The following is a 176405-nucleotide window of genomic DNA, read 5'->3' on the forward strand; positions in this document are numbered from 1 at the left end:
CCTTCTCAGGCTGGCGCCCCGCGGGGGGGGGGGCCCGGGGGGGCCCCCCACGCCGTCCTGGAGGGGGTGTGCCGCCCGCGCGCCCCCGTTGGGCGCGGGCGGGACGTTTTCGGGCCGGCCCGTGCGCGCGGCCCCGCGCACGGGCCGGCGTCCTGTCCCGGCGCCGCGGCGGAGAAGAGCCGCGGCGAACGGGAGACCAGGGCGCCGGGCGGCGGCCCCGGTGGCCGGCACCACCGGGGCGCGCCCGGGAGCGCCGCCGTCCTGGGAGTGGGACGGGTGACGGCGGCGAGGAGCGGCTCGAAGGAAAGTGTTCTAGAGGTTAGAAAACTCTGTCCAGTTGTTTAGGAGAACATCTTGAGATAAGTTCAGGCGGAAATGTCATCATTTCCCGCTTAGTTGGCCCCGCGGCCATTTCCGCGCGGTCCCGGAAGAGGTAGTAATGTCCCTCCCCGTGCCACCGACCCTCGACTCGCTGCTGGAGTGTCCGCCCGGTCTGCTCGACATGACGTTCGACCAGTTGCGGACCCTGCTGGTGGTGCACGAGACGGGGTCGGCGCTGCGGGCGGCGCGGGTGCTGGGCCGCGAGCAGTCGAGCGTCCAGAAGCAGCTCGACACGCTGAACCGCAACAGCCAGGTGCTGTGCGGCGAGGTCCTGACCGTCCGGCAGGGGCGCGGAAAGGACTACCTGTTCACCCCGACGGGGGAGACCACGGTCGAACTGGCGCGGACGACGTTCGGGAAATGGCTGGAGTCCATTCACTGGAGCCGGCGCCGCCTCGGCCGCATGCTGACGGTCGGCACCACCGAGTTCACCCTGCCGATCGTCTCCAGGGCCTGGGACCGGGTCTCGGAGGAGTTCCGGCAGCGCGAGGTCGAGTTCAAGGTCGCCCACGTCCGCACCAAGGACCTGTGGTCGCGGCTGGAGACCCGCCAGGTCGACCTCATCTGCGGCAGCATCGTCAGCACCCAGGAGGGCGACCTGCGCCTCCAGGAGTACGAGGTCGTCGAGTACGCCCGGGGCCAGGCGCTGCTGCTCACCAACCTGCCGGAGGCCGAGTTGCCCGGCACGCCGGTGCGCACCAGCCGCCTCGGGCGGATCCCGCTGGTGGTGCCGCCCGCCGGGCTCGTCGCCGACCTGCTCGCCACCTGGTACGGGACGAACTTCCGCGAGCGGCTCAACGTCGTCGCCGACATCGACGACGTGCACTACGGGCTGTCGCTGCTGCGGTCGGGGTTCGTGCGCGGCTGCATGATCGTCACCGGTTCGATCGGGCGGGGCATGGCCGCGCAGGAGGACCCCGACGCCGTCCCGCTGCGCGCGATCGGGCTGCACGACGATCTGGAGCCCAAGGCCGAGCTCATGACGGGCGCCTTCGTGCGCCGCGCCGACCTCGAACGCTACGACGCGGGCCACCCCCTCAACCGCCTCTGGGACGCGGTCAGGGAGGACGTCCGCACCTACACTCCGCTCGCCTGAGCGTCCGCCGAGCCTCGGCCGCCGGACGGGAGGTGCGGACGGCGCCGGGCACGCCGCGGGGCCGGCGCCGGCCCGCGCCTCATCGACGGAGCCGGAGCGACCGCTCCGGCGGGGGCCGGCCCTACTTGATCTGGTTGTCCACCACGTCGAGGGTCGGGCGGGCGCCCAGGTGCTGCATGGCGCGGGCGGCCAGGCGGCAGCCCGCGGTGAGGGCGTCGGCCGGCTGCTTGCCGTCGAGCCACGGCGGGAGGAACCCGGCGACGAACGCGTCGCCGGAGCCGGTGCCGTCGATGATCTTCTCGACGGGCTCCGCCGCGACGGTGACCGGCTCGGGCCGGCCGTTGGTGTACCACAGGGCCCCGTCGGCACCGGTCGTGATCACGACCTGCGGGTACCAGGCGGTCAGCACCTTCGCGGCCTGCTCGGGCGTGTCGCGGCCGGTGAGGATCTCGGCCTCCTTGGCGTTGACGACCAGGAGGCGGGCGCCCTGCGTCCACTCCAGGAAGGGCTCGGCGCCCATCCGCTTGAGCGGGGAGGACGAGCCGCCGTCCACGGAGACCGACATCTGCGTCTTGCGGGCGATCTCCAGGGTGTGGATGGCCGCCTTGCGGGACCCCTCGTTGATCAGGGCGTACCCCGACAGGTGCAGATGGGTGCCGCCGGAGAACAGGTCCTTGCAGCGCTCGATGTCCTCCGGCAGGAGGGCGGCGTTGGCGCCGGGATCCGACAGCATCGTCCGGTCGCCCTTGTGGGTGACCATGACCACACAGGTGCCGGTGGGACGTTCCTGGTCCATGACGAGGCGGGCGTCGACGCCGTAGCCCATCAGCTCCATGTCCCGGTTACGGCCGGCGATGTCGGAGCCGCGGCGGCCGACGAATGCGGCGTCGGTCCCCTCCACGGCGAGCCATGCGGCCACGTTGGCGCCGGAGCCGCCACCGTGAGTCGTCACGGCGGCGGGCGTGTCGCTCCCCTTGGCCAGGGGATACGCGGCACGCGCCACGGTGTCTGTCATAAGATCGCCGACCACGACCACGCGCGTCATGGAGTCATCACCTCGATCAACACGGCCCGCGCGAGCGGCAATTCTTGGGCGTGTGGTCGACCGTAACAGCTCCGGAGCCCGGATTAGGTCTCGAACGCGCAGCGAAACCGAGGAAGCCGGTTTTTTCGTCGCGGGGCCGTCACGCATCCGTGCCTTACCCTCGGGTACGTGACCGAGCGTTATCCGGATCAGTGGGAGGCCGACGTCGTCCTCAGCGACGGCGGGACGGCCCATCTGCGTCCCATCCGGCCCGAGGACGCCGATCTCCTGCGCACGTTCCACGCGCGGCTGTCCCCGGAGTCGATCTACTACCGGTTCTTCTCGCCGCGCCCCCAGCTGTCGGACCGCGAGGTCGAGCACTTCACGACCGTCGACTACGACCGGCGCGCCGCGCTGATCGCCACGATCGCGGGGGAGATGGTGGCGGTCGTCCGCTACGACCGGCTCGCCGACCGGCCGGAGACGGCGGAGGTGGCGTTCCTCGTGGAGGACGCGCACCAGGGCCGCGGGCTCGGCGCGGTGCTGCTGGAGCACATCGCGGCGGCGGCGCGGGAGCGGGGGGTGCGCCGGTTCGTGGCGAGCGTCCTGCCGGACAACCGCCGGATGACCCGGGTGTTCCGGGAGGCGGGGTACCGGGCGGAGCAGCGCTTCGAGGAGGGCGTGATCGAGCTCGTCCTCGACCTGGAGCCGACCGACACCTCGCTGGAGGTCATGACGGCGCGCGAGCACCGGGCCGAGTCGCGCTCGATCCAGCGTCTGCTGTTCCCGGGGTCGGTGGCGGTGATCGGGGCGAGCCGGGCCGAGCACAGCGTCGGCCAGACGGTCCTGCGGAACCTGCTCTCCGGGGACTTCAGCGGCCCCGTGTACCCGGTGCACCCGACGGCGGTCGCGGTGGCCGGGGTCCGCGCGTACGCGTCCGTCCTGGAGATCCCGGACGACGTGGACCTCGCGGTCGTGGCGGTGCGGGCCGACGCCGTCCACGAGGTCGTGGAGGAGTGCGCGGGCAAGGGCGTGCGGGGGCTGGTCGTCGTGTCGTCCGGCTTCGGCGAGGTGGGGGAGGAAGGCCGGGCGGCCCAGGAGCAACTGGTGCGGCTGGCGCGCGCCTACGGGATGCGGGTCGTAGGCCCCAACTGCCTCGGCATCGCCAACACCGACCCCGACGTGCGGCTGAACGCGACCCTGGCGCCGACCATGCCGGGGCGGGGCCCGGTGGGGTTCTTCTCCCAGTCGGGTGCGCTGGGCATCGCCATCCTGCAGCGGACCGCCGCACGCGGCCTCGGCCTGTCGACGTTCGTCTCGGCGGGGAACCGGGCGGACGTCTCCGGCAACGACCTGATGCAGTACTGGGAGGAGGACCCGGCCACCAGGGCCGTCCTGCTGTACCTGGAGTCGCTGGGCAACCCCCGTAAGTTCGCGCGGCTGGCGCGCAGGCTCGGCCGCCGCAAGCCGATCGTGGCGGTGAAGAGCGGGCGCAGCACGCAGGGCGTCCCGATCGGGCACGCGGCACGGGCGCTCACCCTGCCCGACCACGCGGTCAGCGCGCTGTTCGAGCAGGCCGGCGTGATCCGGGTGGAGGACCTGGCGGAGCTTTTCGACGTGGCGCAGGTGCTGGCCTACCAGCCGCTCCCGGCCGGCGACCGCATCGCGATCATCGACAACTCCAACTCGCTGGGCCTGCTGGCGCAGGACGAGGCCGTCGCGCTCGGCCTGGAGGTCCGGCCCCGCATCGACCTCGGCCCCCGCGCCGACGCCGACGACTACGAGGCCGCCCTCGCCGGGGCGCTGGACGACGACACGGTCGACGCGGTCGTGGCGCTGTTCACGCCCCCGACGATCGGCGGCTACGACCTGCGCGTCCCCGAGCGGATCCTCCGGCTGTCCGCCGAGGGCAGGAAGCCGATCGTGGCGACCTATCTCGGCACCGAGGGCATGCCCGCCGAGCTGCGCGTCACCGGCCCCGACGGGATGGCGGCGGAGGGCTCCGTGCCGTCCTACACGGCGCCCGAGGACGCCGTCCGGGCGCTGGCGTACGTGATCCGGTACGCGCGGTGGCGGCAGCGTCCCCCCGGCCGCATGCCGGTGTTCGAGAACGTGGACCGCGCCAAGGCGCGTGAGCTGGTCGCCGCGTGGCTGGGCGACGGCGGCCCCGTGGAGGTCGCGCCCGAGCAGGCGGCGGAGCTTTTGGCTTGTTACGGCATCGGGCTCGCCGGCGGGACGGACGGGGTCGCGACCCGCATCGTCGTCAGGGAGGACCCCTCGTTCGGGGCGCTGATCTCCTTCGGGATCGCCGACGAGACCGCCGAGCTGCTGGAGGACCGCGCCTACCGCCTGTCGCCGCTGGCGGACGCGGAGGCCGCGGAGATGATCCGCGCGATCCGCACCGCCCCGCTGCTGCTGGGGCACCGGGGCGCCGATCCGGTGAACCTCGGGGCCCTGGAGGAACTGCTGCTGCGCGCGTCCCGCCTCGGCTACGACCTTCCGGAGGTGGCGCGGCTGGAGCTGAGCCCCGTCATGGTCGGCCCGTCCGGTGTCGCGGTGCGGGCGGTGACGCTCACCTTGCAGCGCCCCCTCGGCCCACGCCCCGAACTGGAGCCGCGCCACCTCTGACCCGGCCCGGAGGCGTCAGCCCGGGGGCGGGGGAGGGCTGGGCTCCGGGGTCGGCGGGACGGGGTCGGGCGCGGGCCCCGGCGGGAACGGCTCCGGTCCGGGAGCGGGCGGGGACGGCTCGGGCGGCGGTCCGGGAGGCATGGGCTCCGGCGGCGGGCCCGGCGGCACCGGCTCCGGCGAGGGACCGGGCGGGACGGGGCCGGGCGGCTGCGGCGCGGGACCCGGGGCGGGGCCGGGCGGCGGCTCGGGCGGCACCGGGGGCTGCGGGGGAGGCGCCGGGTCCGGCGTGGGCGGCGGCACCGGCGGCGGGGTCGGCAGTGGATGCTCGTCCATGCCCACCCTCTACCCCGCACACGGACATATGACCGTGCGCCGCGGCGGTCATGTGCGCGTCCGGCCCCGGACAGGGCAGGATGGGGCCATGAGGGAAACCCGAGCGACCGTCAGTGGTCTGCGCACGGCGATCGAGCGCAGCGGTTACTACCCGGCCCTGGTCGCGGACGCGGTCGAGTCGGCCGTCGGGGACGAGCGCGTCACCGCCTACGTCGTCCACCACGAGGCGACCTTCGACCCCGCGATGGAGGTGCGGCGGCACGTGACCGTGCTCGTGCTGTCGGCGAACCGGCTGCTGGTGTGCCACACCGACGAGCATCCGCCCGGCGAGGGCATGACGCGGCCCCACGCGTCCACCACCACCGAGGCCGTCAAGCTGGAACGCGTCCAGTCGGTCGCGGTGACGCGGGTGGTCCCGGACCCGGCCTCCTACGTGCCGGGGGTTCCGCCCACCGAGGTGGTGCTGACCATCGGCTGGGGCGCCATCGCCCACATCGACCTCGAACCGGCGACGTGCGGCGACGAGAACTGCGAGGCCGACCACGGCTACACCGGCAGCGTCACGGCCGACGACCTGTCGCTGCGGGTCAGCGAGGCGGCGGACGGCGCGGACGCCGTGAGCCAGGTGCTGGCCTTCGCCGAGGAACTGTCCGCCGCGACCGCGCGGTGAGCGAGGCGGCCGCCGCGCGGCGCGGGGAGTCCGGCCAGGGCCCGCTGCTTCCCGAACCGCCCGTCCCGCGGTACGGCGAGGCCGCGCTGGCCGACCTGCCGACCTCGGCGCTGGCCGCGCTGGGCGTGCCCGGCGCCGCGAACGTCCTGGGCCTGCCCGCCGTGCCGCGCGTCTGCGTTCTGCTGGTCGACGGCCTCGGCTGGGAGCAGCTGAGGGCCCATCCCGGCGAGGCGCCGTTCCTGAACGCGATGGACGGCGGCCCGATCACGGCAGGGTTCCCGGCGACGACCGTCAGCAGCCTCGGCTCGCTGGCCACCGGCGCCCCGCCCGGCGAGCACGGGCTGCTCGGCGTGCAGATCGCCGTCCCCGGCACCGGGCGGATGCTGAACTGCCTGCGCTGGGAGGACGACACCGTCGAGCCCGAGACGTTCCAGCCGGTCCCGACCGCCTACGGGCGGGCGGCCGCGGACGGCGTCGAGGTCGCGTACGTGGCGGAGCCCCTCTACCGGGGGTCCAGCCTCAGCCGCGCCACCACGCGCGGCGCCGACTACATCGCGGGCCGCGGGCCCGATCAGCTCGCCGACCGCGCCGTGCTGGCCCTGCGCCGCGGCGACCGCGCCTACGTGACGGTGTACTACGCCGAACTCGACGCGACCGGCCACCGGTTCGGGGTCGGCTCCGCCGACTGGCGGCACATGCTCCGGTACGTCGACGGCCTCGCGCAGCGCCTCACGGAGGCCCTGCCGCCGGGCTCGTCCCTCTACGTGACCGCCGACCACGGCATGGTCGACCCGGACGAGCGGATCGACGCCGACACCGTGCCCGCACTGGCGGCGGGCGTCGCCCTGCTCGGCGGGGACGCCCGCGCCCGCTACGTCTACAGCGAGCCGGGTGCCCACGCGGACGTTCTCGCCGCCTGGGCGGAGACGCTGGGCGACCGCGCCTGGGTCGTCGGCCGCGAGCACGCCGTCGAGAACGGCTGGTTCGGCGCGATCGGCCCCGGGATGCTGGAGCGGATCGGCGACGTGATCGCCGTCCCGCACGCCGACCTCGCGATCGTCGCGTCCGAACGGGAGCCGTGGCTGGACTCGATGGTCGGCATGCACGGGTCCCTCGTCCCGGCCGAGCAACTGGTGCCGCTGCTCACCGCGTCCCGGCCCTGAGATCCCGCGGAGTTGAGATGAACCCGGATTCGCCCCTCCCTAATCGGGGCAACGGCGGCCAAACTGGCGATGTGCACCCTCTCATCGAAGTGCCCGCGCTGGACCGGCTGCTCCGACGGCGGGCGAACGTGGTCCTGCTGGACGTCCGATGGCATCTGGCGGGGCCGCCGGGGATCGAGTCCTACCGCAAGGGGCACCTGCCCGGCGCCGTCTTCGTCGACCTCGACCGCGACGTGGCCGGGCCGCCCGGCCCCGGCGGCCGCCACCCCCTGCCGGACCCCGCCGCCTTCGAGGCGGCGATGCGCCGTGCCGGGGTCACGGCCGACAGCCTGGTCGTGGTCTACGACGACGCCGACTCCACGGCCGCCGCCCGGGTGTGGTGGTCGCTGCGCTACTTCGGGCACGACCGGGTCCGCGTCCTGGACGGCGGCTACCGCGCCTGGACGGAGGCGGGGCACGCGGTGAGCACCGCCGAACCCGAGGCCAAGCCGGGCGACTTCGTCGCCGCCCCCGGCCGCCTGCCCGTCCTGGACGCCGAGGGCGCCGCCGAGCTGGCCCGGGCGGGCGTGCTGCTGGACGCCCGCGCCGCCGAGCGCTACCGCGGCGAGCAGGAGCCCGTCGACCCCGTGGCGGGGCACATCCCGGGCGCCCGGAACGCTCCCACCTCCGGCAACGTCGGCGTCGACGGCCGGTTCCTGCCGCCGGAACTGCTGCGCGAGCGGTTCGCGCAGCTCGGCGCCACCGACGCCCTCGACGTCGGCGCCTACTGCGGCTCGGGTGTCACCGCCGCCCACGAGATCCTCGCCCTGCACCTCGCCGGCATCCCGGCCGCCCTCTACGTGGGGTCCTGGTCGAACTGGGTGTCCGATCCCGGCAACCCGGTCGCCGTCGGCGAGGGCTGACCCGGCCCGCGGCGTCAGCCGGCGCCCATGGCGAGGAAACCGGTCGTGGCCGGCGCACGGGTGATGGCGGCCAGCGCCCGGGAGGGGGTCTTCCCGGCCTCCAGCGCCGTGTGGAAGGCGGTCATGAAGGCCGCGGTCGCGTCGTCCCGGACGGGCAGGACGCTGGCGATCACGGTGGCGGTGCCGAGGGCCAGCAGGGCGCCGGCCATGCCGAGGACGGCGTCGCCCTCGTCGGCGCGGCCGATGTCGCACGCGGACAGGACGATCAGGTGCGGCGGATCGGCGAGCTCGTCGAGGTCGTGGACCATGAGGGGGCCGTCGGCCAGGCGCAGCCGGGAGAACAGGGCGTTGCCCTGGTGGAACTCGCCGTGGGCGGCGACGTGGGCGAGCGCGGCCCCTTCCAGGGCGTCGCGGACGGGTTCGGCGCGGGCGTCCGGGCCGTCCAGGACGACGGCGCCGGGGTGGAGGCGGCGGAGGGCGGCGATCTCACGGTCGGCGTGCAGGAGGTCGGGGCCCGCCACGAGGACGGCGTGCCCGCCGGAGGGCGCGCGCCTGCGGGCGTGGAGCCAGGCCCCGGCGGACGGGACGACCGTGAACGGGCGCCCCGCCAGGGACGGGAGCGTCGCCCAGGGCAGCCCGTGCAGGACGCCCGTCGGAGCGATGACCAGCTCGCGGTCGCCCAGGACGGGGCGGAGCGGGGCCAGCAGGAGGCGGTCGAGGCGTTCGGCCGCGCCGGTGCCGGCGGACGGCGCCGGCGGTCCGCCGTCCTCGGCGAGGCGGCGGGCGGCGAAGCGGAGCAGGCCGGTCTCGCGGCGCGCCCCGTCGCCCGGGCCGAGGCGGTGGCGGCGGGCGCGGCCGCCCGCGACGGTGACGGCGTGCAGCTCGTCGCCGATCGCGATCAGCTCGACGAGGGCGCGGTCGCCGAGCTCGGCGGCGACCTCGCCGGCCGCGGCCGGGCGGCCCGGGGACGCGCCGGACGGGCGGCGGCGCGTCCGCTCGCGGATCTTGGCCTCCAGCGCGGTCAGGTCCGCCGGCGGCGCGGCGGGGGCCCCGCCGCGGGCGGTGTCGGCCGTGCGGTCGACGCTGAGGGCGCGCAGCGCGGTCAGCGCGGCGGCGCGCTCGGGGTCTCTCGGCGGGCGGACGCGGACCGGCCGCGCGATCGCCCGCCGCCGCTCCTCCACGGCGAGCAGTTCCCGCGCCGACCCGGACAGGCGGAGGCCGAGCTCCGCCAGCTCCGTGGCGAGACCGGCCGCGCGGGCGCGCAGGTCGAGCGCGTCCAGGGCCTCCGCGTGCTCCTCGGTCACCTCCAGCCCCGCCCTGACCGCCGCCACCGCGCCCTTGCGGGCGTCCCTGGCGGAGTGTTCGAGGGCGATGGCGTGCCAGGCGGCGATCCGGCCCGAGGCCGGGCCGCTCGTGCGCCGGACGGACGCCAGCAGGTGCCCCGCCGGGCGGCCCAGCGACAGCGCCACGCGCGCGGCGACGATGCGGGCCTCGTCGGCGGCGTCCGCCCAGCCGCCGCTCTCCAGCCGTTCCGCCGTGGCCGCGGCCGAACGGAGCAGGACGGCGGACCGTTCACCGGACGCCCACCGCGCCTTGAGCAGCACATGCTCGGCCAGAAGCGCCCATCCCGTGCGCTCCTGCCCGGTGAACTCCGTGCGGGCGCGCTCCGCCGCGACCGTGGCCTCCTCCGCGTTGCCGTCGGCCAGTTCTGCGTGGGCGAGGAGCAGATGGCCGTCCGCTGTGTCGCATCGGTACCCGTTCGCCGTGGCCGCGTCCAGGGCGGCGGTGAGGACGGGACGTGCCTCGCCCGGCAGACCGGCCATGATGAGGGTCTCCGCCTGGTCGAACCGGCTCTGCGCCAGGCGCTCACCGGTCAGGCCCTGTTCGGCCTCCGCGAAGAGACGGAGCGCGCGCGGGACGTCTCCGCGCCGCGACACCGTGAAGGCCAGATTCCCCTTCGCCATGGCCGTCTGGTGGCGCAACCCGGCGGCCTCGCCGACGGCGACGGCCTCGGCCAGCGCCTCCTCCGCGCCGTCGTAGTCGCCGCGGAACACCCGCGCCAGGCCGAGGTTGGTGAGCAGACCGTTGAGCGCCGCGGGATCCTGCCCCGCGCGTAACCGGGGCAAGGCCTGCACGGCGACCTGGTGCGCCTCCTCCAGGCGCCCGGCCCGTGCCAGAGCGCCCGCCTTGTTCGCGGCCAGGCGATCGGCGTCGGGCCCGCTCAGGACGGTCTCGGCCCGCCGCGCGTGGGCGAGCGCCTCGGTGACGTCACCGCTCGCCGTGAGCAGCCCGACGAGATTCATCCGCACCTGCGCCGCGGCGTACGGGTCGGACCCGGAGGCCAGCTCAAGGGCGCGACGGAGGAAGGCGAGCCCTTCGTCCAGCCGTCCCAGTTCCTTGGCGGCCAGCCCCGCCACGCGCAGCGGCAGGACGCCGCCGCCGTCCTCCAGCAGCGCGAGCGCCCGTGTGAAGGCGGTCGCGGGATCCCTCGCCGCCATTCGCAGCAGGGTGCGCTCGTCGCGCCCGGTCACAGCCGGATCCAGCTCGTGACGATCGACGTGCCGTCGTCCAGCCGCAGGATCAGGCTCACCAGCCCGGTCGGGACGCGCGGCAGCCAGAACATTCCCGCGGGCTCCGTGCGCGCCGTGATCCCGCCCGGCGGCAGGTCGCGGTGCCGGACCTCGACGAGCGCCTCCGCGGACGGGACGAGCCGCCCGTGGATCTCCCGGAGCCGGCCGTCCGGCGTCACCTCGATCTCGACCGTCACGCCCGGGCAGGTGAACGTCAGCGTCCGGGCCGGGCCGCCCCGCACCCCCGCCGCGCGGCCGCCCCGGTCGTGCTCCAGTTCGGCCAGCCGCGCGGCCGGCGCGCGCCACGCGATAGACGCGCGGGCCGCCGCGAGGACGGCCGCCGGCACGGGGTCGAGGACCTGGTACGTCTCGCGGACTCCCGCCATCAGCTCGTCGTCGTTCACGGGACGAGCCTCCGCAGCGACTCCAGGCAGCGCGCCCGCGTCGGGCCGACGCTGCCGACGGGAATGCCGAGGGCGGCGGCCAGTTCGGCGTGGCTCGGCGCGAGCGCGAACAGCCGCAGCAAGGTGCGGCAGCGCAGCGGCAGCCGCTCCAGCGCCGCACCGACCATGCCGAGCCGCTCGCGCGCCGCGACGACCCGCGCGGGGTCGGGCTCCGGCTCGCGCGGCGCGGGCACCGTCGGCAGGGTGCGGCCGCGCCGGCGCGCCAGCAGCAGGCTCTCATGGCGCGCCGTCGTGGCCAGCCAGCACGCGGCCGCCGCGGGCTCGCGGAGCTCGTCGATCCGCTCCACCAGCCGCAGCCACGTGGTCTGCACCGCGTCGCCGGCATCGGCGTCGTTCAACCCGTACGAGCGGGCGATCGACCACAGCAGCCCGCTGTGCCGCTCGACCAGCCGGGCCCACGCGTCACCGTCGCCGTCGCGTGCCCGGACCACCAGCTCGTCCGTATCGTCCCTTCGGGCCACCGAAGTATCCTCCCGAGGCCCCCCGCTCCCCCTTCACCCTATGGCATCGGGCGATGACGCGGGGTGCACTTCGGTGCCGAGGCCCGGAAGTACCGGGTGCCGCGCGGGATCGAGGACGCGGTCGGCCGCCTCGGACGCGCCGACGCCCTCCCGCGCCGCGAGGGCGGCGATCCGTCCCGCCACGACCGGTGTCGCGAACGACGTCCCGCTCCATGTCGCGTAGCCGTCGAACCGGTCGGGATCGGCACCGTTCACCGCTCGGCGAGGGCCGTCGAACCGGACGAAGGCACTGGCCACGTCCACGCCCTGCGCGCACGCGTCGACCCACCACCCGTGGTTGGAGAACCAGGCCCGGTCGTCTCCGTCCAGGGCGGCGACGCCGATGACGGGCTTCATCGCGGCGGGCCAGAACGGGCGGTCCGTCGCCGCGTTCCCCGCGCACGCCACGACGACCGTCCGGCGGCCGAGCGCGGCGACCGCCTGGGAGAGCACCGGCGAGGGGCGGTCGTCGTAGGTGTGGCACCCGAGCGAGATGTTGACGATGTCGGCGCGGCCCCAGGCGGCGAGCCACTCCAGCGCCCGGATCACCTCCAGTTCGTCGCCGATCCCATGGCCGTCGATGACGCGGCGCGCCCGCAGCGCGGCGGACGGCGCCTGGGACAGCACGACCCCCGCGATGAACGTGCCGTGCCCCGCCTGCGCGTCCAGCGCGAAATCCAGATCGGCGTCCAGGACCTCCGCCGCCTCGTGGCGCTGCTCGCGGTACCACTCCTCGTTCTCGTACCAGGGGTGCGGGGACAGGCCGGTGTCCAGGATCGCGACCGTCACGTCCCGCCGGACCGGGACGGCCTGCGGCGCGGGCAGGGGAGGGGCCGGGCGGGGCAGGTCCGCGGGCCCGCTCCACCACATCGGCTGGCCGAGGACGAGGTGGTTCGGCGCCGCGCTCAGCCCGCGGCGCCGCCGGGCCGCGCCGCCGAGGACGGCCGCCAGCTCGCACACGTCGACCTTCGCGGGGGCGCGCAGCCGCAGCCGCGTGACGCCGCCCTCGTCGTGGCGCGAGTCGTACCAGCGACGCACCAGCGACTCGGCCGCGCCGGCGTCCCGCCCCGCGACCAGGAGCTCGTTCCGGCGGATCAGCGCCGGCCGCCCCGGCAGCGGCTCCACCACGACCGCGTCCGCGTGCCGCGCCAGCACCCGGTCCAGCCGCGCCTGTTGATCGAACATCGAGCCCCACCTCCGCCGCACCGGCCGTTTCGCTCATCGTGGCGGAACGGTGACGCTCGGTGCCGGGAAACGAGCGGAACGTGGCCGATGGTGGCATCCGTGACGAGTCTCACTCGGCGGCGAGCGCACACCCCGGTCCCCTTCGCAATAGTGGATCTTGACGGAGGCGGCGGGTGAACGATGTGCATCCTGTGTTCAAGCGTTCAACAAACTGCGAACTCACGGTGGTGCGACACCGGCCGATGATGCACAATGAGGGACGCGGACGCCGACTTGGGACGTACGAGGCCGTAGGGGAAGACGAGCCTCGGTACAGATCCAGGAGGTCCGGTGACCGCACGTGGCGTTTTTTACGTCCACTCCGCGCCACCTGCGCTGAGCCCGCACATCGAGTGGGCCGCCGCAGGTGTTCTCGGGGTGCCCGTTTCCCTTGAGTGGGCAGATCAGCCGGCCGCGCCCGGAACGCTGCGCGCCGAGCTCCATTGGGAGGGCAGGCCCGGTACCGCCGCGGGCATCACCTCCGCGCTGCGCAACTGGAAACTGGTGCGGTTCGAGGCCACCGAGGACCCGACGCCCGGCACCGACGGCGTCCGCTTCAGCTTCACCCCGACCCTCGGGGTGTTCACCGGGGTCATCGGCGCCAGCGGCGACATCATGATCCCCGAGGACCGGCTGCGCGCGGTGATGGCGAACGCCGCCGTCGGCAAGGCCACCCTGGAGCAGGAGCTCGACCGGCTGCTCGGCACGCCGTGGGACAACGAGCTGGAGCCCTTCCGCAGGGCCGGCGACGGCGCCCCCGTCCGCTGGCTGCACGCCGCCGTCTGACGAGCCCGCGGCGCGACCGCCGTCGCCCGCGCGGAGCGCGTACCCGTCCCGCGACTCGTACGCTCCCGCCGCCGGGAGGCGACCACGCGCACCGCCGGGCGTCCGCGAGGTGTGGAAGCGGGAGCCCGGGGCAGGCTGGGAAGATGTCCGCCTTGACCCGCAACAACGTGCAGGACCTGGGCCGACGGTCGGGGCAGCCCATGGTCTTCGCGCACGGGTTCGGGTGCGACCAGACGATGTGGCGGCTCACCGCGCCGGCCTTCGAGGCCGACCATCGGGTCATCCTCTTCGACCACGTCGGGATGGGGGATTCGGATCTGGCGGCGTACTCGGCCGGGCGTTACGGCTCCCTGGACGCCTACGCCGAGGACGTCCTGGACATCGTCCACGAGCTGGACCTGCACGAGGTGATCTTCGTCGGGCACTCCGTCAGCGCGATGATCGGGGTGCTGGCGGCCAACCGGGAGCCGGACCGCTTCGCCCGCCTCGTCCTGGTCGGCCCCTCTCCCCGCTACGTCGACGACGGGGACTACGTCGGCGGGTTCAGCGGCGCCGACATCGGCGAGCTCCTGGAGTCGCTGGAGAGCAACTACCTCGGCTGGTCCAGCCGGATGGCGCCGATGATCATGGGGAACCCGGAGCGCCCCGAGCTGGGCCGGGAGCTGACCAACTCCTTCTGCCGCACCGACCCCGACATCATGCGGCAGTTCGCGCGCGTGACCTTCCTGTCCGACAACCGGGCCGACCTGCCGGGGCTGAGCGTGCCGACGCTGCTCCTGCAGTGCTCGGAGGACATCATCGCCCCGGAGGCGGTGGGGGACTACGTGCACCGCGCCATCCCCGGAAGCGAGCTGGTGCGGCTGCGCGCGACCGGGCACTGCCCCAACCTGAGCGCGCCCGAGGAGACGATCGCGGCGATCAAGGCGTTCCTGAGGAAGGTCCCGAGTGGCCCCGATGCCCGGCGGGCCTGAGGAGCTCGCCCGCCTGCGGGACCTCTACGAGCACGCCCCCTGCGGCTACCTGTCGCTGAGTCCCCCCGGGACGATCACCAGGGTCAACCGGACGTTCCTCGACTGGACGGGCTACCGCGCGGACGACCTGCTCGGCGGCGCGCGCTTCCAGGACCTGCTCCCCGTCGGCGACCGCATCTACTACGAGACGCACTTCACGCCGCTGCTGACCATGCAGGGCGAGGTCCGCGAGATCGCCGTCGAGCTCAAGTGCGCCGGCGGCGAGCGCCTGCCGGTGCTGGTGAACTCGACGCTGCGGCCGGAGGAGCCGGGCGGGGCCCCCGCCGTCCGGATGTGCGTCTTCCGCGCCATCGACCGCCGGGAGTACGAGCGTGAGCTCCTGTACGCCCGCCGGCGCGCGGGGGAGTCGGAGGCGCGCGCCCGGCAGCTCGCCGAGACCCTGCAGCGCAGCTTCATCCCGCCCGAGCTGCCGCCCGTGCCCGGTCTGGAGGTGGGCGACGCCTACCGCCCGGCCGGGGCCGGCGACGAGGTGGGAGGCGACTTCTACGACGTCTTCGAGATCGCCCCCGGCCGGTGGGGGCTGGTGCTGGGGGACGTGTGCGGCAAGGGGGCCGAGGCCGCGGTGGTGACGAGCCTGGCGCGGTACACGGTGCGGGCGGTCGCCACGGAGGCCGAGTCGCCCGCCGACGTCCTCCGGAAGCTGAACGCGTCCCTGCTGGGCCACGGCGCGGAGCGGTTCTGTACCGCCGTCTACGCCGGCATCGAGAGCGGCCCGGGCGGCGGGCCGCTCCTGACCGTCTCGCTCGGCGGCCATCCCGCGCCGCTCCTGGCGGCCTCCTCCGGTGAGGTGCGGCCTCTCGGCCGCCCCGGCGACCTGCTCGGGCTGCTCGAGGACGTGGTGCTGGCCGACGAGCCCGTGGAGCTGCGGTCCGGCGACGCCGTCCTCTTCTTCACCGACGGGGTCAGCGAGGCGCGCCGCGGCCGGGAGTTCTTCGGCGAGGACCGGCTCGCCGGCCTGCTGTCCGACGTGCGGGCCCTCGACGCCGGCGGCATCACCGGCCGCGTCGTCGACCGCGTCCTGGACTTCCAGGAGGGCATGCCGCGCGACGACATCGCGCTCATCACCCTCCGGGTCCCGTGAACTGATCGCGGGCCGGGGCGTCACGGACGGTGCCCGGCGGCGGGGGAGGCGTCCGTGTCCACGGGGTGCCAGGCGGGGCCGCCGCCGTCCCGGCGGACCCGTCCGAACACCACGTCGGCGAAGTGGACGCCGAAGCCGATCGTGCCGGGCTCCTCCAGTTCGGCGACGAGGCGGCGGCGGTGGCCGGCCGACCGGGCCGGGTCGTGGTCGACGGACGCGGACCATTCGGGGTGGCCGATCTGGATCGGTGAGTGCAGGGCGTCGCCGAACGCGATCAGCCGCCGCCCGCCCGAGGTGATGACGTACTCGGCGTGACCGGCCGTGTGACCGGCGGTGATCCGGACCCGCACCCCGGGGAAGATCTCCTGGCCCTCGGTCACCGTCCTGACGTGCGGAGCCAGGGCGGCGATCTCCTCGGCCATGCCGTGCGCCGCCATCAGGTCGCGTCCTGCCCATTCCGCCTCGGACACCAGGTGATCGGCGTGGGCGAACGCGGGGCGGTCGCTTCCCGGGGCGGGATGCCAGGCCCAGCCGAGGTGGTCGGGGTGGAGGTGGGTGAAGGCGACGGCCTCGATCTCCTCCGGCCGCCGGCCGAGCTCGGCCAGGCTGTCGAGGAGCGCGCCCCCGTGGATGTCGCCGCGCGGGGTGCCCGGGTCGGGCGGCAGGGACTGCGGCCCGAACCCCGCGTCGATCAGCAGTGCGCGGTCGCCGTGCTCCACCAGCAGGCCGCCGATGCTCGCCACGAGGTGGCCGGAGTCGTCCAGGTAGTCGGGGTTGGCGATCCACGCCTCCTCGGTGGTGTCCGGAAGCCAGCCGCGCGGAGGGAGCCGCACGGCGCCGTCCGGTACGTAGGACACCCTCGTGTCGCCCAGCGTGAGCGAGCGGATTCCCGCCGGCCGCCGCAACCGCTCGGCCTGGTCGACCACGGAGTTCGTCATGGTGCCTCCATCTTCCCGGTGTCAGGTCGCCGCCGTGCCGCGCGGCGACGGCACCACCATAAGCATCAAGCTAGAAACATTCAAGCTCTAATTATTATGGCTTGATGTACTTGCTAGGATGGAGGCATGACGACGTCCCGGGAGCCCCAGGCGGCCGCCGAGCGCGAGGTGTGCGGTCTGGTGAACGGGCTGGCCCAGCAGATCGCCGACCACGTGCGCGAACGCGCCGTCACCTTGGGCGTCACCGCGGCCCAGGCCACCGCGCTGCGGGAGATGACCGGGCCGATGACCATGCGGGAGCTCGCCGAGCGCATGAGCTGCGAGCCCTCCAACGCCACCTTCGTCATCGACAAGCTGGAGAAGCAGGGGCTCGTCGAGCGCCGGGCTCACCCCACCGACCGCCGTGCCAGGCTCCTCGTCCTTACCGCCGACGGGAACGTGCTCCGCGAACGGCTCCTTGAACTCCTGGCCCAGGACTCACCGCTGGCGGGCCTCACCGCCCAGCAGCAGCGTGCCCTCCAGGAGCTACTTGAGCAGGCCATCACGCACCGGTGAGCAGGCTCCGGCGGGACGCGCGCGCACGCGAACGGCCCGGCGGGTGGGAACCCGGCCGGGCCGTTGGCGGAGAAGGGATCAGAGAGCGCGCTCGAAAGCGACCGACACGTTGTGGCCGCCGAAGCCGAACGAGTTGTTGAGCGCCGCGGCCGGGCCGTCGGGGAGCTTGCGCGGCTCGTCGCGCGCGATGTCGAGGTCGACCTCGTCGTCGAGGTCCTCCAGGTTGGCCACGAACGGGACGACGCCCTCCTTGAGGGCCAGCACCGTGAAGATCGACTCAAGGGCGCCGGCGCCGCCGAGCAGGTGACCGGTCATCGACTTGGTCGCGGTGATGACCACCTGGCGCGCGGCCTCCTCGCCGAGCCCCGCCTTGATGGAGGCCAGCTCCGCGACGTCCCCGGCGGGCGTGGAGGTCGCGTGCGCGTTGATGTGGACGAGGTCGGCGGGCTCCAGCCCCGCGTCCTTGAGGGCCCGCTGCATCGCCTTGGCCTGCCCGGACCCGGACGGGTCGGGCAGCACGATGTCGTAGGCGTCGCCGGAGTAGCCGCAGCCGGACGCGAAGCCGTGGATCTGCGCTCCGCGGGCGCGGGCGTGCTCCTCCGATTCGAGGATCATCACGGCGGCGCCCTCGCCGAGCACGAAGCCGTCGCGGTTCTTGTCGTAGGGCCGGGACGCGCGCGCCGGCTCCTCGTTGCGGGTCGACATCGCGCGCATCGCCCCGAACGAGGCCATCTGCAGCGGGTGTATGCACGACTCGGTGCCGCCGCAGATCACCACGTCGGCGCGGCCCGCGCGGATCATGTCGATGGCGTACCCGACGGCCTCGCCGCTGGACGCGCAGGCGCTGACCAGGGCGTGCGAGCCGGCCATCGCGCCGAACTCGATGCCGACGTGCCCGGAGGCGCCGTTCGGCATCAGCATCGGGACGGTGAAGGGCGAGACCCGCGACCAGCCCTTCTCCCGGAAGACGTCGTAGCTGTTCAGGGCGGTGTGCAGGCCGCCGATGCCGCTGGACAGCACCACGCCGAGGCGCTCGCCGTCCACGGTGAAGCCGCCGTCGACGCCGGGGCGGTCCATGCCCTTCTGCCCCTTGCCGCCCGCGGGCACGGCGAACCCGGCGGACGCCCAGGCCTCGCGCGCGGCGATCAGGGCGATCGCCTGGTTGCGGTCGAGCCGGCGCAGGTTCTGCTTCGGCATCACCTCGGACGGGTCGACCTTCAGCGTCGCGGCGAACTGGACCGGCAGGTCGTCGACCCCCTCCCAGTCCAGCTTGCGGATACCGGACTCGCCGGCGAGCAGGGCGGACCAGGTCGACGGCATGTCGCCGCCGAGTGGGGTCGTTGCACCGAGACCGGTCACGGCGACCCTGGTCTGGCTCTTGCTCATAGTGCGTGCTCCTTGCGGACTGTGAGGGGAGGAGGAAGGGCGCGCCGCCTCCCGGGTGGCGGCGCGCCCTCCGCGGCTCAGCTCTGCAGGTTCTGGACGAAGTTGATGACGTCCTTGACCGTCTTCAGGTTGCGCAGCTCGTCGTCGGGGATCTCGACGTCGAACCGGTCCTGCGCGGCCACCGCGATCTCCACCATCGACAGCGAGTCGATGTCGAGGTCGTCGATGAAGTTCTTCTCCGGGGTGACCTCGGACTTGTCGATGCCGACGATCTCGTCGATGATCTCGGCGAGGCCGTCCAGGATCTGCTGTTCGGTGGCGACTGCCATGGTTCTGCGTTCTCCTTCGGTGGGTTGGTCCAGAGCCTGCGAGCAGGCGTGACGGCCTACGGGATCTGGATGACTTGGGCAGCGTAGGACAGTCCGGCGCCGAACCCGACCAGCAGGGCCGGGGCGCCGGACGGCACGTCGCCGCGTTCGATCATTCGGGACAGCGCCAGCGGGATCGAGGCGCCCGAGGTGTTGCCGGACTGCACGATGTCGTCGGCCACGACGGCGTTGGACGCCTTCACCTTGCGGGCGATCGCCTCGATGATCCGCAGGTTGGCCTGGTGCGGGACGACGGCGGCGAGCTCCTCGGGCTTGACCCCGGCCCGCTCGCACGCCTGGATCGCGATCGGCGCGATGGCGGAGGTGGCCCAGCGGAACACCGCCTGCCCCTCCTGCCGGATGAACGAGTTGCGGTCCTCAATGATGATCTTGTCGTACTTGTCGCCGGCACTGCCCCACACGACGGGGCCGATGCCGGGGGTCTCGCTGGCCGTGACGACCGCCGCGCCCGCGCCGTCGGCGAAGATGATGCAGGTGGAGCGGTCGGTCCAGTCGATCCACTGGGACATCTTCTCCGAGCCGATGACCAGCGCGTTGCGGGCGCTGCCGGCCCGGACGGCGGCGCTGGCGGTGGCGAGCGCGTAGCAGAAGCCGGCGCAGGCGGCGTTGAGGTCGAACGCGCCGGGCGCCTCGATGCCGAGGCGGTGCGCGACCTGCGCGGCGTGGCCCGGCATCGGCGACTCCGCCGAGCAGGTCGCGAGGATCACCAGGTCGATGTCGGAGGGGGCGAGGCCGCTGTTCGCCAGCGCCTTGCCGGCGGCGTGCACGCCGAGCTCGACGATGCCCTCGTCGTCCCCGGCGATGCGCCGCTCGACGATGCCGACGCGGCTGCGGATCCACTCGTCGTTGGTGTCGACGCTCAGCGCGAGGTCGTCGTTGGTGACGATGCGCGCGGGGCGGTAGTCGCCGAACGCCAGGATGCGGGCGCCGGGCGCGGCCTCGGGGATGGTGAGCGCGGTGGTCATGACGCGTCCGCCTCGATCAGCTCGCGGGCCTTGTCCAGGTCGGCGGGGGTCTTGAGGGCGACCAGCTCGATGCCCTTCAGCTCGCGCCGGGCCAGGCCGGTGAGCGTCCCGGCGGGCGGCAGCTCGATGATCCCGGTGACGCCGAGCTCGCGCATGGTCGCCATGCACGCGTCCCAGCGGACGGGGGCGCTGACCTGCTCGACGAGCCGGGCGACGAAGTCGCGCCCGCTCTCGACGACGGCGCCGTCGCGGTTCTGGAGCAACTTGGCCCGCGGGTCGGCGACGGGCACGCCGGGCGCGAGGCGGCGCAGGGCGCCGACGGCGGGCTCCATGTGCTCGGTGTGGAAGGCGCCCGCGACCGACAGCGACCGCAGCCGCGCCTTGGCGGGCGGCTCGTCGGCGAACTTCGCGAGCCGCTCGATGGTCCCGGCGGCGACGATCTGGCCGGCGCCGTTGACGTTGGCGGGGGTGAGGCCGTGCTTGTCGATCGCGGCGAGGACCTCGTCCTCGTCGCCGCCGAGCACGGCCGTCATGCCGGTCTCGGTGACGGCGGCGGCCTCGGCCATCGCCCGGCCCCGCTCCCGGACGAGGACCAGCGCGGCCTCGGGGGTCAGCACCCCGGCGATCGCGGCGGCGGCCAGCTCGCCGACGCTGTGCCCGGCGACGGCGTCCGGCCCGGCCTTCCCGCCGGGGGCGCCGTCGTAGAGGGCCTCGGCCGCGGCGATCGCGGCGGCGACGAGCAGCGGCTGCGCGACCGCGGTGTCACGGATCTCCTCGGCGTCCGCGGACGTCCCGTACCGGACCAGGTCCAGACCCGTGACCGCCGACCACCAGGCGAACCGGTCGGCGACGCCGGGTTTCTCTAGCCATGGCTGCAGGAAGCCGGGGGTCTGGGCGCCCTGGCCGGGCGATGCGAGGAGAATCACAGCGTCCAGCCTGCCGTCATGTGCCCGCGCCCACGATGCCGATCACGACGAACTTTGGTCTTGGCGCTTTGTACGACCTCTACAAGAAACCCTGGTGAGCGCCTGTAGCCCCGGCTGAGACCCTCGGTGCGACGCTCCTCACCCTCGCCGCCGGACTATCCGGTCGTCCTGGCCGCGCGGGAGTGGAATCGGCCGAGGACCAGGGCGATGCGGAGGGTGAAGGCGTTGCGGCCGTCGGTGGGGGCCAGGCCGGTCAGTTCGGCGACGCGGCGGAGCCGGTAGCGGACCGTGTTGGGGTGGACGAACAGGAGCCGTGCGGTGGCCTCCAGCGACGAACCCTGTTCGAGGTAGGTGGTGAGCGTGTCCAGGAGCGGGGCTCCCGCGGCGAGCATCGGGTTGTAGACGCTCTCCACCAGGTAGCCGCGCGCGTCGTCGTCGCCGTCGAGGGCGCGCTCGGGGAGGAGCTCGGTGGCGAGGACGGGACGGGGCGCGTCCGGCCAGCCGGCGGCGGCGCGCAGGCCGGCGACGGCGGCGCGGGCGGAGCTCGTGGACTCGTAGAGGTCGGCGACCTGCGGGCCGACGACGACGGGGCCGGGCCCGCACTTGGCGGCGATGGGGCGGGCGGCCTCCATGGGGTCGGTGTCGCCGCCCACGATCACGACGACCCGGTGCCCCTGGACGCCGGCCAGCACGTCGGCGCGGGCGCGGCGCGCGGCCAGCTGCATCTGGTCGATGGTGACCTCGGGCTCCTCGTCCTCCGGGGTGAAGCCGGCGATGACGGTGACGGGCTTGGACGTCCAGCCGAGCGCGGCGGCCCAGGAGTGCATGCCGTCGTCGACCTCGTCGCGCAGCACCGCGTTGACGACGAGGGCCTCCAGCCGGGCGTCCCAGGCGGCGCGCGTCTCGGCGGCGCGGGCGTAGACCTGGGCGGCGCCGAACGCCACGTCCCGGGTGTAGCGCAGGATGGCCTCGCGGAGCTGGGCCTCGCCGCCCGGCGCGGCCAGCTCGTCCAGCCGGGTCTCCACCACGTCGATGATGACGCGGATCATGTCGATGGTGTGCTGGAGCTTGATGGAGCGCAGCAGCTCGCGGGGCGCGGTGCCGAACACCTCGCCGGCGATGGCGGGGCGGGACCGCTCGTTGCTCTTGAACCACTCCACGAACGCGGCGATGCCGGCCTGCGCCACGAGGCCGATCCAGGAGCGCTGGTCGGCGGGCATGCGCCGGAACCAGGGGAGCTGCTCCTCCATGCTGGCCAGCGCCGCGGTGCCGAAGGTCCCCATCGCCTTCTCCAGGCGCTGGGTGGTCTGCTCGCGGATCTCGGCCTCGTTCGCGGTGTTCACCATCCCAGAGTGCCACCACACCTGCGGTGTCCCTGCCGGAAGCGAGGAAACCGGGTCACTCGGGGGTCACCGCGGAGGCGCGTCCGAGCGCGATGTCGGTGAGGTTGCGCAGCGACGCGGAGCCGGGGGCGAGGTAGTCGCTGTGGCCTCCGTGCCCGGCGTCGAAGACCCGTGCGCCGAACCCGGCGGAGACCGGGTCGGGGCCGAGTCCGAGCCCGAGGAACCGCACGTGCGGGACGTCCTCCATCCAGTCGGTCGAGCCCCGTCCCGCCCAGACGCGGGCCGACCCGCTCAGCCTGGACGCCGACCAGGCGGTCGTCCCCGGGCTGCCGTAGAGGGCGATGTCGGTGACCTGCCTCCAGGCGGCGCTCTTGGAGCCGCTCAGGGCGGCCTGGCCGCAGACGACCGAGCCGTAGCTGTGGCAGAGGAGGCCCACGCTCGCGCCCGGGTTGACCTGATGGACGCCTTTGACGAACGTGCGGAGCCGGACGGCGCCTTCGGCGGCCCGCTCGGCGGTGAGGACGTCGCTGCTGAACGTCTTGGGCGCCGCGTAGCCGAGCCAGGCGACGACCGCCAGGCCGGGTTGGGGCGACTGGGAGCGGGCCTGCTGGTAGACGGCCCGCGCGCCCCCGCCGGGCGTCGACCAGGGTTTGCCGCCCCGCTTGTCGAACGCGGAGAGCGTGGTGTCGGCGCCGGGGACGAGCACCGCGACGCGCCGTGCCCGGGTGAGGTCGCCGATGACCTCGATGGCCCGTCCCCGGCCGCGCGGGTCGAAGTAGAGGAAGCGGCGCCCGGGCTGGAGGAAGGCGCCCAGCGCCTTGCGGCGGTCGGTGTCGCCGACCTTCTCCGCCGTCTTGAGGGCCTCCTCGATGGAGCGGCGCTCGGCGGCGTACCGGGCGTCCAGCGTCGACGGCGCCATCTTGGGGACCGCGACGGGCGCCGCGTACGGGTCGGCGTGGCCCGTCCCGGCGGTCGTGAGCATCACGACCCCGATGGACGCGGCGGCGGCGGTGGCCCGCCGGAGCCGGCGGCCGTGCCGTCGCGCGGGACGCGGCGAGGTCGTCGTGAGGTGCGGCGGCATCGTCGCCTTTCTACCATCGAAGATCGTTCAGCGTGGGCTCGGCTCACCCCCCGGTGGATCAGGAGACGCCTCTGGAGATGTACGGGCCGGGGACCGGGTTGGTTCCCGGGACGGCGCCCCTCCCGTGCCGTCCCCGTGTCGTGAAGGCGGCGGCGAGTGCCCCGCCGGCGGCGAGCGCGCCGCCGAAGGCGACCGGCCACGCCAGGCGCCCGCCGATCCATTCCGGCCGGTCGGGGACGGTGTGCGACCCGTCCAGGCTACCGAACGCGAGCAACGCCCCCACGGTGACGAAGATCATCGCAGTGCCAGAGGCAGATCCCCAGCGCGGAGCGGTGGGCCGCCGCGATCGCCGGCCGGGCCCGGGCGTGTCGCGTCCACTGGTCACTGCCCGTGCAGGAGCGTCGCCGCGTAGACGCAGAGGAACCACGCCGAGTATCCGCCGATGAGGAAGAACACGGTGCGCGTCTGCAGGGCGTCCACGGCCCGGTCCCGGTTTCCGTCCTCGCCGTGGCTCCTGTGCTCAGGCATGGGTGACCTCCGCGTCGCGGCCGAGGGCGATCAGGGCGAGGTTGCGCAGCGCGAGGGAGCCGGGCCTCAGGTAGCCGCTGTGCGGGCCCGTCCCGGCGTCGAATCGCAGGGCGCCGAAGCCCGGCGAGGCGGGATCGGCGCCGAACCCCAGCCCGGCGAAGCGGACGTGGGGGACGTACCGCACCCAGTCGCCCTTCGCCCGGCCCGCCCAGACGCGCGCGGGGGTGCCGAGGTCGGAGACGTGGCGCAGGGTGGTGCCGGGGCTGCCGAACAGGGCGATCTCGTCCACCGGCAGGGGGGCCAGACGCCTCGCGGCCTTGCCGCAGACCACCGAGCCGTAGCTGTGGCAGAGCAGCGCGAACCGGGCCCGCCCGTTCACGCGGTGCACGCCGGTGAGGAGACGTTCGAGACTCCGCGCGCCGTTCTCCGCGCGTCCGCTCGTCAGGGCGTCGGTGCTCAGCGTCGAGGGGGAGTCGTAGCCGAGCCAGGCGATGACGGCGACCCGCGCGCCGGGCGCGGTGGCGTGGACGTGCCGGTAGAGCGCCCGGCCGCCGCCGCCGACGAACTTGGGCGAGTCGTAGTTGGCCAGCGAATTGTCCGCGCCGGGCACGACCACCGCGATCCGGTCGGCGTGCTTGAGGTCGCCCAGGACCTCCACAGCGCGCCCGCCGCCTCGCGGGTCGAACGACAGGAACCGTCGGCCCGGCCCCAGGAGGGCGGACAGGGCCCGTGTCCGCCCTTTGTCGCCGACGCGCTCCGCGGTGGCCAGGGCGCGCGTGATGTCCCGGGCGGTCGCCTGGTAGCGGGCGTCGAGGGCCGGCGCCGACAGCGCGGGCGCCGGGGCGGGCGGCGCGTACACCTCGGCGTGCCCCGCGGCGGCCGTCGAGCCCGCCGCGGCCAGCACGGAAACGGCGGCGACGGTCCTGCGAACGCTGGGCATCCCGGGCGTCCTTCCTGGTCAGTGGAGCACTGATCAGGAAGGTAGAAATCAGGCGTGTAAGCGCACATCGGTCGGCGGTGCCGTCCTGCGCCGTGCACCCCCGGTATGACGGATGCGCCCCCGGTATGACGGAGGCGGCCGGCGTCAGTCGCCGGGCCGCACCAGCCCCACCTCGTAGGCGTAGACGATCGCCTGAGGGCGGTCGCGCAGCCCGAGCTTCATCAGGATCCGCCCGAAGTGCGTCTTGACGGTCTGCTCGGCGACGACGAGCCGCCCCGCGATCTCGCCGTTGGACAGGCCGCGCGCCACCAGCGCGAGAACCTCGGTCTCCCGCTCGGTCAGCTCCTCCAGCCGCTTGCGGGACGGTGCGCGCGGGCCCCCGAGCCGGGAGAACTCCGCGATGAGCCGCCGCGTGACCGACGGGGACAGCAGCGCGTCGCCCGCCGCCACCACCCGGACCGCCTCGGCCAGCTCGGTCGCGGACGCGTCCTTCAGCAGGAACCCGCTGGCCCCCGCCCGCAGCGCCTCGTAGACGTAGTCGTCGAGGTCGAACGTCGTCAGCATGAGGACCTTGGGGGCGCCGTCCCCGGCGTCCGCGAGCAGGCGGCGGGTCGCCTCCAGGCCGTCCATCACCGGCATCCGGACGTCCATCAGCACCACGTCGGGGCGCACCTCGGCGACGCGGCGCAGGCCCTCCGCGCCGTCGGCGGCCTCGCCCGCGACCTCGATGTCGGGCTGGGCGTTCAGCAGCACGCCGAAGCCGGTGCGCACCATGCCCTGGTCGTCGACGATCACGACCCGGATCGTCACGTGGCGTCCCGCGCCTTCACCGGCAGCGATGCGGTCACGGCGAATCCTCCCTCGGACGTGGGGCGGGCGGTCAGCTCGCCGCCCAGCGCGGCGGCCCGCTCCCGCATCCCGACCAGCCCGTGGCCGCCGCCCGGAAGCGGCGGGACGGACCCCCGTCCGCCCGCGGGCGGGCCGTTGACGACGCCGAGCCACACTATGCCGTCATCGCAGGACACTTCGACCTCGACGCGGGATCCGGGCGCGTGCCGCATGGCGTTGCTCAGCGCCTCCTGGAGGATCCGGTACGCGGTGAGCCCCACGCCGGGGGGCAGCCCCGCCAGGTCGCCGCTCAGCCGCGTCTCGACGCGCAGGCCGGCGCCGCGCGCGTTGCCGACGAGCTCGTCCAGCCGCTCCAGGCTCGGCTGCGGGGCGGTCTCGGCGCCGTCCTCCGCGCGCAGCACGCCGAGGATGCGGCGCAGCTCCGTCAGCGCGTCCAGCGCGGTGGCGCGGATCTCGGCGAGGTCGCGGCGCGTCTCGTCCGGGACGGTCTCGACCTTGTACGGGGCCGCCTCCGCCTGGATGGCGATCATCGACATGTGGTGCGCGACGACGTCGTGCAGCTCCCGCGCGATCCGCTGCCGCTCGGTCAGCACCGCCTCGGCGTCCTGGTGCCGCTTCTCCTGCTCGGCCAGCTCACGCCGGGACGTCTGCCGGACGCGGACGGCGTAGCCCACCGCGAGCGGCAGCAGGAGCAGCACCGACGCCCCGGCCCCGGTCCCCGGGTCCTTGATCCACACCCCGGCGAACGAGATGATCGCGACGCCCAGCGTGACGTCGCGCGAGCAGCGCACCGCGACCGTGTACAGGGCCGCGATCGCCGCGAACGAGCCCGCCGGGACGTAGGGGACGGTCAGCCACCCGCCGACGTCGATCAGCGCCATCGCCAGGAAGCTCAGCCGCCACGCGGCGAGCGGGTGCCGGTCCCGCAGCGCCAGCGGCGCCGTCACCGAGACCGCGACGAGGAACTTCGTCGCGTCGGACAGGTAGATCCCGCGCCGCATCGTCTCGGTGGACAGCAGCGACACCGTCCCGGCGACCAGCCCGGCGGTGAGGGCAAGCCCGACCAGGTTCGTCACCAGCCCGTACGGCAGCCGCCCCACGCCGATGTACCGCGTCCAGCGCAGCAGCAGGGGCCACGGCCGGTTCAGCGGAGCCGGGTCCGCCCTGCCCGTCACGGCGGCGGCGAGCAGCACGTCCCGCAGGACGCCGCGCAGTGTGAGGTTCTCCCCGGCCATGGGAACCAGGCTAGGGAACCCGGGTCTCACTCGGATGACACCGTGGTGGGACGTGCCGGGTCATACCTGGGTACGGTGCCAGACGTGGAGCCCGTCGAAGCGCTGCGCCGCATCGCGTTCCTGCTGGAGCGCGCCCATGAGCCGACCTACCGCGTGCGGGCGTTCCGCACGGCCGCCGACCTCGCGGAGCGGACGGCCCCGGACGAGCTCGCCGGCCGCGCCCGCGACGGGACGCTCACCGCGCTGCCCGGCATCGGCAAGGTCACCGCCCTGGTCATCGAGGAGGCGCTGCGCGGCGAGACCCCCGTCTACCTGCGCCGCCTGGAGGCCACCGAGGGCGAGCCGCTGGACGAGGCCACGGCCGCGCTCCGTTCGGCGCTGAAGGGCGACCTGCACACCCACAGTGACTGGTCGGACGGCGGGTCCCCGATCCTGGAGATGGCCGAGACCGCCCGCTCCCTGGGCCAAGAGTACCTCGCCCTCACCGACCACTCGCCGCGCCTGAAGGTCGCGAACGGCCTGTCCGCCGACCGCCTGCGCCGCCAGCTCGACGTCGTCGCCGAGCTCAACGAGTCCCTCGCGCCCTTCCGCATCCTGACCGGCATCGAGGTCGACATCCTGGAGGACGGCGCCCTCGACCAGGAGCCCGGCCTCCTCGACCGCCTCGACGTCGTCGTCGCCAGCGTGCACTCCAAGCTCCGCATGGACCGCGTCGCCATGACCGGGCGGATGGTCGCCGCGATCGCGAACCCGCGCGTGAACGTCCTCGGCCACTGCACCGGCCGCATCGTGAAGGCCGGCGGCAAGCGCGGCGGGCTGCGGCCGGAGTCGGAGTTCGACGCGGCGCTCGTCTTCGACGCCTGCGCCGCCTACGACGTCGCCGTGGAGATCAACTCCCGCCCGGAGCGCCTCGATCCGCCGAAGCGCCTGCTGCGCCTGGCGGTCGAGGCGGGCTGCCGCTTCTCCGTCGACTCCGACGCCCACGCGCCCGGGCAGCTCGACTGGCAGCCGTTCGGCTGCGAGCGGGCCGCCCGGTGCGGGGTGCCGGCGTCGCGGATCGTCAACACCCTCGGCGCCGACGACCTGCTCGCCTGGACGCGCTCGAAGCTCTGACGGTCAGCCGCCGAGGGCGTGCACCATGCGCATGATCGTCTCGATCTGCCCGCCGCCCTTCATGTCGTAGGCGGTGTCGCCGCCGTAGCCCCACCAGTTCCAGCAGCCCTGCGGGTTGCCGCCGAGCCAGCCGGACGCGGCGGCCTGCGGATACAGGACGATCATGCCGTTGGTGTCGGCGTACTCGTTGAGGTAGGTCTTCGTCGCGAACGCGTTGCCGACGACGCCGCGCCCCTGCTGGCAGCCGTGCAGCGCCACCATCAGCCTGCACGTCCCCGACTGGCAACTCGCCGGGACGTAGGCGAAGCCCGTCGCGTCCATGCTGATGGACGAGGCGCTCCCGTTCGGCGCGTAGGCGTTCTGGTCGAACTCCATGAGCGTGCCGCCGGGTGAGGAGGCGGGCGCGGCCACGGACCCGAACAGGTGCCCCAGCATCGAGCGCTCCGGGTCGTCGCCGCACTTGTTGATGTAGGGCGTGTAGGTGGCCGAGCAGGGGTTGGGGCCGATCGGACTCACCCACGCGTGCCCGGACGGCGAGGTCCTGTTGTAGGAGACGGCGGATCCGAAGTCCCGGTAGAAGGCGGCGAGGTCGTCGTTCACCGACTGCTTCACGGTCGAGTCGTTCGTCCCGTGGTAGATCCACACCGGATGCCCGGTCAGGTTGCCCACGGGATCGACCTTTCCCTGCGCCGACCGGTCGCGGGCCGTCCGCTCCAGTTCCGCCGGGTTGTCGTCGTAGATGTCGTTCATGCACGCGAGCTGCGCGGTCGTCACGTTGCCCCGCGCGCAGTGGTAGGGCCCGGCGGTGAAGATGCCCGCGCCCCGGAACGTCCCGGAGTAGGCGATGTGGAGCTGATCTGCCATGTAGCCGCCGGACGAGACGCCGCTGACGTACGAGGCGCTGATCGAGTGGCGCGGGAGCGTGGCGGCGGCCGCGGACGCGGGCGACGCGCTGACGGTCGTTAAGGCGAGAGCCGCGGCCGCGATGAACGGGGTGGGTTTCATGATGGTTCCTCTAGCTGAGGGAGCAGGTGTTCACGGTGTCGCCCGATTCGGGGCGGGGGAGCGTGGTGCTCTTCGGTGGCGTGGTGCCGTGCTGCGTCCAGGACTCCAGGGCCGTGAAGGCGGTGCGCATGCAGGGCAGGAGCGGGCGGAGGCGGTCGGGGAAGGAGTCGTAGAGGCCGTCGACGTGGTTGGCGGCCTCCAGCCGGTAGTAGCGGTAGGGCGCCTTTCCCTTGGCGCGGACGAGTTTCGCGTAGACGTCGGAGTCGGTGCCGATGGGCAGGAGCGAGTCGTAGGTGCCGTGAAGGGTGATCATCGGTTTGCGGATGCGGCCCGTGAGCGCGACGCGGGCGACGGCACGGTGGACGATCTCCGGACGCGTGGCGTAGGTGTAGCCGGCCTCCTCTCCCGTGTAGGCGGGGTCGAACTCTTCGCGGTAGATGCGCTGGGTGAGCTCCCAATAGACCTGGTTGTGGAAAGGCCAGAGGAACTCGGAGCCGGGGGCGAGGCCCGCGTTCAGGAGCGCCTTGTGGGCTGACGGGTCGCCGGTGGCCGCGTAGGACGGGTAGGCGCGCAGGACCTGCGGCAGGTAGGTGAACAGGTTCGGGCCGTCGGCGCGCCAGAGCGTGCCTTCGGCGTCGATGCCGCCGTCGTACAGCTCCGGGCGGTTCTCCAGCTGCCAGCGGACGAGGTAGCCGCCGTTGGAGATGCCCGCCGCGTACGTGCGGCGCGGGGTGCGGCCGTACCGTTTCGCGACGACCTTCTTGGCGGCCCGGGTGAGCTGCGTGACCCGGTCGTTCCATTCGGCGACGGCGTCGCCGGGGCGGCGGCCGTCCTTGTAGAACTCGGTGCCGCTGTTGCCCTTGTCCGTCGCGGCGTAGGCGTAGCCCTTGGCGAGCGCCCAGTCGGAGATGGTGAAGTCGTTGGCGTACTGCCGCCTGTTGCCGGGCGGGCCGGCGACGACGAGTCCGCCGTTCCAGCGCTCGGGCAGGCGGATGACGAACTGGGCGTCGTGGTTCCAGCCGTGGTTGGTGTTGAACGTGGAGGTGTCGGGGAAGTAGCCGTCCAGCTGGATGCCCGGGACGCCGGACGGGTTGCGCGTCCCGGCGGCGTGCAGCCCGGCCCAGTCGGCCGGGACGGTGTGGCCCGACCCGACCGTTCCCGCGGTCGTGAGGTCGTCGAGGCAGGCGGCCACCTGCTTCTCCGCCCCCGGCACCGCGAGCCCGGACGCGCAGCCGGGGCTCTGCCGCGCGTCGGCCCGCGCGGCCAGGGGCACGGCGAGGGCCGCGGTGAGGGCGCCGGCCACGGTGCCGGCGGTAAGGGCGGGGCGGAGGTCGGGCATTCCGGCTCCTCGGGACGGACGTCAGATGCCCGCCATGGTGAGCGCCGGTTGTGACCGCTGCCACGTGGCCCGCACACACATCGGATCGGCCGGTCATGTGCCCGTGGTCGTGACCTGCGCGTGATGTGGCTCACACCCGTATCCGGCCGTCCGAATGTGGGTCCCGGTCACATGGTCCGGTCCGCGGGTGCCACCTAGCGTTCCCGGTCACGGCGGCCCGAGTGTGGTTCGGGTCGTCCACGACGAGCGCGAGGAGGGCGCATGGGCGACCCGGACCGAAAGGCCCCGGTGCTGGCGGCGCGCGGCCTGGTCAGGGAGTTCCGCGGCTTCAGGGCCGTGGACGGCGTGGACCTCGACGTCGCCGAGGGGTCCGTCCACGCGCTGGTCGGGCCGAACGGCGCCGGCAAGACCACGCTGTTCAACCTGCTCACCGGCTTCCTGAAGCCGACGGCGGGCAGCGTCCGGCTCGGCGCGCACGAGCTGGCGGGCCGGCGGCCCGAGCTGATCGCCAAACTGGGCCTCGCCAGGTCGTTCCAGATCACGAGCCTGTTCGCCGAGCTCACCCCGCGCCAGCACGTGGAGCTGGCGCTCGCCGGGCGCACGGGTCTCGGCTGGCGGTTCTGGCGCTCGGACAAGGCGCTCGGCCGCCACTCCGAGCGCGCCGCGGAACTGCTCGGGCAGGTCGGGCTGGACGGTCACGCGGAGGTCCCGGCCGGGGCGCTGGCCTACGGACGCAAGCGCGCCCTCGAACTGGCGCTGGCGCTCGCGCTGGACCCGAAGGTGCTGCTCCTGGACGAGCCGACCGCCGGCATGGGCGTCGAGGACGTCGGCCGCACCGTCGACCTCATCAAGAAGGTGCGCGACGGGCGGACCGTGGTGATGGTCGAGCACAACATGAGCGTCGTCTCCAGCCTCGCCGACCGGGTCACCGTCCTGCAGCACGGCCGCGTCCTCGTCGAGGGCCCCTACGCCGAGATCCGCCACGACCCCCGCGTCGTCACCGCCTACCTCGGAGACTCCAGTGCTGCGCATTGACGGACTGTCCGCCTGGTACGGCGAGGCCCAGGCCCTGCGCGAGGTGTCGCTGCACGTCGACGAGGGCGAGATCGTCACCCTCGTCGGGCGCAACGGCGCCGGGAAGACCACCCTCCTGCGGTCCCTGATGGGCCTGCACCGGGGCGCGTCCGGCACGATCCGGTTCCTGGACGAGGACATCTCCTCGCTCAGCCCGCACAAGCGCGCCCGGCGAGGCCTCGGCTACGTCCCCGACGACCGCGGCGTCTTCGCGACGCTGTCGGTGGAGGAGAACCTCACCCTGCCGCCCGTGACGGGCCCCGACCCCTGGTCGCTGGAGCGGGTGTACGAGACGTTCCCGCGCCTGCGGGAGCGGCGCCGGTTCCCCGGGACGAAGCTGTCGGGCGGCGAGCAGCAGATGCTCGCGCTCGCCCGGGTGCTGCGGACCGGCGCCCGCCTGCTGCTGTGCGACGAGCCCACCGAGGGCCTGTCGCCGCTGATCGTCCAGCAGATCGGCGAGATCCTCCGCGAGGTCAAGGCGGCCGGGGTGACCGTCCTGCTCATCGAGCAGAACGTGCACTTCGCCGCGACCGTCGCCGACCGCCACCACCTGCTCGCCGAGGGCCGGATCGTCGAGTCCATGGACAACGACGAGGTCCGCGCCCGCGAGAGCGAACTCCTCCAGTACCTCGGAATATAGGGAGACCCCGATGAGAGTTCTCGGACGCTCGGCCGCGCTCGCGACCGCCGGAGCGCTGCTGGCCGGCTGCGCGGGCGGACCCGGCGGGGGCGGGGGCAAGATCAGCGACGACAAGCTCGTGCTGGCGGTGCTGACCGACCAGTCCGGCGTCTACGCCGACCTGTCGGGCAAGAACGCCGTCGAGGCCGTGAAGATGGCCGTCGCCGACTTCAAGGCCAAGTACGGCGGGAAGGCCGTGACCGACAAGATCGAGGTCATCTCCGCCGACCACCAGAACAAGCCCGAGGTCGCCAACTCCAAGGCCCAGGAGCTCTACGACCGCAAGAAGGCCGACCTGATCCTGGACGTGCCCACCTCGTCCGCCGCGCTCGCCGTCGCCACCGTCGCCAAGAACAAGAAGAAGCTGTTCATCGACGTCGGCGCCGCGACGACCGAGCTGGAAGGCAAGCAGTGCAACAAGTACACCTTCCACTACGGCTACAACAGCTACATGCTCGCCCACGGGACGGGCACCGGCGTCACCAAGGACGGCGGTAAGAACTGGTACATCGTCTACCCGGACTACGCGTTCGGGCAGGACATGCAGAAGACGTTCACGACGGCCATCAAGGGCGCCGGGGGCAGCGTCGTGAAGAGCGACCCGACGCCGTTCCCGAACGACAACTTCTCCACGTTCCTGCTGAAGGCGCCGGGCCTGAAGCCCAAGCCGCAGGTGCTCGGCGCCATGCAGGCCGGCGGCGACCTCGTCAACCTGGTCAAGCAGTACAACGAGTACAAGCTGCGCGACAAGGGCGTGAAGCTCGCCGCGGGCCTGATGTTCATCACCGACATCCACTCGCTCGGCTCCGACGCCCTCGCCGGGACGCGCTTCACCGACTTCTGGTACTGGAACGGCAACGCGGGCAACCGCGCCTGGGCCGACAAGTTCAAGGCCAAGACCGGAGCCCGCCCGACGGCCGTGCAGGCGGCCGACTACTCGGCGGCGCTCCAGTACCTGGAGGCCGTGCAGCGCGGCGGCACCGACAAGTCCGACGGTGTGGTGAAGCAGCTCGAAGGCGCCAAGGTCAACGACGCGTTCACCTCCACCGGCACGATCCGCGCCGAGGACCACCTGCTCACCCACGACGCCTACGTCGCGGAGGTCAAGCCGAAGAGCGAGGTCAAGGAGCCCTGGGACTACGAGAAGATCGTCAGCACGATCCCGGCGGCGGAGGCGTTCCAGCAGCCCGACCCGTCCTGCTCCCTCTAGGCGGGCCGCGACGTGCTGCAACAGGCGTTCAACGGGCTGGTGGGCGGGGCGTTCTACGCCCTGCTCGCCCTCGGCCTGGCCGTCATCTTCGGGATGCTGGGCGTGGTCAACTTCGCGCACGGCGCGTTCTACATGCTCGGCGCCTTCGGCTCCTTCGTGCTGCTCGACTCCTTCGGCGTGAACTTCTGGCTCGCGCTGCTGATCGTGCCCGTCGTCCTCGGGATCGCGGGCGTGCTGCTGGAGCGGCTGTTCGTCCACCGGCTCGCGCCGCTGGACCCGCTCTACAACTTCCTGTTCACCTTCGGCCTCGCGCTGATCCTCCAGGACCTGGTGAAGCGCGGGTACGGGGTGCAGTCGCAGCCCTACCCGCGCCCGTCCGCGCTGGACGGGTCGATCGACCTCGGCCTGTTCACCTACCCCACGTACCAGGTGTTCGTGCTGGCGGTGTCGGTGCTGGTCTGCGGCGCCGTGTGGGTGGTGCTCACCCGCACCCGCGTCGGCATGATCGTCCGAGCGGCGACCGAGCGGCCCGAGCTGTCGCGCGCCCTCGGCATCGACGTCGCCCGCTGGGTGACGCCGGTGTTCGGGTTCGGCATCGCGCTCGCCGGGTTCGCCGGCGTGCTCGCCGCGCCGATGCGGGCGGTCAACCCGCTGATGGGCTCCGACCTGATCATCACGGTGTTCGCGGTGGTCGTGATCGGCGGCCTCGGGTCGGTGTTCGGCTCGGTCGCCGCCGGGTTCGCGGTCGGGCTCGTGTCGGCCCTCGGCAACTACTACGTCCCGTCGCTGTCGCAGACGCTGGTGTTCATCCTGATGGCCGCCGTGCTGCTGTGGCGCCCCGCCGGCCTGTTCGGACGCGAGGAGGCCCTGTGACCGCCGGAGATCCTGTGACCGCCGAGGAGATCTCGTGATCCTCTCCAAGCTGGCCGGACGGCCGGTCCTGCTGGCCGCGGGGCTCGTGGCGGCGCTCGTCCTGCCCTGGTTCGTCTACCCGCCGGTCGCCCTGGACATCGTCTGCTGGGCGCTGTTCGCGGCCGCCGTCGACCTGCTGCTCGGCTTCACCGGGCTCCTGTCGTTCGGGCACGCGGCCTTCTGGGGCGGCTCGGCGTACGCCACCGGCCTGATCGCGCTGCACTCCGGGCTGCCGTTCCCGGTGGCCGTGCTGGGCGGCGCCGCCTTCGCGGCGGCCCTCGCCGTCCCGATCGGCTTCCTGTCGGTCCGGCTGCGCGGCATCTACTTCGCGATGGTCACCCTGGCCTTCGCGCAGATGGTGTACTTCATCGCCAACCAGTGGCGGGACGCGACCGGCGGGGAGAACGGCCTCCAGGGCATCCCCAGGGAGCTGTTCGGGCTGGACCTGTCCGACCCGTTCTTCTTCTACTACGCCGCGCTGCCGTTCATCCTGGCCGGGCTGTTCGCCGCCTGGCGCATCGTCCGGTCCCCCTTCGGCAGGGTCCTGATGTCCATCCGCGACAACCCGAACCGGGCGCGGGCGCTCGGTTACGGCATCGACCGCTACAAGCTGCTGGCCTTCGTCCTGTCGGCGGCCCTGTCGGGCCTCGCGGGCGGCCTGTTCACCGTCGGGCACGGCTTCGCGTCCCTCCAGGGCGTGTACTGGACGACCTCGGGGCAGGCCGTGATGATGGTCGTCCTCGGCGGCATCGGCACCCTGTGGGGCGGGGCCATCGGCGCCGCGCTGATCGTGGAGCTGAACGACTACCTGGCCACCGCCGGGTTCGAGGAGACCGGGATCATCACCGGCGCGATCTTCATCGTGGTCGTGCTGCTGTTCCGCCGCGGCGTCTGGGGCACCGCCCGCGACCTGGTCGCGGCCCGCGCGGCCCGCGCCCGTCCCGCCCCCGACAGCGAGGACACCAAGGTCGAAGCCTCGGTGTGACACCGGACCGAACGCGGCGCACCGTCCCCCCCGGAGGCGCGCCGCGTTCCGGCGTGCTCAGCGGGAGAGGCGGTGCAGGCGCAGGGCGAGCTGGAGTTCGAGGGCCTGCTCGGGCGCCTGCCAGTCGTCGCCGAGGAGGCGGGCGATGCGGTCCAGGCGCTGGCTCACGGTGTTGACGTGGATGTGCAGGCGCTCGGCCGTCCGCGACAGGCTGCCGCCCGTCCCGAAGTAGGCCTCCAGGGTCTGGACGAGGGCCGTGCCCCGCCGCTCGTCGTAGTCGAGGACGGGGCCGAGCGCGCTCCCGAGGAAGCCCGCGACGTCGCGGTCGTCCCCGATGAGCAGGCCGACGAAGCCGAGCTCGGACGCGCCGGCGCCGTCGCCGCGGCGCCCGAGGGCCAGCAGCGCGTCGGCGCAGCGCTGCGCCTCCCGGTGCGCGGAGGCGACCTCGCCCGGGCCGCGCACGGGGCCGGCCGCGCCGACCGTCGCCGGCCCGCCGAGGGAGGCGCCGAGCTCCTTGGCGACCCGGCGCGCCGCGTCGCCCGGCCGGTCGCCCGGTAGCAGCAGGACGATCTCCTCCGCCCGCGAGGCGGCCAGGCCGTGCTCCACCGCCGCGAACGACGACGCCCAGAAGGCCGCGCGGGGCCGGTGCTCGCGGGGGTCGTACTTGGCGCACAGCACCACGTGCGGGGCGCCCAGATCGACGCCGACGCGCCGCGCCCGCGAGGTCAGCGCCTCGGCGCCCGCCCGGCGGCCGGTCAGCAGGTCGTCCAGCAGCTCGCCGCGCACCCGGCCCTCGGCCTCGGTGGCGCTGCGCTGGAACAGCAGCAGCAGCGCCGTGACGAGCGCCGCGCGCTCCAGGATCCGCTGGTCGGCGTCGTCCACCTCGTCGGCGGTGCGCAGCACCAGCGTGCCGAGCATCTCGTCGCCGGTGGACACCGAGGCGATCCACAGGTCGCCGCGCCTGACGGTCCGGCCCTGCGCGCGGGCGGAGTGCGCCGAGGCCGAGACCCCGCCCAGCTCGTCGTCGCCGAGGGGCTCCGCCGCGGCGCCGGTCGTCGCGAGCCGGCGGCCGTCGGCGTCCAGGACGTGCAGGGTGCCGCCCAGCAGCTCGGTCACCACCGCGCCGACGTCCTCCACGCCGCCGCCCCGGACCACCACGGCGGTCATCCGGTCGTGCGCGCGCGCCGCCCGCTCCACGGCCGCGCTGCGCGCCTTGACCTCCTCGTTGGCGGCGCTCAGCTCGGTCAGGGCGGTCCGGGTCTCCTCCAGGAGGCGGGCGTTGTCGATGGCGATGGCGGCGTGCGCGGCGAGCGAGCCGAGCAGCGCCACCTCCTCCTGGTCGAACGGGCGCTCGCTGCGGTTCGCCGCCGTCAGCACCCCGATGACCCGGCTGCCCAGCCGCATCGGCACGCCGAGGATGGCGACCAGGCCCTCCTCGGCGACCGCGTCGTCGATGAACCCGCGGTGCTGGAACTGCGCGTCCCCCAGGTAGTGGTCGCTGTTGTAGGGCATCGCGGTCTGCGCCACCAGGCCGACCAGGCCGGTGCCCATCGGCAGCCTCAGCTGCCGGAACGCCGCCGACACCGACCCGTCGGTCACCCGCATGTAGGTGTCGCCGCGCGCGTCGTCGTTCAGCGTCAGGTAGGCGATGTCGGCGTTCAGCAGCCGCCGGGCGCGCCGGGTGATCGCCTCCAGCACCGCGTCGAGGCCGCGCAGCCCGGCGAGGTCGCCCGCGGTGTCGAACAGCGCCGCCAGCTCGTTCTCCCGCCGGGCGTGCCGCCGCATGATCGTCCGGACCCGCAGCGCGGCGAGCTTCACCGCCTCCAGTTCCTCCAGGACGGCCGGGGACGCGCCCTCGGCCCGCGCCTGGACGAGGGGACCCTCGAACTCGACGGGAGAGGCCTCCCGGGCCAGCAGTTCGAGGAAGACGCCGCAGGTCATACGGGTCATTCTTAGTGCGCCGTCCAGCCGCCGTCGAGTGCCAGGGAGGCACCGGTCACCATCGAGGCGGGCGGCGAGCACAGGTAGGCGACGAGTTCGGCCACCTCGTCCGGCTCGATCAGGCGCTTCACGGCGGCGTGGTCGAGCATGATCCGCTCGACGACCTCGTCCTCGTGCAGGCCGTGCGTGCGCGCCTGGTCGGCGATCTGGTTCTCCACCAGCGGGGTCCGCACGTAGGCGGGGTTGACGCAGTTGGACGTCACGCCGTGCGGAGCGCCCTCCAGCGCGATCACCTTGGAGAGCCCTTCGAGGCCGTGCTTGGCCGTCACGTAGGCCGACTTGTACGGCGAGGCCCGCAGCCCGTGCACGGACGAGATGTTGACGATGCGGCCCCAGCCGCGCTCGTACATGCCGGGCAGCGCGTCCCGCACCAGCCGGAACGGCGCCTCCACCATCAGCCGCAGGATCCGCGCGAACGTCTCCGGCGGGAAGTCCTGGACGGGCGCCACGTACTGGATCCCTGCGTTGTTGACGAGGATGTCGGTGCCGGAGGCCAGCCCGTCGAGCGCGTCCACGTCGGCCAGGTCGGCGAGCAGGGGGACACCGCCGATCTCGGCCGCGGTCCGCTCCGCCGCGTCCCCGTCTATGTCGGCCACCACCACCTCGGCGCCCGCCGCCGCGAGCCGCCGGGCGCAGGCGCGGCCTATGCCGCTCGCGCCACCGGTGACCAGGGCGCGCCGGCCCGCCAGATCCAGCGTCCCCGAAGTCCCCGCGGCCGCCCGCGGTGTCACGCTCGTCATGCGCAGAACCTACGGAGCGCGGCCCCGGCCTCCCATGTGGGCCGCGCACACAATCCACCACCGGACGGTATGGGCTCGCGGCGATCTCCCTTCCACGGCCCGGGCACTCACCGGGGCGGCTACCGTTGGCCCGGCACTGGCAGCCCACACCGCGAGGGGTATGGATGCACGAGATCAGGCACCGCTTCGTCCGGTCGGACAGCGGGCTGCGCATGCACGTCGCGGAGGCGGGCGAGGGGCCACTCGTGCTCCTCCTGCACGGTTTCCCCGAATGCTGGTACTCCTGGCGGCACCAGCTCGTCGCGCTCGCCGAGGCCGGATTCCACGCCGTGGCGCCCGACCAGCGCGGCTACGCCCGCACGGGCGGCCCGGCGGACGCCGGCCAGTACTCGATCCTGCACCTGGCCGGTGACGCGGTCGGTCTCATCGGCCCGCTCGGCGCGGACCGCGCCGTCGTCGTCGGCCACGACTGGGGCGCCCCCGTCGCCTGGGCCGTCGCGCAGATGCGCCCAGACAAGGTCCGCGGCGTGGTCGGCATGTCGGTGCCGCACCGCCCGCGCAGCAGCAGGCCGCCCGTCGAGTCCATGCGCCGCCTGTTCGGCGACGGCTTCTACATGGTGCACTTCCAGCAGCCGGACGTTCCGGAGGCCGAACTCGACCGCGACCGGGCCGCCACGTTCCGCCGGATGCTGTACGGGGTGTCCGGCGACGGCCCCTGCCCGCCGCTGATCGCCCCGGAGGGCGGCGGCTTCCTCGACGGCCTCCCGGACCCGGAGAAGCTGCCCGGCTGGCTGACCGGCGAGGACATCGCCGCCTACGTCGAGGAGTACGCCGAAAGCGGCTTCACCGGCCCCGTCAACTGGTACCGCAACCTCGACCGCAACTGGGAGCTCACCGCCGCCTGGCACCGCGCCCCCATCGGCCCGCCCGCCCTCTACATCGCGGGCGACCGCGACCTCGTCGCCATCGGCGCCCGCGACGCGATCGACACCATGCGCGACTTCGTGCCGAACCTGCGCGAGACCGTCTGGCTGTCCGGATGCGGCCACTGGACGCAGCAGGAACGCCCCGCCGAGGTCAACCGGGCCATGATCGGCTTCCTCCGCGCCCTCTGACTGTCGGACCCGCCGCGTACGGTCGGCGCGTGAACCGCACCGACCGCTTGTACGCCCTGGTGGAGGAGTTGCGTGCCCGCGCGCCGCGCCGGGCCAGCGCGCGGGAGCTCGCCGCACGGTACGAGGTGAGCGTCCGCACGATCGAGCGCGACATCGGCGCCCTCCAGCAGGCCGGTGTGCCGATCTTCGCGGACGTGGGCCGCGGCGGCGGCTACACGCTCGACAAGAGCCGCACGCTGCCGCCCCTGAACTTCACCCCCGCCGAGGCCGTCGCCCTCGCGATCACCCTGTCCCGGGCCGGCGGCTCCCCGTACTCCCGGGCCGCCCGCACCGCGCTCCACAAGATCGTCGCCGCGATGTCGGCGGCCGACAGCGCCTCGGCCCGCGAACTGGCCCAGCGCGTCCGCTTCCTGACCCCCGCCGAGAAGGACGACCCGGCCTCCGTGCCGGCGGTGCTGGAGGAGGCGATCCGCACCCGCCGGGTGGTCCGCCTCACCTACGTCGACCGGACGGGCACCGAAACCGAACGCGACGTCGAGCCCGTCACGTTCACCGCGTCCGGCAACGGCTGGTACCTGACCGCCTGGTGCCGCATGCGAGGCGGGAGCCGCATCTTCCGCACCGACCGCGTCCGCCGCGCCGCCCTCCTGGAGGAGACCGCCCCCGAACGTCCCGTCGAGGCCATGCACGACGACATCCCGTCCGACTACACCGTCCGCCCTCTGGAATTCATCTAGCGCCTCTACGGCGGCAGGCCCGCACGACGAGAGACGTGCGGGCCTGCGGTCACGGTCAGCCGGTGTAGTTCGGCACCTTGGGGATGGGCTTGCCGGGCGGCTGGGGCATCGGCGCACCGCTGGGCTCCGTCCCGTGGCCGGGGGGACGGGACGGGCTCGGCTCGCCGCCGTGGGTGGTCGGGGTGGGGACGGCCGCCGGGGCGGTCGGCTTGGGCGTGGCGGTGGTGGCCTCGGCGGCGGCCACACCGGTGCCGGCCAGGCCGACGCCCAGCGCGACGGCCGCGATGAGAGACTTCAGGCGCATCCATGTTCCTTTCGGCGTTGTTTCATTTCTTGACGACGACGGGTGTGCCGATCGCCAGGTTCTTGGCCATCCAGGTGATGTCGTCATTGCCGACCCGCACGCAGCCGTGGCTGACCTTGCGGCCCAGCGCCGACGCCTTGTTCGTGCCGTGCACGGCGAGCTGCCCGGGGCCGCCGGCGAAGGTCTTCAGCGTCGGAGAGAAACCGCTCAGCCCGAAGGCGTACGCGCCGTAGTCCCCGTCGGGGTTCGGCGGCCGGACCAGTTCGGTGAAGTAGAAGCGGCCGGGCGGGGTGGGGGTGCCGCCCTCGCCGGTGGCGACCCTGCCGGTGCGCAGCACCGTGTCGCCGTCGAAGACGGTGAACGTGAACGCCTTCGGGTCGATCTCCACGCGGTGGGACGTCGACGACAGCGTGACGTCGGACGCCTTGACCCACCCGGTGCTGCCGTTCGGCCGGATCGGCAGCAGCACCCTGAGCCAGCCGCCGTCCTTGGCGTCGACGAGGAAGACACGGGTGGCGCCCATCTCGTTGGGGCTGGACAGCGTCTTCCAGACCGCCCCGTCGCTCTTCCGCCTGTGCACGGCGATCGCTCGGCCGCGCACGGTCGCTATCTCCGCACCGCCCTGCCGCTGCCGTCCCGGCTGCTGTGGTCCGGCGGCCGCCGGCCGGTCCGCGTCGGGCGGGCCGCCCCCTGATCTTCCGTCGCCCGGCGAGCCGCAGCCGGCCGACCCGGCGATCAGGCCGGCGGCGAGCAGGACGCCGGTGTGGATCTTGACTTGGCGCATGCCGCGAGATGCTGGTCGAGGAGTGTGAAGAACCTGTGAGCCCGGTGTGATGATCCCGTGGTGCCGTGACCGGCTTGGCTACGCTCAGGCCCCATGTGCGCGAATGTCCTGGTCGCGGAGGACGACCCCAAGCAGGCGGAGCTGCTGCGCCGGTACCTCCGGCGGGAGGGGCACTCCGTGGTCGTCGTCCACGACGGGCGGGCCGCGCTCGACGCGGCCCGCGCGCGCTGCCCCGACCTCGTCCTGCTCGACGTGATGATGCCGGGGATCGACGGCCTCGACGTGTGCCGCGGGCTGCGCGCCGAGTCGGACGTGCCGGTGCTCATGCTCACCGCCCGCTCGACGGAGGACGACCTGCTGCGCGGCCTCGACCTCGGCGCCGACGACTACGTCACCAAGCCCTACAGCCCGCGTGAGCTGATGGCCCGGGTGCGCACGCTGCTGCGGCGGACCGGGCGGGGGAGCGGCGAGCCGGTGTACCGGGTCGGCGGCATCACGGTGGACCCCGAACGGCACACGGTCCTCGCGGACGGGCGCGAGGTCGAGTGCACGCCGGCGGAGTTCCGCATCCTGGAGGCGCTGGCCGCGCGGCCGGGGCGGGTCCTCACCCGGGCGCAGCTCCTGGAGCACCTGCACGGCTTCGACCGCTTCATCACCGAGCGCACGGTGGACGTGCACGTGAAGAACCTGCGCAAGAAGATCGAGCCGCAGCCGCGCCGGCCGGTCCGGCTGTGCACCGTGTACGGCGTCGGGTACAAGCTGGTCGGCGATCGTGCGCCATAGCCTGCTCGCACGGCTGGTCGCCAGCTCGGTACTGATCGCGGTGTGCTCGATCACGGCGACGGCGTGGCTGGCGGCGCGCGGCACGTCCGGCGAGATCCGGCAGCGGCAGGGCCGGACGCTCGCCCGCGACGCCCGGATCAACGACGCGCTGCTCGGCTACGCGGCGAGCCACCCGCGCTGGGACGGCGTCGGGGAGACCGTGCGGGGGCTGGCCCGGCAGAGCGGGCAGCGGGTCGCGCTGGCGACCGAGGGCGGCACCCGGATCGCGGACTCGGCGCCCGGCCGGCCGCCGCTGCCGGCGCGCCCCTCGGCCGTGGTCGACCCGCTCGCCGTCGACGTCTCGCTGGGGCCCGGCGCGGCCACCGACCGGATCGACGCGCGTGCGGCCGGACCGTTCCGGCTGCCGGATCCCGAGCGGGTGCGGCTGCGCCGGGAGGTCGACGCGCAGGCGGCGTGCCTGCGCCGCGAGGGCCAGCGCGCCACGGTCCTCGTCGGGCCGGGCGGCCGCCCGTACCTGCGCCGCGAGGGCGGTCCGACCGACCCGCCACAGGCCACGAACCCCCCAGGGGCGCCCTCCGGACAGGAGCCTTCCCCGCGCGCGGCGTTCGCGCGAACGTCCGGTGGCGGGGCGGTCCGGTTCGCCGCCGTGGCCGAGACGCCGTCGGTCTCACCGACGCCGAAACCGTCCTCGACCGAGCCGGGGGAGGAGCCGCGGCGGCCGGGGGCCACACCGGGCGCGCCGCCGGGCGCGCCGAACCCCGTGCCGACCGGCGGGCCCGGCGAGCGCCCGGCGAACCGGCCCGCCCCGACGCCGGAGCCCGTGGCGCCGCCCGCGTCGTGCTCGCCGGACGCTCCCGGGCCGACGACCACCGAGAGGCGCGCGCTCGACCAGCTCGCCGCCCTCGTCCGGCAGTGCCACGGGAGCCGGGTCGACGTGTGGCTGGACGAGACCGGCACGCCGGCCGCTCCGGCGTCGGCCGCCGAGTGCCTGGCCACCGCGCGCCGCGCCCAGCTGAAGCCGTACGTCGCGCCGGCCGCGCTGCTCTACATCGGCTCGCGGGAGGACGGTGCGCCGGCCATCGACCCGTACGGCATCGCGGGGGTCACCGCGGTGATCCTCGTCCTGGCGGTGGGGGTCAGCGTCCTCGTCGCCACCCGGCTGGCGCGGCCGGTGCGGGCCGTCACCGCGGCGGCCCGGCGGATGCGGGGAGGTGACGGCTCGGCGCGGGTGACGGTGCGCGCCAAGGGCGAGGTCGGCGAGCTGGGCGCCGCGTTCAACGAGATGTCCGAGCACCTGGACCGCATGGAGCGGCAGCGCAAGGCGATGGTCAGCGACGTGTCGCACGAGCTGCGCACGCCGCTGAGCAACATCCGAGGCTGGCTGGAGGCCGCCCAGGACGGCGTGGCCGACCTGGGCCCGGCCCTGACCGCCTCGCTGGTCGAGGAGGCCACGCTGCTCCAGCACATCGTCGACGACCTGCAGCAGCTCGCGCTCGCCGACGTGGGCAGGCTGCGGCTGCACCCCGAGCCGGTCGACGTGGCCGACCTGGTCGAGCAGATCGCGACGGTCTACCGTGCCGCGGCCGAGGCCGCCGAGCTGGCGCTGACCGCCGAGGTGACCGGTAGGCCGCACCTGGACGCCGACCCGGTCCGGCTGCGGCAGGCGGTCGGCAACCTGCTCGCCAACGCGGTCCGCTACACCCCCGCGGGAGGGCGGGTGAGCCTGCGCGCGTACGCCGACGGCGACGACGTGCTGATCGAGGTCGCCGACACCGGGCCGGGCATCGCGCCCGAGCACCTGCCGCACGTCTTCGACCGGTTCTGGCGGGCCGAGAAGTCGCGCAGCCGGCAGACGGGCGGCAGCGGACTGGGCCTGGCCATCGTGCGGCAGCTCGCCGAGGCGCACGGCGGATCCGCGGCGGTGCGCAGCGAGCCGGGCCGGGGCGCGACGTTCGTCCTGCGACTGCCCGGCTCACCGGACGACGCCTAGCAGGCGAGGCGCCGCGGAGCGCGGAACCGGCCTCCGGCTGGGGCCGGAGGCCGGTTCACGGTGACCCGTCGGCGGGCGCCGGGTGCGGGTCGGCTCAGCCGAGGGTGTTCAGCATCGCTCCTGTGACGTGGTCGGCGGCGTTGCGGTGGCCGCGGGCGTTGGGGTGGACGAAGGACACCTGGTCAGGAGGTGTGATGACGCCTTCCACCCACTTGTCGGCGTCGCAGGCGCTGTGGTTCTGGGAGGAGGTGTAGAGGTCGACGAAGCCGGCGGCCTGCTGGGTGCCGGTCGACTTCTCGATGGTCCTGTTGAGCGGTTCCAGGACGTCCTGGCGCAGCCAGTCCAGGTCGCCCCGGGTGACCGGGCCGAACTGCGTCAGGTCGTTGTAGCGGCACTTGGAGGTGTCCGCGGGGACGACGGTGGGGTAGCCGACGGTCAGGATCTTGGCGTGCGGGGCGCGCTCGTGGAGCACGGTGAGCATCCGGCCGTACTCCTGGCCCACCTTGTCCAGCCGGGCGGGGATGCCGGCGGCCAGCGCGTCCTTGCACGGAGTGCCCGTGCCGCCGCTTCCCTGGCCCACCTCAAGGCACTTGGTGAGGATGCCGGCGAAGCCGAGGGTGTTCCCGCCCACGCCGACGGTGATCACGTCGGTGCCGGGCCCCACCGCGGCGGACTGGGGAGGCACCGCGGGGAAGGGGTAGTCGGGGTCCTCGGAGAGGGGCGGCAGGTGGCGGCCGATCGGCTCCTGGGCTTCGTCGGTGACGTTCGCGATGGTGGCGGCACCGCAACTGACGTTCGTCAGGTCGAAGAGAGAACCCAGGTCGCGGTCGATGACCTGGGGGTAGGACCGGGCGGTGCGCTCGCAGCCGTCGCGCGGGACTTCGAAGACGTCGCCCGCCGCCGGGATGACCCCGGCGGTGTAGGAGTCGCCAAGGGCGACCCACTGGCGGTCCGCCGCGGCGGCCGGCTCGGCCATGACGACCTGCGCGGAGACGAGGGCGCCTGCGGCCAGAGCTGCGGCCGAGCCGAACACGGCCAGCCGGGTACGGGAGCGTGCCACGAATCCTCCATGGGATCGGGGGGGTTGGCTTTCGCTTGGATCCTAGAGAGATCGAACACGGAAAGCATTCGCCTGAATACCGAAAGTCACCATAGTGTGGTCTCTGGGACACATGCTTCACTCGGTCCCCTCCCGCCTCGGCCCGCCGATCACCCTGTCCCGCTCCGGGGCGCTCGTCCGGCTTCTTGAAGTTCCTCCGAGCCCGTCGCCATGGTGTGTGATCGCCGAAGGATTTCCGGTCCGCCCGTGTAATCCGCCGGGGGCTTCTCCGACTTCTCGGCGTAACGGTCCCGAGGAGAGAGGAGGTGGCGTGGACGAGCAAGAGGCCCGATTCACCCGCCTCTACGAGACGTACTACCGCAACGTCTTCGGCTATGTCGTACTGCGGGCCGCCCCCCAGGCCGCCGAGGACCTGACGGGCGAGGTGTTCACCGTCGCGTGGCGGAAGATCGACGAGATCCCCGACCAGGCGCTGCCGTGGCTGCTGGGCGTGGCCAGGAACCTGGTCCGCCAGTCGCACGGCGCGGCGGGCCGGGCGCGCGGACTGGTGGACCGGCTGGCCGGCCTCACCACCGACGCCGACCTGCACGCCTGGGACGTCGCCGAGCACCTCATCGCCCGCGACCAGGCGCTGGCCGCCCTGCGGGCCCTTCCCGCCAAGGAGGCCGAGGCGGTCACCCTGACCGCCTGGCACGGGCTCGGCCCCGCGGAGGCGGCCCGCGTCGCGGGCTGCACCCGCACCGCCTTCATCGTCCGGTTGCACCGGGGACGCCGCCGGCTGGCCAAGGCGATCGAGGCGTCCCAGGAAAGCCCCGCGCGAGCGCACGGACGCGCCCCGCGCCCGCGAGTCATCCAGGAGAAGCAGTGAAGCAGGACGAACTCGACAACCTGATCGTCGCTTTGAAGCCCGCGGCGGTCGCCGAACTCGCCGAGGACGCCTACGCGCGGCGTGCCGACGTGGCGCAGGTCCGTGCGCGCGCCGGCGTCTCGGCCGTGAACCCGCGCGTCGTCCCGGCGCGGCGGCCGGTCCGCCGGCTGGCCCTCGCCGGCGGCGTGGCCGCGCTGGCGGCCGCGGCGGCGCTCGCCGTCGCCATGCCGTCGGACGGCCCCGGCGCCGGCCCCGGCCCCGGCGCCGGACACGACGAGACGCTCGACACCCGCACGTTCCTGCTGGCCAGCGCGAAGACGGCCGCCGAGCAGCCCGCCACCCGCGGGGCCTGCTGGTACAAGCGGACCCGCATGTGGCAGGACATCATGCCCTTCAAGCCCCGCCCGGGCGTGCCGACGCCCGCACGCAAGTCCATGGGCAGGTCCCAGAACTTCCAGGCGCGGACCGCGAGCAGCGTCGAGGACTGGGCGTGCGCCCAGAGCGGGACCCGCATGCGCTTCGGGACGAACGGACCGCTGGACATCAAGGTCACCTTCCCCACGAAGAAGGACGAGGCCGCCTGGAAGGCGGCGGGATCGCCCCCGCTCGACGTCAACGACGGCACGACCGTCTCGAAGCCGCGCATGGTCACCTACAGCAAGGGCTCGCATCTGGTGAACCCCGTCATCGGGTCCCACGAGATCGAGTGGAAGACGATCGCGAAGCTGCCGGCGACCGACGGCGCCCTGGAGAGCTACCTGCGCAGGCTGTGGCAGCAGGACCGCCGGGGCGGCGCGCACGGCTACACCGCCCCGGCCGATTTCGGGGAGTACGTCTTCGTCAGCGCATGGGACCTGTTCATGGCCCCGACCACCCCCGGCACCCGGGCGGCCCTCTACCGGATCCTGGCGCGCACCCCCTCCGTCCGCGTCACCGGGCAGATCAAGGACCGGCTGGGCAGGCCCGGCGTGGCCGTCACCGCTCAGGGCACCAGCGTGCGGCTGGTCGTGGACCGCGAGAGCGGCCAGCTCCTCGACTTCGAGGACCGGTCCTCCGCCCTTCCCGGCAAGCCGGCCGGCGGCGAGTACCTGGCCTTCGAGAGCCAGGGCTGGGTGAACAAACTCGGAGCCGCCCCCGCCCGCTGACCGCCGACGACAAGGGGACGCCGCCCACCCGGCGGCGTCCTCGCCGTCCGCGCCGGGGAACGCTCATCGACCGAAGCGAAGGTCTTGCGGTGGGCGTCCATTCTGTGACGGTCTCCTTTGCCCGGCCGATGTGGCCGGGAGCCGGCGAACAGCCGGCCGGAACAAAGGAGATCCCTCATGAGCAGAGTTTGGGGAGCGCTGACGGAAGCGCTCTCCCTGATATGCGTTTCAGTCGGAGCGGCGTACGCGACGCGGCTCTACCCCGAGCACTCGACGGTCGTGGTGGGTGCCCTCATCACGACCCTCGGCGCCGTCTTCTTCAGCCTGGCCACGCGTCTTCCGCGTGGCAGGGTGAGGCGACAGCGTGCCAAGGTCCGATGGAACCGGCGCCAGTGGAAGTGGGTACTCGTTCTGCTGATACCCAGCATCTTCCAGGGGCAGGTCCATCAGGCCGCCCTGGAGCGGGTGGACATCGGAACCTTGATGACGGTCATGACGCTCGGGGCGCTCAGCCTGGCGACGTGGCGGCTGGTCTCGGCCCCGCGCAGGTCAGGCCGGTGGCTGCACGCCCTGTGGTTCGTGATCGGTATGGCCGGCGTCGCGATGCTGACCAGGCCGTTCACCGGCGGGGCCGGGACCTTGGGCCTGGTCCTGACGGGCGTGGCCGCCGTCATCGGCGTCAACGGCACGATCGCCTCGGGAAAGCTGACCGAGATGGGCACGCTTCACCGGGTCGTCGAGCTCAACTGCTGGGCGGGCGCCTGCCTGGTCGGAGTGCCGGTCCTCGTCCTGACCGACGAGCACTGGGTGACCTGGTACGTGCTGTCGACGGTGGTGGTCACGTCGCTGCTGAACATGATCGCCAACAAGCTGCACGTCCGGGCCTTCGACCTCGTCCAGTCCGACGACGGGTTGATCAGCACGGTGAAGTGCGTCAACCCGGTGCTGGCGTGCCTCGTCGGCGTCGTCGTCGGGACCGGCGGGGCGCCGGGGCTCACCGGATGGATCGGCGCCGTGCTGGTGGTGGGGGCATCCCTCGCCGCCTTCCGGGCCTTCCACCGGCTGAGCCGCGTCGTCCCGCAGACCGTCAAGGGCGCCGTCTGGAAGGAGCCGCCTGCGGAGGCCGCTCCCAACGGCGGTGGCTGGGGTGGCATTTCGCCTTCCAGTATCTGGCTTCGCAGTGTCTGGAAGCCGGACGACCACAACCCGTGGAAGTACAAGTTCGCCTGACGGCCTCATCGCCGCGTGGCCCTAACGATCCGTGACGCTCCGGGGTCGCGGACGGCGTCACGCCCAGGCGCGACGCCACACCACTGACGGTGGAAGCGGGCCTGTCCCGCTTCCACCGTCTTTCTCCGGGTGGGCCGGTCACTCCGACCGCAGGGCCGCCGCCGTCTTGATCCGGGATGCCCGGCCCGCCGGGATCAGCGCGCCGAGCAGGGCGATCGCGATGCCCGCCAGGACCGACAGGAGCATCAGCGGCCAGGGGAAGATCTCCAGGAGGCCGTAGGGGAGGACGAGGCCGCCCGTGCCGGCCATGGCCGGCAGCACCACATGGTGGGCGGCCAGGCCCAGCGGCACCCCGATGAGCCCGCCGACCAGGCCGAGGACGGCCATGGAGGCGAGCACGACCGTCAGGACCTGCCGCGGTGTCGCGCCCAGCGATTTCAGGACGCCGAAGTCGCGCGCCCGGTCCGCGGTGTTGAGGATCACCGTGTTGAACACCCCGAGCCCGGCGACCGTGGTCAGCCCCAGGGTCAGCAGGGTGAGGAGCCCGAGAAGGATCACCTGGCCGGATTCGATGCCCTCGGCGGCCGGCATGGCCTGGATCCCGTCCGCCTTGAGTGCGGCGACGTAGGTCTCCGGGGAGGTGCCGGGGGTGAGGGTGACCTCCAGAAGGGAGGTCACCATGCCGGGACGCGGGCCGGAGGATTCCGGGGACGCCGGCTTCTCGCGGCCGATGAGCGAGGTGAGGGACGCCCAGTCCGTGAGGACGGTGTCGCCGCCGTCCACGAGCGCCGTCCCGACGATCCGCAGCGCGGCCTTCCTGCCGTCCGCGGTCATGACGACGGTGTCGCCGATCTTCTTGCCGCCGGTCTTCAGGAACGGGTCGCCCACGACGGCCTCACCCGGCCCGCCGAGCCAGCGGCCGTGCACCATCCGGTAGCCGCGCCGGTCGGTGATGTCCCCCTGGTAGGCCTTGACCTGCACCGGCCGGTCGAACCCCGGCACGTGGACCTGTTCGAAGCGGGTGGCCGCGACCTTGGCGGTGCCCGGCCGCCCGGCCAGCGAGACCGGCCGGCCGCCCTCGACGGGGACCAGGACGTGGACGGTGCCGGTGAGTTCCGCGTCGGCGAGGTAGGCGCTGAGGGACCTGTTGAGGCCGGTGGCGAACGTCACCGCCGCCACTCCGAAGGCGACGGCCGCGACGGTGAGCGCGGTGCGGCCCGGCCGGGTGAACGGCAGGCCGAGGCCCAGGCTGACCGGGCGCGGCAGCCGCGTCCGGGCCAGCGCCCGCTGCACCCGCAGGGCCCGGCCCCGCCGCGTCGCGGCGCCCGCGCTGACCGCGACCGCCGTCGGGATCCGCCCGGCCCGGACGGCGGGCACCAGCGCGGTGACGACCGCGACCGCGAGCACGCCCGTGAAGGCCAGGACGTCCACCCAGGGCGAGACGCCGCTGGCGGTCGGCAGGTCGAACGAGTCGCCCAGCGTGGTGGTGACCGTCCCGGCCAGGGCGTTGCCGGTGGCGATCCCGATCAGGCTGCCCAGCACCCCGGGTATCGCGATCATCACCAGGTAGACGCCGGTGACCTGCGCGGGGGTGAAGCCGAGGGACTTCAGGACGCCGATGTGCCGGAACCCCGACACGACGGCGCCGCTCACCACGTTGGCGATGACGAGCACCGCGACGAGCAGCCCGGCGATCCCGAACGCGATCAGGAACGGGATGACGGTCGTCCCGGCCTCGGTGGCCTGCCGCCGGGAGACGAGGTAGCTCTGGCTCGCGGTCGCCGGCAGCCCGGCGGTGATCGTGCCGGCCGGGGCGGCCGGGTCGGCGAGCCGGTAGAGCATCTGCAGCCCGTCCGGGGCGGTCAGCTGCCCGGGCGCCACCCACGCCTGGGCGGACCGGGTGATCGACCGGCCGATGCCGACGATGGTGAAGGTCCGCCCGTCGCTGAACGTCACCTTTCTCCCGATCGGGTCGAACGGGAACCGCGCGAAGTCGGTGCCCAGCACGATCTCGCCGGGGGCGGTGGCCCAGCGGCCGCTCCTGAGCGCCAGCCGGTCGACCGGGTCGCCGCCGCGGGCGGTCCGCTCGACGACCGTGAGGGGGCCGGGCGGAAGCAGCCCCGGACGGGCCTCGCCGCTGTCCGGGACGTTGACGACCTGCGAGCGGTACGGGCCGCCCGCCGCCGTCACGCCCGGCCGGCTCCCCGACGCCGCGACCTGCGCGGACGTCGCCTTCGCGGGGTCGTAGGAGACCGTCAGATGCGCGCCGTGCTGCCGCGCGAACGCCTTGTCGTACGGGCCGTCCACGGTGGCGAGCAGGCCCAGCGCGAGCACGACCGTCCCGGTCGACACCAGCAGCACCAGCGTGATGATGGTCGTCTGCAGCCTGCGCCGCCGCACCGCGAACCGCGCGGCCTGCCACACCGCCCTCACCGGGTCACCTCGGCGGCCACGCGGCCGTCCTCGAACGCCACGACCCGGTCGGCGACCCGGGTGGCGAGCCGTTCGTCGTGGGTGACGATGAGCAGGGTCTGGCCGATCTGGTTGAGGTCCAGCAGCAGGTCCATGACCTGTTCGCCGGCCCGCGAGTCGAGCGCGCCGGTCGGCTCGTCGGCCAGCAGCAGCGCGGGCCGGTTCATCAGCGCGCGGGCGACGCCGACCCGCTGCCGCTCCCCGCCCGACAGCACCACCGGGTAGGCGTTGCGGCGATCGGCGATGCCGAGCTCGTCGAGCAGCTCCATCGCCCGGGCCTGCGCCTGCTTTCGCGAGGTGCCGAGCAGCTGGGCGGCCAGCATCACGTTCTCCAGCACCGGCAGGTCGTCGAGCAGGTTGAAGAACTGGAAGACCATGCCGATGCGGCGGCGCCGGTAGCGGGCCAGTTCGGCCTCGCCCATTCCCGTGATGTCCTCGCCGCGCACCACGACCGTGCCCGAGGTGGGCCGGTCCAGGCCGGCGATCATGTTGAGGAGGGTCGACTTGCCCGATCCCGACGGGCCCATCACCGCGACGGCCTGACCGGCCTGGATGTCGAGGCTCACCCCGGCGAGCGCGGCGGTCTCGCCGTACTCCTTGCGTACGTCCATCAGCTGGACCATCAGCTCCATGGCGGTGACGGTACGAGCCGCGCCCCCGCCCGCGCGTCGGGTCCTGGATGTAAGTCCGGGGCCGGGTCAACCGAGGGATGTACGGCCGTGAACCGCCAGAATGATGCGTTCCGTCCGCGCGGGGCGGCAGGATGGGCGGATGCTGCCCGCGTGGCTCGTGCCCCTCCTCGCCGCGGTCCCGTGCACCTGGGCTTTGTGGGAGCGGCGCAGGCGCCGCGCCGAGCTCGGGGCGCGGACCTGGCTGCTGGAACGTGAACGCGAGGCCGCCGCGCGCCGGGCCGTCGAGGAGGAGCGGGCCCGGGTGGCCCGGGACCTGCACGACATCGTCAGCCACAGCGTCAGCGTCATGGTCGTCCAGGCGGGCGCGGCCCGGCACGGCGTCGACGGCGAGGCCGAGGACGCGCTGCTGGCCGTCGAGCGGACCGGCCGCGAGGCGATGACCGAGCTGCGGAACCTGCTCGGGGTGCTCGCGCCCGCCCCGGACGGCGACGGTGAGGCGTTCGCCCCGCAGCCGTCGCTGGCGCACCTCGGGACCCTGGTCGACCGGATCGCGTTCGCGGGCCTGCCCGTCGACGTGCGGGTGACCGGCGAACCGTGCCCGCTGCCCGCCGGGATCGACGCGACCGGCTACCGCATCGTCCAGGAGGCGCTCACCAACGCGCTGAAACACGGCACCGCCGGAGCGACGGCGGAGGTGACGGTGAGCTACGGGACGCGGAACCTGCGGCTGGAGGTCCTCAACACCGGCCCGAGCGTCCTCACCGGGACGGGCCCCGCCCCGCCCGACCACAAGGGCGGCCGGGGCCTGGCCGGGCTGCGCGAACGGGTCGCGGTGTACGGCGGCGACCTCGACGCGCGGCGGCGGCTGGGCGGCGGCTACCGGGTGCGGGCGCGGATCCCCCTGGAGCGGCCGTGACGCGGGTCCTGATCGCCGACGACCAGACACTGGTGCGCGGCGGATTCCGGATGATCCTCAGCAGGTCGGGGATCGAGGTGGTCGGTGAGGCCGCCGACGGCCTGGAGGCGGTGGCCGCCGCGCGGCGTCTGCGCCCGGACGTGGTGCTGATGGACATCCGGATGCCCGGGATGGACGGCCTGGAGGCCACCCGCCGCGTCCTGGCCGACGACCCGGCGTGCCGCGTGCTGATCCTGACGACCTTCGACCTCGACAGCTACGTGTACTCCGCGCTGGCCGCCGGCGCCAGCGGCTTCCTGCTCAAGGACGTCACCCCCGAACACCTGGTGGCGTCGGTGAAGCTGATCGAGACGGGCGACGCCCTGCTGGCCCCCTCCATCACCCGCCGCCTGGTCGAGCGCTTCGCCCGCCCCGCCCCGGCGCCCCAGGGCCTGGACGTCCTGACCCCGCGCGAGAAAGAGGTGCTCCGCCTCGTGGGCGGCGGCCTGTCCAACACCGAACTGGCCGCCCACCTCCACCTCAGCGAGGCCACGGTCAAAACCCACGTGACCCGCATCTTCGCCAAACTGGGCCTAAGAGACCGAGCCCAGGCAGTAGTAGTCGCCTACGAATCAGGCCTGGTAACCCCCGGCACCCCCGACTGACCACGCCTCCGCCGGCCAGACGGCCAGGGAAGGGCGGCGAAGCCCTCCCGGCGGCCGGTTCCGGGCATCACCCGACGGCCGTCCGGGTGCGCGCGATTGGATGCCGCTATGGCGACTGCGGGTGCGTGGTACAGCTCGGGCACGTTCTGGACGGGGGCCGGCGCGGCGACCACGCTGGTGGTCGGAATCGCCACGGTCGCGGTCACCTACCTGACCCGGTTCGCCCGGCAACGGCTGATCTACGGACTGCGCACCGTCGCTCCGCTTCTCACCGCGCCCGCCGGGGTGCGTGATGAGCTGGAACTGCGGCACCGAGGCGTCAAGATGGAGCACCCCTTCGTGGCCGAGGTGCTGCTTGCCGGCCGGGGGCGCCGCGACGTCCCGCGGGCCGCGTTCGACAACGGGGAGCCGATCCGCCTGGACCTGGGCGTGCGGGTCGTGGAGCTTCTGCGGGTCGCCGTCACCGACTCGGCTTCGGCGACGCCGACTCCGCCCGTCCGCTTCGAGGGGACCGCACTGCTGGTCGGCCCCGCGCTGATCGGCCGACGCCAGAGCATCCTCCTGACCTGCCTGCTGGAGGACGAGCCGTCGACGGTGAGCTGCTCGGCTCCCCTTCCCAACGCTCGCGTCACACGGGCCCGGACCCGCGACCTGGACCCTCTGCTCCGCGGGGAAATAAAGATCATGATGTTCGCGGTGCCGGTGCTGGCCTGCGTGTTCGTCTTCCTCTTCCTGCTGCGCCTATCCGGCGTGATCAGCGGCTGACGCCGCCCCGTCCGCGAGGCGCACGTTGGAGGAGGGTGGTGAACGCCTCGCGGGTGAGGGTGAGGTGTCCGGCGGCGGGGATCTTGGAATCGCACTCAAGACGACCCGTCTTGCGGGACCTCTCGTGCCCGACACGGTAGGTCACATGCCCCGTGCCTCAGCACGGGGAGCCCGCCCCAAATGGGGCCAGTGCCCGTCGCCCAGCGCGAGCACTCGCACAAAGGAGAAATCATGAAGAGCGACACCACCAACAACGCCCTGAGCAACGGCTTCCGCCGACTGTGGGACCGAACCAAGCGCGGCCTCGCGGTCATCGTTTCCAGCGGCCTCGCCGGCGCCCTGGCCGGAGGTTTGCTCTTCGGAATCGTGCCCTCCCTCGTCGCCGACGTCCCCCACTGGGCCACTCCCGGCTTCGAGGTCGTCATCCGCGCCGTCATCGAGCACATGGTGTTCTGGGGGATCGCCGGCGTGATCTGCGGCGCCCTCGTCCTCGTCCTGGACGATGACCACTTGCTGTCGGCGCTCGCCGTCGGGCTCGGCCCCATCGGCCTCGCCGCTGCCCTTGTCGGCCTCAACACCGGCGGCAGTCTCATCTGTGTCCTGGGCTTTGTCTCAGTGATCTGCGCCTTCGCCATCATCATCGGCGACATGGTCTACGCCCTGGTCTACGACTACTGACTGCGCCACCGGGACGGCGGCCGCGAACACCACCACCGGTTGATCAACTCTCACCCGGCGGGACGAATCGCAAGGACCCGGTACCACCGGGTCCTTGCTTTTTGTGCGGCCGGCATGGCGATCGCTCGCGGGTGAGCATCCTCTCGACCTGCCTAATGGAGGACGAGCCGTCGACGGTGAGCTGCTCGGCTCCCCTTCCCGACGCTCGCGTCACGCAGACCCGGACCCGCGACGTGGACCCTGTGCTCCGCGAGGAAATAAAGATCATGATGTTCGCGGTGCCCGCGATGGCCTGCGTATTCGTGTTCCTCTTCCCGCTGCGCCTATCCGGCGTGATCAGCGGATGATCAGGTGCTCTCGCTGATCCCGCCGAGTCGTTCGATGTCCTCGGCCGGGATGTCGGTCAGGAGGGAGACGCTGGAGGCGGCCGACCCGTCGAGCCTGCGGAGCTTGTCGAGCATGGCCTGACGCATCTGCTCGCGACGGGACGCCAGGCAGGCCCGGACAGCCTCATCCACCAGACGGCTGTGATGCCAGATGGGCCAGGAGGCTGGTGAAGTGTTGGCGGGTGAGGGTGAGGTGTCCGGCGGCGGGGTTCCTGCTGTCGCGGATACCGATGTGGCCGTCGAGCTCGGCGATCTCGACGCAGTTGCCTTCGTCGCCGCCGCTGTGGCTGCTCTTGCGCCAGGGGGACCGGGGCAGTTCGGGATTGCTCATGATTGCGACGCTATCTCGTCGATGAGTTTCAGCGAAGCGGTTCGGTTCAGCGCTGCTGAGCGCAACAGTTCGAACGTCTCCTCATGGGTTGCGACCTGTTTCTCGTCCTCCACGAAGATGCTCTGGGCGAACTGATCGACCACGGACACCGTGAGCCGCCCGGGTGGGCGCAGGGAGATGAGAAGGTGCGGGCTGCCGAACCACAGATATTCGCTAGAGGTGCAGGGGAGCACACGCAGGTCCACGTGATCAAGCCGAGCGACTTCGGCCAGCCGTTGAATCTGTGCCCGCGTGATCGCGGGATCACGACCAACCTGGTTGTGGAGAACCGCCTCCGCGATGATCGGCATATAGCAAGGCGGGTCTGAACGGCTTAGTACCTGCTGGCGGGACAGCCGGAAGTCGACCAGCATCTTGGCGTTGCGTGAATGTTTGGCAGGGCCGACTGCGATGAGTTTCCGCATGTACTCGGGGATCTGGAGGAGCCCGGGGACGATGCTGGGCTCGAAGGTACGGATCTCGGCGGCGTCCTCTTCCAAACTGGCGAGGTCTAGAGCGGCAGCGGAGATACGGCCCTTGCGTTCTCGCACCCAGTTGCCGGGCTTATGGGTGGCCAGGTGGAGCAGGGATTCGCGGAGGGGGCCGTGTTCGATCTCGTAGAGGTCGAGTAAGTCGTTGAGTTCTTCGGGGGCTATGGCTTGGAGGCCGTTCTCGACCATGCTCATCCAGCCCTGTGAGCGGCCGAAGCGGCGGGCCGCGGTGGCGACGGTCAGGTTGTGGTGGTCGCGGGCTTTGCGGAGCGCCGAGCCGATCCGGCGCTGGCGAACGGTGGGGGCGTTCCCGGAAGGCATTCTTCAAGGGTGTCACCGAGCGTGGCGGTGCGTACACGGAATGGCGGCCGATTGAACGTTCAGTCGGAGAACGTTCAGGCCCCAGGACACGAGCGCTTCGGGCGGTGAGTGTGGCGGGCGACTCCGAATCGAAGGGAGGCGCACGATGGGAGCGCCCGAGACGAGAAGGACCCCGCCGAGACGGGAGGCGCCGCCCGCTGCGGCCCGGCGTGGAGTGTCGTGGGTGGCGGGGTGATGAGCGGCGAACTCGTCGTGCTCGGCGCGGTGACGCTGCCGGGCGTCCACCGGTCGGTGCGGAACGCGCGGCGGTTCCTGCGGGACATGCTGCCGCCGGGCCATCCGGGGCTGGACGACCTGATGACGGTCGGAAGCGAGACCGTCTGCAACGCCATCACCCACACCGCCTCGGGCGATGGCGGCTGGGTGACGGTCAGCCTGCTGGCGGGGGAGGGCGTCCACCGCCTGGAGGTCGCCGACGACGGGGCGGACGGCAGGCGCCCGCGCGTCAAGGCGGAGGACGGCACCGAGAGCGGGCGCGGCATGCGGGTCGTCGAAGCCCTCTCGGATCGCTGGGGGTACCGGACGGACGGCGACCGCACGATCGTGTGGGCGGAGTTCCGCTTCGAGAATTCGTTCGGAAACTCCGACAGGGGGCTGTCGCGGGGCTCTTCCACGCTGGTGGCAGCAGCGTTCGAAAGAGGAGATCCATGACTGTTCCCGCGTTCAACACCGTCACGTGGTTCCAGATCGGCACCGACGCGCCGGAGGAGGCGCGCCGCTTCTACGGCGACATGTTCGGCTGGAACTTCGGGGCCGACGGCGACGGCTACGACCTGGTCAGCTACCCGGGCTCCGACGTGCCGTCCGGCGGCATCTCCCACGAGCCGGACGCGTCCCGCAACCACGCGATGTTCCTGGTCCTCGTGGAGGACGTCGACGCCGTCTGCGACCAGACCGTGAAGACCGGCGGCAAGGTGGCCATGCCGCCGCTGACCACCGGCAAGGGCCTCAAGTTCGCCTACCTGCAGGACCCGTCCGGCAACACCTTCGGCGTCTTCACGCCCCCGTCGTCCTGACGCCGGACGCGCAAGGGCCCCGGGGAACGAATCCCCGGGGCCCTTCGCGCGAGCAGGTGATCGCGGCCTACACCTCCGCGATCACCGTCACCGCCCTGACCTCAACCATCGGCGGGTCGGGCGGCCGGAAGGCGCTCTGAGCGCCTGGAGGTCGCACGACCCGTCGAGCCGGGCGACCGCAGCGACACGACGCACACCCGCACGGGCACGGAAACCGGCACCGTGGCGTGAGGATCGCCCGGCTCGTGACGGGGGTTCCAGGGGGTCGCCCCCCTGGAAGGACACAGATCACGCGTCGCCGCCGGTGTTGCTCTCCGCGCTGCCGACGCCGCCCGCGAAGACGTCGCTGACGTCGGCGTTCAGCCGGTAGCGCTGGATCGCCTCCGCGAGGGTCTCCGGCTTGATCTCGCCGTGGCGGGCGAGGCGGGTGAGCACCGCGAGGACGATCGATGCGGCGTCCACGTTGAAGAACCGGCGGGCGGCGGCGCGGGTGTCGGAGAACCCGAACCCGTCCGTGCCGAGCGAGGTGTAGTCGCCGTGGACCCACGGCGCGATCTGGTCGGGTACTGCGCGCATGTAGTCGGATACCGCGACGATCGGCCCGGCGACGTTGTCGAGGACGCGGCTGACGTACGGGACGCGCTGGTCGGCGTCGGGGTTCAGCAGGTTCCAGTCGTCGCACTCGCGGGCCTCGCGGGCCAGTTCGTTCCACGACGTGGCCGACCACACGTCGGCGGCGACGCCCCAGTCTTCGGCGAGCAGGCGCTGCGCTTCGAGGGCCCACCGGCCGCCGACGCCGGAGGCGAGGATCTGCGCCTGGGGCGCCTCGCCGTTCCCGGAGGCGACCTCCGGGGCGGCCCTGTGCCGGTACAGGCCCTTGAGGAGCCCGTCGACGTCGAGGTTCTCGGGCTCGGCGGGCTGCTGGTACGGCTCGTTGTAGACGGTGAGGTAGTAGAAGACGTCCTCGCCGTTGGGGTGCTCCTCGGACGACCCGTACATGCGGCGCAGGGCGTCCTTGACGATGTGGGCCAGCTCGAACGCCCACGTCGGGTCGTAGTGGACGCAGGCGGGGTTGGACGCCGCGAGCAGCGGGGAGTGGCCGTCGGCGTGCTGGAGGCCCTCACCGGTGAGCGTGGTGCGGCCGGCGGTGGCGCCGAGCAGGAACCCGCGGCCCATCTGGTCGCCGAGCGCCCACATCTGGTCGCCGGTCCGCTGGAACCCGAACATCGAGTAGAAGATGTAGACGGGGATCATGTGTTCGCCGTGCGTGGCGTAGGCGGTGGCGGCCGCGATGGTGGACGCCATGGAGCCCGCCTCGCTGATGCCCTCGTGGAGCATCTGGCCGCTTTCGGCCTCCTTGTAGGACAGCAGCAGCTTGCGGTCCACGGCGTCGTAGGTCTGCCCGTGCGGCGAGTAGATCTTGGACGTGGGGAACAGCGAGTCCATGCCGAACGTGCGGTACTCGTCCGGGGCGATCGGGACGAACCGGGCGCCGATGTTCTCGTCCTTGATCAGGTCCTTGAGCAGCCGGACGAACGCCATGGTCGTCGCGATGTTCTGCTTGCCGGACCCCTTCTTCAGCTCGCTGTAGACGGGGTCGCCGGGCAGCTTGAGCGTCTTGGCCCGCACGACCCGCTTCGGCAGGAACCCGCCGAGGGCGGCGCGGCGCTCGCGCATGTACTGGATCTCTTCGGAGTCCTCGCCCGGGTGGTAGTAGGGCGGCAGCGGCGCCTCCAGGGCCGAGTCGGGGATGTCCAGGTAGAGGCGGTCCCGGAACTCCTTCAGCTCGGCCTTGGTGAGCTTCTTCATCTGGTGGGTGGCGTTGCGGGCCTCGAAGTCCGAGCCGAGCGTCCAGCCCTTGATGGTGTGCGCGAGGATCACGGTCGGCTGCCCGACGTGCTCGCGGGCCGACTTGAAGGCCGCGTAGACCTTGCGGTAGTCGTGCCCGCCGCGCGACAGCTTGCGCAGGTCGTCGTCCGACAGATGCTGGACGATCTTGCGCAGCCGCGGGTCGTCGCCGAAGAACTTCTCCCGGATGTACTCGCCGGACTCGACGGTGAACGTCTGGAACTGGCCGTCGGGCGTCGTGTTCATCTGGTTGACCAGGACGCCGTCGACGTCCTGCGCGAGCAGCGGGTCCCAGTCGCGGCCCCAGATGACCTTGATGACGTTCCAGCCGGCGCCGCGGAAGAACGACTCCAGCTCCTGGATGATCTTCCCGTTGCCGCGCACCGGGCCGTCGAGCTGCTGGAGGTTGCAGTTGACGACGAAGGTGAGGTTGTCGAGCTCCTCGCGGGCGGCGAGGCCGATCGCGCCGAGCGACTCCGGCTCGCCCATCTCGCCGTCGCCGAGGAACGCCCACACGTGCGAGCGGGACGTGTCCTTGATCTTGCGGTTGTACAGGTAGCGGTTGAACCGGGCCTGGTACACCGAGTCGATCGCGGTCAGGCCCATGGACACCGTGGGGAACTCCCAGAAGTCCGGCATGAGCCGCGGGTGCGGGTAGGACGACAGGCCGCCGCCGGGGTGCGAGTGCTCCTGCCGGAACCCGTCGAGCTTCTCCTCGGGGAGCCGTCCTTCGAGGAACGCGCGCGCGTAGATGCCGGGCGCCGCGTGTCCCTGGATGAACACCTGGTCGCCGGACTCGCCGTGGTCCTTGCCGCGGAAGAAGTGGTTGAACCCGACCTCGTAGAGCGAGGCGGCGGAGGCGTAGGTGGCGATGTGGCCGCCGACGCCGAGCTCGGGGCGGTTCGCCCGCGACACCATGATCGCGGCGTTCCACCGGATGTAGGCGCGGATGCGCCGCTCCACGTGCTCGTCGCCGGGGAACCAGGGCTCGGACTCCGGCGGGATCGTGTTGATGAAGTCGGTGCTGCGCAGGCCGGGCACCCCGACCTGGAGTTCGCGCGCCCTTTCCAGGAGCCGCAGCATCACGTAGCGCGCCCTGCCGCGTCCCTCGGTCTTGATGACCGTGTCCAGCGACTCCAGCCACTCCCGGGTCTCGTCCGGGTTGATGTCGGGCAGCTGGCTCGGCAGGCCGTCGCTGATGATCGAAAAGCGTTGACGTCCGGAAGCCACGGGGTCCCCTCTGTCCTTACCGTCTGTGCAGGTCAGACCTGGGCCGCCGCGCGGGAGGCCACCGGTCCCGGCCGACTGTTCGTCGCCATGGTTCGTGATCCATCGTCGCCGGTTATCACGGCTAACGCATCTCTACCAACCAGTAACCATCCTCCCCGGTCAGGGCGCGGACCGACCCGGCGGAACCTGCCTTTTTCACTCGGCCGGGAGATTCCCTCAGGCACGGTGCGGGGAACGTATGAGGCGGGGAGTGAACGAGTGCTCACATGCCCTGGGGGTGAACGATGAACGGAAAGATCGGAGACCGGCTGCACGTCCACGGCAACGTGGTGGGGCAGCCCGACCGGACCGGCGAGATCATCGAGGTGCGGGGCCCGGACGGCGGCCCGCCCTTCCTGGTCCGCTTCGACGACGGCCACGAGGGCCTGGTGTACCCGGGGCCGGACGCGGTCATCGAGCCGCGCGCGAGGGCGTCCCGCTAGCCGCGGGGCGCCGGGCGCGGATCCGTCCGGGCGCGGATGCGTCCGGGGCCGCGGATGGGGTAGACACGGGATCATGGAGAGCACCGTGGTCCGGGTGGCCACCGGGACCGGTGAGGCCGTGCACGACATCACGGCGGAATGCGAGCGTTTCGCCGCGTCGCAGGGCGGGGACGGGCTGCTGCACGTCTTCGTCCCGCACGCGACCGCCGGCGTGGCGATCATCGAGCTGGGCTCCGGCAGCGACGACGACCTGCTCGCGGCCCTGGGAGACCTGCTGCCGGCGGACGACCGCTGGGAGCACGCGCACGGGTCGCGCGGGCACGGGCGCTCGCACGTGATGCCCGCGCTCGTGCCGCCGTTCGCGACCCTGCCGGTCGTGGGCGGGCGGCTCGCGCTGGGAACCTGGCAGTCGGTGGCCCTGGTCGACCTTAATGTTGACAACCCTGACAGGCAGGTGCGGTTGTCGTTTCTCAAAGGATGAGTAGCGTAGGCGGGGAACGTCCCCTCCTCGGGAGGGGCTGGAATGAGCAGCGCGAACCCTCCGGGGGTCACGGTGAGTGGGCGAGCTGTGACGGGGATCTTCGTAATCGGGCCAATGGGGCCACCAAAAGCCGGGAAGACACTTGCGCAAGGGGCCCACACTTGTGTGGACTGTCCCGCAAACACCGCACGGGTGCGGACGGGCCGCCCGTCCCGGGGGGCCGAGAGCCATACGGGCACGGACCGTGCGGACTGACGACAATGGGAGGACTTTCGTGAGCGCGACCGCGGGTCAGGCGCAGTCTGAGCGCAGCCTGGCCGAACGGCTCGGCCTGAAGGCGGGCCAGGTGGTGCAGGAGATCGGCTACGACGAGGACGTGGACGAGGAGCTCCGCCGCTCCATCGAGGAGCTCACGGGGAACGAGCTCCTCGACGAGGACTACGAGGACGTGGTCGACATCGTGCTGCTCTGGTGGCGCGAGGAGGACGGTGACCTGTTCGAGGGCCTGACCGACGCCATGATCCCGCTCACCGGCGGCGGCAACATCTGGCTGCTGACGCCGAAGGCGGGCCGCGACGGGCACGTCGAGCCGAGCGACATCGGTGAGGCCGCGCAGACCGCCGGCCTGTCGCAGACCAGCAGCGTCAGCGCCGCCAAGGAGTGGTCCGGCACGCGGCTGGTCGCGCCCAAGGGCCACAAGTAGTGCCGGGGCTGGAGACGATTTGCCGGTCAACGTAGGCGACGCCGCGCCGGACTTCGAGCTGAAGGACCAGCACGGCGCCCCGGTGAAGCTGTCGGACTTCCGCGGCGCCAGGAACGTCGTGCTGGTGTTCTACCCGCTGGCGTTCAGCGGCGTCTGCACGGGCGAGCTGTGCGCGCTGCGCGACGAGTTGTCCAGCCTCGTCGCGGGGGCGGGCGCGGACGTGCAGGTGCTCGCGGTCTCGGTCGACTCGATGTTCGCGCTGCGGGCCTGGTCCGACCAGGAGGGCTTCCGCTTCCCGCTGCTGGCCGACTTCTGGCCGCACGGCGGGACGGCGCAGCGCTACGGCGTGTTCGACGAGGCCAAGGGCGTGGCGCTGCGCGGCACCTTCATCATCGACACCGAGGGCGTGGTCCGCTGGAAGGTCGTGAACGCGATCCCGGACGCACGTGACATCGACGAGTACCGCAAGGCGCTCGCCGGGCTCTGAGCGAAACGGACCGGTTCCGGCACACCGCACGGCCATCCGGTCCGGGTGGCCGGAACCGGCCCCCGCACCTCTGGAGGTGTGATGCCCTGCTTCCGCTGCGGGGCGCGGCAGACCGACCCCGTGCGCGGCGCGAGCCCGTGGAAGCGCGGAGTCCGGGCGGACCACCAGGTCCTGATCTGCCCCCGGTGCCAGGCCGTCCACGACTGGGCGGACGCCCTGGACCGCTGCTCGGAGTGCGGCTCGGCCGCGCTGGTGTGCCGGCTCGGCGAGGTGGAGTGCCGCGACTGCGGCCATACCCGCGACGCCGTCCGGGACGAGCCGGGCACGGTCGATCTCGTCCCCTCGGGGGCCCAGCCGGCCGCCGACGGGGGCCTTTCCGAGGAGGTCGCGGCGGCGCTGTCGCGCGTCCTGAAGCGGGGCCCCGCCGCCTGAGGGCCCGGGCCGTCTCCGGACGGCGGCCCTGACGTGGCCTGACCTGGCCCTTCACGGGGCATTTCGGGCTTGACGCGGCATTTTGCCCGGTGCCACGCTTCGCGGATGCCGATCGTGCTGATGCGCCTGGTGCACCGGATCACCGGGCGGACGTGGCGCGCGCCCGCCCTCGTCCTCCTCACGGCCTTCGTGGTGGGCTGGCTGCTCATCGCGGCGTTCGAGGAACCGGGCGCCGACATCAAGAAGCCCCACGAGTACATCTGGTACTTCCTGGTCAGCGGCACGACCACCGGCTACGGCGATCTGTCCCCGACCACGGTCGGCGGCCGGATCGGCGGCGTGCTCATCATGATCGCCGGGCTCACCGCCGGGCTGGTGATGTTCGCCGAGCTGACGCTCTGGATGGGGAAGGGACGCATGATGAGGGCCAACGGCCAGGCGCGGCTGCACAGGCGGCGGCACATCGTGATCGTCGGCTACGAACGCGACGGCCTGGTCGCCATCATCCGGCAGCTGCGCGGCGACCCGCAGTTCGCGAAGACGCCGGTCGTGACCGTCTTCTGGCCGGGGGAGCTGGCGGGGGAGAACCCCGACCCGGAACTGTACGACGTCGTCGCGTTCGACGACACCGCCTTCGAGCGGGCCTGCCTGGAGCACGCGCGGACGGTCCTCGTCGTCGGCCGCACCGACGACGAGACGGTGCGGGTGATGCTGACCGTCGAGGCCTACCTGCGGCGCAACGGCGACCCGGCCGTCCACCTGCTCGCGGGGGTGCGCGACGGCGGGCGGCGCGCCGAGATCACCGAGGCCCTCCGGCTGGTCGGCGAGAACATCGAACCGGTCGACATCGACGACCCCGCGGTGACCGCGGTCGCGATCCGCAACCCGGGCATCGCCGCGATCTACCACAACCTGGCCAGCACGCTCGACAGCGACGGCACCCTCTACCGCGTGGACGTCCCCGAGGACGCCGGCGAGTGGACCCGCCTCGACGTGGCGATCGCCCTGCTCCGCCGGGGGAGCACGCTCCTCGCGGTCGGCGACTCGCACCGCCCGGACGCCCGCTTCCGCCTGGCGCCGGCCCCCGACGAGCGGATCCGCGGCGGCCAGTCGCTGGCGGTCGTCGCCACCCACCGCCCCGAGATCCCCTGGCACGAGCTGTAGGGGCCGGGAGGACGCCCCTCGCGCCCGCTGAGGGCGCCCTCCCGGCGGCCGCGGGCGCGCGGCCCGGGGCACAGGTCCAGGCCCCGGGGCCTCCCCGCACGCACGCGGAGTCTCATCAGCTCATGCGTGTTTCCTGTAGGGGACGACCCCCCACACCCCCCGGTTCGCTTCGCTCATGCGTGTTTCTTGTGGGGGGCGACCCCCCACACCCCCCGGTTCGCTTCGCTCATGCGTGTTTCTTGTGGGGGGCGACCCCCCACACCCCCCGGTTCGCTTCGCTCATGCTGCTTGGCGCTGGTCGGCGTCCAGCAGGTGGTACAGCAGCAGCAACTGGGTGATGGCGAGCGGATCGCTGGTGCCGGTGTCGCCGATGCGGCCGAGGGCGTCCCGATCGGGCAGGGCGGTCCCGGCGCGGGGTCCGAGGCGCTCCCAGATGGCCTTCTTGACCACCCGCGACTCCTCGGGCGAGACGTATCCGTGGACGTGCAGCGCGTCCACGGGACGGCCGTCGGTGTCGCGGTGGAGGCGCAGGTGCATGGCCGTCTCGGTGTCGCCGGGCCCGCTCTCCAGGACGTCGGCGAGCTCCGGGTGGTCGATGGTGGGGCGCAGCAGCAGCTCGGCCGACAGCGGCGTGCCGGGCGGGTCGAGGCGGCCGGCGACCGGCGCGAACCGGACGACGATGTCGGCGTGCTTGCGCTGCGGGCGGATGTAGGCGGCGCTCTCGGGCTCGCGGCGGGTCAGCTCCGCCATCACCTGCTCGGGGCTGTAGCCGCGCTTGTCGCAGTCGCGCCTGACCTTCCAGGAGTGGCGCAGCGGCTCGGGCGGGTCGAGGTAGACGGTGATGTCGAAGCAGGCCCGCGCGAGCCGGGTGTGCAGCGGGAGCAGCCCCTCGACGATCACGAAGTCGCGGGGCTCGACCAGTTCCGGCCGGACGAGCTCGCCGGTCGCGTGGTCGTAGACCGGTTTCAGGATCGGCTCGCCCATCGACAGCAGCTGGAGGTGCTGCTCCATGATGTCGATGTGGTTGCAGTCGGGATGCAGCGCCGTGAACGGCTTCCCGGCCCGCTCGGCGCGGTCGTAGCGGTGGTAGTCGTCCACGCAGACCGCCGTCATCCGGTCCGCCCCCAGGCATCGCACAAGCCCCCTGGTGAGAGTGGTCTTGCCCGCCGCGCTGTCCCCCGCGATGGCGAGCATGACGGGGCGGCGGCCCGACCCGCGCGCCCGGAGCATATGCACGATCCGATGGGGCACTGACTCCTCCGTCCTGCGGAAACCGGTTTTCGCTGTGCAGCGTAGGCCGGTCCGCGCGGCGGCTCGTCCCCCAATCAGGGGAGAGCGGGGGTGAAACCGCGGGAGGCCTTGCCCGGCGGGGGCTACTGGTGAGTAGCTTGGGTTGTTATCGTGCCGGGATGGGTGTCCCCGTACGCGTCGTCCTGGTCGACGACCACGAGATGATCCTCGCCGGGCTGACCGCGATGCTGGCCGGGTTCTCCGGCCGGGTGCGCGTCGTCGGGCAGGCGGGGACGGGGGACGAGGCGGCCCGGCTGGTCACCGCGCTGCGCCCCGACGTCGTCCTGCTGGACGTGCGGCTCGGTCCCGAGAGCGGCCTCGACCTGTGCCGCCTGATCACCGGGCGCGTCCCGGAGGCCCGGGTGGTGTTCCTGTCGGTGTACGACGACGAGCAGTACGTATTCGAGGCGCTGCGCGCGGGGGCGGGCGGCTACCTGCTCAAGCGGGTCGACGGCCCGGAGCTGGTCCGGCGGCTGGAGGAGGTGGCGCAGGGCGAGACGGTCGTCGACCCGACGCTCGCCGGGCGGATGGCGGTGACCGCGGCGCGGCTCACCCGCGGCGAGTTCTGGCCGGGCGCCAACCGCGGCCTCACCCAGCGCGAGAGCGAGGTGCTGTCGCTGCTGGTGGGCGGCCTGTCGAACAAGGCGATCGCCGCGCGGCTCGTGCTCAGCGAGGAGACGGTCAAGAGCCACCTGCGCGCCCTGTACCGCAAGCTGGAGGTGGCCGACCGGTCGGCGGCGATCGCCGTCGCGCTGCGCGAGGGGCTGTTCCGGTGACCGGCGCGCGGCCGCTCGACCTGCTCGCCGGGCGCGGGAGCGACCTGCTCGTGCGCGTCGCGGGCGTGGCCTGCTCCGACCGGGAACTGCCGCTGATGGCCGAGAGGCTCGCCGAGCTGGTGGTGCGGTCCGCGCGGGCGCTGACGTTCTGCGACGTGTACGTCCTGGACGACGAGGAGCGCGTCCTGGAATGGCGGGGCGCGCCGGTGCCGCTGGGGGAGGGCGAGGTCGGCCGGGTCGCGGCGCACGGCCGCGCCCGCGCGCACCCGGACGGGCGGGGCGCCGCGGTCCCCGTGCACGGCGACGGCATCGTGATCGCCGTCGTGGACGTCCGGTCCGCCGGGCCGTGCCCGCCGGGCGACGTCGCGCTCGTCACGGCGCTCGCCGGGCTGTTCGCGCCGGTGCTGTCGTCGTGCCGCCGGCTGCGGACGGCGCGCGAGCGCGAGCACGCGGCCGAGCGTTTCGCCGAGCGGGCCGTCGAGGCGCAGGAGGCCGAGCGGTCGCGGCTGAGCCGGGAGATCCACGACGGCATCGCCCAGCGGCTCGCCAGCCTCGGCTTCCACCTGTCGGCCGCCGAGCGGGCGCTGCCCGAGCACCACCCCGAGGGGCTGGCGCAGATCATGATGGCGCGGCGGCTGTGCGAGCTGGCCGCCGCCGAGACCCGCGCGGCGATCGGGGGGCTGCGCCCGCCCGTCCTGGACGACCTAGGCCTGTCGGCGGCGCTCGCCACCCTCGCCCGCGAGGCCGGGGACGGCTCCGGCGCGCACGGCGCCCTCGACGTGACGGTGACCGTCGAGGGCGAGCTGGAGGACGAGCTGCCCGACCACGTGCAGACGGCGCTGTACCGGATCGCGCAGGAGGCGGTCGGCAACAGCCTGCGGCACGCCTCGGCGAGCCGCGTCGACCTGCTGCTGGAGCACTCCAGCGACCGGGTCCGGCTGAAAGTGGCCGACGACGGGTCCGGCTTCTCGATGCGGGACGTCCTCGCGCGCGGCGGCCGGGGCCGCCGCCCCGACTCCTACGGGCTGCGCGGCATGCGGGAGCGCGCCGAGCTGCTCGGCGGGCGGGTCGCGGTGACGAGCCGGCCCGGCGTCGGCACGACCGTCGAGGCGGTCGTCCCCATCCCCGGACGCCGCCGGCCCTGAACCGGCGGAGCCTTGACCTGCGCGGCCGCCCGCTGCTAGCTTTTGCCGCATCCTGGAACTGTATTCCGTATCGCGGAAATCCAGAGCAGCGGAGGGATCCCGTTGAAGAACCTCGTCCCGATCCTCGCGGCCGTGCTGCTCGGCGCCGCCGCCTGCTCCTCGTCCGGAGGCGGCGACTCCGGCGGCACCGTCGAGCTCGTCATGTGGCACGGCCAGGAGGACAGCGCGGCCAAGTCCCTGGAGAAGCTGGTCGGCGCGTTCAACCAGAGCCACCCGGGGATCAGGGTGAAGATGGACTCCGGCGGCGCCACGGCCGACACGATGCTGCCCAAGGTCACCGCCGGGTTCGCCGCAGGTACCTATCCCGACATCGCCTACATGTACGGGTCGTGGGGGGCCGCGCTCGCGCGCAGCCCGAAGGTGCCCGACCTGAAGAAGTACGTGGGCGGCCCCGAGACCGGCTGGAACGACTTCTGGCCCAACGCCCGGCAGACGGCGACCGTCAACGGCAAGGTGATCGGGTTCCCCGCCGTGGTGGACGACCTGACCGTCCTCTACAACAAGAAGCTGCTGGCCAAGGCCGGGTTGAAGCCCCCGTCGCCGGACTGGACGTGGGAGGACTTCCGGTCGATGGCGCGCGAGCTCACCGACGCCGGATCCAAGACCTACGGGACGACCTGGGCGGTCAGCGGCGGTGAGGAGACCACCTGGAGCCTGTGGCCCCTGCTCTGGCAGAACGGCGGCTCGATCCTGTCGCAGGACGGCAAGAAGGCCGCCTTCAACTCGCCGCAGGGAGTGCGGGCCCTGACGCTGGTGCAGCAGATGGCCGTTCAGGACAAGTCCGTCTACCTGGACTCCACCCCGGCCGAGAAGGGCCAGAAGCTGTTCGAGTCCGGCCGGCTGGGGCTGTTCCTGTCCGGCCCGTGGGTGCTCAACGACGTCAAGGCCGCGGGGATCGACTACGACATCGCGCCGCTGCCCGGCACAAACGGCGACCACCAGACGGTCTCCGGCCCCGACAACTGGGCGGTGTTCGACCACGGGAACCGCCGGGTGAAGGCCGCCGTCGAGTTCCTCACCTGGCTGACCCAGCCCGAGCAGCAGCTCGTCTGGATGATGGGCACCGGCTCGCTGCCGACCCGCCAGGCGGTCACCAGGCTGCCCGGCTACCAGGACTTCGTCCGCAGGTACCCGGGGATCGGCGTCGTCACCGACAACCTCGCCAACGCCAAGCAGATCAGGCCGGTGACCGCCAAGTACCCGCGCGTCTCCGGCTTCGTCGCCGACGCCATCGCGTCCGTCCTGCTCGGCCGGTCCGACCCGCAGAGCGCGCTGGACGACGCCGCCCGCAAGTCCGACGCGCTCCTCGCGGTACCCGGCCAATGAGCGCGGCGACCGCCACCCGCGGCGCCGGCCGCCGGGCCCCCGCAGACCCCGGCGGCCCCCCGGAGGGCGGCCGGAAAGTGCGGCGGCGGCTCACCGACCAGGCCGCCGCGTGGTCGTTCGCGGGCCCGTCCACGCTGCTGGTCCTCGGCTTCTCGCTGCTGCCGATGGGCTGGGCGTTCCGGCTCTCGCTCACCGACTCCGACCTGGTGTCGGAGGGCCAGGGCGTGGGGCTGGCCAACTACCGGACCCTGGCGCACGACCCGGTGTTCTGGAAGTCGATCCGCAACACGGCGGAGCTCGTCGGCCTCTACATCCCGGTCTCGCTGCTGCTCGGCCTCGCGGTCGCGCTGCTGCTGAACAAGCCCATCAGGGGCATCGGGTTCTACCGTGCCTGCTTCCTCGTGCCGTTCGTCGCGTCCGCCGCGGCCGAGGGGCTGCTGATGGCCTTCGTGTTCGACAAGGACTTCGGCGTGGTGAACGGCCTGCTCACGCGGACCGGGCTGCCCGCGCAGGGCTTCCTGGACGACCCGTCCCAGGCGATGCTCGTCATCACCGGCATCTTCGTCTGGACCCAGTTCGGCTTCAACGTCGTGATCTACCTGGCCGCGCTCCAGGAGATCCCCAAGGAGGTCATGGAGGCCGCGTCCATCGACGGCGCGGGGCCGTGGCGGACGTTCCGGCACATCGTCGTCCCGTCGGTGCGGTCGATCTCGCTGTTCCTCGCCGTCTGGGGCCTCATCGACTGCCTCCAGTTCTTCGACCTGCTGCTCACCACGACCAAGGGCGGCCCCGTCAACTCGACGATCACGATCGTCTACTACGTCTGGCAGCTCGCCTTCGAGTACTTCACCGCCGGGTACGGCGCCGCGGTCGCCTACACGCTGTTCGCGGGCAGCCTGGCGACCATCGTCGTCGGCCTGGTCTTCGGCCGCCGGAAGGGGTTCCTGCTGTGACCGCCGCACCCGCCACCACCGCGCCCCCGCCCGCCGGGCCCGCGCCCGCCGCCCGGCGCGCCCGGCGGCGGCCGAGCGCCCGGCACCTGGCCCTGGCCCCGCTGTCGCTGCTGATGGTGCTGCCGTTCCTCTACATGCTGGGCGCGTCGGTGATGACCAGGGCGCAGCTCAACCGGTTCCCGCCGCCGCTCGTCCCGCCGGGCGTGGACCTCACCGGCTACCGGGAGCTGCTCGCCGGCTCGGAGTTCCCGCGCTGGTTCCTCAACAGCGTGATCGTGTCCGCGGCGATCGTGGCGTCGCAGGTCGTGCTGTGCAGCATGGCGGGGTACGCGTTCGCGCGGCTGCGGTTCGCCGGGCGGCGCGTCACGCTGGCGCTGGTGATCGCGACGACGCTGATCCCGTTCCAGCTCACCGTGATCCCCACCTTCCTGATCTTCAACAGGCTGCACCTGATCAACACGCTGGGCGCGCTGATCGCTCCGCAGCTCGCCTCCGCGCTCGGCGTCTACCTGATGACCTCGTTCTTCCAGAACTTCCCGCGCGAGCTGGAGGAGGCCGCCCGGATCGACGGCTGCTCGCGCTGGGGCGTGTTCTTCCGCGTCGTGCTGCCCGTCGCGCGCCCGGCCCTCGCCGCCCTCGCGGTCATCACCTTCATCTACGCGTGGAACGACCTGTTCTGGCCGATGGTGGCGATCTCGTCCAAGGAGAACTACACCGTGCAGGCCGGGCTCGCCACGTTCCAGGGGCAGCACCGCGCCGACTGGCCGCAGATCATGGCCGGGACGGTGCTGACCACCGTCCCGGTCCTGATCGTCTTCCTCGTCGGCCAGCGGCGGTTCGTCCAGGCGCTGGCCGGGGCCGTCAAGGGGTGACCGGTCGGCCCTCGCCGCTGATCGGGGCGCGGGGGCCGCCCGCCTCCTCAGATGCCGAGGAGGCGAGCGGCGTTGTCGGCGTAGACCGACGCGAGGACGTGCCCGGGCAGGCCGAGCCCGCTGATGCGCCAGCGGCCCATCAACGGCGGGTCCTCCGCGGAGTGCGGGAAGTGCTCGTCCAGCGTTTCGAGGAACCGGAAGTGCGTGGCGTAGGTGTCCGCGTCCGGGGGGAACTCGTCGGTGCCGAACAGCACCCGGCCCGGGAACCGCAGGATCAGCGCGCGGGTGGCGCGCGGCTGCCGGCCGAGCTCGGCGATGCGGGCCGCGATGTCGACGTGCAGGTTCGGGTAGGCGCCGAGCATCCGCCCGACCCGGCCGAGGTCCTCGGCCTGGCACCCGGCGTGGACGGCGACGAACACCGTCCGGGGATGCGCGGCGACGACCGCCTCCAGGGCGTCCATGAGCCGCTCGAAACCCGGGAAGCGCTCCCGGTCGGCGAAGGACCAGTCGGGATGCGCGAGCAGCTGCTCGTACCGCTCGTTGCGCTCGTCGACCGGGTCGAAGAACGCGATCGGGTCGGCGGTGTGGATCGCGACGGGGACGCCGAGGTCGGCCGCGGCCTCCCACAGCTCGGCCAGGCGCGGGTCGTCGGGCAGGACGAGCCGCCCGCCGCCGTCCCGGACGTGCAGCCCGAGGTCCTTCCAGACCTTCAGCCCCCGCGCGCCCGCCGCCACCGACCGGCGCAGGCTCGGCGCGAGCCCGCGGCCGCCGGTCCGGGCGAGGTCGTCCCAGTCCACGTGGCAGAACGTCGCGAACCGGCCCGGATGGGCGCGGTCGTAGCGGTCGAGGTTGGCCTCCAGCTCCTCGCCCCAGCGGCCGTCCAGGTTGACGACCGCGCGGACGCCGCACTCCTCCATGAGCGCCAGCAGCCGCCCGACGTCGGGCACCGACCATCCGCCGGTCAGCCAGCGGCCGAGATGGTTGTGGGCGTCGACGGCGGGGAACGCGGCGCGGGGAACGCGCGACCCCGGCACGCGCAGGCGCGGCCGGGGCCGGTACTCGCTCAGCTCCATCGGGCTAGCGGATCCCTTCGGGGAGCGCGTCCCCATGCGCCTTGATCATGTCCTCGACCAGGTCGTGGATCTGGGCGAGGGTGAGGGTCGCCGCGGCGTTCGGGTCGAGCATGGCCGCGTGGTGGACGTGGTCGCGCCGCCCCTCCAGCGCGGCCCGTACGGTCAGCTCGCCGACGTTGAGGAACGTGCGGTTGAGCGCGGCGAGCTGCGGCGGCATCGCGCCGATCCGCGACGGCCGCACGCCCGCCCGGTCGACCACGCACGGGACCTCGACGAACGCGTCCGCGGGCAGGTTGGCGATCAGGCCGTCGTTGCGGACGTTGCCGTGCACGATCCGGCGCTCGCCCGTCTCGACCGAGTGGATGATCTCCGAGGCCAGCTCCGACATCGGCTCGATCTCCACGCCCTCGCCCGCGTCCAGACGGCGGCGGGTCTCCTCGTAGGTGCCGAGGTTCTCCCGCGACCACTCCAGGTAGGCGCCGACCTGCACGCCGAAGTGCTCGACCTGGTCGTCGTGGCGCAGGAACCACGGCAGGTACTCCGAGCCGTGCACGCTGGACTCGGTCGGGAAGTGCCCGAACCGCGTGAAGATCTCGGCCCGGACGGTGCGCCGCAGCGCCGGGTCGGCCTCGATCACCTCGGCCAGCCTCGGGTAGAGGTCCTCGCCGTGCCGCTCGAACCTCAGCACGAACGCCTGGTGGTTGACCCCGGCCGTGACGAAGCCGATCTCCTCCTGCGGGACGCCGACCAGCCGCGCCAGCCGCGCCTCGGTGTCGCGGACGGAGTGGCAGATGCCGACGACGTTGCGGAACGGCGTCCCCTCGTACACGGCGCGGGGGACCATCGACATCGGGTTGGTGTAGTTGAGCAGCAGCGCGTCCGGGGCCAGTTCCGCGAGGTCGCGGCCGAGCGCGACCATGACCGGGATGGTGCGCAGCGCCCGGAAGATACCGCCGATGCCGAGCGTGTCGCCGATCGTCTGGCGCAGCCCGTACCGGGCGGGGACCTCGAAGTCGATCCGGGTGGCCGGGTACCCGCCGACCGCGATCTCGTTGATCACGTAGTCGGCGCCGTCGACCGCGGCGCGCCGGTCGGTGTGCGCCTCGACCCCGGCGGGCAGCCCGAGGTGCCGGACCATCCAGCGCGCCATGGCCTCCGCCGTGGCCAGCCGCCCGGCGTCGATGTCGTGCAGGACGAGGGTCGAGGCGCCGAGCCCCGGAAGGGAGAGGATGTCGGACAGGACGTTCTTGGTGAACTCGACGCTGCCGGCGCCGACGAAGACGATGCGTGCCATGGGTTCCCTTACATGATCGCGAGCTGGCCGCCGTCGATGACCAGCTCGGCTCCGTGGACGAAGGAGGCGTCGTCGGAGGCCAGGAAGGCGTAGGCGGCGGCGACCTCCTCCGCCCGCCCGGCCCGGCCGAGGGGGATGTGGTCGCGCTGGTAGGCGGCGACGAACCCCGGGTCGAGGCCCGCCTCGATGGAGGCGTTGAGCGGCGTCCTGATGTAGCCGGGGCAGAGCGCGTTGACCCGGATGCCGTGCGCGCCGAGCTCGACGGCCATCGTCCTGGTCAGCTGGAGCACCCCGCCCTTGGAGGCGTTGTAGTGGGCGTAGTCGGCCTCGCCGCCGAGCGCGTTCGTGGAGGCCATGTTGACGATGGAGCCGCGCGTGCCGCGGGCGACCATCGACCGGCCGGCGGCCTGGCCGACGAGGAACATCCCGCGCAGGTTCACCGCGATGACGGTGTCCCAGTGGTCGGCGGTGATCTCCAGGAAGGGCTCGCGCCAGCTGGTCCCGGCGTTGTTCAGCAGCACGTCGATCCCGCCGAGCGCGGACTCGGCCTCGGCGAGCAGGCGGGCGACCTCGTCCTCCCGGCTGACGTCGCAGACCGTCCCGCCGATCTCGCCGAGCGCGCCCAGCTCGCCGACCGTCTCCGCGACGCCTTCGAGGCCGCAGACGAAGACGCGCGAGCCCTCCTCCAGGAACCGCCGCGCCGCGGCCGCCCCGATCCCGCTGGTGCCACCGGTGATCAGGACGTTCTTGCCGGTCAGCCCGCGCATGGCGGCTCCTCTTCGCGCACGGCGGCGGGCCTGCTGGTCGTGGAAAGGGACATGCGGAACGGACCTCTCAGACTCCGAGCACGACCGGGCGTCCGACCTTGGGCACGAGGTACTCCTGGTCGGGGAACCGGCGGTCGAGCGTGTCGACGAACGTGGTGACCGATTCGGCGTTGACGGCGAACAGGTCGTGGTGGCTCGGGACCAGCCAGCGCGCGTCCGCCCGGGCGGCGAGGTGCGCCGCCTCCCGGACGGTCAGGTTGCCGACGATCCCCATCTCCTCGCGGATCCGGTCGCGGCCGTTGACCGGCAGCAGCGCGACCCGCGGCCGCAGCCCTTCGAGGGCCCGGTCGATCTCGGGATGCGGGACGGTGTCGCCCGCGTGGTAGACGGTCACGCCCGGGTCGACCTCGACGACGTACCCGAGGAACCGGTGCGCGCCGTCCTGCACCATGACGTCGTAGCAGTCCGGCCCGGTGTACTCGGGGGAGTGCGCGGCCGGGACCGGATGGACGAGGACCCCGTCCAGCTCCTGCGGACATCCCGCGTACGCCGGAGCGAACCGGGCGCCGAGCGCCTCCACCTCGTCCCGCAGGACGGGCGGCGCGACGACCGTGAACGGGCGGCGCGCGAGGGCGGGCCCGAGCGTCGCCGGGTCGAAGTGGTCGGCGTGCTCGTGCGTGACGAGCACGACGTCGGCGTCCAGATCCTCCGGGGCGAACGGCGGCGGGAAGCGCCGCGCCCACCGCCCGGGCGGCCCGAATTCCGAGTCGCGGGCGAGCCGGTCCGACAGGTACGGGTCGACGGCCACGACCGTCCCGCCCGCCCCCTTGATCAGGAAGCCCGCCTGGCCGAGGGCGCACACGGCGACCATCCCCGGCGGGACGGCGAGGTCGCGGAAGCCCGCGCTGACGTTCATGAGGGTCTCCCTTCGCTCGGGACGTTCCCGGCAGCTCACGGCGTGAGCAGGGCCTTGACGGGCTCGGTGCCGCCGTTCATCAGGTCGGTGAACACCCGGGCGCCGTCGGCGAGGGGGAAGGTGTCGACCCAGCCGAGGTCCCACTCGCCCGCGAGGGTCACGGCGGCGGCGAACTCGCCCGGGGTGTAGCCGAACGAGCCGAGCACCCGCTTCTCGGACCGGACGAGGTCGGCGCCGTCGAACCCGGACTCGGGGCTGAGCAGGCCCAGCCACACGGCGGTGCCGCCGGGCGCGAGCCGGGCCAGCGCGCCGGCGCGGGTCGCCGGCAGGCCCACCGCGTCGAACACCACGTCGAACTCGCCGGTCAACGCGGGGCCCGCGACGTCGGCGCCGACCCGCTCCGCGATGGCCGCGCGGCGCCGCGAGACGTCGGCGGCGGCCACGACGGCGGCGCCCCGGGCGCGCGCGAGCTGCACGCACAGCAGCCCGATCGAGCCGCAGCCGATCACGCCGATCCGCGCCCCCTCGGGGACCTGTGCCACGTTCCACGTGTGGACGGCGTAGGCGATCGGCTCGATCAGGCCCGCGGCCGTCCACCCCATGCCGGGCGGCAGGACGTGCACGGCCGACGCGGGCACGGCCGCCCGCTCGGCGAACCCGCCGGGGCGGTGCACCCCGATCAGGGCCCGGCGCCGGCACAGGTGCCCGCGCCCCCTGCCGCACATGTCGCAGCGCCCGCAGGACAGAATGGGGTTCACCGCGACCCGGCGCCCGTCCGAGGTCGTCCCGGCGAACTCGTGGCCCATCACCAGCGGAGGAGTGCGGAACCCCGGGGTGCGCACGCCGTGCAGCTCGCTGCCGCAGATTCCGGCGGCGGCCACCTCGACGAGGACCTCATCGGCTCGGACGGACGGTTCGTCGACGTCGTGCAGTTCCACCACACTCGGAGCGGTGAAAACGAGTGCCTTCATCACGCGGCGAATGTAGCAGGGCATCCGCATCGTGGGCTAGCATTCCGTATGACGGAAACATAGAGGGGTGTACAGATGGCGAAGAGCGAGTCCCCGGTCGGCAGCGTCGACCGGGCGCTGCGCATCATCCAGCTGCTGTCGGAGAGCGGGCGCGGCGTGACGCTGGAGGACCTCGCGGTCCGCTCCGGGATCCCGCGCAGCTCCCTGCACCGGCTGCTGGGCGCGCTGCGGCACCGCGGTTTCGCCGCGCAGCCCGAGCCGAACGGCCCGTACTTCCTCGGCACCGAGCTGCTCGCGGCGGCGTTCCGCTTCTACGACCGGATCGACCTGCGCTCCCTCGTGCACCCCGTGCTGCTGCGGCTGCGCGAGGAGCTGAACGAGACCACCCACATGGCCGTCCTGGAGGGCGCCGAGATCGTCTACGTCGACAAGGTCGAGGCGATCCACCCGATCACCATGACCTCGGTCATCGGCGGCCGGAACCCCGCGCACTGCACCGGGGTTGGCAAGGCCCTGCTGGCCTGGACGTACCCGACCGACGAGGCGATCCGGCTGTGGGCCTCGGCGCACGAGCTGCGCGCCGTCACCCGGCACTCGATCACCTCCCCGGCGCGCCTCGCCGAGGAGATGGCCGAGATCCGCGAGCGCGGCTACGCCCTCGACCTGGAGGAGAACGAGGACGGGGTGCGCTGCGCGGCCGTCCCGGTCTTCCTCGGCCGGGCCACGCCCTCGGCCGGCATCAGCGTCACGGCCCCGAAGGACCGCTTCCCCAAGGCCCGCCTGACCGAGGTCGCCACCCGCCTCCGCGCAGTCCTCGCCGACGAACTGGACCGCCCCGCCACCCCGTAATCCCCAGGCCACGAGCCCCGCCCCCCGCACGGAACGGTGACCTGGCGATTCGCGGGCTCCGTGGGGTGCGGCGGCTGGCCGGGGCATCGACCTGGCGGGTGCGGCGGCTGCCTGGTGGCAACGGCCCGGTGGCGTGTGGAGCTTGCTGGGGCCGGCGGTCCCGTGGGGTGCGGTGTCGGTAAGGAGTGGCCCTGGGGGCGGGGGCGCATGCGGCTTCTGGGGGCCGGTGGTTGACAGGGGAGCTGCCGCCTTGCTTGTCTATTATGCGGAATTGCGTTCCGTATTATGGAATATCTGGGAGAACGGGCATGCGACTTGTGACCTTTCGCGGCGAGGGCGGTACCCGGGCGGGGCGGGTGGACGGGGAGTCCGTGACTCCGCTCGACGCGCCGGACGTGGGGGCGCTGCTCGCCGCCGCCGGGCCCGACTGGCGGGAGCGGGCCGCGGCCGCCGCCGGGCGCCCGGTTCCGCTCGCGGAGCTGGACCTCGCCCCGGTGGTCCCGCGCCCCAGCAAGATCATCTGCGTGGGGCTCAACTACACGCCGCACATCGCCGAGACCGGGCTCGACACCCCCGAGTACCCGACGCTGTTCGCCAAGTTCGCGCGCTCGCTGGTCGGCCCGTCCGATCCGATCATGCTGCCGGAGGCGTCCGCGGCGATGGACTGGGAGGCGGAACTGGCCGTCGTCGTCGGCCGGACGGTCCGGGGCGCGGACCGCGGCGAGGCCCGCGCGGCGATCGCCGGCTACACCGTGGCCAACGACGTCAGCGCCCGCGACTTCCAGCGCCGCACCACCCAGTGGCTCCAGGGCAAGACGTTCGACTCCACGACCCCGCTCGGCCCCGCCCTGGTCACCGGCGACGAGGTGGGCGACGCCGCCGACCTGGAGGTCACCTGCGCGGTGGACGGCGAGGTCATGCAGCGCGGCCGGACGTCCACCATGCTGTTCCCGCCGGAGGAGATCGTCGCCTACGTCAGCGGCATCGTGACGCTCGACCCCGGCGACGTGCTGCTCACCGGGACCCCGGCCGGGATCGGCGACAGCCGCGTCCCGCCGGTGCGGCTGCGCCCCGGGCACCTGGTCACGACCGAGATCGAGGGACTCGGCGTCCTGCGCAACCGGTGCTCGAAGTGACCGCCGCCGAGGCGTTGCGCGCCCTCCTCCCCGAGGGACGCGTCCTCACCGACCCGGACGCGATGGACGCCTACACGCGGGACCAGACCTACGCGGTGCCCGGCGCGCCCCTCGCGGTCGTCCGCGCCCGCGACACCGCCGACGTGGCGGCGACGATGGCGTGGGCGCAGGAGGAGCGGGTCCCGGTCGTCCCGCGCGGCGCGGGCACCGGGCTGGCCGGAGGGGCCACCGCCGTGGACGGCTGCGTCGTGCTGTCGCTGGCCGCGATGACCGCGATCCGCGAGATCTCCCCGCTCGACCACGTCGCCGTCGCCGAGCCCGGCGTGATCACCGCGGACCTGGACCGCGCGGCCCGCGCCCACGGCCTGATGTACGCGCCGGACCCCTCCAGCCACGAGATCTCCACGATCGGCGGGAACCTCGCCACCAACGCGGGCGGGCTGCGCTGCGTGAAGTACGGCGTGACCCGCCACTCCACGCTCGGGCTGGAGGTCGTCCTCGCGGGCGGGACGGTGATCCGGACCGGCGGGCGGACGGTCAAGGGCGTCACCGGCTACGACCTCACCGGCCTGTTCGTCGGGTCCGAGGGCACCCTCGGGGTGATCACCGCGGCGACCGTCCGGCTGTTCCCGGCGCCCCCGCGGCCGCCCGAGACCGTGCTCGCGACGTTCCCGTCCCTGACGGCGGCCGGTGCGGCGGCGGCCGCGATCATGGGCGCCGGGCTGCGGCCCAGCCTGCTGGAGCTCGTCGACCGGGCCACGCTGCGGGCGATCGACGAGTGGCGCCGCATCGACCTCGACCCCGGCGCCGCCGCGGTGCTCCTCGCGCAGACCGACGGGCCGGAGTGCCCGGCGGACGCGCTGGTCCGCGAGTGCGAGCGGGCCGGGGCCGCGTTCGCCGCCGCGTCCACCGACGAGGCGGAGGCCGACGCGCTGCTGGAGGTGCGCAGGCTGGCCTACCCCGCCGCCGAGAGGCTCGGCAAGTGCCTCGTGGAGGACGTGTGCGTCCCGCGCTCGCGGCTCCCGGAGATGGTGGAGCGCATCGAGCGGGCGGCGGAGCGGCACGGTGTCCGCATCCTCACCGTCGCCCACGCCGGGGACGGCAACCTGCACCCGCTGTTCGTCTTCGACCGCGACCTGCCCGGGCCCCCGCCGCCGGTGCTGGCGGCGGCCGGCGAGGTGTTCACCGCCGCGATCGACCTCGGCGGCACCCTCACCGGCGAGCACGGCGTCGGCGTGCTGAAGCGGCCCTGGCTGGACGGCGAGATGGGGCCCGGCGTCCGGGACGTCCACCGGCGGATCAAGCGGGCCCTCGACCCGGACGGCGTGCTCAACCCCGGGAAGGCGATCTGACCGGCGCTCAGCCCGCGTCGAGGACCCGGAAGGCGATCCCGGCCTTGACGAGCCGGTCGACGAGCGCGTCGCCCATCGCGGCGGCCGTGGTGACCTGCCCGGACGTCGCGGGCAGATCGTCGTGGGCGAGGCACAGCGCCGACTCGGCGAGCATCTTCGCCGTCTCGGTGTATCCGGGGTCGCCGCCCGCGACCTCGGTCACGACGCGCCGGCCGCCGCCCTCCCCGACGAACTTCACGCTGAACCAGTTGCGGGCGCGGCGCTCCTCCGACGGCCCGTCGCCGGGCGTCCGGAGCCGCAGCAGGAGGCTGCGGGTCGGGGGGAGCGCGGCGAGGGCCAGCAGGGCGCCGGAGCCCGCCGCCATCCCCGCCGCGGTGGCGAGCCGCTTGACCGCGACGTAGTGGCCGTAGGAGAAGTCGGGGCCGTACCGGTCGAGGGCCGCGGCGGACCGGACCACGATCTGGGGGTCGATGGTGGGCAGCGGCAGCGTCCAGCCGCCCCCGACGCGGGCCTTCGGCGCCGGGCGGCGCGAGATCCGCACCGTGCGCCCGGCGGGAGGCGTCTCCACCTTGCGGCGCTCGCGCTCGGCGCGCACCATCCCGGCGGCGTCGCCGAAGATGCCGACGGCCGAGTGCAGGGTGCCGCCGGACGCGTCCCCGCGCACCCGCAGGAACCCCTCGACGTGCAGGGGGACGTCCTCGGGGAGCTGCTTGACCGTGAAGTACACGCCGAGGTCGTGCGGGATCGAGTCGAACCCGCAGGCGTGCACGATCCGGGCCCCGCTGCGCACCGCGGCGTCGTGGTACTTCACGTACATCCGGTCCACGAACGTGGGCTCGCCGGTGAGGTCGACGTAGTCGGTGCCGGCGCGCGCGCACGCCGCCACCAGGGGCTCGCCGTACTTGACGTAGGGGCCGACCGTCGTGATGACGACCCGCGCCGACTCCGCGATCTCCTCGATCGACGCCGCGTCGGTGGTGTCGGCGTGCAGCAGCGGCAGTTCGGCGCACGCCGGGTCGAGCTCCGCCAGCCGGTCGCGCACGGCCGCCAGCTTCGCCTGGTTGCGCCCCGCCAGCGCCCAGCGCGTGCCGGGACCGGCGTGCCGGGCGAGGTATTCGGCGGTGAGGGCACCGGTGAAGCCGGTGGCGCCGAACAGGACGACGTCGTACGGGCGGTCGGCGGTCATGGAGGCCCCTTTCACGGTTCCGAACACGATTCTGACGCGTTCGGGGCCGTTCATGCGCGGTGGCTCCCCGATGTGAGGGACCGCACTCGAAAGGACGCGCGACTCCTCTAGGGTTGCACCGATGATGCGGATGGTGTGGGTATGACCGGGCTCGCCGTGGCGATGGACGTCGTCGCCGCCGGCTTCCTCGTGAGCTTCGTGGTCCTGCTGGCGCGCCGGAACACCGCCCCGTCCGGCGAGGGCGGGCGGAACGTCGCGATGATCCTGATCGCCGTCAGCCTGGGCCTGCTGTCGGTGTCACTGTGGAGCCTTCCTTAGCCACCGCGGCCGGGCGCCAGCCGGGCGCGTCCAGCAGGTGCCGGACGAACAGCAGCGTCGTCGCCGTCGGCGCCGCGCCCGCGACCGCGTGCCACGGCCGGTCCAGGGGCATCCCCGGCGCGCCGACCACCACGAGCCGCCCGGCCTCCAGCTCCGCGCCGACGGCGTCCCGCGAGACCAGCGCCACGCCCAGCCCCGCCGCCGCGCCCGCGATCACCGCGCCGTTCGAGCCGAGCACCAGCCGCGGCGGCGCCGCCTCCCGCTCGGCCAGGTAGGCGTCCGCGCTCGCCCGCGTCCCCGACCCGGGCTCGCGCATCACCCACGGCGTGCGGGCCAGGGCGAACCCGGCCGCCAGGTCCGGCGCTCCCACGACGACCAGCTCGTTCGGCCGCCTGGCCAGCACGGTCGCCGCGACCCCGGCGGGCGGGCGGCCCGCCAGCACGAGGTCGGCCTCGTGCGCGGCGAGGCTGCTCCACACCTGGCGGCGCGGCCCCACCTCCAGCGCCAGCTCCACGTCCGGCCAGCGTGCCCGGAACGAGGCCAGCAGCTCGGGGAGGACCTGGTCGGCGGCCGTCGTCACCGCCGCCAGCCGCAGCGGCCCGCGGCCCGGGTCGGCCGCGCCCCGCGCCGCCGCGCGCCCCTCCTCCAGCAGCCCGAGCACCTGCCGCGCGTACCCGGCGTAGACGGCGCCCGCGCCGGTCAGCCGGACGCCGCGCCCCTCCCGCCGGACGAGCGGGACGCCCAGTTCCCGGGTCAGCGCCGCGACCGCGGCCGACACCGCCGACTCGGTCACGTACAGCCGCCGCGCCGCCGACCGCACGGACCCGGTGTCGGCGAGCGCGACGAGCGCCCGCAGCCGCGCCTCCGTCACGTCCCGCCTCCTCGTTCAAGCGAATACTTGACGGTCACCGTAGAACACTTGATGGACATCGCAAGTGTCGGAGGGCGATTCTCGGACGCGTCACGGTTGCACGTGGCCGGGACGCGGCGCTCCACCCCGATCCCCTGGGACATGCCGTCCTCCACTGGGGCGGCGCGCCGCGTCCCGTCCATTCCAGGCTTCGGCTGAAGGAGAGCGGCGATGAGCGCGGGCAGATGGTCGGCGGGCGTGATCCCCTACGCGGAGATGGGCTACTGGCGTCCGGACTACGAGCCGAAGGACAGCGACATCCTCGCCGCCTTCCGCATCACGCCCCAGCAGGGCGTGCCGCCGGAGGAGGCGGGCGCGGCCGTCGCGGGCGAGTCGTCCACCGCGACGTGGACGGTCGTGTGGACCGACCGGCTCACCTCCTACGAGAACTACCAGGGCAAGTGCTACAAGGTGGAGCCCGTCCCCGGGCAGGGCGACCAGTTCATCGCCTACATCGCCTACGACCTCGACCTGTTCGAGGAGGGCTCGATCGCGAACCTGACGTCGTCCATCATCGGGAACGTCTTCGGGTTCAAGGCGCTCAAGGCCCTGCGGCTGGAGGACATGCGGATCCCGACCCACTACGTGAAGACGTTCCAGGGCCCGGCGCACGGCATCGTCATGGAACGCGAGTACCTCGGCAAGTTCGGCCGCCCCCTACTGGGCGCGACCGTCAAGCCGAAGCTCGGCCTGTCGGCCCGCAACTACGGCCGCGTCGTCTACGAGGCCCTGCGCGGCGGCCTCGACTTCACCAAGGACGACGAGAACATCAACTCCCAGCCGTTCATGCGCTGGCGCGACCGCTTCCTGTACTGCATGGAGGGCGTCAACCGGGCGCAGGCCGCGACGGGCGAGGTCAAGGGCCACTACCTCAACGTCACCGCCGCGACGATGGAGGACATGTACGAGCGCGCCGAGTTCGCCAAGGAGCTCGGCAGCGTCATCGTGATGATCGACCTCACGATCGGCTACACGGCGATCCAGTCCATGGCCAAGTGGGCGCGCAGGAACGGCGTCATCCTGCACCTGCACCGCGCGGGCCACTCCACCTACACGCGGCAGAAGACCCACGGCGTGAACTTCCGCGTCATCGCCAAGTGGATGCGCCTCGCGGGCGTCGACCACATCCACGCCGGGACGGTCGTCGGCAAGCTCGAAGGCGACCCCAACAGCGTCCGCGGCTACTACGACACCCTCCGCCTCGACCGCGTGGAGGCCGACCCGGTGAAGGGCCTGTACTTCGACCAGGAGTGGGCGTCGATGCCGGGCACGATGCCCGTCGCGTCCGGCGGCATCCACGCCGGGCAGATGCACCAGCTCCTGCACTACCTGGGCGAGGACTCGATCCTGCAGTTCGGCGGCGGGACGATCGGCCACCCGATGGGCATCGCCGCCGGCGCCGCCGCCAACCGCGTCGCGCTGGAGGCGATGATCAAGGCGCGGAACGAGGGCCGCGACTACCTGGCCGAGGGGCCGGACATCCTGCGCGCCGCCGCCAAGCACAGCCGCGAACTGGACGTCGCCCTGTCCACCTGGGGCGACATCACCTTCACCTACGAGTCCACCGACACCCCCGACGCCGCCCCGACCCCCGTGAGCGTGTGACATGCGGATCACCCAAGGAACCTTCTCCTACCTGCCCGACCTCACCGACGAGGACATCGCCGAGCAGATCGCCTACGCCCTGGACCAGGGCTGGCCGTGCTCGGTCGAGTTCACCGACGACCCCCACCCGCGCAACTCCTACTGGGAGATGTGGGGCCTGCCGATGTTCGACCTCACCGACCCGGCCGGCGTCCTGTACGAGGTCAACGAGTGCCGCAAGGCCTACCCGGACCGCTACGTCCGGCTGACCGCCTACGACGCCCGCTACGGGCGGCAGACGACGGCGCTGTCGTTCATCGTCCAGCGCCCGGCCGAGGAGCCCGGCTTCCGCCTCGACCGGACGGAGACCGCCGACCGGCGCGTCCGCTACACGATGCACCCCTACGCGCTCGACCGTCCCGAAGGCGACCGCTACGGGGCGGGACGTTGAGCGACCGCCCCGGCCCGGAGACGCGGCAGAGCTTCGGGATGCGGCGGAACGGCTCCCCGGTGGCGGACCCCCCGGAACCCCCCGCCGGGGAGCCGCTCCCCGCCGACGCCCGCGTCGACCTCGCCAAGGAACGCGCCGACTCCCAGGTCGACGCCGTCCTTTCCGCCCTGGACGCCGAACTCGTGGGGCTCGCCCCCGTCAAGACCCGCATCCGGGAGATCGCCGCGCTGCTGCTCGTCGACCGCGTCCGGGCCCGGTTCGGCATCGACTCGGGACGCCCCAACCTGCACATGTGCTTCACCGGCAGCCCCGGGACGGGCAAGACGTCCGTCGCGGTCCGGCTCGCCGAACTCCTGCACCGCCTCGGCTACGTCCGCCGCGGCCACCTGGTCTCCGTCACCCGCGACGACCTCGTGGGCCAGTACGTCGGCCACACCGCGCCCAAGACCAAGGAGGTCCTGAAGCGCGCCATGGGCGGCGTCCTGTTCATCGACGAGGCGTACTACCTGTACCGCGCCGAGAACGAGCGCGACTACGGGCAGGAGGCCATCGAGATCCTCCTCCAGGTCATGGAGAACCAGCGGGACGACCTGGTGGTCGTCCTCGCCGGCTACAAGGACCGCATGGACTCCTTCTTCGCGTCCAACCCCGGAATGAGCTCCCGCATCGCCCACCACATCGACTTCCCCGACTACGAGCCCGGCGAGCTGGAGGCCATCGGCCGCCTGATGACGGCCCGCGAGGGCTACACCCTCGCCCCCGAGACCGAGCCGGTCTTCCGCGACTACCTCGCCCGCCGCCGCGCCCGGCCCCGCTTCGCCAACGCCCGCTCCGTCCGCAACGCGATAGAACGCGCCCGCCTGCGCCACGCGAACCGCCTCCTGGCCCACCCGGGCGAGGTGGACCGCGAGGCCCTCACCACCCTCCGCCCCGAAGACTTCCTGACCAGCCGAGTCTTCAAGGAGTAGCCCAGGCCCGACCCGAACGGACCACCCCACCCGAGCCGCCTACCGCGAAGAACTCGACCCACAGTTTTTCGCCGCGACCACGCGAAATTCCGAACGGTTGCGATCGCGTCCGAAGGCAGTCGCGAGCCTGCGAGAGACTGATCGCGACGCGAGCCGCAAGGCGAGCCGGAGCGATGCGATGATCGCCCGCGGTGCTCTCGTCCTCCGGGCCGCCAAGGCCCGGAGGACGAGAGCACCGCCTTGGGCACGGATACGCTTGGGCTGATGGACAGTAGAGGTGGGGGAGAAGTTGCTTAACCCAGAGGATCTGTACGAGCTCGACTCCGACCTGCCGGAGATGACGGGTCCGGTGCTGCTGCACAGCCTGGACGGCTTCGTGGACGCGGGGACGACCGGGCAGCTCGTGCGGGAGCACCTCCTGGAGGCGCTGGAGCACCGGGTCATCGCCCGCTTCGACGTCGACTCCCTGATCGACTACCGGGCGCGCCGCCCGCCGATGACGTTCGACCGCGACCACTGGGCCACCTACGAGGCGCCCGAACTGGTCGTCCGGCTGCTGCGCGACGAGGTCGGCAGCCCGTTCCTGCTGCTGTCGGGCCCGGAGCCCGACCGGCTGTGGGAGGGCTTCACCGCGTCCGTCCTGCATCTGGTGGAGCGGCTCGGCGTGGGGCTGGTCGTCGGGTTCCACGGCATCCCGATGGGCGTCCCGCACACCCGCCCCGTCGGCACCACCTCGCACGCGACCCGGCCCGAGCTGATCACCCGCAACTCCTGGTTCGACAAGGTGCAGGTGCCGGGCAGCGCCGCGGGGCTGCTGGAGCTGCGGCTCGGCGAGGCGGGCCACGACGCCGTCGGGTTCGCGGTGCACGTCCCGCACTACCTGGCGCAGTCCGCCTACCCGGCCGCGGCGGTCGCCGCGATGGAGGCCGTGATCTCCGCGACGGGGCTGGTGCTGCCGGTCGACCGGCTGCGGGAGGCGGCCGCCGCCACCGACGCCGACATCGCCGAGCAGGTCGAGGGCAACGACGAGGTCGAGAAGGTCGTGCGGGCGCTGGAGCAGCAGTACGACGCGTTCGCGGGCGCCGCCGAGCGCGACAATCTCCTCGCCGAGTCGCAGGACATGCCGACCGCCGACGAGCTCGGCGCGCAGTTCGAGCGGTTCCTCGCCGAGCAGGAGGGCCCCGACTCGCCCGCGTAGACATATCCCGTCCGGCGCTGGGTACGCGAGCCCCCGAGGGAGGTCTCGCATGGGCCAGAAGGTGAACGAAGTCATGACGCCCGCGCCCGTGGCGGTGTCCCCGGACACGAGCCTGGTCGAGGTCGGGGACCTCATGCGCCGGCACGGCATCGGCGACGTCCTGGTGGTCCACGAGGGGCGCCTCCGCGGCCTGGTCACCGACCGCGACATCGTCGTCCGCGCCGTGGCCGAGCACCGGGACATGTCACGCACGGCCGTCGCCGACATCTGCAGCACCAACATGATCACGATCGCGCCCGGGGCGGATGCCGAGGAGGCCGTGCGGCTGATGCGGGCGCACACCGTCCGCCGACTCCCGGTCGTGGACGGCGACCGCCCGATCGGCATGGTGTCCATCGGCGACCTCGCCGTCCAGCGCGACGAGCGCTCGGCCCTCGCCGACATCAGCGCGGAGCCGCCCAACACATGACCACGCTGCGGCTGCCCGACGCCGAGCTGGCGGGCGACCTGGACATACCGGACGGCGCTCGGGGCGTCGTCCTTTTCGCGCACGGCAGCGGCAGCTCCCGGCACAGCCCCCGCAACCGCGCGGTCGCCGACGGCCTGAACACCGCCGGGCTCGGGACCCTCCTCATCGACCTCCTCACCGGGCCCGAGGAGGAGGCCGACCGGGTCACCGCCGCCCTGCGCTTCGACATCGACCTGCTCACGCGCCGCCTCGTCGGCGCCGTCGACGTCCTCACCGAAGGACTCGAAGCCGCCCCGCACACCGCGGGCCTCCCCATCGGCCTGTTCGGGGCGAGCACCGGCGCGGCCGCCGCGCTCGGCGCCGCCGCGGCCCGCCCCCGGATCGCCGCGGTCGTCTCCCGCGGCGGGCGTCCCGACCTGGCGGGCCCGTCCCTCGCGCGGGTCCGGGCACCCGTCCTGCTGATCGTCGGCGCCCTCGACACCGAGGTGCTGGAGTTGAACGAGCGGGCGCACCGGAGCCTCGCCGCGTCCGAGGTCCACGTGATCTCCGGCGCGGGTCACCTGTTCGAGGAGCCCGGAGCCCTCGAAGAGGTCACCGCGCAGGCCGCCGGCTGGTTCGACCGGCACCTGTGACGACCGTGCCGCCACGGACAAGCACTGTTCGGGCAGAGCAAAGAACCACGGCACTCTGGGACGCTGGACTTGCTCCTTGACACCGGGAGGGCAGCACATGAGCGAGGCGTACGACATCGTCAAGGCCCACTACGCGGCCTCGGAACGCGGCGACCTGGCCGGCATGGTCGAGAAGTTCGCCGACAACGTCGCGTGGACCGAGATGGCCGGATTCCCCTACGCGGGCACCTACGTCGGGACGGACGCCGTCAAGGCCGGGGTGTTCGGCCGGCTCGGCGCGGACTGGAAGGGCTTCCGCGCCGACCCCGACGAACTGATCGACGGCGGTGACGGGACCGTCGTCGCGATCGGTCACTACTCGGGCACCCACCGCGCGACCGGCAAGGGAATGCGCGTCCGGTTCGTCCATGTGTGGCGGGTGCGGGACGGGGAGATCACCGGCTTCGAGCAGTTCACCGACACCCACCTCGTCCGCGAGGCCATGAGGTGAGCGGCCCCCGTCCGGGCCTGGCACGGCCCGGCCCGGACGGGGCACCATGGGGACGGCAGAAGCCCGACCTGGGGAAGCATGTCCACGCTCATCGCAACATCGGACCTCCCGGCCGCCGACCGGTTCGAGTACTGGCGTTCCGCCGTGACGGACACGTTCGTGCCGCTGCGCACCGAGACGTCCCGTCCCGACCGCTTCGACGGCCGCATGCGCGGCACCGAACTCGGCGCGCTCACCGTCACCGAGATCGCCGCGAGCCCGCACGTCGTGCGGCGCACCGGCCCCCTGATCGCCCGCTCCGACCCGGGCCACTACAAGATCGGCGTCCAGCTCGGCGGGTACTGCCTGCTCGCCCAGGACGGCCGCGAGGCCCCGCTCGTCCCCGGCGACTTCGCGATCTACGACACCACCCGCCCCTACACGCTGGCGTTCGACGCCCCCTACCGGCAGCTCGTCCTCATGCTCCCGCGCCGCCTGCTGCGCCTGCCGCAGGAGGCGGTCGCCGGGCTCACCGCCACCCGCGTCTCCGGCCGCCGCGGCGTCGGCGCCCTGCTGTCGGCGTTCCTCGTCCAGCTCGCCGGACGGCTCGACGAGATCGACGGCCACGGAAGCGTGCGGCTCGGCGACAACATCGTCGACCTCCTGGTCACCCTCCTCGCGGAACGCCTGGACGCCCCCGCACCGGACGCGCGCCGCCGCGCCCTGATGCTGCGCGTCCGCGCCCACATCGAACGCCACCTGGACGACCCGGACCTTTCCCCGGACACCATCGCCGCCGCGCACCACGTCTCGTCCCGCCACCTCTACAACCTGTTCCGCGAGGAGGGCACCACGGTCTCGGCGTGGATCAGGGAACGCCGCCTGGAGCACTGCCGCCGCGACCTCCGCGACCCCCTCCAGCTGCACCGTCCCGTCAGCGCCATCGCCGCGCGCTGGGGCTTCGTCGACGCCGCGCACTTCAGCCGCCTGTTCAAGGCCGCCTACGGCACGACCCCCCGCGAATACCGGGTCACGATCACCTGATACGGCCTCAGACAAGCCGCGGACCGCCACGCACAAGACCGAACGGGCACCACCCCGCCAGGCTGAGCCGCATGCAGACCGGCCTTCACATCAACGGGGAATGGTCCGCCGCAGCGGACGGCGCCGAATTCACCACCCACGACCCCGCCACCGGCGACCTCCTCGCCACCTGCGCGGAGGTCGGCCCCCAGGACGTCGACAGGGCGGGGGAAGCCGCCCGTTCCGCCTTCCGCGACCGCGGCTGGACGACCATGGCGCCCAGCGCCCGCGGCCGCCTCCTCTGGCGCGTCGCCGACCTGATCGAGGAGCACGGCGCCGAACTGGCCGAGCTGGAGACCCGCGAATCGTCAAACCGGCCGAGCAGACGCCCCTCACCACCGTCCGCCTCGTCGAGCTCTGCGCGCGGGCGGGCTTCCCGCCGGGCGTGGTCAACCTCCTCACCGGCGGCCCCGCCGCGGGCCGCGCCCTGGCCGCCCACCCCCGCGTCGACAAGGTCTCCTTCACCGGCTCCAGCAGTGTCGGACACGAGATCGTCCAGGCGTCCTCCGGCAACCTCAAACGCGTCACCCTCGAACTCGGCGGCAAGGCCCCCAGCATCATCGCCCGCGACGCCGACATCGACCGGGCCGTCGAAGGCAACCTGCACGGCGCCCTCCTCAACAGCGGCCAGGTCTGCGCCGCCTACACCCGCCTCTACGTGGACCGCCGCCGCGCCGACGAGTTCACCGAGAAACTCGCCGCCGCCGCCTCGTCCCTCCGCCTCGGCCCCGGCCTCGACCCCCGGACGCAGATCGGCCCCCTGGTCACCCTCGACCACCTCGACCGCGTCGACTCCCACGTCCGCACGGGCCCCGCGAAGGGCGCCGAACTGGTCACCGGCGGCGGCCGCGCCGACCACCCGGGCTTCTTCTACCCGCCCACCGTCTTCGCCGGCGTCACCGACACCATGACCATCGCCCGCGAGGAGATCTTCGGGCCCGTCCTGCCCGTCCTGGCCGCCTCCCTCTGGACCCGCGACCTCGGACCCCCGCCGCTTCGCGATCGCCCCCACGAACCAGGTACGCTTTCCCGGCAACGCGGGCGCGTAGCTCAGGGGTAGAGCACTCGCCTTACAAGCGAGTGGCCGCAGGTTCGAAACCTGCCGCGCCCACCCACGTCAAGGCCATGATCCGCTCCCGCGGATCATGGCCTTCGGTGCTCTGAGTGACTAATTGAGTGACTACGGCTCTTGAGCTGTTGCGTCGCCGGCGTCGCTGAAGATGCCGTCCATGGCGGTGGCGCCCTGCTCCATCACCGGCCGGATCTGCAGCCGGTAGACGGTCTCGGTGACCGTCGTGCTCCGATGGCCGACCAGCCGCGAAATGTCCTCGATGGGGATGCCGTGATCAGACAGCACCGACACGAAGCTGTGCCGCATCTCCCGCGGCGCCCACTCGGCCCCGACGAGGCCGGCCTTGTCGAGCACCTTGCGGAAGTCCCGCCGCACGTTGCCAGCCGACAGCGGGCGGCCGCTCTGGGTGCAGAAGACCAGCTCGTGCGCGGCCGGTGCGTCGCCATCGGCATCGTCCTGGTGCTCCTGGAGCCGCTTGAGCGCCTCGACGCAGATGTAGGGGAGCTTGAGGGTGCGGCGGGACCTCCTGGTCTTGGTGTCGCCCTTCTTGCGGACAGACCGCCAGACGTACATCGCGTAGGCGTCGTGCTCCCATCCCGCCTCCCGGACGGGGACCCATCGTGAGGCGCTCTCCACGTAGGCGACGACGTGGTCCCATGTGAGCGCGCGCATTTCCTCCGTGCGGGCTCCGGTGGTCAGGGAAAGGGCGATGTAGGCCGCAATTCGGGGTTCTGCTTTCCGGGCCGCTTCGAGCACTGCCTTGGCTTGTGTCAGGTTCAGTGCTTTGGACGGGCGGCCTTCACGTCCTTCCGGGACGTCGCATAGGTCGACGACGTTGCGCCGCACCTTGTCTTGGGCCATGGCCTTGCGCACCGAACGGCTCAAGATGGAGTGGATCAGCTTGAGTGAGCGCGTGCTGAGGTCCTTGGATTTCGTGGTGAGCCAGGTGTCCACGTCCTCGGCCGACAGCTCTCGGAGCTTGCGGGCGCCCAGGGCCGGGATGACGTGCGTCTCGGCGAACGTGCGGTTCATCTCCACGGTGCGCTCTGATCGGCCGCTGAGGCCGTGCTGCAGCCAGTACTCCACGGCTTCGGCGACGGTGTAGTTCGCCGGCTCTGATGGCAAGCCGTCCTCGTGGTCGCGCAGCACCTTGCGGAGGGCCTGCTTCGCCGCGGTCTTGGTCTTGCCGCTGCCCCTGCGGACGATGCGCTTGCCCTGCGGGGTGTAGCCGACGGTCACCGAGGCGATCCAGCGCTGCCGGCGCTTGTCCCAGTACAGCCCGCCATCTCCCTGAGGTCGGCGCTTCTTCTTGGGAGCGTTCGCGTCGTCGGGCTCGTCCGGGGTGGTGGCAGTGGTTCTGGGCATGGTGATCTCCTTCGAGTCCTCGTCACGCTGAGTGGCGGTGGCTGGGTACGGGAGCGGCTCTGGACGGGTGGAGACGTGGCAGAAATGCAGAACAATTGATTTCTCTGCATTCCTTGCAGCGTTGGAGGAGCCCGTCCGGGATTCGGTGCCCGGCGACGGTCACCGTGCGTAGCCGCCCTGAGGTGTGGCTATGAGTCCCTTGAGTCGTCCTCGGGGACGTGTGGGTGGGCCTCGTAGACGGCGGCTGGCGTACGGCCGGGGCCGTTGGCGCGTGGCGCGGTGGGGAGCCGTCTGATCCAGCCGTGAGCCTCCAGGACGCGTAGGCCCGGCTCGGTGTCGGCGACCTTGCGGAAGCGGGGGCGGAGAGCTCGGACGGCGTCACTGGCGCTGAATCGTTGGGTGTTGGTGCGGGTGATCCAGTCGCGTAGGGCGCGGGCGTCGGCCAGGTCGGGGTCGGCGCCGATGAGGTCGTAGGCAGCTTGGGCGTGGGTGAGGAAGTAGTCGCCGATCTGGCGGGCGCAGGCGAAGGTCTCGGCGGTGATCGGGCGGTTCCAGGTGCCGCGATGGTGGTGGGCGAGGTGGAGCAGGCCAGCGATGCGGACGACGGCGCCGGGGAACTTGCCGCCCCAGTCGGGCATGTGGGCCAGGTCGTTGCCGGGGCGAAAGCGTGGCTCGGTTTCGCGCAGCAGGTCTTGGACGACGCTGAGGCCAGCTTCGGTGAAGGTGAGGGTGATCGGTTCGGGGATGTCGTGCAGTCGGGTGATGAGGCCGGTGAGGGTGTCGGTGTAGGTCTGGGCGATGTTTGCGGGGATCAGTTCGGGGCTGGCGTCGCGGTAGCCGAGCAGTGAGGCCGGGACGGAGTAAAGCAGGCGTCCGAGGAGGCCCTGGCCGCGGAATTGCGGGGTGTCGGCGAGGCCGGCCAGGACGTCGGGTTGGGTGCAGATGCCGAGGGTGACGTGTGCGGACTCGATGATTTCTGAGGGCCGCCCGACGCGGTCGATGCGCATTCCTTCGCCGGCGTGGCCGTGCTTGAGGACGGCGAAGTTGGGTGCGCCGCTGTAGCGGCCGGCGGCGATCGAGAAGATCTCTCCCTCTGGGGAAAGCACGGCCATCCGCCCGCCCTGCTGCGCGAGCTGGGAGGTCAGGACTTCGGGGGTGGCGTCGTCGGAGAACAGCCGCGGTTCGGCCGGTATCTGCAGCTCTTGGAGGCGTTCGGCGGCGATGCGCGCGTCGGCCAGGTGCTGCTCGCGGACGACGGCGTCAACGGCGTTGATCGCGGCCTTCTCTGCCTTCTCCATGTCGGCCTCGGCGACGCGCCGCTGGATGGCGATGTCGGTGATGTAGGGCTGGGCCTGGTCGCGGAGCCTTGCCTCGGCGGCGCGGATCGGTGCGGTGATGGCCGCGAAGACTTCTGACTTGCGGTTGCCGGGGCCGAGCGCGATGACGGTGAACAGGTTGGTCGGCTCTCGCCAGCCGCGCGCCTGGACCCAGACCTTTCCGCCGGCGGTGACGGCGAGGACGGCCAGGGCCAGGCACCCGGCGAGGTCGGGTGGGGTCTGGGTTTGTTCGGCCAGGCGGGCGGCGTATTCGGCGAGCCAGTCCGGCAGCATCGGCAACGGGAAGGCCGGTAGCTCGCGGGCGGCCTCAAGCGGTGTGGGTGTCGGCCAGCCTCGGGTGTCCGGGGCGGTGATTTCCTGGACGGCCGAGGTGACCGAGGCGCGCAGGTCGAGGGCGTCGCCGCCTGCGGCCTGGTGGCCGAGCTGGGTGAGGTGGATCCCGGTCATCGCGACGGTGCGGGCGTAGGCGAGATCGGCGACCCGGTGGGCGTAGTAGCCGGCCTGGGCGGAGGACACCGTGTCCTGGATGAGGGTGTGCAGGTAGGGGCCGCCGCCGACCTTGGTGAGTCGGCGCGGGCCGAGTTCTGCTGCGACGGCGGTCGGTTCGCAGGGGTCGCCGCGGTCGGCCAGGTCGCAGACGGCCTGCCAGATCTCTTGATGGGCGGGCCGGTAGAACTCGCTGCCGTCCAGGACCTCGCGGGCGTCGACCACGGCCCGGGCCGAGAGCATCATCGCCCCGAGGACCTGGCATTCGGCCGCGAGGTCGTGGGGGAGTGAGCGGGTGGGTTCCTGGTCGTCCTGGCCGCCGTCGACGACGCGCAGCGGAGGCTTGGTCATCGGGTGGCCGTCCTTGGCGCGTGGCGTCGCGTGCGCGGGCAGGCGCGGGCAGATCTCATTGGTTTTCCTCCGCGGCGAAGACGTGGCCGATGCGAGCGGTGAGAGAAGCGGGTCGGGTGTGACTTGGCGGGCCGAGAAGGGGCCCGGGCCGCGTGCATGGCGGCCCGGGCCCGGTGTTGCTTCTCGGGCGCCTCCCGGGCGGGGCGGCGGGTCAGTCGCGGCGGCGGTCGCGGACCTGGAGCGCGCCGACGACTTCGGCCAGCGCCTCGGCGGTGATCCGCATGCCCTCGTGGGCCTTGTCGAGCATTTCCTGGGGGACCCAGTAGTCCAGGGCCGTGGAGTCGAGCACGTCGGTCAGCTGGCTGTGGGCGTGGTCGATGGTGGCGACCAGGACCGCCAGGTGCGGCCGCCGCATGTCCAGCGTGTCCTCGTACAGCGCGTCCAGGCGCTCGCTCAGGTCGGGCAGGTGCAGGGCCGCCAGGGTGTGACCGGCGTTCTCCGCACCCTCCTGCAGCAGTCGTGCTGCCAGCTCCGTGACGCCTTGGGCGTCGATCTCCAGACTCTCCAGCAGCGAAGTGTTCTCGGACATGTGCCTCTCCTTCGGAATGGACGGGGGCCGGCTAGAGCCCCCGCCCGGGTTGGGTTGATCTCTGGTCTGGTCAGTGGCCGCGGGCCTTGGCCAGCGCGGCAGCCAGGCCGTCCGGGCCGATCAGCACGTCGCGGGCCTTGGAGCCCTCGGCCGGGCCCACGACGGCCAGGCGTTCCATCTGCTCCATCAGCCGGCCGGCCTTGGCGAAGCCGACGCGGAGCTTGCGCTGGAGCATGGAGGTCGATCCGAACTGGGTGGACACCACCAGCTCGATCGCCTGCGCGAGCAGCTCGGCCTCGCCGTCGGTGCCCGCACCGGCGAGGTCCTGGCCCTCGTGCTCGTCGTTGTCGTCGCCGTCAGCCACTGCCGCGGGGTCGTCGTCGGCGGCCTCGGGGACGAGTTCCCAGCCGCCGGCGGCGGACGGGCGAGTGGTGCCGGACTTCACCAGGGCGCCCATGTGCCGGTACACGGTGGGCCTGCTGATCCCGGCGGCCTCGCCGAGCTCCTCCCACCCGAGCGGGCCACCGCCGGCGGCCGCCAGGATGTTGACGAGCTGCTCGGGCATCGTCGGCGCGGGCTCTGGATCGGGCTCAGCGGCCGCCATGGGGGCGGCGTCCAAGCCGGCCTCGTCCGGCGCTTCGGGCGGTTCTGGGACGGCGGCAAAGGCCGTCTCGTACGGAGTCTCGTCGGTCGCGGCAGCCTCGGCGGGGAGAGGCTCGGCGGCCAGGGCGCCAACCTGGCGCTTGCATGTCGCAACGACGCGGTTGATCTCCTTGTCGAAGACGTAGGCGTTCTGCAGCCGCACTGGGAGGCTGGCGCCCGTCGGCAGGAACAGCGCGTCTCCCTGGCCGAGGAGCTTCTCGGCGCCGGGTTGGTCGATGATGACGCGGGAGTCGGCCAGGGATGAGGTGGCGAACGCCAGCCGGGACGGCACGTTGGCTTTGATCAGTCCGGTGACGACGTCGACGCTGGGCCGCTGGGTAGCAAGGACCAGGTGGATTCCGGCGGCGCGGGCGAGCTGGGTGATGCGCACGATGCAGTCTTCGACGTCCTTGGGAGCGACCATCATCAGGTCGGCCAGCTCGTCCACGATCACCAGCAGGTAGGGCAGCGCCTCAGCGCGCCTGCCTTCCCGGTCCTTGATCTTTCCGGCGGCGGCCGCGGCGTTGTACTCGTCGATGTTGCGGACGCTCGCGGCCTGCAGCTCGTCGTAACGGCGGTCCATCTCGCCGGTGACCCAGGCCAGGGCCTCGGCGGCCTTGCGAGGGTTGGTGATGATCGGGGTGAGCAGGTGCGGCACGCCGGCGTAGGCGGTCAGCTCCACGCGCTTGGGGTCGATGAGGATCATCCGGACCTCGGACGGAGTGGCCCGCATCAGGATCGAGACGATGAGGCCGTTGATGCAGGTCGACTTGCCCGCGCCGGTCGCGCCGCCGATCAGGATGTGGGGCATCTTGGCCAGGTTGGCCAGCACCGTGCGGCCTTCCACGTCCTTGCCCAACCCGACGATCAGCGGGTGCCGCTCGGCGAGCGCGGCCGCCGAGCGCAGCACATCACCAAGCCGCACCAGATCCTTGGCGGCGTTGGGGATCTCCACGCCGATCACGGACTTGCCGGGGACCGGCGCCAGGATCCGCAGAGACGGTGCCCGGGTGGCTAGGGCCATGGTCTTGTGCAGGCCGGTGACCTTCTCGACCTTCACGCCCGGCGCGGGCGCGATCTCGTACTGGGTGACCGTGGGCCCGCGGGTGTGCCCGGTGACCTTGGCGTCCACCTTGTGATCGGCCAGGACCTTGGTGAGCTGCTGGCGGATCCGCTCGGCCTCGCGGTCACCACCCGGCGCCGGCGGCTGGGACTTCAGGATGCCGTCCTCAGGCAGGCAGTACCGAGGCGCGTCCTCGCCCTGTCCGCCGGGCTCGGCCAGCACCGGCACGCCTCCGGGCGGCGTGTCGTCGGAGGCGGTCGGCTGGCTCGGAGCGGGCGGGCCGGCAGCCGCGGTGATGTCCTCGCCTGGGCCGTCGTCGGCCTGGCCCTCCTCGAGGTGCCGCTCAGCCTCGGCGCGCCGACCGAGCCACCACGCGCCCACCAGACCGGCCAGCGCCAGGGCGCCGACCATGAGCGGCATCCGCATCAGGGCCTGCCAGCCGACAAACGCCACCACGGCCGAGCCGCCGCCGCGCGCCCACCGGATCCGAGCCCGCGTGGCGTTGATCTGAACCGCGGTCGGCGCGGCGTCCTCGTCCTCGACGCGGCCGCGCGGAGCACGGTGCGTGCGGTCGCCGCGGCGACGCTCACGAACCGCCTCGCGGGCCTGCAGGCGCTCCTCCTCCTGGCGGGCCTCGGCCTCCGCGTGGAGCCGCTCGGCGGTCCGCTCCGCCAGCTCCTCCTCGCTCAAGTCCGCCGCGGTAACCCACGCCCACCAATCCCCGCGCGCGACGCGAGCACCGAGGGCGATCCGGGCGCTCTGCCGGGCCGCCCATCCCCTCGCCTCGGGCGCCGGCGCTTCTTTCACGGCCTCCGAAGGCGTGACGTCGTCGCCGTAGGGAGAGACGGGCGGGGGCTCGTCACGCTCGCGCCAGCGCTGGACGGCATCGCGGACCACGTCCAGGACGCCGGCACGATAACGGCTCGGTGCCTCAGACAGCTGAGCAGGCTTGGTCAGGTCCACGGGCTCAGAGCGGTCGGCCGGGTCCTCGTTGGGCGGCTGCACGATCACGGCCGATCTCCTTGCAGGGTCGTCATGTGGTCGATCTGGCGGGCCAGGACGGCGGCGATCTCCTCGGCGAGCCGCTCTGCCTCGGCCTCGGGGACGTCGCGGATAGCGGCGCGCCACTGGTCCCACGCGACTGCGGCGCGGGCCGGTGCGGTGGTGGCTGCAGCGCGCTTGGCGGCGAAGTGCTCCCGGCGGTTGTCGGCGCGCCGGCGCGCCTGGCGAAGCTCACGCGCCGTAGCAGGCCGAGCCGGGACGGCGTCCGGGTCGAAAGTCATCGGAGCTCCCTCCACGGGTGTCCAATCAGGTCCTTGAGTGGGGCTGTCTCAGAAGGGACTCGTGCGCGCGCATACGCGCGCACCTTGGGGCGTGTCAAGAGGGGCCGAGACATTGCTGAGACGGGCCGGTGAGACGCTGCCGTGAGACGGGGCCTCTTCCCTGGGTGGGGCGGCGGCGCGGGATCGCGCCTCGCGCCGCCGCCGCTCACCGTCAGTCACGTGCGGGCCAGGGCCCGGCAGCGTCGGCATGGAGGGCCGCCGGGGCTATCGGCCGCCGGTGCCCGTGCCGCCGCCGGTGGTGGTGACGGTGCTGAACATCGTCTGCAGGCCGGTGCCCAGGCTCGCCGAGACCTGGCGCGCCATCAGCCCGAACAGGCTCCCCGCCAGCAGCACGCCGGCGACGAACGAGGCCACCACGTGCGTGGGGCGGGCCTTCTTGTGCTTGAGGATGTACCAGAGGAACCCGCCGATCACCAGGATCGTGATCGTGCCGCCCTCGGCCTCGCCCGGGAACTGCGCCGGCGCCTGCGGGGCCTGCGCCGGCTCGGCCAGCACCAGCGCCGTGGACTGCTCGGCGGGGATCGCCGGGGTACCGGCCGCCTGGACGGCGGCCAGCGCTCCGGCGTCGATGACGGTGAATGCCACCATTGGAAGCTCCTTCGGAAATGGGTGGATCTCCGTGGGAGCGGGGCCGGTCCGGCTAGGGGCCGACCCCGCGTCTTACCTGCTCAGCGGGCGGGCGTGGTGAACTCGCCGTGATCGGAGCACCGCCAGAGGTCCTTGCTCTGACCGGTGCCGCCCTCGCGGCCGTCGTAGGTGACGTTCTCGGCGCTACCGCAGGTCGGGCAGCACTCCTTGTCGCCGCTCACTTGCCGCTCCGCTGGTTGTCGTAGGCGTCCCGCACGCTCTGCGGTTCGCCCCTGGACGCGGATCCACCGCCGCTAGTGGCGGTTCCGCCGCTGCTGCTGCGCTGATCGGACATACTGGGACCTGCCTCTCTTGAGGTGGCCTCGCCGGTTCTCTTTCCACGGATGTCGGCGGGGCCTTTTGCTGGGCACGGGCGGGTTGCCCGTGCCGGGTCGTGCGTTACGCGCTCTCGCTCAGCCGGGCGACCGCAGCCAGACCAAGGCGTCAGAGTTGGCGCAGTCCGACAGCAGCGGGGACGGGACCGGCGTGGCGCTTTCGGTCGGCATCACCGCGCTCCTCCCGCCAGGACGGTCAGCGGGCGGGTGGCGTCGGACGCGGCGTCCCCTGCGTCCTTGCTGGCGTTCTCGGCCAGCGCGGCCATGACGCGCTTGGCGCGGTCGTAGCCGATCCCGAGGGCGTCCTTGACGGCCCGTACGCCGGGCTCGATCTCGCCCCGGGCGAGCAGCTCGGCCAACTGGTCCTGCAGCTCCTCGTCAGTGCGGTCCCGGCTGGTCTTGGGTGCGGGCTTGGCGGCCTCGGGAACCGGCACGCCCTTGTTCGGACGGCGCTTGCGAGGCGTTTCCGGCGCCTGCTGTCCGTCCCGGTCACTACCGGTTCGTGCGGTGGCCTTCGGCGCGTCCTGCCGACCGCTCTCGGAGGAATCACCGGTCGTCGGGTGCGCGATGACGGGCAGCGCGGCCCGCTTCCCGCGCGAGATCGGCCAAGCGATCGGCGGGACCTCGTCCAGGCACTCCGAAGCGTCCTCGGAGGTGTTCTCGGCGTCGTCGCCCGGCGCGTCCTCGGCGGGGATGTTCGCGGGCCGGCGCAGGTCCATCGCGGCCAGCCGCGGGACCTCCTGGCCGTCGCTGTCGTGCCAGGGGTCGGCGTCGCTGATCGACCCATCGATGATCCCGATCAGGTGCGCCACCAGCGCAGCGCCCACCGGGCCGATCGCATGCGCGAACATCGCGCCCGGCACCGCCCATCCCGACACGTGCGGGCCGTCGCCGGCCGGAATCGCGGCCACCAGGTTGAGGAAGATCGAGGTGGTCAGGCAGCCCGCGGCGATCTTCTCGGCCGATGCCGACAGCTTCCCGCCAGAGGTGGCCAGGCGAGCGCGGACCACGATGATCCAGCACACCACCCCGATCAGCAGAGCCTCCAGGCCCCACAGCACCCACCACACCGGGCTGTGCGAGGTCACCGACATCAGCCGGGCCGCGCCCTGCTGCACACCGGTCGTGCTCCACAACCCGAACCCGACCAGCAGCGGAACCAGGATCACCAGGTTCCGCGAGCGCAGCCGCTCCAACCGCAGCGCCCGGGCCTCACCCGACCGCGCCATCAGCGACCGGACCCGCGTCCGCTCACCGGACGCACGGAACTCCCGATACATCCGCGCCAGCTCGGCCTCCGCCTGGACGTCGGCCTCACGCTCGGCGCGCGCCAGCTCGGCCAGCCGCGACTCCGTCGCCACCTCCGCCCGCGCCCGCCCGTGCCCGGCTTCGGCACGCGCACGCTCCAGCTCGTCCGCCCGCCGCGCGGCCGCCAGCTCCCGCTCGCGCCCAAGCTCCCGGGCCAGCTCCTCCGGGCTCACCGACTCGCCGCCGGCCGCCCGCCTCGTCAGAGTCGTCATCGCGACCGCCCTCCCTCCAGGACGTCCAGGACCGGCCCGACCGCGTGATTCAGCTCGGCGACCAGGCCCCCAACCGCCCGCCGGGCCCGCTCCTCAACACCGTCGTCCGACGTCTCGGGCGCCGCCGGCAACCGGTCGACCGGCACCGGGAAGGTCAGCGCGAGGCCGGCCTGCAGGAATGGGTACGCGCTCACGTCTTGCTCGGTGGGGTCGACGAAGTCGTAGCCGTCGCCGCGCAGCTCGGTGGGCCAGTCCCGCCAGCGGCGGCCGCCCTGCCACTCCCGTGACCGGGCCAGCACCGCCGGCCAGGGGGCCACCAGGTTCACCACCGCGATCAGCGACCCGTCCCACCCGCTCCGCTCGACCCGGGCGCTCAGCACCCGCGAGTGGTAGCCGACGTAGCCGGGGGACATCACCGGCCCGACCGCCGTCCGCCAGGCCGCCGCCGCGAACGCCACGCGCCTGCTCGACGGCTCCTCCCACGTCCCGTCCCAGCACTCGGCGAACGAACCGTCCAGCCGGGCACGGACGTAGGCGCCGTAACGGGAGACGCCGTCACCGGCGTACTCCCGGTCGTACTCCCCATCGACCCGAAACGGGGCCGCCGAGGTGTCAGAATGAGAGCTCATCGGGTTGGACCTCCAAGGTCCGATCAAGGCCCTCGTCAGGCGGTTGCGTCGCCATGACGAGGGCCGCTCTACGCTTCGGGGCTCTTCAGCCGCGCCTGCAGATAGGCGCGCACGTTCCGCGAGGCACCCCGGCACCGATACGCCGGCGACACCTCCACCAGGTCGAACACCCTGGCCAGCGCCTCAGCACCGGCCAGAACCTCCTCCGGCAACCCGACCAGCCGGATCCGCAGACCCGACCCGGACGCCGAACCAGCGACCGCGGGCACCACAGCCAGGTCGGCGACGGGCTCGCCGTGAGCGCCAGCCATCAGCCGGCCTCGCTCTCCAGCAGCGCGATGTACTCGGCGATCGCCGAACCCGGGATCCGCCGCGAACGGCCCTCCCGAACCGACCGCAGCCGACCCGACCGGATCAGCTCATAGATCACCGACCGCGACAGCGACAGCAACTCCATCGCCTCACCGACCCGATACAACCGCGCCGGCGACGCCGACTTCGCGACATCCGTAGTCGTGATGGTCATTGGGCTTGGACCTCCCATACCGCCCCGGCCGCAGGACCGACCAAACCGGGACACACGTGTCCACTAGCGTCCGGCTGGACACCTAGACGTCTAGATGAGTACGGGGAGAACCGTGCCACGACTCGTCTAGACGAGTCAAGCGCTACCGGGCAGGAAGCTCGTACGAGAGGACGTAGGCGTCACTCGACATGACCGTGTCGCAGACCTCGACGGGGCGTCCGTCCTGGTCAAATGCCGTCCGCACCAGGTGGAACACCGGAACACCGGGGGCGAGCTTCAGAGCCCGGGCCTCGTCCCGCAGCGGCATGCGAGCCCGGATCTCTTCGGTGAAGTGATCGAGACGATGGCCGAGCTCCTCAAGCCGGGCATAGATGCCACCAGGTCCGCTGTTGGGCTGCGTGATCTGCGAGCCGCGGGCGATCGAGGCAGGGATGTAGGAGGTCGCCGTCTCGACCGGGTGCCCGCTGAGCAGATACCGCCGAGCCCGTACGATCACCAGCTCGTCGCCGGCGAGGTTCAGCTTCGCGGCCACCTCGGGCGCCGGCTTGCTCTCCTGGATCTCGATGGAGTCGACCGACGGCTTGACGCCGGCCTCCTCGGCCTCGGCGATGAAGGCGGCCTTGCCCTGTTCGCGATGGTGACGAGCAAAGCGGTCAGAAGCCAGCCGGCGCACAGGCGGCCGCGACCGAACGAACACACCCTTGCCGTGCTCGGCGACCGTCAGGCCCTCGCTCTGCAGGATCTGCAGTGCATGCCGCACCGTCATCCGGGCAACGTCGTAGTGCCCGATGAGCTGGCTCTCAGACGGAAGCTTCTCGCCCGGCCCGAGCTCCTTGCTGTCGATTGCCGCACGCAGATGGTCCGCGATTTGCTTGAAGACCGGCCGATCGCTCGTCGCATCCAGATCCGGCAACCCCAGCTCGCCCACCTGCAGCCAACTCCTCAACTCGTACGTACGTGTACTAGCGTGAGTCTATTAGCCGGACCTCCTCAAAGGAGCTTGCGTGATGTCCGACAGTCGCCACTCCGTCAGCGTGGCGGGCGTCGTCGTCGACGACCAGGGCCGCGCCCTCCTGATCCAGCGCCGAGACAACGGCCACTGGGAAGCACCGGGCGGCATCCTGGAGCAAGACGAGGACATCATCACGGGCCTCCGCCGCGAGGTCCAGGAGGAGACCGGCCTAGAGGTAACCCCGCTCGCCCTGACCGGCGTCTACAAGAACATGCCCCGCGGCATCGTCGCCCTGGTCTTCCGCTGCAAGGCCGACGCCGGCTCCCTACGAGAGTCCGACGAAACCTCCGCCTTCCGCTGGGTCACAGCCGACGAGGTAACCGAGCTGGCCGACGAAGCCTTCGCCATCCGAGTCCAAGACGCCCTGGCTACCTACCCAACCGTCCCCGTCCGCCAACACGATGGTGTTTCTGTCCTTGGCCACTTCCGTCAATGATGAGCGTCGGTTCACAGGAACCAGCCCCAGCCGGAGCCATCAGGGCGCAGGTAAATCCGTGTCTGTCCGGGATTCGAAGCCAGAACCGCCAGCCTCTGAGGCGGTCCTCTACTGGCGTACAGCACTCGCCCGCTCACCACTCCTACCGGTCTCCGAGGGCTTGGGCTCGGTAAAGCCGACGGGTTTGCCTGACTAGTAAACGAATTTGCAGTTCCACCGCGAAATTCTCTCTGCCCTGCGAGAACCCTTCAGATTTCGGGTTTCTAGGCCCGTATTCGGCCACTCACAAAGATCAACCAAAGCAAGCGTACTCGCTGAATGCCTTACGCGCAGCCTAGGAGACGGCATCCGGACAGTTACCGCGGGGATGGAAGTTACGGTGAGGGCGATTCCTGCTAGCTTCCCGAAGCCTGCAAGGGGCCCTGGGTGTTGTCGGCCCCCACTACGCCATGTTCGCCGAGCAAATTAAAGAAGAACGTCCGGAGCATCGATTTGGCGGCAGCTTTGTCATCAGTCAGCTCGTGCCCGCCGAACCGGTAAACCTCGTATCCAGCGAGCCGCAGCCGCCGGTCCTCGGCAACCATGTCCGAGTACAGGCGAGGGGTTGCTATATAACGGTGCCCATCGTGGTCGTCAGGGTCGGGCACTCCGTAGTGCTGCTGGCCATCCACTTCCAGGACGATGCGAACACCATTGGGTAGCAGCATGAGGAAGTCCATGCGCTCACGCTCAAGAACGTCATCCTCGCCTGCGCGCTGGCGTTCCAGCCGGGTCGACGGGTCATAGTGCAGGTACACCTGCGGTAGCAGGGCCGGGAAAAGCGCGCCAGCGGGGGTGACAGGGAAGTATGTGCAGTACGTCTGGAGCAGTAGCCCCTCGGGCTCGCTGCCCAGGGAAGCACACAGCCTCTTATAGAGGTCGCGGCCTACGTCTTCGTCGTTGGCATCGACCAGCGATCTCTCGGACCGCCACCAGTCGATCAGGTCACGCCACGTGAGGCCTGAGGGACCGAGCGGACGGTCGTAGAACAGGCACGTGTGGGCGTTCCTGGTTACCTCCACGACGTTGTTGATGGCGTCCCGCAGCACGATGCGCGGCTTGTAGCCGCTAGAGGCGAAAATGACGTTCTTGAGTTCACCATCCACGCCGCGGATCGACGTTGCGTCCTCGGCGTCCTCAATCTGCGCCAGAATCGGTCTGAACAATTCTCGTAGATAGCCCCGCCGGGCCGCCCAACTGTAGCTCATCCCCTCGCTGCGCCAGTAGTCCCCGAACGACTCGAAGTCGTAGAACGGCGGGCTAAACTCGAAGCTGAGCCGATTCAGCAGCACCTTCAAAGTTCTTAGGACCAGCGCGATCTGCTCGTTGTCTAGCTGATTGGCCGTGGCACTGGTGCCGTACTCGCGCAGCTCGTCCCAGGCGAGCCGAATCAGACCATACGCGGCCTCTCGGTCCGGCACCTCTTCCAGGGGCGACCTGCGCAGGCGCTCGATCACGTCGGAGTCGAGGACGAGAACCTTCCTCGCCTGGCCGAATCCTGTGCCGACGGGGGTAGCCCACGGGTCGTCGGGGCCAAGAGCGGCGGCCTGAATCTCCGGCTCGATGAAGAAGTCGCCAGGCTTCATGACCCAAGTATCGCCGTAGACACCGACAGAAGAGGGCCTATCGGTCGAGATGTACCTGGTTCGCAAGATCCCTAACGGACAGGGTTAACGACCAGGGCTCTGGTTCGGTTACACGTCCCTGCTCATACCAGTCACGGCGACGATCTTCACTAGCTCTTCGAACTCCTTGAACCGGACAACCTCCGTCGATCTTGAGAACGCATCCGGGAAGCGGCGAGGCCTGGGGAGGCGCGACGTGTCTCGCTGTCGTTGGTGTCTGGGCTTCCGTCGCATGTTGCAGGGGAGATCGTCGAGCACAGTGACCATGACCATCTACGCTCACGGGGCGCTGGATGAGAGCGGCGGGCTCAGCCGTACGAATGGTGAGACGGTGTGGCAAGTATTCTAGCGGTGGATGGGTCTTCTGACCTGCGAGGCTCTGGGCAGCGCGGTCTTTTAGTCAGTGGGATTCCACCATTCGGTTTCGGGGTCGTCGGCGATTCTGATGTCATCCGCGTGCGAGACGAGCTCGCTCTCGAGTCCTGCAGCATCCAATTCGTCGCGGTTCTCCAACCGGAGTTCGCAACATCCGCACACGAATCGACTCACCTTCAGGTAGGCGGTGACTCCTAGGATAGTTGTGTTGTATCCGTCCTCGCCATCAGATTCTACGTCTTCGTCCGGTTCGTAACTAACCTGTCCGATGTAACTGGCGTTCTCTTCGCCACATACGGGACAGGTAACTGCGGCCATCCTCTCCGATTCCATAATTACCCTAAAGGCCTGTGCTTGCCGTGCGAGCATCACGGAGCCGCGCTCGTACTCGGGGATCCGCGCTAGGATCTCTTCGATTCTGAGCTTGGCGGCAGCCATCCGATGCTTGACATCGCGCTGTATCTCATTGAGGGATTGAGAAATCAGCGAATCCACCAAATCACTATGACGTCCCCAGCGCACGTGTTCCGGAACAGAGAGCGCCTCGAACAGTTCGTTGCTAACACGCAGTGCGGCGACTAGGATCTCTTTTGTCGCTTTCTCGTCAAGGAAGCCAGTATGCACGACGCCGTCCCGAATGTTGATGAGATCGTTGATTCGTTCTGGAGTCATAAAGTTGGGAATAATCTTCTTTAGGCGCTCAATAGCTTCCCGGGCGCTAATTGTCCGGGGAAACTTTTTCGCTGCCTTGTCTCCGTGTCCCGTCAGATGCAACAAAGAGTCCAATGACCCGTTACGCAGTTCAACCAAGAGCGCCGGGTTCATGTTGCAGAGATATGTCTTACTCAGATGCTCCAAGCTAATGGCAGCGTTTACAAGGATCACTCTGGTGTCGTTTTCGGTGTACGCCTTGAGTGCTCGGTTAGCGAAGTCCAGGGCTGAGTCGAGGAGGAGTTCACGGTTGACGGTGGTCACCATGCAAAGAGTAGTTACTTCCTCGAACGATGGCTATGCCATTTGTCCCGGCTGTCGCACTCGTCAGCTAGCCACATCCTCACCCCCTGGGCTGCCAACCTAGTAGGGCTGGTTACATGGGCGGGCCGGTGGCCGAAGTGGGCTTGTTGTCGCAGGTGGGACAGCGTCCGGTCCATCAGGCCAGGAGGGGTGACTTTTCGGTAACGCGGCACTGGTGGCCGTCCCATCGGCCGGCGGTCCAGAGCGGTGCGCTGGGTAGTGACCGGCAGCAGCGTGGTGTCGGCGCCAGCCGGAACGTCCCGTGGTGGCCGTAGCCCTGTTCGGCCATGGCCAGCAACCCGCGAGCTACGCACGGCAAGCAGTCACCGTCTTGGGCGGACCCAGCTGGTCTCATATCCCGAAGCGCTGATGTCAGAGTGACAGATGAGGCATCTGGGGCGCTCTCATCCTCGGCCATGGCGTTTCCACGAACCGTCTACTAAGACTGACGTGGTGCGGGAGACTATGAGGATGGAAGGCAACGCAGATGAGTGGGTAGCCCGCCATGAAGAAGTTCAGCGTCTACTTTCAGCGGATCGTCGATCATTTCGTGCTCTTGCTGAAGCCAGGTGCGCGAAGGATTCTCGGCTTCTAGGAGCGGCCTACCGTATGAGGGACGGCATCTGGCTGTGGTACCGCGGCCAACGTCTAACTCCAGAGGAAGCTCAGCGAGAATCGCACGCAAACGCTGCAGCCGAGTTTGAGGCGCTCACTGAAGATGGATTCTCTCAACAAGAGGCGTGGGAGATGACGTTGGGCATAGTAGAAGGGGAATCATTTTGTTCTCCAACAAGGAGTGCCTACGACTCTCAAGGCGTCGTTAATCTAGGGAGCCAGGCATTCATGAAAACATGCTACCTAGAGTCCTCGTTGGCCGACATCAGGAAAGTGGACCGTGTCCTAAGGGGTGAATTTTCCAGTTGCCCAAGATGTCGCCTAACTTATATTATAGAATACTCGGCCATGAGTTATGCCTCAGGGAAGAGTATTGTAGATAGATCGCGCTCCGCCATCATAATTACGCCTGGTAGGGTAGTGCCTTCTGGTGCCAAGCCTCAATACAATGCAGCCCTTCACTACGGAATGATCCACTCTTGGCAAGCCACGCCTTGGATGCTGATATGAGCACAAGTGAGGGGGATGAAAATTGCTGACTCCGGATCGACGAAAAAACGAAGTGCGCAGATACCTTCAAAGGAGCAGGAAGAGGCTTCGAAGTGCAGTGGAGGCTCGGTGTCCAAATGACGGAAGACTTCTTGCGGCAGTCTATCCAATCCGGAATGAATTTTGGGTATGGCATACCGGTGAGAGGTATACGCCGCAGCAGGTGAGCGAAGAAATTGATGACCTCACCTTTGAAGTGTCGAGCACCTCGGCCGATTCTGTCGAAACCGATAATGGATCTAGAACCTTCCCGGATGATGTGTATAAACTTAACGATCCGCTCAATACTTATAAAGCTTACACAAGTGAGCAGATATGTGCGGCATACCCTTCTGGTCCTCTAGCTAGTTGTCGAAAGTGTCGAGCCACCTATGCAATAGATCCGCTCGCAATGGAGTATGCGACCGGCGAGCACGTAGTGGGTGGCTATAAAGAAAAGGGATTAGTTTACCCTGCGCGCGTGGTGTATGTTGGTGATGCCAACTTCACTCCAGATGATCAAGATGAGCTTCCCTGGAACATCGCGGCTGCGATGACCCCCGAGGCTGTGGCATCATGGAGTACACAACAGAACACCTCTCAGCGCGTACGTGGCTCGTCGAACAGTTCCGTGGAGTAGCGCAGCACGGACTAGACCCAAGGAGGGTCTGTTCGGCATGTCCACACTCCCCATGGCTGCGGCCATCCTGGCGGGCGGCGCGATGTTGGCGGTGGTTCTTATCGCCACCTGGGTCGGTTTCCTGTACCACAGGGCGCTTCGGCTTCCTCAGCGTGAGCAGGAGCATGCGCAGCGCGTATTGAGTGAGCTCACGGAGTTGCTGACGGTTGTGGTCGACCTCGGCCGTTCCAAAGAGCAGGAACAGGTTAAGCCTTCCCGGCGCAGCAAGCGCAGAGAGATCAGTTGACCCTGTCCGTCTTTCCGTGAGATTGCGCCCGCTCGACTCGGCGGGACCGGCCCGAAGGCCGCATGTTCGCCGAGCCGAGCGGGCCGCTGGCGGCGGGGAGCGGCGCCCTTGAGGACGTGGCGATAGTCCTCCTCGGACCTTGGCGTTCAAAGGCTGGGTGCCGGTGGTGGTGCCTCGGAGGACGATGACGCTGGCGGACGGTCGGCTCCGGGCGATCCGTACGTGATGAGGGCCTGGCGTCCCGTCTGCAAGGTCGCGCGAGTGAGTGTCTAACTGAGTGACAGTCCAAGTGGACGTCGGTGGACGTTGGTGGGCTGTGGGGTACCGCTGTGCAGGGCGGGAGTTGCGTTAGGCCGCGATGAGCTTGGCTTACAAGCGAGTGGCCGCAGGTTCGAAACCTGCCGCGCCCACCAGCCAGAAGACCCCGTTTCCAAGATCGGAAACGGGGTCTCGTGCCATTAGCGTGCCATTAGCCCACGATCGCGAGCGCTCCGGCCGCCCCATCGTCGTCATCCGGGTCGGCTTTGTTGATCTTGTCGTCCATCGCTCGGGCGATCGCCCGGTTACCGCCCGCCGTCCGGTGCTGGTAGATCAGCGCGGCCCGCACGCTGTCATGCCCCATCCGCTCCATGAGGTCGCGCAGCGTCGCACCGGACTCGGCCGCGAAGGTGTTTCCGGTGTGTCGGAGGTCGTGAAAGTGCAGGTGAGGAACGCCCAGCTTGGCCACCGCCTCACCCCACTTGGACGCCCGCCGGAAGTTCGCCCGCCGCAGGACCCCGCCGCGCTTGCCGGTGAAGATCAGCGCTTCGGGTTCCGAGCCGGTGAAGTTGCCGAGATGCCGCCGCAGCTCCGGAATGATCGCTTGGGGGAGTGTCACCGTCCGCAGGTCGCCCGCGACTTGGGCGGCCCGATGATCAGCTCACCGGTGTCCAACGCCACTTGCGCTTGCCGGACGGTGGCCGTCCCGGCGCCGACTCAAGGGGCGGCAGCGCTTGGGGGCTGCGCGGTCCCGCGACAGGCCGCCCCGAGCGTGCCGCGTGGGCGCCGGTCACCGGACGGCCGCGCCGAGCCCCGCATCGCGCGCCGTCACCCCGTTTGCCAAGCATCGGCGGTCAGGGGGCTGCGCCGCCGCCAAGCTGCTACCGGTGGCCGGCGTCAGCGCAACTGCACTGACCTCGGCATAGGTCACATCGACCATTGATGCAGCTGGAGCACTTGCCGTAGCCGTTACCCATCGAGCCTCCTTTCTCCACTCCCAAGTCTGCGGCGGGTCACCGGTGCCGGGCGGCGGTGGGCCCTGTGTGGAGTAGCTGATCACGCACAGCTATTTTGGGCCTGGGGAGCTTTTGGAGAAGGTCGGTCGCAAAGGTAAGGCGGGAGGGGAAGCCCCTCCCGCCTCTGTTTGGGTGAATGGCGCGATGTCAGGTGACATCTCCACATGCCGCCTTCGACCAGACGTCGAACAGGCGGCCTGCCGAACCGCCGACCGGCCCGATGACGTCCCGCAGGGTCTCAGGCGCCGGAGGCCGAGCGTCCTCCACCGCGGATACCGCGAGCGCGGCGTCATCGATGGTGGACGAACAGACCGTGAGCAGATAGTCGGGAACCTCCAGCGCGGGATCTGTGCACCCCACGAGAGGTGTGCCCACGGCGGCGATCAGGGGGAACGCCGTTCCCGGAATCCCGATCGTCGCCTCAGCCCGTGCCGAGGCGCTCAGCGACGGAACCTGGCTGATCTCATACCGGGCCCACAACGCGGGGTTCTCCCTTGGGTGCAGACCGACCATGATCCGTTTACCGTTCGTCCGCAGTTGCTCCGCGGCCGCCAGCAGGAGAGCGGTGCCGTGCGCCGCTTCCCCGGTCGCGTCGGGGCGGGTGACGCTCGTCAGGACCAATACCAGCCCCGGCTCGGGCACCCGCTCCGGCAGATCATCGGTCTGCGGGGAGCCGACGACGGTCACCGTCCCCCGCCTCGTACCGAGATGGTCGGCGAACGCATCGGCCGCCGCCGGTGACGCGGCGGTGATCGTCTGCAGCCGCGGGCGCAACACCCGGGCGCCAACGGCTTGCCGCGGCCCCAGATAGGCGAGCCCGCTGGCGGTCAGGGGCAGCCTCGGAAACCGACCGGCGACCTCCACCGGCCAGTCCCCGGCTCCGGCGACCACGAGCAGGTCAGCGGCCGGAGCCGTTTGTGGTGTCGCGGTCGGCACCGGATCCCCGGGGTTGATCCGCGACTTGTCAGGCACCACCTGAGTCAGCTTCCAGCCGCGGCGTTCGGCCTCGGCGAGCAGCGGCTGCACGTGGTAGGTGGCCCAGGGCTCATTCGTCGCTATCAACACCTGAAGCGCTTCGTTCGCCCTGGTACATGGGGAGCGTGACATGGCATTTCCTCTCTTTTGGACAGAGCGACCCCACTTTGAGGCCGCGTATTCAACCGTCAGCGAAGTCGCCGGGAACGCCACAGGGAGTGGAGCAGTGCGTGCTGTGACGGCCTGAACGGCCGTCGTCTTCACCCTCCGGCTCCAGGTCGCGAGGCAGCGGCAACGTGCTCAAGTTCAGCGCGGACGTCCAGAAGGACACGGCGCCGGAAGGCCGGTCACACCGAGCACGGGGAAGCCGAGTCTGGGCAGCGCCCCAGCATCTCGGGGACATGCCGGTGCGCCCCGACCAAGCGACCTTCCGGACGTCCGCACCCGTCTGCATTGCCGCGATGACCCGGTTCGCGCACGCTCGACCTACTCGGCGTCGCCGTACGACTCGTACGCCAGGAATTCGCCGAACTCGTCCGCGAGCCATCTGGGATTGCCCCAGCAGCCGCCGTTCTCGGGCGAACCCTCGTAGTCGATCTCGAGGCCACTGCCCTCCCGGTCCTCCATCATCCCGAGCCGCCGGTTCCTGCTGTACAGGAAGAGTGTGACGCTGACGTCAGAGTTCCCGTCCTGAACGAGCTGGCCCCCCATTATTCCTTCCCAGCACAATTGGAAGCCGGTGCCCTGTGGGGGCGCACTGCGGATATTCACGCAGAACTCCAACCCCTCGTCCTCCAGGAAACAGGTGTCCGTGGGCTCTACGAGCTCGATCGGCTCTTGCAGGAACGTGCTCAGTTCTGCGACGAGCCTGTTGATCACGCCCAGGCGGGGATCATCTCTGCCGGTCACCCGGTATGCCTCCCGAACCGACGATGAAGGTGGCGCTGCCTACCCTGAGCGTAGGGCGGCCGCGCCCGGTGACGCGAGGCGATTGGACGTCCTGAGCGGTTGTGGGGTGTGCCGGTCTCAGGACGGTACTTACTGACGCCCGTGATCAGCGCGGGCGCCTACGCAAAGGAGATCGATCCTCATGAAGCCTCTCTTACCCAGTGCCGCCATCGCCATCGCGGTTGTTGGCCTCGGCGGCATCCTCGGCGGTGTTCTCGGTGGCGGTCCGGTCGGCGTCATGGCCGGCTTCGTCGGCGCCTTTGTCGGCGGCCTTGTCAGCGGCGCGGTCGTCAACGACGAGTTGTCGAACGTCATCAGCGGCGCCGCGTGGTCGGTCGCCTGCACCGGCGCCCGTGTCATCGGCGGCACCGCCGCCGCCTTCATCGCCGGTGTCCTGAGCAGCGTCATGGGCATCGTCGCCGTACTCGCCGTCATCAGCGGCGGCGTCTTGGTCGGTGCCGTCAGTGGCTATGTCGTCAGCGGTGTCGTCCACGGCATCGTCCGCCTGCGGCGTCACTAGCTCGCCTCCAGGGCCGCATGGTGCCCTGCGGGTGTAGCGGGGACGGCTCACCAGGTCGGCCCCGACAGTGTCTGGTCCCGTGGCAGAAGCCACGGGACCAAACTCTTTTGGGAGCTCAAGATCTTCATCGGCCGGCCGGGCCCGGTGAGGTCCGTGGGCTTGACGTCGGGGCATGTGCTCCGGGTTGTGCGGGGGGCGGAGCGCAGGACGGTACTTGCAGACGCTCGTGATCACCACGGGTGCCTACGCAAAGGAGACCGATCCCGTGAAGCTTCGCTTTCCCCTTACCGGCATCGTCCTCGGTGTCATCGGCGGCCTCGCCCTCGGCGGCGCCGTGGGTGGCGTTCTCGGGGGCGGTTCGGCCGGTGTCGTCGCAGGCGTCGTCGCCGTCGTGATCGGCGTTCTCTTCGCTGACACGACAGCCGGTGACGAGTCGTGGAACGTCATCAGCGGCGTCGCCAGGGGCATCGCTTACACCGTCGCCTGGGGTATCGGCGGCGCCATGGCCGTCGGAGCAGGCGGCGTCCTGACGGGCGCTTTGGGCGGCTTCGGCGGCTTCCTCGGTGGAGTTGTCGGCGGCGTTGCCGGTGGCTTCTTCGGTGGGGGCGTCGGCGGCTTCCTCGTTCGCGGTGTCGTCCACGGCGCCGTCCGTCTGAAGGGTCGCTAGCTCGCCCGCAGGGCTTGCACGCCCTGCGGAAGTGCAATCGGGGGACGGCTCACGAGGCCGGCCCCGGCTGTCGACTGGTCCCGTGGCTGAAGCCACGGGACCAGGTCTTTTCAGCTGATCTCCTTGATGACGGCGTTGCCGGCGGCGGCGGCGCGGGAGTAGAAGGCGCGGACGGTGTCGAAGGTGTTCGCGAGGACGCCGTGCTCCACCATGTCCCAGGCTTCGCCGCTCAGTAGGCGTCCCCAGCCCTCGAAGGAGTAGGGCTGGGTCTCTTTCAGGAACGCGTGGCGGTCACGGATCAGCGCGTCGCGGTCCAGGTCGCGTAGGAAGGCGTCCACCGCGCGCACCTGGCCGGGGCGCAGGAGGCGTGGGACGCGCAGGAGGGAGCCTTCGCCGGTCGCGTTCATGACCAGGCCGCCCATCACCACGTCGCAGGCGGGCGGATCTCCGGAGGTGTGCTCGTAGTCCTCGTTCGGGAGGCCGGTCAGCAGGACGTGCAGGGCGTCCCAGGCGCGGTGGGTGTCTATCTCTTCGAGCTTGCACAGGGCGCCGGACGGGTCGTAGCCGAGCTCGGTGGGCAGGTCGTCCCAGATGTTCCGTAGCCGCCCGAGGCCCGCGTGCAGGCCGTGCGGATGATCGAGCAGGGCCGCGACCTCGGCGCCGTCGTACCTGGTCAGCCACATCCAGTAACCCATGGGCCTCCAGTCTCACACGGCGGGCCGTGGGCGCGGATCATGCCAGGGTGACGTGCATGCCGCCCTCGGCCAGGACTTCGAGGGTCGCGGTGAACAGGTCCCAGGGCCGGCCCTCGGGGATCAGGCCTTGGGACAGGTGCGCGCGGGCGGTCGAGGCGTCGTTCCAGAGCAGGGTGGCGGGGAACGTGTAGCCGAAATCGCCGTTCAGACAGTCGGCCAGGGCGTCCAGGCAGCCGCCGAAGTAGCCGCCCGGGCCGTTCACGGCCTCGCCGAGTGCCAGGTAGAGGCCCGGTTCGTCGGTGATGTGCCGGCCGTCGAGTACGTAGGCGTGCCCCGGTGGGCGGTCGGGGTAGCGCCAGCCGCGTTCTCGGACGAGGTCGAGCCAGGCGGCACGGCGTCGGGTGTCGAGGCCGGCCCAGGCGCCCTCGGCTTCCGGGGGGCCGGTGAACCAGCGCTCCCAGAGGGGGCGTGCGTATTCGGGAACGGGCGTGAAGCTCGCCGCGACGAGTTCGAGGTCGACCAGGTCCGATCCATGCCAGGTGCTGATCTTGGGCCACAGCACGTGTTCGGCCAGCGGGACGCCGTGGTCGTCTCGTATCTCCAGGACGGCCTCTCCCAGATCCAGCGCACGGCGGGTGCCCTTGTTCAGAGCCGCTCGCAGTCGTTCGCTGGGAACGAGGTTCCGCAGGACGAGTGGGGGCGCCGCCTGCCCGTCCGGAACGATGCGGACGAACTCACAGCAGGAGCCCAGCCATTCGTGACCGTTGTGCACTCGGATCGGGCCCGTATAGGCCTCGGGTGGGCCGTGGTAGTCGTCCAGGCCGGTGAGCACGAGGCCGTCCGGAAACTGCCGTGCGCTCTTGGCGTCCTCCAGAAGCCAGGGGTCGAGAGCGTCGTCGGTCGGTACCAGCCACACCCGGCTGCCGAGCCAGTGCGGAAGCTCGGCGCGTTCTGGGACCCAGTCGAAGAGCTCGTACGTGCCGCGTCGGGGGTTCCCGAAGAGCCCGTCCACCGTGGGGCAGGTTCCCCAGACGTGGCCGTGCTCCGAGTCGGTCAGCGTGTACCGCCCGGGACGGGCGCCGTTCTGGAGCACGGCGAAGATCATGCCCCGCCCCGGGCCTCGCGTCGACGGCTTTTCCCGGGGCGGGCGTGCGGCGGGGTCAGGCGTCCCGGCCGTAGCGGGCGGCTATCTCTTCGGAGCTGGACCAGCGGGAGTAGGCGGGGGACTGGGGCCAGCCTTCGGGGACGTCCTGCCATTCTTCCTGGCGGCCGTAGGGGAGCAGGTCGATCAGGGGGAAGGAGTGGCTGAGCTGCTCGGTGCCCCGGCCGCTGGTGTGCCAGGTGCGGTAGACGGTGTCGCCGTCGCGCAGGAAGACGTTGACGGCGAAGCCGCCGCCGGGAGGGGCGTCCACGTCGGAGCCGAAGGAGCTGTTCGCGGTGGAGTACCAGGTCATCTCGTTGCCGACGCGCTTCCTGTAGGCCAGGGCCTCGTCGATCGGGCCCTGGGTGACGATGACGAAGCGGGCGTCGTAGGCGTCCAGGAACCCCAGCCGGGTGTACTGGGACGTGAAGCCCGTGCAGCCCGGGCACTGCCACTCCTCGCCGGGGAACCACATGTGGTTGTAGACGATCAGCTGGGACCGGCCGTCGAAGATCTCGGCCAGGCTGACCGGGCCCTCCTCGCCTTCCAGGGTGTAGTCGGGCATCTCGACCATCGGCAGCCGGCGGCGCTGCGCGGCGATCGCGTCGAGTTCGCGGGTCGCGGCCTTCTCGCGGGCGCGCAGCTCGCCGAGGTGGCGTTGCCAGGTCTCGGTGTCGACGACGGGTGGTAGTGCCTTGGCGGTCATGGCTCCTCCAGGGTTCGCGGGGTCTCGATGTGTGGACTCCGCTCGGTCGCCGAACTCATCGCGACGAAGGCCATGGTTCGCCCCCGCGGACCATGGCCTTCGTGGTCGATCGGTCATGGACGCAGGTAGTGGCCCGGGCGGTAGTGGATGAAGGACGGGGTCGTGGGGTGCTGGCCGGGCTCGGGGTCTGTGTCGAACACCGTCTGGGCGTCAGAGGCGAGCGTGGCGGCGAAGCGGTTGAGCGCCGCCGGCCGGGTGTCCGGCCAGTGGGCGGTGTCCATCCGGGTGAGGAGTGCTTGCAGCGCCGCGATTTCTTCTGAGGCGGTGAAGGAGCAGTGGTAGCCGCGGTCGACGTAGAGCTGCCTCAGGTTCGCCGGGTTGCGGACGTGGGTGGCGTACCAGCGCTGGTTCTCCGGCGGGACGTTGCCGTCACCTGTCGAGTGCAGGGTGACGACGGGCCAGGGCGTGCGGCCGGACGGGGTGCCGTAGTGGCCGAGGTAGCGCACGGCGGCGGGGTCCGCCTTGATGCGCGGTGCCGCGTTCAAGCGCGCGAGGTCGTCGCGGAGGTTCAGACCGGCCTCGCGGTAGGCGCGCTTCACGAGGGCCTTCTGGCTGGAGCGGGCGAAGAGGGTCCGGTAGTCCACGCCGGTGTTCCAGGACGGGTTCCCGCCGGCGAGCTTCTCGATGTCGGTGCGGTTGGCGCCCCAGAAGGCGCCCCGGTCGTAGGCGGCGTAGTAGACCTGCTGTTCCACCTGGCCGGCGACCGTGTCCGGTGCGGGCGCCCGGGACGTGTAACGGCCGGGGATGTCCGCGAGGGCGGCGGCGAGGGCGAGGCGGGCGCGCCCGCCGGGGTCGGCCAGGGCGGTTCCGAGGGCGCGGCGGGCGGCGGAGGTGTTGGCCTGTGGGTCCTTGATCCGCACCAGCTCCAGGTCGGGCGCCAGAAGGGTCTTGACCGCGTAGTTGGTGTCGAGGGCGCTGTTGAAGTGGCCCGTCGTGCCGCCGAGCACTCCGCAGAGGGAGGCCACGCCGGCGAAGCGGCCGGGGTTGCGTTCGGCCAGGAGCACCGAGGTCAGGCCGCCGGCGGAGGAGCCGGTGGAGACGGTGCGCCTGGGCTTCCCGACGTTCGCGGTGAACCAGTCGAGCAGGTCGATCTGGTCCTTCAGCCCGGACTCGACCACGCCCCAGCCGCGCGGCACGCGGAACTGGGAGGCCGCGAGCGCGTACCCGTGGTCGAGCAGCCACTGCCGGGTGGCGGGGTGGTTCGTCAGCGAGATCTCCGAGGGCGCCGGGTAGTCGAGGCTGTAGGCGCCGTGGCTCCACAGCAGCAGTGTCCCGTTCCAGCGGGCGGGGACCTCGACGCGGTAGGGGACTCCGTCGATGTCGCCCTCGCGAACGGTCGTGCCGTCGTCGGCGCGGACGGGGAGGGCGACCGCGGTCAGGGCGGCGAGCACCATCAGCGGAACGGTGCGGCAGAAGAGGCGGAGTCGATTCATGACCCGCACCTTCCACGACGTTCCGGGCCGGGTGCAATGATTTCAGAAATAGGTTAAATGTCGTATTGTCCGATCCATGCTCCGGCTCTGGCTCGACTATGAGGACCTCACCCGGATTCGCATCACCCCAGGCCTCTCGCCGCTCGCCCAGACCGTTCTCGGCGCCCAGGCCCTGCGCGGCGTCGGGCCGGAGCCGATTCCCGGCGGGTGGCGCTCGCGGACGCGCGCCAGGCTCACCGGCCCGTCCCGCCTGCTGCTCGATCTGGTGCCGTCCGGCCGCTGGGTCCCCGACTTCCTGACGCCGTACACGCTCGTGCCGGGGTTCGAACCGGAGCTCGACGCCGTCGCCTCGACGCCCGTGCGGCGGATCCGCGACGAGCTGGAGCGGTCGTACGGCCCGCGGCCGCCGGTCCCGTGGCTGCCCCGCCTCGCGGGCGGCGACGGGGAGACCATGCGGACGCTGGTCCGCGGGCTCAGCGACTTCCACCGGGTCGCGCTGGCGGACGCGTGGTCCGGCCTCAGCGACCACCTGTGCGCGGAGGCGTCCCGCCACGCCCGGACGATGGCCCGCGACGGGATCGGCGGGCTGCTCGGGAGCCTGCACCCCGCCGTCCGCTGGACGTCCCCGGTCCTGGAGATCGAGACGTTGCGCGACGGGGACGTGCACCTCGGCGGGCGCGGGCTCCTTCTCATGCCCTCGGTGTTCGTGACCGGCCCGCGCGTCATGGTCGCCGGCGACGGCCCGGCGACGGTGGTGGTCCCCTCGTCCCGGCCGCTCAGCGGCGCGGGCGACACGCTGCCGCAGGTGTTCGGCCGGACCCGCGCCGCCGTGATCCGGCTGGTCGGCGCGGACGGGGAGCTCACGACGGGGACGCTGGCGGCCCGGCTCGGGGTCAGCGCGGCGTCCGCCTCCCAGCACGCCACCGCGCTGCGCGGCGCGGGTCTGCTCACCAGCGAGCGCCGGGGCAAGACGGTCCATCACGCGCTGACGCCGCTCGGCGAGCGGTTCCTGCGCGGCGGAGAGTGACAGGACCCCGCTCCCGTTCAGGTCGGCGAACGACGCGGGAGCGGGGTCCTCGCGGCGGTGTCAGCAGAGGCCGCGCGGGTTCGACGTCCGGCACCTGTTGTCGACGAAGCGGTTGGTCCTGCTGCCGCTCCTGTCGACCAGGTCGAACGGCGCGTTGCCCTTGACGAGGTTGCGCTTGACCAGGTTGTGGCGGGCGGGCTGGCCCTTCGGGCTCGGGAACAGCACGATGCCGCCGGAGTAGGGCAGCGTGCCCCGGTTGCCGAGCACGGCGTTCTGCTCGATCCCGTTGTGATCGCCGCCGAAGACGAGGATGCCGGTGCCGCCGAGCGGCGGGACCTCCTCGTGCTGCGGGCAGGACCGGTTGTTCTTCCAGACCTTGTTCATCCAGAGCCTGGCTTCGCCCTGGCCGCCCTTCTGGTCGTCGTTGACGAGCGCGGCGCCGACGCAGTTGCCGACGAGGTGGTTCTTCCAGACGGCGACGCTGCGGGCGTGCCGGATCAGCAGGCCGAGCGCGTTGCCCGAGGCATGGTTGTAGGCGACGACGGTGCCGCGGGCGTCCTCGATGTCGCCGACGTAGAGGCCCGCCTCGACGGAGTTGTCGATGGCCCGGTTCTTGACGAAGCGGCCGCGGGTCGAGTGGAACTCCGTGATGCCGTAGGCGCCGTTCCGGGTGGCGAGGACGCGTTCGACGGTCAGGCGGTCGGTGTACATGCCGTACACGCCGCTCTCCTTGAAGCCCCGGACGGTCAGGTTCAGGATGGAGACGCCCTTGACCAGGTGCTTCGGGCGGCCGACCACGCAGATGCCCATGCCGGCCGCGCCGGCCTTGGCGCAGCGGTCCTTGTGACCCGGGTGGAGCACGGTCCTGTCGCCGTCCCCCTGGATGGTCAGGCGCTTGCGGACGAGGACGCCGCCGTCGTAGGCCCCGGTCTTGAGCCGGATGACGTCGCCGGGCCGTGCGTGGTCGACGGCTTTCTGGATCGAGTGGCCCGGCCACACGATGTGGATCCGCCTGCCCTTCCCGCCCTCGGCCGCGTGCCCGGCCGGCGCGAAGGATGCCAGCCCCGCCAGCGCGACGGCCGTACCGAGCGAGGCCGCGAGAGTCCGCCTCATCCTTTTCCCCCGTTCTCTGCTTCACGATGAGGACGCGCCGAAGCGGCGCGTCCCCGCTCATCTTGAACAGAAGAGAAGGCGCGGCCGGGTGTGGGAGGAGTAAAGAAACTTCCGAGGGTTTCGGATAGTGGGTGAGATGCGCCCAATAAAAGCTGCGACGCCATTGCATTAGACGTTAAATGTCGATTTGCGGCGATTGGAGGTATTTCCGGGCGGCGGCCGGAGCCGAGTCCGGGCGGTGTGAGCAACGTCTCAGCAGGTCATCTCGCGTGTTACACGCCGTTCACAAACGGGCAACAGATGCGAAATGCCCGGTTGGCACGTTCTGTGAGGCCGAACCCGCAAGGCCCGGCAGCGAACGAAGGGACCGACGTTGAGCTACAAGGCCGAGTACATCTGGATCGACGGAACCGAGCCGACCGCACGGCTGCGGTCGAAGACGAGGATCCTCGCCGACGGGGCCGACCTGCCGGACTGGGGGTTCGACGGGTCCAGCACGAACCAGGCGCCCGGCGACCACTCGGACTGCGTGCTGAAGCCGGTCTTCTCCTGCCCGGACCCGATCCGCGGGGGTGACAACAAGCTTGTGCTGTGCGAGGTGTACCTCGTGGACGGCACGCCCCACGAGACCAACACCCGGGCCAAGCTGCGGCCCGTGGCGGAGCAGTTCGAGGCGCAGGACTCCTGGTACGGCATCGAGCAGGAGTACACCTTCTTCAAGGACGGTCGCCCGCTCGGCTTCCCGGAGCGCGGCTACCCGGCCCCGCAGGGCTTCTACTACTGCGGCGTGGGCTCGGACGAGGTGTTCGGCCGCGACATCGTCGAGCAGCACATGGACGCCTGCCTGGCGGCGGGGCTGAAGATCTCCGGCATCAACGCCGAGGTCATGCCCGGCCAGTGGGAGTTCCAGATCGGCCCGGCGGGGACGATCGAGGTCGGCGACCACCTGTGGATCGCCCGGTGGCTGCTCTACCGCATCGCCGAGGAGCACGACGTGTCCGCCACGCTCGACCCGAAGCCGGTCGAGGGCGACTGGAACGGCGCCGGCGCGCACACCAACTTCTCGACCAAGGCCATGCGCGAGGGCTACGACGCGATCATCGCGGCGTGCGAGGCGCTCGCCGAGAAGGCGCAGGAGCACGTCGCCGGGTACGGCGCCGACATCGAGCGGCGGCTGACCGGCATGCACGAGACGGCCCCGTGGAGCGAGTTCAGCTACGGCGTGTCGGACCGCGGCGCCTCGGTGCGGATCCCGTGGCAGGTCGAGGTGGACAAGAAGGGCTACATCGAGGACCGCCGCCCGAACGCCAACGTCGACCCGTACGTGGTGACCCGCCTGATCACGGGCACCTGCTGCGCGGCGCTGGAGAAGGCCGGCCTGGTCTGACGGGACCCGGCGGACGACGGCGGACCCTGACGGATCCCCGGGAGGCGCGGCCTCCCGGGGATCCGCCGTGTTCTGCCATACGGGGGAACGCGGCCAAACATCTGCAAAATGGTGAGGTTGGACGAATTCCTCCCTGCGGCGCCGGGTAACACTCCTACGTTCGCACCGGGGGAGGGAACATGCCCGACTCATCCTTCGGGCGGAACTCCGGTGGCCTGCCGGGCAGGCACGCCGGCCGCCCGGCGCCACGGCCGTGGGAACGCTCGTTCCGCTGCCCTTCCGCGGCGCGGCGGCGGCCGACGGAGGCACCGCCCAGACGGTACGAGGACTTCGTCGCGCTGCACGAGGAGATATCCAGGGAAGGCTCCGGCGCTCCGCTGCGCCCGTTGTGGTGGACGGGGGTGTCCGCCGCGCTCGTCGGCGGCGGCCTGGCGTTCGCGGTGACGATCGGCCTGCGGTCGGCGTTCGGCGTCGAGGTGCCGGTGTTCGCGGGCGGGCACACCGCCGCGGCGCCCGCCGCGACGAGCTACGCCCTGTGCGCCGCGGCGGCGACGATCCAGGCCACCGCGCTGATGCACCTGCTGCTGTCGTCGTCGGCGCGCCCGGTGCGGGCGTTCGCCTGGATCGGCGGCATCGCGGTGGCGCTGCTGGCGATCCTGCCGCTCACGCTGCACGCCCGGCTCGACGCGGCGCTCGCCACGTCCGCGATCAACCTGGCCGGCGGGTCGGCCGTGGTGGCGCTGCTGTGCGCGGTGGTCGCGGCGACGTCCCGGGAGCTCCCGTGGGACGGGCCGTTCAGACGCGGCCGACCGTGATCGTCAGCGGGCCGGGCGCCGCCGAGGAGACGACCCGGACGTGCCGCAGCCGCCGCCACACCTGCACGTCCACCGGCTCGTCCGGCGCCAGCAGCCGCAGCTCGCGGTGCATCCCGGAGAAGCCGAGGCACAGCGAGACGTCCCAGGTCCCGCGCGGCAGCGGATCGTCGATGAACGCCCGCGTCGCGGGCACCGCGGCCCGGTAGCCGAGCCGGTGCGGACGCTCCTCCAGCATCGCGATGACCTGGTAGACGTGCCGCGAGCGCCGCTCGGTCAGGAGCAGCGACCCGGAGATCGGCATGCCGGCCCGCCGCAGGTCGAGATGCCCGCTGACGACGACCTCCTCGCGCTCCTCGTTCCAGCCCAGCGCGTCCGCGGCGACGGATCCGGCGACGTGCGGGCGGCCGCCGACGTCGATCGCGAGGACGCCGCCGGCGCCGAAGTAGGCGATCACCGTGCAGGAGCCGGGCAGGAACCGCCGCCGGGGCGAGGCGTCCAGGCCGGGCGCCCGGCCCGGGCCGAGCGGGACGACGGAGGTCTCCATCGGCGCGCCGACCGACAGGCTCACGTCCCACAGCCCGCCGGGCAGCGGGTGCCCGCCGACGAGGGTCGCGACGTCGACCTCCGCCTCGAACGCGATGCGCCCGTCCCGCCTGTGGTGCGAGGCGGGGACGCGCAGCAGGCCGTCGCCGCCGCGCTCGCGCAGCAGCACTTCGAGCTCGCGGACGGCTCCGTCGGGTTTGAGGGTGCCGGCCAGCCGCAGCGCCGACCCCGCCCAGCCGATCTCCGTCAGAACAGGATCTGGCATCGCCGCCTCCGCCCGCCCGTCGCCGTCCACCCACGCCCTTCCCCGCGAGCGGCGGCCGAACCGGGGTCAGGGCACGACGGTCACGGGCCACCGCCCCGCCTTGACCAGGCGGACGGCGACCGACCCGATGAGCCGGTGCCCCGCCTGCGCCGACGCGCCGACGACGACGGCGTCCGCGCGGGACTCGTCGGCGACGCGGGCGAGCACGGCGTAGGCGTCGCCCAGTTCGGTGACGAGGTCGTAGCGGACCTGCTCGCGCCCGGCGGCGGCCTCCAGCTCGCGGCGGATCTGCGCGGAGATCTCCTCGGCGGTCTCGCGCAGCGCGGCGGCACCGCCCGGGGTGAGGGTGCCCATCGACGCGACCGGCGAGACGTGCACGACGACGAGCCGGGCGCCGGCGCGGCGCGCGAGGCCCCAGGCGTAGGCGCCGGCGCGCAGCGACGTCTCGGAGCCGTCCACCCCCGCCACGATCACCTTCGGTCCGTCGACGCCGTACTCGAACGGTCTCATGTGATCACCACGGGCCCAGCGTAATCGGCGGGTCAGGGCCGGGCGAACCGGGCCAGAAGGTCGTCGAGGCCGAGGACGCCCGTGCCGAGCGCCGCGTACATCGCGTCGACGTCGCCGTAGCCGAGGTCGCGGGCGACGGCCAGCGAGTCGCCGCGCGCCTCGGCGGCCAGCAGGTCGACGCCGCGCGCCGCCAGCGCCCGGACGAGGCGGCGCCGGCCGGCCTCGGCGTCCTCCTCGGCGCGGCGCAGCGCGAGCCGCTGCTGGATGTGGACGCGGGCGGGCACCGACACGGCGAAGCCGAGCCAGTCCTCGGTCGGGGAGCCGGCCGGGTCGGTGAGGATCCGCACGACGTTGCCGCTGCGGATCTGCACCGACATGGGCGCGAGCCGCCCGTTGACGACGGCGCCGATGCAGCGGTCGCCGGTGCCGGGGCCGAGCGCGTAGGCGAAGTCGAGCGCGGTCGCGCCCACGGGCAGCGGGACGAGGTCGCCGCGGGTGGTGAACGCGGCGACGTTGCCGGCGGCGAGGTCGGCGCGCAGCCGGTCCAGGAACTCGGCGGACGGGGAGCCGGACTGCCAGGCCAGCAGCCGGCTCAGCCACACCAGGTCGCGGCGCTCGGCGACGGTGGGGCCGGTGTCGCGGCCCGCGTCCCTGATGTGCGCGACGATGCCGTACTCGGCGACCGGGTGCATCGCCTCGCTGCGGATGATCACCTCGAACGGGTCGCCGTCCGGGCTGATCACCCGGGTGTGCAGGGACCGGTACAGGTTGTCCTTGGGCGTCGCGATGAAGTCGCGGACCTGCCCGGCCACCGGGTGCAGCGCGGCGTGCACGGCCCCGAGCGCGATGTAGCAGTCGCTCTCCGCGCCGTCCACCACCAGCAGGAGCCGCGCCGCCTCGCAGGGCCGCAGCCCGGCCAGGCCGCCGCCGAACGACTGGTGCACCGCGTACAGGTGGGACGGCCGGACCTCCACCCGCGCCCTGACCCGGTGCTCGGCGAGCGAGGGGCGCAGCAGCGCCGTCGCGGGCCCGAACGTGCGGTCCGCCAGGCTCAGCGCCGCCCGGACGGCGCGCCGCGTCTCCTCGTGCGCGCAGGGGTCGCGGGCGGCGAAGGCGAGATCGTCCATCTCCCGCTTGAGGACGTGGATGCCGAGCCGCTCCGCGAACGGGACCAGCAGCTCGTGGGACGCCTGCGCGTAGGGGGCGCGCTTGTGCTCGGGCTGGTGGCGCAGGGTCCGCAGGTTGTGCAGCCGGTCCGCCAGCTTGATCACCAGCACCCGCAGGTCGGCCGCCGCGGCCAGCACGATCTTGCGGAACGTCTCGGCCTCGGCGCGATCGCCCCAGCGGCTGCCGTCCAGCTTGGTGACGCCGTCGACCAGCACCGCGATCTCGTCGCCGAAGTCGGCGCGGACCTCCCCGAGCGTGTACGGGGTGTCCTCGACGGTGTCGTGCAGGAGCGCGGCGACCAGGGTCGTGGTGTCCAGCCCCATGCCGGCGAGGATCAGCGCGACGGCCAGCGGATGGGTGATGTACGGGGCGCCGGACTTGCGGAGCTGCCCGCGGTGCATCCGCTCGGCGACCGCGTACCCGCGCAGCAGTTCGGCCTCGGCGGCCCCCGCGAGGGGGCCGCCCGGGTGGGCGGCGCGATGGGCGGCGAGCAGGGGGGCGAGGGCGGCCCGCACGGGGTCCGGGCCGCCGCCCGCCTCCTCCCGCCGCCGCGCCGGGAGGCGGAACCGTCCCGTCGCCGGATTGAGCGTCGCCATCGCGCCCCCGCCTGGCCCGTCCGCGGCACACCGCCACGGACTGTGATCGCCATTATGCGCGATGTGGCCGCGCGGGGGCGAGACCCTGGCCGGGGCCACCTCCGGCCCCCTCCGCGCGTCAAGGGACGTTCCAATCTCCTTAGCCGTGCCGCCATCAACGCGTCCCCGGGTGTGTCGCCTCCGTGATCGAGGCGTCGCCGACCGTAGTGTTGCGCACCGTTGTTGCGAGCCGCGCCGGTCACGCGCCGGGCCGCGCGGGACGTCGGGGGGCTGGGCATGGCGGGCAGGGACGGGCGGGACGGAGGCCGGGGCGAGCGGCCCCCGATCGAGATCATCGGGGTCTCCCCGTTCGGCCGGCCGGCGCCCCATCTCGCCGTCGCCGTCGCGCGCGCGGGCGGCACCGGCGTGCTCGACCTCGGCGCCGACCGGGCGGCCGGGCTGGCCGCCCTCGCCGACGCCGGCCGCTGGTGGGAGGGCCCGTTCGGCGTCCGCGTGCCCGCCGGGTGCCGGATCGAGCCGGACGAGGTCCCCGAGACCGCCACGACGGTCATGGTCGACGCGCCCGTGCTGGTGGACGAGGGGGCGCAGGGGACGGACGTCGCCGGGTTCGCCCGCGGGCGCCGCCTCCTGGTGGAGGTCGTGGGCCCGGACGAGGCCGCCGCCGCGATCGCCGCGGCCCGGGAGATCACCGGCGACGTGGGGCTCGTCGCGCGGGGCCGCGAGGCGGGCGGGCGCGTCGGCGAGCTGACCACCTTCGTGCTGCTCCAGCACCTCCTGGCGGACATGGATCGCCTGGGCGGCACGGCCGTCCCCGTGTACGCGGCGGGCGGGATCGGGCCGCACTCCGCCGCGGCGGCGGTCGCCGGGGGCGCGGCCGGTGTCGTCCTGGACGTCCAGCTCGCGCTGGTCCGCGAGGCGGAGCAGCCCGCCGGCGTCGCGGCCAGGCTGGCGGCGATGGACGGCACCGAGACGGAGGTCGTCGACGGGTACCACCGGGAATCCGGCGTCCCGGAGAACGGGCGGCGCCCGCTGCCCGTGGGGCAGGACGCGCCGCTCGCCGCCGCGCTCGCCGAGCGGTACAGGACGGCCGGGGGAGTGGTGCGGGCCGTCCGGGAGCAGATCGAGCTGCACCTGCGGGCCGCCGTGCGGTCCGAGCCGCTCGCGCCGCGTTCCGGGCCGGCCGTCGTGCAGGGCCCCATGACGCAGGTCAGCGACACCTCCGCGTTCGCCGGCGCGGTCGCGCAGGACGGCGGCCTGCCGTTCCTCGCGCTCGCCCTGATGGACCCCGGCCGGGTGCGTGAGCTGCTGCGCGAGACCGCCGACCGGCTCGGCGGGCGTCCCTGGGGCGTCGGCGTCCTCGGGATCGCGCCGCCGGAGCTGCGGGAGGCCCAGCTCGCCGCGATCCGCGAGGCCGCCCCGCCCTACGCGATCATCGCGGGCGGCGGCCCGGCGCAGGCCGCGGCGCTGGAGGCCGCCGGGACCAGCACCTACCTGCACGCCCGGTCCCCGGAGCTGCTGGACCGGTTCCTCGCCGAGGGCGCCCGCAGGTTCGTGTTCGAGGGAGGGGAGTGCGGCGGCCATGTCGGGCCGCGCGCGAGCTTCCCACTGTGGGACGCGCAGGCCGAGCGGCTCGCGGCGTTCGGCGGCGACCCGCGCGAGCTGTCGCTGATGTTCGCGGGCGGCGTGCACGACGCCCGTTCCGCGGCGATGGTCGCCGCGCTCGCCGGGCCGCTGGCCGAGCGCGGCGCCGACGTCCGCGTGCTGATGGGCACCGCGTACCTGTTCACCGCCGAGGCCGTCGCGGCCGGCGCGATCCTGCCGGGCTTCCAGGACGTCGCGCTCGCCTGCCGCGGGACGGCCCTGCTGGAGACCTCGCCCGGCCTCTCCACCCGCTGCGCGCCCACCCCCTACGTCCGGACGTTCGAGGAGACCCGCCGCGAGCTGGAGCAGGTCGGCACGCCGCGACGGGAGGTGTGGCGGCGCCTGGAGAAGCTGAACCTCAGCCGCCTGCGCGTCGCGAGCAAGGGCCTGCGCCGCGACACGCCGGTGGACGCCGGCGTCCAGCGCGCCGACGGCCTCTACATGATCGGGCAGGTCGCCGCGCTGCGGACGGCCACGACCCGGATCGCCGACCTGCACGCGCAGGTCACCTCCGGCGCGACCGCCTTCCTGGCCGCCCGCGCGGCCGAGCTGGGCGCGGCCGGGCCCGCGGCGGCCGCGGGCGGGGCCCGCCCGGCCGACATCGCGGTCATCGGCATGGGCTGCGTCTTCCCGGGGGCGCGCGACACCGGGCGGTACTGGGCGAACATCGTCGGCGGCGCCGACGCGGTCACCGAGGTCGCCCGCTGGGACCCGGAGATCCACTACTCGCCGTCCGGGGAGGGCGCGACGCCCTCGAAGTGGGGCGGCTTCGTCCCCGACGTCCCGTTCGACGCGCGGGCCCACGGGATCGCGCCCGGCGCGCTCGGCGGCGTCGACCCGATCCAGCTGCTCTCGCTGGAGGTCGCGTCCCGGGCGCTGGCCGACGCGGGGTACGCCGACCGCCCGTTCGACCGGTCCCGGACGTCGGTGGTCTTCGGCGCGGCGGGGGGCGGCGACCTCGGCACCGCGTACGCGATGCGCGCGACGCTCCCGTCCTACTACGGCGCGGTGCCCCCGGGCCTGGACGAGCGGCTGCCGCGCCCGACCGGGGACTCCCTGCCCGGCGTCCTCACCGGCGTCATCGCCGGCCGGATCGCGAACCGGCTCGACCTCGGCGGCGCGCACCACACGGTGGACGCCGGGGGCGCCGCGTCGCTGGCCGCGCTCGACGCCGCCTGCAAGGAGCTCGCCGCCGGGACCAGCGACATGGTGCTGTGCGGCGGCGCCGACCTGCGCACCGGTATCCAGGACCACCTGCTGCTCGCCTCGGCGGGCGCGCTGTCCCCGTCCGGGCGCTGCGCCGCGTTCGACTCGTCCGCCGACGGCGTCGCGCTCGGCGAGGGCGTCGGGTGCGTGGTCCTCAAGCGCCTCGCGGACGCCGAACGCGACGGCGACCGGATCTACGCGGTGGTCAAGTCGGTGGCCGGGGCCGGCGGCGGCCGCGCCGCCGACCTCGCCTCGCCGCAGCTCGAAGGGCAGCGCCGCGCTCTGGAGCGCGCCTACGAGCGCGCGGGCGTGCCGCCCGCGTCCGTGGGGCTCGTCGAGGCGCACGGCTCCGGCGCCGAGGCGGACGACGGGACGGAGCTGGCGGCGCTCGCCTCGGTGTTCGCCGGGGCCGCGCCGGGAAGCGTCGCGCTCGGGTCGGTGAAGTCGCAGATCGGGCACACCGGATGCGCCGCGGGCCTCGCCGGACTCATCAAGACCGCGTACGCGCTCCACACGGGCGTCCTGCCGGGGACGCTGCACCTCGCCCGGCCGAATCCGGAATGGGCGCCGGACGGCCCGTTCGCGTTCGGCGGCGCCGCCCGGCCGTGGGCCGCCGCACCGGGCGAACGGTATGCGGGGCTGAGCGGCTTCGGCGTCGGCGGCGCGCACTTCCACGCCGTCCTCGCCGGCTACGACGGCGCCCCCGAGCCGGTGTCCGGGCTCGACGAGTGGCCGGCCGAGCTGTTCCTGATCCGCGGAGCCGACCGCTCCGCCGCCCGCGCCGGGATCGACCGGCTCTCGGCGCTGCTGCCCGGCGGGCCCCGGCTGCGCGACCTCGCCAGGACCGCCGCCTCGTTCGAAGGCCCGGTGCAGGTGGCCCTGGTCGCCTCAAGCCTTGAGGACCTCGGGGCCAAACTCGCGCTCGCGGCCACGTTCCGCCCGGCGCCGGGCGTCTTCCCCGCCTGCGGCGAGCCGGGGCAGGTCGCGTTCCTCTTCCCAGGGCAGGGCAGCCAGCGGCCCGGAATGCTCGCGGACCTCTTCGTCGCGTTCCCCCGCCTGCAGCGCCTGCTGCGGCACGCCGGGGGACGGTACGCGGCCGCGATGTTCCCGCCCGCGGCGTTCACCCGGTCCGAGTCCCGCCGCCACCGGGCGGAGATCGCCGACGCGCGGACCGCGGAGCCCGCGCTCGGCATCGCCGGGCTGGCCGTCCACCGGCTGCTGACCGCGGTCGGCGTGCACCCCGACCTCGCCGCCGGGCACGGCTGCGGCGAGCTCGTCGCGCTCTGCGCGGCCGGGGTGTTCGACGACGCCGACATGATCGGCCTGAGCGCCGCGCGCGCCGGGGCGGTCCTGGCGGCGGCCGGCCCCGGCGCGGGCGCGGCGGTGGCCGCGGCGCCGGACCGGGTGCGCGCGGCGCTGGCGGAGATCGGCGACGTCGCCGTGACCCACCACAACGCGCCCCGCCACGTCATGATCGCCGGAACCTCGGCGGGGCTGGACCGCGCGCTGGGCGTCCTGTCGGACGCGGGCCTGCGGGCCGAGCGGACACCGGTCGCGTGCGCGGCCCACGGCCCGCTCGCGTCCGCCGCGTCGGCGGACCTACGCGCGGAGCTGCTCGGCCGCGACCTACGCTCGCCCGCGTTCCCGGTCTGGTCGAACGCGACGGCGGCGCCCTACGACACCGACCCGTCCGAGCTGGCCGCCACCCTCGCGGGGCAGCTCGCCGCGCCCGTCCTCTTCGCCGAGCAGATCGAGGCGATGTACGCGGCGGGCGCCCGCACCTTCGTCGAGGCGGGCCCCGGACGGGTCCTCACCGGCCTCGTCGACGCGATCCTCGGGGACCGGCCGCACACCGCCGTGAGCTGCGACGCGCCCGGCGGCAACGCCCTGGCGGGGCTGCTGGGCGCGCTGGCCGAGCTGGCCGCCGCGGGCGTCCCGGTCGACCCGCTGCCCCTGTTCGCCGGGCGCGACGCCCGCCCGCTCTCCGGCGAGCCCGCCCCGGCGCCCGGGTGGATCGTCAACGGCCATCTCGTCCGCACCGCCGACGGCGGGTACCCGGCGAGCGGGCTCCGGCCCGCCGAGCGCATCGAGGGGCCCGGGCCGGGCGGCTCGGAGGCCGCCGTCCTGGAGTACCTGCGCGCCGGCCGCGAGGTCATCGCCGCGCAGCGCGAGGTGGTCCTGCGGCACCTGGCGTCCCCGGCGGGACGGGACGCGGCGGCGCGGTCCGTCCCCGCGCCCCGTCCCGTCCTGCCGGGGGAGACGCTGCCGGACGGGAAGCCGGCGCAGGACGCGCCGGAGGAGCGGCCGGCCGCCGGCGGCGCGCGGGACGTGCACGCCGCCGCCGGCGCCGTGATCCGCGCCCGCACCGGCGAGGACCGCAAGGACGCGCCCGCCGAGCCGCCGCGCCCCGCCGTCCCGGAGCCCGCCGTCCCCGAGCCCGCCGCGCCCGAACCCGGGCCCCGCCCGTCGCGGCCCGCGCATGTGGGGACCGCGGACCTGTCCGGCAGCCGTCCCGCGCCGCGGCTGGCGCGGCAGGTCCCGCGGATCGTGGAGCTGGCCGCGCTGCCCGCGCCGCCGGAGTCCGGGACGGGGTTCGCGGGCAGGCGGTTCCTGATCGTGGACGACGCGTGCGGTGTCGCGCTCGAACTGGCCGACCTGCTGGAGCGGCACGGCGCGCAGGTGCGCGTCCCGCCGGACGTCGACGGGCCCTGCGACGGGCTCGTCCATCTGGCGGCGCTGCGGCCGGGGGCCGCGCGCGTCCTGCCGCAGGCGTTCGGCGGCGTCCGGCGGGCGCTGGCCGGCGGGCTGCGCTGGCTGGTCTTCGCGAGCGGCGCCGGCGGGACGTTCGGGCACCGGTTCGACGGCGGCGCCGTCGGGGACCCCGGGCCGGGAGCGGGCCTGGGCGGGCTGGCCCGGACCATCGCGCGCGAGTACCCGGAGGTGCTCGTCCGCGCGCTGGACGTCGACACCAAGGACACCCCGCGCGCGATCGCGCAGCGGATCCTGGCCGAGCTGCTGACCGCCGAGGCGCCGGTCGTCGTCGGGCACGAGGGCGGCCGCCGCAACGCCCTGGACCTGATCCCGGCCGGACCGCCCGGCGGGCAGGCGGCCGACAAGCCGCGCCTCGAAGCGGACGGCGTCGTCCTGCTGACCGGGGGCGCGCGGGGCGCCACCGCGCGGGTCGCTCTGGAGTTCGCCCGGACGAGCGGATGCCACATCGAGCTGGTGGGCCGCACCCCCGAGCCCGTGGGGGAGCCGGAGTTCCCGGACGCCGAGGACGAGGCCGGGCTGCGGCGGGCGCTCGTGGCGCACGGCGAGGAGCAGCCCGCCGAGATCGAGGCGACGGTCCGCCGGCTCCTCGCCGAGCGCGAGATCCGCCGGACCCTCGCGGCCCTGGGCGAGCACGCCGCCTCCGTGCGGTACCACGCGGCGGACGTGCGGAGGCCGGGCGCCGTGCGGGCCGTGGTGGACGACGTCTACCGGCGGCACCAGCGGCTGGACGGGGTCGTCCACGGCGCCGGCCTCGCCGGGGACCGCCTCGTCCGCGACACCTCGCCCGAGTCGTTCGCGCGGGTGTACCAGACGAAGGTGGACGGCGCCGCCGCGCTCGTCCAGGCGGTCCGTCCCGGCCTGGGGTTCTTCGTGGTCCTCGGCGGCATCGCCGGCGTGCGCGGCGACCCCGGGCAGGCCGGCTGCGCGGCGGCCGGCGACGCGTGCGGCGCGCTCGCGCACGTGTGGCGGAGGCGGCTGCGCGGGCGGGTCCTCGTCGCCGACTGGGGCCCCTGGGCGGGCGGCGCGGTGCCGCCCGAGCAGGCGCGCGAGCACGCGCGGTGCGGCGTCGGGCCGATCGACCCGGACGCGGGGGCGGCCGCGCTGCTCAGGGAGATCGCGCACGGGGACGAGACGCGGGTCGTGCTGACCGGGACCGTCCGGTGAGCGAGGCGGCGGAGCCGATCGCGATCGTCGGTGCCGGGGCGGTGTTCCCCGGCGCGGGCTCGGCGGCCGAACTGTGGCGCAACGTCCTCGACGGGGTCGACGCGATCGGCGACGTCCCGCCCGGCCGCTGGGACCCGGAGCTCTATTACGACCCCGGCGCGTACGGGCGGGAGCCGGAGGGCGACCGGTTCTACTGCCGGCGCGGAGGGTTCGTCGACGAGCTGGCCACCGTCGACCCGGCCAGGTTCGGCATCGTCCCGGCGGCGGTGCGGGGCATGGAGCCCGACCACCTGCTGGCGCTGCGCGCGGCCGGGGACGCGATCGCGGACGCGGGCGGCGCCGACCGGCTGCCCGACCGGGCCCGGATCGGCGTCGTGTTCGGGCGCGGCGGTTACATCACCCCGGGCGTGGCGCGGTTCGACCAGCGGGTCAGGACGTCCCACCAGGTCGCCGGGATCCTCGGCGAGCTGGTGCCCGAGCTGGGGCCGCGGCGGCTGGCGGAGATCCGCCGGGCGTTCTGCGACCGGCTGGGCCCCGACGAGCCGGACGCCTCGGCCGGGCTGCTGCCGAGCTTCGCCGCGGCCCGCGTCGCCGACCGGTTCGACCTGCGCGGCCCGGCCTACACGCTGGACGCGGCGTGCGCGTCGTCGCTGCTCGCCGTCGAGCACGCCGTGCGGGCGCTGCGCGGCGGGCAGGCCGACGCGATGCTGGCGGGCGGCGTCCACCACGCGCACCACGCCACCGTGTGGGGCGTCTTCAGCCGGCTCCGCGCGCTGAGCCCGAGCGAGACGATCCGGCCGTTCGACCGGGCCGCCGACGGGACGCTCCTGTCGGAGGGGACGGGCGTCGTCCTGCTCAAGCGGCTGTCGGACGCCCGGCGGGCCGGGGACCGCGTCCACGCGGTGATCCTGGGCGCCGGGTCGTCCAGCGACGGCCGCGCCGCGAGCCTCCTGAGCCCGCTGGTGGACGGGCAGGTCCTCGCGGTCGAGCGGGCGTGGCGGGACGCGGGCCTGGACCCGGCCGCGCCCGGCGCGGTGGGGCTGATCGAGGCGCACGGCTCGGGCGCTCCGGCGGGCGACGAGGCGGAGCTGGCGACGCTGCGCCGGGTCTTCGGCACGGCCGGCCCGCAGATCGGCCTCGGCACGGTCAAGTCGATGATCGGGCACGCGATGCCGGCCGCGGGGATCGCCGGGCTGCTCAAGGCCGCGTTCGCGCTGCGCGACGGCGTCCTGCCGCCGACGCTGCACGTCGACGACCCGCATCCGGCGCTGGAGGGCGGCCGGCTGCGGCTCGTCCGGGAGGCCGCGGAGTGGGCCCGGGACGGCGGCGGCCCCCGCAGGGCGGCGGTCAACGCGTTCGGGTTCGGCGGCGCCAACGCGCACGTGGTCCTGGAGGAGCCGCCCGCCGCCCGCAGGCCCCGGCGGCGCAGGCTCGACGCGCCGCACTCCGACGAGGGCGTCCTGCGGCTGGCGGCCCGCACGACCGAGGAACTGTCCAAGGCCCTGGCCGCCCCCGACGAGGAGCTTCTCGCCGGGATCCGCGACGACGTCCCCGACCTGCCGTGCCGTCTCGCCATCGTCGGCCCCACAGCGCGCAGGCTCGACCTGGCGCGGGCCCTCGTCCAGCGCGGAACCGCCTGGCGGGGCCGCAGCGACGTGTGGTTCTCGCCCCGCCCCCTCCTCGCGGACGGCGGGCGGCTGGCGTTCCTGTACCCCGGTTTCGAGGCCGCCTTCGACCCGCGGGTGGACGACGTCGCCGCGCACTTCGGCATGCCGGCGCCCGCGCTGACCGGCCGCACGGACCTGGTCGGGCACGCCGCCGACGTGCTCCGCGCCGGCCGGCTGCTGACCGCGGCCCTCGGCAGGCTCGGCGTCGAACCCGACGTCGCGGCGGGCCACAGCCTTGGCGAGTGGACGGCGATGACCGCCGCCGGGGTCTGCGACGCGGACGCGGTCGAGGCGCTCCTCGGCGCCCTCGACGGCGAGGCACTGGACGTCCCCGACGTCGCGTACGCGGCGCTCGGCTGCGGCGCGGCCCGGGCGCAGGAGGCCGTGGGCGGTCGGTCCGGCGTCGTCGTCAGCCACGACAACTGCCCGCACCAGTCGGTGGTGTGCGGCCCGGCCGGGGAGGTCCGCGAGGTCCTGGGCCGGCTCGCCTCCGAAGGGGTGCTCGGCCGGGAGCTGCCGTTCCGGTCGGGGTTCCACACCCCGCTCGCCGAGGCGTACGAGAAGCAGGTGCGGCGCGCGTTCGAGGCGCTGGAGATCCGCGAGCCCCGCCTCCCGCTGTGGTCGGCGACGACGGTCGCGCCGTTCCCGCGCCGCCCCGCCGAGGTCCGCGAGCTGGTCGCGCGCCACCTGCTGGAGCCCGTCCGGTTCAGCGAGCTGGTCGAGGAGCTGCACGGCGCGGCGCACGTGCGGGCGTTCGTGCAGGTCGGGCCGGGCGGCCTCACCGAGTTCGTCGCCGACCGCCTCGGCGGCCGCGAGCACCTCGCGATCGCCGTCAGCGTGCCGAAGCGCGACGGGATGGCGCAGCTCCGCCGCGTCGTCGCCGCGCTGTGGACCGAGGGCTACGGCGCGTCCTCGCCGCCCGCGCCCTCCGCGACGGGCATGCGCCTGGACCTCGGGACGCCGCTGGTCAGGCTGGACGGCGCGGTGGAGCCCATCCGGCTCGGCCGGGGAACGCCGCCGTTGCCGGCGGACGATCCCGTGCTGGCCGAACTGGAGGCCCTGCTCGACGACGCGACGAGCGGTGCGCAGTCGGTCCTGGAGGCGCTCGGCGGCGGACCTCCGCTGCCGCCCGTCCCGGGCGAGGACGTCTCGCCGGTGGCGGCCGAGCTGAACGTCTCCCGCGTCTTCTCGGTCGAGTCGATGCCGTGGCTGCGCGACCACTGCCTCGTCCCGCAGCCCCCCGACTGGCCGGACATGTCGGACAGATTCCCGATCGTTCCGCTGGCGGGGCTGCTGGAGGTCATGGCCGAGACCGCCCGCGAGCTGCTGCCGGACCTGGTCGTCGTCGGGTTCGAGAACGTCCGCGCGGTCCGCTGGCTCGTCGCGGCCCCGGCGACCGCCGCCGACATCCGTGCCTACCTCATCGAGTCGGCCGGGCGGCCCCGCAAGGTGAAGGTCGTCGTCAACGGCCACGCCGACGGGACGGTCCTGCTCGCCGAGCGCTTCGCGGCACCGCCCCAGCCGGACCGCACGCCGCTGAGCATCGAAGGGCCGCCCATCGTCACCGCCGAACGCCTCTACGAGGAACGCTGGATGCACCACGGCCCGCTCTTCCGCGGCGTCACCGAGATCACGGCGCTCGCGGAGGACGGGGTGCGGGCCGTCCTGACCTCGCTGCCCACACCGGGTGCGCTCATGGACGGCGCAGGGCAGCTCTGCGCCCACTGGCTCCAGGTGTACGGCGACACCAACCAGACCGTCTCCCCCGTGGGGATCGAGCGTGTCGCCCTCTACGGGCCCACGCCGTCCCCGGGGGAAGACCTGGACACGACCATCTGGAACCAGTCCCTCACCGACACCACCATGCGCTGCTCAGCGGAGATGGTCACGGAGAACGGATCGGTGTGGGGACGCGTCGACGGATGGACCACCCACCGCTTCTACACCGACGAGGCGCTCTGGCGGATGAAGTTCACCCCCGAGGTGTCCGGAACAGGTGAGCCGCAGCCCGGCGGCTGGTGCCTGGCCCGCAAGCGGTGGGACGGCACCGCGTCCCGCGACCTGCTGATGCGCCAGTACCTCTGCGCCGCCGAGCGCGCCGAGTACGAGGCCCTCCCGCCGTTCGCACAGGGGCCCTGGCTGCTCGGACGGATCGCGGCGAAGGACGCCGTCCGCGACCACCTGTGGCGCGACGGCCACGGGCCGCTGTTCCCCGCCGAGCTCGCCGTCCAGGACGGCCCGGCCGTGACAGGGCCGTTCGAGGAGCCGCTCGCCCTCGCGATCGCCTCGGACGCCGACCTGGGCGTGGCCCTGGTCAGGTCCGGCCGCGAACCGGCGGGCATCGGCCTCGCAGCCATCGGGGAGGGCGCGCGGATCCGCGCGGCCAAGCAGGCGGTTCTCCAGGCGGTCCTGCGGGAAAGGGAGCCCGGGCCGGACCGCCTCGAACTGGTCGTGACCGTCGCCGACGCCGAACGGCTCCTGATCGCGGCGAACGGCACGGTCACCACGGTGGAGACCCGCGAACTCGAAGGACACGTCGTGGCCTGGACGGCCGCGTCCGGCACGGCGGACATGGAGGAGGCACGCGCATGAGCGACGTCGACCAGGCCCGGAGGCCGGGCGGAGGCGGGCGGTGAGCGCCCGCCGTGTCCGCGTCCCGTCTCTGCTGGGCGACCCCGGGGTGGCGCGGGCGTGCAGCCCGTCGCGCCGCTTCCTGTTCGCGGTCCCGCCCCTCGACGGGCACGTCACCGCGGTCACCGCGGTCGCCGCCGAGCTCGCCCGCCGCGGCCACAAGGTCGCCTGGACGGGGCACCGCGCGTCCCTCGAACCCCGGCTGCGCCCCCGCTCGCGGATCTTCAGCGCCCTCGGCGACGAGGACGCGGCGCGCCTGCGCGACGCCCGCCTCCGGGCCCACGGCCCCGCCGACCCCCGCTTCTGGGAGGAGTTCCTCGTCCCCCTGGGCCACGCGATGATGCCCGGCGTCGAGACGGCGCTCGACCGGTTCCGCCCGGACGTGGTGGTCGGCGACCAGCTCGCCCTCGCCGCGCCCGTCGCCGCCCGCCGCCGCGAGATCCCGTGGGCCACGGCCGCGGCGACGCCGGCCGAGTTCACCCGCCCGCTCGCCGACCGGCCGGAGGACGAGCGGCGGGTGCGCGAGCGGATCGGCGCGTTCCAGCTCGACCACGGCATCGACGACCTGCTCGACCTGCGCTTCTCCGACCACCTCGTCCTGGTGTTCTCCACCGGGGCGCTGCTCGGCGACGTCTCCATCTTCCCCGACCACTTCGCCTTCGTCGGGCCCGTCCTCGGCCGTCCCGCGCCGAGCGCGTTCCCGTGGGACCGGCTGGACGGGCGCCCCGCCCTGCTCGTCTCGCTCGACACCGCCGACGACCCGTCACGGGAGCGGTTCTTCCGGGTCGCGGCCGAGACCGTCCGCGAGATGGACGTCCAGGCGGTCTTCGCGGCGCCGCCCGCTCTGGTGGGGGACGTGCCCCCGAACGTCCTCGTCCGCGGGCAGGTCCCCCGGCTCAAGCTCCTCGAACGGATGTCGGCGGTCGTCTGCGACGGCGGCTACGGCGCCGTGTGCGAGTCGCTGGCCCACGGCGTCCCGCTGGTGGCCGCGCCGATCCGGGACGACCAGCCGATCATCGCGGGAATGGTGGAGGAGGCGGGCGCGGGGACCGCGGTCCCGTTCGACGGGGTCCGGCCGGACGAGCTGCGTGCCGCCCTCACGACCGTCCTGGCCGACGGCGCGCACCGCGCCGCCGCCGGGCGCGTCCGGGACTCCTTCGCCGCGGCGGGAGGCGCCGCCGAGGCCGCCGACCACCTGGAGAAACTGGCCTGACCCGCGCGGCGGCGCGCGCCGCCTCACCCCGCCGCCGGCCCGGTGTCCGGAACGCTCCATACTTTCGACCATGACGGAACGACGCGCGATCCTCAGCGGCTCGACGTTCGAGGAGCGGATCGGCTACGCCCGCGCCGTGGTGGACGGCGACCGGGTGCACGTCTCGGGCACCACCGGGTTCGACTACGCCACCATGACGATCTCCGAGGACGTGGTGGAGCAGGCCGAGCAGTGCCTCCGCAACATCGGGGCCGCGCTCGCGGAGGCGGACTGCACGTTCGCCGACGTGGTGCGGGTCCGGTACCTGCTGCCCGACCGCGCCGACTTCGAGCCCTGCTGGCCGGTGCTGCGGCGCCGCTTCGGCGACGTGCGGCCGGCCGCGACGATGCTCGTGTGCGGGCTCGCCGACCCCCGCATGAAGATCGAGATCGAGGTCGACGCGCGGAGGGCGAGCGTTTAGGGCGCGGCTAGCCGGCGGGGGTGTAGGAGTCGATCAGGCCGCCGAGGGCGCCGAGGGCCGACGTCGCCTCGCGGAGGCGGTCGGGCCAGTCCGGGTCGGTGCGCAGGGCGCCCACCGCGGTCTCCAGCGCCCGGGACGAACCCCACACCGCGACGTCGCGGGCGGCGAGGTCGCGCTGGTCGCGTTCCCACCAGGCGCTGACGGCGCGGTACTGCTCGGCGAGCGTGTCACCGGGAATCGCGCGCCCGTAGCGGCTCTCCCACTGCCCGCTCAGAGGGTGGCGCCCGCCGTCGGGGGACCTTCGCCGCGCCTCGCCGAGCTCCTCCAGGACGAGGCACCAGCGGTACGGGGCGGCGAAGAACTCCGTCTCGTCGTCGGCGCACGTGGCGCCCCGCAACATCCCGGCCAGATGGTCGGCCAGCCCGGCGGAGGCGGCGCGGGACGCGACGGCCGCGTCCACCACGTGCGAAATGGCGCAGTCGCGGATCCGGGGCGGCAGCCCGTCCAGGACCGAGAGGGCCGGGTACGGGGAGCCCCAGCCGGTCAGATGGGCGGCGGCGGCGATCTCCGCCCACATCACCAGTTCGGGACGGTCGGACAGGGCCCGCTGGGCGGTGCGCATGTCCCGCAGCGTGCAGGGGGAGTCGCGGCAGTCCGTCCCGCACGTCCCGCTGCGGGGGGTGACCAGCGCGCGGGGCGAGGCCGTCGGCGGTGCGGCCTCCTCCAGGTGCGAGCCGTCCGGCATCCGGACCAGGTGCGGGTAGTCCATGCCGTCGGTGAACACCGCGCCCTCGCCTGGCGTCAGCGTGACGAGGAACTGCGACTGGGCCTCGGTGATGTTCATCGTGGCGCCGACCGCGTCCCGGTCGTCCTTCGCGGGCAGCCGGTGGACGATCTTGACGGCGGTGTTCTTGATGACGTCCGGGACGAGCTTGGAGGGGATCTGCTCCGCCACGATCAGCCCCTCCCCGTACGCGCGGATCTCCGCCAGCAGGCTCGCGAACGTCTCCACGGCGTGCGACGCGGGCCCGGCCTGCTCGCTGCGGCGCAGCAGCCGGTGCGCCTCCTCGAACACGCTGAGGTGCCGCAGCCCGGACGGGGCGCCCTGCCGCTGCCGCAGCCGCAGGTGCTCGACCAGCCGGACCAGGACGGTGCCCATCAGGAACGCCTTGTCGCGGTCGTCCCCGACGTCCTCGATCTCCAGGACGACGTTGCGGGCGAGCAGCGCGTCGAAGTCGATGGGGTGGCCGCCCTCGAAGAACCGCCCGGTCGTGCCGAGCCGCAGGCTGGACAGCCGGACCCGGATGAAGCCGCGCACGTTGTCGGTGATCTCCTGGCCGTAGCCGATCTCGTCGACGACCTGCTCGGCGGTGGCCTGCAGGTCGGCCAGCGTCGGGTAGCGCGGCGCGGCGCCCGGCGCGGCCGGCTCGCCGAGCGCGAGGTCCCAGCCGAGCCGCTCGTAGCAGCGGGTCAGCGCCGCCGCGAGCACCTGCGGGAACGGCTCGTCGGCCTCGAACGCCGCGAGGAACAGGGCGCGGACGAGGTCGGCGTGGGTCTGCAGCGGGAACGGCCGCCCGTCCGGCCCGGTCGCCGGTTCGAGCGGGTTGATCCCGGCCGCGATCGCCTCCGCGTCCCCCGGGCGGATCGTGACGACCTCCGCGTCCGGGAGCCGCGCCGCCATCAGCCGGTACTCCGCCTTCGCGGGCTCGACCACCAGCCACGGCAGCCCCGCCCCCGACGCGGCCGCGAGCAGCGACCGGACGGTCTGCGACTTGCCGGCGCCGGTCGCGCCGCACACGAACGTGTGCCGGTTCAGGCTCGACAGCGGCAGCGAGATCGGGCCCACGTCGCGGCGGTTGCGGTCCAGGACCCGTCCCAGGCCGACCCCGGTGCCCGGCGACTCGGGCGTGACGTCGAAGTCCGGCCGCATCACGAACCGGACCCCGGCGACCTCCCGGACGGGCGGCCGCGCGAGCGCCGCGACGAGCTGCGTGCTCGCCTCGAACGGCCCGGCCGCGCCCGGGACCAGCGCGTACGGCAGGCGGCCGAGGTCCGCCGACGCGCACACCAGCGCCGCGACGCGCGCCGCGGCCTGGGGCGTCGCCGCCCCCGCCGCCAGATGCACCCGCCAGAGGCCGGACGTGGCGGCCTGGCGCAGCTCCCGATGCCGCTTCTCCATCCGCAGGGCCGCGACGGAGTCCTCCGGCGACAGCTCCGCCATCGACCGGGCGCGCTGCTGCCGGTCGGCGAGGTCGTCGGCGAGGCGCCGCGCCTCGTCCGGGTCGACGGGCTCGGCGACCAGCATCCAGGCGAACGGCTGCATCCACACCGAGAGCAGGCCGTCCTCCAGGGACGGGCGCGCGGGCTCCTCCGGCGGCGGATCCTCCACCAGGAGCCCGTCGGCGATGCCGCCGATGCTCACCCAGTGGGCCATCGAGTCCTCGCCGATGCCCTGGGGCAGCAGGGTCCCGCGTCCGCCCGCCGGGAGGCTGAGGGTCGCGGCGGACCCGTCGCGGTCGGCGACGAGCCCGTCCCCGCCGACGAACACCTCCGTGGGGCCGAACGCCTCAGCGCGGCGCCAGCCGACGAGCACCGGGTCCTTGCCCGCGTGGTAGGCCGACACCAGTGCCGCGAGCCGCTGGTCGCGCCACTCGTCCCGTCCGTCCGTCTCGTCCGGGCGGGGGACCTCCATCAGCCGGCACACCGGAAGGCCGCGCACGACGTCCCACATGGTCAGCCGCGCCGACGGGCCGGGCCGGACATTTTCGCGATCTCGCCTCGGTCCAAGGTCATGAGCAGTCAGGCTATTGAGCAAGGAGCCCTTTGGGAAGGCCGTTTCCTCACGGAGGGACTGACAAGTTACATGTCAATCTGCTTGGGTTATTTGCGGCATACCGAGCGGGACGGGACGGGCGTGACGATCGCGCCGGCAACCGGACGGGACGGGGGTTCAGATCGTGAGGGGCAGTCCGGTCGACCATGGAGGATTGCTGTCGCGCCGCGAACGGCTCTTCAGCCCGGATCCACGCCTGGGCTGGGTGTTCCGCGACCGCTGGTGGTTCCTGAGCCCCTTCCCGGACGCGCCGCCCCAGCAGCAGGCGCTGCCCGACTACCTCGCGCGCCGGGTCGTGGAGACCGACCAGGCCGCGCAGCGGAGGCTGAACCGGACGCTTCCGGTGAGCGCGGGGATCGCGATGATCCTCGTGCTCTTCGCCGCCTGCTCGATGAGCAGCGCCGAGGGCCTCTCGATCGGCTCGCTGCTGCTGGCCGCCATCGCCCTCGGCCCCGGCGCGCTGCTGACCTGGTGGGCCGTGCGGCAGCGGCAGAGCGCCCGGCAGGCCCACGACCTCGCCCAGCAGCAGATCATCAGCGGCTACCAGGAACAGGCCCGGCAGTGGCACGCGCGCAAGCAGGCGCACGACGCCGCGGAGCGCGCACGGCTGGACGACCTGCCCGAGTGGGGCGCGGCCCCGCGCCCCGGCCGCCGCCTGGACGTGTTCGGCGGGACGCTGTGGGCGTGGGAGGCGCTGCTCACCACGTACGGGACGTCCACCCTGGCCGTCCAGCCGCTGCTCGTGCTCGACCTCTCCCGCGAGGTCGTCAGCCGCGAACTGGTCGAGCTGGCCCAGGCGGCGTGGATGGGCGTGGACGCGCAGCTGCTGCCCAGCCGCCAGGCCTCGTCCAGCCTGCTGGCCGACATGTCGCCCCGTGACCTCGTGGACGCGATCGTCGAGTCCATGCACGGCGGCACGCCCGACGCCGCGCGCGCCGACCGCAGCATGGACGACCGGATCCTCACCAAGGTCTGCGGCGCGCTCGGCGACGACGTCACGCTCGCCCGGATCGCGGCCGCCCTGCGCGCCCTGATGGGCGAGCCCGACGACGACGGCGCGCTGACCCGCGAGGAGCGGCGCCACATCACGAACGAGCTGTTCACCGTGGAGTACCGGCGGCAGACCCACGCGAACCTGTCGCGGATCGAGTCCTACGTCCACCCCCTCGAAGACCTCGGCACGTCGCCGGACCGGAAGGAGGGCGCCGGCTACCTGACCTGCATCGCGCTCGACAGCCATGCCCGCAACGTCCGCTCCGAGCTGCTGACCGACCTCGTCGTCCAGTGGGTGACGCACCGCATCACCGCGTCGCAGGCCTCCACGCCCGCCCTCGTCGTCGCCGGCGCGGACGAGCTCGCCCGCCGCCACCTGGAACGGCTCTCGGACGCCTGCGAGCGGCGCGGCGTCCCGCTGACCCTGCTGTTCCGGCGGCTGCGGGAGACGTCCGCGGAGATGATCGGCGGCGGCGCCGTCGCGTTCATGCGGCTCGGCAACCACGAGGACGCGTCCCGCGCCGCCGACTTCATCGGGCGCGACCACCGCTTCGTCCTGTCGCAGATCACGAAGAACGTCGGCGGGAACGAGTCCCACACCACCACCGAGACCGAGGGCACGGGCGACTCCGAGACCCACAGCACCAGCCGCACGATCGGGACGTCCCGCAACTGGGGGACGAACCGCTCGTCCGGCACCACCTACTCGGGCGGCGAGATGTTCGGGCTGTTCCCCGACCGCTCGACGTCCCACCAGCGCGGCAGCAACCGGGGCGGGTCCACCAGCACCAGCGACACCGAGGGCACCTCCACCTCCACCTCGCGGAACTGGTCGGCCGCCTACTCCTTCGCGGAGGGGACGAACTGGAGCGACGCCGACACCACGCAGCGCGTGTACGAGTACGCCGTCGAACCCGTCACCCTCCAGCACCTGCCCGACCACGCCCTGCTGCTGGTCCAGTCGGTGCCCGGCCGCGGCCGCACGATCACACCCGTCGAATGCGACCCGGCCATCATCACGCTGGACCGCGTCACCACCGGCCCCCTCCCGGACCCGCCGCCCCCGCGGCAGGCGCTCCCCGCCCCGAACACGGAGCAGACGGCGCCCGATCCCGTCCCGCGTTCCCAGCAGTGGGGCGCGCCGCCCGCCCCTCAGTGGGCCGCGCCGACGACGCAGCCCCCGCCGAGGGCGCCCCTTTCGACCCGGCCGGGCCCGCCGCCCGGCCAGCAGAGCGGCCCGCGGCCGCCCGACGACCCGCGCCAGGGGCCGCCGCCGCTGTTCGGCGGGAGGAGCTGACCGGGCTCAGCCGAGCCGGCGGCGGAGGCCCTGCGCCCGCCGGACGAGGGAGAGCGGCAGCCCGTCGCGCTGGTGCTCGATGCGGTGCTCCACGGCCGCGACCAGATCCGCGCCGAACCCCATGCGCACCGCCGCCGCGTCCGCCCTCGCCTCGCCTCCGGCGCTGAGCAGGCGCGCGCCCAGCGAGGCGGCGTGGGCGAGCGCGGCCGGCACCGCCACCAGCGCCGTCACCACCGCGGCGACGGCGGCCAGCAGGAACACCCCCAGGAAGCCGATCGGCCGGTGCCACTCGACGGCCCGCTTCCACATCGGGCCGATCGGGGCCCACGCCGTGCGCAGCGCCCACCGCAGCGTCCGGTTCGGCAGCGTCACCTGCGCGTGGACGAACGCGGGCACCGCCCGCCACCCCTGGAGATGCCCCAGCTCGTGGGCGAGGACGGCGGCGAGGTGCCCGGGCGGCAGCGAGCGCGCCGAATGCGACGTGACCGCCACCGTGCGCGCCGACGGCCGGCACGCGTTCAGCCCGTCCGACTCGACGATCACGACCCGGTAGCCGCTGACACCGGCGTGCTGCTGCACGTAGCGCCACGCGTGCTCCAGCCGTGCGCGCTCGTCGCCGTCCGGCTCCCGGTAGCCGTACGAGCGCGCGGCGCTGAGGGGCGCCAGCAGCAGGAGCGCCCACGCGGCGAACACCGACACCGCGCCCCACAGGGGCCAGAGGGACCCCGCCCCGAACGCGACGGCGGCGACCAGGCCACCTTCGGCCGCCACGACCAGCCCGATCGCGATACCGGCCCGCCCGGACGGCGTCCCCTGCGGCCGCCCCGGCGGAAGAAAACGCGGCACCGGCCCGTCCGCCTGCCGCGGCGCCGGAGGTTGCGGCGCAGGAGACTTCCGCGGACCTGGTGAAGGAGGCGCGGACGCCTCCATCCGAGCCTCCTGCAAGGGCGGCCGGGCAGCCTGCGGCGGGACGCGCCCGCCCCCGAGCCGCGGCGGCTGCGCAGACCGCGACGAGGCCGACGACGCAGGCACGCCCCGCCCCTGAGAAGGCCCAGGCCAAGACCCCGGCGCCTGATAAGGAGGCGCCGTGGCCGCCGCTGGCGGTGGTGTGTGGTGCCGGGCCGGGGGAGGTGGTGTGCGGGGCTCGCTGAGGCTTGCTGGTGGCTTTGCTGGGACTTCCGCCGAGGGGGGTTGGGGAGGAGCCGCGGGACGTGGTGGTTCCGGCGGCTGGGAGGGCGTGAGAGGCCGCTGTGGTGTGCGGGAGGCGCCGAGGCTCGGCGGCGGAGGCGTCGGTGGTTCGGGCCGGGCCTCTTGCGGAGGCGACTGCGAAGCAGACGGCGTCTCGGCCGGAGGCGGCGAGGGCTGAGGCGTGGACGCGAAGCGGGGCGGCTCGGGCGGTGAAAGCGGCGGCTGCAGTGTTGCCGGTGTTTCCGGCTGAGCTTGCGCTGGGGGAGGTGGTGGTGGCGGCGCGACGGCTGTCGGCCCGGGCCTTTGCGGGCGTGGGGCGGGGGCGGGTGGAGGGTCGGCGCTCAGCGAGGCGCGGCGGCGGGCGCGGGAGTCGTAGCGGCGCGACTGGTCGGTCCAGGTCTGGCCGTCCCAGTAGCGCTCGCGGCCCATCCACTCTGGATCTGGGTACCACCCAGGTGGTGTGCTCACCGGAACCCCGCCTCCCTAAGGAACCGTTCAAGGCTTGCGCACGCGCCGACACAGCGTCAACACGACGGTCACAGCTTGGGGGTGAACGGGCGGCGATGGGTGGGATCGTCCGGCTCGGCGAGGCCGCGCAGGGCCGTCTCGACGAGCTCGATCCCCTGGAGGAGGGAGACGAGGCGCGCGCCCTCGCGGCGGTAGGCCTCCAGGACGGACTCCACGCCGTGCGGGGGGACGACGTCCCCGAGATCGACGCGGGCGGTGCGGAAGCCCTCCCGGGCCGCCTCCACGGACGCGTGGACGTGGTGGCGGGCCATGCGGGCGAGGGCGATGGGGTAGCGGCGCAGGACGCCGTAGCGCCGGTACTCGGGCGGGACGAGTTCCAGCAGCCAGGCGAGCGCCGTGTCCACGAAGCGGTCGGTGCCCGGTGGATGCACCTGCGAGGGCCAGCCGGGCGGAACGTAGGTGCTCACGAGGGCAGGATAACCCGGATTCGAACCTATGTTCGAGAGCGTTCCGGCGCGGTCATCCGGCCGGCGGGTTGCGCCGGATCCGGATCTTGCCGGACTCCAGGTCGTCGCGGACGCTGCCGGATCCGGTCTGCTCGTGGTCGTCCTGGCGCAGCACCTTCTGCCGCTCCTGCTCCTCCTGCTTGACCTTCTTGGAGCCCTCGAAGGCGGAGGCGAGATCCTCGAACATGCCGCCACCGAAACCGGCGCCGGTCTCGCCGTCCCCCCGGATGGCCCCCATCAGGGACGACTTGCCCGTCCCCTCGCGGGGCCACTCGATGGTCTCCGGCTCGGCCGCCTCCGGGCGGTTGCCCATCGGACGGCCCTTGACGCGCTTGCGGCGGCGAAAGGGTGGCTTCACACACTCTCCAACGCGATGAGTCTCCAGAATGATCCCAGCAGACATTCAGGTTACGAACGACCACCGGGTGGGAGAACCGGTGAAATCTCCCTGGCGGAGCCCGAACACCGACTGTGGCCGCACCGCGACGGTGGCGTTCACCTCCGGATCCAGGAAATCGACACGATAGCGCGTGGCGTACTTGGAGTTGACCAGGTCGATGAACCGCTGCAACTCGCGCAGTTCGGTGACGATTTCGGCGCGCCCCTCGATGACCACGGGGTTCTCGGCCTCCTCGGTGGTGACCGTGACCTGCGGGTTCAGCCGCAGGTTCACCATCTTGCGGGACGGCACCGCGCTGCTGAACAGCAGTGCCTCTCCCGACCAGGCGCCCCAGACCGGCATGGAGTGCGGACGTCCGTCCGGCCGCACCGTGCACACCCAGAAGTTGCGGGCGGCCCGTAGCCGCTCCACGGCCCAGGACCACGGCAGCAGGCCGCTCCCCTCATGGGGTCCCTGGATGCCGTAACCCGGCATGTACGGACGTTCCGCCTTTGGTTCGACGGGTCGGACGGGCTGGATGGGCTCCGGTTCCGCGGCGGCGCCGGCGGCCGACATGGCGTTCCTCCCTCGGTCGTGCACTGTCCCGTCCCATATCGTTACAGACCTTGGCGTCTCGGGGTGACGCTCGGTGGCTCGTTGGGAGCGGCCAGGCGCGGTAGCCTGCGGGACGTGCGCCTATCCCATGTCATCTCCGCTCTGGAGGAGCTCTATCCACCCGCGTGGGCGGAGTCCTGGGACGCCGTCGGCCTCGTCTGCGGCGACCCCGCCCAGGACGTGGGACGGGTGCTGTTCGCGGTCGACCCCGTCGCCGCCGTGATCGACGAGGCGCTGGAGTGGGAGGCCGACCTCGTGGTCACCCACCATCCGCTGCTGTTGCGCGGGGTGCACTCGGTCGCCGCCACCACGCCCAAGGGCCGGCTCGTCCACCGCATGATCACGAACGGGATCGCGCTGCACACCGCGCACACCAATGCCGACCGGGCCGTCCCGGGCGTGTCGGACGCGCTGGCGCGGGCCGTCGGCCTCACCGGCGAGCTGCGCCCGATGGTCCCCGCCGACGACGACCCGCGCCGCGGGCTCGGCCGGATCGGGGAGCTGGACGAGGCGGTCGCGCTGCGGGAGTTCACCCGGCGCGCCGCCGCCGGGCTGCCGTCCACCGCGTGGGGCGTGCGGGCGGCCGGCGACCCGGACCGTCCCGTCCGCACCGTCGCGGTCTGCGGCGGCGCCGGCGACTCCCTGCTCGGCACCGCCCAGGCGGCCGGTGTCGACGCCTACCTCACCGCCGACCTGCGGCACCATCCCGCGTCGGAGTTCGCCGAGCAAGGCGGCCCGGCCCTGGTGGACGCCGCGCACTGGGCGACCGAGTGGCCCTGGCTCGCCGACGCCGAGCGGCGCCTGGCCGGGTCGTCCCCGGAAGCGGGCAAGTTGGAGACACGGGTGTCCACGCTCGTCACCGACGCGTGGACCCTTCACGACGAAGGAGCAAAGTGAAAGCCGCACCGCAAGCCCAGCTTCGCCTGATCGACCTGCAGGACCTCGACAGCTCCCTCGACCGGCTGGCGCACCGCCGCCGCACCCTGCCCGAGCTGGCGGAGATCGAGCGGCTGGAGGGCCGGCTGACCGAGCTGCGCGACGCGATCGTGGCGGCCGAGACGGAGGTCGGCGACCTGCGGCGGGAGCAGAAGAAGGCCGAGCAGGACGTCGACCAGGTCCGCACCCGCGCCGACCGCGACCAGAAGCGGCTCGACTCGGGGCAGGTGACCTCGGCCAAGGACCTCAGCAGCCTGCAGACCGAGATCGAGTCGCTGCACCGCCGCCAGTCCGACCTGGAGGAGGTCGTGCTGGAGATCATGGAGCGGACCGAGGAGGCCGAGGGCCGCGTCGCCGCGCTGAACGCCGAGCGGACCGGCGCGCAGGACGAGCTGGCCGCGCTGTCCGAGCGCCGCGACGCCGCCCAGCGCGACATCGACGACGAGGCCGGGACGTCGAGCGCCGCGCGCACCGCCGTGGCCAAGGACGTCCCCGACGACCTGCTCGGCCTCTACGAGAAGCTGCGCGGCCAGTTCGGCGGCGTCGGCGCGGCCAAGCTGTACCGCGGCGCCTGCCAGGGCTGCCACCTCGCGCTGAACACCGTCGACCTGAACCGCATCCGGGCCGCCGCCGAGGACGAGGTCATCCGCTGCGAGGAGTGCCGCCGCATCCTCGTCCGGACGCCCGAGTCGGGTCTGTGAGCGCCGGCCGGAAGCTGGTCGTCGAGGCGGACGGCGGTTCGCGCGGCAACCCCGGTCCCGCCGGGTACGGGGCGCTCGTCCGCGACGCGCTGACCGGCGAGGTGCTCGCGGAGGTCGCCGAGTCGATCGGGCACGCCACCAACAACGTCGCCGAGTACCGGGGGCTGATCGCCGGGCTCGCGGCGGCCGCCGGGGTCGACCCGTCCGCCCGCGTCGAGGTCCGGATGGACTCCAAGCTCGTCGTGGAGCAGATGTCGGGCCGCTGGAAGATCAAGCACCCGGACATGGTGCCGCTGGCGCTGGAGGCCCGCGAGCTGGCCGCCACGCTGGGCTCGGTGTCCTACGGCTGGATCCCGCGGGCCCGCAACGCGCACGCCGACCGGCTGGCCAACGAGGCCATGGACGCCGCCGCCCGCGGGGAGCACTGGACCCGCAAGGTCGAGGAGGCGCCGCGGGAGCCCGATCCGCCGCCCCGGCCCGCCTCGTCCACCCCGACGACGACGCTCCTCCTGCGGCACGGCGAGACGCCCCTGTCGATCGAGAAGCGCTTCGCCGGGATCGGCGACGTCCCCCTGACGCCGCACGGCCTCGCCCAGGCCCGCGCCGCCGCCCTCGCCCTCAAGGACCGGGGGATCGACGCGATCGTCACCTCGCCCCTGTCCCGCTGCCGCGACACCGCCGCCGAGGTCGCCGCCGTCACCGGCCTGGAGGTCCGGGTCGAGGACGGCTTCCGCGAGACCGACTTCGGCGACTGGGAAGGGCTCACGTTCGCCGAGGCCGGCAAGGGCTGGCCGGCCGAGCTGAAGGCGTGGCTGGCCGACCCCGAGGCCGCCCCTCCCGGCGGGGAGAGCTTCGCCCAGGTGTCCCGCCGCGTCCGCACGGCCCTGGACAAGCTGAAGGTCCGCTACCGCGAGCAGACGGTCCTGGTCGTCTCGCACGTCACCCCGATCAAGCTCCTCGTCAAGGACGCCCTGGGCGCGCCCATGCCGTCCCTGTACCGGATGCACCTCGACGTGGCGGCGCTGTCGTCCATCGACTGGTACGCCGACGGCCCGGCGACCCTGCGTGCCTTCAACGACACCCACCACCTACCTGCCTGACCACTGTCCTCCCGGTCCCGGCCGCCTACCCTGCGACCAGGGAGGGACCGTGACCACGAACATCCCGCCGGACGGGCCGAGGCTTCCGCGCCGCTGGTACAACGTCGTCCCGGACCTGCCCGCGCCGCCGCCCCCGCCGCTGCACCCGGGGACGCGCGAGCCGGTCGGGCCGGACGACCTGGCGCCGCTGTTCCCCGCGGACCTCATCGCCCAGGAGGTCACCGGCGAGCGGTACGTCGACATCCCCGAGCGGGTCCGCGACGTCTACCGCCTCTGGCGCCCGACACCGCTGATCCGGGCGCGCCGCCTCGAACGCGCCCTCGGCACCCCCGCCCGCATCTACGTCAAGTACGAGGGCGTCTCACCCGTCGGCTCGCACAAACCGAACACGGCCGTCCCGCAGGTGTACTACAACGCGCGGCAGGGCGTCCGCCGCCTGACGAGCGAGACCGGCGCCGGCCAGTGGGGGAGCGCCCTCGCCTTCGCCTGCGCCCAGTTCGGCCTGGACTGCGAGATCTGGATGGTGCGCGCCTCCTACGACCAGAAGCCGTACCGCCGGTCGATGATGGAGCTGTACGGCGCCCGCGTGCACGCCAGCCCGTCACCGCTCACCTCGTCCGGCGCGGCGATCCTCGCGGACGACCCGGACTCGCCCGGCTCCCTCGGCATCGCCATCAGCGAGGCCGTCGAGTCCGCAGCCCCCGAGGACACCCGCTACGCGCTCGGCAGCGTCCTCAACCACGTCCTCATGCACCAGACCGTCATCGGCGAGGAGGCACTCGAACAGCTGGCCATCGCCGGCGAGACCCCCGATCTGATCGTCGGCTGCACCGGCGGCGGCTCCAACTTCGCCGGCCTGTTCTTCCCCTTCCTCCGCGAGAAGCTCCGGGGCCGTATGGACCCCGTCATCCGCGCCGTGGAACCCGCCGCCTGCCCGTCCTTCACCCGCGGCCGCTACGCCTACGACTTCGCGGACACCGCCGGCTCCGCGCCCCTGCTCAAGATGCACACGCTCGGACACGGCTTCGTCCCCGACCCCGTCCACGCGGGCGGCCTCCGCTACCACGGCATGGCGCCGCTGCTTTCCCACATGTACGAGCTGGGCGTCTTCGAAGCGACCGCCAAACCCCAGCGCGAATGCTTCGAGGCCGGCGTCCTGTTCGCCCGCACGGAGGGCATCGTTCCGGCTCCCGAACCCACCCATGCCCTGGCCGCCGCCGTCGAAGAGGCCCGCCGCTGCTCCGAGACGGGCGAGCCCAAGGTCATCCTGACCGCCCTGTGCGGCCACGGCCACTTCGACATGGCCGCCTACGACCACTACCTGTCCGGCCGGATGCGGGACCACAACGTCCCCGGCACCCGGCTGCGCGAGTCCCTGAACGCCCTCCCGCAGGTTCGCGAGTCCCCCCGCGCACCCGCTAATCTTGGTGGACGGCGGACGAGCCGGCCGGACGGCCGCGTCGGGGAGCGATCCCCGTCGAGGAAAGTCCGGGCTCCACAGGGCAGGGTGGTCGGTAACGCCGACCCGGGGTGACCCGCGGGACAGTGCCACAGAAAGCAGACCGCCACCGGTCCGCCGGTGGTAAGGGTGAAACGGTGAGGTAAGAGCTCACCAGCGCCCACGGTGACGTGGGCGGCTAGGTAAACCCCACCCGGAGCAAGGTCAAGAAGGGGCCCCGCAAGAGGCCCCGCGCAGGTGCCTGAGGGCGGCCCGCCCGAGCCTGCGGGTAGACCGCTGGAGACCGCCGGCAACGGCGGCCCGAGATGGATGGCCGTCACCCGCCGCCCCGCAAGGGACGACGGACACAAAACCCGGCTTACAGGCCGACTCGTCCGCCTCCGAGTTCTCCCCCCAGAGCGACCGCGGCTCTATGCCGCGGCGGACGGCCGGGCGCGGGTGCGGTAGGCGCCGGCGCCCGAGGCGACCGCCGCCACAGTGAAGAGCGCGCACGCGGCCGACGACCTTCCCAGGTTCTGGAACGGCTGTACGTCAGCCGGGCTGCCGGGGTCGTAGGCGACCTCGACCTGGGCTCCCGGCCTGGCGGATCCAGGCCAGCCGCGCCGCCTTTCTTCGGCCTTCACCCTGCTGCCGTCGCCCGTCGTGAACTGGACGACGAGGTGGCCGGAGGAGCGGTTACCGCTGACGTCCAGTACCTGCGCCGTCGCTCGCGCCCTGCCTGCCTGTCCTGCCCACGCGGCTACCGTGCCACCGATCCAGACGACTGAAAGCAGGCCCGTGACGGAAGCGATGATGATGCATGCGACGTGGACCGGGCGATAGCGGCGCGAACGCTCCCTCGACATGAGGTCATGATCGCAGGCCGTTCTGAGCCGCACCGCACTCCGGTGCCGGGGCGCCGGCGGTTCCCCTGAAAGGCCGACTCGTCCGCCCTGTGTCACACCGGCCCCGCGCCGGACGACGACCGGGCCGTCCGGGAGCCACGGCGGGGAGGTGGGGCCCGGTGGTGGCCGGGCCCCTGTGGTGCTGTGTCGAAGACGCCGTCCAGACCCGTTGTGCTGGTCTGCGCGGCGTCCGTGGGTGGCTCGCGTACCGCCTAGGGACGGATCATCTTCGTTCCGTCGGGGTACGTGGTGGTCTTCCCGTCGGGGCTGACGGTGACCCGCTCGCCGCCGGAGCTGCGCGTGAAGCTCACGGCGTTCGGCTTTCCGGCGTCGGACGACGCACCGGCCTCCGGCCGGACCAGCTTCACTCCGTCGCCGAACTCGACCGTCTTCCCGTCGTCGCTGACGGTGACCAGTTCACCGCCGGGACCGCGGTCGAAGCTGAGCATCTTCTTGGTCATGACCGAACCTCCTCGGTTGTGCTCGGGCCGCGGTCCTCGTCCGCGGCCATGAACCTTGCACCGCTACCGTCCGGGAACACCGGTCCCCGGCAACCGCCGAATCGTGCGCCGGCCGCTCGGTGGCCGACGGGTTGGGGACAGAGACTCTCCCGAAACAGGTCATGGGACACAGAGGGTTTCATACGGGGCGCTTACCGTGCTGGTAAGAGCTGATCGCCCTGATCGGTGACGGCGGCGGGACCGGGGTGCTGGAGTCCCGTGGAGAGGAGCGATGATGATCGTCATCGTGTTCGTGGCCCTTGTGCTCGCCGGGGTGCTGGGGAGCCTGGTGTACCTGTGGGACTTCTCGCGCGCCAGCCGGCGCGACGCGCTGTTCCTGCCGGCGACCGACCGGCGCGCGCGGCGGGCGCGCAAGGTCACGGGGATGTACGTGCGCAGCTCCACGCGCGACGAGGACGAGCTCGTCGGGCGCTGGTAGAGCCGGGGCGCGGGTCGTCCTGCCGGGGGACGACCCGCGCCTTCGTCAGGTGAGCGACCGGCTCCGCGGCGCCTCGTCCGGGACGGGGACGAAGGCGCCGCCCGCCGGGTCGAAGACCTCGACGGTGGCGGAGCCGAGGTCGAGGTAGAGGCCGACCAGCTCGATGTCGCCGGACTCGACCCGCTCCCGGAGCCACGGGTAGGTCAGCAGGTTGTCGAGCTGCTGCATCACGTTGATCTTGCAGAGGCGGGCGAGGGGCTGCTCGTCGCCGGGCTGGTCCTCGGCGAGGAAGCGGGCGAGGCTGTGGTTGCCGTGCTTCAGCCAGCGCGACAGGCCCTCCAGGTGCTCGACCTCGGTGCCGCCGGCGAGCAGCGCGGCCATCGCACCGCAGTTGGAGTGGCCGCAGACCGTGATCGTCTTGATGTCCAGGACGTTGACGGCGTACTCGACCGTGGCCGCCACCGAGTCGTCGGGCGTCCGGGAGCCGTGCCGGGGGACGAGCGCGCCGACGTTGCGGTTGATGAACAGGTCGCCGGGGCCGCTCGCGGTGATGATGTTGGGCACGATGCGCGAGTCGACGCAGGTGATGAACAGATGCTGGGGTTTCTGCTCCATCGCCAGCTCGGCCATGATCGGACGTACGAGCGGGGCCGTGCGCCCGTGGTACTCGCGGACGCCGTTCAGCAGGACGTTCGCGGGGGACATCTCGGGTGCGTCCAGCTCGGTCTCGGGCCGCCGCCGCCGGTTGGACCAGGGGGCCCACCAGCGGGCCGGGGGCGGAGTCTTGGCCGGTTGGGACATATCGCCTGTCACAGCTCTTTCATACCAAGCCTCGTGAACCTCGTCGATGTCGACCCTCCCCCCTTGGCGTTCGTGGGCGAGCCGCCACCGGTGGACGGCGTCGAACGCGGCGTGGTCCATGAAGTCGACGTTGAGGTCCAGGTCGACGCTGCCGTCCGCCGGGATCTGCTGCAGAGCGCGCGCCACGCGGGGGACGCCGAGGAAGGTGAACGTGCCCTCGACGACCACGTGCCAGCGGGGCGGGGCGGGGGCGTCGCCGGGGGCGGGCACGAGCTGCTCCGTCCGGACCGACAGCCGGGTGAGCCGGCGCAGGGCGAGCACCGCCATGACCCCGATGCCGAGCAGGACGCCCTCGCCGAGCCCGAACAGCACGACACCGCCGAGGGTGACGAAGTAGGCGGGCGCCTCGCGGTGGTGGCGCAGGGCGCGGACCCGGGACAGGTCGGCGAGCCGGACGCCGAGCACGACCAGCAGCGCGGCGAGCGCCGCCAGCGGGACCTGTTCGATGAGCGGCCCGCAGGCCAGGGCGAGGACGAGGACCCAGACGCCGTGCAGGATGGGCGACAGCCTGGTGCGGCCGCCCGCCTCGATGTTGGCGGTGCTGCGGACGATCACGCCGGTGATCGGCAGCCCGCCGAGCACGCCGGAGACGGCGTTCGCGGCGCCCTGGCCGAGCAGGTCCCGGTCGAGGTCGGCGGACGGGACGCCCGCCGGGCGGGAGCGGTCGACCGCGACGCTGCACAGCAGGGACTCCACGGCCGCCACGAGCGCCACGGAGATGACCGCGCCGGTGATACCGAACAGTGTCCCCTGGGGCATGACGGGGAGGCTCCAGCCGTCCAGCAGCGAGGACGGCAGGTCGACGCGCGGCACCCGCCAGTCGAGGGCCCAGGCGAGGGCGGTGGCCAGGGCGACGGCGGGCAAAGGGCCAGGAACAAGGCGAAGCGGCCCGCTCTTGGGCAGCCGGGCCCAGCCCAGCACGACGAGCACGGTCAGCCCGGCCACCAGCGCGGAATGCGAGTGCGACTGCGAGAGCTGGCCCGGCAGCTCGCGCAGGTTCGCGACGGCCGACTGCTGGGGACTGCCGCCGAGGACCACGTGGACCTGGGCGAGGACGATGACGACGCCGACCCCGGCGAGCATGCCGTGCACGACGGCGGGGGAGACGGCGAGGGCGGCTCGCGCGACCCGGCTCGCGCCGAGCACGATCTGCACGAGCCCGGCGAGCATGGTGATCGTGCAGGTGGCGCGCCAGCCGTAGGTCTGCACGAGGCCGGCGACGAGGACGGTGAGCCCGGCGGCGGGGCCGCTGACCTGGAGCGGCGAGCCGCCGATCAGGCCGGCGACGATGCCGCCGACGACGGCGGCGATCAGCCCGGCCGCGACGGGTGCGCCGGAGGCGACGGCGATGCCCAGCGAGAGCGGGATCGCGACGAGGAAGACGACGAACGAGGCGAGCAGATCTCGCCGGAGCGTGGATACGTTCGGTGGCCTAAAAGTCACACATCGTATTCAATCATGTGCGCGGGGGGTTCCCCAGGACGCGACGAGGGCCGCCGGACGGATCCGGCGGCCCTCGGTCGGGTGCGCTGAGGTCAGCGGCGGTAGTTCTCCCAGTCGTCGGCGGGCTGGTTCGAGCCGTACGGGGGGTTGTCGTTCTGCTGGCCGCCCTGCGGGTAGCCGCCCTGCTGCGGAGTGCCCCCGTAGTAGCCGGACCCGTACGCCTGTGTGGCGTTCGGGTCGGCGTAGCCGCCGGTGCCCTGGTCGTGCGGCGCGGCCAGCGGGTCGCCGCCGTTGTAGCTGCTGCCGCTGAAGTCGCCGTACGCTCCGGAGCCTCCGGAACCGCTCTCGGTGCCGCCGCCGAACCCGCCGAGCGGGTCGTCGTAGCGCTGCGAATCGCCGTAGGCGGGGGCGGTCGGGTAGCCGTCGTTCTGCTGGCCCTGCCCGTATCCGGGCGGCGCGCCGATCCCGGAGTCGTAGCCCTGGCCGGGGCCCGCGCCGGTGTCGTAGCCGCCCTGCTGCCCGCCTGACGGCCACGGGCCCGTGTTGCCCGTGCTCGGTGCGCCGGACGAGGTCGTCCCGTAGGAGCCGGTGCCGAGAGGGTCGCCCAGCGGGTCGTTCAGAGAGCCGCCGTAGGAGCCGCCCGTCTCGGACGGGGAGGGCGGGCCCGACCGCTGCCGGTCGGACTGGATGCGCTGGAGAAGCTCGTCCACGGTCGGGAGCTTGTGGCCGTCGGTGTCGGAGCCGCCGCCGTGGGCCGCCGGGGCGGCGGGTGCGGCGGGCGCGGGCGGCGCGGGGGGAGCGGGCGGCGCGGGGGGAGCGGGCGGCGCGGGCGGCTCCTCGGGACGGCCGATGGGCAGCCCGAGCGGGTCGCTGCCGAGCGCCCCGCCGGGACCGGACGAGCCGAGCGGCAGGTCGTAGTCCTGGCGGCCTCCGGGCGGCGGGCCCGCGGCCGGACGGCCGCCGAGCGGGTCGGAGTTGTAGTCGCCGTAGGACGGCTCCTGAGAGCCGTACTGGGGCTGCTCGGGGACGCCGTACTGCGGCTGGTCCCCGCCGTACTGGTCCTGACCGCCCCCGTACTGGTCCTGGCCCCCGCCGTACTGCTCCTGGCCGCCGCCGTACTGGTCTTGGCCTCCATAGGAGGAGGAGTCGCCGGGGCTGTAGTCGGAGGCGCCGTACGCGGGCTGAGGCTCCTGGCCGCCGTAGACCGGCTGGTCGGGCGCGCCGAGGCCGAAGGGATTCTGCGGGCCGGAGGCGCCGGGGCCGCCGGGGCCGCCCGGTCCGGCCAGGTCGGTCGGGATGGGGTCGAGCGACGTCGCGCCCGGGTCGCCGCCCGGGAACGGTGAGCCGCCCTGGAACCCGCCGGGGCCGTGGGGCGTCTGCTGCGGCCCGGTGCCGCCGCCGAGGCCGTTGAGGACGGTGCCGTCGGGGCCCAGGGAGACGGGCTGGGTGAGCCCGGGCGGCTCGATGGCCGGCTGCTCGGGCGGGGGGGCCTGCTGCGCGTTCAGCGGGTCGGCGGCCGGGTCGCTCTCGGGCCGCGCGCCGCCCTCGTCGTGCTGCCAGGGGAACTTGGGCTTGTCGAAGGTGATCGTCGCCCAGTAGTCGTCGTCCTCCATCTCGTCCGACGCCTGGCCCGGAGGCGGGGGCGGCGGAGCGGACGGGCCCGGTGCGGCGGTCGGAGCGGCGAGCGGGCCGCCGCCGGGACCGGCGACGCGGCGGTCGGGAACGGGCTCGGGGGCGCGGTCGTAGCCGCCGTCGTAGCCCTCGTCGTACCCGGGGCCGTACTCCTCCGGACCGCTCATCTGCTCCTGAGGTGGAGGGATCCCCCGGCGGCCGCGCGGCTGCTTCTGCGGCTCGTCGTCCATCCAGTCGTCGTCGTCATCGCCTCCCGCCCTGCTGGCCCGCAGGCCGAGGGCCACGAGGACGACCACGAGGACGACGACCACAATGAGGCCGAAGACCACGATGTAAGAAGTCATGCCACCACCCAATGCCTTGGCCCGGCGAGAGTCGCCAGCGCGGACCGCGGGTCCGTCCCGATTGTCGCCAGCGTCCGGATAGTCACGGGTTTCCGCCGCCTTGGCTTAGCCCGATTCTCTCCGACCGCTATGACCGTTGTCACACCCTTCGCGCACATTTACCCTCACACGGCGCATGCCGATCGGCCAACTCCGCCGGTCCGCACGCCCCTGACGGCTCCGGCCCCCGCGGGGTCCGCCCCGACCCTGTGCTCTCAGGCTCCACGGTCAACGCGCCTGCTCGCCGCCGAAGTTCCCGGTGATCCGCCCGCGCCCCACCGTGTGCTCGGCGATCGCGGGGAGCGAGTCCTTCAGAGCCGCGCCGTTCTGGAACGGTGCCGGATGGTCCAGCGCGTAGATGCTGAACCGGTACCGATGCTTCTCTCCCTTGGGCGGGCACGGGGGCGCGTAACCCGCCTTCTTGCCTGTGGTCAAGCCTTCGACGGTCCCGTCGAGCCGGGCGCCTTCGACCAGTTCGTTCACGGTTCCGTCGATGCCCGCGATCACCCAGTGGACCTTGGCGCCGCCGGAGGCGTCGGGGTCGTCCATCACGATCGCGAACGACCGGGTGCCGGCCGGCGTGCCCGACCACCGGAGCGGCGGGGTCTTGCCCTGCCCGCCAGGGTACGTCGTGCAGCCGTATCTCGGGGGCAACTCGCGCCCATCGCGGAAGACCGGGCTGGTCACGGTGAACCACTCCGACAGTTCCGCGCTCTTGTTCTGGGGCTGGCCGATCAGCCCGCAGCCGCTCAGCGCCCCGGCGAGCGCGAGCGCGCCCGCCGCGGCCATGACCGGACGCCGGTCTCTGCTCATCATCGATACGCTCCCGGGCGAGATCGTACGCCGCGCGCCGCCGGATCGCCGTCAACTCGGCCCCCGCTTGTCGGCCCCGTGCGTCCCGCCGCCGGCGCCCCCTTCCTCGTCCGCCCCAACCTTAGGGGTTTTCCGGGGGTGGGACGGGCCGTTCGTGCCGCCTCCGGGCGGCGCCGCCCGGCGCGGTGCCCTGTGATGTTCGTCATGCGTGTATTGCTGCGATCCACCCCACTTTTGGGCAAGGAGTGGCGGGTTTCACACCCGTTTCGGGCTCATCCTTTGCCGTAACGGGAAGTTCGGCGGTTCTTTCGTGGTTTTCGATTGGTGAACGGCACGTTCCATCCGCTAGTTTGTGAATGTCTTCACAAGCCGACCGTGACATTGGAGGGCCGCAATGGCCAGGACCGCCCAGGGGACCCCCGGCGCTCCCCACATCCTCATCGTGGGTGGCGGCTATGTGGGCATGTACACCGCTCTTCGCCTGCAGAAGAAGCTGAAGCGGGAGCTGCGGAGGGGCGAGGTCAGGGTCACCGTCGTCGACCCCAACTCGTACATGACGTACCAGCCGTTCCTGCCCGAGGCCGCCGCCGGGAACATCTCCCCGCGGCACGTCGTCGTCCCGCTGCGCCGGGTGCTGCCGAAGTGCACCGTCCGCAAGGCGCGCGTGACCGAACTGAACCACGACGAGCGATGGGCGATCGTCCAGCCCCTGGCCGGGCCGCCGGAGCGGATCACCTACGACTACCTGGTCATGGCGGCCGGCGCGGTGCCGCGGCTCCTGCCGATCCCCGGGCTGGCCGAGAACGGCATCAGCCTCAAGACCGTCGGCGAGGCCATCCACCTGCGCAACCACGTCCTGGAGCAGCTGGAGATCGCCGAGTCGACCGACGACGTTGAGCTGCGCCGCAAGGCGCTGACCTTCGTGTTCGTCGGCGGCGGGTTCGCCGGCGTCGAGGCGGTCGCCGAGCTCGAGGACATGACCCGCGACGCCACCAAGTACATGCGCAAGGTCACGCCGCAGGACCTGCGGTTCGTCCTGGTCGAGGCGACCGACCGCATCCTGCCCGAGGTCGGCCCCGACATGGGCAAGTGGACCGCCGAGCAGCTGCGCGGCCGCGGCATCGCGGTGAAGATGAGCACCTTCCTCCAGTCGGCGGTGGACGGCCAGATCGAGCTGTCGGACGGCAGCAGCTTCCCGGCAGGCACCCTCGTGTGGAACGCGGGCGTCAAGCCGTCGCCCGTCGTGCGCAACGGCGACCTGCCGGTGGACGAGCGCGGCCGCGTGAAGGGCACCGAGTACCTCACCATCGAGGGCCTCGTCCGCGCCTTCACCGCGGGCGACAACGCGGCGATCCCCGACCTCACCGAGGACGGCATGTTCTGCCCGCCGAACGCCCAGCACGCCGTCCGCCAGGCCAAGCTGCTCGGCGACAACATCGTCCGGTCGATGCGCGGCAAGACGCTCAAGCCCTACGTGCACGGCAACCTCGGCGCCGTCGCGGGCCTCGGCCTGCACAAGGGCGTGGCCAACCCCCTCGGCATCAAGCTCAAGGGCTGGCCCGCGTGGTTCTTCCACCGCAGCTACCACGGCGCGATGGTCCCGACCTTCAACCGCAAGATCCGCGTCATCGCGGACTGGACGCTCGCGCTCTTCCTCAAGCGCGAGACCGTCTCGCTCGCGACCATCGAGCAGCCGCGCGCCGACTTCGAGCTCGCGGCCCTCGACGACGGCAAGGCGAAGGCCAAGGCCAAGGCCGACCAGAACGCGGTCTGACCCGTTACGCGCGACGCCCCGGCGGTCATCCGACCGCCGGGGCGTTTCCCGTTCTCGGGACGCTTCTCGTGCGCCGCCTCTCAGGCGCGCTGCTTGAAGGCGCGGAGCGACAGGGGCGCGAAGACCAGCGAGATGCCGGCCCCCCACGCGAGCGCGATCCAGGCGTGCTCCAGGACGGGGCCGCCGACCAGCAGGCCACGCATCGCCTCGACCAGTTGCGTGACCGGGCTGTTGTCCATGATGTAGGCCAGCCAGCCGGGGATGCCCTTCGTGGACGGGATGAACGCGGTGCTGAGGAAGCTCAGCGGGAAGATCACCACGAAGCCGAAGATCTGCACCTTCTCCGGCTCGTTGACCTTCATCGCGATGAAGACCGACGTCCAGGAGAACAGGACCGCGAAGGCCAGCAGCAGCAGGAAGGCGCCGACCACCGCCAGCACGTTCGTCTCCACCCGGAAGCCGATGGCGAACCCGACCAGCAGCAGGATCGTCATCGACCACGCCTGCTTGACGGTGTCGGCGATGATCCGTCCCGCGAGCGGGGCGCTGCGCGCGATCGGCAGGCTCCGGAACCGGTCGAACACGCCCTTGGTGATGTCGGTGTTCAGCCCGAACCCGGTGCTCATCCCGGCGAACAGGGCGTTCTGGGCGATGATGCCGGGGATCACGATCGGCAGGTACGCCTCGACACTGCCCTTCATCGGCGGGCCGAACACGTAGGCGAACAGCAGCACGAACATGATGGGCTGGATCGACAGGTCGAGCAGTTCCATCGGATTGTGCTTGATCTGGACGAGGTTGCGCCAGGCCAGCGTGACCGTGTTGCGCACGGCCGTGCCCGGCGCGACCCGCTTGGACAGGTCCTGCGGCGCGAGCGTCGCGGTGGTCATGCGGAGGCACCTTCCTTGTCGGCCTGCTTCTGCAGTTCGCCGGCCTCGGCGTCGATGTCGTCGGTGTGGTGGCCGGTGAGGGCGAAGAACACCTCGTCCAGGCTGGACTTGCGCAGCGACAGCTCGCCGACGGCGACGCCCGCCTCGTCGAGGCGGCGGACCACGGCCGGCATCAGCTGCGGGTCGGTGATCGGGGCGCTGACCAGGTCGTCGCGGACCTCCGGGACGGCCTCGGCCAGCTCGCCGACGATGCGCTCCACCGTCGCCACGTCGGCCGCGTCGACCGGCCTGACCTCCAGCACCTGCCCGCCGACCTGGGCCTTCAGCATGTCGGACGTGCCGTGCGCGATGGCCTGGCCGCGGTCGATGACGATGATGTCGTCGGCCAGCTGGTCGGCCTCCTCCAGGTACTGCGTGGTGAGCAGCACGGTGACGCCGTCGTCGGTCAGGCCGCGGACGATGTCCCAGAGGCCGTTGCGGCTGCGCGGGTCGAGGCCCGTGGTCGGCTCGTCCAGGAACAGGATCTGCGGGCGCCCGACGAGGCTCGCCGCCAGGTCGAGGCGGCGGCGCATCCCGCCCGAGTACGTCTTGGCGGCGCGCTCGGCGGCGTCGGTCAGCTGGAAGCGCTCCAGCAGCTCGGCGGCGCGCGCCCTGGAGTCGCGGCGCGGGATCCCGAGCAGCCGCCCGATCAGGACGAGGTTCTCGGTGCCGGTCAGCATCTCGTCGACCCCGGCGTACTGGCCGGTGAGCCCGATCAGCTGCCGCACCTTGTGCGCGTCCTTCACCACGTCGAACCCGCCGACCCGCGCGGTGCCGCCGGTCGGCTCGATCAGCGTGGCGAGGATCCGGGTCATGGTCGTCTTGCCGGCGCCGTTCGGCCCCAGCACGCCGAGCACCGTTCCGGCCTCGGCGGTGAGGGAGACGCCGTCCAGCGCCCGGGTCTCACCGAACCGCTTCTCCAGGCCGTCCGCCTGGATCGCGTAGGTCATGGGATCTCCTAGGACTCGGTTGCCGGACGCCGGGGGTCCCCGGCCAGGGGGACCAGCCAAAATAGGCGGAGTCCGGTTCGACATGCATCCAATTTTCTGCCGCCGCCCCAGGCAGAGCGCCGCCGGCGGCGTGAACCACGCCACAAGCTCGCACGCGCCACCGACAATCTCGCACGCGCCACTGACAGAAACGACGCCGCGCCCTGGATCGTGCCGCCGATTCCCCGGAGGTTCCCGCCGCGCGGGGCGGCGGGAGGGGCCCCACGGCGCTCTAGACTCGCGGTGTGACGTCGGTGCGGCGCGGTCGCCGGAGGGACGGCGGGGGGCCGCACCCGCCGCGTCTGCGGCCGCCCGAACACCGTGTCTCGCCTCGCGCGATCGCGCACTGGGCCATCGAGTACCTGCTGCTGTGGGGCCTGGCGTTCGGCCTCGCCCTCGGCGTCGCCGCCTGGGCCGGCGACGCCGGCTGGGACGCGCCGCCCGCCTGGCTGACCGGCCGGATCGGCTGGCTCCCCTACATCGTCGGCGCCGCGGGGCTGCTCATGGTCGCGGTCGCGCCCGTGTGGCGGTACCGCGTCCACCGCTGGGAGGTCAGCTCCGACGTCGTCTACACGCGGACGGGCTGGTTCAGCCGCGAATGGCTGCTGGTGCCCGTCGGGCGCATCCAGACCGTCGACAGCAAGCAGGGCCTGATCGAACGGTTGCTCGGCCTCGCCACCATCGAGGTGAACACCGCCTCCCACACCGGTTCCTCGGAGGTCTCCGGCCTGCCCGTGGCGGTGGCGACGCGCCTCGCCGAAGACCTCGCGCACCGCGCGCACGATCTCCGCGACGACGCCACGTGACCGCACGCCTGCATCCGCTCACCTTCGTGGTCGGCGCCGTCCGCGAGCTCCTCGCCCTCCTCGCCGCCGGCGCGACGGGCCTGCTCGTGGGCGGGCTGTCCACCGCGTTCTACTTCACGCTCGTGGGGCTGGCCTTCGGGCTGATCTTCCACGCCGCGAACTGGGTGACGTTCACCTACGTCCTGCACGAGGACCGCATCGAGTTCCGGCGCGCGCTCGTCGGGCGGTCGGTCAAGAGCATCCCGCGCGACCGGATCCGGGGCGTGGACATCACCGCGTCCCTCCCGCACCGGCTGCTCCGGCTGGCGGTCGTGCACATCGACGCCGGGGCGGACGGCGGCGAGGGGGAGCTGAACGCGGTCTCCCGCACCGAGGCCGAACGGCTGCGCGGCGTCCTGCTCGCCCGGGGCGCCCCGGTCCCGCCCCGGCGCGTCCTCGGCCGGATGCGGCGGCGCTGGTACCTGTACGCCCCGCTGAGCGGCGCCTACCTGCTGACGCCGTTCGCGCTGGCGGGCAGCCTCCTCGGCACCGTCTACAACCTCGGCGACGACCTCGGCCTGATCACGCGGGAGCGCGTGGAGAGCCTCGGCCACGACGTGGTGGGGCTGCCCACCCTCGTGGTCCTGGTGCTCGCCATCCTGACGCTGATCGCCATGCCCGTCATGTCGGTGATCGCCTTCACGCTCTTCAACTGGGACTTCACCGTCCACGAGCGGGACGGGTCCGTCGTCGCCGAGCGCGGGCTCCTCACCCGCCGCAGCGTCTCCCTCGAACGCCGCCGGCTGCGGGGCGTCGAGCTCGCCGACAACCCGTTCGAGCGCGCGGCGGGAGTCGCGCGTCTCGGCGCCCTCATCACCGGCCTTGGGGACGCCGCCCAGCGGGGGCGGCTCCTGCCCGCCGCGCCCCGGGCGGCCGCCGAGGCCCTCGCCGCGCGCGTCGTCGGGAACGTCCCCGGTCCTCTGGCCGCCCACCCTCAGGCCGCGCGGAGCCGCCGCGTCGTCCGCGCGGTGGCGCCCCCGGCCGGCGTCGGCGTCCTGGCCGTCCTCGCGGGGCAGCCCTGGGTCGCGGGCGCGTGCGCGGCGGTCGCCGTCCTCGCCGTGCCGCTGGGGCTGGACCGCTACCGCCAGCTGGGCCATGCCACCGACGGGGACCGGCTCACCGTCCGGTCGGGCTCCCTGCGGCGCCGCCAGGTCGTCGTCGAGCACTCGGCCGTGATCGGCTGGCGGGTCCGCCAGACGCTCTTCCAGCGCAGGCTGGGCCTCGCCACCCTCTTCGCGGCGGTGGGCGCGGGCGACGGGGGCTGCGCGGCGACGGACATGTCCGAAAAGGACGCCGTAGCCCTCGCCGCCGCCATCACCCCCGCGTGGCTGGCCCCGTTCCTGGACGGGCCGCCCGGTGCGGGCGCCGAGCCTATTCGGGCCGGCGGGCACCGAACATGATCTCGTCCCAGGAGGGGACGGAGGCGCGCTTGCCCTTGGCCTTGCGGCGCCGGGCCGGACGCGGCGAGCCCGCGGGCTCGCCGGCCGCCGCGGCGGCCGCGGGCGATCCGGTGGCCGGCTTGTCCTGAGCGGCGGCGGGCATGGTGGGGCGCGTCGCCGGCTTCTTCTTGGCGGGCGGCCGCGAGGGCTGCCGCGCCGGGGCGGCGGGCGTGCTCTCCACGGCGGGCTCGCGCGGCGGGGCGGGCGTGCGGACGGGCGCGGTCTCCCGCTCGTCCTCGGGGACGCGCGGCGCGGAGGCGGCGGGCACCTGCGGCGTCTCGGCGGGCTCGGCCGGTTCCTCCGGCTCCGCCGAGGGGGCGGCCTGTACCGGTTCGGGAGCCTCCACGGCCTCCGGTGCCTCGCCGGCCTCGTGCGCTTCCGCTGCCTCGTGGTCGCCGCCCACCTGCTCCGGAGGAGCCGTCTCGGCCGGTTCGGCCGGTTCGGCGGCGGACGCGTGCTCCGCTTCCCGGACCTCTTCGGCGCCGTCCCCGTCGAGCGCTTCGATCTCCTCGGGAACCGCGGCCTCGTCTTCCGGCTCCTCGGCGGCCTCGACGGGTCGCGCCTCCTCCGCGGCGGCGGCGGCCTCGTCGGCGTTCTCCTCGACGGGCTCGGCGGTCTCGCCGGCCAGGTCGCGCGCGTCCTCGTCGGCCATGCCGGGGGACCCGGCGGGCTCGGCCGTCCCGGACCCGGCGGCGACGCCGGGCGGCTCCTCGCTCTGGACGGGCTTGGCGGCCTCGTCGGCGAGCGCCTCGGCGGAGGGCACCTCCGGGGCCGCCTCCTCGGCCGGCGGGGCGGGACGGGGCGGCTCAGGGGCGCGCACGGCCGGTCGCGGCGGCGTGGCCGCCTCGCGCAGGGAGGGCGGCTCGGCCGCCTCGCGAAAGGCGGGCCTCGGGTCGACCATGCGGCCGCGCTCCACGATGTACGCGCGGGGCTCCGCGGCGCGCAGCGGCTCGGGGGCGCTCTGCTCGGGCTCGGCGGGCAGGCCGCGCGAGGGCAGCCCGCGGCCGCCGGGAGCGGCGTCGCGGTCGCTGGAGACGACCTTCATCGCGGGGCGGCGAGGGACGAGCGGCGTGACGGTGTCGGAGAGCGCGTCGTCGTCGTCCCACTCGACGGAGGTGAGCCGGGCGGCGACCTCGTCCAGCGGGGAGACGTGCCGGCGGCGCGGGTCGAACGTCCACTCGGCGGCGTGCGGGCGGCCGCCCTCGAAGAAGGACAGCCGGACGCGCCAGGTGTTGTCCTCGCACTTCCAGGAGTCCCACTCGACCTCTTCCAGGTCGACGCCGCCGCGGCCGAGGCGCTCCTCGACGGTCTCGCCGAGCGGCGGGCCCGGCGTGGACTCGCCGGGGCGGCGGACGGTGACGCGCTGCGCCTGCTGGGCCATGTATTCGCGTTCCTGCAGGACCGGACCCTCGAACCAGCGGACGCGTTCGACCGGGATGCCCGCCGACTCGGCGATCTCCTCCGCGGTCTCCCCGGACCGGATGCGGGCCTGGATCTCCTTGGGGCGCAAGGGACTCTCCACTTCGATCTCGAACTGGCCGAGGCGGGAGAAGTGCCCACGGACCGCGGCGCGGAGCCGGTCGTCGACGGGCAGGGTGAACCGGGTGCCTCGGCCCGCGGTGGCCAGGACGAGGTACGTACCGTCCTCGCTGACCGCGACGAGGCGCAGCTCCTGCATGCGTGTCCTTCCTGCCCTGTCCAGATGGCACGGAGGACGCCGGACCGCGCGACCGTGCTCTGACCGGTCGGCCGTCCGATGCCCACCGAGGGCGCATGCGTGCCCTTCCCCCGGGTTCCCGAGTCTCTCTTTCGGACACACCTGCTGCCAGCACCGTACCCGGCATGTCCGAACATCGCCGCTCTCGAAGCCCTCTTCACGAGGTCGAAGAGGGCACCTGACCAAGCTTGCCGGTGCCGCGACCGGCGGGGGGCCGCTCTGCTCGATTCTTGTCCATCCTTTTCCACACCGTTCCTGACGGGGCCGCGAAGCTTCCGCCGCCCCGACGTTGCGAGCGTCACGTCGTGGGCAGGAACACCCGCGTCCTCCCGATCAGTTCACTTTCGGGGTGTCCGTGGCGAGAGACAGGGGTGAACAGGGCGATGCCGCGCAAGCTGCCGGATGTGAGCACGACGCAGCTGATCGCGAGTGCGGTGGCGACGGCGGTCGCCGCCCTGGGCGCGTCCTACCTGGGCGTGTACGGGACGATCATCGGAGCGGCGCTGATGAGCGTGATCTCGACGGCGGGGTCGGCGGTCGGCAAGCACTACCTCGACCAGGGCCGCGAGCAGATCAGGGAGATGACGCACCTGCAGTCGGCGGTCCGGCGGCGGGACATGGCCGAGGGGGCGGCGGAGGAGGCGAGGAGCGCCGATCCCACCCGGACCGTGGCGTGGTCCGGCGATCCCGGCGCGACGCGGCTGGACCCCGTGTTCGGCGGGGGCGACCCGAACGCCACGCGGCTCGATCCCGGCGGCGACCCCAACGCCACGCGCCTGGACCCGGCGCAGACGGTGGCCGCCGCGTTCGCCGAGGAGGCGGGCGAGGACGCGGTGCGCCAGGTCGTCCGGCGCTCGGCGTGGCAGAGCACGGTGGAGTGGGCCAGGGCGCACTGGGTGAAGCTGGTGGTCTCCTCGGCGGCGGTGTTCGCGGTCGTCATCGGCGGGATCACGCTCTACGAGGCGAGCACCGGCCAGCCGGTCGGCGGCGGGGGCGGCAAGGGCCTGACCGTCACCAAGGTCCTCGACGGCGGGGGCGGCGGGCGGCCGGCCGACACGCCTTCGCAGAGCCCCTCCGAAGGCACCACCGAGCAGCCCGGCTCCTCGCCGAGCGGCACGCCGACGGGCGGGTCGCCCACCGGAGGGCCGGGCTCGACGGCGCCGCAGCCGTCGTCGGAGCCGACCGAGCGCCCGACGCAGGACCCCACGACCGCGCCGCCGACGACGGCCCCGACGACCCCGGAGGCCCCGGCGACCACCGGAGGCCCGCAGGACGGCGGCCAGGGCGTCCCCACCCCGCAGAGCGGCACCACCCCCGGCGACTGACCACCCCCCGGCCAGCCCAGCACGGCTACTCGCCGAAGATCTGCCTGGTGTAGGGGTTGGCGAAGCGGCGGTCCGGGTCCAGTTCGTCGCGCAGGGCGCGGAAGTCGTCGAACCGGGGGTACACCTTCTGCAGGTAGGCGGCGTCGCGGGTGTGGAGCTTGCCCCAGTGCGGGCGGCCGTCGAGCCCGGTCAGGAGGTCTTCGACGCCGCGGAAGTAGTCCTCGTGCGGGTCGCGGTGGTAGACGTGCACGGCGATGAACGCGCTCGGCCGTCCGTGCGCCATGGACAGCCAGGCGTCCTCGGACGGAAGCAGCCGGACCTCGATGGGGAAGCTGATCCGCCAGTCGCGCTTGGTGAACAGTGAGCGGAGTTCGCGCAGGGCGGGGACGAGCGCCTCGCGCGGGATCCCGTACTCCTGCTCCTTGAAGCGGACCGTGCGAGGGCTGGTGAAGACCTTGTACGAGGTGTCGCTGTATGTGCGGGCCCCGAGTGCCTTGGCGGAGATGCCGTTCACGAAGGGCGCCGACGCGGGTGCCCTGTGGGTGACCCTGTTGACCGCCCCGAAGACGGTGTTGGACAGGAACTGGTCGTCCAGCCAGTGCTTGAACTTCGACAGAGGCTCCGCGGGGCCCTCGACGCGGTTGTTGCGCTTGGTCAGGCAGCCCTCGGTGTGCGGGAACCAGTAGAACTCGAAGTGCTCGTTGGCGGCGTCGAACTCGTCCACGCGCGCGAGCACCTCGTCCCATTTCATCGGGGCCTCCTGCGCGCGCAGGAGGAACGCCGGGACGGTCCGCCAGGTGATGGCGGTGACGACGCCGAGCGCGCCGAGCCCGGCGAGGGCCGCGGCGAACAGGTCGGGACGTTCCTCGCGCGAGCAGTTCGTCATGGTGCCGTCGGCGAGGACGAGTTCCAGGGCGGCGACCTGGGAGGCGAGCCCGGCCGCGTCGCGCCCGGTTCCGTGCGTGGCGGTCTGCAAGGCGCCCGCGACGGTCTGCTCCTGGATGTCGCCCATGTTGGCGAGTGCGAGGCCGTGCTCGTCCAGGACGCGGTTGAACGTGTGCAGCGGCAGGCCCGCCTCGACGGTGACGAGCCCCGTGGCGGTGTCGACGGAGCGGACCGCGGTGAGCGCGGTGGGACGGAGCAGGACGCCCTCGGCGACGGCGGCCCCGGTGAAGGAGTGCCCGGTGCCGGTCATGCGGATCGTGAGGCCGTCGCCGGCGGCCGACCGGACCTCGGCGGCCACCTCGGCGGCGCTGCGCGGCGTGGCGACGCGATGCGGCGTGGCCTGCTGGTTTCCCGCCCAGTTCTGCCACGTCTGGTTGGTCACTGGGGACATGCGGTGACTCTACTCAGGAATCGATCGTGAGGAAAGTTCACATTTTTGGACGGCCCGAGCGGGGGCACAGAGTCGGCGATACCGTACGATCCGGTAACCACGGCAGGCTAACCGTCCGTAGCGAGACTCGTGGGGAAATGTTGTGGCTCCTCCTTCAGCTCCGCGCACCGGCGCGATCGCCGGCGGTGAGGCGCCCGCCGCCCGTCCGCAGCGGCCGCGGCCCGAGAAGAGGAAGCGGGCTCCGCGAGGAGGGGGCGCACGGGGCGGCCGGGCCCTGCCGTTCCTCATCGGCGGTATCGCCGTGCTGGCCGTCGCCAGCACCTCCGGCGGCGTCTACGCGGCGCTGACCACGGAGAAGGCGGATCCGGCGGGGGCCGGCCCGCCGCAGGAGGCCGCGCCGCCGAACGTCCGGCCGGGCGACCCCGTCAACGTGGCCACCGGCGGCCAGGTCGCGCCGCTGCGCCGCGTCGTGCCGCCCGACGTGCTCGCCGTCGGCACCGGCTCGATCCCCGCCGCCAAGATCAACCGGATCGCGAGGCTCGGCAGGGTCGGGGACGTGGCGGCCGTCGCGGGCGGCGCCGTCCAGCTCCAGGGCCGCCAGGTGAACGCGCTCGCCGTCGACCCGTCGTCGTTCCGCTCCTGGACGCCGCCCGCGACGGCGAAGAAGACCGACCTGTGGGCCGCCCTGGCCGGGAACCAGTTCGTGGTCTCGCCCGCGGCCGCGCAGCAGCTCCAGCTCAACCGCGGCTACCAGTACCCCGTGGTGGCGCGGACGATGCCGAAGCTGACCATGGGCGGTTCCGGTCCGCTCGGCCTGCCCGGCATCGACATGCTCGTCAGCAGGAAGTCCGGGGAGGACATGGGGCTCGTCCCCAACGTGGCCGTCCTCGTCAACGCGCCCGGGGTGGACCCCGCCAAGGTCGTCAAGGCCGTCGGCAGGGTCCTCGGCCCCGGCACGAGCGTGCTGAACCTGCACGAGCGCAAGTACCAGACGCCCGCGGACGGCGGCCGCCCGGGCAGGTACCTGGACCTCTACAAGCAGGCGGCCGGGAGCTGCCGCGGCCTGTCCTGGACGGTCCTCGCCGCGATCGGCCAGGTCGAGAGCGACCACGGGCGCAACGCCGGCCGCTCCAGCGCGGGCGCGCTCGGCCCGATGCAGTTCCTGCCCTCGACGTGGAAGGCGTACGGGGTGGACGGCGACCGCGACGGCAAGGCCGACATCATGAACCCCTACGACGCCATCCCGGGGGCCGCCAAGTACCTGTGCGCGAACGGCGCCGGCAGGGGCGGGCAACAGCTCTACCGGGCCGTCTGGCAGTACAACCACGCGGACTGGTACGTCCAGAAGGTGCTCAACCTGGCGAGGGCCTACTCGGCGCGCTACGAGTGAGCACCCCTGGCGGGGGATCGGGTCCGGGGCTGATTGGATGGACGCATGACGTCGTATGACGCGTTGCTTCTGCTGTCCTTCGGAGGGCCTGAAGGGCCCGAAGAGGTGATCCCGTTCCTGGAGAACGTCACCAGGGGACGCAACATCCCCAAGGAGCGCCTGGAGGAGGTGGGAGAGCACTACTTCCTGTTCGGAGGGGTCAGTCCGATCAACCAGCAGTGCCGGGACCTCAAGGCCGCGATCGAGGCCGACTTCGCCGCCAACGGCGTGGACCTGCCCGTGTACTGGGGCAACCGGAACTGGACCCCCTATCTCGCCGACACCGTCCGGCAGATGAAGGAGGACGGGATCCGGCGCGCCGCCGCGTTCGCCACGTCCGCCTACAGCGGCTACTCGACGAACGACCAGTACCTCGAGGACATCGCCCGCGCCCGCGACGAGGTGCCCGGCGCCCCTGAGATCGACAAGCTTCCCGTCTACGCGGACCGGCCCGGCTTCATCGAGCCGTTCGCGGACGCGGCGAAGGACGCGCTGAGCCGCCTGCCCGAGGGGGCGCGGCTGGTCTTCACGGCCCACAGCGTGCCGCTGTCCCAGCCCGGCCGGGAGCTGTACACCGCGGAGCTGCACGCCGCCGCGCAGGCGGTCGCGCAGCGGGCGGCGCCCGGGGCGCCGTGGGACCTGGTGTACCAGAGCCGGAGCGGGCCGCCGAGCCAGCCGTGGCTGGAGCCGCAGATCACCGACCACCTGGAGGAGCTGCACGGCCGGGGCGTGCGCGCCGTGGCGGTCGTGCCGATCGGGTTCGTCTCCGACCACATGGAGGTCAAGTACGACCTCGACGTCGAGGCCGCGGACCTGGCCGCCGAGCTCGGGCTCGCCTACGAGCGCGCCGGCACGCCCGGAAGCGACCCGCGCTTCGCCGCCCTGCCCCGCCACCTCCTGGAAGGGGTCTCATGAGCCTGGCCGAGGAGCTGCTGGAGCTGGCCGTGGCGACCGCCCGCGAGGCGGGCCGGATGCTGGTCGACAAGCGGCCCGCGGACGGCCCGGACGTCGTCCAGACCAAGTCGTCGCCGACCGACGTCGTCACCCAGATGGACCGCGCCGCCGAACGCCTGATCATCGAGCGGATCAGGGCGGTGCGCCCCGGCGACGGCTTCCTCGGCGAGGAGGGCGGCACCCAGGCCGGCGGGAGCGGCGTGCGGTGGGTGGTCGACCCGATCGACGGCACCGTCAACTACCTCTACGACCTGCCCGACTGGGCGGTCAGCATCGCCGCCGAGGTCGACGGCGAGGCCGTCGCCGGCGTGGTGGAGATCCCGCGCCGGGAGGAGACCTACACGGCGGTGCTCGGCGGCGGCGCCCTCCAGCACACGGCGTCCGGCACGCGCGAGCTCCGCGTGAACGCGCACGTCCCGCTCGGCCGGGCGCTGGTGTCCACCGGGTTCGGCTACGAGGCGGGACGGCGGGCGCGGCAGGCGGAGGTGCTCACCGGGGTGCTGCCGAACATCCGCGACATCCGCCGGGGCGGGTCGTGCTGCGTGGACCTGTGCTCCCTCGCGGCCGGGCGGGCGGACGCCTACTACGAGCGCGGCGTGCAGGCGTGGGACATCGCCGCCGGCGGGCTGATCGTCCGGGAGGCGGGCGGGCGCGTCGAGGGGCTGCACGGCGCGGCCCCCGGCCCGGAGCTGACGATCGCCGCCGGCCCCGGCACCTTCGAGGCCCTGCACGACCTGCTGGCCCCGCTGGACCCGGCCAGGGACTGACGCGGGAGGGCGGAGACCGCGACGGGGAGCGCGGGACCGGGTCCCGGGCTCCCCGTCACGGACAGCGCCTTGCGACGGCGGGGTCAGTCGCAGCGGGGCGGTTCGACGCCGATGTCATTGTTCGCTGCGATCCGGCGCAGGTCGTCGATCTCCTCCTGGCGGATGTCCGCCAGGTAGGTGTCCCCATCCTGGTGGGCGCTCCGCAGCGACGCGTACGCGTCGTCGAGCCGCTGCTGGATCATGCGTGTCAACTCGCCCATGGGCCTCCTCCCGGATCGTGCCCATGCCTACCCAGGCCTAGGCTGAAGGTAAACCTGACTTGCGATGCAATTTTCGCGGATCCTTGCGTCCACGAGATCACGATCTGCCGTACCGGGAGAGGAACAGCTGCTTACGGGCGTCTTACGGCCTCCATGGCATATCTGAAGCGGGCATGTGTGAAGCGTCATGTTCCGGGCGCGGGGCCGGCCGTGCCCCGATGAGGAGGGGGACCCTTTGCGTGTTCTAGTCGTCGAGGACGAGCGCGTGCTCGCCGACGCGATCGCCACCGGACTGCGCCGGGAGACGCTGGCCGTGGACGTGGCCTACGACGGCGCCGGCGCGCTGGACCGGGCGAGCGTCAACGAGTACGACGTGATCGTGCTGGACCGGGACCTGCCCAAGGTGCACGGCGACGACGTCTGCAAGCAGCTCGTGGCGCAGCGCTACCCGGCGCGGATCATCATGCTGACGGCGGCGGGGGAGCTGGACGACAAGGTCGAGGGCCTGTCCATCGGCGCCGACGACTACCTGGCCAAGCCGTTCGCGTTCGCCGAGCTGATCGCCCGGGTCCGGGCCCTCGGCCGGCGCGCCGCCGCGCCGCTGCCGCCCGTCCTGGAGCGCGCCGGGATCACCCTCGACCCGGCCCGCCGCGAGGTCGCGCGCGACGGCCGCCCGGTGGAGCTGACCCGCAAGGAGTTCGCGGTGCTGGAGGTGCTGCTCAGCGCAGACGGCGCCGTCGTCAGCTCCGAGCACCTGCTGGAGAAGGCGTGGGACGAGCACATCGACCCGTTCACCAACGTGGTCCGGGTCACGATGATGACGCTGCGCAAGAAGCTCGGCGAGCCCCCGGTGATCGAGACCGTGCCCGGAGTGGGATACCGCCTGTGACCGAGGAGACCGCACCCCAGGACCGTCCGGACGGAACGGACGGCGAGGCCGCCCGCCCGACCCCGCCCCAGGAGGGCGGCGCGCAGGCCACCCAGCCGACCGCGCTCCCCGGCGACGCCGGCGACGCCGGGGCCCGGCGCGGCGGGCGGTGGCGCCGCCCCGGCCCGCAGCAGGTCCCCCAGCCGCACCCCGCGGCGAAGGGCGTGTGGCGCGGCGAGCCGGGCGGGCCGTTCGGCCAGATGACGGTGATGCCGGGCCGGATGAGCGTGCGGCTGCGCCTCACCCTGCTGTACGGGCTGCTGTTCTTCATGGCGGGCGCGCTGCTGCTGTTCGTGATGTCGGTCCTGATGGCCAACATCCTCGGCAACGTCAAGGTGATCGGCTTCGGGATCACCGACGCGGAGGCGGCCGAGCTGCAGCGCCAGTTCGTCGAGCAGACGATGCGCCAGCTCGTCGGGCGGTCGCTGCTCGCGCTCGGCGGGGTGGGCGTCATCACGCTGGTGCTCGGCTGGTTCGTCGCCGACCGGGCGCTCAGCCCCCTCCAGCGGGTCACGACGACCGCGCGCCGGCTGTCGGAGAGCACGCTGCACGAGCGGATCGCGCTGGAGGGCCCGGACGACGAGATCAAGGAGCTGGCCGACACGTTCGACGCGATGCTGGAGCGGCTCGGGCAGGCGTTCGACACCCAGCGCCGGTTCGTCGCGAACGCCTCGCACGAGCTGCGCACCCCGCTCGCGATCAACCGGACGCTGCTGGAGGTGGCGCTCGGCGACCCCGAGGTGTCCGACGACCTGCGCGCCGTCGGCCGGACGCTGCTGGCGACCAACGCCCGGCACGAGCGGCTCATCGAGGGGCTGCTGCTGCTGGCCCGCAGCGAGCGGGAGCTGACCTCCCGCACGCCGGTCGACCTGGCGGAGGTGGCGGCGACGGTGCTGGAGCATTCGGCCCGCCGCCGGCACGACAACGTCGTGGCCGTCCACCCCGAGCTGACGTCCGGGACGGCGCTCGGCGACCCGGTGCTGCTGGAGCACCTGGTGTCCAACCTCGTCGAGAACGCGATCAAGCACAACGTCGAGGACGGCGGCGAGCTGTGGATCCGCACCGGCATGCTGGAGGGCTACGCCACCGTCCAGGTCGAGAACACCGGGCCCGTCGTGCCCGCCTACGAGGTGGAGCGGCTGTTCGAGCCGTTCCGGCGGCTGAACGCCGACCGCGTCGAGTCGGCCAAGGGCGCGGGTCTCGGCCTGTCGATCGTCCGCTCGGTGGTGCTGGCCCACCGCGGCGCCGTCTACGCGGCGCCGCGTCCGGGCGGCGGACTGATCGTCACCGTCCGCCTCCCACCGGGCCAGCCGCCCGCCTGAGCGCGGCGGCCGCCGCGGCTACTTCAGCGCGGCGGTCGCCGCGGTCGGGTCGCCGTCGTAGTCCGGCTCCAGCCTGACGTACTTGCCGGGCCTGACCATGGCGACCCGGGTGTCGTTCAGGAGCGGGATGAGGGCCATGTCGTCCAGCGCCACCTTCTCGGCCTGCCTGAACAGGGCGGTCCGGTCGGCCGGCGTCGCCGTCCTGAGCGCCCTGGAGATCGTCCCGTCGAAGGTGTCGTTCCTCCACTTGCCCAGGTTGTAGAAGCCCGTCGCGTTCGCCTCGCCGCCGCCCAGCAGCGGCCACAGCATCGTGTAGGCGCCCGGGTAGTCGGGACCGTAGGGCAGGAACGCCAGCCCGGACGCGTCCTTGGACATGACGTCGTCGCGGTACTTCGTGAACTCGGAGATGGGGTAGGACTTCATCTCGACCTCCAGACCGAGCACCGACTTCAGCTGCGAGCTGACGACCGCGGCGAGGCGCTGGTCGACGGGCGACTGGCGGTAGTACAGCCGGACGGCGCTTCCCGACCTCAGCCCGGCCTGCGCGGCCAGCATCTTCGCCTTCTCGGCGTCCGTCCCGTCGCAGGACGGGCAGGCGCCCCGCCGGCCGAACCCGGGAACCGGCGCGGGGACGATGCCGTACGCGGGCTTGGGGAAACCGCCGAGCGCCAGGCTGAGCTTGCTCCGGTCGAGGGCGTAGGAGACGGCCTGCCGGGCCTCCTTCGACTCCATCGGGCCCCGGGCGGTGATCGGGACGAGCATCCGGGTGAACGGCGCGGGATGGGAGACCAGGCCCGTCCTCGGGGTCGAGGCCAGGTCCTCGGTGCCCACCGCGTACCAGTCGGTCTGCCCCGCCGTGTAGGCGGTGCGCCCCTTGGCGGAGTCGTCGGTCAGCATCACCGTGACGCCGTCCAGCTTGGTCTTGCCGAACGCCCAGCCGTCGTTGCGGACGAGCGAGACCGACGCGCCCTTGCTGTACTCCTGCAGCGTGAACGGGCCGTTGCCGATGGGACGGGTGTTGAACGCCGCGTTGTCGACCTTGCCCGCCTCCTCGGGGACGGGCATGAACGCCGGTTCGGACAGCCGGTCCGCGAAATCGCAGTTGGGGGAGGTGAGCGCGACCTGGAACGAGGTGCCCGACACCACCGTGACCCCGGACAGCAGCCCGGTCCCGGCGTCCGACACCGAGGAGTACCCCTCGATGTCGGTCATCAGGTAGGACGCGGGGCCGGTCTTGTCCGCCGCGCTGCGCGCCCAGCCGCGGGCGAACGCGTGCGCGTCGACGGCCTCGCCGTTGCTGAAGCTCGTCCCGCTCCTGAGCGTGATGGTCCACTTGCGGCATTCGGCGTCCGGCCTGATCGCCGTCGCGAGCCGGTTGCGGGCGGTGCCGTCGGCGCCGACCTCGGTGAGGCCGGTGAACAGCTGCTTGCTGAGGAACCGCTCGGTGCCGCTGAGGGCGCGCGAGGGGTCGAACCCGCCGTCGGTGGCCGTGGGCGTCGACATCGCGACGGGCAGCGTCCCGCCGATCCGCCCGCCCGTGGCCGTCGTGCCCTGGGCGCCGTCCCCGCGGAACTGGACCCAGGCGACGCCGGCGGCGAGGACCAGCACGGCCAGCGCGGCGCCCCCCACGCTGGCGAGCACGCCGATGCGGGGCCCCTTTCCGCTGCCGGACGGCTTGGTGAAGTCGACTCCGGGAGAGGAGACGGACGGCCACGCGGCGGGGGTGCTCCCGTTGACCGGCTGGGTCGGCGAGGGCCACCCCGCGCCCGGCATGGGCGGCGGCATGGGCGGCGGCGCGTGCGGCACCGGAGGGCCGGCCTGGAAGGGCGGCGGCGCCTGCGAGCGCAGCCGCGCGGACTCGGTGGCCGCCGTCTGGGCGCCCTGGGTGAGCATCAGCGCGTCCTGGGTGAGCGCCGGCGCGTCGGTCTGCCGGGCGCCCGGCTGCGGAAGGCTGCCCGCCAGCGCCAGCAGGTGCGCCAGGACCTGCTGGGAGGCGGGACGCAGTGCCGGGTCCTTGCTGAGGCAGTTCGCCACGATGCCGCGCAGCGGCTCGGGAAGGTCGCCGAGGTCGGGCGGCAGGTTCAGGATGCGGTGCATCACCGCCGGGATCGAGTCCTGCCCGAACGCGGGCCGGCCGTTCGCCGCGTACACCATCGTCGCGGCCCACGCGAACACGTCGGCGGCCGGCCCCACCGGCGCCCCGGAGATCTGCTCGGGCGCCATGTAGGCGGGGGTGCCGATCGCCGTGCTGGACATGGTCCCGGTGGCGTCCAGCGCCCGCGCGATGCCGAAGTCGATCACCCGCGGGCCGTCCGGCGCGAGCAGCACGTTGGCGGGCTTGAAGTCGCGGTGCACGACCCCCGCCTGGTGGATCGCGGCGAGCGCCGTCATCGTGCCGATCGCCAGCCGGTCCAGGTCGGCGCCGCGCCGCGGGCCGTCCTTCGCCAGCACCCGCGACAGCGCCGGCCCGTCGATGTACTCGCTGACGATGTAGGGGCGGTCGCCCTCGACGTCGGAGTCCAGGACGCGGGCCGTGCAGAACGCCGACACCCGCTTGGCGACCGCGACCTCGGCCGCGAACCGCGAGCGGGCCTTCGGGTCGCCGCTGAAGCGCGCGTGCAGCAGCTTCACGGCGACCCGATGGCCCGGTTCGTCCTCCCCGAGGTAGACGGCGCCCTGCCCGCCCTCGCCGAGGAGGCCGGTCAGCCGGTACGCGCCGAGCCGGGAGGGGTCGCCCTTGCGGAGGGGGGCGACCTCGGTCATGCGTTGGACGTCTCGGTCATGACTTGGACACGGTCCCGTAGGCGGTCGCGCTCGTCTCGGACTGGAGCTGGCGCCACTCCCACCGCATCGAGGTGCCGCCGGAGGACGGGACGAACGTGACGTACCCGGAGGCGCACTCCTTCGGGTCCATCCCCGCCATCGGCGTCTCCCGGTACTGGACCTTCGCGCTGTCCTCGTCGCCGGACAGCAGCGACAGCCGGGTGTAGCAGGTGTCCTGGGCGCCGGACGGGTAGGTGTACGTCGCGACGCCGCTGGAGTACAGCAGGGAGAACTTCACGTTGAAGGACGTGTGGCCGGATCCGGCACCCGGCTGGTACCCGTTGCCGGTCCAGTTGCCGAGCAGCCCGCCGGTGGTGCTCGAGGTCGGCGTCTCGCTCGGCGTGTAGGTGTTCGGCGGCGAGTAGGTCGGCGTCGGCGGGTCGTCGTCGCTGTTGGCGCCGATGATGGCGAGGACCACGACCACCAGGACCACGATCAGCGCGAGCGCGCCGCAGCCGATCGCGATGATCGGTCCGGCGGAGCTGGACTGCTTCGGCGGCGGGCCGTACTGCGGGCCGGGCGGCATCGGCATCCGCGGCTGGCCCTGCGGCGGGGGCGGCATCGCCCCGCCCTGGTACATCGGCATGGGCGGCGGCGTGATCGGCTGCTGCGGCGCGCCCGGGCCGGGCATCCCGCCCTGGTGCAGCGGCATGGGCGGCGGGGTGATCGGCTGCTGCTGCGGCCGGGGCCGCGGCGCCGGCGGCACCGGGGGCGGCGGCGGAAGCTGCGAGGCGATCCGGGTGCCCTGGTTGAGCAGGTCCTCCTGCCCGGCGCCCTGGTTGGCGGGCGCGGCGCCGACGTGGCCGAGCAGGTTCAGCAGCAGCTGCGCCGCGGGCGGGCGCAGACCCGCGTCCTTGGACAGGCAGCGCCCGATCAGGTCGCGCAGCGGGCCCGGGGGCAGCGCCGACAGGTCGGGCTCCTCGTTGAGGATCCGGTTGATGATGACCGGCAGCGTGTCGGCCTCGAACGGGGACTGCCCGGTGGCGGCGAACACCATGGTCGCCGCCCAGGCGAAGATGTCCACGGCCGGGGTGAGCGGCGCGCCGGTGAGCTGCTCGGGCGCCAGGTAGCCGGGCGTGCCGACCACCATGCCCGTCGCGGTGACGGCGCTCTCCTGCGAGTTGACCGTCCGCGCGATGCCGAAGTCGACGACGCGCGGGCCGTCGGAGGCCAGCATGACGTTGTTCGGCTTGAAGTCGCGGTGCACGATGCCGGCCTCGTGGATGGCCGCGAGCGCGGTCACCGTGCCGATCGCGAGCCGCTCCAGCTCCGCCGCGCTCCGCGGCCCGTCGTGCGCGACGACGTCGTGCAGGGACGGCCCGTCGATGAACTCGCTGACGACGTAGGGCTGGTCGCCCTGAACGTCGGCCTCCAGTACCCGGGCCGTGCAGAAGGGCTCGACCTTCTGCGCGGCCGCGACCTCGCGGGTGAACCGGGCACGCGCGGCCGGATCGTTGGCCATCTGTGCGTGCAGCAGTTTGACGGCGACGTACTCGCCGTTCGGCGCCTTGCCCAAGTAGACGGCGCCCTGGCCCCCGGCGCCCAACCGTCCGATGACCTCGTACCGTCCGAGTGCCCTAGGATCGCCCGGCTCCAGCGGAGCGGCATCCGGCATCTGACCCTCCAGTGACCCGCAGTGATGTCCGCGACATTGTGCGCCGGACCCGCTCGCGGGGCCCCGTTGCCGGCGATCGCCGGGCTGACCCCGCAGGGGGTCCGCCCCCAACCTCAGGCGGGCACGATATCGCGTTAGTTCTGACGTTTCACCGATGTATCCGGTTCGGTGTTCGCCCTGCCGGATCGGGCCGTCCCGCCGCGCCGCGCCGTCTGTGGGGCGGTCGGTGCGCACAACGCCTCCGGGACCGATATGATCCCCGCCGCCGCGGGAACCCCGGCAGGCGCCACGGCCCCCGCAACGGGGCGGTGTCGCCCGGCGGGCATGTGACGGATGACACAGTGCGAGGGAAGGGTCGGGTGACGGGTGTCACTCGTGGGAACGGTCGCGCCTCGTGTGTCGCAGGTCACCAACCGTGACAGAATTTCCCGCCCGGATCGGGCACAAGAACGGTCCCCCGAGCGTTAGATCCGCGCGACGGGGCGCATAAAGCACTGAGGGGGATGGAGATAGAAGATGGCGACCGACTACGACAGCCCACGCAAGACAGACGACGACCTGAGTGAGGACAGCCTCCAGGAGCTCCAGGCACGGCGCGCCGACAAGGCGGCCAGCATCATCGACGAGGACCTGGACGCCGGCGAGGTCGCCGAGCTGCCGGGCGCCGACCTGTCGAACGAGGAGCTCACCTTCCGGGTGGTGCCTCGTCAGGCCGACGAGTTCACCTGCACGCGCTGCTTCCTGGTGCACCACCGCAGCCAGCTGGCCACCGAGAAGAACGGCCAGCCGGTCTGCCGCGAGTGCGCCGCCTGACCGGCGGCCACCGGTGACGGGAAGAGGGCGCGTGACGGGAGAGGCCGGGTGACGGGAGAGATCGAACCGCGTCATGGCGAGGTGGAGCCGGCGCGCGGCGACGGCTCCACGGAGCTGGGCGAGCTGATCGGCCGGCTCGCCTCCGACGAGGACATGGACCGCGAGACCCGCGGTCGCCTGCTCGGGCGACTGGCCAGGCTGCTCGGCCAGAGCGCCCGCAGGGTGGGGGCCGCGGGCGTCGCGCGCGGCAGGTGGCTCGCCGACCTGCTGATCGCGGCCGCGCCGCACATCCCGATCCGCGATCTGGAGACCCTCCAGGCCCACCACCACGGGCTGATGGGCGAGGAGCTCGCCGACCGGATCGTCAAGGCGGCGGGCAACGCCACGACCGCCGTCGGCGCCGCGGGGGGCGCGCTGGCCGCGGTGGAGTTCGCCGCCCCGCCGCTGCTGCTGACGGCGCCCGCCCAGCTCGCCGCCGAGACGCTCGTCGTCGCGGCCATCGAGGTGAAGATGATCGCCGAGCTGCACGAGGTGTACGGCGTCAGCGTCCAGGGCAGCGGCACCGCGCGCGGTGCCGCGTTCGTGACGTCCTGGGCGCGGCAGCGCGGCATCAACCCCCTGGAGGGCGGCACCCTCACCAGCGCACTCGGCACCGCGGCCAAGAGCGCGCTGCGCAGGCGCATGCTCCGCGTCTTCGGCCGGAGCATGTCCACCATGGGCCCCCTGCTCACCGGCGCCGCGGCCGGTGCGGCCCTCAACCGCTCCGCGACCAAGGGGCTGGCGCTCAAGGTCCGCAACGACCTGCGGGAGATCGCCGGTTCCCTGCCTCCGCTCCCCGGCGACGAGCCCCCTCGCCTGGACCCGTAGCGGCCGTCCACCCCCTGGCGGCACACGCGGGCGTGCGGACCGTCTCCCCCTGCCCCTACGAGAACGCGTCGTGGCCGGTCCCTTCGATCATCGAAGGGACCGGC

The 176405-nt window shown here is 72.8% G+C and carries 162 protein-coding genes, 1 tRNA gene, 1 other RNA gene and 3 pseudogenes; 85 read left to right on the plus strand and 82 right to left on the minus strand.

Annotated elements, in window-relative coordinates:
- Window positions 1-451 precede the first annotated feature (451 nt).
- Window positions 452-1477: a LysR family transcriptional regulator gene (locus AB0C84_RS15295; RefSeq protein ID WP_361065901.1), complete on the plus strand. Its 1026-nt coding sequence runs from the start codon at window positions 452-454 to the stop codon at window positions 1475-1477.
- Window positions 1478-1598: 121 nt separating this feature from the next.
- Here AB0C84_RS15295 and AB0C84_RS15300 read toward each other — a convergent pair whose 3' ends face one another.
- Window positions 1599-2522: a sugar kinase gene (locus tag AB0C84_RS15300; RefSeq protein WP_179847196.1), complete on the minus strand. Its 924-nt coding sequence runs from the start codon at window positions 2520-2522 to the stop codon at window positions 1599-1601.
- Window positions 2523-2690: 168 nt separating this feature from the next.
- Between AB0C84_RS15300 and AB0C84_RS15305 the strand changes: the two genes are divergently transcribed.
- Window positions 2691-5129, plus strand: a complete 2439-nt coding sequence (locus AB0C84_RS15305; protein ID WP_361065904.1) for a GNAT family N-acetyltransferase — start codon at window positions 2691-2693, stop codon at window positions 5127-5129.
- 15 nt (window positions 5130-5144) lie between these two features.
- Here the strand turns inward: AB0C84_RS15305 and AB0C84_RS15310 are convergent, their stop codons facing one another.
- Window positions 5145-5462, minus strand: a complete 318-nt coding sequence (locus AB0C84_RS15310) for a hypothetical protein (RefSeq protein WP_258939298.1) — start codon at window positions 5460-5462, stop codon at window positions 5145-5147.
- A gap of 88 nt (window positions 5463-5550) precedes the next feature.
- On the opposite strand from AB0C84_RS15310, the gene AB0C84_RS15315 reads away from it, so the two are divergent.
- The 3 genes from AB0C84_RS15315 (at window position 5551) to AB0C84_RS15325 (ending at window position 8197) form a co-directional block, all read left to right on the plus strand.
- On the plus strand, window positions 5551-6132 hold the full coding sequence (locus AB0C84_RS15315) for a DUF5998 family protein (protein WP_258939299.1): 582 nt from the start codon (window positions 5551-5553) through the stop codon (window positions 6130-6132).
- Window positions 6129-7295 carry a nucleotide pyrophosphatase/phosphodiesterase family protein gene (locus AB0C84_RS15320; protein WP_361065908.1) on the plus strand — a complete coding sequence of 389 codons (1167 nt, stop codon included), beginning with the start codon at window positions 6129-6131 and terminating at the stop codon, window positions 7293-7295. Before AB0C84_RS15315 ends, AB0C84_RS15320 begins: the two co-directional genes overlap by 4 nt.
- A gap of 71 nt (window positions 7296-7366) precedes the next feature.
- The gene (locus AB0C84_RS15325) at window positions 7367-8197 is read left to right on the plus strand and encodes a sulfurtransferase (RefSeq protein ID WP_361065911.1); all 831 of its coding nucleotides are present in this window, start codon (window positions 7367-7369) and stop codon (window positions 8195-8197) included.
- 14 nt (window positions 8198-8211) lie between these two features.
- On the opposite strand, the gene AB0C84_RS15330 is transcribed toward AB0C84_RS15325, so the two are convergent.
- From AB0C84_RS15330 to AB0C84_RS15345, 4 genes are read right to left on the minus strand one after another with little or no spacing between them, the layout of a single operon-like run.
- Window positions 8212-10728, minus strand: a complete 2517-nt coding sequence (locus AB0C84_RS15330) for a CHAT domain-containing protein (RefSeq protein ID WP_361065914.1) — start codon at window positions 10726-10728, stop codon at window positions 8212-8214.
- Window positions 10725-11171 (minus strand): hypothetical protein, encoded by a 447-nt coding sequence (locus tag AB0C84_RS15335; RefSeq protein ID WP_361065917.1) that lies wholly within the window; start codon window positions 11169-11171, stop codon window positions 10725-10727. Before AB0C84_RS15335 ends, AB0C84_RS15330 begins: the two co-directional genes overlap by 4 nt.
- Window positions 11168-11692, minus strand: coding sequence for a sigma-70 family RNA polymerase sigma factor (locus tag AB0C84_RS15340; protein WP_312879509.1), 525 nt, complete (start codon window positions 11690-11692; stop codon window positions 11168-11170). Before AB0C84_RS15340 ends, AB0C84_RS15335 begins: the two co-directional genes overlap by 4 nt.
- A 33-nt stretch (window positions 11693-11725) precedes the next feature.
- On the minus strand, window positions 11726-12916 hold the full coding sequence (locus tag AB0C84_RS15345; RefSeq protein WP_361065920.1) for a S8/S53 family peptidase: 1191 nt from the start codon (window positions 12914-12916) through the stop codon (window positions 11726-11728).
- A 330-nt stretch (window positions 12917-13246) separates the two neighbouring features.
- Here AB0C84_RS15345 and AB0C84_RS15350 point away from each other — a divergent pair, with 330 nt between their 5' ends.
- From AB0C84_RS15350 to AB0C84_RS15360, 3 genes are all read left to right on the plus strand, one after another.
- Window positions 13247-13741, plus strand: coding sequence for a DUF3145 domain-containing protein (locus AB0C84_RS15350; RefSeq protein WP_179836505.1), 495 nt, complete (start codon window positions 13247-13249; stop codon window positions 13739-13741).
- A 143-nt stretch (window positions 13742-13884) separates the two neighbouring features.
- Window positions 13885-14712 carry an alpha/beta hydrolase gene (locus AB0C84_RS15355; RefSeq protein ID WP_361065923.1) on the plus strand — a complete coding sequence of 276 codons (828 nt, stop codon included), beginning with the start codon at window positions 13885-13887 and terminating at the stop codon, window positions 14710-14712.
- Window positions 14696-15853, plus strand: coding sequence for a SpoIIE family protein phosphatase (locus AB0C84_RS15360; protein ID WP_361066269.1), 1158 nt, complete (start codon window positions 14696-14698; stop codon window positions 15851-15853). The genes AB0C84_RS15355 and AB0C84_RS15360 overlap by 17 nt, the downstream gene beginning before the upstream one ends.
- Before the next feature lie 20 nt (window positions 15854-15873).
- Here the strand turns inward: AB0C84_RS15360 and AB0C84_RS15365 are convergent, their stop codons facing one another.
- Window positions 15874-16791, minus strand: a complete 918-nt coding sequence (locus AB0C84_RS15365; RefSeq protein ID WP_361065926.1) for an MBL fold metallo-hydrolase — start codon at window positions 16789-16791, stop codon at window positions 15874-15876.
- Between the two features lie 126 nt (window positions 16792-16917).
- Here AB0C84_RS15365 and AB0C84_RS15370 point away from each other — a divergent pair, with 126 nt between their 5' ends.
- Complete coding sequence (locus tag AB0C84_RS15370; protein WP_361065929.1) at window positions 16918-17346, plus strand: MarR family transcriptional regulator; 429 nt, start codon at window positions 16918-16920, stop codon at window positions 17344-17346.
- Window positions 17347-17424: 78 nt separating this feature from the next.
- Here the strand turns inward: AB0C84_RS15370 and AB0C84_RS15375 are convergent, their stop codons facing one another.
- The 11 genes from AB0C84_RS15375 to AB0C84_RS15425 form a co-directional block, all read right to left on the minus strand.
- Complete coding sequence (locus tag AB0C84_RS15375; RefSeq protein WP_179847204.1) at window positions 17425-18732, minus strand: beta-ketoacyl-[acyl-carrier-protein] synthase family protein; 1308 nt, start codon at window positions 18730-18732, stop codon at window positions 17425-17427.
- A gap of 77 nt (window positions 18733-18809) precedes the next feature.
- Window positions 18810-19061 (minus strand): acyl carrier protein, encoded by a 252-nt coding sequence (locus AB0C84_RS15380; RefSeq protein ID WP_179847205.1) that lies wholly within the window; start codon window positions 19059-19061, stop codon window positions 18810-18812.
- A 56-nt stretch (window positions 19062-19117) separates the two neighbouring features.
- Window positions 19118-20086, minus strand: a complete 969-nt coding sequence (locus tag AB0C84_RS15385; protein ID WP_361065933.1) for a beta-ketoacyl-ACP synthase III — start codon at window positions 20084-20086, stop codon at window positions 19118-19120.
- Complete coding sequence (locus AB0C84_RS15390) at window positions 20083-21012, minus strand: ACP S-malonyltransferase (RefSeq protein ID WP_361065936.1); 930 nt, start codon at window positions 21010-21012, stop codon at window positions 20083-20085. The genes AB0C84_RS15385 and AB0C84_RS15390 overlap by 4 nt, the downstream gene beginning before the upstream one ends.
- Window positions 21013-21167: 155 nt before the next feature.
- Entirely contained in the window at window positions 21168-22355 is a 1188-nt protein-coding gene (locus tag AB0C84_RS15395) for a helix-turn-helix domain-containing protein (RefSeq protein WP_339154504.1), read from the minus strand.
- 55 nt (window positions 22356-22410) lie between these two features.
- The gene (locus AB0C84_RS15400; RefSeq protein ID WP_179847209.1) at window positions 22411-23436 is read right to left on the minus strand and encodes an alpha/beta hydrolase; all 1026 of its coding nucleotides are present in this window, start codon (window positions 23434-23436) and stop codon (window positions 22411-22413) included.
- A gap of 58 nt (window positions 23437-23494) precedes the next feature.
- Complete coding sequence (locus AB0C84_RS15405; RefSeq protein ID WP_361065940.1) at window positions 23495-23734, minus strand: hypothetical protein; 240 nt, start codon at window positions 23732-23734, stop codon at window positions 23495-23497.
- Between the two features lie 83 nt (window positions 23735-23817).
- On the minus strand, window positions 23818-23964 hold the full coding sequence (locus tag AB0C84_RS15410) for a hypothetical protein (protein WP_361065943.1): 147 nt from the start codon (window positions 23962-23964) through the stop codon (window positions 23818-23820).
- Entirely contained in the window at window positions 23957-24904 is a 948-nt protein-coding gene (locus AB0C84_RS15415) for an alpha/beta hydrolase (RefSeq protein WP_361065946.1), read from the minus strand. Before AB0C84_RS15415 ends, AB0C84_RS15410 begins: the two co-directional genes overlap by 8 nt.
- 144 nt (window positions 24905-25048) lie before the next feature.
- The gene (locus AB0C84_RS15420; RefSeq protein WP_179847213.1) at window positions 25049-25714 is read right to left on the minus strand and encodes a response regulator transcription factor; all 666 of its coding nucleotides are present in this window, start codon (window positions 25712-25714) and stop codon (window positions 25049-25051) included.
- Complete coding sequence (locus tag AB0C84_RS15425) at window positions 25711-26988, minus strand: sensor histidine kinase (protein ID WP_361065950.1); 1278 nt, start codon at window positions 26986-26988, stop codon at window positions 25711-25713. Before AB0C84_RS15425 ends, AB0C84_RS15420 begins: the two co-directional genes overlap by 4 nt.
- An 84-nt stretch (window positions 26989-27072) precedes the next feature.
- Between AB0C84_RS15425 and AB0C84_RS15430 the strand changes: the two genes are divergently transcribed.
- Window positions 27073-28101 (plus strand): PHP domain-containing protein, encoded by a 1029-nt coding sequence (locus AB0C84_RS15430; RefSeq protein WP_361065953.1) that lies wholly within the window; start codon window positions 27073-27075, stop codon window positions 28099-28101.
- Between the two features lie 3 nt (window positions 28102-28104).
- Here the strand turns inward: AB0C84_RS15430 and AB0C84_RS15435 are convergent, their stop codons facing one another.
- Both AB0C84_RS15435 and AB0C84_RS15440 read right to left on the minus strand, forming a co-directional pair.
- Complete coding sequence (locus tag AB0C84_RS15435) at window positions 28105-29106, minus strand: PHB depolymerase family esterase (protein ID WP_361065956.1); 1002 nt, start codon at window positions 29104-29106, stop codon at window positions 28105-28107.
- Between the two features lie 10 nt (window positions 29107-29116).
- Complete coding sequence (locus tag AB0C84_RS15440; RefSeq protein ID WP_361065959.1) at window positions 29117-30445, minus strand: tannase/feruloyl esterase family alpha/beta hydrolase; 1329 nt, start codon at window positions 30443-30445, stop codon at window positions 29117-29119.
- A 261-nt stretch (window positions 30446-30706) separates the two neighbouring features.
- Here AB0C84_RS15440 and AB0C84_RS15445 point away from each other — a divergent pair, with 261 nt between their 5' ends.
- Genes AB0C84_RS15445 through AB0C84_RS15465 form a run of 5 tightly spaced genes read left to right on the plus strand, consistent with a single transcriptional unit; the run spans window position 30707 to window position 35305 of the window.
- Window positions 30707-31480, plus strand: coding sequence for an ABC transporter ATP-binding protein (locus AB0C84_RS15445; RefSeq protein WP_361065962.1), 774 nt, complete (start codon window positions 30707-30709; stop codon window positions 31478-31480).
- Window positions 31467-32159, plus strand: a complete 693-nt coding sequence (locus AB0C84_RS15450; RefSeq protein ID WP_179847219.1) for an ABC transporter ATP-binding protein — start codon at window positions 31467-31469, stop codon at window positions 32157-32159. The genes AB0C84_RS15445 and AB0C84_RS15450 overlap by 14 nt, the downstream gene beginning before the upstream one ends.
- Before the next feature lie 10 nt (window positions 32160-32169).
- Window positions 32170-33408, plus strand: a complete 1239-nt coding sequence (locus tag AB0C84_RS15455; RefSeq protein WP_339154498.1) for an ABC transporter substrate-binding protein — start codon at window positions 32170-32172, stop codon at window positions 33406-33408.
- A gap of 12 nt (window positions 33409-33420) precedes the next feature.
- Window positions 33421-34281, plus strand: a complete 861-nt coding sequence (locus AB0C84_RS15460; protein WP_179847221.1) for a branched-chain amino acid ABC transporter permease — start codon at window positions 33421-33423, stop codon at window positions 34279-34281.
- 34 nt (window positions 34282-34315) lie between these two features.
- On the plus strand, window positions 34316-35305 hold the full coding sequence (locus AB0C84_RS15465; protein WP_361065968.1) for a branched-chain amino acid ABC transporter permease: 990 nt from the start codon (window positions 34316-34318) through the stop codon (window positions 35303-35305).
- A 57-nt stretch (window positions 35306-35362) separates the two neighbouring features.
- Here AB0C84_RS15465 and AB0C84_RS15470 read toward each other — a convergent pair whose 3' ends face one another.
- Together AB0C84_RS15470 and AB0C84_RS15475 are read right to left on the minus strand one after the other, a co-directional pair.
- Window positions 35363-37246, minus strand: a complete 1884-nt coding sequence (locus tag AB0C84_RS15470; protein WP_258939324.1) for a helix-turn-helix domain-containing protein — start codon at window positions 37244-37246, stop codon at window positions 35363-35365.
- 11 nt (window positions 37247-37257) lie between these two features.
- The gene (locus AB0C84_RS15475; protein WP_361065971.1) at window positions 37258-38046 is read right to left on the minus strand and encodes a 3-hydroxybutyrate dehydrogenase; all 789 of its coding nucleotides are present in this window, start codon (window positions 38044-38046) and stop codon (window positions 37258-37260) included.
- Window positions 38047-38210: 164 nt separating this feature from the next.
- Here AB0C84_RS15475 and AB0C84_RS15480 point away from each other — a divergent pair, with 164 nt between their 5' ends.
- Entirely contained in the window at window positions 38211-39161 is a 951-nt protein-coding gene (locus tag AB0C84_RS15480; RefSeq protein ID WP_361065974.1) for an alpha/beta hydrolase, read from the plus strand.
- 29 nt (window positions 39162-39190) lie between these two features.
- A complete protein-coding gene (locus tag AB0C84_RS15485) occupies window positions 39191-39898 on the plus strand; it encodes a WYL domain-containing protein (RefSeq protein ID WP_258939326.1) in 708 nt (235 codons plus the stop codon).
- 55 nt (window positions 39899-39953) lie between these two features.
- On the opposite strand, the gene AB0C84_RS15490 is transcribed toward AB0C84_RS15485, so the two are convergent.
- A complete protein-coding gene (locus AB0C84_RS15490) occupies window positions 39954-40202 on the minus strand; it encodes a hypothetical protein (RefSeq protein ID WP_361065977.1) in 249 nt (82 codons plus the stop codon).
- 22 nt (window positions 40203-40224) lie between these two features.
- On the minus strand, window positions 40225-40986 hold the full coding sequence (locus AB0C84_RS15495; protein ID WP_361065980.1) for a L,D-transpeptidase: 762 nt from the start codon (window positions 40984-40986) through the stop codon (window positions 40225-40227).
- 93 nt (window positions 40987-41079) lie between these two features.
- On the opposite strand from AB0C84_RS15495, the gene AB0C84_RS15500 reads away from it, so the two are divergent.
- Window positions 41080-41769 (plus strand): response regulator transcription factor, encoded by a 690-nt coding sequence (locus tag AB0C84_RS15500; RefSeq protein ID WP_361065983.1) that lies wholly within the window; start codon window positions 41080-41082, stop codon window positions 41767-41769.
- The gene (locus AB0C84_RS15505; protein ID WP_361065986.1) at window positions 41759-43759 is read left to right on the plus strand and encodes an ATP-binding protein; all 2001 of its coding nucleotides are present in this window, start codon (window positions 41759-41761) and stop codon (window positions 43757-43759) included. The genes AB0C84_RS15500 and AB0C84_RS15505 overlap by 11 nt, the downstream gene beginning before the upstream one ends.
- A gap of 94 nt (window positions 43760-43853) precedes the next feature.
- Here the strand turns inward: AB0C84_RS15505 and AB0C84_RS15510 are convergent, their stop codons facing one another.
- Window positions 43854-44819 carry an SGNH/GDSL hydrolase family protein gene (locus tag AB0C84_RS15510; protein ID WP_361065989.1) on the minus strand — a complete coding sequence of 322 codons (966 nt, stop codon included), beginning with the start codon at window positions 44817-44819 and terminating at the stop codon, window positions 43854-43856.
- 310 nt (window positions 44820-45129) lie between these two features.
- Between AB0C84_RS15510 and AB0C84_RS15515 the strand changes: the two genes are divergently transcribed.
- The 3 genes from AB0C84_RS15515 (at window position 45130) to AB0C84_RS15525 (ending at window position 48062) form a co-directional block, all read left to right on the plus strand.
- Window positions 45130-45687, plus strand: a complete 558-nt coding sequence (locus AB0C84_RS15515; protein WP_361065992.1) for an RNA polymerase sigma factor — start codon at window positions 45130-45132, stop codon at window positions 45685-45687.
- The gene (locus tag AB0C84_RS15520; protein WP_361065995.1) at window positions 45684-46832 is read left to right on the plus strand and encodes a hypothetical protein; all 1149 of its coding nucleotides are present in this window, start codon (window positions 45684-45686) and stop codon (window positions 46830-46832) included. The genes AB0C84_RS15515 and AB0C84_RS15520 overlap by 4 nt, the downstream gene beginning before the upstream one ends.
- A 177-nt stretch (window positions 46833-47009) precedes the next feature.
- Complete coding sequence (locus AB0C84_RS15525) at window positions 47010-48062, plus strand: hypothetical protein (RefSeq protein ID WP_361065998.1); 1053 nt, start codon at window positions 47010-47012, stop codon at window positions 48060-48062.
- Between the two features lie 138 nt (window positions 48063-48200).
- Here the strand turns inward: AB0C84_RS15525 and AB0C84_RS15530 are convergent, their stop codons facing one another.
- Together AB0C84_RS15530 and AB0C84_RS15535 are read right to left on the minus strand one after the other, a co-directional pair.
- Entirely contained in the window at window positions 48201-50495 is a 2295-nt protein-coding gene (locus AB0C84_RS15530; protein ID WP_361066001.1) for an ABC transporter permease, read from the minus strand.
- Window positions 50492-51166, minus strand: coding sequence for an ABC transporter ATP-binding protein (locus AB0C84_RS15535; protein ID WP_361066004.1), 675 nt, complete (start codon window positions 51164-51166; stop codon window positions 50492-50494). Before AB0C84_RS15535 ends, AB0C84_RS15530 begins: the two co-directional genes overlap by 4 nt.
- 139 nt (window positions 51167-51305) lie before the next feature.
- On the opposite strand from AB0C84_RS15535, the gene AB0C84_RS15540 reads away from it, so the two are divergent.
- From AB0C84_RS15540 to AB0C84_RS15560, 5 genes are all read left to right on the plus strand, one after another.
- Window positions 51306-52082 (plus strand): histidine kinase, encoded by a 777-nt coding sequence (locus tag AB0C84_RS15540; protein WP_361066007.1) that lies wholly within the window; start codon window positions 51306-51308, stop codon window positions 52080-52082.
- Window positions 52079-52726 (plus strand): response regulator transcription factor, encoded by a 648-nt coding sequence (locus AB0C84_RS15545; RefSeq protein WP_361066010.1) that lies wholly within the window; start codon window positions 52079-52081, stop codon window positions 52724-52726. Before AB0C84_RS15540 ends, AB0C84_RS15545 begins: the two co-directional genes overlap by 4 nt.
- 108 nt (window positions 52727-52834) lie before the next feature.
- The gene (locus AB0C84_RS15550; protein ID WP_361066013.1) at window positions 52835-53491 is read left to right on the plus strand and encodes a hypothetical protein; all 657 of its coding nucleotides are present in this window, start codon (window positions 52835-52837) and stop codon (window positions 53489-53491) included.
- 231 nt (window positions 53492-53722) lie between these two features.
- On the plus strand, window positions 53723-54169 hold the full coding sequence (locus tag AB0C84_RS15555) for a hypothetical protein (RefSeq protein ID WP_361066016.1): 447 nt from the start codon (window positions 53723-53725) through the stop codon (window positions 54167-54169).
- 155 nt (window positions 54170-54324) lie between these two features.
- On the plus strand, window positions 54325-54516 hold the full coding sequence (locus AB0C84_RS15560; RefSeq protein WP_361066019.1) for a hypothetical protein: 192 nt from the start codon (window positions 54325-54327) through the stop codon (window positions 54514-54516).
- On the opposite strand, the gene AB0C84_RS15565 is transcribed toward AB0C84_RS15560, so the two are convergent.
- The 3 genes from AB0C84_RS15565 to AB0C84_RS15575 are packed head-to-tail and all read right to left on the minus strand — an operon-like array spanning window position 54517 to window position 55737.
- Window positions 54517-54687: a hypothetical protein gene (locus AB0C84_RS15565; protein WP_361066022.1), complete on the minus strand. Its 171-nt coding sequence runs from the start codon at window positions 54685-54687 to the stop codon at window positions 54517-54519. It abuts the gene before it with no gap.
- Window positions 54680-54886 carry a DUF397 domain-containing protein gene (locus AB0C84_RS15570; protein ID WP_361066025.1) on the minus strand — a complete coding sequence of 69 codons (207 nt, stop codon included), beginning with the start codon at window positions 54884-54886 and terminating at the stop codon, window positions 54680-54682. The genes AB0C84_RS15565 and AB0C84_RS15570 overlap by 8 nt, the downstream gene beginning before the upstream one ends.
- Entirely contained in the window at window positions 54883-55737 is an 855-nt protein-coding gene (locus tag AB0C84_RS15575) for a helix-turn-helix transcriptional regulator (RefSeq protein WP_361066028.1), read from the minus strand. The genes AB0C84_RS15570 and AB0C84_RS15575 overlap by 4 nt, the downstream gene beginning before the upstream one ends.
- A gap of 234 nt (window positions 55738-55971) precedes the next feature.
- Here AB0C84_RS15575 and AB0C84_RS15580 point away from each other — a divergent pair, with 234 nt between their 5' ends.
- The gene (locus AB0C84_RS15580; RefSeq protein WP_258939347.1) at window positions 55972-56448 is read left to right on the plus strand and encodes an ATP-binding protein; all 477 of its coding nucleotides are present in this window, start codon (window positions 55972-55974) and stop codon (window positions 56446-56448) included.
- Window positions 56445-56813 (plus strand): VOC family protein, encoded by a 369-nt coding sequence (locus tag AB0C84_RS15585; protein WP_361066030.1) that lies wholly within the window; start codon window positions 56445-56447, stop codon window positions 56811-56813. Before AB0C84_RS15580 ends, AB0C84_RS15585 begins: the two co-directional genes overlap by 4 nt.
- Before the next feature lie 288 nt (window positions 56814-57101).
- On the opposite strand, the gene aceE is transcribed toward AB0C84_RS15585, so the two are convergent.
- Complete coding sequence (gene aceE, locus AB0C84_RS15590) at window positions 57102-59891, minus strand: pyruvate dehydrogenase (acetyl-transferring), homodimeric type (RefSeq protein WP_361066033.1); 2790 nt, start codon at window positions 59889-59891, stop codon at window positions 57102-57104.
- A gap of 284 nt (window positions 59892-60175) precedes the next feature.
- On the opposite strand from aceE, the gene AB0C84_RS15595 reads away from it, so the two are divergent.
- From AB0C84_RS15595 to AB0C84_RS15620, 6 genes are all read left to right on the plus strand, one after another.
- Entirely contained in the window at window positions 60176-60373 is a 198-nt protein-coding gene (locus AB0C84_RS15595; protein ID WP_361066036.1) for a DUF1918 domain-containing protein, read from the plus strand.
- Between the two features lie 73 nt (window positions 60374-60446).
- Window positions 60447-60854, plus strand: coding sequence for a secondary thiamine-phosphate synthase enzyme YjbQ (locus AB0C84_RS15600; protein WP_361066039.1), 408 nt, complete (start codon window positions 60447-60449; stop codon window positions 60852-60854).
- Between the two features lie 274 nt (window positions 60855-61128).
- On the plus strand, window positions 61129-61557 hold the full coding sequence (locus AB0C84_RS15605; RefSeq protein WP_361066042.1) for a DUF3052 domain-containing protein: 429 nt from the start codon (window positions 61129-61131) through the stop codon (window positions 61555-61557).
- Window positions 61558-61576: 19 nt separating this feature from the next.
- Complete coding sequence (locus tag AB0C84_RS15610; protein WP_258939349.1) at window positions 61577-62044, plus strand: peroxiredoxin; 468 nt, start codon at window positions 61577-61579, stop codon at window positions 62042-62044.
- A gap of 81 nt (window positions 62045-62125) precedes the next feature.
- Complete coding sequence (locus AB0C84_RS15615) at window positions 62126-62476, plus strand: hypothetical protein (RefSeq protein ID WP_179847250.1); 351 nt, start codon at window positions 62126-62128, stop codon at window positions 62474-62476.
- 105 nt (window positions 62477-62581) lie between these two features.
- Window positions 62582-63640 (plus strand): ion channel, encoded by a 1059-nt coding sequence (locus AB0C84_RS15620; RefSeq protein WP_361066046.1) that lies wholly within the window; start codon window positions 62582-62584, stop codon window positions 63638-63640.
- A 279-nt stretch (window positions 63641-63919) separates the two neighbouring features.
- Here AB0C84_RS15620 and AB0C84_RS15625 read toward each other — a convergent pair whose 3' ends face one another.
- The gene (locus AB0C84_RS15625) at window positions 63920-64870 is read right to left on the minus strand and encodes a phosphoribulokinase (RefSeq protein WP_179849794.1); all 951 of its coding nucleotides are present in this window, start codon (window positions 64868-64870) and stop codon (window positions 63920-63922) included.
- Window positions 64871-65049: 179 nt separating this feature from the next.
- Here AB0C84_RS15625 and AB0C84_RS15630 point away from each other — a divergent pair, with 179 nt between their 5' ends.
- The 5 genes from AB0C84_RS15630 (at window position 65050) to AB0C84_RS15650 (ending at window position 70062) form a co-directional block, all read left to right on the plus strand.
- Window positions 65050-65706 (plus strand): response regulator transcription factor, encoded by a 657-nt coding sequence (locus AB0C84_RS15630; RefSeq protein WP_179847252.1) that lies wholly within the window; start codon window positions 65050-65052, stop codon window positions 65704-65706.
- Window positions 65703-66851 (plus strand): GAF domain-containing sensor histidine kinase, encoded by a 1149-nt coding sequence (locus AB0C84_RS15635; RefSeq protein ID WP_361066049.1) that lies wholly within the window; start codon window positions 65703-65705, stop codon window positions 66849-66851. Before AB0C84_RS15630 ends, AB0C84_RS15635 begins: the two co-directional genes overlap by 4 nt.
- A gap of 102 nt (window positions 66852-66953) precedes the next feature.
- Complete coding sequence (locus tag AB0C84_RS15640; protein ID WP_361066052.1) at window positions 66954-68237, plus strand: ABC transporter substrate-binding protein; 1284 nt, start codon at window positions 66954-66956, stop codon at window positions 68235-68237.
- Window positions 68234-69190 (plus strand): sugar ABC transporter permease, encoded by a 957-nt coding sequence (locus AB0C84_RS15645; protein ID WP_361066054.1) that lies wholly within the window; start codon window positions 68234-68236, stop codon window positions 69188-69190. Before AB0C84_RS15640 ends, AB0C84_RS15645 begins: the two co-directional genes overlap by 4 nt.
- Window positions 69187-70062: a carbohydrate ABC transporter permease gene (locus tag AB0C84_RS15650; protein ID WP_258939354.1), complete on the plus strand. Its 876-nt coding sequence runs from the start codon at window positions 69187-69189 to the stop codon at window positions 70060-70062. The genes AB0C84_RS15645 and AB0C84_RS15650 overlap by 4 nt, the downstream gene beginning before the upstream one ends.
- A gap of 47 nt (window positions 70063-70109) precedes the next feature.
- On the opposite strand, the gene AB0C84_RS15655 is transcribed toward AB0C84_RS15650, so the two are convergent.
- The 5 genes from AB0C84_RS15655 to AB0C84_RS15675 form a co-directional block, all read right to left on the minus strand.
- Complete coding sequence (locus AB0C84_RS15655; protein WP_361066057.1) at window positions 70110-71135, minus strand: amidohydrolase family protein; 1026 nt, start codon at window positions 71133-71135, stop codon at window positions 70110-70112.
- 4 nt (window positions 71136-71139) lie between these two features.
- Window positions 71140-72429: an alpha-glucosidase/alpha-galactosidase gene (locus tag AB0C84_RS15660; protein WP_361066060.1), complete on the minus strand. Its 1290-nt coding sequence runs from the start codon at window positions 72427-72429 to the stop codon at window positions 71140-71142.
- Window positions 72430-72437: 8 nt separating this feature from the next.
- The gene (locus AB0C84_RS15665; protein WP_258939357.1) at window positions 72438-73196 is read right to left on the minus strand and encodes an SDR family oxidoreductase; all 759 of its coding nucleotides are present in this window, start codon (window positions 73194-73196) and stop codon (window positions 72438-72440) included.
- Between the two features lie 67 nt (window positions 73197-73263).
- On the minus strand, window positions 73264-74112 hold the full coding sequence (locus tag AB0C84_RS15670; RefSeq protein ID WP_361066064.1) for an MBL fold metallo-hydrolase: 849 nt from the start codon (window positions 74110-74112) through the stop codon (window positions 73264-73266).
- A gap of 35 nt (window positions 74113-74147) precedes the next feature.
- Window positions 74148-75083 carry an alcohol dehydrogenase catalytic domain-containing protein gene (locus AB0C84_RS15675; protein WP_361066067.1) on the minus strand — a complete coding sequence of 312 codons (936 nt, stop codon included), beginning with the start codon at window positions 75081-75083 and terminating at the stop codon, window positions 74148-74150.
- Between the two features lie 75 nt (window positions 75084-75158).
- On the opposite strand from AB0C84_RS15675, the gene AB0C84_RS15680 reads away from it, so the two are divergent.
- From AB0C84_RS15680 to AB0C84_RS15690, 3 genes are all read left to right on the plus strand, one after another.
- A complete protein-coding gene (locus AB0C84_RS15680) occupies window positions 75159-75932 on the plus strand; it encodes an IclR family transcriptional regulator (RefSeq protein WP_361066070.1) in 774 nt (257 codons plus the stop codon).
- Window positions 75933-76240: 308 nt separating this feature from the next.
- The gene (locus AB0C84_RS15685; RefSeq protein ID WP_361066073.1) at window positions 76241-77068 is read left to right on the plus strand and encodes a fumarylacetoacetate hydrolase family protein; all 828 of its coding nucleotides are present in this window, start codon (window positions 76241-76243) and stop codon (window positions 77066-77068) included.
- Window positions 77056-78420, plus strand: a complete 1365-nt coding sequence (locus AB0C84_RS15690) for an FAD-linked oxidase C-terminal domain-containing protein (RefSeq protein WP_361066076.1) — start codon at window positions 77056-77058, stop codon at window positions 78418-78420. Before AB0C84_RS15685 ends, AB0C84_RS15690 begins: the two co-directional genes overlap by 13 nt.
- A 7-nt stretch (window positions 78421-78427) precedes the next feature.
- Here AB0C84_RS15690 and AB0C84_RS15695 read toward each other — a convergent pair whose 3' ends face one another.
- Window positions 78428-79606: a saccharopine dehydrogenase NADP-binding domain-containing protein gene (locus AB0C84_RS15695; protein WP_361066079.1), complete on the minus strand. Its 1179-nt coding sequence runs from the start codon at window positions 79604-79606 to the stop codon at window positions 78428-78430.
- 141 nt (window positions 79607-79747) lie between these two features.
- Here AB0C84_RS15695 and AB0C84_RS15700 point away from each other — a divergent pair, with 141 nt between their 5' ends.
- The gene (locus tag AB0C84_RS15700) at window positions 79748-79924 is read left to right on the plus strand and encodes a hypothetical protein (protein ID WP_361066082.1); all 177 of its coding nucleotides are present in this window, start codon (window positions 79748-79750) and stop codon (window positions 79922-79924) included.
- On the opposite strand, the gene AB0C84_RS15705 is transcribed toward AB0C84_RS15700, so the two are convergent.
- Window positions 79881-80795, minus strand: coding sequence for a LysR substrate-binding domain-containing protein (locus AB0C84_RS15705; protein WP_361066085.1), 915 nt, complete (start codon window positions 80793-80795; stop codon window positions 79881-79883). The two genes, AB0C84_RS15700 and AB0C84_RS15705, sit on opposite strands and share 44 nt — an antisense overlap.
- A 210-nt stretch (window positions 80796-81005) precedes the next feature.
- Here AB0C84_RS15705 and AB0C84_RS15710 point away from each other — a divergent pair, with 210 nt between their 5' ends.
- The 11 genes and pseudogenes from AB0C84_RS15710 (at window position 81006) to AB0C84_RS15760 (ending at window position 88799) form a co-directional block, all read left to right on the plus strand.
- Window positions 81006-82439, plus strand: a complete 1434-nt coding sequence (locus AB0C84_RS15710) for a form I ribulose bisphosphate carboxylase large subunit (RefSeq protein WP_361066088.1) — start codon at window positions 81006-81008, stop codon at window positions 82437-82439.
- 1 nt (window position 82440) lies between these two features.
- Window positions 82441-82869 carry a ribulose bisphosphate carboxylase small subunit gene (locus AB0C84_RS15715; protein ID WP_258939366.1) on the plus strand — a complete coding sequence of 143 codons (429 nt, stop codon included), beginning with the start codon at window positions 82441-82443 and terminating at the stop codon, window positions 82867-82869.
- Window positions 82866-83837: a CbbX protein gene (cbbX, locus tag AB0C84_RS15720; protein ID WP_361066091.1), complete on the plus strand. Its 972-nt coding sequence runs from the start codon at window positions 82866-82868 to the stop codon at window positions 83835-83837. Before AB0C84_RS15715 ends, cbbX begins: the two co-directional genes overlap by 4 nt.
- 289 nt (window positions 83838-84126) lie before the next feature.
- Window positions 84127-85035 (plus strand): PAC2 family protein, encoded by a 909-nt coding sequence (locus AB0C84_RS15725; protein ID WP_361066094.1) that lies wholly within the window; start codon window positions 84127-84129, stop codon window positions 85033-85035.
- Between the two features lie 49 nt (window positions 85036-85084).
- A complete protein-coding gene (locus tag AB0C84_RS15730; protein WP_361066097.1) occupies window positions 85085-85504 on the plus strand; it encodes a CBS domain-containing protein in 420 nt (139 codons plus the stop codon).
- Window positions 85501-86136: a dienelactone hydrolase family protein gene (locus AB0C84_RS15735; protein ID WP_361066100.1), complete on the plus strand. Its 636-nt coding sequence runs from the start codon at window positions 85501-85503 to the stop codon at window positions 86134-86136. The genes AB0C84_RS15730 and AB0C84_RS15735 overlap by 4 nt, the downstream gene beginning before the upstream one ends.
- Window positions 86137-86233: 97 nt before the next feature.
- Window positions 86234-86626 (plus strand): nuclear transport factor 2 family protein, encoded by a 393-nt coding sequence (locus AB0C84_RS15740; protein WP_361066103.1) that lies wholly within the window; start codon window positions 86234-86236, stop codon window positions 86624-86626.
- A 78-nt stretch (window positions 86627-86704) separates the two neighbouring features.
- Window positions 86705-87649: a helix-turn-helix domain-containing protein gene (locus AB0C84_RS15745; protein WP_361066106.1), complete on the plus strand. Its 945-nt coding sequence runs from the start codon at window positions 86705-86707 to the stop codon at window positions 87647-87649.
- 71 nt (window positions 87650-87720) lie between these two features.
- Window positions 87721-87974 (plus strand): annotated as a pseudogene (locus tag AB0C84_RS15750) (aldehyde dehydrogenase family protein); the annotation flags it as partial.
- 18 nt (window positions 87975-87992) lie between these two features.
- The gene (locus tag AB0C84_RS15755; RefSeq protein WP_361066272.1) at window positions 87993-88748 is read left to right on the plus strand and encodes an aldehyde dehydrogenase family protein; all 756 of its coding nucleotides are present in this window, start codon (window positions 87993-87995) and stop codon (window positions 88746-88748) included.
- Window positions 88728-88799: transfer RNA gene (locus tag AB0C84_RS15760), tRNA-Val, on the plus strand. Before AB0C84_RS15755 ends, AB0C84_RS15760 begins: the two co-directional genes overlap by 21 nt.
- 69 nt (window positions 88800-88868) lie before the next feature.
- Here AB0C84_RS15760 and AB0C84_RS15765 read toward each other — a convergent pair.
- From AB0C84_RS15765 to AB0C84_RS15820, 12 genes are all read right to left on the minus strand, one after another.
- Window positions 88869-90125 (minus strand): site-specific integrase, encoded by a 1257-nt coding sequence (locus AB0C84_RS15765; protein WP_361066110.1) that lies wholly within the window; start codon window positions 90123-90125, stop codon window positions 88869-88871.
- A 188-nt stretch (window positions 90126-90313) separates the two neighbouring features.
- The gene (locus AB0C84_RS15770) at window positions 90314-92299 is read right to left on the minus strand and encodes a DUF3987 domain-containing protein (protein WP_361066113.1); all 1986 of its coding nucleotides are present in this window, start codon (window positions 92297-92299) and stop codon (window positions 90314-90316) included.
- Between the two features lie 211 nt (window positions 92300-92510).
- Window positions 92511-92888: a hypothetical protein gene (locus AB0C84_RS15775; RefSeq protein ID WP_361066116.1), complete on the minus strand. Its 378-nt coding sequence runs from the start codon at window positions 92886-92888 to the stop codon at window positions 92511-92513.
- Window positions 92889-92958: 70 nt separating this feature from the next.
- Window positions 92959-95604, minus strand: a complete 2646-nt coding sequence (locus tag AB0C84_RS15780) for a DNA translocase FtsK (protein ID WP_361066119.1) — start codon at window positions 95602-95604, stop codon at window positions 92959-92961.
- Complete coding sequence (locus AB0C84_RS15785) at window positions 95601-95876, minus strand: hypothetical protein (protein WP_361066122.1); 276 nt, start codon at window positions 95874-95876, stop codon at window positions 95601-95603. The genes AB0C84_RS15780 and AB0C84_RS15785 overlap by 4 nt, the downstream gene beginning before the upstream one ends.
- 264 nt (window positions 95877-96140) lie before the next feature.
- Window positions 96141-96524 (minus strand): hypothetical protein, encoded by a 384-nt coding sequence (locus tag AB0C84_RS15790; RefSeq protein ID WP_361066125.1) that lies wholly within the window; start codon window positions 96522-96524, stop codon window positions 96141-96143.
- A gap of 80 nt (window positions 96525-96604) precedes the next feature.
- The gene (locus tag AB0C84_RS15795) at window positions 96605-96745 is read right to left on the minus strand and encodes a hypothetical protein (RefSeq protein ID WP_361066128.1); all 141 of its coding nucleotides are present in this window, start codon (window positions 96743-96745) and stop codon (window positions 96605-96607) included.
- A gap of 323 nt (window positions 96746-97068) precedes the next feature.
- Complete coding sequence (locus AB0C84_RS15800; RefSeq protein WP_361066131.1) at window positions 97069-98418, minus strand: hypothetical protein; 1350 nt, start codon at window positions 98416-98418, stop codon at window positions 97069-97071.
- Entirely contained in the window at window positions 98415-99047 is a 633-nt protein-coding gene (locus tag AB0C84_RS15805) for a hypothetical protein (RefSeq protein WP_361066134.1), read from the minus strand. The genes AB0C84_RS15800 and AB0C84_RS15805 overlap by 4 nt, the downstream gene beginning before the upstream one ends.
- Before the next feature lie 68 nt (window positions 99048-99115).
- Window positions 99116-99358, minus strand: coding sequence for a hypothetical protein (locus AB0C84_RS15810; protein WP_361066137.1), 243 nt, complete (start codon window positions 99356-99358; stop codon window positions 99116-99118).
- Window positions 99358-99573 (minus strand): helix-turn-helix domain-containing protein, encoded by a 216-nt coding sequence (locus AB0C84_RS15815; RefSeq protein WP_361066140.1) that lies wholly within the window; start codon window positions 99571-99573, stop codon window positions 99358-99360. The genes AB0C84_RS15810 and AB0C84_RS15815 overlap by 1 nt, the downstream gene beginning before the upstream one ends.
- Before the next feature lie 142 nt (window positions 99574-99715).
- Window positions 99716-100501, minus strand: coding sequence for a GntR family transcriptional regulator (locus AB0C84_RS15820; protein WP_361066143.1), 786 nt, complete (start codon window positions 100499-100501; stop codon window positions 99716-99718).
- A gap of 79 nt (window positions 100502-100580) precedes the next feature.
- On the opposite strand from AB0C84_RS15820, the gene AB0C84_RS15825 reads away from it, so the two are divergent.
- The gene (locus tag AB0C84_RS15825) at window positions 100581-101021 is read left to right on the plus strand and encodes an NUDIX hydrolase (RefSeq protein ID WP_361066275.1); all 441 of its coding nucleotides are present in this window, start codon (window positions 100581-100583) and stop codon (window positions 101019-101021) included.
- A 395-nt stretch (window positions 101022-101416) separates the two neighbouring features.
- On the opposite strand, the gene AB0C84_RS15830 is transcribed toward AB0C84_RS15825, so the two are convergent.
- On the minus strand, window positions 101417-102646 hold the full coding sequence (locus tag AB0C84_RS15830; RefSeq protein ID WP_361066146.1) for a hypothetical protein: 1230 nt from the start codon (window positions 102644-102646) through the stop codon (window positions 101417-101419).
- Window positions 102647-103081: 435 nt separating this feature from the next.
- Window positions 103082-104035 (minus strand): hypothetical protein, encoded by a 954-nt coding sequence (locus tag AB0C84_RS15835; RefSeq protein ID WP_361066149.1) that lies wholly within the window; start codon window positions 104033-104035, stop codon window positions 103082-103084.
- 1366 nt (window positions 104036-105401) lie between these two features.
- Between AB0C84_RS15835 and AB0C84_RS15840 the strand changes: the two genes are divergently transcribed.
- A complete protein-coding gene (locus tag AB0C84_RS15840; protein WP_361066152.1) occupies window positions 105402-105857 on the plus strand; it encodes a hypothetical protein in 456 nt (151 codons plus the stop codon).
- A 37-nt stretch (window positions 105858-105894) separates the two neighbouring features.
- Entirely contained in the window at window positions 105895-106143 is a 249-nt protein-coding gene (locus AB0C84_RS15845; protein ID WP_361066155.1) for a hypothetical protein, read from the plus strand.
- 469 nt (window positions 106144-106612) lie between these two features.
- Here AB0C84_RS15845 and AB0C84_RS15850 read toward each other — a convergent pair whose 3' ends face one another.
- The 3 genes from AB0C84_RS15850 to AB0C84_RS15860 form a co-directional block, all read right to left on the minus strand.
- On the minus strand, window positions 106613-107020 hold the full coding sequence (locus AB0C84_RS15850; RefSeq protein WP_361066158.1) for a tyrosine-type recombinase/integrase: 408 nt from the start codon (window positions 107018-107020) through the stop codon (window positions 106613-106615).
- 544 nt (window positions 107021-107564) lie between these two features.
- Complete coding sequence (locus AB0C84_RS15855) at window positions 107565-108524, minus strand: hypothetical protein (RefSeq protein WP_361066161.1); 960 nt, start codon at window positions 108522-108524, stop codon at window positions 107565-107567.
- Window positions 108525-108878: 354 nt separating this feature from the next.
- Entirely contained in the window at window positions 108879-109301 is a 423-nt protein-coding gene (locus AB0C84_RS15860) for a hypothetical protein (RefSeq protein ID WP_361066164.1), read from the minus strand.
- A 181-nt stretch (window positions 109302-109482) separates the two neighbouring features.
- Between AB0C84_RS15860 and AB0C84_RS15865 the strand changes: the two genes are divergently transcribed.
- Window positions 109483-109860 (plus strand): hypothetical protein, encoded by a 378-nt coding sequence (locus AB0C84_RS15865; RefSeq protein ID WP_361066167.1) that lies wholly within the window; start codon window positions 109483-109485, stop codon window positions 109858-109860.
- Window positions 109861-110074: 214 nt separating this feature from the next.
- Window positions 110075-110527 carry a hypothetical protein gene (locus tag AB0C84_RS15870; protein WP_361066171.1) on the plus strand — a complete coding sequence of 151 codons (453 nt, stop codon included), beginning with the start codon at window positions 110075-110077 and terminating at the stop codon, window positions 110525-110527.
- Between the two features lie 110 nt (window positions 110528-110637).
- Here the strand turns inward: AB0C84_RS15870 and AB0C84_RS15875 are convergent, their stop codons facing one another.
- The 4 genes from AB0C84_RS15875 to AB0C84_RS15890 all read right to left on the minus strand — a co-directional run bounded on the left by AB0C84_RS15875 (window position 110638) and on the right by AB0C84_RS15890 (window position 114562).
- Complete coding sequence (locus AB0C84_RS15875; protein ID WP_361066174.1) at window positions 110638-111222, minus strand: DUF1877 family protein; 585 nt, start codon at window positions 111220-111222, stop codon at window positions 110638-110640.
- A gap of 37 nt (window positions 111223-111259) precedes the next feature.
- A complete protein-coding gene (locus tag AB0C84_RS15880) occupies window positions 111260-112327 on the minus strand; it encodes a barstar family protein (RefSeq protein ID WP_361066176.1) in 1068 nt (355 codons plus the stop codon).
- Between the two features lie 55 nt (window positions 112328-112382).
- Window positions 112383-113069: a DUF899 family protein gene (locus AB0C84_RS15885; protein WP_361066179.1), complete on the minus strand. Its 687-nt coding sequence runs from the start codon at window positions 113067-113069 to the stop codon at window positions 112383-112385.
- Between the two features lie 113 nt (window positions 113070-113182).
- Window positions 113183-114562, minus strand: coding sequence for an alpha/beta hydrolase-fold protein (locus AB0C84_RS15890; RefSeq protein WP_361066182.1), 1380 nt, complete (start codon window positions 114560-114562; stop codon window positions 113183-113185).
- A gap of 76 nt (window positions 114563-114638) precedes the next feature.
- Here AB0C84_RS15890 and AB0C84_RS15895 point away from each other — a divergent pair, with 76 nt between their 5' ends.
- On the plus strand, window positions 114639-115589 hold the full coding sequence (locus AB0C84_RS15895; protein ID WP_361066185.1) for a DUF5937 family protein: 951 nt from the start codon (window positions 114639-114641) through the stop codon (window positions 115587-115589).
- A gap of 60 nt (window positions 115590-115649) precedes the next feature.
- Here AB0C84_RS15895 and AB0C84_RS15900 read toward each other — a convergent pair whose 3' ends face one another.
- Window positions 115650-116702 carry a right-handed parallel beta-helix repeat-containing protein gene (locus tag AB0C84_RS15900; protein WP_361066188.1) on the minus strand — a complete coding sequence of 351 codons (1053 nt, stop codon included), beginning with the start codon at window positions 116700-116702 and terminating at the stop codon, window positions 115650-115652.
- A 373-nt stretch (window positions 116703-117075) separates the two neighbouring features.
- Here AB0C84_RS15900 and glnII point away from each other — a divergent pair, with 373 nt between their 5' ends.
- Together glnII and AB0C84_RS15910 are read left to right on the plus strand one after the other, a co-directional pair.
- Window positions 117076-118089, plus strand: a complete 1014-nt coding sequence (gene glnII / locus AB0C84_RS15905; protein WP_258939397.1) for a glutamine synthetase — start codon at window positions 117076-117078, stop codon at window positions 118087-118089.
- 179 nt (window positions 118090-118268) lie between these two features.
- Entirely contained in the window at window positions 118269-118904 is a 636-nt protein-coding gene (locus AB0C84_RS15910) for a hypothetical protein (RefSeq protein ID WP_179847283.1), read from the plus strand.
- Here AB0C84_RS15910 and AB0C84_RS15915 read toward each other — a convergent pair.
- From AB0C84_RS15915 to AB0C84_RS15925, 3 genes are all read right to left on the minus strand, one after another.
- Window positions 118885-119712: a hypothetical protein gene (locus AB0C84_RS15915; RefSeq protein ID WP_361066191.1), complete on the minus strand. Its 828-nt coding sequence runs from the start codon at window positions 119710-119712 to the stop codon at window positions 118885-118887. The genes AB0C84_RS15910 and AB0C84_RS15915 overlap by 20 nt on opposite strands.
- Window positions 119713-119778: 66 nt before the next feature.
- Window positions 119779-120222 (minus strand): universal stress protein, encoded by a 444-nt coding sequence (locus AB0C84_RS15920; protein WP_258939400.1) that lies wholly within the window; start codon window positions 120220-120222, stop codon window positions 119779-119781.
- A gap of 32 nt (window positions 120223-120254) precedes the next feature.
- Window positions 120255-121985 carry an HD domain-containing protein gene (locus AB0C84_RS15925; protein ID WP_361066195.1) on the minus strand — a complete coding sequence of 577 codons (1731 nt, stop codon included), beginning with the start codon at window positions 121983-121985 and terminating at the stop codon, window positions 120255-120257.
- A 219-nt stretch (window positions 121986-122204) separates the two neighbouring features.
- Here AB0C84_RS15925 and AB0C84_RS15930 point away from each other — a divergent pair, with 219 nt between their 5' ends.
- The 4 genes from AB0C84_RS15930 (at window position 122205) to AB0C84_RS15945 (ending at window position 134739) form a co-directional block, all read left to right on the plus strand.
- Window positions 122205-128768: an SDR family NAD(P)-dependent oxidoreductase gene (locus AB0C84_RS15930; RefSeq protein WP_361066198.1), complete on the plus strand. Its 6564-nt coding sequence runs from the start codon at window positions 122205-122207 to the stop codon at window positions 128766-128768.
- Window positions 128765-133027 (plus strand): beta-ketoacyl synthase N-terminal-like domain-containing protein, encoded by a 4263-nt coding sequence (locus tag AB0C84_RS15935; protein WP_361066201.1) that lies wholly within the window; start codon window positions 128765-128767, stop codon window positions 133025-133027. The genes AB0C84_RS15930 and AB0C84_RS15935 overlap by 4 nt, the downstream gene beginning before the upstream one ends.
- 40 nt (window positions 133028-133067) lie before the next feature.
- The gene (locus AB0C84_RS15940; RefSeq protein ID WP_361066204.1) at window positions 133068-134279 is read left to right on the plus strand and encodes a nucleotide disphospho-sugar-binding domain-containing protein; all 1212 of its coding nucleotides are present in this window, start codon (window positions 133068-133070) and stop codon (window positions 134277-134279) included.
- A 70-nt stretch (window positions 134280-134349) separates the two neighbouring features.
- Window positions 134350-134739 (plus strand): RidA family protein, encoded by a 390-nt coding sequence (locus AB0C84_RS15945; RefSeq protein WP_361066207.1) that lies wholly within the window; start codon window positions 134350-134352, stop codon window positions 134737-134739.
- 7 nt (window positions 134740-134746) lie between these two features.
- Here the strand turns inward: AB0C84_RS15945 and AB0C84_RS15950 are convergent, their stop codons facing one another.
- Window positions 134747-137458 carry an ATP-binding protein gene (locus AB0C84_RS15950; RefSeq protein WP_361066210.1) on the minus strand — a complete coding sequence of 904 codons (2712 nt, stop codon included), beginning with the start codon at window positions 137456-137458 and terminating at the stop codon, window positions 134747-134749.
- Window positions 137459-137696: 238 nt separating this feature from the next.
- Here AB0C84_RS15950 and AB0C84_RS15955 point away from each other — a divergent pair, with 238 nt between their 5' ends.
- Window positions 137697-139862: a hypothetical protein gene (locus tag AB0C84_RS15955; protein WP_361066213.1), complete on the plus strand. Its 2166-nt coding sequence runs from the start codon at window positions 137697-137699 to the stop codon at window positions 139860-139862.
- 6 nt (window positions 139863-139868) lie between these two features.
- Here AB0C84_RS15955 and AB0C84_RS15960 read toward each other — a convergent pair whose 3' ends face one another.
- The 5 genes and pseudogenes from AB0C84_RS15960 to AB0C84_RS15980 all read right to left on the minus strand — a co-directional run bounded on the left by AB0C84_RS15960 (window position 139869) and on the right by AB0C84_RS15980 (window position 142979).
- Window positions 139869-140708 (minus strand): M48 family metalloprotease, encoded by an 840-nt coding sequence (locus tag AB0C84_RS15960; protein ID WP_361066278.1) that lies wholly within the window; start codon window positions 140706-140708, stop codon window positions 139869-139871.
- A 720-nt stretch (window positions 140709-141428) separates the two neighbouring features.
- Window positions 141429-141518, minus strand: a pseudogene (locus AB0C84_RS15965) (DUF2510 domain-containing protein); the annotation flags it as partial.
- A gap of 68 nt (window positions 141519-141586) precedes the next feature.
- Window positions 141587-141985 (minus strand): hypothetical protein, encoded by a 399-nt coding sequence (locus AB0C84_RS15970; RefSeq protein WP_179847292.1) that lies wholly within the window; start codon window positions 141983-141985, stop codon window positions 141587-141589.
- Window positions 141986-142037: 52 nt separating this feature from the next.
- Window positions 142038-142382, minus strand: coding sequence for a DUF6191 domain-containing protein (locus tag AB0C84_RS15975; RefSeq protein WP_258939409.1), 345 nt, complete (start codon window positions 142380-142382; stop codon window positions 142038-142040).
- A gap of 45 nt (window positions 142383-142427) precedes the next feature.
- Window positions 142428-142979, minus strand: coding sequence for a pyridoxamine 5'-phosphate oxidase family protein (locus tag AB0C84_RS15980; RefSeq protein WP_179847294.1), 552 nt, complete (start codon window positions 142977-142979; stop codon window positions 142428-142430).
- A 114-nt stretch (window positions 142980-143093) separates the two neighbouring features.
- Between AB0C84_RS15980 and AB0C84_RS15985 the strand changes: the two genes are divergently transcribed.
- From AB0C84_RS15985 to rnpB, 5 genes and pseudogenes are all read left to right on the plus strand, one after another.
- Window positions 143094-143915, plus strand: a complete 822-nt coding sequence (locus AB0C84_RS15985; protein WP_361066218.1) for a Nif3-like dinuclear metal center hexameric protein — start codon at window positions 143094-143096, stop codon at window positions 143913-143915.
- Complete coding sequence (locus tag AB0C84_RS15990; RefSeq protein WP_179847296.1) at window positions 143912-144655, plus strand: C4-type zinc ribbon domain-containing protein; 744 nt, start codon at window positions 143912-143914, stop codon at window positions 144653-144655. Before AB0C84_RS15985 ends, AB0C84_RS15990 begins: the two co-directional genes overlap by 4 nt.
- Entirely contained in the window at window positions 144652-145755 is a 1104-nt protein-coding gene (locus tag AB0C84_RS15995) for a bifunctional RNase H/acid phosphatase (protein ID WP_361066222.1), read from the plus strand. Before AB0C84_RS15990 ends, AB0C84_RS15995 begins: the two co-directional genes overlap by 4 nt.
- A gap of 49 nt (window positions 145756-145804) precedes the next feature.
- A pseudogene (locus AB0C84_RS16000) lies at window positions 145805-147055 on the plus strand (TrpB-like pyridoxal phosphate-dependent enzyme); the annotation flags it as partial.
- Window positions 147056-147194: 139 nt separating this feature from the next.
- Window positions 147195-147591: RNase P RNA component class A (gene rnpB / locus AB0C84_RS16005), an RNA gene on the plus strand.
- Between the two features lie 33 nt (window positions 147592-147624).
- On the opposite strand, the gene AB0C84_RS16010 is transcribed toward rnpB, so the two are convergent.
- A complete protein-coding gene (locus AB0C84_RS16010) occupies window positions 147625-148059 on the minus strand; it encodes a DUF3592 domain-containing protein (RefSeq protein ID WP_361066224.1) in 435 nt (144 codons plus the stop codon).
- A 251-nt stretch (window positions 148060-148310) separates the two neighbouring features.
- Window positions 148311-148559: a hypothetical protein gene (locus AB0C84_RS16015; RefSeq protein ID WP_361066227.1), complete on the minus strand. Its 249-nt coding sequence runs from the start codon at window positions 148557-148559 to the stop codon at window positions 148311-148313.
- 271 nt (window positions 148560-148830) lie between these two features.
- Between AB0C84_RS16015 and AB0C84_RS16020 the strand changes: the two genes are divergently transcribed.
- Window positions 148831-149037 carry a hypothetical protein gene (locus AB0C84_RS16020; protein ID WP_361066230.1) on the plus strand — a complete coding sequence of 69 codons (207 nt, stop codon included), beginning with the start codon at window positions 148831-148833 and terminating at the stop codon, window positions 149035-149037.
- A 45-nt stretch (window positions 149038-149082) separates the two neighbouring features.
- Here the strand turns inward: AB0C84_RS16020 and AB0C84_RS16025 are convergent, their stop codons facing one another.
- From AB0C84_RS16025 to AB0C84_RS16035, 3 genes are all read right to left on the minus strand, one after another.
- The gene (locus AB0C84_RS16025; protein WP_361066232.1) at window positions 149083-151341 is read right to left on the minus strand and encodes a bifunctional SulP family inorganic anion transporter/carbonic anhydrase; all 2259 of its coding nucleotides are present in this window, start codon (window positions 151339-151341) and stop codon (window positions 149083-149085) included.
- 92 nt (window positions 151342-151433) lie between these two features.
- Window positions 151434-153317 carry a hypothetical protein gene (locus AB0C84_RS16030; protein WP_361066235.1) on the minus strand — a complete coding sequence of 628 codons (1884 nt, stop codon included), beginning with the start codon at window positions 153315-153317 and terminating at the stop codon, window positions 151434-151436.
- Between the two features lie 267 nt (window positions 153318-153584).
- Entirely contained in the window at window positions 153585-154172 is a 588-nt protein-coding gene (locus tag AB0C84_RS16035; protein ID WP_246396205.1) for a YbhB/YbcL family Raf kinase inhibitor-like protein, read from the minus strand.
- A 391-nt stretch (window positions 154173-154563) separates the two neighbouring features.
- Here AB0C84_RS16035 and AB0C84_RS16040 point away from each other — a divergent pair, with 391 nt between their 5' ends.
- Complete coding sequence (locus AB0C84_RS16040; protein WP_179847301.1) at window positions 154564-155943, plus strand: NAD(P)/FAD-dependent oxidoreductase; 1380 nt, start codon at window positions 154564-154566, stop codon at window positions 155941-155943.
- 80 nt (window positions 155944-156023) lie between these two features.
- Here AB0C84_RS16040 and AB0C84_RS16045 read toward each other — a convergent pair whose 3' ends face one another.
- Window positions 156024-156833: an ABC transporter permease gene (locus tag AB0C84_RS16045; RefSeq protein WP_179847302.1), complete on the minus strand. Its 810-nt coding sequence runs from the start codon at window positions 156831-156833 to the stop codon at window positions 156024-156026.
- Window positions 156830-157822, minus strand: a complete 993-nt coding sequence (locus AB0C84_RS16050; RefSeq protein WP_179847303.1) for an ATP-binding cassette domain-containing protein — start codon at window positions 157820-157822, stop codon at window positions 156830-156832. Before AB0C84_RS16050 ends, AB0C84_RS16045 begins: the two co-directional genes overlap by 4 nt.
- Window positions 157823-158106: 284 nt before the next feature.
- On the opposite strand from AB0C84_RS16050, the gene AB0C84_RS16055 reads away from it, so the two are divergent.
- Together AB0C84_RS16055 and AB0C84_RS16060 are read left to right on the plus strand one after the other, a co-directional pair.
- Complete coding sequence (locus AB0C84_RS16055; RefSeq protein WP_258939417.1) at window positions 158107-158667, plus strand: PH domain-containing protein; 561 nt, start codon at window positions 158107-158109, stop codon at window positions 158665-158667.
- Window positions 158664-160106 (plus strand): PH domain-containing protein, encoded by a 1443-nt coding sequence (locus AB0C84_RS16060; RefSeq protein ID WP_361066240.1) that lies wholly within the window; start codon window positions 158664-158666, stop codon window positions 160104-160106. Before AB0C84_RS16055 ends, AB0C84_RS16060 begins: the two co-directional genes overlap by 4 nt.
- Here AB0C84_RS16060 and sepH read toward each other — a convergent pair.
- Window positions 160078-161823 carry a septation protein SepH gene (gene sepH, locus AB0C84_RS16065; protein WP_361066243.1) on the minus strand — a complete coding sequence of 582 codons (1746 nt, stop codon included), beginning with the start codon at window positions 161821-161823 and terminating at the stop codon, window positions 160078-160080. The two genes, AB0C84_RS16060 and sepH, sit on opposite strands and share 29 nt — an antisense overlap.
- A 443-nt stretch (window positions 161824-162266) precedes the next feature.
- Here sepH and AB0C84_RS16070 point away from each other — a divergent pair, with 443 nt between their 5' ends.
- The gene (locus tag AB0C84_RS16070) at window positions 162267-163187 is read left to right on the plus strand and encodes a hypothetical protein (RefSeq protein WP_361066246.1); all 921 of its coding nucleotides are present in this window, start codon (window positions 162267-162269) and stop codon (window positions 163185-163187) included.
- Between the two features lie 25 nt (window positions 163188-163212).
- Here the strand turns inward: AB0C84_RS16070 and AB0C84_RS16075 are convergent, their stop codons facing one another.
- Entirely contained in the window at window positions 163213-164523 is a 1311-nt protein-coding gene (locus AB0C84_RS16075) for a D-arabinono-1,4-lactone oxidase (RefSeq protein ID WP_361066248.1), read from the minus strand.
- Between the two features lie 142 nt (window positions 164524-164665).
- Here AB0C84_RS16075 and AB0C84_RS16080 point away from each other — a divergent pair, with 142 nt between their 5' ends.
- The 3 genes from AB0C84_RS16080 to AB0C84_RS16090 are packed head-to-tail and all read left to right on the plus strand — an operon-like array spanning window position 164666 to window position 167673.
- Window positions 164666-165913, plus strand: coding sequence for a lytic transglycosylase domain-containing protein (locus AB0C84_RS16080; RefSeq protein ID WP_361066251.1), 1248 nt, complete (start codon window positions 164666-164668; stop codon window positions 165911-165913).
- Window positions 165914-165958: 45 nt separating this feature from the next.
- Window positions 165959-166867 (plus strand): ferrochelatase, encoded by a 909-nt coding sequence (locus AB0C84_RS16085; protein ID WP_339154405.1) that lies wholly within the window; start codon window positions 165959-165961, stop codon window positions 166865-166867.
- Window positions 166864-167673, plus strand: coding sequence for an inositol monophosphatase family protein (locus tag AB0C84_RS16090; protein WP_339154403.1), 810 nt, complete (start codon window positions 166864-166866; stop codon window positions 167671-167673). Before AB0C84_RS16085 ends, AB0C84_RS16090 begins: the two co-directional genes overlap by 4 nt.
- 83 nt (window positions 167674-167756) lie before the next feature.
- On the opposite strand, the gene AB0C84_RS16095 is transcribed toward AB0C84_RS16090, so the two are convergent.
- A complete protein-coding gene (locus AB0C84_RS16095) occupies window positions 167757-167933 on the minus strand; it encodes a hypothetical protein (RefSeq protein ID WP_179836393.1) in 177 nt (58 codons plus the stop codon).
- A gap of 235 nt (window positions 167934-168168) precedes the next feature.
- Between AB0C84_RS16095 and AB0C84_RS16100 the strand changes: the two genes are divergently transcribed.
- Window positions 168169-168822, plus strand: a complete 654-nt coding sequence (locus AB0C84_RS16100) for a response regulator transcription factor (protein ID WP_179847310.1) — start codon at window positions 168169-168171, stop codon at window positions 168820-168822.
- Window positions 168819-170183 carry a HAMP domain-containing sensor histidine kinase gene (locus AB0C84_RS16105; protein WP_361066256.1) on the plus strand — a complete coding sequence of 455 codons (1365 nt, stop codon included), beginning with the start codon at window positions 168819-168821 and terminating at the stop codon, window positions 170181-170183. The genes AB0C84_RS16100 and AB0C84_RS16105 overlap by 4 nt, the downstream gene beginning before the upstream one ends.
- Before the next feature lie 18 nt (window positions 170184-170201).
- Here AB0C84_RS16105 and AB0C84_RS16110 read toward each other — a convergent pair whose 3' ends face one another.
- On the minus strand, window positions 170202-172946 hold the full coding sequence (locus AB0C84_RS16110) for an ABC transporter substrate-binding protein (RefSeq protein ID WP_361066259.1): 2745 nt from the start codon (window positions 172944-172946) through the stop codon (window positions 170202-170204).
- Window positions 172947-172962: 16 nt separating this feature from the next.
- Entirely contained in the window at window positions 172963-174621 is a 1659-nt protein-coding gene (locus tag AB0C84_RS16115) for a serine/threonine-protein kinase (protein ID WP_361066263.1), read from the minus strand.
- A 516-nt stretch (window positions 174622-175137) separates the two neighbouring features.
- Here AB0C84_RS16115 and AB0C84_RS16120 point away from each other — a divergent pair.
- Complete coding sequence (locus tag AB0C84_RS16120) at window positions 175138-175434, plus strand: DUF4193 domain-containing protein (protein ID WP_117404125.1); 297 nt, start codon at window positions 175138-175140, stop codon at window positions 175432-175434.
- A gap of 48 nt (window positions 175435-175482) precedes the next feature.
- Window positions 175483-176301 (plus strand): hypothetical protein, encoded by an 819-nt coding sequence (locus tag AB0C84_RS16125; protein WP_361066266.1) that lies wholly within the window; start codon window positions 175483-175485, stop codon window positions 176299-176301.
- Window positions 176302-176405 lie beyond the last annotated feature (104 nt).

The sequence above is a fragment of the Actinomadura sp. NPDC048955 genome, assembly GCF_040649435.1.
Lineage (GTDB): Bacteria > Actinomycetota > Actinomycetes > Streptosporangiales > Streptosporangiaceae > Spirillospora > Spirillospora luteofluorescens.

What these genes read in the sequence shown, in the direction of transcription:
- AB0C84_RS15300 (WP_179847196.1), bottom strand. Translation starts at nt 2,522, where the DNA reads ATGACGCGCGTGGTCGTGGTCGGCGATCTTATGACAGACACCGTGGCG.
- AB0C84_RS15310 (WP_258939298.1), bottom strand. Translation starts at nt 5,462, where the DNA reads ATGGACGAGCATCCACTGCCGACCCCGCCGCCGGTGCCGCCGCCCACG.
- AB0C84_RS15315 (WP_258939299.1), top strand. Translation starts at nt 5,551, where the DNA reads ATGAGGGAAACCCGAGCGACCGTCAGTGGTCTGCGCACGGCGATCGAG.
- AB0C84_RS15345 (WP_361065920.1), bottom strand. Translation starts at nt 12,916, where the DNA reads ATGTTCGATCAACAGGCGCGGCTGGACCGGGTGCTGGCGCGGCACGCG.
- AB0C84_RS15355 (WP_361065923.1), top strand. Translation starts at nt 13,885, where the DNA reads ATGTCCGCCTTGACCCGCAACAACGTGCAGGACCTGGGCCGACGGTCG.
- AB0C84_RS15360 (WP_361066269.1), top strand. Translation starts at nt 14,696, where the DNA reads ATGCCCGGCGGGCCTGAGGAGCTCGCCCGCCTGCGGGACCTCTACGAG.
- AB0C84_RS15365 (WP_361065926.1), bottom strand. Translation starts at nt 16,791, where the DNA reads ATGACGAACTCCGTGGTCGACCAGGCCGAGCGGTTGCGGCGGCCGGCG.
- AB0C84_RS15370 (WP_361065929.1), top strand. Translation starts at nt 16,918, where the DNA reads ATGACGACGTCCCGGGAGCCCCAGGCGGCCGCCGAGCGCGAGGTGTGC.
- AB0C84_RS15375 (WP_179847204.1), bottom strand. Translation starts at nt 18,732, where the DNA reads ATGAGCAAGAGCCAGACCAGGGTCGCCGTGACCGGTCTCGGTGCAACG.
- AB0C84_RS15380 (WP_179847205.1), bottom strand. Translation starts at nt 19,061, where the DNA reads ATGGCAGTCGCCACCGAACAGCAGATCCTGGACGGCCTCGCCGAGATC.
- AB0C84_RS15385 (WP_361065933.1), bottom strand. Translation starts at nt 20,086, where the DNA reads ATGACCACCGCGCTCACCATCCCCGAGGCCGCGCCCGGCGCCCGCATC.
- AB0C84_RS15400 (WP_179847209.1), bottom strand. Translation starts at nt 23,436, where the DNA reads ATGCCGCCGCACCTCACGACGACCTCGCCGCGTCCCGCGCGACGGCAC.
- AB0C84_RS15405 (WP_361065940.1), bottom strand. Translation starts at nt 23,734, where the DNA reads ATGATCTTCGTCACCGTGGGGGCGTTGCTCGCGTTCGGTAGCCTGGAC.
- AB0C84_RS15410 (WP_361065943.1), bottom strand. Translation starts at nt 23,964, where the DNA reads ATGCCTGAGCACAGGAGCCACGGCGAGGACGGAAACCGGGACCGGGCC.
- AB0C84_RS15415 (WP_361065946.1), bottom strand. Translation starts at nt 24,904, where the DNA reads ATGCCCAGCGTTCGCAGGACCGTCGCCGCCGTTTCCGTGCTGGCCGCG.
- AB0C84_RS15425 (WP_361065950.1), bottom strand. Translation starts at nt 26,988, where the DNA reads ATGGCCGGGGAGAACCTCACACTGCGCGGCGTCCTGCGGGACGTGCTG.
- AB0C84_RS15435 (WP_361065956.1), bottom strand. Translation starts at nt 29,106, where the DNA reads ATGAAACCCACCCCGTTCATCGCGGCCGCGGCTCTCGCCTTAACGACC.
- AB0C84_RS15440 (WP_361065959.1), bottom strand. Translation starts at nt 30,445, where the DNA reads ATGCCCGACCTCCGCCCCGCCCTTACCGCCGGCACCGTGGCCGGCGCC.
- AB0C84_RS15445 (WP_361065962.1), top strand. Translation starts at nt 30,707, where the DNA reads ATGGGCGACCCGGACCGAAAGGCCCCGGTGCTGGCGGCGCGCGGCCTG.
- AB0C84_RS15455 (WP_339154498.1), top strand. Translation starts at nt 32,170, where the DNA reads ATGAGAGTTCTCGGACGCTCGGCCGCGCTCGCGACCGCCGGAGCGCTG.
- AB0C84_RS15470 (WP_258939324.1), bottom strand. Translation starts at nt 37,246, where the DNA reads ATGACCTGCGGCGTCTTCCTCGAACTGCTGGCCCGGGAGGCCTCTCCC.
- AB0C84_RS15475 (WP_361065971.1), bottom strand. Translation starts at nt 38,046, where the DNA reads ATGACGAGCGTGACACCGCGGGCGGCCGCGGGGACTTCGGGGACGCTG.
- AB0C84_RS15480 (WP_361065974.1), top strand. Translation starts at nt 38,211, where the DNA reads ATGCACGAGATCAGGCACCGCTTCGTCCGGTCGGACAGCGGGCTGCGC.
- AB0C84_RS15490 (WP_361065977.1), bottom strand. Translation starts at nt 40,202, where the DNA reads ATGCGCCTGAAGTCTCTCATCGCGGCCGTCGCGCTGGGCGTCGGCCTG.
- AB0C84_RS15495 (WP_361065980.1), bottom strand. Translation starts at nt 40,986, where the DNA reads ATGCGCCAAGTCAAGATCCACACCGGCGTCCTGCTCGCCGCCGGCCTG.
- AB0C84_RS15500 (WP_361065983.1), top strand. Translation starts at nt 41,080, where the DNA reads ATGTGCGCGAATGTCCTGGTCGCGGAGGACGACCCCAAGCAGGCGGAG.
- AB0C84_RS15525 (WP_361065998.1), top strand. Translation starts at nt 47,010, where the DNA reads ATGAGCAGAGTTTGGGGAGCGCTGACGGAAGCGCTCTCCCTGATATGC.
- AB0C84_RS15535 (WP_361066004.1), bottom strand. Translation starts at nt 51,166, where the DNA reads ATGGAGCTGATGGTCCAGCTGATGGACGTACGCAAGGAGTACGGCGAG.
- AB0C84_RS15540 (WP_361066007.1), top strand. Translation starts at nt 51,306, where the DNA reads ATGCTGCCCGCGTGGCTCGTGCCCCTCCTCGCCGCGGTCCCGTGCACC.
- AB0C84_RS15550 (WP_361066013.1), top strand. Translation starts at nt 52,835, where the DNA reads ATGGCGACTGCGGGTGCGTGGTACAGCTCGGGCACGTTCTGGACGGGG.
- AB0C84_RS15555 (WP_361066016.1), top strand. Translation starts at nt 53,723, where the DNA reads ATGAAGAGCGACACCACCAACAACGCCCTGAGCAACGGCTTCCGCCGA.
- AB0C84_RS15560 (WP_361066019.1), top strand. Translation starts at nt 54,325, where the DNA reads ATGGAGGACGAGCCGTCGACGGTGAGCTGCTCGGCTCCCCTTCCCGAC.
- AB0C84_RS15570 (WP_361066025.1), bottom strand. Translation starts at nt 54,886, where the DNA reads ATGAGCAATCCCGAACTGCCCCGGTCCCCCTGGCGCAAGAGCAGCCAC.
- AB0C84_RS15575 (WP_361066028.1), bottom strand. Translation starts at nt 55,737, where the DNA reads ATGCCTTCCGGGAACGCCCCCACCGTTCGCCAGCGCCGGATCGGCTCG.
- AB0C84_RS15580 (WP_258939347.1), top strand. Translation starts at nt 55,972, where the DNA reads ATGAGCGGCGAACTCGTCGTGCTCGGCGCGGTGACGCTGCCGGGCGTC.
- AB0C84_RS15585 (WP_361066030.1), top strand. Translation starts at nt 56,445, where the DNA reads ATGACTGTTCCCGCGTTCAACACCGTCACGTGGTTCCAGATCGGCACC.
- AB0C84_RS15595 (WP_361066036.1), top strand. Translation starts at nt 60,176, where the DNA reads ATGAACGGAAAGATCGGAGACCGGCTGCACGTCCACGGCAACGTGGTG.
- AB0C84_RS15600 (WP_361066039.1), top strand. Translation starts at nt 60,447, where the DNA reads ATGGAGAGCACCGTGGTCCGGGTGGCCACCGGGACCGGTGAGGCCGTG.
- AB0C84_RS15615 (WP_179847250.1), top strand. Translation starts at nt 62,126, where the DNA reads ATGCCCTGCTTCCGCTGCGGGGCGCGGCAGACCGACCCCGTGCGCGGC.
- AB0C84_RS15620 (WP_361066046.1), top strand. Translation starts at nt 62,582, where the DNA reads ATGCCGATCGTGCTGATGCGCCTGGTGCACCGGATCACCGGGCGGACG.
- AB0C84_RS15625 (WP_179849794.1), bottom strand. Translation starts at nt 64,870, where the DNA reads ATGCTCCGGGCGCGCGGGTCGGGCCGCCGCCCCGTCATGCTCGCCATC.
- AB0C84_RS15630 (WP_179847252.1), top strand. Translation starts at nt 65,050, where the DNA reads ATGGGTGTCCCCGTACGCGTCGTCCTGGTCGACGACCACGAGATGATC.
- AB0C84_RS15645 (WP_361066054.1), top strand. Translation starts at nt 68,234, where the DNA reads ATGAGCGCGGCGACCGCCACCCGCGGCGCCGGCCGCCGGGCCCCCGCA.
- AB0C84_RS15655 (WP_361066057.1), bottom strand. Translation starts at nt 71,135, where the DNA reads ATGGAGCTGAGCGAGTACCGGCCCCGGCCGCGCCTGCGCGTGCCGGGG.
- AB0C84_RS15660 (WP_361066060.1), bottom strand. Translation starts at nt 72,429, where the DNA reads ATGGCACGCATCGTCTTCGTCGGCGCCGGCAGCGTCGAGTTCACCAAG.
- AB0C84_RS15665 (WP_258939357.1), bottom strand. Translation starts at nt 73,196, where the DNA reads ATGCGCGGGCTGACCGGCAAGAACGTCCTGATCACCGGTGGCACCAGC.
- AB0C84_RS15670 (WP_361066064.1), bottom strand. Translation starts at nt 74,112, where the DNA reads ATGAACGTCAGCGCGGGCTTCCGCGACCTCGCCGTCCCGCCGGGGATG.
- AB0C84_RS15675 (WP_361066067.1), bottom strand. Translation starts at nt 75,083, where the DNA reads ATGAAGGCACTCGTTTTCACCGCTCCGAGTGTGGTGGAACTGCACGAC.
- AB0C84_RS15680 (WP_361066070.1), top strand. Translation starts at nt 75,159, where the DNA reads ATGGCGAAGAGCGAGTCCCCGGTCGGCAGCGTCGACCGGGCGCTGCGC.
- AB0C84_RS15685 (WP_361066073.1), top strand. Translation starts at nt 76,241, where the DNA reads ATGCGACTTGTGACCTTTCGCGGCGAGGGCGGTACCCGGGCGGGGCGG.
- AB0C84_RS15695 (WP_361066079.1), bottom strand. Translation starts at nt 79,606, where the DNA reads ATGACCGCCGACCGCCCGTACGACGTCGTCCTGTTCGGCGCCACCGGC.
- AB0C84_RS15700 (WP_361066082.1), top strand. Translation starts at nt 79,748, where the DNA reads ATGACCGGGCTCGCCGTGGCGATGGACGTCGTCGCCGCCGGCTTCCTC.
- AB0C84_RS15710 (WP_361066088.1), top strand. Translation starts at nt 81,006, where the DNA reads ATGAGCGCGGGCAGATGGTCGGCGGGCGTGATCCCCTACGCGGAGATG.
- AB0C84_RS15715 (WP_258939366.1), top strand. Translation starts at nt 82,441, where the DNA reads ATGCGGATCACCCAAGGAACCTTCTCCTACCTGCCCGACCTCACCGAC.
- AB0C84_RS15730 (WP_361066097.1), top strand. Translation starts at nt 85,085, where the DNA reads ATGGGCCAGAAGGTGAACGAAGTCATGACGCCCGCGCCCGTGGCGGTG.
- AB0C84_RS15735 (WP_361066100.1), top strand. Translation starts at nt 85,501, where the DNA reads ATGACCACGCTGCGGCTGCCCGACGCCGAGCTGGCGGGCGACCTGGAC.
- AB0C84_RS15740 (WP_361066103.1), top strand. Translation starts at nt 86,234, where the DNA reads ATGAGCGAGGCGTACGACATCGTCAAGGCCCACTACGCGGCCTCGGAA.
- AB0C84_RS15745 (WP_361066106.1), top strand. Translation starts at nt 86,705, where the DNA reads ATGTCCACGCTCATCGCAACATCGGACCTCCCGGCCGCCGACCGGTTC.
- AB0C84_RS15765 (WP_361066110.1), bottom strand. Translation starts at nt 90,125, where the DNA reads ATGCCCAGAACCACTGCCACCACCCCGGACGAGCCCGACGACGCGAAC.
- AB0C84_RS15770 (WP_361066113.1), bottom strand. Translation starts at nt 92,299, where the DNA reads ATGACCAAGCCTCCGCTGCGCGTCGTCGACGGCGGCCAGGACGACCAG.
- AB0C84_RS15775 (WP_361066116.1), bottom strand. Translation starts at nt 92,888, where the DNA reads ATGTCCGAGAACACTTCGCTGCTGGAGAGTCTGGAGATCGACGCCCAA.
- AB0C84_RS15785 (WP_361066122.1), bottom strand. Translation starts at nt 95,876, where the DNA reads ATGACTTTCGACCCGGACGCCGTCCCGGCTCGGCCTGCTACGGCGCGT.
- AB0C84_RS15790 (WP_361066125.1), bottom strand. Translation starts at nt 96,524, where the DNA reads ATGGTGGCATTCACCGTCATCGACGCCGGAGCGCTGGCCGCCGTCCAG.
- AB0C84_RS15800 (WP_361066131.1), bottom strand. Translation starts at nt 98,418, where the DNA reads ATGACGACTCTGACGAGGCGGGCGGCCGGCGGCGAGTCGGTGAGCCCG.
- AB0C84_RS15805 (WP_361066134.1), bottom strand. Translation starts at nt 99,047, where the DNA reads ATGAGCTCTCATTCTGACACCTCGGCGGCCCCGTTTCGGGTCGATGGG.
- AB0C84_RS15810 (WP_361066137.1), bottom strand. Translation starts at nt 99,358, where the DNA reads ATGGCTGGCGCTCACGGCGAGCCCGTCGCCGACCTGGCTGTGGTGCCC.
- AB0C84_RS15815 (WP_361066140.1), bottom strand. Translation starts at nt 99,573, where the DNA reads ATGACCATCACGACTACGGATGTCGCGAAGTCGGCGTCGCCGGCGCGG.
- AB0C84_RS15825 (WP_361066275.1), top strand. Translation starts at nt 100,581, where the DNA reads ATGTCCGACAGTCGCCACTCCGTCAGCGTGGCGGGCGTCGTCGTCGAC.
- AB0C84_RS15830 (WP_361066146.1), bottom strand. Translation starts at nt 102,646, where the DNA reads ATGAAGCCTGGCGACTTCTTCATCGAGCCGGAGATTCAGGCCGCCGCT.
- AB0C84_RS15845 (WP_361066155.1), top strand. Translation starts at nt 105,895, where the DNA reads ATGTCCACACTCCCCATGGCTGCGGCCATCCTGGCGGGCGGCGCGATG.
- AB0C84_RS15855 (WP_361066161.1), bottom strand. Translation starts at nt 108,524, where the DNA reads ATGTCACGCTCCCCATGTACCAGGGCGAACGAAGCGCTTCAGGTGTTG.
- AB0C84_RS15865 (WP_361066167.1), top strand. Translation starts at nt 109,483, where the DNA reads ATGAAGCCTCTCTTACCCAGTGCCGCCATCGCCATCGCGGTTGTTGGC.
- AB0C84_RS15875 (WP_361066174.1), bottom strand. Translation starts at nt 111,222, where the DNA reads ATGGGTTACTGGATGTGGCTGACCAGGTACGACGGCGCCGAGGTCGCG.
- AB0C84_RS15880 (WP_361066176.1), bottom strand. Translation starts at nt 112,327, where the DNA reads ATGATCTTCGCCGTGCTCCAGAACGGCGCCCGTCCCGGGCGGTACACG.
- AB0C84_RS15885 (WP_361066179.1), bottom strand. Translation starts at nt 113,069, where the DNA reads ATGACCGCCAAGGCACTACCACCCGTCGTCGACACCGAGACCTGGCAA.
- AB0C84_RS15890 (WP_361066182.1), bottom strand. Translation starts at nt 114,562, where the DNA reads ATGAATCGACTCCGCCTCTTCTGCCGCACCGTTCCGCTGATGGTGCTC.
- AB0C84_RS15895 (WP_361066185.1), top strand. Translation starts at nt 114,639, where the DNA reads ATGCTCCGGCTCTGGCTCGACTATGAGGACCTCACCCGGATTCGCATC.
- AB0C84_RS15900 (WP_361066188.1), bottom strand. Translation starts at nt 116,702, where the DNA reads ATGAGGCGGACTCTCGCGGCCTCGCTCGGTACGGCCGTCGCGCTGGCG.
- AB0C84_RS15910 (WP_179847283.1), top strand. Translation starts at nt 118,269, where the DNA reads ATGCCCGACTCATCCTTCGGGCGGAACTCCGGTGGCCTGCCGGGCAGG.
- AB0C84_RS15915 (WP_361066191.1), bottom strand. Translation starts at nt 119,712, where the DNA reads ATGCCAGATCCTGTTCTGACGGAGATCGGCTGGGCGGGGTCGGCGCTG.
- AB0C84_RS15920 (WP_258939400.1), bottom strand. Translation starts at nt 120,222, where the DNA reads ATGAGACCGTTCGAGTACGGCGTCGACGGACCGAAGGTGATCGTGGCG.
- AB0C84_RS15925 (WP_361066195.1), bottom strand. Translation starts at nt 121,985, where the DNA reads ATGGCGACGCTCAATCCGGCGACGGGACGGTTCCGCCTCCCGGCGCGG.
- AB0C84_RS15945 (WP_361066207.1), top strand. Translation starts at nt 134,350, where the DNA reads ATGACGGAACGACGCGCGATCCTCAGCGGCTCGACGTTCGAGGAGCGG.
- AB0C84_RS15980 (WP_179847294.1), bottom strand. Translation starts at nt 142,979, where the DNA reads ATGTCGGCCGCCGGCGCCGCCGCGGAACCGGAGCCCATCCAGCCCGTC.
- AB0C84_RS16010 (WP_361066224.1), bottom strand. Translation starts at nt 148,059, where the DNA reads ATGTCGAGGGAGCGTTCGCGCCGCTATCGCCCGGTCCACGTCGCATGC.
- AB0C84_RS16015 (WP_361066227.1), bottom strand. Translation starts at nt 148,559, where the DNA reads ATGACCAAGAAGATGCTCAGCTTCGACCGCGGTCCCGGCGGTGAACTG.
- AB0C84_RS16020 (WP_361066230.1), top strand. Translation starts at nt 148,831, where the DNA reads ATGATGATCGTCATCGTGTTCGTGGCCCTTGTGCTCGCCGGGGTGCTG.
- AB0C84_RS16030 (WP_361066235.1), bottom strand. Translation starts at nt 153,317, where the DNA reads ATGACTTCTTACATCGTGGTCTTCGGCCTCATTGTGGTCGTCGTCCTC.
- AB0C84_RS16035 (WP_246396205.1), bottom strand. Translation starts at nt 154,172, where the DNA reads ATGATGAGCAGAGACCGGCGTCCGGTCATGGCCGCGGCGGGCGCGCTC.
- AB0C84_RS16040 (WP_179847301.1), top strand. Translation starts at nt 154,564, where the DNA reads ATGGCCAGGACCGCCCAGGGGACCCCCGGCGCTCCCCACATCCTCATC.
- AB0C84_RS16045 (WP_179847302.1), bottom strand. Translation starts at nt 156,833, where the DNA reads ATGACCACCGCGACGCTCGCGCCGCAGGACCTGTCCAAGCGGGTCGCG.
- AB0C84_RS16050 (WP_179847303.1), bottom strand. Translation starts at nt 157,822, where the DNA reads ATGACCTACGCGATCCAGGCGGACGGCCTGGAGAAGCGGTTCGGTGAG.
- sepH (WP_361066243.1), bottom strand. Translation starts at nt 161,823, where the DNA reads ATGCAGGAGCTGCGCCTCGTCGCGGTCAGCGAGGACGGTACGTACCTC.
- AB0C84_RS16075 (WP_361066248.1), bottom strand. Translation starts at nt 164,523, where the DNA reads ATGTCCCCAGTGACCAACCAGACGTGGCAGAACTGGGCGGGAAACCAG.
- AB0C84_RS16085 (WP_339154405.1), top strand. Translation starts at nt 165,959, where the DNA reads ATGACGTCGTATGACGCGTTGCTTCTGCTGTCCTTCGGAGGGCCTGAA.
- AB0C84_RS16090 (WP_339154403.1), top strand. Translation starts at nt 166,864, where the DNA reads ATGAGCCTGGCCGAGGAGCTGCTGGAGCTGGCCGTGGCGACCGCCCGC.
- AB0C84_RS16095 (WP_179836393.1), bottom strand. Translation starts at nt 167,933, where the DNA reads ATGGGCGAGTTGACACGCATGATCCAGCAGCGGCTCGACGACGCGTAC.
- AB0C84_RS16110 (WP_361066259.1), bottom strand. Translation starts at nt 172,946, where the DNA reads ATGACCGAGGTCGCCCCCCTCCGCAAGGGCGACCCCTCCCGGCTCGGC.
- AB0C84_RS16115 (WP_361066263.1), bottom strand. Translation starts at nt 174,621, where the DNA reads ATGCCGGATGCCGCTCCGCTGGAGCCGGGCGATCCTAGGGCACTCGGA.
- AB0C84_RS16120 (WP_117404125.1), top strand. Translation starts at nt 175,138, where the DNA reads ATGGCGACCGACTACGACAGCCCACGCAAGACAGACGACGACCTGAGT.